This is a genomic window from Xanthomonas sp. LF02-5 (genome assembly GCF_034105325.1).
Classification (GTDB): Bacteria; Pseudomonadota; Gammaproteobacteria; order Xanthomonadales; family Xanthomonadaceae; genus Xanthomonas_A; species Xanthomonas_A sontii.
The window spans coordinates 57,089-285,522 of the sequence record NZ_JAXGGF010000003.1; the positions used below are offsets into that span (position 1 = coordinate 57,089).

Here is a 228,434-nt window from a genome sequence, read left to right on the forward strand (position 1 = left end):
ACGGCGAGCAATCCCCCGGCTGCAGCATGACCCCGCCGCAGAAGCTGGTGATGGCGCGCGCCCTGGCCGAGCTGGGCGTGGACATCATCGAGACCGGCTTCCCGGCCAGCTCGCAGTCCGACCGCGAGGCGATGGCGCTGATCGGCCGCGAAGTGCGCGGCCCGACCCTGGCGGTGCTGTCGCGCTGCCTGGCCGCCGATATCGAGACCTCGGCACGGGCGCTGGAAGCGGCGGCCAATCCGCGCCTGCACGTGTTCCTGTCGACCAGCCCGCTGCACCGCGAGCACAAGCTGCGCATGACCCGCGAGCAGGTGCTGGAGTCGGTGCGCAAGCACGTCGCGCTGGCGCGCCAGTACGTGGACGACGTGGAGTTCTCGGCCGAGGACGCCACCCGCACCGAGGAGGATTTCCTGGCCGAGGTCGCCAGCGTGGCGATCGCCGCCGGCGCCACCACCATCAACCTGCCCGACACGGTCGGCTTCACCACCCCGGAAGAGATCCGCGGCATGTTCGCGCGGATCATCGCCAGCGTCCCCGGCGCCGACCGCGTGGTGTTCAGCGCGCACTGCCACAACGACCTGGGCCTGGCCGTGGCCAACTCGCTGGCCGCGGTGGAAGGCGGCGCGCGGCAGGTGGAATGCGCCATCAACGGCATCGGCGAGCGCGCCGGCAACTGCGCGCTGGAAGAGATCGCGATGGCGCTGAAGGTGCGCAACGCGTTCTACGAACTGGACACCGCGATCCACACCCCGCGCATCGTCGCCACCTCGCAGTTGCTGCAGCGCCTGGTCGGCATGCCGGTACAGCGCAACAAGGCGATCGTCGGCGGCAACGCCTTCGCCCACGAGTCGGGCATCCACCAGCACGGCATGCTGCGCCACCGCGGCACCTACGAGATCATGCGCCCGGAAGACGTGGGCTGGGAGTCCTCGCAGATGGTGCTGGGCCGCCACAGCGGCCGCGCCGCGGTCGAGCAGCGCCTGCGTGCGCTCGGCTACGTGCTGGACGAGGCCGAACTGAACATCGCCTTCGACGCGTTCAAGGCGCTGTGCGAACAGCAGCGCGTGGTCAACGACGCCGACCTGCAGGCGATGATGCAGGACGCGCCGGAGAGCCAAGGCTACCGCCTGTCGTCGATGACCGTCAGCGACCGCGGCCAGCGCGCCAGCGCGCAGGTCGAGCTGTCCGATCCGGACGGCCAGCGGGTCAGCGAGCGCGCCGAGGGCGACGGCCCGGTGGACGCCCTGTTCGCCGCACTGTCGGCCGCCACCGGCGTGCAACTGGTGCTGGACAGCTACCAGGTACACAGCGTCGGCATCGGCGCCGACGCGCGCGGCGAGGCCAATCTCAGCGTGCGCCACGGCGAGGTCGAGTACGACGGCACCGGCACCAGCCGCGACATCATCGAGGCCAGCGCGCTGGCCTGGCTGGACGTGGCCAACCGCGTGCTGCGCCAGCGCCAGGGCACGCCGGCCGCGGCCGACGCGCTGGCCTGAGCGGCCACAGCGCGGTCATCGTCCTCGTGCACGCTCGCCTTCGCTCCCCTTCCCCGCCCAGCTTTCCTGCCAGGTAGTTCCGCAATGTCCGCCACTCCCCGCACCCTTTACGACAAGCTGTGGGACGCGCACGTCGTCGTCCCCGAAAGCGCCGCCGCCCCGGCGGTGCTGTACATCGACCTGCACCTGATCCACGAAGTGACCTCGCCGCAGGCCTTCACCGAACTCAAGACGCGCGGCCTGGCGCCGCGCCGGCCCGACCGCACCAAGGCGACGATGGACCATTCCACGCCGACCCTGCCGCGCGGCGCCGACGGCAAGCTGCCGTACTACACCCCGGCCTCCGAGGCGCAGGTGGACATGCTCGCGCGCAACTGCGCCGACTACGGCATCGAACTGTTCGACATGGGCTCGGACAACCGCGGCATCGTCCACGTGATCGCGCCGGAACAGGGCTTCACCCAGCCCGGCATGACCATCGTCTGCGGCGACAGCCACACCTCCACGCATGGCGCGTTCGGCGCGCTGGCGTTCGGCATCGGCACCAGCGAGGTCGGCCACGTGCTGGCCACCCAGTGCCTGCTGCAGCGCAAGGCCAGGACCATGGCGATCACCGTCGACGGGCCGCTGGCGCCGGGCGTCGGCGCCAAGGACGTGATCCTGCACATCATCGGCGTGATCGGGGTCAACGGCGGCACCGGCCACGTGCTGGAATACCGCGGCTCCACCATCGAAGCGATGGACATGGAGCAGCGCATGACCCTGTGCAACATGTCGATCGAGGCCGGCGCGCGCGCCGGCATGGTCGCGCCGGACCAGGTCACCTTCGACTGGGTCGCCAACACCCCGCGCGGCCCCAAGGGCGCCGACTTCGACGCCGCCGTGCAGCGCTGGTCGCAGCTGCGCAGCGATCCCGGCGCGCGCTTCGACGCCGAGGTGCGCATCGACGCGCGCGACATCCGCCCGACCCTGACCTGGGGCACCCACCCCGGCACCGCGATCGCGGTGGACATGCCGATCCCGGCCGCGCAGGATCCGGCGGCGCAGAAGGGTCTGCACTACATGCACCTGGAAGCCGGGCACGCGCTGATCGGCACGCCGGTGGACGTGGTGTTCGTCGGTTCCTGCACCAACGGCCGGCTCAGCGACATGCGCGAAGTGGCGCAGGTGCTGCGCGGGCGCAAGGTGGCGCCGCACGTGCGCATGCTGGTGGTGCCGGGCTCGGAGATCGTCAAGCGCCAGGCCGAGGCCGAGGGCATCCACGAGGTGGTGCGCGCGGCCGGTGCGGAATGGCGCGAATCCGGCTGCTCGATGTGCATCGCCATGAACGGCGACCTGGTGGCGCCGGGGCAACTGGCGGTGAGCACCAGCAACCGCAATTTCGAAGGCCGCCAGGGCCCGGGGTCGCGCACCCTGCTGGCCTCGCCGCTGACTGCGGCCTGGGCGGCGGTCAACGGCCAGGTCAGCGATCCGCGCGCGCTGTTCGCGGAGGTCGCGTGATGGCGCCGCACATCGCCGCGTTCGCGGCCACGCTGACCTTCGTCGCCACCACCACCCGCGCCTTCGCGCACCGCCACCAGCCGCTGCTGCCGCCGCACGTGCCGCCTGCGGCGCTGCCGCCGGTGGCCGACGCCGCGGCGCCCGCCCCCGACTCCGCCGCTTCCCAGGAGACCCCGTGATGGCCGGCTTCGCCACCCTCACCTCGCGCAGCGTGGTGCTGCGCCAGACCAACATCGATACCGACCAGATCATCCCGGCGCGGTTCCTGTCCACCACCGAACGCGCCGGCCTCGGCCGCCACGCCTTCAACGACTGGCGCTGGCAGGCCGACGGCACGCCGAACCCGGAGTTCGCCTTCAACCAGGCGCACAACGCCGGCCGCCAGATCCTGCTGGCCGGGCGCAACTTCGGCTGCGGCTCCTCGCGCGAGCATGCGCCGTGGGCGCTGACCGACCTGGGCCTGCGCGCCATCGTCAGCAGCGAGATCGCCGACATCTTCCGCAACAACAGCCTCAAGAACGGCCTGCTGCCGATCGTGCTGGCCGAGGACGACGTGCAGACGCTGATGCAACGCCCGGACGACGAACTGACCGTGGACGTGGCCGCGCGCGAGCTGCGCACGCCCGACGGCCGCGTCTACGCCTTCCCGCTCGATGCGTTCTCGCAGACCTGCCTGCTCGAAGGCGTGGACGAGATGGGTTACCTGTTGCTGCGCCAACCCGACATCGAACGCTACGAGGCCACCCATGCACGCTGACATCGTCGTCCTGCCCGGCGACGGCATCGGTCCGGAAGTCGCCGCCGCCGCGGTCGCGGTGCTGCGCGCCGTCGCCGCACGCCACGGCCACGACTTCCAGTTCCACGAACACGACATCGGCGGCATCGCCATCGACCGCCACGGCGAGCCGCTGCCGGAGGCGACGCTGACCGCCTGCCAGGGCGCCGACGCGGTGCTGCTGGGCGCGGTCGGCGGACCGAAGTGGTCCGACCCCAACGCCAAGGTGCGCCCCGAACAGGGCCTGCTGGCGATCCGCCGCGGCCTGGGCCTGTTCGCCAACCTGCGCCCGGTCAAGCCGCACAAGGCGGCGCTGGACGCCTCGCCGATCAAGCCGCACCTGCTGCAGGGCGTGGACATCGTGGTGGTGCGCGAACTGACCGGCGGCATCTACTTCGGCGACAAGACCCGCAGCGCCAGCGACGCCAGCGACCTGTGCCGCTACACCGTCGCGGAAATCGAACGGGTGTTGCGCAGCGCGTTCCGCCTGGCCCGGCAGCGCCGCAACCACGTGGTCTCGGTGGACAAGGCCAACGTGCTGGAAACCTCGCGGCTGTGGCGCGACGTCGCCGCGCGGATCGGCCGCGAGGAATTCCCGGACGTGCGCCTGGAACACCAGTTGGTCGATTCGATGGCCATGCACCTGCTGGCCAAGCCACGCGAGTACGACGTGATCGTCACCGAGAACATGTTCGGCGACATCCTCACCGACGAAGCCTCGATGCTGGCCGGCTCGCTGGGCCTGCTGCCGTCGGCCTCGCTGGGCGATGGCCGCATCGGCCTGTACGAGCCGATCCACGGGTCGGCGCCGGACATCGCCGGTAAGGGCATCGCCAACCCCTACGCGACCATCCTCAGCGCGGCGCTGCTGCTGCGCCACTCGCTGGGCCTGGAAGCCGAGGCGGCGGCGATCGAGCAGGCGGTGGATGCCGCGCTCGACGCGCAGGCGTTCACCGCCGATCTCGCCGCGCCCGGCCAGGGCATCTCCACCGAAGCCGCCACGCAGGCGGTGCTGCAGCGCCTGCAGGCCTGATCCGCGGCGGCGCCCCCGCGCCGGCCGTCTCCCGCCCGCCGCAGCGATGCGGCGGTGCGGAACTCCCCATTGCCACGCCCCGCGCTCTTCGCGGCGCCTGCCTGGCGCCTGCGCGCGCTTCCCACGCAACGTTCGTCGCCGCGCCACCGACGCGCTGCGGCCGGGTTGCGGCAGCGGCCTAGCCGACCACCCGATCGCGGCCTTCGCGCTTGGCCTGGTACAGGTGCTTGTCGGCCTTCACCAGCAGGTCGCGGCGGGTGCGCAGGGCCGGCGACAGGCAGGCGAAGCCGATGCTGGCGGTGAAGCGCACCGCGCGACCGTCGTCGGCGTACAGCACCAGGTCGGCCACGCGCAGGCGCAGCGCGTCCAGGCGCGCGCGCGCCGCCTCCTGGTCCAGGCCGGGCAGCACCAGCAGGAATTCCTCGCCGCCATGGCGCGCGGCGAACGCCTGCTCGCCGAGGCTGTCGCGCAGCGCCTCGCCGACCCGGCGCAGCACCTCGTCGCCGATCTCGTGGCCGTAGGCGTCGTTGATCTTCTTGAAGTGGTCGATGTCCAGCAGCGCCACGCACAACGGCGTGCGCGCGCTCAGCGCCCGCTCCAGCGCCGTGTTGAGATAGGGATCGCCGGTGCGTCGGTTGGGCAGGCCGGTCAGCGCATCGTGCCCAGCCTGGTAGGCGAGCTTGCGCACCAGGTCCTCGCGTTCGAGATTGGCCAGCTTCAACGCCAGGTTCTTGGCCTTCAGCTCGTGGGTGCGCTCGGCGATGATGGTGTTGAGCCGGCGCTGGCGGCGCCGGTAGCGACGGCTGCGGCCGCGGTACCACCACAGGATCAGACCGGTCGCGCACAGCGCCGCCAGCACCACGAACGGCCAGCGCTCCCAGAACGGCGGCACCAGTTGCAGTTGCAGCGAGGCGCTGCCGATGCGTTCGCTGCGCGACCAGTCCAGCGGACTGGTCATCGCCTGCACGTCCAGGCGATAGCTGCCCGACGGCAGGTTGGTGTAGACGGCTTCCTCGTTGCTGCCGGCATCGACCCACTGCCGGTCGAATCCCTGCAGGCGGTAGCGGTAGCGCACCTTGTCCGGCGAGCGGAAGCTCAGCCCGGCATAGCCGACCGCGAGCCGGGCGACACCGCCGTGCAGGCGGTACTCGCCACGCAGCGGCTGCGCCATGCCATCCACCTGTACATGCGAGATCACCAGCGGTGGCGCACGCACGTTGCGCCGGCTCGGCAGGGCCGGATCGATCAGCGCCAGCCCGGCCGAGGTCGGGATCAGCAGCACACCGTCGCGGCTGCGCCAGCCGGCCGGTGCGCTGCTGCCGTTGCCCTGCCCGCCGGGCATGCCGTCGCTGCGATCGACCACGTCCACCGCCAGGGTGCTGCGCTGGCCCGCGTCCAGCTCCGCCAGCCGCGCACGCGCGATGCGCAGCACGCCGCGGTTGCTGTTCGCCCACAGGTTGCCGTTGCCGTCGTCGAGCAGCCGGAACAGCTTGTCGCGCGGCAGACCGACGCTATGGTCGTAGATGCGCCACTGCCCGCCGCGCAGCCGCAGCAGGCCACGGTCGCTGGCGACCCACAGGGTGCCGTCGGCATCTTCGAGGAAGTCGAAGGCGTTCTGCGCCGGGAAGCCCTGCCCGCTTGGCCGCGCCTGCAGTGTGCCGTTGCCCGCGAGCGTGGCGACGCCCTGATTGGTGCCGATCCACAGCACGCCGGCGCGGTCGCGGTACAGCGCCTGCACCTGTCGCCCGGGCAGGCCGTCGGCGCTGCCGTAGGCCCGCGTGCGATCGCCCTTGCGGTACAGCAGCCCCTCGTTGCCGCCGATCCACAGGCCGCCGTCGGCATCGGCCAGCAGCGCGCGCACCATGGTCCGCGGCACGCCCGCGGCCACGCCCAGGCGTTGCCGGATCGTGCCGTCGGCCGACAGCAGCAGCACGCCCTGGTCGTAGGTACCCACCCACATGCCGCCGTCGCGGGCAGCGGCCAGCGCCAGCACCGATGGATCGCGGCCCGGCCGCTCGCTCAGCCGTACCGCGCGGATGCGGCCGCCCTCCCAGCGGTCCACGCCGGCGGCATGGCCGATCCAGATCGTGCCATCGGCGTTCTGCTCGACCACACGCACGTAGTCGCTGCCGAGCCCGTCCTGGCGGGTCAGGCCGCCGGCGTCGCCCTTGGCGACACGGAACAGCCCGTCGGTGCTGCCGGCCCACACCAGGCCCTCGTGGTCCTCGATCAACGCGGGGCTGACCACGCCGGAGATCGACAGGACTTCGTCGCTGGCGCCGTTGGCGGTGCGCCGCAACAGCTGCCCGCTGGACAGGCTCATCCATAGCTGGCCGTCCTGGTCCTGCAGCGCGGCATCGACGCGCTGGCCGCGCCGCAGCCATTGCAGCTCGCCGTTGCCGCCGAGCCAGAACACGCCCTCGTCGCTGGCCACCAGCAGGCCGCCGTGACGGTCGGGGGTTAGCCGCCGGATCGAGGCGGTGCGCATCGCCGCCGTGCCCCAGCGTTGCGCCTGCGTGCCGTGCGCGGTCAGGCGGAACAGCCCCTGCGAGGTGCCCACCAGCACCGCATCGCGGTAGCGCAGCAGCGCAGCGATGCGGGTCCGGCGCAGCCCCGCGGCGGTGCCGACATCGACCAGGCGGCCGTCGGCCTCGATCCGGAACAGGCCGTCCTCGCTGCCCACCCACAGCGCGCCGTCGGCATCGCGCAGCATCGCGGTAACCCGCAGGCGCTGCGCGCGCGCATCGCCCAGATGCTCCCAGCGCCCGGCGGCGTAGCGGAACACGCCGTCGTAGGCGGTGCCGACCAGCATGCCGCCATCGGTTTCGGCGAGCAGTGCGAACACGCCCGACAACTCCATGCCCGGGGTGTTCTGGCGATCGAAGACGGTGAAGGCGCGGCCGTCGAAGCGGGCCACGCCTTCCCAGGTTCCCACCCAGATCATGCCGTCGCGGTCCTGGGCCAGCGCGTGCACCAGGTTGTGCGGCAGCCCCTCTTCCATGGTCCAGCGCGCGATCACCGGGCGGTCGAGCACCGCGCGTTCGGTCAGCGGCGCGGCCGGTTCGGCGCGCGCGGCGGCACTGGCGCAGCACAGCGCCAGCAGCAGGCATATCACCACGCCCAGGCGGCGACACAGCGCGTACGCGCCGTCGCGACTATCGTGACGCCGATCCCCCTGTTCCATCCCTTTCCGAATCACACCTGCAACGGCGCGCGGGTACCCCCTGTGGGCAGATGGCTAATCTATCACCGCCTGTTCGGCGCCGATGTCAGGGTGTTCCTGACGCCCAGGCCTGGCTCACGGGGGCAGCGGCAGGGTCACGCAGACGCGCAGGCCGCCCAGGGTCGGCGAGGCGTCCAGGGTCACCTCGCCGCCGTGCGCGGTCACCACCTCGCGCACGATCGCAAGGCCCAGGCCGCTGCCTTCCACGCCACTGCCCAGCTCGCGGTGGAAGCGCGCGAACACCCGCTCGCGCGCCTCGGCCGGGATGCCGGGGCCGGAATCCTCGACGCTGAAGCAGACGCCGTCACGGCCGGCGCACAGCGCCACCTCGACCTGGCCCTGCGGCGGCGCATAGCGCAGCGCGTTGTCGATCAGGTTGCGCACCAGCGCCGACAGCGCCGCCTCGTTGGCCGGCAGCCGTGCCGGGTCGTTGCGGCGCAGGTGCAGGTGCTGGCCGCGGCGCGCGGCCTGGTCGCGCACCTCCTCCACCTGCAACGCCACCAGTGCGTCCAGCGCCAGCGGCGACAGCGCCGCGGCGGCAGCGCCCGGCTCGACCCGGCTCAGGGTCAGCAACTGTGCGACCAGCCGCTCCACCCGGCGCACGCTGGCGTCCAGGTGCCGCTGCGATTCGCTGCGCTCGTCGGCGTCGCGGGCCTGGCGCAGGTTGTCGGCGTGCACCTTCAGCGCGGCGATGGGAGTGCGCAGTTCGTGCGCGGCATCGGCGATGAAGCGGCGTTCGCGCTCCAGCGCGGTCTGCAGGCGCCGCATCAGCCCGTTGACCGCGGCGACCAGGCCGAGGATCTCGCGCGGCACGCCCTGCAGCGGCAGCGGTTCCAGCCGCTGCGGGTCACGCTCGCCGATCGCCTGCGAGACCCGGCTCAGGGCACCGCTGGCCCAGCTCACCACCAGCCACACCAGCACCACCAGCACCGGCAGGGCCAGCAGCAACGGCAGGGCCGTGCCCAGCGCGATGTCCTCGGCCAGTTCCTCGCGGATATCGGCCTGTTCGCCGGTCTGGAACCAGCGCCCGCCCGGCGAGCGCAGGCTGAAGGTGCGCCAGCGGTCGCCATCCAGGGTGACGTCGGCGAAGCCGGCGCGCAGCGGCGCCAGCTGCCGGGTCGGCCCGCTGTCCGAGCGCAGCAGCAGATGGCCATTGCGGTCGCGCACCTGGAACGCGAGTTTGCTTTCGTAGGCGTGCCCGGTGCGAAACGCCAGCGCCTCGCCCACGCCCTGCGCCTGGCCATGCCAGCCGCGGATCACGATGGCATCGCCGGCCGGACCCAGCCGCGACAGATCGTCCAGCGGCTCGTCGACCAGGCTCAGCAACACGCGCGAGGACTGCACCAGCTTGGCATCGAACATCTCGCCGGCCTCCTGCAGCCCGGCGCGGTAGCTCAGCAGCGCGGTCAGCGCGAACACCGGCACCACCACTCCGAGCAGGCCGCCCAGCAAGCGTCGCCGCATCGAACTCATGGCGCCGCCGTCGCGGCCTGGGTGTCGAGCGCGTAGCCGACCCCGCGCACGGTGCGGATCAGCGCCGGATCGAGCTTGCGCCGCAACTGGTGCACGTGCACATCCACTGCGTTGCTGGCCACATCCTCGTCCCAGCCGTACAGCCGCTGCTGGATCGAATCGCGGGCGATGGCGCGGCCGTGGCGCTCGGCCAGCAGCCACAGCAGGGCGAACTCGCGCCGGGTCAGGTCCAGGGCACGGCCGCGCCAGCGCACCGCCAGGCGCTCCGGGTCCAGGTGCAGCGCGCCGATCTCCAGCTGCGGCGTGGCGCGGCCGGCGCTGCGCCGCAGCAGCGCACGCGTGCGCGCCAGCAGTTCGGTCGTATCGAAGGGCTTGCCCAGGTAATCGTCGGCGCCCACGTCCAGGCCCAACGCACGGTCGGCCGGCCGCTCACGCGCGCTGAGCACCAGGATCGGCACGTCGGCACCGAGCTGGCGGGTGCGCCGGATCACCTCCAGCCCGTCCATCCGCGGCAGCCCCAGGTCCAGCAGCACCAGGTCGATCTCGCCATCGCCGATCGCGGCCAGCGCGGCGGCACCGTCCTGCACCCAGTCCACCGAATAGGCGGCGCGGCGCAGGGCGGTGCGGATGCCCTCTCCCAGCGACAGATCGTCTTCCACCAGCAGGATGCGCATGACCGCAGTGTGGGCGGCCGCTCAGCGGCTGGCAAGATGCGTTTCGACCTCGTGCAGCGCCGCCTGGATCTGCTGGCGGCGGCCGTGGTCGGCCACCTCGCGGCCGGGCCGCGGCGGCGCCGCCAGGGCCTTGCGCAGGGCCGCCGCGGCGCCGCTCCAGTCCTTCTGCGCGCGCAGGAAATCGCCGTAGAAGTAGTTGGCGTCGATGCCGTCCGGGTCGTACTGCAGGCCCTGCTGCAGCAGCGCGCGCGCCTTGGCGTCGTCGCCGAAGCCCACCGGCCAGCCCGGCACCTGGTAGTACAGCGCGCCCAGGCTGGTGCAGCCGGCGCCGTTCAGGGCGGCCGGGTCCAGCGCCAGCGCCTGCTCGAAATCGCTGCGGGCGCGCTTGACCAGGCCCAGCGCACCGAGGCCGCCGCGCTCGCCGGCTTCGCTGGACAGCACGATGCCCTCCCAGATCAGCGCCGCGGGATCGCGCGGCGCCGCCTGGCGGGCGGCGGCCGCCTGCGCGGCCAGGTTGGCATAGGCCTGCAGACGCTGCGGCTTCGGCGTCTGGTAGGCGACCTGGGCCCACTGGTCGCGCACCGCGACCACCGCCGGCGTCAGCGGCGCGGCGGCGACGGCCGCCCCCAGCGGCGACAGCGCAAGCAACAACGACAGCGCACGCAGACGGACGTTCATCGGGCATCTCCAAATCGGGAAGGAGCGCGCGCGGCATGCCGGCGCACCACAGGCAACTGCGCTTTCAAACTGCGGTCCACCAGCCCCGGCAGGGCGCCGTTGAGGCGGGCGAAGAGTTTTTCCGGCCAACCGATCTGCAGGCGCCGATCGCCGCGTTCGATCGCCTGGCGCAGCGCGCGCGCCACCCGCTCGGGCGTATCCGCGCCGACCTTCAACTCCTGGTTCATCGCATCCACCTGCGCGGTGTTGAACGCGGTGCGGGTGGCGCGCGGCGCCAGATACTGGAAACGCACATGGCTGTCGGCGTACTCGCGCGCCAGCGCCTCGAACAGCCCGCGCAGGCCGAACTTGCTGGCGCTGTAGCCGGCGAAACCGGGGAACCCCAGGCTGCCGAAGGTCGAGCCGACCGCCACCACCGTGGCCTGCGGCTGCGCCTGCAGCAACGGCAGCAGCGCGCGCACCAGCAACATCGGCGCCATCAGGTTGGTGTCGAGCAATTGCCGCAGATCCTGCTCGGACTGCTCGGCGAACAGGCCGAAGCCGCTCTGCGCATGCGCGATCAGCAGCAGCGAGGGACGGATCGGCAAGGCCCCGGCGGCGGCGAGCAACTGCGCGCGCCCGGCCGGCGTGGACAGGTCCAGCGGCAGCGGCAGCACCCGCCCCTGCGGATGCCGGCCGGCGACCTGCGCCAGGCGCACCGGGTCGCGGCCGACCGCCAGCACGCAGGCACCGGCGGCCACCAGTTCGTCGCACAGGGCGGCGCCGATGCCGCCACTGGCGCCGGTGAGAATCACACTGCGTCCGTTGAGATCCATCATGCGGCCTCCGCCATGGGCAGCGCCGGCTGTGCGCGCAGGCTGCGGAAAATGTCGCCGTACAGGCCGTAGAAGCGCTTGGCCGCATGCACCACGGCGCGCTGGTCGTCGGCATCGTCGAGCCGGTCCATCAGGCCTTCGAAGAAGCCGGCATGCTCGATGTCCAGGTCGCCGTGCGAGCGCAGGTAGCTGAAGGCGTTGCGCGGCAGGCCCAGCGAGGTCTCGATGCTCTCGGCCGCGCGCGTGGCCAGCGCCACGCTGGTGCCTTCCAGCACCAGCACCATGCCGAAGAAGCCGACCGGATTGCCGCGGGCGATGATGTCGTAGGCGTAGGCCACCATCAGTTCGGTCGCCGCCGATGGCATCGAGGCGGCGGCGGCGGCGCGGTCTGCGCCGCAGGCGGCCAGGTCGTCGAGGATCCACTCCTGGTGGCCCAGTTCTTCCTCGATGTACTCGGCCACCGCGCTGCGCAGCCACTCCAGCCGTGCCGGCAGGCGCGCGCCGCAGGCCATCAGCAGGGGCACGGTATGGCGCACGTGGTGATAGGCCTGGCCGAGGAAGGCGACGTAGTCGGCGCCGGCGATCTGCCCGGCAAGGGCAGTCTGGATGATCGGGATGGCGATCAGGTCGGCGCGTTCGGCCTGGGTCTCGGCGAGCAGCCGGGCATGGAAACTCATTGGAAGGCTCCTGGGGCGGGATCGGGTTCGAGTTCGGCATAGCGCTGCGCCACGGCGTCGGCGTAGCGCTGCAGGATGGCGTCGCGGCGCGGGCGGCCGTTGCCGGTGAGCAGGCCGTCGGCGGCGCTGAACGGCGCGGCGGCGCGCACGAAGCCGGCGACGCGGGCGTAATCGGGCAGGCCGGCGTTGACCTCGGCCAGCGCGCCGTGCAGCGCGGCGTCGTCTTCGCCAGCGCGGCGCGGCCACAGCACCGCCAGGTTGTGCGCACGCGCCTCGCCGCACACCACCGCCTGGGCGATCAGCGGATGCTGCAGCAGTTCGCTTTCCACCCACTCCGGCGAGACATTGCGGCCGAACGCGGTGATGAACACATGCTTGCGGCGGCCGGTGATGTGCACGAAGCCGTCGGCATCGACATGGCCCAGGTCGCCGGTGGCGATCGGCCCCGGTGCCGGGCCGGGCGCGCCCAGGTAGCCCAGGCAGCGCACGCCCTCGACCTGCAGTTCGCCATCGACCACCCGCACCCGCGCATGCGGCAGCGGCCGTCCGACGCTGCCCAGGCGCTGCGCCTCGGGCCGGTTCAAGGCCACCACCGAGGCGCACTCGGTCAGGCCGTAGCCTTCGAACACCGGCAACTGCAGCGCCGCCGCACGGCGCAGCAGGCCCGGGCCGACGCGGCCACCGCCGACCGCCAGGTAGCGCAACGAGGCGGGCAGCGGCACGCCGCGCTCGGCGGCCATGACCAGCCCCAGCAGCAACTGCGGCACCAGGATCACGCTGTGCGGCTGGTAGCGGTGCAGGCAGGCGATCAGGGTCGGGATGTCCAGGCCGGCAGCGCCGCTGTAGCCGATCTCGGCCAGCGACGGCAGCGCGATCTGCGCGCCGGACAGCAGCGGCGCGTACAGGCCGCCAACGTTCTCCAGCAGCGTCGACAGCGGCATCAGGCACAGGTGCCGGCGCGGCGCCAGCGCCGAGGCGGCGTCGGCCAGCGAGCCGGCGACCTGCAGCAACGCGTCGGCGCTCAGGCACACGCCCTTCGGCTGGCCGGTGGTGCCGGAGGTGTAGGTGATGCAGCCGGTGCCCGCGGGCAGGGCCACCGGCGCCTGCGTCAGGCGCCGGCCAGCCAGTCCCGGCTCCGGCAGGCGCAACGCCTCGCCGTCAAGGTCGGCCAGCGCCGGACCCGGCGCCGCGATCAGCCCCTGCGCGCCGCTGCTGGCCAGGGCGTACTGCACCTGCGCCGGGCTGAAGAAGGTCGGCAGCGGCACGTGCACGCCGCCGTTCAGGCGGATCGCCAGGTCCAGCAGCAGCCACTCGGGGCCATTGTCCAGGCGGCTGGCGACGCAATGCACCCCATGCCCCTGCAGCGCATCGGCCAGGCGCTGGGCGCGCTCGAGCAGATCGCGCTCGCGCAGCGCCCCATCGGCGTAAAGCACGCGCGCGTCGTCGCCGCGCAAGCCGGCCAGCAGGTCGGCGACGCCGGGCGTGCTCACGGCGCCCCCGCCAGGCAGGCGCGGAACGTGGGCAGCACGCCGTGGCGGGGTTCCGCCTCGCGCTGCAGGAAGGCGTGCCCGGCGGCGATGTCGCCGAACATCAGCCGCGGCTGCGCCGCGTAGTAGTCGCCCCAATCGCTGGGATCGTCGCGCAGATCCTGGCCGCGCGCCTCGCCCAGCTCCACAGTGGCCAGGTGCAGGCGGTCGAAGGCGTTGCGCAGTTGCCGGGTCGCCACGAACAGCACCCAGCGCAGGCCCGCGCCATGCAGGGTGCAGGTCAGTGCGCGGATCATCGCCCGCGCGTCGCCGGCGTGCTCGGCGGCGAAATTGCCCACCTCCACCAACTCCGTGCGCACCACCCGCCGCGGCATCCGCTCGGCGATCGCCAGCTCGGCCGGCTGCGCCAGGTACTGCTCGACGAACAGCGGACCCTCGCTGGCGCAGCGCAGCCCCAGCGCGGCCTGCAGGCGACCGTCGGCGCCGTGGTAGGCGAGCAGGTGCGGAAGAAAGCCGCGCAGGACCGCGCCGTAGCGCTCGCGGTAGACCCGGGCGATGAAGGCTTCCACCTGCGCGCGATCGGGATGCAGGGCATCGACCAGCACAGGATCGGCGAAGCGGAAACCGGAAGCAGCGGAGAGGGGGACGATGGCCATGGCGGCATCGTCGGGGCAGTCGATTAGGCGACCATGAGCCCGATGTTAGGCAAATGTAAGCCGCGCATAAGCAAAGCATTGGACGCCGTGGCCCTGCCGTCCGTGCGCGCCGGCGCACTGCGCAGCCCGGCCCCCACGCCCGCCGAACGCAGCGTCACAATAATGAACCAGCGGGTCTAGTATAAATATCGAACCGACTGGTCTAGTATTGCCACCCATGGTCAGCAAATCGTCCGCCGCCTCCGCCAAATCCTCCTCGCGTCCCGCCGGGCCCGGTCGCCCCAAGGACATGGGCAAACGCGCCGCGATCCTGGAAGCGGCACGGGAAATGTTCACCGAACTGGGCTTCGGCGGGGTCAGCATGGACGGCATCGCCGCCCGCGCCGGCGTCTCCAAGCTCACCGTCTACAGCCACTACGGCGACAAGGAAACCCTGTTCGCCGAGGCGGTGCGCGCGCAATGCCAGGCGCTGCTGCCCGACGACCTGTTCGGGCACGCCCTGAAAGGACCGCTGCGCACCCAGTTGCTGGACATCGGCCAGGCCTTCTTCGCCATGATCAGCAGCGACGCGGCGATGGCCACCCACCGCATGATGCTGACCCCGGGCACAGGCGACGACCACGTCCGCGAGATGTTCTGGAATGCCGGTCCCAAGCGCACCCAGCAGCACCTGGCGCAACTGCTGCAGGCCCACGTCGCCGCCGGCGCGCTGGACATCGCCGACCTCGACCTGGCCGCCTCGCAGTTCTTCTGCCTGGTCAAGGGCGAGCTGTACTCGCTGATGATGTGCGGGCTGTGCCGCGACGCCAGCCAGGAGCGGATCCGCGCCCATGTCGAGGCCAGCATCGACTTCTTCCTGCGTGCCTATGCGGCGCGCTAGCCCGGCCGTGGGGCTGTCCGCGACGGCCGATGACTTCCGGCACTGCGCGCCGGACCGTCCGGCGGCGATGCTGCGGCATACGCCCGGCCTCCGTGCCGGCTAAAATGCCCGGCCCTCCGCGTTGGATGCCCGAAATGACGATCGACTACTCCCAAGCCCGCGAAAAGATGGTGGAACAGCAGGTCCGTCCCTGGGACGTGCTGGACCTGCGCGTGCTCGACGTGCTGTCGCGGCTGCCGCGCGAGACCTTCGTGCCGCCGGCCCACCGCGCCGTGGCCTACGCCGACCTGGAGATTCCGCTGGGCCACGGCCAGTTCATGATGAAGCCGGTCATCGAAGGCCGCATGCTGCAGGCCCTGGACCTGCAGCCGGGCGAGGACGTGCTGGAGATCGGCACCGGCAGCGGCTTCGTCAGCGCCTGCCTGGGCGAGCTCGGCCGCGAAGTGGTCAGCCTGGAGATCGAGCCGGCCCTGGCCGCCGCTGCGCGCGCCAACCTGGACGCCGCCGGCCTGGGCAGCAACGTCCGCATCGAGACCGCCGACGCCTTCGCCTGGAACAGCGAGCGCCGCTTCGACGTGGTCTGCGTCACCGCCGCGGTCACCGAGATCCCGGCCCAGTTCCTGGCCTGGCTGCGCCCCGGCGGCCGCCTGTTCGCGATCCGCGGCCGCGCGCCGGTCATGGAAGCGGTGCTGGTGCATGCCGAAGCGGGCGCGCCGCGCACGGAATCGCTGTTCGAAACCGACCTGGCGTACTACCTGCGAGGCGCAGCGCCAGTCCCCCAGTTCACATTCTGATCCATCAAGGAAGCCGCAATGATCCGCCGATCCCTCGTCCTGGCGCTGGCCGCCGCGCTGTTTCCGTTGGCCGCCAACGCCACGGACCTGCTGCAAGTCTACGAAATGGCCCGCAACAGCGACCCGCAGTTGGCCTCCGCGGAATCGACCCGGCTGTACGACAAGGAAGGCGAAGTGCAGGCGCGCGCCGCCCTGCTGCCGCAGATCAACGGCAGTGCGTCGCTGCAGCGCAACCATAGCGAAGTCGAGCGCGGCGGCGGCGAACTGGCCGGCACCGGCAAGAGCCGCAGCTACGCCGTGCAGGGCCAGCAGACCCTGGTCAACTTCGCCCAGTTCTCCAACCTGCGCGCGCAGAAGGCGCGCAGCCTGGCCGCCGACTACACCCTGGATTCGGCCAACGACGACCTGATCGTGCGCACCTCGGCGGCCTACTTCAACGTGCTGGTGGCGATCGAATCGCTGGTCGCCGCCGAGACCAACGAAGCCGCCGCCAAGAAGCAGTTCGACTATGCCGACAAGCGCCTGGAAGTGGGCCTGGCGCCGATCACCGACGTGCACGAAGCCCGCGCCGAGTACGACCAGGCCCGCGCCGACACGATCAATGCGCGCAACTCGCTGCAGGACCTGTACCAGGCGCTGACCCAGATCACCGGCCAGCCGGTGCGCGACCTGCGCGGCCTGCCGGAGGATTTCCGTCCGCAGCTGCCGGCCACCGGCGGCGACATCGACAGCCTGATCGCCTCGGCGCTGGACAAGAACCCGTCGCTGCGGTCCTATCAGTACCAGGTGCAGGCGGCCGAGGCCAGCGTCTCGGCGGCACGCGCCGGGCACCTGCCGACGCTGAGCCTGTCGGCCAGCGCCGGCCGCGATGCGAACTGGGGCAACAGCGTCTCCGGCAGCGGCAGCACCCCGCGCGCCGACAGCAACACCATCGGCCTGACCTTGAACATCCCGATCTTCGCCGGCGGCGCCACCCAGTCCGGCGTGCGCCAGGCGCTGGCGCAGCGCGACATCGCTCAGGACACCTACGAACTGCAGAAGCGCGCGCTCGACCGCAACACCCGCAACGCCTACCAGACGGTGGTGGCCGGGATCAGCGAAATCGAGGCGCGGCGCCTGGCGGTGGTCTCGGCGCAGGCCGCGTTCGATGCCTCGCAGGTCGGCCTGGAAGTGGGCACCCGCACCGTGCTGGACGTGGTGCAGAACCAGCGCACCCTGTACCAGGCGCAGCTGGCCTACGCGCAGGCGCGCTACAACTTCCTGCAGAACCGTCTGCTGCTGAGCCAGGCGCTCGGCTCGCTGGACGTGGCCGAGGTACAGTCGATCAACGCGCTGCTGACCCAGAGCGCCGAATCCAAGCTCAACTCCGCCAACAGCACGCAATAAGCGCACGCACACGCGCTTGCCGCCGAAACGGCGGGCCTTCGGGTCCGCCGTTTTTGTTTGTGGAGGCGTGGAGCGAATTGCGGCAGCCTCCTGTGGGAGGGACTTCAGTCCCGACGCGCTGCGCGATGGGATGAGAGGGATGGCGAGTGCCATGCGTCGCGACTTGCAGGGCACCTCGAGTAACGACGCATATCATTCGCAGGAGCTTCAGGAGCGGCTTCAGCCGCGACGGGACTTCCCATGAACAGCCCGTCATGGCGATATCCGCTGCGACGGATATGCCCGCGCGCCTCTACGACGCGTCAGTCCTCCACGCCCGCATCGCCCGCCAGCGGCGGCAGGTGCGGCGCGATCAGTTGCAGGGTCCGCTGCAGCGCGCCGCGGCCGTTGGCGACCAGCGCGCAGCCGGCCTCGGCCATCTGCTTGCGCGCCTCCGCGTCGCCCAGCAGGGACTGCAGCGCCGCGCACACGGCGCCGGCATCCTCGCAGATGGCCACCGCGCCGGCTTCGCGCATGCGCCGCGAAATCTCGGAAAAATTATGCAGGTGCGGGCCGGTCACCGACGGCGTGCCGACCGCCGCCGGCTCCAGCAGGTTGTGCCCGCCGATCGGTTGCAAGCTGCCGCCGACGAAGGCCACCTGGGCACACGCATAGAACCCCATCAGCTCGCCCAGCGTATCGATCACGAACACCGCATCCTCGGTGCCCGGCCACTGCTGCTGGCGGCGCGTGGCCACACGCCAGCCCTGGTCGCGCGCCAGCGCCTCGACCTTGGCGAAGCGCTCCGGATGCCGCGGTGCCCACAGCAGCAGCAGGTCCGGCCACTGCCGGCGCAGCTGCCGGTGCATCTCGATCACCGCCGCCTCCTCGCCGTCGTGGGTGCTGGCGGCGATCCACACCGGACGCGCCGCCGGCACGCGCTCGCGGAACGCCGCGACGACCTCCGACAAGTGCGCAGGCGCGGCGATGTCGAACTTCAGGTTGCCCAACGCGCGCACCTGCTCGGCACGCGCGCCGAGCGCGACGAAGCGCTCGGCATCCTCCTGCGACTGCGCCGCCACGCAGGTGACGGTGCGCAGCGCACGCCCGATCAACGGCCGCAGCAGCCGATAGCCGCGCAACGAACGCGCCGACAGCCGCGCATTGAGCACGTACACGGGAATGCCGCGGTCGCGGCAGCCGAACAGCATGTTCGGCCACAGCTCGGTTTCCAGGATCAGCGCCAGGCTGGGGCGGAAGTGCTGCAGGAAACGGCCGACGCTGCCGGGCACGTCGTAGGGCAGATACACATGATCGAGCGCATCTCCCCACAGCGCGCGCACCCGCTCCGAACCGGTCGGGGTGATGGTGGTGATCACCCAGCGGATGTCCGGGCGCTGCGCGCGCAGCGCATTGACCACCGGCGCGGCGACGTTGACCTCGCCCACCGAGACCGCATGCAGCCACACCCGCGGCCGCCCGCGCGCCTGCGAATACGAGGCGTAGCGCTCGTCCCAGCGCTGGAAGTACTGGCGCACGCGGAAACCGCGCCAGACCAGGTGATAGACGGTGACCGGCAGCAGCAGATAGAGCACGGCCGAGTACAGGCCGCGCAGCAGCCGCTCGATGAAATCGTTGCGCATCCGGACAGCATAGCCGGTTGCAAGCAGGCGGCGGCAGACGATCGCCACGCGCGCCGCAGCGCACGCCGACGCGGTCGTGCGCGCGCCCGGCTAAACTTGGCGCATGTCTGCCGCCCCCACTCCGCCCGCGTCCGCCACCCAGGCCGCACCGCCGCCACGCTCGCCCCGCCACTGGCCCACCTGGCTGCTGCTCGGCTTGGCGGTGATCGCCGCGCGCCTGCCCTGGCTGTTGCAGCGCGCCCTGGGTCGCGGCATCGGCTGGCTGGCGCTGCGCCTGGCCGGCACCCGCCGCCACGCCGCCGAGGTGAACCTGAAGCTGTGCTTCCCGGAGCAGAGCGATGCCTGGCGCGAACGCCTGCTGCGCGACAGCTTCGATGCGCTGGGCGTGGGCGTGTTCGAATTCGCCCGCGCCTGGTGGGGCGGCATCGGCGCGATCCGCCGGCGCACCCGCATCGAGGGGCTGGAACACCTGCAGGCCTTGCAGGCGCAGGGCCGCGGCGTGCTGCTGGTGTCGGGCCACTTCATGACCCTGGAGATCTGCGGCCGGCTGCTGTGCCAGTACGTGCCGCTGGCCGGCATGTACCGGCGCCACCGCAATCCGGTGTTCGAATGGGCGGTCAAGCGCGGCCGCCTGCGCTACGCCACCGCGATGTTCGCCAACGAGGACCTGCGCGGCAGCGTGCGCCATCTTAAGCGCGGCGGTTTCCTGTGGTACGCGCCGGACCAGGACATGCGCGGCAAGGACACGGTGTTCGTGCCGTTCTTCGGCATGCCTGCGGCCACCATCACCGCCACCCACCAACTGGCGCGGCTGACCGGCTGCGCGGTGGTGCCGTACTTCCACCGCCGCGAAGGCGCCGACTACGTGCTGCGCATCGCGCCGCCGCTGCAGGACTTCCCGTCGGAGGACATGGTCGCCGACACCGCGCGGGTCAACGCCGCCATCGAGGCGATGGTGCGCGAAGCGCCGGCGCAGTATCTGTGGATCCACCGCCGCTTCAAGCGCCAGCCCGGCGGCCGCAGCGACTTCTACGAGCGCGGCTGAGCGCTCACCCAGGCGTCGCGGCGTCGGCGCGCTCGCCCGGTTCGGGGTCGTTCGCCAGCAGGGCGCCGGCGTACAGGCCGATCAGCAGCATGGTCAGCCCGCCCCAGAACGACGAATAGAACGCCAGGTGGGTATTGAACGGGAACACCGTGATCAGCAGCGCCTGCATCGCCGGGCGCGCCCGCTCGCGCGCCTGCGCCGAGGCGTAGCGCCACGCGCGCCAAGCCTGCGCGGCACCGGCCAGCCACAGCAGCAGGCCGATCACGCCGGTCTCGGCGAGCACCTCGAGCACGATCTGGTGGGCATGAAAGGCCGGCTCGCGCCCCCATTCCCCGGCATGGCTCGGATCCGGGTCGCACCCGACGTAGGCCTCGCGGAAGCCGCGCACGCCGACGCCGTTGATCGGGTGCTGGCGGATCATGCACCAGGCCGCGCTCCAGATCTGCGCACGCCCGGTCAGCGCCGCGTTGAGGTCGGCCGGATGCCCGCTGAGTGCGCGCGCGGTGCGCTCGAAGCGGTCGTGCACCTGCGGCGACACCACGCCGAGCACACCGGCGCCCAGCAGCGCGGCCACGCCCAGCGCCAGCAGCTTGCGCGCGCCGAGCAGGCGCCAGCCCGACAGCACCAGCAGCACCGCGAAGGTGATCCACGACGCGCGCGATCCCGCCAGCACCAGCACCACGCCGACCGCCCCTGCCGCGATCAGCCAGCCCCAGGCACCGCCGCGGCGCGCGGCCAGCCACAGCAGGAACGGCGACACACTGGCCAGCACCTGGCCGAACTTCAGGTTGCACGGGCCGAACACGCCGCTGAGGCGATCAGCCAGGGCGATCTCCTGCGGCGTGCACAGGCCGTGGTGGCTGATCGCCCACTTCAGCTGGTCCAGCGACCAGAACAGCGGGCTGGTGCCGCACAACGCCTGCGCCAGCGCATCCAGGGTCCAGATCGCGGCGATCACCGCCAGGCCGTTGAAGGTGGTGCGGCGACCGCGCGGCGTCGCCACCGCCATCGCCACCAGCCACAGGAACGGCAGGAAACGCAGGTCCACCGCCGATTCGCGCAGTGCCAGCGGCACGTCCACCGCGCCCAGCGCCGACAGCGGCTGCGGCAGCCAGTAGGTGAGGAACAGCAGCGTGGTCAGCGCCCAGGCCGGGCCGCTGAGCAGGCGCGCGCCGCCGCGGAAGCGGCTGTGCAGCAGGCGCGCCAGGGTGACCAGGGCGCCCAGCGCCAGCACCCCGGCGGCCAGGCCCGGCGCAGGCCACAGCGCGACGAACACCAGCACCCACACCGGCGCCCAGCGTTCGCGGACTTCGGGCAAGGCAGAAGCGGACAGGGAACCGTCAGGGCCGGAGTTCGTCATAGATCGCCAGGGTGCTGCGCTGCATCGCCTGCAGCGTATAGGGAAGCGTGGCCGGCGGCGCCGGCGGTTGTGCCAGCAGTGCGCGCGCGGCCGCCAGCAAGGCCACGGCGTCGAAGGTCGCCACTGCGCCGGCGGGCTGCAGCTGCGCCAGCAATTCGCCGACCCCGCCATGCGCCCAGCCCAGCACCGGCCGCCCGACCGCCAGCGCCTCGACCACGGTGCGACCGAACGCCTCGGGCTTGCGCGACAGCTGCAGCACCAGGTCGCTGGCGGCGTAGGCGTCGGCGATGCGTGCGGTCGGCGGCGTGAACGCCACCGCGTCGGCCACGCCGAGGGTCGCCGCCTCGGCTTCCAGTTCGCGGATGTAGGCCTCGCGCCCGGCCTCGCGCGCGCCCGGCAGCCACAGCCGCGCGTCGCGTCCCTCGCCGCGCAGCGCCGCCAGCAGGCGCAGCGCGTCGGCGTGGCCCTTCAGGCGGGTGCCGCGCCCCGGCAGCAACAGCAGCGGCCCATCCCCGGCCAACGCCGGCGCCTGGCTGACGGCCCAGGCCCGCGCCTGCGCATCGGGCCAGGGACGGCGCGGGAACTGCGCCGGATCGATGCCGCGCGGCACCACCCGCAGGCGCGCCGGATCGGTCTGCGGATAGTGCTGCAGCACGTAGTCGCGCACGGTCTCGGACACGCAGATGACCCGCTCGCCGCGGGTCATCACCGCGCTGTAGCGGCTCGGCGAGTTGAGCCCATGCACGGTGGTGACCAGGCGCGGACGCTGCGCCGCCGGCATGCCCTGCAGCGCGCGCCAGCCCAGCCAGGCCGGCAACCGCGAGCGCGCGTGCACGATGTCGGCGCGCTCGCGCGCGAACAGGCGCCGCAGCGCCGGCACGTGGCGCAGGGTCAGCAAGGACTTGCGGCCGATGTCCAGGGCGATGTGTTCGGCGCCGGTGGCGGCCAGCGCCGGCAGCAGCCGGCCGCCGGCCGACACGACCACGGCGCGATGCCCGGCCTCGACCAGGGCCTGGGCGATTTCCAGGGTGGACCGCTCGACGCCGCCGGACTCCAGCGCCGGCAGCAGCTGCACCACGGTCAGGCGGTGCATCGAACCCGGATCAGTCGACCAGCACGAAGACCGCGCCGCAGTACGGGCACTTGGCTTCCAGGCCCGGCTCGTCCTCGATCGGCAGGTAGACCCGCGGATGCGAGTTCCACAGCGCCATTTCCGGGGTCGGGCAGCTCAGCGGCAGGTCGGCGCGGCGCACCTCGTAGCGCGTCTGGGCATTGGCGGGCGCGGTGGCGGTATGGCTCATGGCGGTGGGGACACGGCAAAAAGGGACAGGCGATTCTAGCAGCCCGTCCCGCCACGGGCGCGGTGCGCGGCGGCGGCCCCAGGCGGTCCTTTCACGCGCCTTTCCGGTTCGCTTGATACGGAACCAACGCACCACTATGCTGGCATCACGCGGCGCCGACATGCCGCTTTGAGGTGTCTCGTGGATATAGGTGTGCGTTTGATGCAGGCGCGGCGAAATGCCGGTTTCACACTGCGCGAGCTTGCCGCCTTGCTGGGCGTGGCGCATAGCACCCTGGGTCATTGGGAGAACAACCGTTCGGTCCCCAATGCTCGGCATTTGCTGAAGATCGCCGAACTTACCGGCGTCGATGCGTATGTGCTGCTGACCGGCAAGCCGTCCAAGCTGAACCAGACCGACAGCGACAGCCTGCCGTTGCCGGTGGGCAAGCGCATGGCCTGAGCGCGGCGCGGCGCCACTGGCGCCGTCCCCGTGCCCGGCTCGACCCCGCGCCGCCCAGGTGCCGGCTGCGCGTGAAGACGCGACTCGCACCGCGACACTTGCTGTCGCCCCGATATGAAACCGCTTCCAGCCCCGCCCTTTCGCTGATCTCGCCGCGATCCGACGCAGCGGTTGCGGCACGCGTGCCGCTGCAGCGTCACTCCCTCACTGCCTCTGGCGCAACCGCGGCCGCCTCCCCTGCCACTCATTCCGTCTGCGGCGACATCGCGCGCTCAGGCACGGCCTCGCGCACGACTGCACGTGAGGCGCGCGCAGCGCGCGAGCGGATCTCCTGAAGACATGAGGGTGGCAGCCGTGCTGCCAGCCGTGCCGTGTGCGCACGCCGGAAGCGCCGCTGCAGCACGTGCAGCCGCACCGGCACCACAGTCATGCGGGCCGGTGCGGGCTGGAAGCCGCGTAGAGGCTTATTTTTCCGCTTCGAGCTGCTTGCGGATCTGCGCGTCGACCGCGGCGATCGCGGTCATGTTCATCACCCGGCGCGAAGTGGCGCTGGTGGTGAGGATGTGCACCGCCTTGGAAATGCCCATCAGGATCGGGCCGATCGCCACACCGTCGGTGAACACGCGCACCAGGTTGTAGGCGATGTTGGCCGCTTCCAGGTTCGGCAGCACGAACAGGTTGGCGCGGCCCTTCAGCGTGCTGTTGGGCATGATCTGCTTGCGCAGCGCCTCGTCCCACGCGGTATCGCCCTGCATCTCTCCGTCGATGTTGAGCTCGGGCTTGCGCTTGAGCAGCGCCTCGCGCACCTGCCGCATCTTCAGCGCGTCGCGCGAATCGTGGCTGCCGAAGTTGGAGTGCGACAGCAGCGCGATGTTCGGCTCGATGCCGAACAGCTTCAGGCGATAGGCGGCCTGCAGCGTGGCTTCGACGATCTGTTCCACGCTCGGGTCTTCCTGCACGTGGGTGTCGACGAAGAAGAACGCGCCCTGCTGGTTGATCACGCCGGTCATCGCCGAGGTCGAACTGACCCGCGGCTCCAGCGGAATCACACTGCGTGCGTAGCCGAGCTTCTTGTGGAAGCGGCCGACCACGCCGGTGAGCAGCGCATCGGCTTCGCCGCGCGCGACCATCACCGCGGCGATCAGCGTCGGCCGCGAGCGCATCAGTTCCTTGGCCGCGGTGACGGTGACGCCGCGGCGCTCGGTGAGCGCGTGGTAGTACTGCCAGTAGTCGTTGAAGCGCGGATCGTCGTGGATGTTGGTGATCTCGAAATCCACACCGGCAGTGATGCGCAGGCCCAGGCGCTGAATGCGCGCCTCGATCACGTCCGGGCGGCCGATCAGAATCGGGAACGCCAGGCCCTCGTCGATCACGCTCTGCACCGCGCGCAGCACCACTTCCTCTTCGCCCTCGGCATAGACCACGCGCTGCTTGTCGGCGCGGGCGCGGTCGTACACCGGCTTCATCATCAGGCTGGTGCGGTAGACGAACTGGCTGAGCTTGTCGCGGTAGGCGGCCATGTCGGCGATCGGCCGCGTGGCCACGCCCGAATCCATCGCCGCCTGCGCCACCGCCGAGGACAGCTCGACCAGCAGGCGCGGATCCAGCGGCCGCGGGATCAGGTAGTCGGGACCGAAGCTCGGCGTCTCGCCGCCGTAGGCCGCGCCGAGGTCGGAGGCCTCGCGCCGCGCCATCGCCGCGATCGCCTTGACGCAGGCGATCTTCATTTCCTCGTTGATGCCGGTGGCGCCGACGTCGATGGCGCCACGGAACAGGTAGGGGAAGCACAGCACGTTGTTGATCTGGTTCGGATAGTCCGAACGGCCGGTGCCGATGATCGCGTCCGGACGCACCGCCTTGGCTGCCTCCGGCGTGATCTCCGGATTCGGATTGGCCAGGGCGAAGATCACCGGCTGCGGCGCCATCGTCGCCACCATCTCCGGCTTGAGGATGCCGGCGGCCGACAGGCCGAGGAAGATGTCCGCGCCCTCGACGATCTCGGCCAGGGTGCGCTTGTCGGTATCGCGGGCGTAGCGCGCCTTGTCCGGGTCCAGGTCGGTGCGGCCGGTGTGGATCACGCCGTCGCGATCCAGGGCCAGGATGTTCTCCGGCTTCAGGCCCAGCGAGACCAGCATGTTGACGCAGGAGATGCCGGCCGCGCCCATGCCGGTGGTGGCCAGCTTGACCTCTTCGATCTTCTTGCCGGTGACCACCAGCGCATTGAGCACGGCCGCGCCGACGATGATCGCGGTGCCGTGCTGGTCGTCGTGGAACACCGGGATGTTCATGCGCTCGCGCAGCTTGCGCTCGACGATGAAGCACTCCGGCGCCTTGATGTCTTCCAGGTTGATGCCGCCGAAGGTCGGCTCGAGGCTGGCGATGATGTCGACCAGCTTGTCCGGGTCGTTCTCGTTGATCTCGATGTCGAACACGTCGATGCCGGCGAACTTCTGGAACAGCACGCCCTTGCCTTCCATCACCGGCTTGGACGCCAGCGGGCCGATGTTGCCCAGGCCCAGCACCGCGGTGCCGTTGCTGATCACCGCCACCAGGTTGCCGCGCGCGGTCAGTTCGCTGGCCTGTTTCGGATCGGCGACGATGGCCTCGCAGGCGAAGGCGACGCCCGGCGAATAGGCCAGGGAGAGATCGCGCTGGGTCAGCATGGGCTTGGTCGCGGAGACCTTGATCTTGCCCGGCGGCTGCTGGCGGTGATAGTCGAGGGCGGCCTGTTTGAAATCGTCGTTTGACATCGAGGGCTTCTTTTGTCGAAAGGCGCGGAGGCCCGGAATTCTACCCCCAGCCGCAGGAGCGGTCCTGTCTGGCGGCTGTCGCCACGGCCTTGGGGGCAGGAAAAAAGCAACGCGCCGGCAAGGCCGGCGCGTGGTGTGATGCAAGGGATCAGCGCGTGGCGAGCGGTTCGGCCGCCACCGCCGGCAGCGGCACGGCCTCGCCATCCAGCGCCAGGCGCAGGCGGTCGCGATCCAGCGCATTCTCCCAGCGCGAGACCACCACGGTGGCCACCGCATTGCCCATGAAGTTGGTCAGCGAGCGGCATTCGCTCATGAAGCGGTCCACGCCCAGGATCAACGCCATGCCGGCGACCGGCACTTCCGGCACCACCGCCAGCGTCGCCGCCAGGGTGATGAAGCCGGCGCCGGTCACACCGGCCGCGCCCTTGGAGCTGAGCATCGCCACCAGCAGCAGCGTGATCTGATGGCCCAGAGTGAGTTCGGTGTTGGTGGCCTGCGCAATGAACAGCGCCGCGAGCGTCATGTAGATGTTGGTGCCGTCGAGGTTGAACGAGTAACCGGTGGGCACCACCAGGCCGACCACCGACTTCTCGCACCCGGCGCGCTCCATCTTCTCCATCAGCGACGGCAGCGCCGATTCGGACGAGGACGTGCCCAGCACCAGCAACAGTTCCGTCTTGAGGTAGCGGATCAGCTTGAAGATCGAGAAGCCGCACAGATAGGCGACGGCGCCGAGGATCACCACCACGAACAGCAGCGAGGTGACGTAAAACGAACCGACCAGCCAGGCCAACTGCACCAGCGAGTGCAGGCCGTGCTCGCCGATGGTGTAGGCGATCGCGCCCAGCGCGCCGATCGGCGCGGCCTTCATCAGGATGTGCACCAGCTTGAACACCGGCGCGATCAACGCCTCCAGGAAGTTCAGGACCGGCTTGCCGCGCTCGCCGACCATCGCCAGCGACACGCCGAACAGCACGGCGACGAACAGCACCTGCAGCACGTTGGTCCCGACCAGCTTGCCGTTGACCACCTGGTCGCCGGTGAACGCGCCGAGCAGCGAGTTGGGGATGATGTCCATCAGGAAGCCGACCAGGGTCAGGTCGTGCGACTTCTGCACGTAGCTGGCGACCTTGCTCTGGTCCAGCGTGGCCAGGTTGACGTCCATGCCCGCGCCGGGCTGCACCACGTGCGCGACGATCATCCCCACCACCAGCGCCAGGGTGGAGAAGAACAGGAAGTACACCATCGCCTTGCCGAACACCCGGCCCACCGTCTTCAGGTGCGTCATGCCGGCGATGCCGGTGACGATGGTCAGGAAGATCACCGGCGCGATGATCATCTTCACCAGCTTGATGAAGGCATCGGCCAGCGGCTTGAGCTGCGTGGCGAACTGCGGCTCCAGATGGCCGAGCAAGGCACCGATGACGATGGCCACCAGCACCTGGACGTAGGTATGCCGGTAGAACGGCACCGGCCGCGGCGCAGGGCTGGCCGGGGAAGTTGAGATATGCATCGAAGGCGCTCCGGGACGGTCCGCCCACCCGACGCGGGTCGCGGAATGCTGCCTTTGTACGCGTCGCCAGCGTATAAGCAGATAACCTATTGGTACTAGGCCCGGCACCGCGCCGTGTCGACGCGGTTACAGTGGCGCGGCAGGCTCACGGAAGGGCTGACGCAACGCCGCACGCAGACGCCGCCCCTCGCGGCCGATGGCGGCGTGGCCGCCATCGCAGCGCACGTCTTCAGGGGGAGACGGCGCCGCAGGACTGCAACATCGCCGTAAAGAACGGCCGGGCGCGTCCGCTATTGCATGCAGGGGGCATCACGTCCGGCACCGTGTCCGCGTCGCAGCGGCCTCGCGGTTCGCGTGCGGTCCACCGCCGCACTGCCTGCGCCATCCATGGCACCACCAGCCCGGCCGGGGACTGCCGCGCCTTCATTCCTTACCGAGACGACTCCATCATGCGCCACACTCTCCTCTTCGCTGCGCTGGGCCTGACCGCCGCCGCTCCCGCCGTCGCCGCCAACGGTTTCGACGACTGGCCGACCAAGGTCGCCTTCAACGACGGCACCGAACTGGCCGTGACCGGCAACTACGCCTACGACTGGAACAACTTCTCCAACGACGACGGTCGCCTGGAGGACGACAACGCGTTCCGGCGCAAGGAGTTCGGCGCGACGCTGAAGAAGAAGGGCGTGTACGACGCGATGGTGTACTTCGACTTCCAGTCCAAGCTGTGGCTGGACGTGTTCTTCCGCTTCGAGACCAAGGCCCTGTTCGGCGCCGACTACGGCAAGGTGCGCCTGGGCTACATCAAGGTGCCGGTGGGCCTGGAAGGCGTGACCAGCTCGCGCGCGGACAGCTTCATGGAAGTGGCGCTGCCGGTGCAGGCCATCTACCAGGGCCGCCGTACCGGCGTGGAGTGGACCTTCGAGCGTCCGCAATACCTGCTGCAGGCCGGCGCCTACGGCGGCAAGGACCTGCAGGGCGACAACCCCGGCACCACCCAGGCGGTGCGCGGCGTGTGGACCCCGTTCAAGGCCGACGGCGACGTGCTGCACCTGGGCCTGGCGTACTCGCAGGAGAATCCGCGCGGCTACCACAACGGCTTGGACGTGAGCTTCAGCCCGCGCGCGCGCTTCCGTGCGCGTCCGGAAGCTGGCCTGACCGACGTGCGCCTGATCGATTCGGGCACGCTGGTCGACGTCGACCAGGTGCGCCGCACCGGCCTGGAGGCGATCTGGATCAAGGGACCGTTCTCGATGCAGGGCGAGGCGCTGCGCGCCGACGTGACCCGCGACAACGGCCGCCCCGACTACACCGCCGACGGCCAGTACGTGTTCGCCAGCTACGTGCTGACCGGCGAATCGCGGCCGTACAGCGCCGGCAACGTCGGCAACATCAAGCCGGCCAACGCCTACGGCGCGGTCGAGCTGCTGGCGCGCTACAGCCGCCTGGACCTGGACGACGGCACGGTGCTCGGCGGCCGCCAGCACGACTGGACCTTCGGCGCCAACTGGTACCTGACCAGCCACTTCAAGTTCCAGGTCAACTACGTGCGCGCCGATGCCGAACGCGCCGGCGTGCACGTCAAGCCGAACTCGCTGGACGTCCGCGCCCAGGTCCAGTTCTGAGCCAGCGCACGTCGGCCGATCCGAGGCGATCGGCCGGCGTGCACCCCGCTGCGCCAGCCGCAAAGGCTGCGCAGCGAGCCGCAGGAGGGGCGTCGGCGATGCCAAGGCCCCTTGGGTGATGCGGCCTCGGCGTCCACAGCGTGTTCGCGGCACATCCGCAAGACGACACCGGCGACGTTCCCTGATGCGATCGCCGTTGCACCTGCCGGCGGTTTCGGCTCGTTGGCGGTCCGCGACGCCCGCCATCTCCGCCGCATGCCGCAAACGGCAGCGCACCCTCTAAGCTGATGCGGTCCCGGTCGCCGCGTTCTTCCGCATGCCCTCGCTCCTGCGCCATCGTCGCCTGATCCTGCTGCTGGTCGTCATCGTCGGCGGCATGGTGCTGGCGATGCTGTCGGCGCAGCACGTCGCCGAACAGCGCGCGTTGCGCGCCGAGAGCGTGCAACTGCGGCAACAGCTGGAGCTGTATGCGCAGACGCTGCAGCAGCGCATCGACCGCTACCGTACCCTGCCGCAGGTGCTGTCGCTGGATCCGGAACTGCGCGACGCCCTGACCCATCCGCTGGACGCGGCTACCCAGCAGCAGTTGAACCTGAAGCTGGAGCGCGCCAACGACGTCACCCGCTCCTCGACCCTGACCCTGATCGACGCCAACGGCGTGGCCCTGGCCGCCAGCAACTGGCGCCTGGCCAGCAGCAACGTCGGCGCCGACTACAGCTTCCGCCCGTATGTGAAGCAGGCATTGGCGCAGGGCAAGGGCCGCTTCTACGGCATCGGCATGACCACCGGCGTGCCCGGCTACTTCCTCTCGCAGGCGATCCTCGACGCACGCGGGCGCCCGCTCGGGGTGATCGTGATCAAGATCGAACTGGCTGCACTGGAGCACGAATGGCTGCGCGTGCCCGACGTAGTGCTGGTCAGCGACGGCCATGGCGTGGTGTTCCTGTCCAGCCGCGACGTCTGGCGCTATCGCCAGTTGCAACCGCTCAGCGCGCACGAGCGCGACGAATTGCTGGCCACCCGCCAGTACGCGCAGCAGACGCTGCTGCCGGCGCGACGGCGGGTGCTGGAGACGCTGGACGACGGCGGCCAGGTGATGCGCATCGACATGCCGGCGCAGCCGGCGCCGCTGCTGTGGCAGAGCATGGCGCTGCCGGAAGGCGGCTGGCGCCTGCACCTGCTGCACGACGTCGGCGGCAGCCGCGCGGCCGGCCGCGCCGCCGCGCTGGCCGCGGCCGGCATCTGGCTGGCGCTGTCGTTCCTGGGCCTGCTGTTCCAGCAGCGCCAGCGCCTGGCGCGGCTGCGCCAGCGCAGCCGGCGCGAACTGGAGGCCTTGCTGCAGCAGCATGCGCAGGAGCTGCGCACCGCCCAGGACGGCATCGTGCAGGCCGCGCAGCAGGCCGACACCGGCCTCAGCCGCAGCCTGGAGCACCTGCCGCAGGGCGTGGTGATCATCGATGCGCAACTGCGCCTGGTGGCGTGGAATTCACGCTATCTGGAGATCTTCCGCTTCCCGCCGGAACTGATCCGGGTCGGGCGCCCGATCGAGGATGTGTTCCGCTACAACGCGCGCCGCGGCCTGCTCGGCCCCGGCCCGGTGGAAGCGGCGATCCAGCGCCGCCTGGACCACCTGCGCAGCGGCCGTCCGCACATGCGCGAGAGCGAGAAGGACGACGGCACGGTGCTGGAGATCCGCGGCAATCCGCTGCCCGACGGCGGCTTCGTGACCAGCTACGCCGACATCACCAGCTACAAGAACGCCGCGCGCGAACTGCGCTCGCTGGCCGACGCGCTGGAGCATCGCGTCGCCGAACGCACCCACGACCTGGCCGAGGCCAAGCGCGAGGCCGAGAACGCCAATCGCTACAAGACCCGCTTCGTGGCCTCGGCGGTGCACGACCTGCTGCAGCCGCTCAACGCCGCGCGCATGTTCGTCTCGGCGCTGCGCGGCAAGTTGCACGAGGCCGATGCGCGGCAGATCGCCGACCATGTCGACAACGCGCTGGCGGCGCAGGACGCGATCCTCAACAGCCTGTTGGACATCTCGCGACTGGAAGCGGGCACGTTGAAGACGCAGGTGCAGGACCTGGCGCTGGACCCGCTGCTGCAGACCCTGGCACGCGAGTTCGGCATCGTCGCCGAAGGCCGTGGGCTGCGCCTGGACTACGTACCGACCCGCGCCACCGTGCGCAGCGACGCGACCCTGCTGCGGCGCATCCTGCAGAACTTCCTCTCCAACGCGGTGCGCTACACCCCGCGCGGACGGGTGCTGCTGGGTTGCCGGCGCGACGGTGCGCAGCTGCGCATCGAAGTGCACGATCAGGGACCGGGTATTCCCGACGCCCTGCAGCAGGAGATCTTCGAAGAATTCCGCCGGCTTGGCGACGGCGTCGCCAACGACCGCGGCGCCGGCCTCGGCCTGGCGATCGTGGAGCGCATCGGCCGCCTGCTCGGCCACCGTATCGGCCTGCGCTCGCAGTTGGGCCGCGGCAGCGTGTTCTCGGTGACCGTGCCGCTGGGCGATGCCGCTGCGGCGCAACGCCAGGTGCCGGCGGCGATGGCCAGCGACAACGGCGACGACCCGATCCTGCATGGCTGCCGGGTCTGGTGCATCGACGACGACCCGCGCGTCTGCGAGGCCAGCCGGACCCTGCTGACGCGCTGGGCCTGCCAGGTGGAACTGGCCGCAGGCCCGGACCAGGCGCTGGCCGCAGCGCAGCCGGCACAGGCGCCGGAACTGGTATTGCTGGACGTGCGCATGGGCGACTGCCACGGCCCGACCCTGTTCGCGCAGCTGTGCGCACGCTGGCAGGCCGAGCCGCGGGTGATCCTGGTCACCGCCGAAGCCGATCCGGCGCTGCGCACCCTGGCGCAGGAACGCGGCTGGGGCTTCCTGGCCAAACCGGTCCGCGCGCCAGCCCTGCGCGCACTGATGACGCAGATGTTGCTGCGGCGTGGGTGAGGCGTGTGAGCGGTTTATCAGGCTTGGGGAATGTGGATCTTTGGCTGCCGTACCCTCATCCGCCCCTGCGGGGCACCTTCTCCCGAAGGGAGAAGGGAAGCGCTTAGCCCCTCTCCCCCCGGGAGAGGGGTTGGGGTGAGGGTACGGGCGCGCAGCGATGCCTCTACCACTCGCGCGGCGCGATCAGTTCCTCGACGTCGGCGTCTTCGAAACCATAGGCCTTGGCGATGTGCAGGAAATCCACGCCGATGTTCTCGCTTGCGGCGGTCTCGATCTCGCTGTCGTGGGCCTCGAACTCCAACGCCAGCTTGTTGAACTCTTCGGTGGCGGCATGGGTGAGCCGGTACAGCGCCGGCAGGTCCGCCGGTGCCTGCGCCTCGATCGCCTCGCACAACCGCAGCAGGATCTTCTGTCCCTTGCCGACCAGCGACGGGGGGAAGTAGTCGTCGTCCAGCATCTCCTGCAGGAACGGATAGTGGGCGGTCTGCTCGTTGCGGAGGGTCGTGGTGGGCATGGTCCGGTGGTCTCCGCCCGCGGGGGGCGCGGGCATCGGCGCATAGCATCGCGTATCCGGGCGCCGCAGAAAACGCCCCCCGCCGGCGCCCGGTTCAGGCCTCGCCTTCCGGCTCCAGCGCCTTCACCAGCACCGCGGCCTGGGTGCGGCTGTGGCATTCGAGCTTCTTCAGGATCGCGGTCACGTGGACCTTGACGGTGTTCTCGGCCAGGCCCAGTTCGTAGGCGATCTGCTTGTTGAGCAGACCGTCGGCCAGGCACAGCAGCACCCGGAACTGCTGCGGGGTCAGTTGCGCCAGGCGCGCCGCCAGCTGCGCGTCGGCCTCCGACCGCGCCGCGGTCAGCGGTGGGAACCAGGTGCCGCCGTCGAGCACCGCCGCCACCGCAATGCCGATGGTCTCGGCCGGCGAGGACTTGGGAATGAAGCCGGCCGCGCCGAACTGCTGCGCGCGGCGTATCACCCGCGGATGGTCGTTGGAGGAAATCACCACCACCGGCACGTCAGGGCGCTCGCCGCGCACGTGCAGCAGGGCCGAGAAGCCGCGCGCGCCGGGCATGGCCAGATCCAGCAGGATCAGGTCGGCATCGGCCTGCGCGGCCAGCGCGGCGTCCAGGGTGCCAGCGCTGGCCGCCTCCACCACCAGTGCGCGCGGCAAGGCCTGGCGCAACGCGTGCAGCACGGCGGCGCGGAACAGCGGGTGGTCGTCGGCGACCAGGATCGTCGGGGCATCCATGGGCGTGAAGGCGGCTGGCATGACGCTGCAACGCGGCGTCGGGTGGGCGCGGACAACGCGCAGGACCCGCAGTGTACGTGCGTGGCCGCTGGATGCCGAGTGCGCGAGACCCGATCGGGCGGCGGCGGGTTGCCCGAGACCGGCGTGCCGGGTGCCTGCGGAGAAACTCGTGCAGGACGCCGCGCACAACACCGCCACGCCGCGCATTGGCGCTCCGCAGCGCGCAGCAAGGCGTCCTCGGCCGCGCATTCAAGGCCGGCCCCACCATGGCCGATAACACGGCGTGATCGTCTCGTTCTCCAATCTGCTGGGCCGCCTGCCGCTGGCCGCGTCCTGCCTCATCGTGTGCCTGGCGCTCGCGCCGGACGTGTCCGCGGCCGCCACCGCAAGCGACGACGACCTGCCCAGCAGCCTGGAGCACTTCGGCCTGGACGAGGGCCTGTCGCAGCTGTCGATCAACGCCCTGCAGAGCGACGACCAGGGCTTCCTGTGGGTCGGCACGCAGGAAGGCCTGAACCGCTTCGACGGGCATCTGTTCCGCGCCTACCGGCGCGAACTCGGCAGCGACAGCCGGCAGAGCCTGCTCAGCAGCAGCATCGACAGCATCGGCTTCGAGCCGCGCGGCACCCGCCTGTGGCTGGGCACCAACGACGCCGGCCTGGAAGTGATCGAGCTGGCCACCTGGCAACACCACCGTCTCGACGCGAAGCAGGGCCTGTCGCACAACCGCGTCACCCAGATCCTGATCGATCCGCAGGGCGGCGCATGGCTGGGCACCGAACGCGGCATGGACCGGGTCGAGGCCGACCTGCAGCGGGCGCGCCCGCTGGGCGGCGATGCGCCGGTGGTGGGCCTGACCTGGATGCCGGACGGCAAGCAACCAGTGGCACTGGACCGGCAATGCCGGCTGTGGAGGCTGGGCCGCGACGCGCGCGAGGAACTGCCGGCACCGCGCGGCATCGACGAATGCGTAGGCCTGCAGTCCGGCCCGGAAGGGCTGTGGCTGGCGTCGGCGAGCGGCGGCCTGTTCCAGCTCGATGCGCAGGGCGCGGTGCTGGCGCACTGGACGCCAGCGCAGTTGGCCACCGGCGGCAGCGACCTCAGCGCGCTGATCCGGCTGCACGACGGCCGCGTGCTGGTCGGCACCACCAATGCCACGGTGACGCAACTGGACAGCGCGCAGCATGCGCCGCAGCGGCTGAGCTTCGACATGCCGCCCAACAGCGCCATCATCCGTTTCTACCAGGCGCCCGACGGCACCTGGTGGATCGGCACCTACACCGGCGGGCTGTACCGGGTGCGTCCGTTGTCGGCGGTGATCCGCAACGACGAGGAGCGCGTCAGCGACACCCATGCGTGGCCCAGCAGCAGCGTGCGCAGCATCTGGCGCGACGGCGAGCGCATGCTGATCGGCACCGACCAGGGCCTGCTGCTGCGCGACAGCAGCCGTGCCGCCTGGCAGCTGGTGCCCGGGCTGGCCAGCCAGGCGATCCGCAGCATCGCCGCCGACCGCGACGGCTGGTGGCTGGGCACGCGCCAGGGGCTGTGGCGCCTGGATCGCAACGGCACATTGCGGCGCCTGGGCGGGCTGGCCGACGAGCACGTCAACGATCTGCTGCTGGAAGGCGACACGCTATGGGTGGCCACCCGCCGCGGCCTGACCCGCGTGGTCGATGGGCGCGTGCGCAACGATCCGCGCTGGGCACCCCTGAGCGGGCACACCCTGACCCGGGTCTACCGCGACAGCGAAGACACGCTGTGGATCGGCTGCAACGACTGCGGCGTGTGGCGCATGCGCAGCGGCCGTCCCGCCGAGCCCTACCGCCCGCGCGGCAGCACCCTGTACCCGTCGGTGTGGTCGCTGTACGAACACGACGGCGTGCTGTGGGTGGGCACCTTCTCCGGCGGGCTGTACCGCATCGACCTCAAGCGCGACGTGGCGCTGCGCTACAGCGACCGCGAGGGGCTCAGCAGCAACGTCATCTACACGATCCTGCCGGATCCGCAGGGGCGGCTGTGGCTCAGCACCAACAATGGCCTGAGCGTGCTGGATCCGCGCACCCGCATCGTGCAGAGCCTGGGCCGCCGCGACGGCCTGCAGAACCAGGAGTACAACAGCGGCCGCGGCTACCGCGACGCGCACGGCCTGCTGTATTTCGGCGGCACCCAGGGCGTGGACGTGATCGATCCCACGCGCCTGCCGCTGCGCAGCCCGCAGGCGCGCGCAGTACTCACCGACCTGCGCATCCTCAATGCCGGCGAGGACCGCGACGGCGGCGAGAACCAGACCGAGAACGACGTGGTCTACGCGCAGCGCATCGCCCTGGACCATCGCGACAACGTGTTCACCATCGGCATGACCGCGATCGACTTCGCCGCCCCGGGCACCGCGCGCCTGCGCTACCGCGTCGACGGGCTGCAGAAGGGCTGGGTATACCCGCAGACCGCGCACAGCGACTTCTCGGTCAGCCACCTGCCACCGGACCGCTACACGCTGGTGGTGGAAGCGGCCGGGCGCGACGGCCAGTTCGGTGGCGCGCGGCGGCTGCAGATCGAGGTGCTGCCGCCGCCGTGGCGGCATCCGCTGGCCTACGCCGGCTACGTCGTGCTGGGCCTGGCGCTGCTCGGCCTGGCGCTGCAGCGGGTGCGGCACACGGTCAACCGCGAGCGCGACATGGTGGAACTGCTCAACCTGACCGTGGCCGAGCGCACCCGCCAGCTCGAACGCGCCAACCAGCAGTTGCTGCAGAGCAATGCGCGCCTGCAGGCGGCCACACGCCTGGATCCGCTGACCCAGGTCGCCAACCGCCGCGAGCTGCAGGACTGGCTGGCGCGCGAATGCCCGGCCCTGCTGGCGGCGCTGGACGAAGGCAGCAGCGCCGATGCGCTGTACTTCTTCATGATCGACGTGGACAACTTCAAGCGCATCAACGACGACTACGGTCACCAGGCCGGCGACGGCGCGCTGGTGCACTGCGCCGATCGCCTGCGCGGACTGTGCGGCGAACGCGACCTGCTGGTGCGCTGGGGCGGCGAGGAGTTCCTGCTGGTCACCCGCCTGCCGCGCGAAGACGTCGCCAGCGACCTGGCCGAACGCCTGCGTGCGGCGGTGGCGACGCAGCGCTTCGCGCTGGCCGAGCGCGAACTGACCCTGACCTGCTCCATCGGCTTCGCCCCGTGGCCGTTCGTCGCCGCGTGGCCGGCGCTGGGCGACTGGGAACAGAGCGTGGGCCTGGCCGACCGTTGCCTCTACGCCGCCAAGGGCGCCGGCAAGGACGCCTGGGTGGGACTGGCCCCGGGCGCGGCGCCGGACCGGCCGCGCCTGCACGCGCTGCTGGCCGGCGGCGCACCGGAAGAACTGGGCGACAGCGTACGCGTGCTGTGCTCGCCCGGGCGCCAGCCGCGCTTCGCGCGCTGAGCGACGCCGGCGCGGCGGCTCAGCGCGGCGGCGCCTGCTGCATGCTGCTGCGCCAGGCGTCCAGGAACTGACGTCGCTTCAGCGCATCCAGATACACCAGCAGCCCCGGGCCCAGCGCGATCGGACGGAACGCCGACGCAGCGGCCGGCCCGCCCTGCGCCGCCACGCCCGGCTGCGGCAGGATCGGCTGCAGCCGCGCCTCGCGCGACAGCCCCTGCTGTCCGCGCGGCGACAGCAGGTAATCCAGGAAACGACGCGCCTCGGCCGCGTGTGGGCTGTCGCGTGGGATCACCGCGGTGCGCAGCGCGACCAGGGTGTAGTCCTCCGGCTGCACGATCGCCAGCGGCGCGCCGGCATCGATGCGCGCCTGCGCGTACGAACCCAGCACGTTGTAGGCCAGCAGCAGGTCGCCGCGCGCGACCTTGTCCAGCAACACGCCGGTGCGTTCTTCCAGCACCACCTGGTTGTCGCCCATCGCCGCCAGCAACGCGCCGGCCATGCTGCCGAGTTGGCTGTCCTGGGTCGCGAACAGGTAGCCCACGCCGCTGCGCTCCACGTCGTAGGTGCCGATACGCCCACGCAACGGCGAGCCCGGCGCGCGCAGCAGTTCCAGCAGCCGGCGGCGGGTGCGCGGCACCTGCGCGGCCGGCAGCCGCGCGGTGTTGTAGACGATCGCCACCGGCTCGTAGCTGATGCCGAAGACCTCGTGCCGCCACTGCGCCCACGCCGGCAGCGCCTCGGTCTGCGGCGAGCGGTGCGCCAGTGCGTGACCGTCGTTCACCAGCTTGGTCTGCAGATCCATGCTGGCGCTGATCAGCAGATCGGCGCAGCGCGGGCCAGGGCCTGGATGCAGGTAGCGCCGGTAGATATCGCCGGCGATCACGTCCTGGTACACCACCTCGGTCTGCGGATGCAGGCGCTGGTAGTCGCCGATCACCGCGGCGAACACCTCGATGTCGGTCGAACCCTGGATGCACAGTTGCGCGGTGGCCGTGCCCTGCGCCGGGAAGCGGCGCACGTCGCCGGGCGCGGCCAGCGCGGCATTGGCAAGCAGCGCGGTCAGCAGCAGCGGCAGACCGCGCAGCAGTGCGGGCAGGATCATGGATGCAACCTCGGCAGGTGCAGGCTGGCGATCAGGCCGCCGCCCACGCGATTGGACAGGTCGATGCGCCCGCCATGGGCCTCGACCACGCGCTTGACGATCGCCAGGCCCAGCCCGGCGCCGCCGGCGGCCGCACCCTCGCCGCGCACGAAACGTTCGAACACGCGTTCGGCTTCGGCGGCGGCGATGCCCGGGCCATGGTCGGCCACGGTCACCACGCAATCGCGCGCGCTGCAGGTCAGCGCCACCTGCAGCGGGCCATCGCCGCCGTACTTGCAGGCATTGTCGATCAGATTCTTGATCGCCTCGCGCAACAGCAGCGCATCGCCGCGCACCAGCGCCGGTTCGCTGGCGACGGCCAGTTGCACGCGTGGCCGCGGCGCGGCCTGCGGCACGGCCTCGTGCAGCGCCTGGTGCAACACCTCGGCCAGGTCGACGCTGGCGTAGCGCTGCAGGTTGGAACGGTGGATCACGCTGGCGTCGCTGAGCAACTGGTTGAGCAGGCGGCTCATGTGCGTGGCATTGCGCTCGATCGCCTCCAGGCTGCGACGCATCTCGTGCGGGTCGTCCTCGTCCAGCGCCAGTTGCGCCTGCGCGCGCAGCGCCGCCAGCGGCGTGCGCATCTGGTGCGCGGCCTCGGCCATGAACGCACGCAGGGTCTCGTTGCTGCCGGCCAGGCGCGCCATGAAGCGGTTCAGCGCCGCCACCATCTGCTGCATCTCCTGCGGCGCCGTCGCGGCCACCGGCTTCAGTTCGGACGGTTCGCGCCGCGACAGTTCGTGCTCCAGCGTGCGCAGCGGCCGCAGCGCACGCGATACGCCCAGCCATACCAGCGCCAAGGCCAGCAGCGACAACAGCACGATCGCCACCAGCGCGTGCAGCACCACGTCCTGCGCCAGCGCCTCGCGGGCGCGCCGGGTCTGCCCCACCTGCACCCACACCTGGTCCTGCGCCGCCGCCGAGGACACCCGCCGCGACACCACCGCGAAGCGCACCGGCTCGCCGCTGTAGACCGCATCGAACAAGCGCGGCGGCGCGCTGGCGCGCGGCAGCGACGGCGCCGCCGGCAGGTCGTCGTAGCCGGTGATGGTGCGCCCGCGCGCATCGAACACGCGGTAGAACACCCGGTCCTCCGGCGCCATCGCCAGCAGGTCCAGCGCGGCATAGGGCAGGTCCACCTGCCACTGACCGCCGGCCAGCGCCACCGAGTCGACGATGGATAGTGCCGAGGACACCAGCAGGTGGTCGTAGGAACGGTTGGCGGCGCGCTGGCCGTAGTCGCTTGCCACGAAGAACAGCGCCACCGCACCGAGCAGCGACAGCGCGCCCAGGTAGCGCAGCAGCGTGCGCCGGATCGACGGCGCCGGCGGCATGGCCTCAGCCATCGGCGTCCGCTGCCGCCGGATCTGGTGGCGACGCGGCCGCCTCCAGCTTGTAGCCGACGCCGCGCACGGTGACGATGCGCAGCGGCGCGTCGGCCAGCTTCTTGCGCAAGCGCCCGACGTACAGTTCGATCGCATTCGGCCCGGCCTCGTCGTCGAAGCCGAACAGGCCGTTGCCGATCTCGTCCTTGCCCACCACCTGGCCGAGCCGGCCGATCAGGATCTCCAGCAGCCGATACTCGCGGTTGGGCAACTCGATCGGCGTGCCGTCCAGGCTGACGCTGTGCGCGGCGTTGTCGAAAGCGAAACCACCAAGCTGCACCACCTCGCTGGCCTGACCGCGATTGCGCCGCAGCAGCACCCGGCAGCGCGCCTCGAACTCGCGAAAGTCGAACGGCTTGCCCAGGTAATCGTCGGCGCCCACGTCCAGCGCCTGCACCCGATCCTCGATGCCGTCGCGCGCGGTCAGCATCAGCACCGGCGTGGTGTCGCCACGCTCGCGCAGCCCGGCCAGCACGCGCAGCCCATCCAGCCCGGGCAGGCCGATGTCCAGCACCACCAGATCGAAGCGCTGGTAGCGCAGCACCCCGGCCGCACTCAGCCCATCGCGCTGCCAATCCACCGCATGCCCGCTGCGGCGCATGCGCCGCACGATCGCATCGGCGAGATCGGCGTTGTCTTCTACCAGGAGCAGGCGCATTGGAGGCCGGGAATGGTGAATCGGGAATGGGGAATGGAAACAGCAACGGCAGAAGCCTAGCGCATCCAGGAACGTGCTTTTTCGATTCCCCATTCTCGATTCCCGATTCCCCACCGCCGACAGGTCGTTGACAGCTACGTCCGACTAGGCTGCGTCCATGCCGGTCCGCGGCCGTTGCGGGCGGACCGATCCAATCGCTGCGACACGCACCTGGGAGGGGACGTGGAACTGAAGACTCTGACATGGGGCAGCGCCTGCGCGTTGCTGTGCCTGGCCGGATCGGCGCACGCCGCCAGCGACGACGACGGCCCAGTGACCGCCGAACTCGGCGGGCGGCTGCACTGGGATTTCGCCCACTTCGACAACGACAATCGCGGCACGCCCAATCCCGACGACACCGAGATCCGCCGCTTGTGGCTGGACGTGTCCGGCAAGGTCTTCGGCTTCGGCTACAAGGTCGAAGGCGATTTCGCCGGTCTGCAGGACGACTTCAACGGCAAGGGCATCGAGGCCAAGGACGTCTACATCACCCGCAAATTCGATGCCGGCACGCTCACTGTGGGCCAGTTCAAGCAGTACTTCACGCTCGACGACCGCACCGGCTCCAACTTCGGCCAGTTCCTGGAGCGCAGCGGCGCGGCCAGTACGCTGGCGCCGCTGTACCGCAAGGCGGTGTCGTGGCAGGCCGCGGGCACCGACTACACCTGGGCGGCCAGCGTCTACAGCCTGCAGAGCATCGACGTCTCCAACGTCCGCGGCCATGCGTTCGGCGGCCGCGGCACCTGGGCGCCGGGCGCGCGGGACGGCGACGTGCTGCATCTGGGCCTGTCGCTGGCGCACGAGCACTACGACCATCCCGGTGCCGGCGGCGCGCCGGCGCTGAGCATCCGCCCGCGCCCGGCCGGGCACCTGTCCGACGACAGCCGCGTCACCCTGGCGCGCTTCGCCGACGGCCGCGACACCGACGTGGACAAGTGGTCGCTGGAATACGCGCAGGTGCGCGGGCCGCTGTCGTGGCAGGGCGAGTTCAGCGGCGGGTTGTTCGACGACGGCGCGCAGCGCGCCGACGTGATGGCGGCCTACGGCTTCGTCAGTTGGTTCGCCACCGGCGAATCGCGCCGCTACGACAGCAAGACCGGGCGTTTCACCCGCATCAGGCAGGTCAATCACAACTACGGCGCCTTCGAGCTGGCGCTGCGCTACGACCGCATGTGGGGCGCGCAGCACCGCGACGGGCAACCCGATCTGCTCGACGCCTCCACCGCCTCGTGGACGCTCGCCGGCAACTGGTACCTCAAGCCGAACCTGCGGCTGATGCTCAACCTGATCGACAGCCGCAACCGCGATCACCTGGCCGGCGTGACGCTGGACCATACGCGGGCGATCACCGGGCGCTTTCAGTATGACTTTTGAGTGCCGGGATTGGGGAATGGGGATTCGGGATTCGCAACGGCGGGATCGTGCGATGTGACGTCTGGTCGGCCTCTTTTCGGATCCCTGATGCGGGATCCATCTTCTTTCATGCACTGCCCTGAGGAACTTCCATGCTGACCGCGCTCGGTTTCGGAATGGTCATTACCTTCATGTACCTGATCATGAGCAAGCGGCTGTCGCCGCTGGTCGCGCTGATCATCGTGCCGATCGTGTTCGCGCTGGCCGGCGGCTTCGGTACCGGCATCAACGAGATGATGTTGGAGGGGATCAAGAAGATCGCGCCCACCGGCGTCATGCTGATGTTCGCGATCCTGTACTTCGGGGTGATGATCGACGCCGGCCTGTTCGATCCGCTGGTGCGGCGCATCCTGCGCCTGGTCAAGGGCGACCCGATGAAGATCGTGGTCGGCACCGCGGTGCTGGCGCTGCTGATCTCGCTCGACGGCGACGGCTCCACCACCTACATGATCACCGTCTCGGCGATGCTGCCGCTGTACCGGCGGCTGGGCATGAACGCGCTGAACATGACCTGCGTGACCATCCTCGCCGGCGGGGTGATGAACCTGACGCCGTGGGGCGGCCCGACCGCGCGCGCCGCCACCGCCCTGCACGTGGACCCGGCCGACGTGTTCGTGCCGCTGGTGCCGGCGATGGCGCTGGCGATCGCCGGCATCCTGGTGCTGGCCTGGTACCTGGGCATGAAGGAGCGGCGCCGCCTCGGCGTGGTGACGCTGCCCGGCGACGCCTGGATGGACGGCAGCGTGGCCGACGACGGCGAGGCGCTGCCCACCGTGGAAGACGCCGAGGACATCAAGCGGCCGCGGCTGCTGTGGGTGAACCTGGTGCTGACCCTGGCGCTGATGGCGGCGCTGGTGATCGGCGTGCTGCCGATGCCGGTGCTGTTCATGATCGGCTTCGCCCTGGCGCTGCTGATCAACTACCCGAACCTGGTCGAGCAGCGCCGCCGCCTGGTCAACCATGCCGGCAACGTGCTGTCGGTGGTGTCGCTGATCTTCGCCGCGGGCGTGTTCACCGGCATCCTCTCCAACACCGGCATGGTCGAGGCGATGTCGCGCAGCTTCCTGGCGGTGATCCCCGACGCATGGGGGCCGTACCTGGCGGTGATCACCGCACTGGCGAGCATGCCCTTCACCTTCTTCATGTCCAACGACGCCTTCTACTTCGGCGTGCTGCCGATCCTGTCCGACGCCGCCAGCCACTACGGCATCACCCCGGTGGAAATGGCCCGCGCCTCGCTGGCCGGGCAGCCGGTGCACCTGCTCAGCCCACTGGTGCCCTCCACCTACCTGCTGGTCGGCCTGGCCAAGGTCGACTTCGCCGACCACCAGCGCTTCACCCTGAAGTGGGCGGTGCTGGTGTCGTTGGTGTTGATGGGCGGCGGGCTGCTATTCGGCCTCTTTCCTTTGGCGAAGTGAGCGCCGCCCGGGATTGGGGATTGGGCATTGGGGATTCGTAACAGCCACTGCCCGCGCGCCCATCCAATCCCGACTCCCCAATCCCGAATCCCAACTCCGAAGGAGTTCAACGTGACCCTCAGAATCGCCTACGTCACCAGCGGCATGGGCAGCATCGGCACCGCGATCTGCCAGAAGCTGGCGCGCAACGGCCATACCGTGGTCGCCGGCTGCGGGCCGGACTCGCCGCGCAAGTCGGCGTGGTTGCGCGAACAACGCGAGCTCGGCTTCGACTTCATCGCCTCCGAGGGCAACGCCACCGACTGGGATTCCACGGTGGCGGCGTTCGCCAAGGTCAAGGCCGAGGTCGGCGAGATCGACGTGCTGGTCAACAACGCCGGCGGCAGCCGCGACATGCTGTTCCGGCAGATGGGCCGCGAGGACTGGCAGGCGGTGATCGCCAGCAACCTGCACGCGCTGTTCAACATCACCAAGCAGGTGGTGGACGGCATGACCGCGCGCGGCTGGGGCCGTATCGTCAACATCGGCGCGGTCAGCGCGCAGAAGGGCCAGATCGGGCAGATCAACTACGCCACCGCCAAGGCGGCGATGCAGGGCTTCAGCCGCGCGCTGGCGCAGGAAGTGGCCTCGCGCGGCGTCACCGTCAACACGGTGTCACCCGGCTACATCGCCAGCGCGGCGATCAGCGGCTTCCCGCCGGACGTGCTCGATCGTCTCGCCAGTTCGGTGCCGCTGCGCCGGCTCGGCAAGCCCGAGGAAGTGGCGGCGCTGTGCGCCTGGCTGGCCTCGGACGAGGCCGCCTACGTCACCGGCGCCGACTACGCGGTCAACGGCGGCCTGCACATGGCCTAGCGCCTCGCCTGCCCCGCATGGCGCCACGGTTGCGCGTGCATGCAGCGGAGACGCGGGACGTGGACCTGCGCTCGACCGCGGCGGATGCGCCCGCGCGCAGCCGCCGGATTCGGCAGGCAGGCACGCCGCGGCACTGCAGCCGCGGCGTGCAAAGCGCCGCGACGCCCGCCTGGCATACACTGCCGGTTCCGCTTCGTCCGTCGCGCCCGCTCCGCATGTCCGACAAACCCGAACCCGGCGCGCCCGCCGCGCGCCTGCAGATGGCCGACATCGCGCGCATGGCCGGCGTCTCCGAATCCACGGTGTCGCGTGCGCTGGCCGACAACCCGGTGGTCGCCGAACGCACCCGCGCCTATATCAAGCAACTCGCCCGCGACGCCGGCTACCGGGTCGATCCGGTCGCGCGCAGCCTGCGCTCGCGCCGCTCCAACATCGTCTGCGTGGCGGTGCCGCTGATGCACGCGCACGAGCAGCCGCTGTCGGACCCGTTCATGATGACCATGCTGGCGCTGCTGGCCGACGCGCTGACCGCGCGCGGCTACAGCATGCTGCTGTCCAAGCTGGACCAGCACCAGGACCACTGGGTCGAGGACCTGGCACGCAACAGCCGCGCCGACGGCGTCATCATGCTCGGCCAGAGCCACGAGCACGCCTCGCTCGACGCCGCCGCGCGCGGCGGCCTGCCGATGCTGGTGTGGGGCAGCCGCATCGACGGCCAGGCCTATGCCAGCGTGGGCAGCGACAACCTGCGCGGCGGCGAACTGGCCACCGCACACCTGATCGAACATGGCCGCCGGCGCATCGCCTTCCTCGGCGACGAGCAGTTGCCGGAAGTGGCGCCGCGCTTCGCCGGCTACCGGCGCATGCTCGACGCGCACCGCCTGACGTTCGACCCGCGGCTGCACGCGCGCAGCCACTTCCTCAGCGAGGACGCCTACCGCCTGACCCGGGCGATGCTGAAGAAGACCGACCCGCCGGATGCGGTGTTTGCCGCCTCCGACGTGATCGCCCTGGGCGCGATCCGCGCCCTCATCGAAGCCGGCCACCGCGTGCCGCAGGACATCGCCCTGGTCGGCTTCGACGACATCCCCCTGGCCGCCTACAGCCAGCCACCGCTGACCACCGTGCGCCAGGACCTGGCCCAGGCCGCCACCCTGCTGGTGGACGGGGTGCTGAACCTGATCGCCGGCACGCCGGTGGAATCTGTGGAGCTGCCGGTGAGTCTGGTCGTGCGGGAATCGGCCTGAGGCGGGGATAGCGCCGTCGAGAACGCGGCAAGGACGCCCACGCCCACCTGCGCCGGTTGCTGCGGAGCGCGCGTCCAGCACACCCGAACCCCAGTTGCAGCGGCTGCTCTCCCCCTCCCGCCCTCCCCGCGATGCCAGCGCAAATCGCGGCACAATGGGTCACCAGGCTCCGACGACTCGTGCCGCATGCAACGCATTTCGCCCCTGAACATCGTGGACCTGCTGCTCGATGCGGTGTGCATCGTCGAACCGGACAGCACCATCGTGTTCGTCAGCCCCGCCTTCGAGCGCATCTTCGGCTATACGCCGCAGGAGGTGACAGGCAAGCGCATGCTCGACATGGTGCATCCCGACGACCTGCCGGCCACCCGCGCGCAGGCCGACAGCATCACCGAGGGCGCGCTGCAGCTCCACTTCGAGAACCGCTACATCCGCAAGGACGGGCGCATCGTGCACATTCGCTGGACCGCGCGCTGGGTCGCCGATTACAGCATGCGCCTGGCCGTGGCGCACGACATCACCGAACGCAAGTCGACCGAGGCGCTGCAGGCGGCGCTCTACGGCATTTCGGAGGCGGCCCATACCGAGCAGACGCTGGAGTCGCTGTGCAGCCGCATCCACCAGATCATCGGCGAACTGCTGCCTGCCACCAATTTTTCCGTGGCGCTGTACGACGCGTCGTCGCAGACGCTGCGCTTTCCCTACCATGCCGATGAGCACCATGCCGCACCGCCCTGCCTGCTGCTGGCCGAGGCGCCGCTGCACGCCGAAGTGATCCGCACCGGCTGCACGCTCCTGCGCGCCCCCTACGCCCCCATCACGCCGGCATCAGGTGGACTGGAGCGGTCCGCGCTCGCACCGCAGCCCCATTCGTGGCTGGGCGTTCCGCTGCAGACACCGAAGGGCGTTCTCGGCCTGCTGGTGCTGCTCGGCTACTCCGAGCAGTCGCGCTACACCGACAAGGACCAGGCACTGCTGCAATTCGTGTCCACCCAGGTGGCAGCCGCCGTCGAGCGCAAGCAGACGCTGGAACGCCTGCAGCACATGGCCCAGTACGACCATCTGACCCAGCTCCCCAATCGCCAGCTGTTCCTGGACCGGCTCGAGACCGCCCTGGTGCAGGCCCGGCGCGCGCGCAGACGGCTGTCGCTGTTGTTCATCGACCTGGATCGCTTCAAGGACGTGAACGACACCCTCGGCCATGCGGTCGGCGATCTGCTGCTGCAGCGCGTGGCGGGGCGCCTGCTCGACTGCGTCCGCACATCGGACACGGTCGCCCGGCTGGGCGGGGACGAATTCGTGGTGCTGATCGAAGGCTGCCACTCGGCCGACCATGCCACGGGAACGGCCAACAGGATCCTGGCCGCCTTCGGCGAGGCGTTCGACCTGGACGGCCACCACCTGCACGTGTTGCCCAGCATCGGCGTGGCGTTCTACCCCGATCACGGCGACGACGCCCACAGCCTGCTGGTGCACGCCGATGGGGCGATGTACCGCGCGAAGAAGGCCGGTGGCAATCGGATCGGCGTGGCGTCCATGGCATGAGCGACACGTCGCCAGGCCAGCGGCGTTCGTGCAGAGGGATGGACCGCGCCGTGCGAGATCGTAGATCGCCGCTGCGGCGGCGCTTCAGTGCGCCGCGCCGCGCTTTTCCGATTCCCCATTCGCGGTTCCCCATTCCCGACGCTTCACCAACAACATCGCCACCGCGGCCGCCAGCATCAGCGCGCCGGCCAGGCGAATGACGTTGCGCGGGTCGCCCTGCAGCAGGCGGTCGTAGTACAGCGGCAGGGTCACGATCTGGATCAGCATCGGCAGCACGATGAACAGGTTGAACAAGCCCATGTACACGCCGGTGCGCTCGGGCGGGATGCTGTTGGCCAGCATCAGGTAGGGATTGCCCATCATGCTGGCCCAGGCCAGGCCGATGCCGAGCATCGGCAGCAGCAGCAGCCAGCGACCCTGGATCGACGGCAGCACGCACATGCCGATGCCGGCGGCGACCAGGCAGGCGGCGTGGGTGGCCTTGGGGCCGAACCGCCGCGCCACCGGCACCATCGCGAACGCGGCCAGAAAGGCGACGAAGTTGTAGAAGCCGCCGATCTGCCCGTTGACCAGGCCGGCCTCGCGGAAGCCATGCGAATCGGCCGCGGTGGTGCCGAACAGCGTGGTCGACAGCGACAGCACGATGTACTGCCAGTAGCAGAACATCGCATACCACTGGAACAGCATCACCGGCGCCATCTGCCGCATCGTCGGCGGCATCTGTCGCACCGCGTCGACGATCTCGCGCAGCGTCGCCAGCGGCCCGACCGCGGCGCTGCGCAAGCGCCGCAGCTCCGCCGCCGGCAGCATCGGCTCGCGCACGCTGCGCGCGGTGAGCAGGATCGAGGCGGCGGAGAAGCCCGCACCAATCGCGAACGCGGCGATGGTGACGTAGGGAATGTGGTGGGCGTTGGCCGCGTCCTGGTTCATGCCCAGCCACACCAGCAACGGCGGGGTGACATAGGCCAGGGTCTGGCCGAGGCCGGTGAACGCGCTCTGGGTCAGGTAGCCCAGCGGCCGCTGCGGCGGCGCCAGCACGTCGCTGACCAGCGCGCGGTACGGCTCCATCGCCACGTTGTTGGCCGCATCCAGCATCCACAGCAGCGCCACCGCCATCCACAGCGCCGCGCTGAAGGGCATGGTCAGCAGGCACAGGCTGCACACCAGCGCGCCCACCACCATGTACGGCATGCGCCGGCCCCAGCGCGTCACCGTGCGGTCGCTGAGCACGCCGACCACCGGTTGCAGCACCAGCCCGGTGATGGGGCCGGCCAGCCACAGGTACGGCAGGTTGGCGTGGTCGGCGCCCAGGTAGTTGTAGATCGGGCTCATGTTGCTCTGCTGCAGCCCGAAGCTGTACTGCACGCCGAAGAAACCGGCGTTGAGCGCCAGCACGCGCGAGAGCGGAAGCAGGGGACGATCGGAACGCATCAGCATCGGCATCGGCCTGGGCGGGGCGGGCACGCGGGAGGCGTGCCGCAGCGGCGGAGCGGAGTGTCGCTGCGCCTGCAATCGTTTGTAACGCTGCGTTGCACCATGCAGAATGCCTCGAATTCTCAGCGAGAAGGTTGGCGTAAGCGCCACAGGTGGATTTGCTGCACTGCAAATTGCAATCGATTGCGGGCGGCCGTATCTGTACGCCGCCGCACCCACCAACCGCGCCGCGCCCTGCCCGTTCCGGCAGCGGCGCGCCGCCACCCACTGCACCACTCGCTTCGGGAGAGACAGCGATGCATCACCCTTCGATCCGCCTGCAGACCCTGGCCCTGGCCGTCGCCGCGGCGCTGTCCGCACCGGCGGCGCTCGCGCAACAGGCCACGCCCGCCGCTGCCGACGCCCCGGCGGCGCAGGGCGACGTGGTCAGCCTCGACTCGGTCTTCGTCACCGGCACCGCCACGCCCAAGAGCAAGCTCAAGTCCAGCGTCTCGGTGAGCACGGTCGGCGCCGAGGCGATCGAACAGTCGGCGCCGCGCAGCACCGCCGAGATCTTCCGCAACATCCCCGGCATCCGCTCCGAATCCAGCGGCGGCGAAGGCAATGCCAACATCGCCGTGCGCGGCCTGCCGGTCGCCTCCGGCGGCGCCAAGTTCCTGCAGTTGCAGGAAGACGGGCTGCCGGTGCTGGAATTCGGCGACATCGCCTTCGGCAATGCCGACATCTTCCTGCGCGCCGACTACAGCCTGGAGCGCATCGAGGCGATCCGCGGCGGTTCGGCCTCCACCTTCGCCAGCAACTCGCCCGGCGGCATCATCAACTTCATCAGCAAGACCGGCGACACCGCCGGCGGCAGCGTCGGCCTCACCCGCGGCCTGGGCGGCTACGACAACACCCGCCTGGACTTCGACTACGGCGCGCCGTTCGCCGAGCACTGGCAGTTCAACGTCGGCGGCTTCTACCGCCGCGGCGACGGCGTGCGCGATGCCGGCTACACCACCGACAAGGGCGGCCAGCTCAAGGCCAACCTGACCCGGCTGTTCGACAACGGCTACGTGCGCGTCTACGCCAAGTACCTCAACGACCGCGCCGCCGGCTACCTGCCGGTGCCGACCCGGGTCAGCGGCAGCGACAAGTCGCCGCACTTCGGCAGCATCGACGGTTTCGATCCAGGCACCGACACGCTGTACAGCCCGTACTTCCGCAGCAGCGCCACCCTCGATGGCGGCAACAAACCCTCGCGGGTGGAACTGGGCGACGGCATGCACCCGCTGTCGCGCGCGTTCGGCGCCGAGGCGCAGTTCGACATCGGCGGCGGCTGGACCCTGACCGACAAGTTCCGCATCGCCGATACCTCCGGCCGCTTCGTTTCGCCGTTCCCGGCGCAAGTCGCCGATGCCGGCGCGCTGGCGGCGAGCATCGGCGGCGCCGGCGCCGGCCTGCGCTACGTCGACGGCCCGAACGCCGGCCAGGCCTACACCGGGCTGGCGCTGCGCACGCATCTGTTCAACGTGCACCTCAACGACCTGGGCAACGCGGTCAACGACCTCAGTCTGGCGCGCGACTTCGGCAGCGGCGACGGCGGCAATCTCAACCTCAAGGCCGGCTGGTACACCTCGCGGCAGACCATCGACGTGGACTGGACCTGGAACTCCTACGTGCAGTCGCTGGGGCACCGCCCGCGGCTGCTGGACGTGGTCGCCGCCGACGGCAGCCTGCGCTCGCAGGACGGCCTGTACGCCTACGGCGTGCCGTACTGGGGGCTGGACAACACCCGCCACTACGACGTGCGTTACGACATCAACGCGCCGTACCTGGCGCTGAGCTGGGACCAGGGCCCGCTGAGCGTGGACGGCAGCCTGCGCTACGACATGGGCCGCGCGCGCGGCAACACCGCCGGCGGCCTGCTGGCCAACAACGTCGACGTGAACGGCGACGGCGTGATCGAGGCGCCGGAGCAACGCGTGGCGACCATCGACTACGCCAACCCCAAGCCGGTGCGCTACGACTGGAACTACCTGTCGTATTCGTTCGGCGGCAACTACATGTTCAACGACGACCTGGCCGCGTTCGCGCGCTACAGCCGCGGCGCCCGCGCCAACGCCGACCGCCTGCTGTTCGGCGTGGTCCGCGACGACGGCTCGGTGTCCTCCAACGAAGCGGTGAACGTGGTCAAGCAGCTTGAGGGCGGCCTGAAGTGGCGCAGCGGCGGGCTGAGCCTGTTCGCCACTGCCTTCGCCGCGCGCACCCAGGAGCAGAACTACGAAGCCACCACCCAGCGCTTCTTCGACCGCACCTACAAGGCGCACGGCCTGGAACTCGAAGCCGCATACCGCACCGGCGGCTTCACCCTCAACGGTGGCCTGACCTGGACCGACGCCACCATCGACAAGGACCAGATCACCCCGGCCAACGCCGGCAACACCCCGCGTCGGCAGGCGCGCTTCGTCTGGCAGCTGACGCCGAGCTACCGCGGCGAGCGCTACCAGGTCGGGGTCAACGCGGTCGGCACCAGTTCGGCCTACACCCAGGACAGCAACCAGCTGAAGATGCCCGGCTACACTCAGGTCAACCTGTTCGGCGACTACCGCATCACCGATGCGCTGACCGTCTCGCTCAACGTCAACAACCTGTTCAACACCTTCGGCCTGACCGAAGCGGAGGAAGCGTCGATCGCCGACGCGGCTTCCGGCGTGATCCGTGCGCGCTCGATCCCGGGCCGCACTTGCAGCATCAGCCTGCGCTACGACTTCTGACGAGGACCGCACATCCGCGCCCCACCGGGGGCGCGGCCAAGCCCCCCATGACCGCACCCGCTCCTTCCGCACTGTCCGCGCTCGCCCACACCCTGTGGCAGGCGCATCTGCAACCGGACGCCGCCGACGCGTTGCTGCCACGCCTGCAGCACCACGGCGAACGCTTGCTGGCGCCGTTGCATGCGCTGTACGGCGCGCATCCGGCGTTCGCGCACTGGTTGCCGCAGTGGCTGACGCAATTGGCGGCCACCGCCAACGCGCGGCCGTCGGCGCTACGCCAGCTCGATGCCGAGCGTGCGCCCGACTGGTTCGCCACGCCGTCGATGCTCGGCTACAGCGCCTATGTCGACCGCTTCGCCGGGACCTTGCATGGCGTCGGCGAACGCGTGCCCTACCTGCAGGAACTGGGCGTGCGCTACCTGCACCTGCTGCCGTTCCTGCGCGCGCGCGCCGGCGACAACGATGGCGGCTTCGCGGTCAGCGACTACGGCCAGGTCGAACCGCGGCTCGGCGACACCGACGATCTGGCGGCGCTGACCGCGCGGCTGCGTGCGGCCGGGATCAGCCTGTGCGCCGACTTCGTGCTCAACCACACCGCCGATGATCACCCGTGGGCGCTGGCGGCCAAGCGCGGCGATGCGCGGCATCTGGACTACTACCACCATTTCCGCGACCGCAGCGCACCGGACGCCTACGAGCGCACCCTGGGCCAGGTGTTCCCGCACACCGCCCCGGGCAACTTCACCTGGGTGCAGGAAGCCGACGCCTGGCTGTGGACCACGTTCTACCCCTACCAGTGGGATCTGGACTGGAGCAACCCGGCGGTGTTCGGCGAAATGGCGCTGGCGCTGCTGCGCCTGGCCAACCTGGGCGTGGAGGTGTTCCGCCTGGATTCCACCGCCTACCTGTGGAAGCGCCCAGGCACCGACTGCATGAACCAGCCGGAGGCGCACACGATCCTGCAGGCGCTGCGCGCGCTCACCGACATCCTGGCCCCGGCGGTGCTGCTGAAGGCCGAGGCGATCGTGCCGATGGCGCAGTTGCCGCCGTATTTCGGCGAAGGCGCCTCGCGCGGCCACGAATGCCACCTGGCCTACCACAGCACGCTGATGGCGGCCGGCTGGGTGGCGCTGGCCGAGCAGCGCGGCGACATCGTGCAGGCCGCGATCGCACACACGCCGGCGCTGCCGCCGGCCTGCGGCTGGCTCAGCTACGTGCGCTGCCACGACGATATCGGCTGGAACGTGCTGCAGCGCGAGGCCGCCGGCGGCGATGGCGTCGCCCCATTCGCGCTGGCGCGCATCGCCCAGTTCTACGCCGGCGACACAGCGGACAGCTACGCGCGCGGCGAAGCCTTCCAGAGCAGCGGCGATGGCGTGCACGGCAGCAACGGCATGAGCACGGCCCTGACCGGCATCACGGCAGCGCTGGCCACCGATGATGCCGATGCGCTGGAACTGGGCGTGCGCCGCCTGGTGTTGCTGTACGCGGTGGCGCTGGCGATGCCGGGCATCCCGCTGTTGTACATGGGCGACGAACTGGCCCTGGGCAACGACGAGGCCTACCGCGACGACCCGCTGCGCCAGCACGAAGGCCGTTGGCTGCATCGCCCGGCGATGGACTGGGCACGCGCGGCGCAACGCCACGACACCGACAGCCTGCCCGGCCAGGTCTACACCCGCCTGCGCGGGTTGATCGCCGCGCGTGCCGCCACTGCGGCACTGGCCGCCGACCAGCCGTTGCGTGCCGTGCCGCTGGGCGATCCCGCCCTGCTCGGTTTGGCGCGCGGCGAGGACTTCGTGGCGGTGTACAACTTCAGTGCGGAGCCGGTTGCGGTGGATGTCGCCGCAACCTTGGGCGACGGCAACTGGCAGGCGATCGCCGATGGCGGCAGCGATCCCGCAGCGCTGGCGCATTGGAACGGCGCGCTGCCAGCGTACAGCCTGCGTTGGTGGCTGCGCGGCTGAGCCGAAAACAGCAGCGGCGCCGATCAGCGCCGCTGCGTTGCATCTGCGCTTTCGAGTGCGTGCAGTCGGGACTGAAGTCCCTCCCACAGGCGCGCACCCTGGCTGGCACGCGGCGGCACATCTACCAGGCCTCGTAGGAGCGGCTTCAGCCGCGACCGGCATCAGTGCGAACGCCCGTCGCGGCTGAAGCCGCTCCTACGGATCCCGGAGCAAGGGTGCGTCTAGTGGAGCACTACAAGGCGGGCTATCAACGCGACCTTCAAGCGCTGCGCCATCACCAGGAACCGAAGCGCCCCTTATGCGGTGATGGCAAGTTGGCCTTGCCATCATCGCGCTCGGTGAGCACTCACTTCCCGCGCAGCATTCCCAGCAACGCCTCGGCCGCCGCCTCGGACGAAGCCGGGTTCTGCCCGGTGACCAAACGGCCGTCCTCGACCACATGCACGCCCCAGTCGGCGACCTTGCTGTACTGGCCGCCCAGGCGCTGCAGTTCGTCCTCGACCAGGAATGGCACCACGTCGGTCAGGCCCACCGCGGCTTCCTCGCTGTTGGTGAAGCCGGTGACGCGACGGCCCTTCACCAGCGGCGAGCCATCGGCCGCGCTCACCCGGCGCAGCACGCCCGGCGCGTGGCAGACGAAGCCGACCGGCTTGTCGGCGTGCGCGAACGCTTCGATCAGGGCGATGGAATCGCGGTCCTCGGCCAAGTCCCACAGCGGGCCGTGGCCGCCCGGGTAGAACAGCGCGTCGTAGTCGTTCACGCGTACCGATGCCAGCGGATGCGTGCTCGCCAATTGCTGCTGCGCCGCCGAGTCGTCCTTGAAGCGGCGGGTCGCTTCGGTCTGTGCGTCCGGCGCATCGCTCTTCGGGTCCAGCGGCGGCTGCCCGCCCTTGGGCGAGGCCAGCGTGATCTCGGCGCCGGCATCCTTGAACGTGTAGTACGGCGCGGCGAATTCTTCCAGCCAGAAGCCGGTCTTGTGGCCGGTGTCGCCAAGCTGGTCGTGCGACGTCAGCACCATCAGGATCTTCATGCGGATCTCCTTGTGAGGGGAAGCGGCCATGCGGAGGCAGGCCGGGCGCCGCAGTATCGGCAGCCGCACATTCGCGGCGGGTGAGCGCCGCGTGGCGCCGTTCAGTCCACCTGGTCCATGCGGATGCGGTTGGCGAACAGCGAGAACGCCAGCATCCCGGCCAGGCCGCTGGCGCGCGCGACCCAGGTCGGCAACCAGCGCGGCGGCGCCAGCACGCCGGACTCGAACAGCGGCGCGAACGCGGCCACGTCCTCCAACGCCATCTTGCCGGCGAACAACCAGCGGCACAGCGGCAGCCGGTCGCGCTGCAGCGCCTGGCGGAAGAAGGTGTGCACCGACACCAGCCCGCGCAGGTACACGGTGTCCTTGGTGAATGCGGCGCCGCCGGTGGTCGGCACGCCGCGGAACACGCGCTGCGCCGAGGAGAAACTCTCCGCAGGCGATTGCCCGGCCGCATCGAAGTAGCGGAACACCTCGATGAAGTCGGCGCCGTCGCGGGCCAGCGCGATCGCCTCGATGCGCAGACTGATCCGCTTCATGCGCTCGATGTCGATGCTGCCGGTGATCTGCTCGGCGAAGGTCGCCAGGCCTTCCTGGGTGGCGGTGGTGCGCGGCGAGGACAGCGCCAGGCTCGGCAGCTGCGCCTGTTGCCGGCCGTTGAGCGCGGTCAGCGAATGCACCAGCGCCTCGTGGTGGAACAGTTGCGCGCGGTCGTAGTCGCTGAAGTGCGCGCCGGAGCGCAGGCGGATGCGCTGCGCGCCGGCGGCGGCCTTGGCCAGCAGGTCCGGATCCAGTTCCACCGTGATCACCCGCGTGCCGAAGAATTCGTCCAGATCGCGCTGCAACAGCAGGCGCAACGCGGTGGCCGACACCGGCACCTGCTCCTCGGCCGAGAACAACTCGCGGTCCAGTTCCTGGGCGATGCGGATGAAATGGCCGGCGGCCTCGCGGGTGGTGGGACCGTGGCCAGGCATCGGGTCGTCCGGCACGCCGAACAACTGCGCCGAATACGTGCCCACCGCCGGCGTGCCGAGCACTTCGAGCAGGGCGGCGGCCAGATCCCAGCTGTGCACCGAGGCCTGCAGGTAGGCGCCGAGCGGATGTGCCGGATCGGCGGCCTCGGCGATCGCCCCGAGCTCGCGGCGGGTGTCGGCGAAATCCAGCCTGGGGTAGTCCACCTGCGGCAGTTGCGGCTGGCCGCGCGCCACGCTCTCCAGGAACGGCGCCTGCAGCGCCACCGGCCAACTGGCCAGGGCCAGCAGGCGGATGCCGCGCACCGCCTTGACCAGCCGCGCGTCGAGCGCGGCATGGTGGCGGATCTCGACCGGCAGCACGCGCTTGGCCACGGCCGACGTCAGCGGCGCAGGGTGCGCGGTGGCGGACGCTTGCCGCCCGGTTTGCCACCGCTGGGCTTGCCGCCGCGGCCGGCGGCCGCGTTCTGCGCTTGGCGCTGCGCCAGCTTGCCGGCGGCGCCGGCGACCTCGTCGCGCAGCTTCAGGTAATTGGCCAAGCGCGCCTCCTCGATCTCGCCGCGCTCGATCGCCGCCTGCACCGCACAGCCCGGTTCGGCCTGGTGCGCGCAGTCGTTGAAGCGGCACTGCACGGCCAGCGCCTCGATGTCGGCGAAGCCGCCCTCGGCCAGGTCTTCCTCGCCAGTGGGCTTGAGTTCGCGCATGCCCGGCGTGTCGATCAGGCAGGCGCCGGATGGCAGCGGCAGCAGCGCGCGATGGGTGGTGGTGTGGCGGCCGCGCGAGTCGGTGGCGCGCACCGCCGCGGTGCGCATCTTCTGCACGCCGAGCAAGGTGTTGGTGAGGGTGGACTTGCCGGCACCGGACGAGCCGACCAGCACTGCGGTCTGCCCCGGCCCCAGCCACGGCCGCAGCGCGTCGACACTGTCGGCCTGACGGGCGTTGACCGTGAGCAGCGGAATCGCCTGCGCCGCCAGTTCCTCCAGCACCGCCAGCGCATCGTCGGCGTACTCGGTGAGGTCGGCCTTGGTCAGCACCACCACCGGCGCCGCACCGCCGCCGCCCACCAGCAGCAGATAGCGCTCGATCCGACGCGGATTGAAGTCCGCATCCAGGCCGCAGACGATGAACACCGTATCGATGTTGGCCGCGATCACCTGCTGGTGGTAGTGCTCGCCGGCGGCGCCGCGCTTGATCGCGGTGCGCCGCGGCAGCAAGGCGACGATGCGCGTGTCCTCCAGCAACACCCAGTCGCCGACCGCGGCGCGCTCGTGGCTGGGAAAGCGCGGCCGCTGCCAGTCCGGCAGCGATTCGACCTTGAATCCGGTGTCCACCGCATCGGCGACCACATAGCCGGTGCGGTGCTGCTCCACCACCCGCGCCGGCCGCGCCTGCGGATGCGCGTCGAACAGCGCGCGCCAGGCCGGCTCCTCGGGCAATCCGGGCCAGGGCCAGCCGATGGGGCGCAACGCGTCGAAGTCGATCGGGGAGGAGGTCATGCGCGGATTCTAGAGGGTGTGCCGCGCCCAAAGGTGAGCGCAGGGCGGTCACTGGGACACGCGCAGGGCGGCGCCTTGCGTGGTTGGCCAGCGCCGCAGGCGGCGCCCCGGGAGTCGCCAGCAGCGGCGCATGACCCGCGCGACACGTGTGTGGCCGCCACACGGGCCAGCCATCGCGCCACGCCCGTCGCAGCGCCAAGCTTGGCGGCCGGGCGCCGTAGACGACCCGCCACCACGGCGCCCCACCGCCCCGCCGCGGTGTCACATTTCCGCTACCATGCAGGTCCCACGCCCCACCGGCCAATGCGATGCCCACCCTGCCGATCAAGCCGCTCGCGATCCGCGAACGCCTGTCCGAAGTCCGCTACGAGATCCGCGGCGAACTGGCACGGCGAGCCCGCGAGCTGGAGGCCCAGGGGCGCAAACTGATCAAGCTCAACATCGGCAATCCCGGCGCGTTCGGCTTCCGTGCCCCGGAACATCTGCAGCGCGCGATCGCCGACGACATGGGCCGCACCGATCCCTACACCCACCAGCAGGGCCTGCCGGAGGCGCGCGAGGCGATCGCCGCGGCCTACGCCCGGCGCCAGCATCCGGACGCGCACCCGGACCGCATCTTCGTCGGCAACGGCGTCAGCGAGCTGATCGACCTGTCGCTGCGCGCGCTGCTCAACCCCGGCGACGAAGTGCTGGTGCCCTCGCCCGACTACCCGCTGTGGTCGGCGGCCACCATCCTCAACGACGGCCGCCCGGTGTACTACCGCTGCGCGCCGGAGAACGGCTTCCAGCCCGACCCGGTGGAGATCGAGACGCTGGTGTCCTCGCGCACCCGCGCCATCGTGCTGATCAACCCGAACAACCCCAGCGGCGCCAGCTACTCGCGGGCGCTGCTGGAGAAGATCGTCGCCATCGCGGTCAAGCACAACCTGCTGCTGATGGTCGACGAGATCTACGACCAGGTGCTGTACGACGACGCGGAATTCGTGTCGGTGGCACCGCTGGCCGGCGCGCATCCGTGCATCAGCTTCGGCGGCCTGAGCAAGGTGCACCGCGCCTGCGGCTGGCGCGTGGGCTGGGCGCTGCTGTCGGGCGACGCCGAGCGCGTCGGCGATTTCCGCAACGCCATGGACCTGCTCGGCGCGCTGCGCCTGTGCGCAAACGTCCCCGGCCAGTTCGCCATCGATGCCGCGGTCAACGGCCCGGACACGATCTCGCCGCTGTGCGCCCCGGGTGGACGCCTGTACGAAACGCGCCGCGCGGTACTCGAGGCCTGCGCGGCCAGCGAGCACCTGTCGCTGGTGCAGCCGGCCGGCGCGCTGTACGCATTCCCGGCGGTGGTCGGCGCCGCCGCGCGCGGGTTCGACGACCACGCGTTCGCCCTGGAGCTGATGGAACAGGAAGGCGTGCTGGTGGTGCCAGGCTCCAGCTTCAACGTGCCCTACCGGCACCATTTCCGCGTCACCCTGCTGCCGGAGGCGGCGACGATGCGCGAGGTGTTCGCGCGCATCGACCGCGTGCTGGCACGCCGCGCCGAGGATGCCACCAAGGTGGTGCCGCTGAAGCCGCGGGCGGCTGTGGGGCGGTGAGTGGGGACTGGCGAATCGGGAATTGGGAATTGGGAATGGCTAAGCGTGCGCCGTTCCTGGATCGCGTATCCCGGTGATATGGCAGCTGCCGGTTCCGTTTAGATGAGCAAAGGCAGTTTCGCCACGCCTGAGCACACACCGCTGCGCTACCTGGCGCTGGGCGATTCCTACACGATCGGCGAAGGTGTTGACGCCGACGGACGCTGGCCGATGCAACTGGCCGCGGCGTTGCGCCGCGATGGCATCGCGCTGGCCGATCCGCAGATCGTCGCCACCACCGGCTGGACCACCGACGAACTGGACGCCGGCATCGACACGGCCGCGCCGCAGGGACCGTTCGACCTGGTGACGCTGCTGATCGGCGTCAACAACCAGTACCGCGGCTACCCGCTCGACGACTACCGCGCGCAGTTCGACGCGCTGCTGCAGCGTGCGATCGGTTTCGCCGACGCGCGGCCGCAGCGGGTGCTGGCGGTGTCGATCCCGGACTGGGGCGTGACCGCCTTCGCGCAGCCGCCCGCCCACGATCCGGCGCGCATCGCCGCGCAGATCGATGCCTTCAACGCCGCCGCGCAGGCCTGCTGCGCCGCGCGCGCGGTGCGCTTCGTCGACATCACCGGCTGCAGCCGCGATGGCGGCGGCGACCCGGCGATGCTCGCCGCGGACGGGCTGCATCCGTCGGCGGCGATGTATGCGCGCTGGACCGCGCGGCTGTTGCCGGCGGCACGCGATGCGTTAGCCTAGCTGGCGTACGCCCGCTGCCAAGGACCGACATTGCGCGACGCCAGCACCACCCAGCCCATGACCCGCCCGCAGGCCCTGGCCATCGCCCGCGCCTTCCTGCCTACGCATCCGTTGGGCAACCGCTACGACTACTACTACACACGCACCAAGCTGCGCACCGATCCGCTCTACCCCGGCGTGCTCGCCGCGCTGCGCGGTACCGACGCGCCGGTGCTGGACCTGGGTTGCGGGCTGGGCCTGCTCGCGCATGCGCTGCGCGCCGACGGCCAGCGCCAGCGCTACCACGGCGTGGACATCGACGCGGCCAAGATCCGCCGCGCCGGCGCCATCGCCGCCCGCAACAGGCTGCAGGACACGCATTTCGCGGTGGTCGACCTGGGCCAGTCCTGGCCCGAGCACCACGGCAGCGTCGCGATCCTGGACGTGCTGCAGTACCTGGACCGCGACATGCAGTCCAACCTGATCCGCAGCGTGGCGCGCATGCTCACGCCCGGCGCCAAGCTGGTGATCCGCAGCGGCCTGGGCGATGCCAGCGGCCGCGGCCGCACCAGCCGCATCACCGACGTGCTCGCGCACCTGGCCGGCTGGATGCAGGAACTGCCCAAGGCCTACCCCACCCGCGACAGCCTGCAGGCCCAGCTCGACGCCGCCGGCCTGCGCGCCAGCTTCGCGCCGTTGTACGGCAACACGCCGTTCAACAACTGGCTGATCGTGGCGGAGCCGCGTTGACGTCGCAGCTGTCGCGCGAACTCCCGGTCTGCACGACCTTCTCGCCGATCGAGGTCCCGCGCGCGCGACAGCAAGCGCCCTCCGCGTCGGCGCGTTCCCCGCTGCAAGCTGCCATGCCGCCGCACAGCGGCATGGAGATGGCCTCCATGCACTGAAGGCAGCAGTGCGCGAAAGACGGCCTCTGGCGGTTCCTGGCGGACGGTTTTCAGGTGTGCGATAGTCCGCCCGACCAGCCACGGACTCGGCAGAGGGACACATGGATGTTGCGCCACTACTGGCGACATTGCGAGGGATCGCTGCGGCTATTCGCTCACCGTCGCGGCGCCAGACCGCGGACGTGCGACGCGTCTTCGCGGACCGCACCGAGATGCACCAGTACTTCGACGCGCAGCACGCGGCAGGCTACGACTGCTTCGTCACTCGCCTGCGAGACGGCTGGGAGGTGCGCAGTTACAAGCGCACCAGATGAAAGCGCAGCCGGGCCTTGCGCCATGCTGCCTGCACTACATCTGCACACGCCGGATGGTCATGCCTTCGCCGCATGCGCCGACCACTCCGTGCAGCGAGCGACAGATACCCCTCGGGAGCCTGTCGGCATGCCGCCACGTGCATGCACACGGCCGCCGCAGCGTATGCGCATCGGCACCACGCCACAGAGCAAGCGGGGAAGCGCGTCCAGCCTCAGGTCGGGCGGATCGTCTCCAGCCCGCGCGCCTGCAACGCCTGCAACACCCCCTCCACGATCGCCGGATTGTGCCCGTGCGCCGCGCCCTCGTGCAGCAGCACGATGGCGCCGGGGCGCAGATCGCGGGCGATGCGCGCGACGGTGATCGCGGGGTCGCAGCGCACGCCATCGAAGCCGCGCGCGCTCCAGGCCACCCGGGTGAGGCCGTGCTGGCGCAGCGGTGCGGCGACGAAAGGGTTGGTCATGCCCACCACCGAGCGGTACCAGCGCGGCGCAGTGCCGGCGATCGCGGCCAGGGTCTGCTGCGCCTGGCCGATTTCCTGCGCCATGCGCCGTGGCCCCAGCGCCCAGAACCACGCCTGCGGATGGTGCTGGCTGTGGTTGCCGATGCCGTGGCCGCGGCGCAGGATCTCGCGTACCAGTTGCGGGCGCGCGGCGGCGCGGGCACCGACCAGGAAGAACGTGGCCTTGGCCTGGTGGCGGTCGAGCAGGTCCAGGATCGCCACGGTGTCGTCGGAGGGGCCGTCGTCGATGGTCAGCCACACCCGCGGCGCGCTGCCGGGCAGGCGGTCCAGCACCGGCGCGTACAGCCGCGCCCGCGGCAGGAACACCGGCAACACCAGCGCCGCGTGCGACAGCAGCAGCGCCGGCAGGCCGACTGGCCAGCCATACGCCCACCACAGCCCCGCCACCAGCGCCTGCGAGGCCAGCGCCCAGGGCAGCCAGCGGTACGGGTGGCGCGGGATGCGATGCAGCGTTTCCGGAACTGTCATGCCCCATGATGCCATGCGGCGTAGAATGACCGGTCCGACTCTGCGACGACTGCCTGCCATGTCCCTCGACCCCGCCCTGCGCTCCCGTATCGAAACGCTGCTCAGCTCCAACCGCGTCGTGCTGTTCATGAAAGGCCAGCCGAGCATGCCGCAGTGCGGGTTCTCCGCCAAGGCGGTGGGCGCGCTGAACGAGCTCGGCGTCGACTTCGCCCACGTCAACGTGCTGGCCGACCAGGACATCCGCGAGGGCATCAAGGTCTACGGCGACTGGCCGACCATCCCGCAGCTGTACGTGGACGGCGAGCTGATCGGCGGCAGCGACATCATCCTGCAGATGGCCGGCAGCGGCGAGCTGAGCGAACTGCTCGGCGTGGCCGCGCCGGACCGCACCCCGCCGTCGATCACCATCACCGACGCCGCCGCCGAGATGCTGCGCGGCGCGCTGGCCGACGCCCCGGGCGCGAGCCTGGCGCTGGCGATCGACGCGCAGTTCCAGCCGAACTTCCAGCTGGCGCCGACCGATCCCAACGCCATCGCCGCCGAGTCCAACGGCCTGCGCGTGCAGTTCGACCTGGGCAGCGCGCGCCGCGCCGACGGCATCACCATCGACTGGGTGGACGACATCCGCGGCCGCGGCCTGGCGATCGACAATCCCAATGCGCCCAAGCCGGTGCAGGACCTCAGCCCGCGCGACGCCGACGACCAGGTACGCGCCGGCGGCCTGCTCCTGGTGGACGTGCGTCCGCCGGAAGAGCGCGCGGTGGCAGCGGTCAATGTGCCGTTCCGCACCCTCGACGGCGAGCAGCGCGCGCAACTGGAAGCGCTGCCGAAGGACACCGCGCTGGCCTTCCTGTGCCACCACGGCGGCCGCAGCGCGCAGGCGGCCGAGCATTTCCGCTCGCTTGGCTTCAGCAAGGTGCACAACGTGGTCGGCGGCATCGACGCCTGGACCGACCAGGTCGACGGCAGCGTGCCGAAGTACTGAGTCGGGTACCTCGTGGTTTGCGTCCCGTGCGGACGTGCCGAAAGGGCGATCGAACGATCGCCCTTTTTTGTGCCCGCGCGCCGCGATCGCCACACGCACACGCTCCTACCCTGGGCACACACTCGCCTGGCGTCTTGCGCAAGTGCTGACGGCAGCACCGAAGTCCGGCGCTCCCTGTGGGAGGGACTTCAGTCCCGACTGCAATGAGGTCGAATGCGCCGATGGCTTCGCTCGTCGCGGCTGAAGCCGCTCCCACAAGACGCGAATTCCTTGTTTCTGGTACGCGTACCAGGCGAATGCTGGCGGCCGCGCCAGCAGCCTGATGTCGCCCTGTGGGAAGGACTCCAGTCCCGACTGCAATGAGGTCGAATGCGCCGATGGCTTCGCTCGTCGCGGCTGAAGCCGCTCCCACAAGAAGCGCATTCCTTATCTTCGGTGCGTGTACCAGGCGAATGCTGGCGGCCGCGCCAGCAGCCTGATGTCGCCCTGTGGGAGGGGCTTCTGTCCCGACTGCAATGACATCCAATGCGTCACTGGCTACGCTGCCATGACGCAGCGAACGCGCAGGCCCCCTTCCCTCACCCGGCAAACCCACCCGCATCCAGGAACGCCTGCTCTTCGGCTGTCGTCGTGCGCCCCAGCGCCATATTGCGGTGCGGGAAACGACCGAAGCGCTGGATCACGTCTTCGTGCACCACCGCCCACTGCAGCGACTCCGCATCGCCGAGCGCGCTGAACAGCTCCACCGCCTGGCGCTGCCGCGCCGCGTCCTCGGCATGCGTGTAGGGCAGGTAGAAGAACATCCGCAGTTCCGCGTCGGTCTCCTGGTCGAACCCTGCCGCCAGCGCCTGGTCGGCATAGCGGCAGGCCAGGCCGTCGGTGGCGAAGGCGTGCGCGCTACCGCGGAACACGTTGCGCGGCACCTGGTCGAGCAACAGCAGCAGCGCCAGCGCGCCTTCGGCGTCGGTCAGCCAGTCGCTGCGTTCGCCGCGCGCGGCGGCGTGATGCGCCTCCAGCAGGTGCTGGCGGACATTGGCGTCGAAGGAGTCGTTGGCGGCGAACCAGCGTTCGCGGCCGGCACTGCGCCAGAAGTCCACGACGGTGCGCGCAGGGGTGTCGGTCATTGCGGTGTCCATGGGCGAGAATCGCGCTGCATAACAGGTTCCGCGTCGCGATCCGGTGCAGCCGGGCGCGCCGATGCCGCACCCGCACTTGGCAAGCGCGCCGGCTCGGGCTAGCGTGCGGGCACGGCCGCAAGGGCCGGATTCATCTTCCGGGGAAAATTCGATGCGTCATCTGTTGCTCGCCTGCCTGGGCGTGGCGTTGTGCGGCCCGGCCGCCGCGGCCTCGCGTTTTGTCGACGATCCCTATCCCAGCACCTATCGCGCGCTGGCGTCGGTGCCGGTGCTGATCGAACACGCCACCGTGCTCACCGGCACCGGCGAGCGCCTGGACGATGCCGACGTGCTGCTGCAGGACGGCCGCGTGCAGGCGGTCGGCCGCGCGCTGGCCGCGCCGGCCAACGCCACCCGCATCGACGGCCACGGCAAGTGGGTGACGCCCGGCATCATCGACGTGCACTCGCACCTGGGCGTGTATCCCAGCCCGGGCGTCAGCGCGCACAGCGACGGCAACGAAGCGACCGCACCGGTGACCCCGAACGTGTGGGCCGAGCATTCGATCTGGCCGCAGGATCCCGGCTTCGGCACCGCGCTGGCCGGCGGCGTCACCGCGCTGCAGGTGCTGCCCGGCTCGGCCAATCTGGTCGGCGGCCGCGGCGTCACGTTGAAGAACGTGCCGGCCACCACCTACCAGGCGATGAAGTTCCCGGGCGCGCCGTGGGGCCTGAAGATGGCCTGCGGCGAGAACCCCAAGCGGGTGTACGGCGAGAAGGGCGGCCCGTCCACGCGCATGGGCAACGTCGCCGGCTACCGCGCCGCCTTCATCGACGCCAGCGAATACCTGCGCAAGAACGCGCCCAAGCAGAAGAGCCCGCCCAAGCGCCACTGGTGGAGCCGCGGCAACGGTGACAACGACAGCAGCGGCGACAGCGGCGGCAAGCGCGACCTCAAGCTGGACACGCTGGCCGGCGCCATCAATGGCGACATCCGCGTGCACATCCACTGCTACCGCGCCGACGAGATGACCACCATGCTCGACCTGGCCAAGGAGTTCGGCTTCAAGATCGCCGCCTTCCACCATGGCGTGGAGGCCTACAAGATCGCCGACCGCCTGGCCCAGGAGAACGTCTGCGGCGCGCTGTGGGCGGACTGGTGGGGCTTCAAGATGGAGGCCTTCGACGGCATCCAGGAGAACATCGCCCTGGTCGACCGCCCCGCCAACGGCTGCGCGATCGTGCACTCGGACTCGGAGGAAGGCATCCAGCGGCTCAACCAGGAAGCGGCCAAGGCGATGGCCGCCGGTCGCCGTGCCGGCATGGACATCCCGCCCGAACGCGCCATCCGCTGGCTGACCAGCAACCCGGCCAAGGCGCTGGGCATCGACAAGCAGACCGGTTCGCTGGAGCCGGGCAAGATGGCCGACGTGGTGCTGTGGAACGGCAATCCCTTCAGCTCCTACGCCCTGGCCGACAAGGTCTACATCGACGGCGCGCAGGTCTACGACCGCGCCGACCGCCGCCTGCAACCGACCTCCGATTTCATGCTCGGCCAGGAGGCTGCCCGATGAGCCGCGCCCTGCTCTCGTCCCGTCGCCTGGCGCAGCGCCTGGCCCTGGCCGCCTGCCTGCTGCTCGGCAGCACGCCCGGGTTCGCCCAGGACGTACTGATCCGCGGCGCCACCGTGCACACCGCCAGCGCCCGCGGCACCCTCGCCAATGCCGACGTGCTGGTCCAGGGCGGCGTGATCCGCGCGGTCGGCCCCGGCCTGAGCGCGCCGGCCGGCGTCGCCGTGGTCGAGGCCCAGGGCCGGCCGCTGACCCCGGCGCTGTTCGGCGGCATCACCGAGATCGGCATCGAGGAGGTCTCCGGCGAGGCCTCCACCGTCGACAGCACGCTGACACTGCCGCACGACCAGCCGATGCGCCCGGAGTTCGACGTGACCCTGGCCTACAACCCCGAATCGGTGCTGATCCCGGTCGCACGGGTGGAAGGCATCGGCTTCACCGCGCTCGGCGCCAACACCGGCGGCGCCTTCGTCGCCGGCCAGGGCGCGGTGATGCGCCTGGACGGCGGCGCCGACCCGATCGGCCCGCGCGCGCTGTACCTGCATCTGGGCAGCGATGCGCTGGAACTGAGCGGCAAGTCGCGCGCGGCGCAGTGGATGCTGCTCGACCAGTTGGTGGCCGAAGCGCGCGGGCGCATGCCCGCCGATTCGCCGCATGCGCTGCTGACCCCGGCCGGACGCGCGGTGCTGGCGCACTATCTCGCCGGCCAGGGCCGCATCGTGGTCACGGTGAACCGCGCGGCAGACATCCGCCAACTGCTGCGTTGGGCACAACGCGAGAAGGTGCGCATCGCCATCGCCGGCGGCGACGAGGCCTGGAAGCTGGCGCCGGAACTGGCGAAGGCGCAGGTGCCGGTGTTCGTCAATGCGCTGGACGACCTGCCGGCCAGCTTCGACCAGATCGGCGCCACCCTGGAGAACGCCGCGCACCTTGACGCCGCCGGCGTGGCGGTGAGCTTCACCCAGGGCGGCGACGGCGCGCACAACGCGCGCAAGCAGCGGCAGCTGGCCGGCAACGCGGTCGCGCACGGGCTGCCGTGGGACGCCGCCCTGGCCGGCCTGACCCGGGTCCCGGCCGAGGCCTTCGGCGTGGGCGACCGTCTGGGCAGCATCGCCCCGGGCAAGCTCGCCGACCTGGTGCTGTGGGAAGGCGACCCGCTGGACGTGGCGCATTACGCCGAACAGGTCTGGCTGGGTGGCCGCGCCATCCCGATGCGCTCGCGGCAGACCGAACTGCGCGACCGCTACATGCAGCAGAACGGCGCGCTGCCGAAGGCGTACACGCACTAAACCGCGTCGAGCACGCCGGGACGGCATCGCACTGACGATGCCGTCCCGCCGGTGGCGACGCCCCGCAATGCGCACCTGAGCGCTGCCCCACCGCCGCGCGGAAACGGCATCGCGTCCGCGTCCGCGCGCAGTAGGCTGTGCGCCTCGCTGCCGTCGCCCGCGCCGCCATGCCCTGCTTGCTTCGCCTGCTGCTGTGCTGCCTCGCCCTGTACGCCGCGGCACCCGTGCTGGCAAACGCAGCCGATTTCGGCGTCGCTCGGGTCGGCGATCGCTTCGTCGTCGACAGCGGCGCCGATTTGCAGTTCAGCGTGGACGCCCGCACCGGCGACGTGGTCTCCATGCGCTACCGCGGCGTCGAACTGGAGAGTCCGGAAGCCAAGCACTCGCAGATCGCCTCGGGCCTGGGCAGCGCCCGCGTCGCCGCACGCACTGTCGGCGACACCATCGTGGTCTCGGCCAGCGCTGGCGACCTGGTGCAGTACTACATGGCGCGCAAGGGCCGCGACGCGCTCTACCTGGCCACCTATGCGCCGACCCTGCTGCCGGTCGGCGAACTGCGCTTCATCGCCCGCCTCGACGCAACCAAGCTGCCCGACGCCGAGCGCGAACCGGATTCCAACATCGGCACCGCGATCGAAGGCAAGGACGTATTCCTGCTGCCGGACGGCCGCACCAGCTCCAAGTTCTACTCGGCACGGCGCGCGATCGACGACAGCGTGCATGGCGTCAGCGGCCCCGGCCTCGCCGTGCGGATGTGGATGGGCGATCGCGAACACAGCGCCGGCGGGCCGTTCTTCAAGGACATCGCCACGCAGCGGACCACGCGCACCCACGAGCTGTACAACTACATGTTCTCCAACCACACCCAGACCGAACCCTACCGCGGCGGCCTGCACGGGGTGTACGTGCTGCAGTTCAGCCGCGGCGGCGCGGAAGCGCAGGTGCCGCCGGACCTGCGCTTCGTCGACGCGTCGCTGGGCTTGCAAGGCTTTCTGGGCGCGGAAGCGCGGGGTGCGGTGGCCGGCCAGGTCTCCGGCATCGACGCAGGGCAGCCGGCAGTGGTGGCCCTGCGCAACGCGCAGGCGCAGTACTGGGCCAGGGCCGATGCCGACGGCCGCTTCCGCATCGCCGGCATCCGCCCCGGCGCGTACCGTATCGCGCTGTACCAGAACGAGCTGGAGGTGGCCCACGACACCGTGCAGATCGCAGCCGCGGCCACCGCGCAGGCCGAGCTGCACGCGGTGCCGCTGCCGGGCCAGGCGATCTGGCAGATCGGCGATCCCGATGGCACGCCGGCCGGTTTCCGCAACGCCGCGTTGCTGGCGCGCGCGCATCCCTCCGATCGGCGCATGGCGCCATGGGGACCGCTGACCTATCGCGTGGGCCACGACTCTCTGGACGCATTCCCGGCGGCGCAATGGCGCGGCGTCAACACGCCCACGCACATCGCCTTCGTGCTCTCGCCGGGACAGGTCCACGCCTACCGCCTGCGTCTGTTCGTCACCCTGACCCAGGCCGGCGGCCGTCCGCAGCTGCGGGTGAACGATCGCTGGAGCGGACCCGTGCCGCCGCGGCCGGAGCAGCCGGACAGCCGCGGCATCACCCGCGGCACCTACCGCGGCAACAACACCGTCTATCTGTTCGACATTCCGGCCAGCGCGCTGCAGGCAGGCCTCAACACGCTGGACATCGACGTCGCCTCGGGCTCGCCGGACAACGGGTTCCTCGGCCCGGGCATCGTCTTCGACAGCGTGCAATGGCTCGCGCCGTGAGGCGCTGCGGGCAGACGCGCCACACGCGCCGGCGAGGACGTCGCCACGCTGCTACGCTGCGCCCCTGGCCCGACGGAGACATCCCGATGCGCGGTTCGCTGTCCCTCCAGCGCCTGCTGCCGCTGGCGCTGCTGGCCCTCGCCTGCGGCGCCGGCGCCGCGCCGCCCACACCCGGCGTCTATCTCGCCGATGGCGGCGACCGCCTCGACGTGGCGCGCGACGCCGACGGTCTGGGCTTCTCGCTCGACGTCACCGGCGCCAACGGCCATACCTGTGCGCTGGACGGCACGCTGCAGGGCGAACTCGGCTTCACCCGCGCGCACGACGACGATCCCGCGTCGCTGTGCCGCACCCGCCTGCACGCCGAGGGCGACGCCATCCGGGTCGAGGCGCTCACGCCCGACAGCTGCCGCGACTACTGCGGCGCACGCGCCTGGTTCGAAGGCGACTACCGACGCGCCGCGCCGGCCTGCGTGCCCGAGGCGGCGGAGGCCACGCGCGCGCGCTTCCTGCGCCAGTACCAGGCCAAGGACTACGCCAACGCCGAACGCACCCTGGCCGCACTGCTGGACGGCTGCGGCAAGACCCTGTTCTGGCTGGACGCCGCGCAGGTCCGCACCGATCTGGCGCTGACCCAGTATCACCTGGGCGACCGCGCCGGTTGCCTGCGCACGCTGGCACCGGTGCTGGAACGCGCCGGCAGCGGTGCCGAGGACGTGCGCAACAGCCTGCCGCCCAGCGATGCCGACGGGTTCCTGCCGATCGCCCGCGCCGCCTGGCACAACGCGGCACTGTGCAAGGCGCCGCCGCGCTGAGACAGGCAGGAACGGCGGCGCCCGTGCGGCGCCGTCAGTTGGCGCCGATATTGGCCTGGATCCAGGCCCAGCCGTTGCCGCGCACCACCTCGAAACCGGCCTCGACCACGTGCAGGTACATCGCGTTGCTGAAGCGCCCGTCCTGCGCGCGGTGCGTGTGCAGCCAGCTCAGGAACGGCTTGATGTCGATGTTGAGATTGCCGTTGCTCGGCAGGGTCGGCTGGCCGGCGGTGTTGTGCGGAATGAAGGTGTAGACGTAGTAGCCGGCGGCGCTGTTCATGCCTTCCCACAGATCGAAGGTGTAGCCGCCGGCGCTGATGACGTTACTGGCGGTGAGCGTTCCGATCGGATACGAGTTGTGGCCGCCCCAGATCATCACTTCGGCCTGCGGAATCGCGCTGGAGGACACCGTGCTGTCCCAGCGGAAGAACAGGTCGTAGGCGAAGTCGCCGGCCAGGTTGCTGCCGCCGGACGAGTACGCGAAGGTCGCCGGCAAGGACCGCAGCGCCGAGACCTGCCGCGGGAAGGTGCGGTCGGCAGTGGGATTGAAGCCGTAGTGCGAGCCGCGCAGGATCGCCGGATAGCCGTACAGACTGGCGTTGGGGAAATTGAAGGTCACGGTCATGCTCGGCGTGCTGCCGCTGTGGAACGTGCCCTGGATGACGTTGTTGGGGTCGTTGAAGTTGTTCACCCAGGCGTACTGGTTGCCGTACACCTGGTACGGCCCGGCCAGCGCCATCGGCGCGATGGCGAGCAGGGCGGTGGCGAACAGCGCGCGCAGGGTCCGCGCCCAGCCGCGCGGCGACCTGACGACCGTGGCGGGAAGGCGCGGCGAAGCAGCGGCGGAAACGGAAGCGGAAGCGTGCATGGCGGTCTCTCCTGAGCGTGCAGGGGCAGCGAATCTACTGCCGCGGCGGACGCTAGCAAGGTGCACGTACCGCGAGCTATGACAAGACCCGCGCATGTCATGCGCCAGCGCAATAGCGCTACCGCGATCCAGGCCACGGCCGCGCGGCGCTTCACAGATATCGCGTGCCAGCGAGATTTCCGCCACGGCATCGTCTACGCATTGCGGTCGCCGGGCGAACGGTCGGCAGCGACATTTCGCACTGCAGCATGCCGATGTACGCAGTCGCAGCGCGCGCGACGCCGCGATAAGCTGATGCGTCATGACGGAGAAGCACGATGACGTTGCGCTGGTATTTCGATTTCATCTCGCCGTTTTCCTATCTGCACTGGCAGCAGGTGAAAGCGCTGCCGGAGTTCTCGCGGATCCAGCCGGTGCCGATCGTGTTCGGCGCGGTGCTGGCGCAGCTGCAGACGCGCGGGCCGGCCGAGGTGCCGCACAAGCGCGAGTTCACCTATCGCTTCGTGCAGTGGCAGGCGCAGCAGCAAGGCGTGCCGCTGCGCTTCCCGCCGGCACATCCGTTCAACCCGCTGACGGCGCTGCGCCTGTGCATCGCCGCCGGCACCACGCCGCAGGCCATCGATGCGCTCTTCGACTGGCTGTGGCGCGATGGCCACGCGGGCGACGACGCCGCGGCCCTGGCGCCGGTCGGCCAGGCATTGGGGATCGCCGACGTCGCCGCGGCCACCGCCGATGCGCAGGTCAAGGCGCAACTGCGCGCCAACACCGAACAGGCGCTGGCGGCCGGCGTGTTCGGCGTGCCGACCCTGCAGATCGACGACACCCTGCTGTGGGGCAACGACGCGCACCCTCTGATGCGCGCGGTGCTGGCCGACCCGCAACTGCTGCAGCGCGGCGACATGGCGCGCCTGAGCGCGCTGCCGGTCGCGGTGCAGCGCAACGCCTGAGCGGTCGCCATGTCCATCGATCTCCCCAATCACTGGAGCTTCAGCGGATGCGCATCGGCATCGTCGTAGATTCCGCCTGCGATCTGCCGCAGGACTACATCGCCCAGCACGACCTGGTGGTGTTGCCGATCAGCGTGCGCCTCGGCGGCACCGTCCTGGCCGATCGCCGCGACGAAGCGGCGACGCTGGAGTTCCTGCACGCACAGGTCAGCGCGCACGGCGCCGAAGCCGAGACCGTTCCGTACAGCGTGGCGCAGATCCGCGAGCTGTTCCTGAGCCGGCTGGTCATCGACTACGACCACGTGTTCTGCCTGACCATCACCAAGACCCGCAGCCCGATCCACGACCACGCGCAGCAGGCCGGCTTCGCCATCCTCAACGACTACAAGCCGATCCGTCAGGCTGCCGGCCACGCCTCGCCGTTCGCGCTGCGGGTGATCGACACCCAGAACCTGTTCGCCGCGCAGGCCGTGATCGCCGTCGAGGCGGTGCGGATGCGTGCCAACGGTGCCGGCGTGCAGGCCATCCGCGAACGGCTGGAGACGCTGGCCGAGCACACCCATGGCTACATGATCGCGCGCGACCTGTACTACCTGCGCAGCCGCGCGCGCAGCAAGGGCGACCGCAGCGTCGGCCTGCTCAGCGCCGCGCTCGGCTCGGCCCTGGACATCAAGCCGGTGCTGCACTGCCACCGCGGCGAGACCGCGCCGGTGGCCAAGCTCAAGGGCTTCGACCACGCCGTGCAGACCCTGTTCGGGCTGGCCGCCAAACGCGTGGCCGCCGGGTTGATGACGCCCACGCTGTGCCTGAGCTATGGCGGCGAGCTGGCGGAACTGCGCGCCCTGCCCGGCTACGCGGCGCTGCGCCAGGCCTGCGACAGCCACGGCGTTGAGCTGCTGGAGAGCGTGATGAGCCTGACCGGCATGGTCAATGTCGGCAAGGGCGCGCTGGTGCTGGGCTTCGCCGGGGAGGCGCTGCACTTCGGCTGATCGCCCGCTGGCCGCGTCGACGGCGGGTCGCCGCCGGCTCTGCTAGGCTGCGCCGCTTCGTACCGCCTACAAGAGATGCCCATGGCCGTCACCTACTCGATCAGCCTGCCCGATCCCGCCCGTGCCCGCGGCAGCAACCCGTCGCTGAGCTTCTCCGCGCACGGCGCCGACGCCTTCGCCGAACAGCTGCAGGCCGCCCTCAGCGATCCGGCCTGGTTCGAGCGCTGGCGCGCCATGCAGCCGGAGCCGGACGAGGTCGATCCGGCGCTGGGCGTGACCGATCCGGCAGCACGGGTGACCGGTCGCCAGGACGATCTGCGCATCGATCTGTCCGCGACCACCAGCATCCCCGGCGACATCCTCAAGCAGCGCCTGCGCCTGCTGGCCGGCAGCGGCTGGGAACTGCGCGACGTGCGCTAAAACGCGCGCCCAGGCAACCGCACCGCGGTGGCCGACGCGCCTACGCGGAGCCGCGCCACGCTACGACGCGGCCACCGCCCGGCATGACCAGGACCAGCGCAGATTGACCGCCAGCGTGCCCAGCACGATCAGCGCCAGGCCCAGCCACTGCACCGGCACCAGCCGGTGGCCGTACAGCAGGTAGTCCAGCAGCAGCGTCACCAGCGGATAGACGAACGCGACCACCGCGATCGCCGCCACGTGCAGGTGCCGGTAGGCGCTGTAGAACAGCACGTACACCACGCCGCTGTGGATCACCCCCAGGCCGATCAGCCAGAACCAGTGGCGGCCGGGATGCAGCGCGGCGCTGCTGGAGAAGCCGACCAGCATCGCCGCACCGACCCAGCACTGCACCGTCACCACCGCCAGCGGCCGCTCGCGGCTGATCCGCCGCGACATCAGCAACGAGGCGCCACACAGCAGCGCGCCAAGCAAGGTCAGCGCGATCCCGCCCAGGTAGCCGCGGTCGGCGCTGGACCACAGCCGCAGCGGATCGGCCGAACAGGCCACGCCGACGAAGGCCAGCAGGGTCCAGCCCAGGTCGGCGCGGCGGCTGCGCTCGCCCTGCAGCACCGCCGCCAGGATCAGCATGACGAACGGGAACACGTGGTAGACCATGGTCGCCACGCCGATCGACGAGCGCGCCATGCCGGCGAACAGCGCCACCCAGTTGAGCACCAGCAACACCCCGCTGAGCGCCGCGTCGCGCAACAGCGCGCGCTCGCGCCACAGGCCGCGCAACTGCCCGCCGAGCAGGCCGCACACGGTCAGGAACAGCGCGCCGAACAGGCAGCGGTAGAACACCGCGGTCACCGGGTCCTGGCCGCTCTCGTGCACGAACACGCCGACCGAGCCGATCAGCACCTCGGCCAGCAGCAACTGCCACAGTGCCCGCCTGGACGCGCCCGCGGATGTCGCGACGGCGGCGCTCACAGCGCGATGCTCCCGTGCAGGTACTGCACCGCCGCGCCACGCACCTGCACGTGGTCCGGCGTCACCCGGCAGTCCAGTTCGCCGCCGCGTGCAGACGCCTGCCACGCACGCAGGTCGCACTTGCCCAGGCGCTGCGCCCACAGCGGCGCCAGCGCGGCGTGGATCGAGCCGGTCACCGGATCCTCGACGCCGCCGTTGGCCGGCCAGAAATAACGCGAGACGAAATCGTGCTCGCGCCCGGGCGCAGTGACCGCGACATCGCGCGGTGCCAGCGCCAGCATCCGCGCCAGGTCCGGCACCACCGCCCGCACCTGGTCTTCGTCCGCGTACACGGCAATGTAGGCCTGGTCGTTGCGGTACGCCGCCTGCGGCGCGATCGACAACGCCTGCGCGAGTGCCTGCGGCACCGCCGCCAGCGCGGCCGGCGCCTGGTTCGGAAAGCGCAGGACGAAGCGCCCGTCGGCCTCGCGGTCCACCCCCAGTTCGCCGACCGCCGCGGCACGGAACCGCAACGGCAGCGGCGCCAGGCCCTGGGTGGCGACAACGAAAGCGCTGGCCAAGGTGGCATGGCCGCAGAACCCCACTTCGCGCAGCGGCGAGAACCAACGGATCGCGAACGCGCCATCGGCCTCGCGCACGAAGAACGCGGTCTCCGACAGATTGTTCTCGCTGGCGATGGCCTGCATCAGCGCGTCCGGCAACCACGCCTGCAGCGGCACCACCGCGGCCGGGTTGCCGCGGAACCGCACCGTGGTGAAGGCATCGACGATGAACAGCGGCAGTTGCACGCGCGGCCTCGGGAATGGGGAAGGACACGGCCAGTGTGCGCCGGGCTGGGCGACCAGCACAGAGTCAGATACGCTGCAAATCGACCGATACAGATGAGGCCGCCGCATGCGCCTGTACGAAGCCCTCGCCAGCCAGCTGCGCGACCAGATCGCGCAGGGCACGCTGCGTGCCGGCGAGCGCCTGCCGTCGATCCGGCAACTGGCCGCCGGCCACGGCATCAGCGCCGCCACCGCGGTGCAGGCCTGCCTGCAACTGGAACGCGAAGGCCGGGTGCAGGCACGCCCGCGCTCGGGCTACTTCGTGCGCGCCGCGGCCACACCGCAACCGGCCGGCGCAGGCGCCGCTACCCGGCGGCGCGCGCCGGGCGCGGTCGCCAATCCGGCGCTGCAGGGCGTGCTGGACATGCTCGCGCGCTCGGATCTGGTGCCGCTGCACACCGCCACGCCGGCGGCGGTGCTGCTGCCCGGCGCGCACCTGGCCAGCGCGCTGGCGCGGCAGTTGCGCCGCCAGCGCAGCGCCGCGCTCGACTACGCACCGCCGCAGGGCCACGCCGCGCTGCGCCGGCAGATCGCGCAGCGCTACGCGCACTGCGCCACGGTCGTTGCCGCCGACGAGGTGGTGGTGACCGCCGGCGCGATGGAGGCGATCAGCCTGGGGCTGCGCACGCTCACCGCCCCTGGCGACGTGGTGCTGGTCGAGACCCCGACCTACCACGGCATCCTGCAGGCGGTGGCGGCGCTGCGCCTGAAGGTGCTGGAGGTCCCGAACCGGCCCGGCCAGGGCATCGACGCCGCACGCCTGGACGCACTGCTGCAGCGCACGCCGGCGCGCGCCGCGGTGCTGGTGCCGAACTTCAACAACCCGCTGGGCAGCCTCACCCCCGATGCCGCCAAGCGCGCCGTGCTGGACAGTTGCGCGCGCCACGGCACGGTGGTGATCGAGGACGACATCTACGGCGAACTCGACTGGTCGGGGCAGCGCCCGCGGCCGCTGCGCCATTTCGACACCCACGGCAACGTGATCACCTGCGGCGCCTTCTCCAAGGTGCTGGCGCCCGGCCTGCGCGTGGGCTGGCTGCTCGGCGGCGCCTGGACCGACGCGCTGGTGCGCGCCAAGTACTTCTCCACTATCGGCGGCGCCAGCCTGCCGCAACTGGCCCTGGCCGACTACCTGCAGCGGCACGACCTGGAACGCCACCTGCGCAAGCTGCGCCGCACCCTGGCCGACAACGGCCAGCGCCTGCGCGAGGCGGTGCTGCGGCACTGGCCGGCCGGCACCCGCATCGGCGACCCGGCCGGCGGCCTGTCGCTGTGGCTGCAACTGGCCGACGCCGGCAGCGGCCAGGCGCTGTTCGAGGCCGCTCTCGCCGCCGGCATCGGCACCTCGCCCGGGCACCTGTTCTCCAGCCGCGGCGACTATGCCGACCACCTGCGGCTGAGCTGCGGGCAGCCGTGGAGCGAGACGCTGGAAGATGCAATGCGGCGGCTGGGCAAACTGGCCGCGCGACTGCCGCGCTAGCGCCGCGTCCAGCGCCGCACCGCGATCCCGATGCGAAGTTCGCTCCCAGCGCTTGCTCGCACCGCGCCTACAAGGCGCCCTGGTCCGCCTCCGAGCGACGCCGTGCATGCAACTCCACATGCGCGCCGACCGGTCGCGGCGATCGCCCCGCATGCGACACGACCGCGGTGGCCGCATCCGACGCAACGGCGTGACCGCGATCGACGATAGCCAGTCGCGGCGTGCGCTACGGCGTTGCCGCGCCGATCGCCAGCGCCACGCAGGCGCCGACCAGGGTGCAGGCGAGCATCGCCACGGGGCTGAGCGGGCTGCGCCAGCGCGGCCAGGGGAGCAGCAGGATGCGACGGCAAGACATGGCGCGGCTCCGATCCAGGGACGTGGCGAGGGCGAACCCTGCGGAATCTAGCCAGCGCAGGTCTCAGCAGGCGCGAACGCGATCGCACAACCGCGGGTCGGGCGGTGCGGCGCACCTGATTGTTTACGAGACCGGCCACGTCGCGGCCGCGGCGGTCACCGGGCTGTCATGTGTGTGCTCGGCGAGCCTCGCATGCATCGCGCGCCTGTGGCCGCCTTGCCACCGCGCAGAACGGCCACGGACGACAAGGCGGGAACGCTGCGACCGGCAGCGCAACGCGCGGCCCCCTGCCCGGCGGGCCGCGTCGCGCGGCCGCCGGTGGAGCGCGCTCAGCCCTGCAGGGCGCGCGCGTGGAAGGCGATGTGCTCGCCGATGAAGCTGCCGATGAAGTAGTAGCTGTGGTCGTAGCCGGGCTGCACGCGCAGGGTCAGCGGGTAGCCGGCGGCCTCGGCGGCGGCCTGCAGCAACTGCGGGCGCAACTGCTTCTCGAGGAACTCGTCGCCGCCGCCCTGGTCGATCAGCAGCGGCAGGCGCTCGCTGGCACTGCCGATCAGCACGCTGGCGTCGTAGGCCTGCCACTGCGTGCGGTCCTCGCCCAGGTAGGCGGTGAATGCCTTCTCGCCCCACGGCACCTGCGTGGGCGCCACGATCGGCGAGAACGCCGACACGCTGCGGTAGCGGCCGGGATTCTTCAGCGCGATCACCAGGGCGCCGTGGCCGCCCATCGAATGCCCGCTGATCGCGCGCCGGCCGTTGTGCGGGAACTGCGCCTCGATCAGCGCCGGCAGTTCCTGCACCACGTAGTCGTACATGCGGTAGTGCGCGTCCCACGGCGCCTGGGTGGCGTTGACGTAGAAGCCGGCGCCCTTGCCCAGGTCGTAGCCCTCGTCGTCGGCGACCTGCTCGCCGCGCGGGCTGGTGTCGGGCGCGACCAGGATCACGCCATGCTCGGCCGCATAGCGCTGCGCACCGGCCTTGGTGATGAAGTTCTGCTCGGTGCAGGTCAGGCCGCTGAGCCAGTACAGCACCGGCAGCGTGGTGTGCTCGGCCTGCGGCGGCAGGTACACGGCCACCTGCATGGGGCAGCCGAGCACAGCCGAGTCGTGGCGATAGACGTCCTGCCAGCCGCCGCAGCAGGCGTGGTGTTCGATACGTTCCATGGGCAGTTCCGGGAAGAGGGCCTGCGGCCGCGACCGGCCGCAGGCGGGGTGCCGCGACGCGTCGACCGGCGACGCGCGCGGCAGCGGGCTTCAGTGCAGCACGCCGTTCTTGCGCGCCACGTGGGTGGAGATCGCGTCCATCAGCGGCGGCGACAGGCAGTCGTACGGTTCCAGCTTCAGTTCGCGCAGGCGGTTGCGCACCCCGTCCATCGCCTCCGGACGCGTGCCGCTCTCGATGATCGACGACACGAAGGCGGCGAACCCCGGCGCCGACCAGCCCTGCTGCGGCGACAGTTCCGTATGCACGAAATCCAGACCGTAGAACGGATGCTCGGTGTTCTCGATGCGGCCGTACATGTGCACACCGCAGCCGGTGCAAGCGTGACGGCGGATGGTTGCGCTCTCGTCCACCACCTTCAGCTTCTCCTCGTGCGCCGTCACCTTGACCTTGTCGCGCGCCACCACCGCCACCACCGAGAAGGTCGCGCCCTTCGGCTTCCAGCACTTGGTACAGCCACAGGCGTGGTTGTGCGCGGTCTGCGCGCCCACTTCCACCACCACCTTGTCGCTGGCGCAATGGCATTCCAGGGTACCGCCCTGGAAATGCTCCGCGCCGGCACGCACGCCGGCATCCACCGACGGATGAATCGTCACAGTACTCATCTTGCCCCCTCCCGGGTTCGTTGCGTCGCTGCAATGCGCGGAAACGGCCGCGCGCCGGACTGACCTGCGGTCAGAAGTGGATGACGGTGCGGATCGACTTGCCCTCGTGCATCAGGTGGAAGGCTTCGTTGATCTCGTCCAGCGGCAGGGTGTGGGTGATGAACGGGTCGAGGTCGATCTCGCCGTGCATCGCCTGCTCCACCATGCCCGGCAGCTGGGTGCGGCCCTTGACCCCGCCGAAGGCGCTGCCGCGCCAGACGCGGCCGGTGACCAGCTGGAACGGGCGCGTGCTGATTTCCTGGCCGGCGCCGGCCACGCCGATGATGACGCTCTCGCCCCAGCCCTTGTGGCAGCACTCCAGCGCCGAGCGCATCACGTGCACGTTGCCGATGCACTCGAAACTGAAGTCCACGCCGCCGTCGGTCAGCTCGACGATGACTTCCTGGATCGGCTTGCTGTAGTCCTTCGGGTTGATGCAGTCGGTGGCGCCCATGCTGCGCGCCAGCTCGAACTTGCCCGGATTGGTGTCGATGGCCAGGATGCGCCCGGCCTTGGCCTGCACCGCGCCCTGGATCACCGCCAGGCCGATGCCGCCGAGGCCGAACACCGCGACGCTGTCGCCTTCCTTCACCTTGGCCGTGTTGTGCACCGCACCGATGCCGGTGGTGACGCCGCAGCCGAGCAGGCACACCTTCTCCAGCGGCGCCTCGGGGTTGACCACGGCCAGCGAGATCTCCGGCACCACCGTGTACTCGCTGAAGGTGCTGCAGCCCATGTAGTGGTAGATCGGCTGGCCGTTGTAGGAGAAGCGGGTGGTGCCGTCGGGCATCAGGCCCTTGCCCTGGGTGGCGCGCACCGCCTGGCACAGGTTGGTCTTGCCGGACAGGCAGAACTTGCACTTGCGGCACTCGGCCGTGTACAGCGGGATCACGTGGTCGCCGACCTTGACGCTGGTCACACCCTCGCCCACCGCCTCGACGATGCCGCCGCCCTCATGGCCGAGCACCGCCGGGAAAATACCTTCCGGATCGTCGCCAGACAGCGTGAACGCGTCGGTATGGCACACGCCGGTATGGGTGATGCGCACCAGCACTTCGCCCTGGCGCGGCGGTTCGACATCGATCTCCACGATCTGCAGCGGTTTGCCTGCTTCGAAAGCGACGGCGGCTCGGGACTTCATGCGATTTCTCCTGGCTGACGGAATGGGCGTGGGGTGGGGATCACTTGAGGTAGGAGCGGACCAGCATGGCCATCTCGCGCACGCGCGCGGCGCGCTGCGCATCGGAGGTGGCGGCATGGCCGAATTCATCGCGGACATGCGCCTGCATCACTTCCGACATCAGGCCGTTGACCGCGCCGCGGATGGCGGCGATTTGCTGCAGCACAGCAGCGCAGTCCGTCCCCTCCTCCAGCGCGCGTTCCAACGCCTCGGTCTGGCCGCGCAGGCGGCGGATGCGGGCGAGGACGCGCTTCTTTTCGTGCGGGGCGTGCGGCATGTGGCGGGGACTCGGGAACTATACTGGGGGATAGTATTCCTGCCATCGAAAAAAGAAAACGCCCGCGCCGTTACTCCACCCATCCTGGCCGACCCGGGCGCGGCCGGACGCCCCGCCGCGCGGGTGCCGGCGCATGGCAATGCGTGTCGGCCCAGGACACGAAACCGCCATGTTGGCGCCGCCGGTGCTGCCTATGATGGCCACGCGTTCATGCGCGGGCCCCGGTGCCGGTGGCCACGTCCCTGCCCGCCCCCAGTTCCAGGCAGCCGCGGCCACGTCTAGACTGGGCGAATCCCCGTGTGGCCGCCCTTCAAGATCGTGGACATGAAATCCTTCATTCTGGTCGTCGACGACGATCCGGATCTGCGCCGACTCATCAGCGAGTTCCTGAGCGACCACGGCTATCAGGTGGACACCGCCGAGACCGTGGCGGAGATGCGCCTGCGGATGGCCGAGCGCCAGCCGGACCTGGTGATCCTGGACGTGATGATGCCCGGCGAGGACGGCCTCAGCGCCGCCCGCCAGCTCGCCAGCGAGCGCGGCGCGCCGGCGGTGATCATGCTCAGCGCGCTGGGCAGCGACACCGACCGCATCATCGGCCTGGAAGTCGGCGCCGACGACTACCTGGCCAAGCCGTGCAATCCGCGCGAGCTGCTGGCGCGGGTCCGCGCCCTGCTGCGGCGCAGCCAGGCGGCGACGCTGCCGCCGGAAGCGCGCGGCAACGTCTACGAGTTCGCCGGCTGGCGGCTGGACGTGATCCGCCGCGACCTGCGCGATCCCACCGGCATCTTCATCAATCTCTCCGACGGCGAATTCGCGCTGCTGCGCACCTTCGTCGAGCATCCGCAGCGCGTGCTCAGCCGCGACCAGCTGCTCGACTACGCGCGCGGCCGCGATACCGAGGTCTACGACCGCGCCATCGACAGCCAGATCAGCCGCCTGCGCCGCAAGATCAACGAGCGCGTGCAGACCGAACTGATCCGCACCGTGCGCAACGAGGGCTACATGCTGCTGCCGAGCGTCGCCCGCCTGTGAGCGGGCCCACGCGCGCCCGCCGCGGCGTGCCGATCTTCGCCCGCGCCTTCCTGCTGCTGGTGGTGGCGCTGCTCACCGCGCAGCTGATCGGCATCGCCCTGGTGCTGCGCACGCCGGTCTACGAGATGCCGGTGCACCCGCCGGAGGTGATCGCCCTGCTCAGCACGCGCATGCCGGCCGGCACCCAGACACTCAAGGTGCAGGACACCGCCCATGCGCCGCTGCCGGCGCGCGACCAGGTGCGCGACCGCAACGTGGAACGGCTGATGGCGCACTGGCTGGAAGTGGCGCCGGACCAGGTGCGCTTCTACCGCAACAGCGACGGCCGCCTGGAACGCCTGCGCCTGCGCCTGGGCGAACGCCCGCCGCCGCCGCCGCATGGCATGGCGGCCGACGACGACGTCCCCGCACCCGCGGAGGTCGCGCCCTCAGCCACCGCGCAGCAACCGCCGCCACCGGAACCGCCGCCTGCGCCCGGCGAGGCACCGCGCAATGGCGCCTTCGGCGCGACCATGCGCGCCGTGGGGTGGCGCGAACGCGGCTTCGCCCCGGCGGTACCGCTGCTGGACGGTTTCACCGCGGCCCTGCGCCAGCCCGACGGCCACTGGCGCAGCGTGATGTCGCCGCCGCGGCGGTTCTCCAACGAATTCAAGACCCAGGTGGTGATGCTGTTCCTGGTCGGCATGCTGGCGATGCTGCCGCTGGCCTGGTGGTTCTCACGCGCACTGTCGGCGCCGATCCGGCGCTTCGCCGAGGCGGCCGACCAGCTCGGCCGCAATCCCGACGCGCAGCCGCTGCGGCGCAGCGGCCCCAGCGAGATCGTGCAGGCGGCCGATTCGTTCAACGCGATGCAGGCGCGCCTGAACCGGCTGATCAACGAGCGCACGCACATGGTCGCGGCGATTGCCCACGACCTGCGCACGCCGTTGGCGCGACTGGCGTTCCGCCTGGAGACCCTGCAGCCGCCGCTACGCGAGAAGACCATGGCCGACATCGACGAGATGAAGGCGATGATCTCCGCGGCGCTGGACTTCATCCACAACGACAGCCGCCGCGGCACCCGCTCGCCGCTGGATTTCCGCCTGCTGGTGGAAAGCGTGGTCGACGACGCCAGCGACACCGGAGCCGACGTGGTGCTGCTGCTCGGCGACGCCATCACCCTCGACGGCGACCCGCTGTCGCTGCGGCGCATGGTGATGAACCTGGTGGAGAACGCGCTGAAATATGGCAAGCGCGCACGCCTGCAGCTGCGTCACGAGGACGGCGAATGCGTGCTGTGGATCGACGACGACGGCCCCGGCATCGATCCCGCACAGCGCGAGAAGCTGTTCCTGCCGTTCTTCCGCGGCGAGAACTCGCGCAACCGCGATACCGGCGGCATCGGCCTGGGCCTGTCGGTGGCGCACAGCATCGTGCTGGCGCATGGCGGCCAGATCGCCCTGGACAACCGCCCCGAGGGCGGCCTGCGGGTCAGCGTGCGGCTGCCGTGCCAGGCGGTCGACGGCTGAGCCGGGCGCGCCGCCGTTCCGCCGCACGTCGATCGACTCAGCGCTGGTTCGGCTCGACGACCACGGCCGTGCCATAGCACAGCACTTCGGTCAGGCCGGCCATCAGCTCGGTGGCGTCGTAGCGCACCGCGACGATGGCGTTGCCGCCCATCTGCCGCGCGTGCTGCAGCATGTCCCGGTACGTCTCAAGGCGCGCCTGCTCGCATAGCTCGGTATAGATGGTGATGTTGCCGCCGAACAGCGTCTGCAGCCCGCCGAGGAAATTGCCGACGATGGAGCGCGAGCGCACGGTGATGCCGCGCACGATGCCCAGATTGCGCACGATCCGGTAGCCGGGAAGTTCCAGCGCGGTGGTCACCATCGCATCGTTCAGTGGCGAGACCGCCGCGCGCGGCGGCGAGGAATTGTACGGATCGGTCATCGGTGTGCCCTGCTGGCGTGGCCCGTGGCTCCGCGGACCGCGGACCCGGCGCGCACGCACCGAGGCCGACAGTGTTAGCACCGCATGAAGAACCACGCAATCGCCAGCACCAGGCCGCCACCCCATAGCAGCAGCATCGCCACGACGCCGGCCAGCACGACCGCCACCCGCCATCGGCCCAGCCCGCGCGAACGCCGCACCACGTGCACGCACAGCCAGCCGCCCAGCACCACGCCGCTGGCGACCACCGCCCATCCGAGCAGATCGATGAGCGGATCCTTGGGACCAAAGTCGGCGGGGCATTGGCTGGTCGCATGCGCGGATGCCATGCAGCCGAGCGACGCCATCACGAGCGCAATGCGTTCGAAAAGACGCCGTCGAACGCTCGTGCGCTCTACGACCGCTCGCGAAGACGTGCCTGGTGCCATCACGGCGCGTGCTTGAGATTGGATTTGCGCAGGCCAAGCCCTTTCCAGAACGCCGGGGGATAGTGCAGATCCGGGCGCCCCACCCATCCCCGTACAAGATCGAGTTCGTAGCCCTCGTCCAGCTTCCGGTAGTGGACCGACGCAATGGCGATCTGATCCCAATCACCGGTGAAGGTGAGGTCGGCCAGCGACGCGGGATAAGACCCGGTACGCAGCTTGTACAGTTCAACCAACGACACCACCGTCTTGAAATGCTGGTCGCCGAACTTGGCATCGGCCTGCTCCTGCAGACCGCAGGCGGAAACGGCAAAGGCAACGAGCAACACCACACCAACGATCTTCAGTTTCATGCATCCCCCCAATGACGCTCTCTCCGGCACCACAAGCGCCTCTCGCTCGGATCGCGACAGCGACGGCATTCCCCCGCCACGCATAGTGCGCGTGACACCAGCTTACATTGGGTAAGCCGCCGGCCGACTACGGCAAAAGCGGGCTTCCCGCCGCCATCCATTCCGGCAACGACGCCGCAAGCGGCACGCGCTCTGCCTCGGCCACGGCGCCCAGATCGCAGAGAAAGAGGGATACGCCGGTCCGGCCAACGCGACCAGCACGCCTTGGCCGCCGCTGTCGTCGCCGATCAGCACATGGCGCGGCAGGCAGCGCGCGACCTCGAAGGTCGCATGGCGTTCGGCCAGGTCAGTGGCGTCGTACAGCCGCACTCCATCGGCGCGCGGCTGCCCGGCCTGGGGCGTGCCCAGGGCGCGGATGGGCGGCTAGGTGTCTAGCGCGAAGGCCATAGCCGTCGCCACCATGGCGGCGTTTGCGGCGCTATGGCACCCGCACGTCGCTGCGCCACAGCCTCGGCATGACGCGACAGCAGCAGCGGCAGTGCGGTCGCCCGCCAGAACACCAGGCTGACGTAGCCCGAGGACATGCCGCCATGGCTGAGGCGCGGCACGAAGACCGACTCGACGGATGCGTCGTCCAGCGCCGTGCCGACCAGGCGCGCGAAGGTGTCGGCGAGCAGCGCCTCGCACTGCGTGGCCGTCGCCGGCAACGGCACGCCGGCCAGGGTCGACGCCATCTCTTTCCACAGATACGGATCGCCACGGCCGCCCCATCTGCTCGGCTCGTCCTGGAACAGGCCCGCCATGTCACCGATCGCGGTCATCGTTCTGCTGGCCTGCGGGCGGGCCGCTGCACTCAGTACGCGAACTCGCGGAACACGTGGTCGATGTCGCCCTGCCAGGCGCCGTGGTACAGCGCCAGCTTGCGCTCGGCCGCGGTCTCGCCGCCATGCAGGATTTCCACCAGCGGTTCGAGGAAGCGCGATTCGTCCTGGCCGTCGCGGTTCAGGCGCGCGCGCCGGCGCAGGCCGGACAGGGCGATCTTCACCGCCTCGGCAGCCAGGTCCTGCACGGTGCCGTTGCGGAACGGCAGCTTCAGCGCCTGCTTCGGCACGCCGTCGCGCAGCGCGTGGCGTTCGGCCAGGTTGAAATCCTTGACCAGGTCCCAGGCCGCGCCCAGCGCCGCATCGTCGTACAGCAGGCCGACCCAGAACGCCGACAGCGCGCACAACCGGCCCCACGGACCGGCGTCGGCGCCGCGCATTTCCAGGTACTTCTTCAGGCGCACTTCCGGGAACGCGGTGGTCATGTGGTCGGACCAGTCGCGCAGCGTCGGCAACGCACCGGGCAACGCCGGCAACTTGCCCTGCAGAAAATCGCGGAAGCTCTGTCCGCTGGCGTCGATGTAGGTGCCGTCGCGGTAGGAGAAGTACATCGGCACGTCGAGCAGGTAATCGACGTAGCGCTCGTAGCCGAAGCCGTCCTCGAACACGAAGTCGAGCATGCCGGTGCGGTCGGCGTCGGTGTCGGTCCAGATATGCGATCGGTAGCTGAGGTAGCCGTTGGGCTTGCCCTCGGCGAACGGCGAGTCGGCGAACAGCGCGGTGGCGATCGGCTGCAGCGCCAGCGACACGCGGAACTTCCTGATCATGTCCGCTTCGCTGGCGTAATCCAGGTTGACCTGCACCGTGCAGGTGCGGGTCATCATGTCCAGGCCGAGCGAACCGACCTTGGGCATGTAGCGCTTCATGATCTGGTAGCGGCCCTTGGGCATCCACGGCATCTCGTCGCGGCGCCACTTCGGCTGGAAGCCCATGCCGAGGAAACCCAGGCCCAGTTCGTCGGCGACCTGCTTGACCTCGTTGAGGTGGCTGCCCACTTCGACGCAGGTGTCGTGGATGGTCGGCAGCGGGGCGCCGGACAGTTCCAGCTGACCGGCCGGCTCCAGCGTCACCGAGGCGCCATCGCGCAGCAGGGCGATGGTGTGCCCGGCTTCGCGCACCGGCTCCCAGCCGAAGCGGGTCAGGCCCAGCAGCAAGGCCTCGATGCCGCGCTCGCCGTCGAAGGTCGGCGGCCGCAGGTCGTCCAGCCGGAAGCCGAACTTCTCGTGCTCGGTGCCGATGCGCCACTGCGCTTCGGGTTTTTCTCCGGAGGCAAGCACCTCGACCAGTTCGGCGCGGTCGGTGATCGGCGTCTCGGCAACATGGCTGGGGCTCGACAAGGGCAGGACTCGCACGGCGGGTGAGGCGATGTGGGGACCATCCCCAGCCATCGCAAGGCCCGCACTATAGCGTGCCGGGGGCGGGGCCCGCGTCGCTACCGGCGGCACTGCAGCATTCCATGGCCGCGCCGCTGACGGCGTCGAGAGTGAGACGCAGCAAGCGTTCGCGGCGCCGGCTCGGCTAGGCTGCGGTCTCCTTCCCGCTCCGCCGCAGGCAGCGCCATGCGCCCGACCCACTCCGAACGCCATCGCACCGACCGCGCCGGCTGGCTGCGCGCGGCCGTGCTCGGCGCCAACGACGGCATCCTGTCCGTGGCCGGCCTGGTGGTCGGCGTCGCCAGCAGCGGCGCGTCGGCGGCCACGGTGCTGACCACCGGCATCGCCGGCCTGGTCGCCGGCGCGATGTCGATGGCCGCCGGCGAATACGTGTCGGTGCAATCGCAGGCCGACACCGAGCGCGCCGACCTGGCGCTGGAACGCCGCGAGCTGCACGAGGACCCGCAGAGCGAACTGGACGAACTCACCGCGATCTATCGCCAGCGCGGGCTGGACCCCGGCCTGGCCCGCCAGGTCGCCGAGCAGTTGACCGCGCACGATGCGCTTGGCGCGCACGCGCGCGACGAACTCGGCATCACCGAGAGCCTGCGTGCGCGTCCGCTGCAGGCGGCGGCCGCATCGGCGGCCGCGTTCTGCACCGGCGCCGGACTGCCGATCGTGGCCGCCTGGCTGGCGCCGGACGGCCGGCAACTGTGGGTGACCGGCGCGGCCACCCTGATCGGCCTGTCGCTGACCGGCGCGCTGGCCGCGCGTGCCGGCGGCGCCTCGGGCCTGCGCGGCGCGGTGCGGGTGGTGTTCTGGGGCGCGGCGGCGATGCTCGCCAGCGGCGCGATCGGGCATGTGTTCGGCGTGCATGTCTGAGCGGGCGCGACCGCCGCTGCGCTAGCATCACCGGCCATGGCCGACACCACTTCCCCCGACGCCTTGCTGCTGGCGCGCCTGGCCAGCCTGGCCGACTGCACGCAGGCCGAGGGCTACGCCTGCATCACCGCGCGCCGCGAACACGGCGCGCGCTCCGTGGAAATCCCGCAACCGCACCTGGCGATCCTGCTGCAGGGACGCAAGCAGGTGCGCACCGCGACACAGACCCTGGACTTCGTACCGGGCGACCTGTTCCTGGTGACGCGGCGCTGCCGCATCGATGTGGTCAACATCCCGGATCCGCACAGCGGCCTGTACCTGAGCGTGCTGGTGCCGCTGTGCGAGGAAGCGCTGAGCGCCGCGCGCGTGCTGTGGAACGAACCGCTGCCCGCCGCCGGCGCGGAGCTGGCGCGTCTGCGCGCCGAGGAGTTCGGCAGCACGCTGCTGCAATGGCGGCAGGCGCTGCAGGACGGCCGTTACACCGAGGCGCGGCTGGCGCTGGCGGCCCTGGTGGTGGCGCTGTGTCGGCGCGGCCACGGTGGCCTGCTGCTGCCGCCGGCGCCGAGCGTGGCCGCGCAGGTGCGCGACCTGATCGCCGCGCAGCCACAACGCGACTGGCGTTCGCGCGACATTGAGGAGCGCCTGGGCTTCAGCGGCGCGACCCTGCGCCGGCACCTGGCCGGCGAGCGCACGTCGTTGCGCGAACTGCTCACCGATGCGCGCCTGGCGCACGCGATGCAACTGCTGTACACCACGCGCTGGCCGTTGAAGACGGTCGCCGCGCACGCCGGTTACCGCTCGGTGCGCAGCTTCAGCCAACGCTTCCAGCAGCGCTATGGCCTGGATCCTGCCAGCATCGGCAACTGAGCCACGTCGGCATTGAGCGCCGCGCGCAGCGGAATGAGCGAATCGCGCAGCGGCGCCGGCGCAGCATGCCGTTACCGCGGCGCACGCCGCTCTGCCAGGAAATCCCATGTCCGTGTTCCCGTTGCGCGCGTTGTGCGCGCTGGCCCTGAGCGCCAGCGCGGCGCTGACGCTGCCATCACCCGCCCACGCCGCCGCGCCGGCCAGCGCCCAGACGCAGGTGCCCGGCGTCTATCGCCAGGCGATCGGCCGCTTGCGCGTCACCGCCCTGTTCGACGGCACCGTGGCGCTGTCGCGCGCGGAACTGGCGAACATTCCGCCGGAGGCGATCGCACGCCTGCTCGACCACCGCTATGTGCCGGAGAACGACAAGGGCCTGCAGACCGCGGTCAACGCTTATCTGATCCAGGACGGCACGCACCTCACCCTGGTCGATACCGGCACCGCGACCTGTTTCGGCCCTGGCCTCGGCCAGGTGCTGGCCAACCTGCGCGCGGCCGGCTATGCGCCAGAGCAGGTCGACGACGTGCTGCTGACCCACGCCCATCCCGATCACCTGTGCGGCCTGCTGGACGCACAGGGCCAGCCCGCCTATCCCAAGGCGACGGTGTGGCTGAGCGCCGCCGACGCGGCGTACTGGCTGGACCCGGCCAGCGAGGCCGGGGCGCCGCAGGCACTGCGCTTCGCCTTCCCGCTGGCGCGGGCGGCGGTGGCGCCCTACCAGTCCGCGCAGCGGCTGCGGCGCTTCCGTCCCGGCGACGCGCTGCCCGGCGGCGCGGTGGCGCTGGATACCCACGGACACACGCCCGGGCACGTGTCGTACCGCTTCGACGGTGGTGCGGGGCAGCAACTGCTGGTGTGGGGCGATCTGGTGCACTACCACGCGGTGCAGTTCGCGCAGCCGCAGGCGTCGTTCGAGGCCGACAGCGACCGCGCCGCGGCGATCGCCGCGCGCAAGCACATGCTGGCGCAGGCCGCGGACCACGGCTGGTGGGTGGCCGGCGCGCACCTGCCGTTCCCGGGACTGGGCCACGTGCGCCGCGAGGGCGAGGCCTTCGCCTGGGTGCCGACCGAGTTCTCGCCGTTGCCGGCGGCGCCTTGATTGGCCCGTACCCTCATCCGGCACTGCGGGGCACCTTCTCCCAATCGGAGAAGGAACAGCGGCTAGCCCCTCTCCCCCCCGGGAGAGGGGTTGGGGTGAGGGTCCGGCGCGAAGCGTCTCGCGGAGCTTGGGCGCCAGCGCCGCCGCGCTCACTCAGCGGCAGTCGGCTCCGTGTCCAACCCCAGCCAGCCACCGACGATGCCACGCAACTTGTCCACGCCCTGGCGGGTCTCGCCGGAGAAGGCCTGCACGCTGACGGTGTCGCCGAACGCGCTGGTCAGCTCCTTGCGTACCTGCTGCAGCACCTGCCCCTGCTGGCCGCGGCCGAGCTTGTCGGCCTTGGTCAGCAGCGCGTGCGCGGGCAGCCCGCGCTGGGCGGCGTAGCCCAGCATCTGCCGGTCGTAGTCCTTCAGCGGATGACGGATGTCCATCACCACCACCAGCCCGCGCAGGGCCTCGCGCGTGCGGAAATAGGTGTCGATGAACTTCTGCCAGTGCGCCTGCAGTTCCTGCGGCACCTTGGCGTAGCCGTAGCCGGGCAGGTCCACCAGGTAGCGTTCGGGCTGGACCTGGAAGAACACCAGCTGCTGGGTGCGGCCGGGCGTCTTGGACACGCGGGCCAGGGCGTTCTGCCGGGTCAGCGCGTTCAGCGCGCTGGACTTGCCGGCATTGGAGCGGCCGGCGAACGCCACTTCCCAGCCGCCGTCGTCCGGCAACTGGCGGGCATTGTGGGCGGACAACAGATATTGGGCACGTTCGAGGATCAGCGACATCCCCCTAGGATCGCACGTCCAAGACCCCGGGCGGGCTTCGTTGACCGCCGGGCCGCGGCATGCCGATAATCGCGCGAGTGCGGTCGCCGTCCGGCAGCCGCGGGGTCGGGTCATACGGAGCTTCAGCAATGCGCCACGCTCGCGTTCTTGCCTTTGCCGGTCTAGCGGTTTCCGTCGCCGCCGCGGTCGCGTTCGCGCAGACCTCGGTGGTTCCCATTCCCGACCACGCGCCGGTGCGCACCACGCCGCTGGAGGGCGACATCGGCAAGGCCGCCTGGGGCGACCCCAAGGCCGGCCAGGCCAAGGCCGCGGCCTGCGCCGCCTGCCACGGCGCGGACGGCAACCCCGCGATCGCCATGTATCCGCGCATCGCCGGCCAGGTGGAGCGCTACAGCGCGCGGCAGATGGCGCTGATCGCCCACGGCGAGCGCACCAGCGGCGCGGTCGCGGCGATGGTGCCGTTCGTGCAGCCGCTGAGCGCGCAGGACATGCGCGACATCGGCGCCTACTTCGCCACACAGAAGGCCGGCGCCGGCATCGCCGACGACGCGGTGATCGCCGACGGTCCCTACGCGGGCATGAAGTTCTACGAGGTCGGCCAGCAGCTGTATCGCGGCGGCGACGCGACCCGCGGCATTCCCGCGTGCATGGCCTGCCACGGCCCGGCCGGCGCCGGCAATCCGGGTCCGGCCTATCCGCATCTGGGTGGCCAGCACGCCGATTACGTGGCGCGGCGCCTGCAGGAATACCAGGCCGGCACCACCCAGGAGCGCGATCCGACGATGTTCAAGATCATGGCGCAGGTGGCCAAGCCGCTGACCGACCAGGAGATCAAGGCGCTGGGCAGCTACCTGCAGGGCCTGCACGACCGCGCCGACGACGCGGCCGCCGCGCAGGCGGCACCGGCCGCGGCGACGCCACAGCAGCCGGCGCCCGCGCAACAATCCTGACCGCGCGCCGCCGCGGCGGCGCCGGCCCGTTTCCCCTTCGCGCCGGTCCCGACGACCGGCGTTCGTTTTTTGCCATTGGAGATCGCATGAACCGTCTGCCCCGCCTGCTGTTGTGCCTGCTCGCCCTGCTGCCGTTGAGCGCCTGCGCGCAACCCAAGTCCGCCACCGCGGTGGAAGGGGAGGACTACACGCTGATCGCCAATCCCAAGCCGTTCGCGCCGCTGGCCGGCAAGATCGAGGTGGTGGAAGTGTTCGGCTATACCTGCCCGCATTGCGCGCACTTCGAGCCGCTGCTGGAGGAATGGGCGGGCAAGCAGGCCAAGGACGTGCGCCTGACCCTGGTGCCGGCGGCGTTCGGAGGCTACTGGGACAACTTCGCCAGCGCCTTCTATGCCGCGCAGCAGTTGGGCGTGCAGAGCCGCAGCCACCGCGCCATGTTCGAGGCCATCCACGACAAGCGCAGCGTGCCGGTGCAGAACGTGGCGCCGGAGGAACTGGCCACGTTCTACGCCGGCTTCGGGGTCAAGCCGCAGGCCTTCATCGCCGCCTACCAGAGCCCGCAGGTCGCCGCGCAGGTGAAGGCCGCGCGCGATTTCGCCGTGCGCGCCGACATCTCCGGCACCCCGGCGCTGATCGTCAACGGCAAGTACCTGGTCAAGGGCAAGAACTTCGAGGACATGCTGCGCATCGCCGACGCGTTGATCGCCCGCGAGCGCGCAGGCAAGTAATCGGCGTACGGCGCTTCATCCGCGCCATGGCATCATGACGGGGTGGCCGGACCGCGCTTGCGGCGCGTCCGGCATTTGTCCCCCATCCTGCTGGAGATGTCGCCGATGAAGACCCGCTTCGCCCTGACCCTGATGGCCCTGCTGCCGATCCTGGTGGCATGCAAGGCCCAGGACGGCACTGCCGACGCCGTCGCCCCTGCCTCCGGCACCGCTGCCGCCCCGGCTGCCGCGCCCGCCGCCGGCAACGATGCCGCCGCTGCGCCCGCCGAGACGCCGGCCGCGCCCGCGACCACCACCGCCGATGCCGCTGCACAGCCTGCCGCCACGGAAGGCGACAACGCCGCGGCCAAGCCGGTCGCCGCCAGGACCCCGAACGGTCCGGAGCCGGTCGCCGGCACCGACTACGTCGACATCGCCGGCGGCCAGCCGTTCCAGCCGACCAACGGCAAGATCGAGGTGGCCGAGATCTTCGGCTACGTCTGCCCGGCCTGCGCGCGCTTCCAGCCGCTGATCGGCCCGTGGAAGGCCGGCCTGCCGTCGGACGTGCGCTTCGTCTATGTGCCGGCGATGTTCGGCGGTACCTGGGACGACTACGCCCGCGCGTTCTACGCCGCCGAGGCGCTGGGCGTGCAGGAGAAGACCCACGATGCGCTGTACAAGGCGATCCACGTCGACGAGACCCTGAAGGGCGAGCGTGGCCGCGACTCGGTGCAGGACATCGCCAACTTCTACGCCAAGTACGGCGTGGACCCGAAGCAGTTCGCCGACACCATGGGCAGCTTCGCGGTGGCCACCAAGACCAACCGCGCCAAGCAGTTCGCCACCCGTAGCGGCATCACCGGCACGCCGTCGCTGATCATCAACGGCAAGTACCTGGTCAAGGGCAAGAGCTACGACGACATGCTACGCGTGGCCGATCACCTGATCGCGCGCGAGCGCGCGGCGATGGCCAAGTAAGCCGTCCGCCCCGGGCCGCACCGCCGTGACCGCTCCCGCCACCCGCACCCTGCGCGTGCTGACCGCCAACATCCAGGCCGGTTCCAGCACGCGCCGCTACAGCGACTACGTGACCCGCAGCTGGTCGCACGCGCTGCCGGCCGGGCGCAAGCGCAGCAGCCTGGACGCGATCGCGCAGTTGGCCAGCGACCACGACATCGTCGGCCTGCAGGAGGCCGACCCCGGCAGCCTGCGCTCGGGCTTCACCAACCAGACCCACTACCTGGCCGAGCGCGCCGGCTTCAACTACTGGAGCCACCAGCCGAACCGACGCGTGGGCGGCGTGGCCTCCAGCGCCAACGGCCTGCTCAGCCGGCTGGAGCCGGTGGAAGTGCAGGACCACGCCCTGCCCGGCCGGCTTGGCGGGCGCGGCGTGCTGCTGGCCAAGTTCGGCAACGGCGCCGAAGGCCTGGCGGTGGCGGTGGCGCATCTGTCGCTGGGCACCAACTCGCGCGCGGCGCAGTTGGCCTTCATCGCCGAGTTGCTGTCCGATCATCCCAACGTGGTGTTGATGGGCGACTTCAACTGCGTCGCCGACCGCCCGGAAATGCAGTTCCTGTACCAGCGCACGCGGCTGCAACCGCCGGGCTGCGTGGTGCCGACCTTCCCCAGCTGGCGCCCGCAGCGCGCCATCGACCACATCCTGGTCAGCGACGGCCTGCGCTGCAACGAACAGCGCGCGGTGCCCGCCGCCTTCTCCGACCACCTGGCGGTGGCGACCGAGATCGAAGTGCCGCAGCACTTGCTGCGCTGAGACAAAGCGCCACACCGGCATCTCATGTGGGAGGGGCTTCAGCCCCGACGCGACGCGCCAGACGTGCTCGGCAGACCCTGCGCTCAGCGACTTCACGAGCGAGACGCAAACGGCTTCAGCCGCGACGCATTTGCGAAAGTGCGTCGCGAGAAAGGCACCTCGAACCTGCTGCCACCGCAGTCAAGCCGCATCAAGGCTTGTTCTCTACCCACCGCATCGGCAACACCCTGCGAGAGCACGCGCGCGCTCCCGCTAGGTCTTTCACGCACAGGTCGCGACTAGAACTTCAGATCCGCCCGCACGTACAGGTAGCGCCCACCGGGGATGCCATAGGTGGAGGCGTCGTAGCCGTTGAGCGAGCACGACAGGCAGATCGGCGGGTCCTTGTCGAAGACGTTGTTGACGCCGCCGCTGAGGGTCAGGCCCTTGAGCCAGTCGAAGCGGTAGCCCACCTGCAGGTCGTGGTAGGTGATCGCGTCCAGCGTGTTGGTGCCGGCCACCGGGTTGCTGCACACCGGGAACGCGACCGCATCGCCGCACTGTTCGGTCAGCTCGGAGATGTGCCGCAGCGTCCACGACGCATTCCAGCGGCCGCGCGACCAGTCCAGGCTCAGGTTGCTGGTCCACTCGGGAATCGAGCTGTCCACCACTTCCACGCCCGGGCGCTGCGGCTGCACCTGGCCGGCCGCGCCGGTGGCGACGTAACGGGTGACGAAGGTGTTCTGCCAGCCGATCTTGAAGCGGCCGGCGGCGGTCTCCGGCGAGTTCCAGAACAGGTCCACGTCCCAGCCGTCGGTCTTGATCGAGCCGAGGTTGGTCAGGCGGTTGTTGAAGCCGTTGATGCCGCCGGTGGAGGCGCGGGTGATGCCGTTGCAGTAGGTCGGCGACAGCGTGTCCACGCACAGGTCGAGCTGGGTCTGCGCGTTGATCGCCTGGATCGCGCCGTCGATGTCGTGGCGGTAGAAGGTCACCTCCACGTCGAAGCGGTCCGACCACGGCACGTTGCTGGCGAACCACGGGCTCCACACGAAGCCGGCGCTGAAGCTGCGCGCCTTCTCCGGCTCCAGCGCGCGGTTGCCGCCGGTGGTCACCGAGATCTGCGAGTTGGCCTGCTGGTAGCCGGCCGGCACGCCGAGCGTGGCGCAGTTGCTGGCGCTGCCGCGCGGCGCGGTGCCGCCCAGGCCGATCGAGCACGGGTCGGACAGGGTCAGGTCGGCGCGCGCGGCCGAGCCGTACAGTTCGCCGATGCTGGGCGCGCGGAAGCCTTCGGCATAGCTGGCGCGCAGCACGAAGTCCGGCGCCACCTGCCAGCGCAGGCCGTACTTCGGGGTGAACTTGCCGCCGAAGGTGGAGTAGTCGGAATAACGGCCGGCCAGGCTGAGGTCCAGTTTGTCGCCCAGCGGCGAGTCGGCGAAGATCGGCACGCTCAGTTCGAGGTAGGCCTCCTTGACGTCGTAGCTGCCCTGCGTCGGCAGCGACGGCACGCCGTTGTAGTGGCCGATCACGGTCAGCGGATCGGGGCGGTAGAAGCCCTCGTACTTGCGGTATTCCACGCCGGTGGCGAAGGACACCGCGCCGGCCGGCAGCCGGAACAGGTCGCTGCTGAGGTTGGCGGTGAACTGGGTCAATTCGTTCTGACTGCGGTCGTGCACCACCGGCTGGATCCAGCGCAGCATGTCCGGGGTGATGCTGCCGGCGCCGCCGAAGATGTTCAGCGGCACGCAGCCGGCCACCGCCGCGCACGCCGCCGGATCGCCCAGCGCCAGGTTGATGTTGTAGATGTTGTAGCTGCCGTAGTTGGTCTGCTCGGCCTTGTTCTTGCTGTAGGCGCCGTTGACGTCCCAGAACCAGGTGCGGTCGGCGCCCTCGAAGCTGCCGATGAAGCCGGTGCCGACGTACTGGGTGTCCACGCGCTGCTCGAACACGCGCGCACCGCCTTCCACCGGGCGGCGCCCGATCATGATCAGGTTGCTGCCCGAATCCAGCGCGAAGCCGAACGGGTTGTACGGGTTGGCGGCGGAGATGACGATGTTGTCGGCCAGCGGATTGCCGGTGCCGGCGTCGGGGCCGAGAAAGATCGGTTCCGGCGCGGCCTGGTTGGTCGACTCGCGGCGGTTGCCGAGCAGTTTCAGGTACCACTGCACGTCGTCGTTGAAGAAGAAGCGGAACTGGCCGAACACGCCCTTGCGCTCGGACGGGGTCAGCAGCAGGTTGGACGCGGCGAAGTTGTAGCGGTCGGCGGTGGTGAAGCAGTGGTAGTCGTCGCTGCGGGTGCAGCCGCCGGTGCCGTCGTAACGCGGCGTGCGCGCACCGCTGTTCGGGGTCAGGTTCTGCTCGGCGCCGGTGTTGGGGTCGACGAAGATGAAACGCCCGTCCGGGGTGGCCGAACTGCCGAAGCTCAGGCCGGTGCCGGGAATCGGATACAGCGACTGCGCACGGTCGCGCGCGTAGATCGGATCCTGCTTGGTGTAGCTGGCGCCGAGGAACAAGCTGGTGCGCTCGGTGCTGTGGCCCCAGGCCAGGTCCACGCCCTTGCTGGCGCCGTCGCCCTTGTCGTACTCGCCGTAATTCAGGGTGACCTGCCCGCCTTCGAAATTGCGCCGGGTGATGATGTTGACCACGCCGGCGATGGCATCGGAGCCGTACAGCGAGGAGGCGCCGTCTTCCAGCACCTCGACGCGCTCGACGATGGCCAGCGGGATGGTGTTGAGGTCGGTGGCCGCGCCCACGCCCGAGGCCGAGGACTCGTTGACCCAGCGCATGCCGTCGACCAGCACCAGCACGCGCTTGGCGCCGAGGTGGCGCAGATCCACCTGCGCCGAACCGGCACCGACGCCGCTGCCGTCCGGCGGGAAGCCGAAATTGCCGGAGGAATTGAACTTGGCGTTCAAGGCCGAACCGGAGGCGGTGAGTTCCTGCAGCACATCGCCGATGGAGGTCAGGCCGGTGCGTTCGATGTCGGCGCGGCTCAGGGTCTGCACCGGCACCTGGCCCTCGACTTCGGCACGGCGGATGCGGGTGCCGGTGACCTGCACGCTGTCCAGCGTGGTGGCCGTGCCGGGGGCGGCCGGGGGCGTCTGTTGCTGGGCGCCGGCGATGGCGGGGACGCCGCCGAGCAGGACCATGGATACCGCGAAGACCAAAGGATGGCGGTGCAGGAAATTCATCCGTCTCTCTCTCCAGAAAGGATGTGGGTCGGCCGCTGCGACCCCCTGCACCGCGACGGCATGGAATTCTTTGTAAACAAATCGTAAACGCCGTGCAAGCGTCCGGCAGGCAAAGCGCGGGCCATCGCGACGACTGGTCGATCTGGTAGACACCGGATGCGCAAGACATCGTCAAGCAGCGCGAGACCTAAGCCCCTCTCCCCTCGGGAGAGGGGTTGGGGTGAGGGTACGGAGCGCGAAGCGCCCGCGCGATCTGGCGATCAGAGGCTTCGCCCGCACCCTCATCCGCCCCTACGGGGCACCTTCCCCCGAAAAGGGGGCCATGGTCCCAATGGGAGAAGGGAAAAGCCAAAGCCCCTCTCCCGCCGGGAGAGGGGTTGGGGTGAGGATTCGGCGCGAAGCGACTCGCGGATTTCAGGCGTACGAAGCCGCACCCGCACCCTCATCCGCCCATGCCTGACACCGGATGACGGCCCTACGCGCGATGCCGATTTGCGAACGCTGCCGGGCAGCTCGGTGAGACGACAGCGCCGCCATCGCCAGTTGAAACGGCGATTCATCCGCGTTCGGTATAGTCCCGCGCATGATCCTGCGCACGTCTCTCCTGCTGTTCGCCGCCGCGTTGTGCGGCCCCGTTTCCGCACTCGCTCAGTCCCTGGATGCCCAGCGCCCGGCGATCCGCTCGGCGATCGACGATGCCGAGCAGGGCCGGTTCGATCCGGTCCGCGCGGCCGCGTTCAAGCAGCATCCGCTGTACGGCTGGCTGGAGTACGCCAACCTGCGCCGCAACATCGACAAGGTGTCCGATGCGCAGGCGCAGGACTTCCTCAAGCGCTACGCCGGGCAGCCGGTGGCCGAGAGCTTCCGTGCGCTGTGGCTGCCGGCGCTGGCGCGGCGCGAGGACTGGCCGGCGCTGCTGGCGAACTGGAAACCCACCGAGAACCTCGGCCTGCGCTGCGCCCAGCTCAATGCGCGCCAGGCCACCGGCCGCGCCGACGCGCAGTGGGTGGACGAAGCGCAGGCGCTGTGGCGCAACGCCGGCAAGTCGCTGCCCGACGCCTGCGATCCGGTATTCGCGGTGCTGCAGGCGCGCGGCGGCATGACCGATGCGCTGCGCTGGGCGCGCGTGGAGGCGGCGGCGGACGCACAGCAGCCGGCGGTGATGCGCGCCGCTGCACGCGGCCTGCCCGCGGCCGACCTGGCCCTGGCCAACGACTACGCGGCGTTCCTGGACGCGGTGCACACGCGTGCGCTGACCTGGCCCAAGACCGAGCGCAGCCGCAAGGTGGTGGTGGACGGGCTGGCGAAGCTGGCCAAGACCGATCCGGACGCCGCCGAGCGGCAACTGCCGCAGTTCGCCCAGGCGCTGCAGTTCAGCGAGGCGCAGCGCGGCACGGTGCTGTACCAGATCGCGCTGTGGACGGTGGCCTCGTACGGGCCGGATTCGGCGCGCCGGCTCAACGCGGTGCCCGAGTCCGCGTATGACGAACGCCTGCACGAGTGGCGCGCGCGCGAGGCGATGGCGCGCGGCGACTGGCCGGCGGCCCTGGCCGCGATCCGCAAGATGCCGCCGGCGCAGCGCAACGATTCGCGCTGGCAGTACTTCGAGGCGCGGCTGGCGGAGAAGACCGGCAATGCCAGCGAGGCGCAGCGGCTGTACCGCGCGGCGGCCAGCTCCGCCACCTTCCATGGCTTCCTGGCCGCCGACCGGCTCAAGCAGCCGTACGCGTTGTGCCCGTGGGAACCGAACGACAGCGCGCAGGCGCAGGCGGCGGTGGCACGCGATCCGTCGCTGGTCCGCGCGCTCGAGCTGTTCAAGATCGACCGCACCGGCTGGGCCGTGGCCGAGTGGAACGATGCGCTGAGCCGTTTCGACGACACCCAGCGGCGCCTGGCGGTGGAAGTGGCCAGCAACAACGGTTGGTTCGACCGCGCGGTGTTCGGGCTCGGCAAGCGCCCGGAGGAACAGCGCCTGTACACGCTGCGCTTCCCGTTGCACCACGCCGAGACCATCCGCCGCGAAGCCGGCAGGAACGCGATCGACCCGGCCTGGGTCGCCGCCGAAATCCGCGCCGAGAGCGTGTTCAACCCCAACGCCCGCTCGCCGGCCAATGCGATGGGCCTGATGCAGGTGGTGCCGGCCACCGGCGCCAGCGTTGCCCGCAACCTCGGCCTGGCCGGCTACGGCGGCGCCGCCAGCCTGTACGACCCGGACACCAACATCGCCATCGGCACCGCCTACCTGCGCCAGTTGCTCAACACCTACGGCCTGCCCTACCTGACCATCGCCGCCTACAACGCCGGCCCCGGCCCGGCCGCGCGCTGGCAGAGCCAGCGCCCGGGCCACGATGCCGATTTCTGGATCGAGACGGTCAGCTACAAGGAAACCCGCGAGTACGTGGCGCGCATCCTGGCCTTCAGCGTGATCTACGACTGGCGCCTCAACGGCGACGCCCTGCCGGTCACCGAACGCATGCTCGGCAAGCTGGACGCGCCGCGGAAGAAGTTTGTGTGTACGGCCGCCGATGCGGCGGCCGGGAATCGGGAATAGGGAATGGGGAATCGCAACGGCGCACCGCGCGCAACCGCGCCGAACATTGGGTCAACACGCCAGCGCGACATCAGGCGAAGGGAATCTGCTTTTACCATTCCCGGTTCCCGATTCCCCATTCCCAGCCCCCAATGAACATCTACCTCGTCGGCGGCGCCGTCCGCGACGCCTTGCTCGGTCAACCGCCCGGCGACCGCGACTGGGTGGTGGTCGGCGCCAGCGCGCAGCAGATGCTGGAGCTGGGCTACAAGCAGGTGGGCCGCGATTTCCCGGTGTTCCTGCATCCGCGCAGCGGCGAGGAGTACGCGCTGGCGCGCACCGAGCGCAAGGCCGGGCGCGGCTACCACGGCTTCGAGGTGCAGGCCGACCCGTCGGTGACGCTGGAAGAGGATCTGCAGCGGCGCGACTTCACCATCAACGCCATCGCCCGCGACGAGGCCGATGGGCGTCTGGTCGATCCGTATGGCGGCGCGCGCGATCTCGAGCAACGGGTGCTGCGCCATGTCGGCCCGGCCTTCGCCGAGGATCCGCTGCGGGTGCTGCGCGCGGCGCGGTTCATGGCGCGGCTGGCGCCGCTGGGGTTCGTCGTCGCGCCCGAGACCATGGACCTGATGCGCACGATGGCCGCCGGCGGCGAACTGGAAACGCTGGTGCCCGAACGTGTCTGGCAGGAACTGCGGCGCAGCCTGGCCTCGGCGCAGCCCTCGGCGTTCCTGCGCACGCTGCGCGAGGCCGACGCGCTGCGCTGGGTACTGCCGGAGCTGGACGCGCTGTACGGGGTGCCGCAACGCGCCGAGTACCACCCCGAGATCGATACCGGGCGCCACCAGGAACTGGTCAGCGACATGGCCGCGCGGCTGGCACCGGGCGACGCACTGATCGGCTTCGCCGCGCTGACCCACGACCTGGGCAAGGCGCTGACACCGCCGGAGGAGTGGCCGCGCCACCTGATGCACGAGCAACGCGGCATGGCGCCGCTGCGCGCGCTGAGCGAACGTCTGAAGGTGCCGCAGGAGCACCGGCAACTGGCCGAGATCGCCTGCCGCGAGCATCTGAACGTGCATCGCCTGACCGAATTGCGCGACCGCACCGTGCACGAACTGCTGCAGCGCTGCGACGGCTTTCGCAAGCCCGAGCGCGTCGCGCAGTTGGCCACGGTGTGCGAGGCCGACAAGCGCGGCCGTCTCGGCAGCGAGGACGCCGATTACCCGCAGGGCCGCACGCTGCAGCATCTGCATGCGGCGGCGCTGGCGGTGAACGCGCGCGACCTGGCGGCGCAGGGCCTGAGCGGCCCGCAGATCGGCGAGGCGCTGGCCAAGGCGCGGATCGCGGCGATCGCCGCGGCGCGGCGGGAGTCGCAAGCCAACGCCTCTTGAGCGCGGCCACGCCGCGCATGCATGGATGCGTGGTGCAAGCGGCACTTGTCCGCTTCTTGGGTATCAGCCATGACCGGCTCTCCTGGGATGGTCCATTGCAGCTGAAGCGAATATCCAGCAGCGATTAGAGGGCACCTCTAAAAACCTGGAACCCATCCACTGCGATCTGTTCGTCTCGATGTTTTCAGGCGCTTTGGTCACGGTCTCTGCAGTTAGTGCCCCAAGGCCCACGTGTAGGAGCGGCTTCAGCCGCGAACGCGTTACCGGGAACGCCCATCGCGGCTGAAGCCGCTCTTACGGGGGCAACAACGTTCCCGCTTGATGCGTGGCAAGAACGCCGTCGCACCTAACACCGCACCCCGAACGAGCGGCAAGTTGCCCGAATTGCCTGGCGGCGATTGCGGCGATGCCACCGCCCGCCACACTGCTCGCCGGACAACCGCTATGGCACCTGGATCGCCTCCCCGCTGCCGACCACCACCGTGGCGATCTGCGAGGCGACATCGCGGCTGTCCACGTCGGCCAGCGTCCCCAGCAGCGTGCTGTTGTCCTGCATCTGCAGGGCGTCCCGGTAACGCGCGTTGGCCACGTCGGCCAGTTGCACGCCGAGCTCGCTGACGCGCAGCACTGCCGCATCCAGGACGCCATCGAGCAACTGCGCGCCCTGCAACGTGATCTGCGCAGCGCGCGCATTGGCGGTGTCGCCAAGCTCGACGACGCCGGCGAATCCGTCCAGCGTGCCTGCCGCGTCGATCACCTCATCCATCAACTCGCCATGCACGATCGATACGCGCTGGGCGGACGCCGTCAGCGCGCCGCCGGTGTTCGCGCTGCGCCGCACGTGCAGTTCGGCGCTGGCATCGTGCGCATCGTCCAGGTCCAGCAGTTCGTCGACGAGTTCGCCCTCGACGATGTCCAGCGCCTCGACCCGGGCATTGCCGGCATGGGTCATGTCCAGGCGCAGGTGCGCACGCGCGAGCGTGCCCTGCAGGTCGAATGCCTCATCGATCAGTTCGCCATGGGCAATGGTCAAGGCATCGCCGGTGACGTTGCCGCTGTCCGCGAACGCGACGTCGAGCGTGCCGCCGTCGAAGGAGGCGGCATCGATCGCCTCGTCGATCAGCTCGCCCTCCTCGATCCGTGCAGCCAGCGCATGCAGATTGCCTGAGTCCTCGAAGCGCACCGCCAAGGCCGCATCCTGCACCGCACCGATGTCGATGGCTTCGTCGATCAACTCCCCGTCCGCGATCCGCGCATCGGCCGCCACGGCGTTGCCGCTGCGCAGCAGCGTCACCGTCACGTCGGAGGCGCGCAACTCGGCGGCGTCCAGCGGCTCGTCGATCAGCCCGCCATCGCGGATGCGCAGTGCGCCCTCGGCACTGGCGTTGCCGGTATCGGCCAGGCGCAGGTCGATCGCCGCGTCCTGCACCAGCCCGGCGTCGACCAGTTCGTCGACCAGCACCGCATCCTGGATGTCCAGCGCGTGCACAGCGACATTGCCGGCATTGGCGAGCGCGATTGCGATCTGGCCGCCCAGCCATGGCCCGGCTTGCAGCGCCTCGTCCAGCAACTGGCCGGCGAACAGGCGGACCTCGTCCGCCGCTACATTGGCCACGTCCTGCGCCTGCACCGCGACGCGGCTGCCACGCAGCGGGTGCGCGATCAACACGCCCTGCAGGCGTCCGCCGCCGACCGTCAGCGTGCCATGGCCACCAAGGACCCGATCGCTGCGCTCCACGGCGACCTCGATACAGGCGCCATCGGCGGCCGCCACCACTGCATCGCGCGGCGCGATCAACCGCTCGCTCAGGCTGCCGCCACCCAGGTGCAGCTGGCTCTGCGCGGTCTGCAGGCTGACGTTCGCCGAGCCGCGCAGGCGCAGATCGATGCGCGCGCCGTCGGCGATGGGACCGTCGACCAGCGTGCCGATCAAGGCTGCCTGCACCGGCCCCACTGGCGCACTCAAGGTGCCGTCGGCGGCGAGCGTGTCCTCGCCCAGGGTCAGCCGCCCGGCCAGCGCGACGTTGGCGCTGTCCTGCACCAGGATCGCCAGCGTGGCGTTCGCCCCGACGCGGTGCACCAGTGTCGGCAGCAACGATGGCCGCGCTTGCCACTGCGCATCCTGCACGGCCTGGTTGGCCTGTCCGCAAATCGCGATGGCCAGGGTCTCCCCGGCGGGCACATCGAGCGACGCGGCGAACGCATAGGGCTGCCAGGGGCCGGCGTTGCGGGCGATGAAGCGCCCGACCGCAGTCGGGCCAGCGCAGGCCACCGGCAACGCCGGCCGCCGGCACGCTGCCGGTGATGTCGCCGCCCAGCCCGGCCAGGCCGTGGCCCATAGCAACAAGACGGCCCCGGCGCGCATGCTGCCAGCGCCGAGCAGCTTCGACATGGACATCTGCGGCCGCGCAGTCGCACGACGCGGCGTATCGCCGCCGCCATTCCACTGCATGCGCCAAGCCACGACGGCACGCGACATTCCGTCGAACCAGCCTTCACCGCTGTCGCAAGAACGCGGCACCGCTCGTACGATGCGCATGACGATCTCCCCCTGTGGCGATCGCCCACGATCCTAATGCATGCGGGTGGCAACACCGCATGCGGGGAGAGAGACAGAAGACTTTTAATCTTTTGCTCAACAGGCATGCCCAGCAGAAATGGCGCAGCAGCGCGCCATGGCGCAGCCGGCATTTCTTCTCAGGCCAACCGCGCTGGCAAATGACCGAGGTGGAGACGCAGGCCCACACACTCTCCATGCGTCGCGCGAGCGAGCCTCAGTCCTCGGCGACGAACGCGAAGAAGTCGCGCTTGTCCTCGGCGAAGGCGCTGACCAGCCTGCCCTCGGGGATGCGCTTGGTGCCGAGGCCACCGACGCAGATGCCGAGGCGGCGAAACAGCGCATAGCGCGGCCCGATCGCATGATCGGGATCGTGCGCCATCAGCTGCGCCAACGCGTCCGACGCATAGATGTCGATTCCCTCGACCATCGGGGTCACGTGCCGGTTGAGGGTCACGTAGCACAGCGCCTTGCGCTCATAAATCAGTTCGCAACCTCCGCGTGTCTCGGTCACGATCTTCTGGATGTTGTCGATCACCGTGGTAAACGGCGCGCCGTGCGTCTTGGCGATCTGGGTCTGGCTGCAGCCGAAGCGGAATCCGCTCACGGCGGCATAGGGTTGAACCTCGTAGATCACCGGACGTTCCTTGTAAGGCTGGACGGATCTGGCGCCCGCCTGTGCCCGCGCATAGGCTCGGCGCACGCCAGGCCACAGCAAACCAGACCGCGGCCGGCGGCACAACGTCCGCTGCGAGCACCGCCAGGCGATGCCCGGAGCCGCTTACTCCATCGCGCCCGCGATCCAGGTATGACGGACCTGCAACGCATCGTCCAGCAGCACCAGGTCGGCCTGGTAGCCGGGCGCGATGTGGCCGTAGCGGTGGTCCAGGCCCACGCACTGCGCCGGGTACAGCGAGGCCATGCGCGCGGCTTCTTCCAGCGGCACGCCCAGCCACTGCACGCTGTTGCGCACCGCGCTGGCCATGTCCAGCGCCGAGCCGGCCAGGGCACCGGCGGCGTTGCGCACCACGCCGTCGATGGCGGTGATGGTTTCGCCGTACAGGTCGAACGCGGGGCTGTCGGCGCCGACCATCGGCATCGCGTCGGTGACCAGGAACACGGTGCCGCGCGGCTTGGCCGCCAGCGCCACGCACAGGCTGGCCGGATGCACGTGCACACCGTCGACGATCACCCCGCACCAGGCGTTGCGGTCTTCGAGTGCGGCGCCGACCACGCCGGGATCGCGTCCCTGCAACGGGGTCATGGCGTTGTACAGATGGGTGAAGCCGCAGATGCCGGCGTCCAGCCCGGCACGGGTCTCTTCGTAGCTGGCGGCGGTGTGGCCAGCGAACACGCGCGCACCGGCCGCGGCCAGGGTGCGGATGCTGGCCGCCGGCACGCGTTCCGGTGCCAGGGTGATCAGGGTGACGCCGTTGTCCAGCGAGGTGGCCATGGCCAGTTCGTCGGCGTCGGGCACGCGGAACTTGTCGGCGTTGTGGGTGCCCTTGCGCGCCGGCGCCAGGTACGGCCCCTCCAGGTGGATGCCGAGCACGCCCGGCACCCCCTCGGCGATGGCCTGGCGGGTGGCGGCGATCGCCGCACGCATCACCTCCACGTCGTCGCTGATCAGCGTCGGCAGGTAGCCGGTGGTGCCGTAGCGGCGATGGCCCTGGCCGATGCGGCGCAGCGCCTCGACGTCGGTGCGGTTGTTGAACAGCACGCCGCCGCCGCCGTTGACCTGCAGGTCGATGAAGCCCGGCAGCAGGCTGCCGCCGCCCAGGTCGTGCTGCACAGGCGCTGCCGCCACGCGCGGGTCGGCGTCGTCGAGCAGGGCGAGGATGCGCCCGCCCTCCAGCAGCACGCTGACGCCGTCGAGGAACCCGTCCTCGCCGAGCACGCGCGCGTTGCGCAGCGCCACCGTGGTCATCAGACGGTCTCCGTCACTTTGTTCAGATGCGGCGGCAGGTCCGGGTTGTAGCCGCGGCGCAGCGCCAGGGCGTTGATCGCACGGTAGAAGCTCTGGATCGCCAGCAGCGGCGCGCACGCCGGGTGCGGCGCGGCGACCAGCGGCAGGTCGCCGCCGGCGCTGGCCAGCCACACCTGCGCGCCGCGGCCGCGGAACTCCTCGGCCAGGCGCCGGGTGCCCTCGCCGGCTTCGTCCGGCTGGTCGAACGCCAGCACCGGGAAACCCGGGCCGACCAGGGCCATCGGCCCGTGCTTCACTTCCGCCGAGCTGTAGGCCTCGGCGTGCAGGCCGCAGGTCTCCTTGAACTTCAGCGCCGCTTCCTGCGCCGCCGCCAGGCCCAGGCCGCGGTCGAGCACGAACAGGTTGTGCGCCTCGACCAGGCCGTCGGTGAGCGAGCGCCAGTCGGCCTGCCAGGCCGCACGCAGCGCCTGCGGCAATTCCTGCAGTGCGCCCAGCAGCGCCGGGTCGTTCTTCCAGTGCGCGCCGAGCTGCAGGATCGCCGCCAGCGAGGCCAGGTAGCTCTTGGTCGCGGCCACGCTCTTCTCCGGGCCGGCGCCGAGCGGAATCACCGTGTCGGCCAGCTGCGCCAGCGGCGAATCCTCGACGTTGACCAGGGCCACCACGCGCGCGCCGGCGTCCTTGGCCGCCTGCGCGTTGCGCAGCAGGTCCGGGCTCTTGCCCGACTGCGAGATCACCAGGTACAGCGCCCCGCGCAACTGCAGCGGCGCTTCGTACACCGAGCCCACCGACGGCGAGGCCGAGGCGGTGACCACGCCGAGCTGGGTCTCGAACAGGTACTTGGCGTAGGTGGCGGCGTGGTCGGAACTGCCGCGCGCGCAGGTCACCACGAACGGCGGCGGCTCGGCGCGCAACGACGCGGCAAGCGCGCTCACGGTGGCGTGGTTGCGTTCGAACTGCGCGGCGACGACCGCGGCGGCTTCCGCGGCTTCGCGGAACATCAGGGTTTCGGTTTCGGAGGGCAGCGCCATGGGCAGGATCACGTGGGGTCTGGGGAGGAGGAACGGCGGGAATGCGGCTGCATGGGCGCGGTCGAGCCGCGCACCACCAGTTGCGGCACGAAGCCCTGGTTGTGCACCGGCGCCGGATGGTCTTCGTAGGCATCGCTGCGCAGCTGGCTGATCAGCAGCCGCGCGGCGTGGCGGGCGATGTCTTCGGTGGCCTGCTTGGCGGTGGTCAGCGGCGGCCACGACTGGCGCGAGAACGGGCTGTCCTCGAAGCCGGCGATGGACAGGTCGTAGGGCACGTTCATGCCTGCCGACTTGGCCGCGGCCAGCACGCCGGCGGCGATCTCGTCGTTGGAGCCGAAGATCGCGGTCGGTGGTTCGCGCAGCGCCAGCAGGCGGCGGGCGCCGCGGAAGCCGTCGTCGAAGGTGTAGTCGCCGGGGATCACCAGGTGCTTGTCCAGGGTGATGCCGTAGTCCTTCAGCGCCGCCTCGTAGCCGGCATAGCGCTCGCCGCTGGAGCGATGCGAGGTGCCGCCCCACAGGAAGCCGATGCGCTGGTGGCCGAGCTGGATCAGGTGTTCGGTGATCTCGTAGGCGGCATCGCGGTCGTCGACGTAGACGCACGGGCCGTCCTGCGGATCCTCGGTGGCGGCGATGATGCGCACAGTCTTGATCCCGCGCGCGGCCAGCGCCGCGACCAGGTCGGCACGCTCGGACATCGGCGCGGTCAGCACCAGCCCGGCCAGGCGCGAGCGCTGGGTCCACTCGGCCAGTTCCTCGGCGAGCATCGGCGCGGTGGAATCGCAGGGGTGGATCTGCAGGCCGAAGCCGGTCTCACGGCAGGCGGCGAGCACGCCGTTCTGCACGCCGATGATGTGGTACGGGTTGGGGTTGTCGTACACCAGCCCGATCACGAACGGGGTGCCGCTGCGCAGGTTGCGCGCCGACGGATCCGGCTCGTAGTCGAGTTCGGCGATGGCGTGCAGCACGCGCGAGCGCGTGGCCTGCATCACCGACGGTTCGTTGTTGATGACCCGCGACACGGTCTTCAGCGACACCCGCGCCCGTTCGGCGACGTCTTTGATGGTGGGTCTGCGCATTGGATAGGTTTGCCGAGTTGGAGAAAAGCGCGTCAGCTCACCGCGCGCCCTGGCCGACGCGGTGACCGCGCAGCGCGAAGAACAGGATGTACAGGTAGCAGGCGATCATCAGGCCGGCGAAGACCACCTGGAAATCGAAGGACTCCTTCAGATGGGCGAACAGCTGCGGCACCGCGGCGCCGCCGACGATGCCCATGATCAACAGCGCTGCGCCCTTTTCGGTGAACTTGCCCAGCCCCTTGATGGCCAGCGGGAAGATGGCCGGCCACATGATGGCGTTGGCGAATCCGAGCGCCGCCACGAACGCCACCGAGACATAGCCGCCGGTCACCATCGCGCACAGCGAAAACACGATGCCGAGGCAGGCCGAAATGGACAGGTACTTTTCCTGGGAGATGTACTTCGGGATCAGCACCAGGCCGAGCAGGTAGCCGGCCAGCATGCAGGCCAGGGTGCCGATGGTGAAATATTTCGCGTAGTCGAGCGAGAGACCGAGGCTGTTGCCGTAGATGCCGATCGCATCGCCGGCCATCACCTCGGCACCGACGTACACGAAGATGCACAAGGCGCCCAGCCACACGTGCGGAAACGCGAAGATGCTGTCGCGGCTGCGCTCGTCGGAGGCCGACGCGTTCGCCGTCTCGGGGCTGATCTCGGGCAAGGGCGAAAACAGGATGGCGACGGAAAGCACTGCCAGGATGCCGGCGATCGCCATGTAAGGGCCGTGGATGCGGCCAGCGAACTCCTGCAACAGCAGCTCCTTCTGCGCCGGCAGCACCTGTTCGATCTGCGTCGAAAAATCCTCCATGCCGTGCAGGACCACCTTCGCCAGTCCATAGGTGGCCAGCGCGCCCGCCACCTTGTTGCAGATGCCCATCAGCGCGATACGGCGCGCGGCGCCGTCGATCGGCCCGAGAATGCTGATGTACGGATTGACCGCGGTCTGCAGCAAGGCCAGGCCGCCGCCGATGATGAAGATGCCGCTCACCGCGCCCACGTAGGAACGGGCATTGGTGAACTGGCCGAAGATCGCGGCGCCGATCGCCATGATCAGCAGGCTCAGCGCCAGGCCCTTCTTCATCCCGGTCAGCTTCAGGATGAGCGAAGAAGGCAATGCCAGGCAGAAGTAGGAAATGTAGAACGCACTCGGGATGAGAAACGCGAAGGTGTCGCTGACATTGAAGGCGACCTTGGCGAACAGGATCAACGGCCCGTTGATCCAGGTAAAGAAGCCCATGATGAAGAACAACAGGCCGACGATGGCGATGGAAGCGTAGGGACTGGCGGGCCGTGCGGTGGTCATGGGCGGCGTGCTCCGGGAGGGCGCGGGGATCGGCGGTCAGCGTCGCAGTTCGGCGACGAAGTCGTAGTAGTCGTTGTGGCAATAGGTGTCGGTCAGTTCGATCGCGCTGCCGTCGCGGGTGTAGCCGACCCGCACCACGTGCAGGATCGCCTCGCCTTCCTTCATGCCGAGATGGCCGGCCAGCCGCGCCGGCAGGTTGATGGCGCGGAAGTATTGCAGCGCCCGCACCACCGGGGTGCCGCGCTCGTCCAGGTAGCTGTAGAGCGAATCGGCGATGGCGTGCGGATCGGGCACCACGTGCTGCGGCAGCACCGCCTTCTCGTAGGCCATCACCCGGCCGTCGGCGCTGCGCAGGCGGGTCAGCGCCGCGACCACCGTGTCCGGGGACAGGCCCAGGCGCAGGATCTCCTCGCCATGCGCCGGGCGCGTGCGCCGCTCCAGCCAGCGCGTGCCCGGCTCCAGGCCCTTCATGCGCAGGGTTTCGCTGAAGCTGGCCAGGCCGCTGAGCTGGTGCTGGATGTGCGAGGTGACGAAAGTGCCGGCGCCCTGCCGGCGCGACACCAGGCCTTGTTCGACCAGCGCATCCACGGCCTGACGCAGCGTGACCCGCGACACCTGCAGGTACTCGCACAGCTGCCGTTCGGCCGGCAACGCCTCGCCCGGCTTCCACTGCCCGCCCTTGATCGCCTCCACCAGCTTGCTGGCCAGTTGCAGGTACAGCGGCGTCGGCGCGTCCGGGTCCACGGCCAGCGCATGCAGGCGTGGATCGGCCTGCGGCTTGGGCTTGGTCATGGCGAGCTCTCCAGTCCGCATGGATTCATTATGTCCAATATAGTACCAATCGGCGGGTCGTGCACGTCGCGCCACAGCACGCGGCGCAGGCCCAGATCGACAGCGCTGCCCGACCACGGCAACAGCGCAGTGGCGCGTCACCCCGAAATTCGCGGCGGCGAGTCGCCCAATCCCCCTGGCCTCGGGCCACGCCCTGCGCACGGCGAGCGACCAATTCCCGCCAGCGCTGGCGCCCATGTCCAGGCGGCGGTCATGGCCGATGCCGATGGATCATGTGCCGGTATCCGCCCTTCGGCGAGCTTGGGTGCAGCGCCGCAAACCGCATCGTTGTCACCGGCGGGCACGAATTTGTCTACAAGCCACAAGACCAATCGCGGCGATGCCTGGCAGAGGTCTGAACCACAGCCCCTGCGACAGCCCGGATCGCGGCAAATCCCGGGAAATCGGCCCAAGTCATCGACGTGAAGGCCCGTACGCGACCCGACACGCCGCAGCGCGATCCCGGACACGACAGGTCGGTTTTGCCCCGCCACCGGGGCCACCCCGCCGCGGCATCGCGTTGACATCGTTGTCACCGGACCGTAAAGGTTCTGCACGCTTCGCAACGAATTCGGCACAAACACGGCGTCCGCGGACCCAGGGGAATCGGCATCGGTCCGCGCCGCCAGGCAGCACGCAACTCCGTCCCGCACCGTCGGCCACGCCGACGGTGCCCATCCATGAATGATGAGGAGAGACATCATGCGTCACCGCCCGTCCGTCCTGTCGGCCGCCATCGCCGCCAGCGTCCTCGCCTTCGCCGCGCAGGCGCAGCAGGCCGACTCCGCCGCCACCGATCTGGACGCGGTCCAGGTGGTCGGCATTCGCGCCAGCCTGGAGAAGTCGCTGGACACCAAGCGCAACAACGTCACCGTGTCCGAGGCGATCACCGCCGAGGACATCGGCAAGTTCCCCAGCACCAACGTCGCCGAGGCGTTCGCGCAGATTCCCGGCGTCACCATCGACCGCCGCTTCGGCCAGGGCGAGCGAGTCAGCATCGACGGCACCGATCCCAGCCTCAACCTGTCGTTCCTGGACGGCCACCCGGTGGCGCAGGCGATCTGGCTGTACGGCGAGCAGCCCAACCGCGGCTTCGACTACACCCTGCTGTCGCCGCAGATCCTGGGCCGCGCGGAGATCGTCAAGTCCACCGAGGCGCGGCTGACCGAAGGCAGCCTCGGCGGCACCGTGTTGATGCATACCCGCCAGCCGCTGGACCTGAAGGCCAACGAGATCGCCGGCTCGGTCGGCTACAGCTACAGCCAGCAGGCCAGCGAGGGCAAGCCCAACGCGTCGCTGCTGTACAGCTGGAAGAATGCGCAGGAGACCTTCGGCGTCGCGGTGTCCGCGCAGCATTACGAGGAACGCGTGGACCGCCAGGGCCTGGAGGTGTTCGGCTACGCCAAGGCCGGCAGCTTCGCCAATGCCGCCGGCGTGCCGGCCGATGCGGACGTGCCCAACTCGATCAACGCCGCCTGGTTCCAGCAGGACCGCAAGCGCGACAGCGCAGTGGTGAATCTGCAGCTCAAGCCCAGCGACGCGCTGGAGTTCGACCTCAGCGGCCTGTACATCAAGGAAGACTTCGACAACTACAACCAGTCGATGTACAGCTTCCTCACCTGGAACCCGGGCACCGTCGCCGCGGTCGACGCGCTGGGCGACGTGCGCAACGGCGTGGTCAACAGCGGCCATTCCAGTGCCAACGCCAATGCGGGCGGCGGCACGGTGATCTACGACAACAACGTGCGCCAGTCGCAGGTGACCACCAAGGGCCTGGACCTGCGCGGCGCCTACCGCGGCGAACGCTGGACCTTGCGCGGCCAGGTCGGCCAGAGCAAGTCCGACAACGACCACCTGGCGCAGTACTTCATCGAGCCGTTCTACAACGGCGGCTTCCGCTGGGATCTGGACCGCGGCATCCGCTTCGACGATCCCACCGCCGCGCGCAACCCGGCCAACTGGGGCTCGGCCGGCGGCTGGATCGGCAACAACGGCGTGTTTTCCACCCAGAGCAAGGACCGCTACGGCCAGCTCGATCTGGACCTGCAGTTCGACGGCGTGTTCAACCAGTTGCTGGTCGGCGTGCGCCAGGGCAAGCACGACGAGGACTTCGCGCTCAACGTGTACGGCGGCGTCACCCCGGCCACCCTGGCCGACATCGGCACCATCGGCCTGACCGACATCCGCGGGTTCTATCCCGACCACGGCCAGCACGTGCAGGCCGGGCGCGGCAACGTGATCGACTGGATCCGCAACAGCCCGGTCGACTACGCCAATCCGGACCCGTCCAGCTACCTCAACAACACCTGGGCGCTGCAGCAGACCAACAACGCCGGCTACGTGCAGCTGAACTTCTCCAACGCCGGCCTGCGCGGCAACCTGGGCCTGCGCTACGTGCGCTCCAAGACCGAAGGCAGCGGCTTCGTCTACAGCGGCACGCCGACCCTGCAGGATCTGGACAGCAAGTGGCGGACCCGCACGCAGACCGAGCACTTCCTGCTGCCGTCGTTGAACCTGGCCTACGACACCGACAACGACTGGGTGTTCCGCTTCGGTGCCGGCAAGGTGATCGCCTGGGCGCCGTACAACCAGATGGTCAACAACACCTTCCTCAACGACACCACGCTCACCGGCAGCGGCGGCAATGCCGCGCTGTCGCCCTACGAATCGTGGAACTTCAACCTCTCGGCCGAGTACTACTTCGCGCCGCAGGCGGTGGTGGCGTGGTCCATCTTCTACAAGAAGATCGACAACTACATCGACACCTCGGCCACCATCGAGCGCCAGTACAACGCGATCCGCGACACTTCGCCGCAGACCTGGGCGCAGATGCTCGGCAGCAACGGCTGCACCGCCGACGGCTACTGCGACTACAGCATCCAGCGCCCGCGCAACGCCGGCACCGGCAAGGTCAAGGGCTTCACCCTGGCCTACCAGCAGCCGTTCGGCGACAGCGGCTTCGGCCTGTCGGCCAACTACACCTATGCCAGCGGCGAGAACAACAGCGGCAACCCGCTGCCCTACCAGTCGCGCAACAGCGTCGCCTTCAGCCCCTACTACGAGAAGGGACCGTGGAACGCGCGGATCAGCCTGAACTGGCGCGACAGCTACCTGGCCGGCGGCTACGTCGCCGGCGCCGCGCCGGCCAGCGTCGACGCCTACACCGACCTGGGCGCGAGCGTGGGCTATGCGTTCAACGCGCAGTGGTCGCTGCAACTGGACGCACAGAACCTGCTGGACGAGGAATACCTGCAGTACCTGGGCGACAAGGACCACCCGGTCGGACGCTACCACAACGGCCGCCGCTACATGGCGACGCTGCACTTCAAGTTCTGAGCGTGAGGCTTCACCTGCGCTGCGGCATCATCGCCGCGGCGCAGGTGCGCACAGACCAGTGGACGCAGCGCCGGCGCGCGACCGCCGGCGCATGCACGGGCACGCCTCAGCGCGGGAACTGCACGTGCCCGTCGGCGAAGTACACGCCCTTGTCGCCCTGGCTGGGCAACGCGCCGAGCGTATCGGTGACCACCTGGCCGCGGATGTCGGTGAGGCGGATCTCCAGCAGTTGCGCGCCCATCTGCTCGCCGACGAAATGGTTGTACGCGGTCTTCGGCAGGCTGACCCAGTCGCCGTTCTTCCTGTATTCGAACTTCACCACCGGATAGCGGTGGTTGCGCACCTGGATCGCCGCCCAGTACTGCGAGCTGCCTTCCTTGATCCGGTACACGACGTTGCCGGTGACCGGCGCGGCCACCACCTGCCAGCGGATCGGGATGCGCCCGGCGCTGGTGTCGCCGATCGCAGCGAAGGCATTGGGCGACAGGTCCAGCCCGCAGTCGGCGCCTTCCGGATACAGGTCGGTGACGTACACGGTGACCGTGCCGCGCGGTCCCTGCACCTGCAGATAGGCGCCGGCCAGCGCCGCCTGGATTCCGCCGTCATTGAGCTGCGTCGGGTTCAGCGCGGTGATCGTGGCGGTCGGGTCGATGGGATCCAGCAGCAGCGCGCCGCCGGAATAGCCGGAACTGGTGTAGGTGGCGGTGCCGCTGCAGACATCGTTCCAGGCAGCGTTGACGGGTGCGGCGGCACTGATGGCCAGGCACAGCGCGGCGAACAGGCCGGCGCCGCGCGCGGCACGGGGGGAGTAGCGTGCTTGCATGCGTGTTCTCCTGCACAGGCGCGCGGAGTCGCCGCGCGGCGACCGGGCGGGGTGCCCGGCGCCGGCACTCTAGGCCGCGGTACGCGTGCCGCGCCTTGCGCGCGGCCTGGGATTCCACAACTTGGCCGACGCCGTAGACCGCGCGGCCACGTCGCTCAACGGCGGCTGCCGCGCTCCAGCCGCCACAGCAGATCGCGCCACGGCGTGGCCGCGGTGGCCATGCCGGCCGCCACGCCCAGGGCGTCGGCCAGGGCATCCAGCGGATCGGCCGAGCGCGTGGTGGTCCAGGCGCCCTGCGCGAATTCGATGCCCACGCCCAGCGCCAGCAGACCCAGCGCGGCCCAGGTCCAGGCGCGTGGTCCGGCATAGACCTGCACCGCCGCGGCGGCCAGCACCAGGTAGGCGATGAAGTGCTCGACCTTGTCGGTGTCGGGCAGGTCCGACAACTGCGGCGGGTGCGGCATCAGGCACACGTAGATCAGCACCGCGATGCCCAGCCACCACAGCCCCAGCCACAGCCAGGGCCAGCGGAAGTCGCGCACTACCGCCATCACAGCCGCCAGGTCAGGTCGCCGGACAGGAACGCCGGCGCCAGCGACACGTCGCGCTCGAAGCCCATCACCTGGAAACGCTCGCCCATCTCGCTGGGCAAGGTCAGCTGCTTCACCTGCTGACGCAGGCGCAGTTGCGCGGCTGCGTCGCTGCGCGCCTCGGCCTCGGCCAGCAGCGCGTCCAGGCCGTTGCCGAGCAGGAAGCTGGCCTGATTGCAGTAACCGGCCAGGTCGAAGCCCGCCCCGGTGCCGGCCTCGGCCAGCGCGGTGAAGTCCACAGACGCGGTCAGGTCCTGCAGGCCCGGCCAGCGGTACGGATCGGCATGCGTGCGATGCCGGTAGAACGCACGCAAGGTGCCGTCGTCGCGCTCGGGCAGATAGAACTCGCGGCGCGGATAGCCGTAGTCCACGAACAGCATCGCGCCGCTGCGCAGGCCGCCGGCCACCGCCTGGATCCAGTACGGCAACTGCGGCAGCAATTCGGAACGGTAGCCGTCGGCGAAGGGCGCCTGCAGATAGCGTTCGATGTGCCGCACCGCCGCCGCCAGCAGCGGATCGGCCGGATGTTCGCCGCGGCGGAAGCGGCCCTCGCCATCCAGCGTCACGGTCTCCTCGAACACCTCGCCGTCGCGCAGCGCGAAGCGCGGCGTCGGCAGGGCGTCGATCACCTCGTTGGCGAACAGCACGCCGTTCCAGTCGTCGTCGAACGGCCGGTCCAGCCATTCCACCAGGTCGAACACCGGCGGGATCAACGTGCGCGCCAGGCGCTCGCGCTGGCGTTCGCGCAGGTCGGCGCTGGGTTCCAGGATCGCATAGCGCTCTGGCAGCGCATCCAGCGCCAGCAGGCGCTTGAGCATGACCTCGGCGAACGCGCCGCTGCCGCCGCCCACTTCCAGCATCCGCGCCTGCGGCCCGAGTTGCTGCAGCACCGGCGCCAGCGCATTGGACACGGTGGCGGCGAACAGAGGCCCCAGTTCCGGCGCGGTGACGAAATCGCCCTCTTCGCCGAACTTGCTGCTGCCGGCGCTGTAGTAGCCCAGGCCGGGCGCGTACAGCGCCAGCTCCATGAAGCGCGAGAACGGAATGGCTCCGCCGGCGGCGGCGATCTCGGCGCGCATGTGCGCGGCCAGGCGCTCGCTGTGGGCCAATGCGGTGGCATCGGGCAAAGGAAGGTCGGTGGGCATGCGGCGCCGGATTGCGTGGACAATGCACAGCATAGCCGAGCATGGAACCCGTACATGACCCAGACCAAAGTCGCCCTGATCACCGGCAGCGCGCGGCGCATCGGCGCCGGCATCGCCCGGCGCCTGCACGCGGCCGGCTACGCCGTCGCCCTGCATGCGCATACCTCGCAGGCCGAGCTGCAGGCGCTGGCGCAGGAACTGGAATCCCTGCGCGCCGGCAGCACATTGACCCTGCAGGCCGACCTGCGCGACACCGCGCAGCTACCCGACCTGGTGGCGCAATGCGTGGCGCGCTTCGGCCGGCTCGACGCGCTGGTCAACAATGCCTCCAACTTCTATCCCACCCCGCTGCACGAGGCGACGCCGGCGCAATGGGACGACCTGTTCGCGGTCAACGCACGCGCGCCGCTGTTCCTGGCACAGGCCGCCGCCGCGCAGTTGCGCCAGCACGGCGGCGCGATCGTCAATCTCACCGACCTGCACGCCGAACAGCCGCTGCGCGCGCATCCGCTGTACAGCGCGGCCAAGGCCGCCCTGGCGATGCTGACCCGCTCGCTGGCACTGGAACTGGCGCCGCAGGTCCGCGTCAACGCCATCGCCCCCGGCGCGATCCTGTGGCCCGACGCCGGCAAGGACGCCGCCGCGCAGCAGGCCCTGCTGGCACGCACCCCGCTGGCACGCACCGGCCAGGTCGAGGAAATCGCCGACACCGTGCGCTGGCTGCTCGACGACGCCAGCTTCGTCACCGGACAGACCGTGCGGGTGGATGGTGGGCGCGGGCTGACTTGAAGGCTGGGAACGGGGAATCGGCAAGCGCGACCTCTTTCCCGCCATTGCTGAGCGCTACGCCAGGCCGCGCCATGACAGCGCGACGATCGGCCCGGTACCCGGCTCTACCGATTCCCCAATCCCGATTCCCCATTCCCGGCGTCATCATCCAACTCGACCACCTCGAACACCTTCCCGTGCTCGGCATGCGCCTGCCATAGCGCGCCCAGGGTTTGGCCGCTGACCGGGTCGACGAAGTCGGCGGCGATGTCGGCCAGCGGCTTGAGCACGAAGGCGTGGCGCAGCTCGGGCCGCGGGATGCGCAGGTGGCCGGGGCCTTCGACGATGCGGTCGCCGTAGAACACCACGTCGATGTCCAGGGTGCGGTCGCTGAAGCGCGGGCCGCTGCGGTCGCGCCCGTGCGCGTCCTCCAGCGCATGCAGCCAGTCGTCCAGCGGCGCCAGCTCCCAGTCGGTCTGCAGCGCCACCGCGTTGTTCAGGAACGCCGGCCCGTCGAAGCCGACCGCCGCGGTGCGATAGGTCGGCGACACCGCGACCGCGCCGAACTGCCGGCGCAGCGCCGCGATCGCCGCGGCCAGGTGGTGATGCGGGCGCAGGTTGCTGCCCAGGCTCAGAAGCACGGTGGTCATGCGCTATTCGCGCATGCCGCGACCGCGAGCGTCAACGGCTAGCCAAGCCCGAGCCGCCCCCATAGAATCGGGACGTACCCGGTTTTCGGCAGCGCCATGACATATTGCGTCGGCATCGAAGTGGACGAAGGCCTGGTCTTCGCCGCTGACACCCGCACCAACGCCTCGCTGGACGACGTCCGCGTCCACCGCAAGCTGCATGTGTTCGAGTATCCGGGCCAGGCGGTGTTCGCGCTGATGTCGGCCGGCAACCTGGCGACCACCCAGCTGACCCTTTCGCGCCTGCAGCGCGACGCCGACGATCCGGACGCGCCGCGCAGCCTGCGCACCTTCCGGCACCTGTTCGAGGTCGCCGAATACGTCGGCGACGTACTGGCCTCCAGCCAGGTCAAGCTGTCCGAGCAATCGCAGCACAGCGGCATCAACGTGCAGTCGACGCTGATCCTGGGCGGGCAGATCGCCGGCGAACGGCCCGGGCTGTACATGATCTATCCGCTCGGCAACGCCATCGCCACCTCGCCGGAGACGCCCTACCTGCAGATCGGCGAATCCAAGTACGGCAAGCCGATCCTGGACCGCATCATCCGTTCGGAGATGCAGCTGGAAGATGCCGCGCGCACCGCCCTGGTGTCGCTGGACTCGACCATCCGTTCCAACCTGTCGGTGGGCATGCCGATCGATGTGGCGCTGATCCGCCGCAACGACCTGCGCGTGACCGAGCGCATGCGCCTGGAAGCGGACACCCCGCTGTACGCCGAGATCCACGACACCTGGTCGCGCAAGCTGGAGAACGCCGTGCGCACCCTGCCGCGCTTCCCCTGGGAACCGGCCCTGTCCGCCGACCACGACACCGAATCGCGCGACGCCCTGCCGCCCCTGCCCCCCCGCCGCTCCCCCGCCCGCCGCGACCCGGAAGACCAGTCGGCGCAGCAGTGAGAAGCCGGGATTGGGGAATCGGGAATGGGGAATCGGAACAGCCGGATCGCGGAGCTTGCGCTGAGACATGATGGCCGCTGAGGCGTCAATCCGTTGCCCTTGCGTTCCCAACCTGCACTTATCGGATCCGGTGAACTGCGCCTCTCTCGGTGACTCCAGATAAAGGAGTCACGTCATCGCGCAGCTGGCGCTGGAGATACGGTCGCCATGCAGCAATGAGCATCGGCTTCGGCTTTTGCCGTTCCCATTCCCGATTCCCCCATCCCCATTCCCAGCACCTCAGCCGCTTTCGAGGGCATGCGCCACCGCGCGGAACACGCGCTGCATTTCCAGCGGCTTGCGCAGGACGTGCACGGCGATGTCGGCGGGGAAGTGGTCGCGCTCCAGGGTGGTGCCGGTGTCCTCGAGGACGATCGCCGGGCCCTGGTAGCCCAGGTCCTGCAGCGCCAGCAGCAGGCGTACCGCCGACAGCAGGATGATGTCGCTGTCGACGATCACCAGGTCCGGCAGGCCGTGTTCCTCGACGTCGCGCAGCGCGGCGGCGCCATCGGACGCCAACTGCGGACGGTAGCCCTGGCTGGACAGCGCATTGCCGAGCAGCGACAGCCGCGTGGCCTCGCCGTCGACGAGGAGCACGCGCTGGCCCTTGCCCATCGGCAGCGACGGCTCCGGCTCGAACGACGGCACCGGCGCGCGCAGCGGGATCAGCAATTCGAAGCAGGTGCCCTGGCCCGGCGTGCTGTCCACGCCGATCCGGCCGCCGTAGCTTTCGACGATGCGCTTGCACGAGATCAGGCCCAGACCGGTGCCGTCCGGCTTGGTGGTGAAGAAGGGACTGAACAGCCGCGCCTGGGTTTCCGCGTCCATGCCCATGCCGCTGTCGCGGACCAGGATGCGCACCTGCTCGCTGCCGTCGGCACCGATCGCCGGCGCCGCCGAGAAGCTCAGCTGGCCGCCGTCGGGCATCGCCTGGATCGCGTTGAGGCCGAGGTTGAGCAGGCACTGCTGCAACTCGGTGTAGTTGGCCTCGATCGACAGCGCCGCATCGGCCACGTCCACCTGCAGCGTCACCCGCTCCGGCAGGCTGCTCTTGAGCAGCATCTGCACCGCCTGGAACAGCTCCGCGATGCGCACCGGCTCGCTGGGCGTGCGCGAGCCGCGCACGAACGACAGCATCGATTCGGCCATTTCGTGGCCGCGCCGGCCGCACTCGGCGATGACGTCGGCCAGGTGCCGCAGTTGCGGATCGTCGCTGCGCCCGACGATCAGTTCCGGCACGATCAGCAACGGCTGCAGGATGTTGCGCAGGTCGTGACTGAGGCCGGCGGCGAGCAGGGCCAGGCTCTCCAGCCGCTGCGCGCGCATCAGTTCGCGCTCCACGCGCTGCCGCTCGCGTTCGGTGCGGGCCTCGCGGATCGCCCGCGCCACCGCCGACGGCAGGCGGGTCGGGTTGTGCTTGATGATGTAGTCGTTGGCGCCGTCGCGCAGCGCCTCCACCGCGGTCTCCTCGCCGATGGTGCCGGAGACGAAGATGAAGGGCACGGCGTTGCCGTCCTCGCGCACCACCCGCAGCGCCTCGTGCCCGGAGAACCCGGGCATGCTCAGGTCCGACAGCACGATGTCCGGCGCGAACTCGCCCAGCGCCTCGCGCAGGGTCGGCTCGCTTTCCACGCGGCGGAAGGTCGCCTCCAGGCCGGCGTCCAGCAACTGGTCGGACAGCAGCTCGGCATCCTCCGGCGAATCCTCGACCATGAGGATCCGGATCGGGCCAAGCCTGGGGCCGGTGGTGGGCATGCGCGCTTACTCTTTGTCCGGCGCCTGGTTGATCAGCGCCCAGAAGGTGCCCAGGGTCTTCACCGCGGTGAAGAACTGGTCCACGTCCACCGGCTTGACCACATATGCGTTCACGCCCAGGTCCCAGCTGCGGGCCAGGTCGCTTTCCTCGCGCGAGGACGACAGGATCACCACCGGCAGGCGCTTGAGCGACTCCTCGCTGCGCACCAGCTTGAGCACTTCCAGGCCGTCCATGCGCGGCATCTTGATGTCCAGCAGCAGCACGGCCGGCAGGCCTTCCTCGCGGTCGGCATAGGCGCCGCGGCGCAGCAGGTAGTCCATCGCTTCCACGCCGTCCTCGACGTGCACGATGGGATTGGCCAGACGCGCGTCGCGCAACGCATCCACCGCCATTTCGGCATCGGCGGGGCTGTCTTCGGCAAGCAGGATGGTGCGGATGGCGGTCATGCGATGAACTCGGTAGTGGGCGCTTCAGGCGCCGGGGGCAAGACGAAATGGAAGGTGGCGCCCTGGTCGGGGGCGGACTCGGCCCAGATATGGCCGCCATGGCGGGTCAGCACGCGGCGCACGCTGGCCAGGCCGATGCCGGTGCCGGAATATTCGCTGGCCTTGTGCAGGCGCTGGAACACGCCGAACAGCTTGGCCGCATAGGTCATGTCGAAGCCGGCGCCATTGTCGCGCACGCTGAAGTGGTGGCTGCCATCCGGCTGCACCTGGTAGCCGACCTCGATCTGCGCGACCTCGCGCTTGGCGCTGTACTTGACCGCATTGCCGAGCAGGTTCAGCCACAGCTGACGCATCATGTTTTCGTCGGCGACCAGGATCGGCAACGGCGCGATGCTCCACTCGATGCGATGCCCGCTGTCGCCATGGTCGGACTGGTAGTTGGCGTCGAGCACCGAGCGCGTCTCCGCCACCAACGACTGCATGTCCACCGCCTGCAGGCGCAGCGCACTGCGGCCCAGGCGCGAGTACACCAGCAGGTCGTCGATCAGCGAGGCCATGCGCCGCGCCGAGGTGCCGATCACCTCCAGGTAGTGGCGGCTCTTCTCGTCGGCGCCATCGCCCAGATGGCGAACCAGCTTGTCGGCGAAGCCGGCGACATGGCGCAGCGGCGCGCGCAGGTCGTGCGAGACCGAGTAGCTGAACGCCTCCAGTTCGCGATTGACTTCGGACACCTGCTCGATCTTGCCCTCCAGCTGCCGGTTCAGCTCCTGGATGCGCTGTTGCGCGGTTTTCTGCAGGGTGATGTCGCTGACCGTCATCAAGACCACTTCGTCCTCGCTGTCCGGCAGCGGCATGCGCCGCGCATTCAGCAGCATGGTCCTTGGTACGCCGTCCGCGCCAAGTTGTTCGTGCTCGAAATCCCACAATTCGCGTCCGCGCAGCAGCACGTCGGCCAAGCGCTGCACGATCACCGGATCCTGCCAGACGCCGTCGCCGACGTCGGCGAGCAGCTTCGGCGGATCCGCCAGGTCCATGCCGTACAGTTCGGCGAAGGCGGTGTTGTGCATCAGCATGCGCTGCCCGTTGTCGAGCAGCACGATCGGCTCGCGCACGGTCTGCAGCACCGCCGCGGCGCGGCCGTTGGCGCGCAGCATGTGGCGCTCGGCATCCAGGCGCCGGCCGATCTGCCGTTGCAACAGCCAGATCACCAGGCCCAGCAACAACAGCTGCACCACCAGCGAGGTCCAGCTCATCATCGAGGCGAGCATGCGGCGCTGCTCGGCGTCGGCGGTCCGCTCGCTCAGCAGTTCGTCCTCGCGCCGCTGCAGCTCGGCGATCAGGCCGCGCACTGGATTGTCGGAGGTCATGTCCTGGATCAGCGCGCGGATCCGCTCCGGATCGCGGGTCTGCGCGATCCGCTCGGCGATCAGGCCGCGTCGCTCCAGCGTGCTCTGCAGGCGGCCGACGCGGATCTGTTGGTCCGGGTTGTCGCGGGTCAGCTCGGCCAGGTGCGCCAGCGTCGGCTGCATCGAGTTGCGCGCCTGCTGCAGGCGCGCGGTCAGGATCGGCGACTGCACGCCGTGCGACATCGCCATCGCCGCCGATTCCATGTCGCGCATGTCCGCTTCCATCGCGTTCAAGGTGGCGGTCACTTCCTGGCTGTGGCCGACCCAGTCCGCCGCACGCAGGGTGCTGGCATTCATCTGCCGCAGCAGCAGCGAGGGCAGGATGACGATCAGGACGACGGCCAGCGCCAGCAACGGCAGCCGCCAGCGGTCCCAAGCATCGTGTTTGGCGATGGTCTGCATAGCTGGTGCGTCAAAAGAAGGAACGGCTGCGGCCATCGCGGGCGCGCATTGTCGCCCATCTTCCCCGGCAGCAGATGAATTGTTCAGCGGAAGCGCGACACCCCGATCGCGGTACCTGCAAGGACTCTATCCCAGGCCGCGCGCACGACGAAACGGGCGGCCTGCGGCCCCCCGCGGGAGTGCCACGCGCGCGCCGCGCTCAGGGCCGGCGCGCCGGGGGCGGAATGGAACCGGCGGTGGCGCCGATCAGGGTCCAGGCCGGCATGCCGGCGCGGACCAGCAGGAAATCGGCGTGGCTGCGCAGGCGCCGGCGCTCGGATTGGCTCAGGCCCTGATCCAGTTCATGCATCAGCGCGGAAAACGCCGGCCAGAACCCGGTGTCGTCGTGAAACGTGGTCAACAGCATGCTCAACTGCGCTTCCAGCCGGCGTACCGCCGGCAGCAGCAGTGACGGCTGCGCGCCATGGCCGGACAACGCGGCGCCCAGCGCCTCGGCAGCCGCGGCCGCGTGCCCCGCAGCCGGGTGGGGTTGGGTCTCCAACATCGCGCGTGATCCGTTGACGAACATGAAGGAATGATGTCTGAGCGGGTGTCAATGCGACGCGAAATGCGATTTCCGTCGCGAATTTACCCCCCCAAAAAAAACGCACCCCGCAGGGTGCGTCGCAGACCGGCTGTCGCGGGTGGGGCGCCTCGTCGCACCCCCACCCGCGGCCGCGGATCGCAATGCTTACTTCTTGGCAGCGGCGCTGACCTTCAGGTCGGCCGCATCCACCTTCTTGACCCCGTCGATCTTCTTGGCCACCGCCACGGCCTTGTCCTTCTCGGCCTTGGTCGCGACCGTGCCGGACAGCTTGACCGTGCCGTTGACGGTGTCGACCTTGATCTCGGTACCCGACACGTTCTTGGTGGCCAGCAGATCGGCCTTCACCTTGGTGGTGATCCAGGTGTCGGTGACCGGCTCCTTGGAGTCGTGGCGAGTCGTGTCATGGGCCATGGTGTCGTGCTGCATCGTGTCCTGCTGGCCCATGGTGCCGTGGTCCTTGGCGCTGGTGGCTTGGCCGGCTGCGAACGCCTGGCCCGCGCCGAACGCGAAACCGGCCACCAGGGTGGCGCCAAGCAGGGTGCGTGCATTGATCGTCTTCATCGTGTCTTCCTCCGCTGAATGTGCGCGCAGTCTCCGCCAAGCCGTCGTACAGGCGGCGTGACCGAAGAATCGCCGCAGCGTGAATGCGCAATCCGCCCACGCAGCCCAGGCGATACTGGCGTCCCGCCGCTGCTGCCTGCGCCCATGTCCGACTTCAATCTCGCCCTGCTCGGCTTCGGCTACGTCGGCCGCACCTTCCATGCGCCGCTGATCGCACAGACGCCCGGCCTGCACCTGCACACCGTGGTCTCGCGCCAGGCCGAGGGGGTGCATGCGGCCTGGCCACAGGCGCGCGTGGTCGCCGATGCGGCGCAGGCCTTCGCCGATCCGCGGATCGATGCAGTGGTGATCGCCACGCCCAACCAGACCCATGCGCCGTTGGCGCTGGCCGCCCTGGCCCAGGGCAAGCACGTGCTGGTGGACAAGCCGTTCACCCTGGACGTGGCCGAAGCGCACCAGGTGCTGGCGCAGGCGCAGCGCGCCGACCGCATCGTCAGCGTGTTCCAGAACCGGCGCTGGGACGGCGACTTCCTCGACGTGCGCGCCTTGCTGGAGGCGGGCACGCTGGGCGAGATCGCCGAGTTCCATTCGCACTTCGACCGCCATCGTCCGCAGGTCGGCGACCGCTGGCGCGAGCACGCCCTCCCCGGCTCGGGGCTGTGGTTCGACCTGGGGCCGCATCTGCTCGATCAGGCCCTGCAACTGTTCGGGCCGCCGCAGGCGCTGCAGGCCGATCTGGCGCTGCAACGCCCCGGCGCGCAGACCGTGGATTACGTGCATGCGGTGCTGCGCTATCCGCGGTTGCGCGTGGTGCTGCATGCCGGTTCGCTGGTCGCCGCCAACGGCCTGCGCTTTGCGGTCCACGGCAGCGGCGGCAGCTACGTCAAGCACGGTCTGGACACGCAGGAAGCGCAGTTGCGCGCGGGCGTCGCGCCGGGCGCGCCCGGCTGGGGCGAGGATCCCCTGCCCGGCCAATTGCGCCTGGTCGGCGCCGACGGCACGCACGCCGTCCAGACCCTGCCCGCGCCGCGCGGCGATTACCGCGACTGCTATGCGGCCTTTCGCGAGGCGATCGCGGGTCGCGCGCCTGCGCCGGTGGATGCGGCGCAGGCGCTGGCGGTGATGCGGCTGCTGGAGGCAGGCGTGCGCAGCGCCGCCTCCGGCTGCAGCGTCACGCTGGACTGAGCGCCGGGCCTCAGGCCGGGCGCGTACCGCCCGGCGCGGGCGCGTCGCCGCCCTCGTGCTTGATCGCATGGCCGCCGAACTGGTTGCGCATCGCCGCCAGCAACTTGTCGGCGAACGAATCGTCGTCGCGCGAGCGCAGCCGCTCCAGCAGCGAGAGGGTGATCACCGGCGCCGGCACGTCCAGGTCGATCGCCTCGGCCACGGTCCAGCGGCCCTCGCCGGAGTCCTGGACGAACGGCGCGATGCCGGCCAGGGTCGGGTTGTCGCCCAGCGCATCGGCGCACAGGTCCAGCAGCCACGAACGCACCACGCTGCCCTGGCGCCAGACCTCGGCCACTTGGTGCAGGTCCAGCGCGAACTCCTGCTTGCGCCCCATCAGCGCGAAGCCTTCGGCATAGGCCTGCATCATTCCGTACTCGATGCCGTTGTGGACCATCTTGGTGAAGTGGCCGGCACCGCTGGGGCCGACGTGTCCCCAACCGGCATCGGCAGCCGGCGCCAGGGTCGCGAACACGTCGTGCAAGCGCTGCACCGCGGCGGTGTCGCCGCCGATCATCAGGCTGTAGCCCTCGCGCAGGCCCCACACGCCGCCGCTGGTGCCGCAGTCGACATAGGCGATGCCGTGCGCGGCGAGTTCGCCGGCGCGGCGCATCGAATCCTTGTAGTAGGAATTGCCGCCGTCGATCACCACGTCGCCCTTGCCGAGCAACGGCAGCAACGCCGCCAGGGTGTCGTCGACGACCTTGCCGGCCGGCACCATCAGCCACACCGCGCGCGGTGCCGGCAACGCCGCGATCAGCGCGGCCATGCTGTCGACCGCTTCGACCCCGCGCTGCTGCGCCGCGCTGCGCGCGGCCTCGCCCAGGTCGAAACCGACCACGCGATGCCCGCCGCGCACCAGCCGCTCGGCCATGTTGGCGCCCATCCGGCCCAAGCCTACAAGTCCCAGTTCCATGCGTCGTTCCCGGTTCGAAAAAAGGAGGGTTAGGGTCTCACGAAGCGGCGATGCCGACGTGACGCGCAGCTAAGGCACCGATGCGGCGGCAGGTGCCGGCGGCGGCGTTTGCGCACAGTCGTGCAGTTGCAGGTCGCGCCAGCGCTGGTACAGCGTGGTGTGCAGGTTATGCAGGGTCAGCTCGATCGCGAACGGCGTGCGCGGATTGCGATCCAGCAGCCGCACCACGTGATACCCGATCGGCTTGACGCCCTTGGGATGCACGTAGACCTGAAAGCCCCGGTAGAACGGATCGTCGAGCAAGGCGTCGAGTTGCGCGAGCACTGCCTGCTGGGCCGGATCCAGGCGTGCGCGCAGCGCCGGGTCGCGCGCGTACAGCAAGCGCTCGAAGCGCTCCCGCCCCGGGCCGCGCAGCGCCCGCGCCAGCTCCCAGATGCGGCGGTTATGGGCGTCGTAGTAGGCGAAGCCGCCGTGCGCGCGCAATGCCGTGGCGGCCTCGGCGCTGACCGCGGCGACCACGAAGTTCTCGGCCTGGTTGTTGATGTCGTCCAGGTAGCGGCGCTCGAACACGTGCACGATGTAGCCAGGCGCACCGAGGAAGGCGGCGCGGCCGCGCTGCGCGGTCCTGGCCGCCTTGCCGTCGGCGAAGAACTCGCCGGCGTGCGCGCCGAGCAGGATGCTGTCGGTGTCGTGCAGGGTCAGGAAGGTGCCGATCGACAGCTCGTCGGCGCTGAACGCACGATCGAACGCCGCATCGCCATAGAGTTCGCGCTGTGTGGCCAGTTGCGCGATCTGCCGGCCGACGCCGCATTCCGAACGCACATGGCCGCTGTAGAACGCCTCGATCGCCTGCGCATTGCCGCCGGCCGGGCGATAGCCGCGGCCGAAGCTGCGGAAGCGTTCCCAGCCCTGCGCCTGCGCGCCGCGCAGGCCGAAGCCGATCCAGCCCAGTTGCAGCGCCGAGAAACGGTAGCCGGGATTGGCCTGCAGGCGTGCGACCGCGCGCGTGGTGGCCGCCCCCAGTTGCAGGAAGTAGCCGCACTGCGTGGCCGGCGTGTCCAGCAAGGCACGCAAGGCCTGCTCCCGTTGCGCGTCGTTCCAAGCCGCGGGCAAGGCCGCCTGCAGATCGCCGTGCGCCTGCGCCTCGGCCAGTGAACCGCGTTCGCAGGGTGCGCCGGCGGCGATCTGCGGCTGCGCCGCGCTGGTCGTGCCGATGTGCCAACCGAGCCGCTCCAGCAGTGCGGCCAGGCAAGCCGCGCTGGCCTGGTCGGCCGGCGCCGGTGCGGCCGTGGCCGCGGCACTGGCCAGCAGCGCGGCCAGCAGCAGACCGACGCCGCGGCGAAGCCACGGCGGGCAAGCGAACCTCGATGGTCGGATCATGGAGCGGACATCGCGAACAGGAGCTTCCGTTGGCCACGTGGCGGCGGCGCCCGCGCAGCGTGCCGCCTCGCCCGTGCAGGCATCGCGAAACCCACCGCCGCGGCACCGACACCCCCGGCGTTCACTCTTCCGCCATGCCCGGCGCACCTACACTGCGGCTCCCTTGGCGCAAGCGATCCCCTGCATGCACGTGCTCGTTACCGGAGGCACCGGATTCATCGGCCGCGCGCTGTGCCCGGCTCTGCTCGACGCCGGGCACCGGGTCAGCGTGCTGACCCGCGACCCCGCACGCGCGGCGCGCCTGTTGCCGGCGGTGCAGGTGCTGGACGATCTGCAGCGCGCCGCACCGGCCGATGCGGTGATCAATCTCGCCGGCGAACCGCTGACCGAAGGCCGCTGGAGCGCCACCCGCAAGCGTCGCTTCCGCACCTCACGCATCGGCACCACCCGCGCCCTGATCGACTGGATGAGCGGACTCGACGCTGCGCAGCGCCCGGGCTGCCTGATCTCCGGCTCGGCGATCGGCTACTACGGCGACCGCGGCGACGAGGTCCTGGACGAAACCAGCACGCCGGGCGACGACTTTGCCGCCCAGCTCTGCCGCGACTGGGAGGCGGAAGCGCTGCGCGCGCAGGACCTGGGCGTGCGCACCATCCTGGTCCGCACCGGCGTGGTGCTGGGCCGCGACGGCGGCGCGCTGGCGCGGATGCTGCCGCCCTTCCGCTTCGGCATGGGCGGGCGCATGGGCGATGGCCGCCAGTGGATGAGCTGGATCCACCGCAACGATGAGGTCGGGTTGCTGCTGTGGCTGCTGCAGCAAGGCGGCGAAGGCGCCTACGACGCCACCGCACCGGCGCCGGCGACCAATGCCACGTTCGCGCAGCAACTCGCCGCGACCCTGCATCGTCCGGCGCTGCTGCCGATGCCGGCGGCGGCGCTGCGCCTGGGCTTCGGCGAGATGGCGGAACTGTTGCTGGGCAGCCAGCGCGTGCTGCCGACACGTGCGCAACGCGAGGGTTATGTGTTCCGGTATCCGCAGTTGGACGCGGCGCTGCGCGACCTGCTCGCCGATTGAGCCGCCGCGGCGCCGAATCGCGCAACGTCGCAACCGGCAACCCAAAAAAACGCCCCGGCGGAGGCCTCCGCCGGGGCGTGCTGCATCAGGTTGCCGGGTCGGCGTCAGGCACCGACCGACCCGATGCGGTCGCGCGACTCAATAACGCTTGCAGACGGTCTCGACCACGCGATTGCCATTGGCCTGCTGACGCTGGCCCTGGATGTAGCGGCCGGTGGCGCCGCCGGCGACCGCGCCACCAACGGTGGCCAGCTTGCGGCCATCGCCCTTGCCGATCTGGTTGCCTAGCAAGCCGCCGATCGCCGCGCCCGCCAGGGTGCCGCCGATGCGGTCGGGATCGGTGCTGTTCTTGCGCACCGCGACCTTCTTGCAGTGCACGCGGGTGCCGTCGCTGAAGCGGCGGCCGGCGTCCTCGGGACCGTAGTGACGCTGCGCCTCGGCCAGCGGCGCGGCGGCCGTGGCGATGGCGAGGACGGAAAGACACAAGGCGGATTTGAGAGTGTTCATGCTGATTGCTCCTGGGTGGCGGAGTCGATGCACAAGCACCGCGCTCTCGACGGGCGCCACCTTCTCACCGGATTCGCGAATGGTTCGTGAAGCGAAATCGGTCGCATTCAGCTTGTGTAGCAACGCCTGAATCAGTCGGCGCCGCCGGGCTCGCCGCTCGGAGGCGCGGTCGCGACGGGCGGCTGCGCCGCAGTGGCCGCCGCGGGTGCCGGCGGCGGCGTGGGCGCTGCGGCGGGCGGCGGAGTCGGCACCGTCGACGCTGCAGGTACAGGTGCGGGCGCTGCCGGCGCCTGCGCCGTCACCGCCGCGGACGGATGCGCAGACGGCTCCGGTGCCGGCTTGCTCTTGGGCAGGTATTCGCTCATCAGCTGGAAGAAGCGCTTGTAGAAGTCGCCGTCCTGCACCGTACTGCTGGCCACCCGCACCATCGAATCGTCGCTGCTGCCGATCGGCAGGGACACCGAGCCGAGCACGCCGACGCCGACGCTGGCCGAGGTCGGGCTCTTCTTCAGCGCATAGCGGTCCTGCAAGGCACTGACGAACACCCAGGATTCGTCCTGCCCATGCGCGACGCAGGACACGCGCAGTTCCAGTTGCTCATGCAACTCGTCGCTGGGCTGGAAGTTCTTGGTGCCTTCCACCGCATCGGCGGTGGCCTTGGAGACCACGTAGCCCTGGCTCAGCAGCGCGCGCCGCGCCGATTCGCAGGCCTGCGCCGGCTGCACCGGGTAGTTGCGCGAATAGGTGTTGTCGGAATTGAAGGTCTCTTTCACCAGGCCGTCCTGCTTGCGCGCGAAACAGCCGCTCAGGCCGATCGCGATCAGCGCGAGCGCGGGAATGGCGAGAACCTTGGAGGGAGCGGACATAGGCCGTTGACCGGAGAGAGGGAACCGCGGCAAAGGATAGCCGCAAGCGCGTCGGCGCGGCCTTGACGCCGCCGCGGCCGCTCATCCCGCGGTTAGCGAGATGCGCGGTCGGCGCCGCCGCCGCGTCAGGCGGCGGCGGGTTCCAGCGCCAGGTCCACGCGCAGCAGGCCGCCGTGGCGATCGCGACGTTCGGCGCGCAGGTAATGATGGGCGTCGAGCAGTGCCAGGGTCGGCGGCACCGCCAGCGGCTCGCCCCACAGGCTCAGCAGGAAGCCACGCGCGCGCAGCCAGTCGAGCAGCCGCAGCAGGCCGTCCAGGTCGCGCGGCAGCAGCAGGTCGACGTCGCCGGGCAGACGCGGTGCCGCCGCCGGATCGGCCAGCCAGCGCGGATAGCTGCCGTGCAACGCGAAGGCGAAACCGTCGGTGTGCAGCGCCTCCAGCAACTGCGCCGTACCCGCCAGGTCGATGCGCTGGCGCCGGTGCTGGAAGATCAGCGCGTACTCGTGGCTGCGGTCGCTGCGGGTGTCGCCGGGCGCCAGCGGCTGCGCGGTCTCGCGCGGGTAGCACAGCACCCGCTCGGGACAGGGCGCGAACAGGCTGCCCAGGATCCGCGCCAGGTCCCAGGCCTGCGGCACCGTGGCCGCGCCAAGTTGGACGTTCTCCACCATCGCGATGCAGAAGCCGTCCTCGCGCAGGTGGCGGCGGACTCCATGGAACACCGCGCGCAGGCCGTGCAGATAGGCGGCGTAGTCGGCACTGGCGTAGAGCTGGTCGGGCCCCGCCTCAGCCGGCCAGGCACAGCCGAAGTACGGCACGTTGGTCAGGCACAGGGCCACCGGCGCGGATGGCGCGTAGTGCGGCAAGCTGCCGTCCAGCACCTCGGCGTGCAGGCCCAGCCGCTGCAGCCGTTCGCGCGCCAGCCGCGCACGCGCCGCGTCGATCTCCAGGCCGATGCCGTGGCGGCCTTCCAGTTCGGCCGCGAGCAAGGTGCTGCCGAAGCCGCAGAACGGATCCAGCACGCGCTCACCCGGCGCGCTGAAGTGGCGCACGAACGGACGCATCTGCCCGACCCAGCCGCAGTCGCGCGCGCCCAGCGGATCGCGCTGGCGCAGGTCCTCCGGCAGGCGATGCTCGGGCGGATCCGGCAACGGCGTCCACCAGCTGCGGCTATCCATGCGACGCCCGCCACAGCAGATCGCGGTCCGGCTGCCAGCCCGCGCACAGCCGTCCATCGGCGAAGAACACCAGCTTGTAGATGTCGCCGCTGTCGTGGCGCGCGTGCATCGCCCCGTAGTCGGAGGTCTCGAACACCACCTCCATGCCGTCGGCGGTGGCCAGGCGCAGGTTCCAGAAGTAGTAGCCCTCGGTGATTTGCAGCGGCTGCAATTCGCGCCACCACGGCGCGGCCATGCAGGCGCCGAGCACCTGCTCCACCGCGACCCGCGCCTGAGTGAGATAGCGTGCGGTGCCGCCATCGCGGTAGCCTTCGCCGAGCCGGGAGAATTCGCGGAAGATCACCGTACGTGCCCCGCAGGCGCGCGCCCAGTCCAGGTAGGCCGCGACGCCGTCGGCATCGGCGATGCCGCCGTGCTGCAGGATGCACACCAGGCGCAACGGCAGCGCTTCGGCGATGCGTTGCGCAGTGGCGACGAACACCTCCGCATCGGCGATCGCCTCGCCGGGGCGGAAACGCATGATCGCATCGTTGCGCGCCTGCTGCGGATGGTGCCGCGACAGTTCGATCCACGACAGGCCGAAGCGCTGCAAGGCCTGCAGCAGCGCATCGCCATGGCCGCGGGCAAAGCCAGCACCGTTGCTGTACAGCACCCGCTGCTCGACCAGCAAACCCTCGCGCTCGGCCGCATCCAGGGTCCGCAGCAGCTCCACGAACCAGGCTTCGTCGTCGGTCATCTCCAGCCCCGACAGCGAGTGCGACAGCGGCAGTCCGCGCAACTGCGCCAATGCCTGACGCAGTTGCGCGAAGTAGTCCGGCGGCGGCCGCAGGCTGGCCGCGGCGGTGCCGCCGGCCAGCGACCGCAGGGTTTCCGAGCAGAAGCGGCAGCGCGCCGAACACGGCCGCACCGATGCGTAGGGAGTGAAGGTCACCGGCTGCGCGACGCGGTAGTCGCGTGCGCCGATGCGCTGCTGGCGCCAGCGCGAGGCATCCGCCGCGGCCGGCACCCGCCATTCCAGATGCGGAGTGCTGGCGCGCAGCGCGGCGAACAGCGGCGAACCGCCGCTCAATGGCGGCGGACTCGGCAGGGACGCGTCCATGGTCGCCTCCTACAGGCGCGCCGCGTTCGCGCGCTCGCGCACCTCGGCGAAGGTCCAGTCGTGCAGCAGGCGGCCGTTCTCCCACACGGTGACCATCGCATCGTCGTAACCGGCCGGGCCGGCGACCGCTTCGGCCGACACCGCGTCTGGCGCCACCGGCTCGGTGCGGTAGCTGCCGTACTCGCGGTGCCGCAGCAGACGCATGCGCCCGCGCTTACTGAGCTTGCCCTTGTCGGTGACCGGATCCTTGTACACGTCGATCCAGCGGCCGTCGACGCGGGCGGCCGAGCACTTCAACGCGAACTTCTGGGTATCGCGGTCGAGCCGTTGCAGCAAGGCACCGCCCATGCCGAAGGCCAGATTGTCGGTGGCGTAGCCGGCGCTGGTGATGCGCTCCAGGATCGCGCGGATGCTGGTCGGGTTGACCCCGTCGCCCTGGATCACCCGCACGTGGTTGAGCACCTTGTAGCCCTTGCCGTTGACGCTGTGGCCGAAGGCCTCGTCGAGCAGTTCCAGGCACTGGTGCACCACCGCCACCGGATCGCCGGAGTCCGGGCGGATCACCACGGTGGCGCCGGAGGCGATCACCTCCTCGCGCAGCGTGGTGCCCCAGTGCTCGCGGATCGCGTGGAAGATGTCGTAACTGTCCGACACCACCGCGACCACGCCGCCGGGCTTGCCGAACTGCTTGAGCATGTTGCGGTAGGCCTCGACCTCGCGCTCGCGGCCCCAGCTGGTGATGGTGCTGTGCTCGGCGGCGGGGATCGAATAGCCGGCCATCGGCTCGTGGTAGTGCGCGCGCGCCAGCAACAGCCCGGACACGGTGTCGGTGCCGAGAAAGTTGACCAGGTGCGACGCGCCACCGATCGCCGCCGATTCCAGGCTGGACACGCCGCGCGCGCCGAAGTCGTGCAGCTTGAACGGCAACTGCCCGTCCGGATCGTCGCTGGTGCGCTCCAGGAACTGGCGGATGGTCTGCTTGGCGTGCCAGCTCACTGTGGCCACGGTCACCGGATACCAGATGCGCAGCAGCAGCGTCTCCAGGTACGACGGTACCCAGTAGGCCTGCGCGTCGGTGGACTCGATGGTCATCAGCGCGTTGTGGGTCGGCACCACGCTGCCCTCGGGCACGGCGCGGATGCGGATCGGCAACTGGCCGCCGAGGCGGTCGACGATGTCGCGCCAGCCGGCCTCGTTGAACGGCTCGCCGTGCGCGGCGAACAGGTCGCGCGCCTCGTCGATGTCGGCATGGGTGACGGGGCGGCCCAGCGCCTCCTTGAGGATCGACTGCAGACCGAAGAACACGGTGCGGTCGTAGACGCCGCCGCGCGATTCCACGTAGAAGAACGTGGCGTCGGTGCCGGGCGGGTACTGCAGCCAGTGGCTGGCCTTGTAGCTGTCGGTGTTGAGCAGCAGGTTGTTCAGGCATTGCATGACGGAAGCTCCTTCGCGTCTGGGAAAGCCGGCGGTCTGTCCGCCGGCCGGGAAGGCCGCGTCAGCCGCGGCCGAGGAAGAATTCGAGCAGGTGCAGATGGTCTTCGAACAGTTTCGGACCCATGCCCAGCACTTCGCTGACCGGCACCCAGCGCGCCTTGTCGGCGTCGTCGCCGCCGCGCACCTCGGGCAGTTCGCCGAACACGAACTCGAAGTGGAAGGCGTGGGTGATGGTGCGCCCGCGCAGGCTGCGCTCGGGGTGGTCGAACACGTGGCGGTTCTTCAGCGAGCCCTTGAGCACCGGCACCGGAATCTTCAGCCGGGTCTCCTCGCGCAGTTCGCGCAGGCAGGCGTCGAGGATGCTCTCGTGCTGGCCGACGAAGCCGCCGGGCAGCGCCCACAGGCCCTTGCCCGGCGCCGCGCGGCGGCGCACCAGCAGCACGTGCCCGGAATGCACCACCACCGCATCGGCGGTGACGAAGGTCGGCGGATACGGCGCCTCCTTCCAGGCGGCGCGGTACTGCTCGATGAACTGGTACTCGGCGAGCAGTTCGGCATACGACGGCGAGTTCTTGCGGAACGCCTCGAGCATGTCGAACACCGGCGTCGGCACGTTGCCGCGCAGCATCAGCAGCGCGCCGTGGAAATCGATGCTGCCGGCCTCGAACAGGTAACGGCGCAGCTCGGTCGCCGACAGCGTCTCGGTGTGCTGCACATCGACCAGCGGCCACTGCGGAAATTCGCGCAGGTAATAGCTGCTGGCGTCCTTGTCCATGCCGATCAGGCCGATCCGTGCCTCGGCGCTGCCGCCGTCGCTGCGCACCGCCTCGGCCACCGTGGACTGCACCGCGGCGATCCACTGGCTTTCGTTGTACAGATGGTCGCGCAACGGCCGCAGGATCAGCCGCTCGCCGGCGCCTTCCAGCGCGGCCTGGATCATCACGCTGCGCTCGGCAACGGTCCAAGGATTGCGGATGGTGCGGGGAGTCTCGGCCGAGCCGATCAGGAAGATGAGTTTCTGACCACGCGCCAGGGCGTGGCGGGCAACGGCGGCGTGGCCGTTGTGGAAGGGCTCGAAGCGCCCGATGAACACGAGATAGTCGAACTCCATGAGCATCCCTCACGGTTGGGTGGATCGCCGCGGGTCTGTCCCTTGGCGTGAGCGGAATGCTACGCCGATGCCGCATCGCGTCAAGTGACGCACCGCGCAGATTCATCGGCCATCCAGACAGCGCTTGCGGACGTCGCGACAGCACCGCTGCAGTGCAGCGCGCGTCGCCGTGACGATCGCGCTAGCCTCGTGCGCGCCGCGGCCACGGGGGACGGCCCGGCACGTCGCTGCGCCCACTCCTCGGGGCCGCATGACGCCCCCCCTTCCCTCCTCCCATCATCGCGAGAATCGCATGAACCGATCGAGCAAGCGCGTGTCCGCCTGGCTGCTGGTGTTGTTGCTCGCCTGTCTGTGTGCGCCGGCCATGGCGCAGACCTTCGCCAAGGGCGCCGATGTCAGTTGGATCGACCAGCAGGAGAGCAGCGGTCGCGTATTCCGCAACGCCTCCGGCGCCACCACCGATTTCTTCTCGCTGCTCAAGGGCACCGGGGTCAACGCGATCCGGCTGCGCGTGTGGGTCAATCCGCAGGGCGGCTGGAACGACGGCGCCGACACGCTGAACATGGCCAAGCGGGCCAAGGCGCAGGGCATGCGCATCATGATCGACTTCCACTACAGCGACAGCTGGGCCGATCCCGGCAAGCAGACCAAGCCGGCGGCCTGGAGCAACCACGACTTCGCCACCCTGGTGAAGGACGTGTATTCGCACACCAACGGCATCCTGTCCTATCTCAAGTCCAACGGCATCGACGTGAGCTGGGTGCAAGTGGGCAACGAAATCAACAGCGGCATGCTGTGGCCGGACGGCAAGACGCCCAACTTCGGCAACCTCGCGCAACTGATCAACAGCGGCTACAACGCCAGCAAGTCGGTCTATCCCAACGCCAAGGTGATCGTGCACCTGGCCAACGGCCACGACAACGCGACCTTCCGCTGGTTCTTCGACAGCCTCAAGTCGGCCGGCGGCAAGTGGGACGTGGTCGGCATGTCGCACTACCCGTCCCCCAATGCCTGGCAGAGCGCCAACACCCAGATCGCCAGCAACATGCAGGACATGGTGGCGCGCTACGGGTCGGACGTGATCGTCAGCGAGGTCGGCATGGACTGGCAGCAGGCCGCGACCACCCGCGCGATGTTGGCCGATCTGCTGAGCAAGACCCGCGCGCTCGGCAGCCGCGGCCTGGGCGTGTTCTATTGGGAACCCGACGCGTATCCGGGCTGGCAGGGCTACACGATGGGCGCGGTCGACAACAACGGGAAACTGACCCAGGCGCTGTCGGCGTTCAACTGAGCACCTCGCGGCAGGCGCGCCACGCGGTGGTCACCGACACCACCGCCGTGCCACCATCGCGTGCTCCGCTCCTGTCGAGATCTGCCATGTCGCTGTCGCTGTCGTCCGCGCGCAAGCTCGCGCTTCCTCTGCTGCTGGTGCTGAGCGCGTGCATCGCGCCAGCGCAGGCGCGCACGCCCGCAACGCCCGCCGCGCCGGCCCCGCTCAAGGTGATGAGCTTCAACGTCCGCGTGCCGGTCGATACCGACGGCGACAAGCGCTGGGACGTGCGCCGCAGCGCGATGGCCGCGCTGATCCGCGCGCAGCACCCGGATGTGTTCGGCACACAGGAACTGGTCCAGCGCCAGGCCGACTACCTGGCCGCGCAAATGCCGGAGTACCGCTGGTTCGGCCCCAGCCGCGACGGCAAGGACGACGGCGAACGCATGGGTGTGTTCTACGACAGCCACGCGCTGAAGCTGGTGGACTCGGGACACTTCTGGCTGTCGGACACGCCGGAGGTGATGGGCAGCATCAGCTGGGGCCATCCGCTGCCGCGCATGGTCAACTGGGGTCTGTTCGAGCGCATCGGCGATGGCCGCCGCTTCTACCTGTTCGACACCCATCTGCCCTATCGCGACGAGGACGAAGCGGCGCGCGCCAAGGGCGCGGCGCTGATCGTGTCGCGGCTGAAGGCGCTGCCGGCGGACGTGCCGGTGGTGCTGACCGGCGACTTCAACACGGTGCCGGACTCGCCGACCTACCGCACCCTCACCGCCAGCCTGGCCGATGCGCGCACGCAGGTGGCGCAGCCGCGCGGCCCGGAAGCGACCTTCCACGATTTCACCGGCCATCCCGACCGGCGCATCGACTGGATCCTCTCGCGCGGGCTCAAAGCAACCGACTACGCCACGCTCGACGCGCGGCCGCAGGGCCATTGGCCGTCCGACCATTTTCCGGTGATCGCCACGTTCGCCTGGCCGCAGTGAGGCGCGTGGGCCTGCGGCATGGACCGCAGGCCCACGAACGGGAGCGGTTCCTATCTGTTCGGTATCAGCCGCGACGCGCATGACGCGAAAGGCCTTGGCGTGGCTGACCAAGGCCGCATCGAGCGCTGCAAGACAGGCAACACTTCCGGCAGAGCCAACGCAGAAGCGCGTGATCCGCGCAGTTCTTCCGTCGCAATCTCGCACCGGAAAGCATCCGGCTCCGGCAGCAGTCGGGACTGAAGTCCCTCCCACAGCAAGCAACTGCGCTGACAGAGGGCCGTGCGTCCGCAGGAGCAGCTTCAGCCGCGACACGCGTCACCGGGAAACAGCCGTCGCAAGCGATCCCGAACAGCGTAACAAGGCCCGCGCCCGCCAGTTAACGATGCCTCGCTGCACCATGGCGCAAGCGCATCGTCAGAGGCGTCAGTCGACGGATCCTCGGGCCGCCGGCGCCGCATGCGCACACAGCCAATCCAGGACCTGCTGCACCGGCGGCGACGGCACCGGTGTCGGTCGCCAGACGATCGACAACTGGCGCAGCGCCCACGGCTCCTGCAGCGGCACCGCGACCAACTGCGCGCGCACGCTGACCCGCTCCAGCGCCGCCTGCGGCAGGATCGCCACGCCGGCGCCGCGCGCCAGCATGCGGCACAGCGGTTCGATGCCGTGCACCTGCGCGCGGATGCGCAACTGCCCGCCAGCACGCGCCGCCTGGGTCCGCAGATGCTGCTGCAGTGCGCTGTCCTCGGCCAGGCCGAGCAACTGCGCCTGCCATACCTCCGAGAACCGCAACTGCGGCGCCTGCGCCAGCGGATGCGTGGCCGCGGCCACCAGCACCAGCCGATCCTGCCGAAACGGGCGCGCTTGCAGGTCCTGCAGATCAGCGTGATCGGCGATCACCGCCAGGTCGGCGCGTTGCTCGCGCAGCGCATCGGCCGCGGCGACGCTGCCCTGTTCGCGCAGCGCCAGATCGATGCGCGGGTGCGCCACCAGGAACTCGGCCAGCAGTTCCGGCAACCATTCCGACAGCGCCGCAGTATTGGCCAGCAGGCGCACGCTGGTCGGGTGGCCGCCGGCGTACTCGCCCAGTTCGCTGCGCATCGCCTCGGCCTGCCGCAGCAACTGCCGCGCGTGCCGCAACAGCGCGGTGCCGGACGCGGTGAGGCCGACGCCGCGCGGGCCGCGCGCGAACAGCGCGACGCCAAGCTGCGTCTCCAAGGCGCGGATGCGTGCACTGGCCGCGGCCAGCGACAGTGCCGCGCGATCGGCTCCGGCGGTGATGCTGCCGGCTTCGGCCACCGCCAGGAACAGCCGCAGATCGGTGAAATCCAGGTGCATCGATGCTCCCGCCTTCGTCGTTGCCGAATTCTGCCTGACGCATTCGCGCATTGTCCGGCCGCCGCGGCGCGCCGATGCTGGATGCCATGGACACCCTCGCACCGCATCTGCTGCCGATCGCCCTGGTCTTCCTGCTCGCCGGCGGCGTCAAGGGCGTGGCCGGCATGGGCCTGCCGACGGTGGCGATGGGCCTGCTGGGGCTGTGGCTGACGCCGACCGAGGCCGCGGCGCTGCTGGCGCTGCCGTCGCTGCTGACCAACCTGCAACAAGCCTGGGGCGCAGGCACCGGCGCGCTGCTGCGGCGACTGTGGCCGCTGCTGGCGTGCATCGCCGCCGGCACTTGGTGCAGCGCCGGCATCCTCGCGGGCGCCGACCCGCGGCTGGCGCGCGCCGGCCTGGGCGCGTTGCTGGCGCTGTATGCCGTGCTTGGGCTGAGTCAGTGGCAGGCACGCCTGTCGTCATCGCAGGCGCGCTGGGCGGCGGCGCCCGTGGGCCTGGCGACCGGGCTGCTGACTGGCGCCACCGGTGTGTTCGTGTTGCCGGTGCTGCCCTATCTGGTGGCGCTGGATCTGCCGCGGGAGGCGCTGATGCGCGCGCTCGGCAGTTGTTTCGCCGCGGCCACGCTTGCGCTGGCCGCAGCCCTCGTCGCGCACGGGGCATTCCCCACCCAGGCGCTGGGTCCGTCGTTGCTGGCGCTGCTGCCCACTGCCGTGGGCATGTGGCTGGGAACGCGGCTGCGCCAACGCATCTCCGCCAGCACGTTTCGCCGCGTGTTCTTCCTGACCTTGCTGGCACTGGGCCTGCACCAGGTGTGGCAGGCGCTGGGCTAGGGCGTGTCATCAATTCCCGAGTATGCCGCGTTGGGTCTGGCAGGCGCGCGGCCGGCGTTGCGTGGCGCAGCGCCTGACTGGCCGTTAGGTCAAGCAGCGCGGCGCCGGCCGCGCGCCTGCCAGGCCCAACCCGAAGGGCCGCGATTGCGCGCGCCCATGGCCGCGTCGTCGCGACGACGCGGGATGTGGGAGCAACCTGATCGCGAAATTACCCTTCTACCGGGCAAGCAGAATCCGCCTGCGCGTGGCGGAACGGATTGCGAGAGATGGCCTGACGCCGCTCCCACAAAAAAACGCGCCACCGCTGGGCGATGGCGCGTTGGCTTTTGCGACGCTAGCGCGCGGGCTCAGTCGGCCCAGCGCCCCGGGCCGGTGGATTGCGGCAGCACCTGCACCGACAGCGGACGGTCCTTCTCCAGCAGGTTGACCGCATCGCTCAGGATCGAGGCCGATTCGCGCAGCAGCGGATCCGGGCGCTTGTCGACCAGCTTCTCGCGCGCGGCGTCCTTGACGATGTCGCGCTCGTTGCCGGTCAGGCCGTCGTCGCTGCTGTCGTCGGCCAGCGGATCCAGCGGCAGGCCGAGCTGCTTGCGGATCTCCTGGCGCTGCTTGCGCTGCGCGTCCTGCTTCTCACGCTCGGCGCGGCGCTCGGCCTCGTTGAGCACCACGTACTTCTTCGCCGCCTCGGTGCGGAACTGGCGAACGTCCTCTTCCCACCACTGGAATTCCTTGTCGTTGGCGATGCGCGTGGTGTGCAGCGCCTCCAGCTTGGGCAGCAGCGGCGCGAAATTGCCGTACTGGGTGTGCGGCACCGCGGCGATGCGGCTCCACGGCAGCGCGTTGTCGTAGGTGCTTTCGCCGAACTCGGTGGCATCGACGCTGGCCGGGAAGGCGATGTCCGGCACCACGCCCTTGTGCTGGGTGCTGCTGCCGCTGACGCGGAAGAACTGGGCGATGGTCAGCTTGACCTGGCCGAAGCGGTCGGTCTCGTTGGCCGGCCAGCGATCCAGGTCGACGATGTTCTGCACCGTGCCCTTGCCGAAGCTGGTCTCGCCGATGATCAGGCCGCGGCCGTAATCCTGGATGGCGCCGGCGAAGATCTCCGACGCAGAAGCCGAGCCGCGGTTGATCAGCACCGCCAGCGGGCCGTCCCAGGCCACGGCCGGGTTCTGGTCGCTGTTGACGGTGACGCGGCCGCCGGATTCGCGCACCTGCACCACCGGGCCCTGCTCGATGAACAGGCCGGTCAGCTCGATCGCCTCGTCCAGCGAACCGCCGCCGTTGTTGCGCAGGTCCAGCACCACGCCGTCGACCTTGTCGGTCTTGAACCCGGCCAGCAGCTTGGCCACGTCGCGGGTCGCCGAGGCATAGTCCTTGGCGTTGCGGCGGCGGCCTTCGAAGTCCTGGTAGAACGCCGGCAGCTTGATCACGCCGATGCGCCGCGCCGGCTCGCCGTCCTTGGCCGGCAGCTCGATGGTCTCGCCCTTGGCGGCCTGTTCGGCCAGGCGCACCTTCTGCCGGGTCAGCAGCACCTGGCGATGCTTGCCGTCCACGCCGGCCTCGGCGGGGATGTACTCCAGGCGCACCTGGGTGTCCTTGTCGCCGCGGATCTTGGCGACCACGTCGTCGATGCGCCAGCCGATCACGTCCTCGACCGGACCGCTCTTGCCCTGGCCGACGCCGACGATGCGATCGCCCGGCTTGAGCGTGCCGTCCAGCGCGGCCGGACCGCCCGGGATCACCTCGCGGATCACCACCAGGTCGTCCTGCTTCTGCAGCTGCGCGCCGATGCCTTCCAGCGACAGCGACATCTGCTGGTTGAAGTTCTCGGCGGTGCGCGGGGTGAAGTAGTCGGTGTGCGGATCGACCGTGTTGGTGTAGGCGTTCATGAAGAACTGGAACACGTCCTCGCTCTTCAGTTCCTTCACCGAGTCGTCGAGGTTGGCGTAGCGCTTGTCCAGGGTCTTGCGGATGTCCTCCGGCTTCTTGCCGGCGAGCTTGAGCCGCAGCCAGTCGTTCATCACCGACTTGCGCCACAGCGCATCCAGTTCCTGGTCGTCCTTGGCCCACGGCGCATTCTTGCGGTCGTACTCGAACTTCTCGTCGCCGTCGAAGTTGAAGTCCTGCTTGAGCAGCTTGCGCGCGTAGGCGATGCGCTCGTCCACCCGCTGCCGGTACACGGCGAAGATCTGGAACGCCGGTTCCAGCTGGCCGGAGGCGATGTTGGCGCCAAGGTTGTTCTGGAAGCTGGCGAACTTGTCGACGTCGGCCTGGGTGAAGAACTGCTTGCTGCCGTCCAGGGTCTCCAGGTACTTCTTGAAGACCTCCTTCGAGGTCGCCTCGTCGAGGGCGCGCGGCCGGTAGGCGTAGCGGCTGTCGGAGAGCAGGCCGTACACCAGCTTGGCGGTGGTGGCCTGGTCGGCGGTGGCAGCGGCCGGCAGGGCGGGCGCATCGGTACGGGCGAACAGCGCCAGCGGTGCGGTCAGCGCAAACGCCAGCAGGAAGGCGGAAGCTTTGAATTTCATCTGGGGACTCTCGGCACCAGGCCGTCAGGGGGGCAGCACATCGCGTGAGACAACACGACAGTGACGCAAGTTGCAGGCCGTGTCACCTGTTCATGAAGCAGACTAGCTGCCGGCTTGCGCAGAAATGTGAACGCTGCCGGTGCGAGCCGCGCGGACGGTCGTCCTGCGGCGACGAACGCGCGTCGCCGCCGCGCAAAGGCGCGATCGACGACGCGGCTCAGGAGAACGCGATTCAGGCGGCGACGCCGGCGCCGGCCGCCTGGCGATCGGCGTGGTAGGACGAGCGCACCATCGGCCCGGAGGCGACGTGGCTGAAGCCCAGCGCGTTGCCGTACTCCTCCAGCGCCTTGTATTCGTCCGGCGTCCAGTAGCGCATCACCGGGTGGTGATGGGCGGTCGGCTGCAGGTACTGGCCGATGGTGACCATGTCCACGTCGTGCGCACGCAGGTCGCGCAGGGTCGCCTGCACCTGCTCCAGGGTCTCGCCCAGTCCGAGCATGATGCCGGACTTGGTGGCGATGGCCGGATGCTGCGCCTTGAACTTCTTCAGCAGGGTCAGCGACCACTGGTAGTCGGCGCCGGGACGCACGTTCGGGTACAGGTCCGGCACGGTCTCGATGTTGTGGTTGAACACGTCCGGCGGATTGGTCGCCAGGATCTCCAGCGCGCGGTCCATGCGGCCCTTGCCGCGGAAGTCCGGGGTCAGGATCTCGATGCGGGTGGTCGGCGCGGCGACGCGGATCGCACCGATGCAGTCGGCGAAATGCTGGGCACCGCCATCACGCAGATCGTCGCGGTCGACGCTGGTCACCACCACGTACTTCAGGCCCATGTCGGCCACGGTCTGCGCCAGGCTGGCCGGCTCGCCGGCGTCCGGCGGCTTGGGCCGGCCGTGCGCGACATCGCAGAACGAACAGCGGCGGGTGCAGACCTCGCCGAGGATCATGAAGGTGGCGGTGCCGTGGCCGAAGCACTCGTGGATGTTCGGGCAGCTGGCCTCTTCGCAGACGGTGACCAGGCGGTTCTCGCGCAGCTTGGCCTTGAGATTCTGCACCGCATTGCCGGAGGGAATGCGCACGCGGATCCACGACGGTTTGCGCAGCACCGGCGCGTCGGCGAACTGCACCGGCGAGCGCGCGATCTTGTCGCCGCCCAACTGCTTGACGCCGGTCTGCAGCGGCGCGGGCGCGCTGTCGCCGGAAAGGACCTGCAAGGGAATGGAGCGTGCGCTGGGCTGGGTCATGGCGTGGTCGGCGGGCAGGCGGTCAAGCCGCGTGCGTGAGCGAAAGATCGGGCAAGGCGTCGAGCGGCTGCAGGGTCAGCCCGAACTGGCGCGCCAGTTGGGCCAGCAGGACCGGAGTGACCGCCTGCATGCCGGAGGGACCGCCCAAGTCTAGCACCGCGGTCACCTGCAGGCCCTGGTAGCCGCAGGGATTGATCCGGTGGAACGGCTCCAGGTCCATCGCCACGTTGAACGACAGGCCGTGGAAGGTGCAGCCGCGGCGCACGCGGATGCCGAGCGCGGCGACCTTGGCGCCGCCGACGTAGACGCCCGGCGCGCCGTCGCGGCGTTCGCCGAGGATGTTCCATTCGTCGAGGGTGTCGATGATCGCCTGCTCGATCCGGCACACGTAGTCACGCACGCCGATGTGCAGCCGGCGCAGGTCCAGCAGCGGGTACACCACCAACTGGCCGGGGCCGTGATAGGTGACCTGGCCGCCGCGATCGACCTGCAGCACCGGGATGTCGCCCGGCGCCAGCACGTGTTCCGGCTTGCCGGCCTGGCCGAGGGTGAACACCGGGTCGTGTTCGACCACCCACAGTTCGTCGGGGGTGGTCTCGTCGCGCGCGTCGGTGAAGCGCTGCATCGCCCGCCACACCGGCTCGTAGGGCTGGCGGCCGAGCTGGCGGACGCCGCACGGCGGCAGCGTCGGTGCCGGCGCCACTGGCGCGTCCTCGGCTACAGCGTCCACTTCACTTCCGGGTGTTCGCGCAGCGCCTGGTGCGCGGCGTCGTACTGGGCGCGGTCCACGGCACGGAAGGCGATGCGCACCGAAACGTACTTGCCGTTGGACGAATGCTTCCAACTGATGCGCTCGTCCATCACCTCCACGCCGGCCGCGGCGAGCAGGCGCGGCAGTTCGGCCTCCAGGCCGGTGTTGGCGGTGCCCATGGCGCTGAGTTCGAACACGCCGGGGAACTGGAAACCGTGATCGGGGTTATCGGAAGTGATGTCCATGTCCGCATTATCGGGCCGGCGCCGGGCAAACCCAAGGCCGGCCCCGGTGGGCAGACAGCGCCCCGGGATCGCGGAGCCACGCGGCACGGAGGTCCGACCGCGCGCCAGCCACCGGTGTGGCACGGCCGCGCGCCGTGGCGGCGGCCTCCCTGCGCGTCATTGCGCACCACCGCCTTCACGCTGCAAGAGGGCAGATGGGACAGACAAACCCAAACGGACGAATTTGTCCGCTACGGCGCTTTTGCCTATCCTTCACCGCACGGGCTGCGTTCATGGTCCGGGGTGGCGCCGGCATCGACTGCCTGCAGGCGTACATCGCCGCTCACTCCCTTTCCGACCAGAGACGCCACTCATGCCGTCACCCCGCCCGTTGCTTCCGCTGGCTGTCGCCCTCGCCGCCGCGGTTGCGCCCGCCGTTGCCACCGCGCAATGCCCACGCGACACCCTGGAAGCGACCGCGCCCACGGTCAACTTCCGCGTCGACAACGACCTGTTCGGCGGCGCCGGCCAGGACCAGGGCTATACCAATGGGTTCGGCCTGATCATCGTCTCGCCGAATCTGCGCGACTACACCGACGACCCCTGCCTGCCGCGGCTGGCGCGGGCGGTGAACCGTGGTCTGACCTGGCTGCAGCCGAACAGCGACTTCACCCAGCGCAACATGACCTTCGCGGTCGGGCAAGCGCTGTTCACCCCCACCGACAAGACCCGCCGCGACCTGATCCAGGACGACCGCCCCTACGCCGGCCTGTTGCTGATGAACATCGGCTACAACGCGCGCAATGACGAGCGCCTGCGTACCACGCAACTCACCCTGGGCCTGATCGGTCCGTCGGCGCAGGGCAAGCAGGTGCAGGATGCGGTGCACGCCCTGCTCGGCGACGCCAAGTTCCAGGGCTGGGACAACCAGTTGCACGACGAACCGGTGTTCCGCGTGCTGCACGAACGGCTGCGCCGCTGGTCCGGCGACGGCAGCCGCGACGGCTGGGGGTGGGACGCGATCAGCCATTGGGGCGGCGCGCTGGGCACGCTAGATACGCACGCCAATGCCGGCATGGAACTGCGCCTGGGCTGGAAGCTGCCGGACGATTTCGGCAGTTCGCCGCTGCGTCCCGCCGGCGAAAACGTCGCCCCGCCGGCCGACAGCGTCGGCAGCGGCTGGTCGGCGCATCTGTTCGTGACCAGCGATGGACGCTGGGTCTTGCGCGACATCACTCTGGACGGCAACACCTTCCGCGACAGCCACAGCGTGAAGAAGCGCCCCTTCGTCGGCGACGCCGGCATCGGCCTGGCGGTGATGCGCGGCAAATGGAAGTTCGCCCTCGCCCGCTACTGGCGCACCCGCGAGTTCGACCTGCAGCGGCAGACGCCAGTGTTCGGGAGCTTTACGGTGAGTCGGAAGCTGTGAGGCTGGGAATGGGGAATGGGGAATGGCAAAAGCGGGCCTCCCACCCCATCCGTCAGGTCGCGAGACACCGCTTTACCAATTCCCTATTCCCCATTCTCCATTCCCAAGAAAAAAGCCGGCGTCAGCCGGCTTTTTTCAAACAAATCATTCGGATTCCCACCACATCCAGAAGCTGTCCCACAGGCGCTTGAAGAAACCGGCCTCGTCGACCGCCTTGAGCGCCACCAGCGGGGCCTGCGCCACCACCTTGCCGTCCAGGCTCACCTTGACCATGCCGATCTGCTGGCCCTGCTTGATCGGCGCCTCGAGGGTCTTGGGCACTTCGATCGCCGGCTTCAGTTCGTTGTAACGGCCGCGCGGCACGCTGACCAGCAGCGGCTGCGCCACGCCCAGCAGCACCTGCTTCTCGGTGCCCTTCCACACGCGCTGCTGCGCGACCTGCTTGCCCGGCTCGTACAGGCTGTGGGTCTCGAAGAAGCGGAAGCCCCAGTTCAGCAGCGCCAGGCTGTCCTCGGCACGCTGCTTCTCGGAGCTGTCGCCCATCACCACCGCGATCAGGCGCTGGTCGCCGCGCTTGGCCGAGCTGAGCAGGCAGTAGCCGGCCTCGGAGGTGTGGCCGGTCTTGATGCCGTCCACGCTGGGGTCGCGCCACAGCAGCAGGTTGCGGTTCGGCTGGGTGATGTCGCCGACGCGGAATTCCTTGATCTTGTTGTACGCGTAGGTTTCCGGATAGTCGCGCACCATCGCCCGGCCCAGCAGCGCCAGATCGTAGGCGGTGGTGTAGTGGCCGTCGGCCGACAGGCCGTGGGCGTTGACGAAGTGCGAGCCGGTCATGCCGATCTTCTTCGCATACTCGTTCATCAGCGAGGCGAAGGCTTCCTCGCTGCCGGCGGTGTGTTCGGCCAGCGCGATCGCCGCGTCGTTGCCGGACTGGATCGCCATGCCCTTTTCCATGTCTTCCAGGCGCGCGGTCTTGTTGACCGGGAAGCCGCTGTAGCTGCCGTCGGTGCCGGCGCCGCCCTCGCGCCAGGCGCGCTCGCTGAGCATGACCTGGTCGTCGCGGGTGATCTTGCCAAGCTTCAGTTCGGCCGCGATCACGTACGAGGTCATCACCTTGGTGATGCTGGCCGGGGCCACGCGTTCGTGTTCGTTCTCGCCGGCCAGCACCTGGCCGGTGGCGTAATCCATCAGCACCCAGGACTTGGAGACGGCCGGCTTGGGCGCGGGCGGGATCGCCACTGTGGCCGGAGCGGCGGCAGCGGCGGCCGGCGGCGCGGGAACCGGGCCGGGCGTCTGCGCGGAAACCAGGCCGACGGCGAACGTGGCCACGGCAGCGACGGCGAAGCGGAATTTCATCTAAAACGACTCCTGGCGGGCCCGAAGGCCGATGGAAAACGCGACATTGTAGGCCGAGCCGGCGCCCGGGCAGGCGCGGCGCGGACACGCGCGCGAACCGGCGTTAAGCCATCGGCGCGCCGACCGCCCGCCGTGGCGGGCACGCCACCTCAATCCTTGACGATCTGCGGCCGGCCGAAGCCGAGGCCGGCGATGCGCGTGGCCAGCTCGGCGGCGCGCCCGTGGTCCTCGGCCGCCACCCGCAGCCGCCACAGGGTGCGGCCACCGGAGACGATGTCGCTGATGCTGGCGCCGACGATGCCGGCCGAGGCCAACTGCGACAGCGCGCGGTTGGCGTTCTCGCGGCTGGCGAAGCTGGCCACCTGCAGCAGGATGCCGAGCGGCCCGCGCGCGCTGTCGTCCTCACGCGGCGCGACGCTGGCGACCGGTGCGGGAGGCGCTGCCGGCGTCGCCACTGCGACGGTCGGGGCGGCCACGACGGCGGTCGCCGCGGCAACGGGCCTGGTCGTCGCGGTGCCGCGGGATCCGCGCACCGGGGTGCTCGCTGCGGCCACGCTGGGCGCGGGCGTGGCCGGCTTGCCAGTGGCCACGCGCACGCCGCGCGACTTCATCCAGGCGTCGAAACGATCGGCATCGCCGACCCGGCCCGGCGCGTCCTGCACGCGATAGCGCCAGCGCTCGCCTTCCGGCAGCGCCGCGGCCGTGGCGGTCGCCGCGGCCGCGGTAGGCGCAACGACCGCCGCCACCGGCACGGCACGCGCCGGCACGGTCGCGGCGGCGGCCACGCTGCCGCCGGCCGATCCGGCCGACTTCGCCGGCAGGGTCTTGACCAGGTTGTCCATGTCCGCCGCGCGCCGCACCGCCGCGGGATCGCGTGTGGCGGTGGCGGTGGACGCGCTGGCCAGCAGCGTCGCCGGGCGCCGGCCGGGAGTGCGCCGTGCCAGCAGGTCGCCGTTGTCGGCCGGGGTCAGGCCGCGCACTTCCACGCGGCCGGTGCCCTTGCCGGTGATGCCGAGCTTGACCGCCGCCGCGTAGCTGAGGTCGATCAGCCGGTCGTCGTGGAACGGACCGCGGTCGTTGATCCGCACCACCACCGACTCGCCGTTGTCCAGGTTGGTGACCAGGGCGAAGCTGGGCAGCGGCAGGGTCTTGTGCGCGGCGGTGAACGCGTACATGTCGTAGACCTCGCGGTTGGAGGTCAGCCGGCCATGAAACTTGCTGCCGTAGTACGAGGCGGTGCCGCGCTCGACGTAGCTGTGCGGATCGTCGATGACCACGTACTCGCGGCCCAGCACCATGTACGGGGAGCGGTTGCCGATCGCCGAGCGCGGCTCGTCGGTGACCAGCGGCTCGGGAATGCAGGCGACGTTGGGCACGTAGTCCGGGGTGCTGTCGCGCACGCCGGGCGCATACAGGCCACCGGCGGTGTAGTTGCCGCGCTTGGACGGATCTTCCTTGGCCGGCGCGTAGGGCGAGGTCGACGGACAACCGGTGGCGACGTGCGCCGGGCCCTTGCCCTCGACCCGGATGCCGGGCCCGGCGCCGCCGGCGGTCTTCTTCGGGGCGCTGCTGCAGGCGGCCAGCGCCAGCACAGCGACGACGGGAGCGATCCGGAGCAGCGCGTTCGGGTTCATGCCGGGGGTAACTCCTTGCCGGCGATGGCCTGGGACAGTTGGTAGACGGCCATCGCGTACATCTTGGAATTGTTGTAGCGGGTGATCGCGTAGTAGTTCTGGAAGCCCAGCCAGTACTGCTTGCCGGCGCTGCCGTCGAGCGTGATCGGCGTGGCGCCGCCGGCGGCTGCCGGCACCGGCGCGGTCGGCGTGTAGCCGCGCGCGGCCAGGTCGGCCAGGGTGTAGGTCGGCGTCCAGTCGGTCGGATTGAATTCCTCTGCGCCCGGGCGCAGCGTCGCCGGCACCGCGACCACGCCGTCGCGCACCCAGCCGCCCTTCTTGACGAAGTAGTTGGCGATGGACGAGAACGCGTCGTCGTAGTCGGTGAACAGGTTGCGCTTGCCGTCGCCATCTCCGTCGACCGCGAATTGGCGATAGCTGGAGGGCATGAACTGGCCCAGGCCCATCGCGCCGGCGTAGCTGCCGATCAGGCCGGTGATGTCCAGGTTCTCCTCGCGGGCCAGCGCGAACAGCTGGCCGAGCTCATCGCGGAAGAACAGTTCGCGGCGCACCTCGCGCTCGAGCTTGGCCGGGTCGCCGCTGCGCGGATAGCGGAACGCCAGCGTGTACAGCGCATCCAGCACGCGGTAGGAGCCGGCGTTCTTGCCGTAGCTGGTTTCCACGCCGATGATCGCGACGATGACCTCGGCCGGCACGCCGGTGCGCGCCTGCACCCGCTGCAGTTCGTCGCGATGCGTGGCCAGGAACGCGCGGCCGCCATCGATGCGCGCCTGGCTGATGAACATCGGCCGGTACTCGCTCCACGGCTTGACCCGCTCGGCCGGGCGCGACATCGCCGCGACGATCGCATCCTTGAACTGGGCCTGCGCCAGGGTCGCCTCGATCTGCGCCGGATCCATGCCGTACCTGGCCGCGGTGTCGCGGACGAAGTTGGCGCGGGCGACCTCGAACGGGACCGGGGTCAGGTCCACCGGCGGCGCCTGCACCACTTCCGGCGCGGCCTCGGCCGGCGGAGCCGGACGCGGCGCAGGCGGCGGCGCGCTGGCCTGCGGCGGCGACGGAGGCGCCTTGGGCTGGGTCGCGCATGCGACCAGGCCAAGCGTGAGCAGGCAAATCAGCGAGCGTCGGATCATGCCGGCAGACTAACAGATTCAAGATGAATTTCTACCAATAACGCCATGAAACAAAAGAACTTTGCCCCAGGTCAAGTGCGCCCGCAGCATGGCCTGCCGGCATGCACCGGGCACGCGCCCCGACCTGGGCGTGGCGACGGCACAAAAAAGCCGCCGGGGTTGCCTCCGGCGGCTTGGCCTGACGCATGACGCCCACTCAGAACGGCGCGTCGATGTCGACCACGTCGATCAGCTTGTGATTGACGAATTCCTTGATGCCCAGCCCGATCAGTTCGCGCCCGTAGCCGGAACGGCGCACGCCGCCGAACGGCAGGTCGGCCTTGACCATGGTCGGGTGGTTGACGAACACCATGCCGGTGGAGATGCGCCTGGCCACCGCCACGCCGCGCGCATCGTCGCCGGTGAACACCGAGCCGCCCAGGCCGAACGGCGAATCGTTGGCGATGCGCACCGCGTCGTCCTCGTCCCGGGCGCGGAACAGCATCGACACCGGGCCGAAGAATTCCTGGTGGTAGGCCGGGTTGTCCGGGGCGACGTCGGTGAGCAGGGTCGGCTGCACGAACGCGCCATGCACGGGTACCGGCGGCCCGACCTCGGTCGCGGTGGCGCCATGCCTGACCGCCTCGGCGATCTGCCGCTTCAGGTCGTCGGCGGCGCCCTGCGAAGACAGCGGCGCCAGAGTGGTCGCCGGATCCATCGGATCGCCGGCACGCAGCGCCGCCACGCCGGCGCGGTAGCGCTGCAGGAATTCGTCGTACACCTCCTGCACCACGATCATGCGCTTGGACGACACGCAGACCTGCCCGCCGTTCCAGTGGCGGCCGAACACCGCCCACTTCACCGTCTTCTCCAGCGGCGCATCGTCCAGCACCACGAAGGCGTCGGCACCGCCCAGTTCCATGGTCGACTTCTTCAGTGCCTTGGCCGCCTGGGCCGCGACGATGGCGCCGGCGCCTTCCGACCCGGTGAGCGCCACGCCGTGCACGCGCGGGTCGTTGAGGATGGTCTCCACCTGGCCGCGGGTGGCGTAGAGATTGGCGAAGGCCCCGGCCGGCAGACCGGCTTCGGCCATCAGCGCTTCGAACTTGGCCGCGCACTGCGGCACGTTGGAGGCGTGCTTGAGCAGCACGGTGTTGCCGGCCGACAGTTGCGGGGCGATGATCCGCGCGATCTGGTAGTACGGGAAATTCCACGGCTCGATCGCCAGCAGCACGCCCAGCGGCTCGTGCACCACCATCGCCCTGCCCTCGGCCGGATCGGCCACCGGCAGATGCTCCGGCGCCAGCAAGCGCTCGGCGTTGACCGCGTAGTACTCGAAGATGTCCGCCGACAGCCGCACCTCGGCTTCGGCCTCGCCGATCAGCTTGCCCATCTCCAGCGTCAGCAGGCATGCGTACTCGCGGGTGTTGGCGCGCAGCAGCCGCGCCGCGGCATGCATCACCCTGGCGCGTTCGGCGAACGGGGCCTGCTTCCATTGCTGGAACGCGGCGTCGGCGGCATCGATCGCGGCCAGTACCTGCGCATCGGTGGCCTCCGGGAAGGTGGCGAGCAATTCGCCGGTATAGGGATTGCGGGTCGCATAGGTCATGGTGGTGTCCTCGTGGAAGGTCGGAAAGCGCCGGACGCCTCGCGCCGACGCGGGAAGCGGTTGGATCAGGCGGCCAGTTCCTTCACCGCCTGCACCATGCGGTTGAGCACCGCGGCGGCGTCGCCGTAGACCATGTCGCAGTTGTCGCCGTAGAACAGCAGGTTCTCCACGCCGGCGTAGCCCTTGCCCTGGCCGCGCTTGATCACGTAGACCTGATGCGCCTGGTCGGCGTTGAGGATCGGCATGCCGTAGATCGGCGACGCCTTGTCGGTGCGCGCCGCCGGGTTGACCACGTCGTTGGCGCCGATCACCAGCGCCACGTCGGTGCTGGCGAAGCTGTCGTTGATGTCCTCCATGTCGTAGATCAGGTCGTAGGGCACGCCGGCTTCGGCCAGCAGCACGTTCATGTGCCCGGGCATGCGCCCGGCGACCGGATGGATGGCGAACTTCACGTCGACGCCGGCGGCCTGCAGCAGCTTCACCAGTTCGTACAGCCGCCCTTGCGCCTGCGCCACGGCCAGGCCGTAACCGGGCACGATGATCACGCTGGAGGCGTAGCGCATCGACGTCGCCGCATCGCCCGGCTCGACCGCGGTCATGCGGCCCTGCACGTCGCCCTGCACGACGGCGGCGCCGTCGCCGAAATTGCTGAACAGCACGTTGCCCAGCGAGCGGTTCATCGCCTTGGCCATCAGCACGGTCAGCAGGGTGCCGGCCGAGCCGACCACCATGCCGGCGATCATCAGCGCCGGGTTCTGCAGGGCGAAGCCTTCCAGGCCCACCGCCAGGCCGGTGAAGGCGTTGTACAGCGAGATCACCACCGGCATGTCGGCGCCGCCGATCGGCAGCGTCATCAGCACGCCGAGGCCCAGCGCGGCGATGAAGAACGCCGGCGCCGCCCAGGCGCCGCCCGTGCCGGTGACCACCAGCGCGCCCAGCACCAGCGCGGCCAGGAACACCACAGCATTGAACGCGCTCTGCCCCTTGAACCGCCATGCCGTGTTGATGCGGCCATCGAGCTTGGCCCAGGCGATCACCGAGCCGGACAGCGAGATCGCGCCGATCAGCGCACCGAGCACGGTCACCGCCAGATGCAGGCCGCCCTGCTGCGGCTGCCGCGCGGTCAGCGCGACCGCGGCCACCGCCGCGGCGGCGCCGCCGCCCATGCCGTTGTACAGCGCCACCATCTGCGGCATCGCGGTCACCGCGACACGGCGGCCGCTGCGCCAGGCCCAGGCACCGCCCAGCAGCAACGCCAGCAGCGCCAGTGCCAGGTTGGTCAGCGCGTGCGGACGCGCCGCGGGCTGCAGGTCGGCGAGATAGCCGAAGGCGGCGGCCACCGCCACCAGCATGCCGATCCCGGCCAGGACGATGCCGCGCAGCGCGGTCACCGGCGAGGACATGCGCTTGAGGCCGAGGATGAACAGCAACGCGGCGGCGAACCCGCTCAGTTGCACCAGGAGCGAGAGCATGGCGCTACTCCTTCGCGGCCGGCGCGGCGCTGGGCTTGAACATCGCCAGCATGCGGTCGGTGACCACGTAGCCGCCGGCGGCATTGCCGGCGCCCAGCAACACGCCGACGAAACCGATCGCCTGGCCGGCGACGGTGTCGGCATTGAACAGCGCGTGCATCGCGCCGACCACGACGATGCCGTGGACGAAGTTGGACCCGGACATCAGCGGCGTGTGCAGGATCGACGGCACCTTGCCGATCACTTCGTAGCCGGTGAACGCGGCCAGCATGAACACGTACAACGCGATCAGCCAGCTCATCGACAGATCGAGAGACATGACTCAGGACTCCTTGGTGGGAACGGGCGCGGCGGCCGGCACCGGTGGGTGGCAGAGGCGGCCGTCATGGGTGAGCGCGGTGCCGGCGACCACCGCATCGTCGAAGTCCGGCGCCAGTGCGCCGTCGCGCACCAGCAGGTCGAGCAGCCCCAGCAGGTTCTTGGCGTACAGCTCGCTGGCGTGCTGGGCCAGCGCCGAAGGCACGTTGCGCGGGGCGACGAGGGTGACCGGTCCGACCTCCACGGTCTGCCCCGGCACGCTGCCTTCGCAGTTGCCGCCGCTGTCGGCGGCGAGATCCACGATCACCGCGCCGGGCTTCATGCCGGCGATCTGCTCGCGGTCGATCAGGATCGGCGCGGTGCGCCCGGGCACGTTGGCGGTGGTGATGATCAGATCGGCCTGCTGGATGTGCTGGGTCAGCACCGCCGCGGCCTTGGCCCGCTCCTCGGCGCTGAGTTCGCGCGCATAGCCGCCCTCGCCGCGCGCATCGATGCCGGTGTCGACGAAGCGCGCGCCGACCGACTGCGCCTGCTCGCGGGTTTCCGGACGCACGTCGTAGCCTTCGGTGATCGCGCCTAGCCGGTGCGCGGTGGCCAGCGCCTGCAGGCCGGCCACGCCCAGGCCCATCACCAGCACGCGCGCGGCACGCAGCGAACCGACGGCGGTGGTCATCATCGGCAGGATGCGCGGCAGACGCACGGCGCCGAGCAGCGGCGCGTAGTAGCCGGCCAGTGCGGCCTGACTGGACAGCACGTCCAGCGCCTGCGCGCGGCTGATGCGCGGCACCGTCTCCATCGCGAAGGCGGTGATGCGGCGTTCGCACAGCAGCTCCAGCAGGCCCGGCAGCTTGGCCGGGTACAGCATCGCGATCAGCATGCTGCCCGGGCGCAGCGCCGCCACCGTGCGCAGCGATGGCGCCTGCACGGCCAGCAGCAGGTCCGCACCGGCCACCACCTCTTGCGCATCGTCGAGCACGGTGGCGCCGGCATAGGCCGCATCCGGCAGCCGCGAACCGCTGCCGGCACCGGCCTGCAGGCGCAATTGCGCGCCCAACTTGGCCAGCTTCGGCAGCACCGCGGGCACCATCGCCACGCGGCGCTCCTCGGCCTGTTCTTCCCTCAGGACTGCAACAGTGAACGCCATGATCGCGGCTCGCTTGGAGGACGCGTGCACTGTGCGCGCCGGCCGACGCGCGGGCATTGATCCGGATCAAGCGCGCTGCCGCATCACGCGCAAAAGAACGTGTGCGATGTCCGCAGCTAGGCGGCGGAACGCTGCGGTGTGACAGGGCGATGGCATCACGTGCGGACGATTGCAGTGCGTGGCGGCGCACGCCATCAAAGCCGCAAGACGCGGGCACCGAGCGCTCGCGCCACGCGGGCGCGCACCGGGTGGCCGCCGGCGTTGCGCGCGCGGGCTACAGGGTCGGGAACACCGGCGCGCTGCTGCAGGCTGGAATCGACCCGGCGAGCGTGGTCGCATAGGTCGAGGCCGCGCTGCTGTCCTCGCTCAAGCGCAGGTCGGATTGGTCCACGCCGATGCGCGCATTGCTGGCATGCAGCGTGGCGACATCGGCGGCCACGTGCGCCAGCACCAGCTCGAGCGGTGTCGCGGCGCTGTAGCCCTGCACCGTACTGCCCTTGCCGGCGGGCGTGTCCTGCGCGCGCAGTCCGTCGACCACGATCCCGGCGAAGGTCGGCACGCTGCCGCTGCGGCTGCCGCCGTGGTCGTGGCCGTACAGCGGCGTGATCACCAGGGGCTTGGCCACATCGAACAGGCAGGTGTTGCGGTAGAGCACGTCGCGCACCGGTCCGCCCTTGGCCAGGCCGGTCTTGATGCGCAGGCCGTTGTTGTCGGTGGCGACGATGCCGTCGGCGTCGTGGCCGACCAGGCGATTGCCGTCCACCAGCACGTTGCCGACGCCGTACATCACCTCGCTGCCGATGGAGATGCCGTGGGTGCCGTAGAAGCGCGAATCGCGCACGGTGATGTCGGCCGAGCGCGCGGCGCTGGTCTTGATCGCGATGCCGTCGTCGCCGGCCATCACGTCGTTGTCGGCCAGGGTCGCATTGCGCACGCTGTCCAGATCCAGGCCGTCGGTGTTGGGGCTGTTGGCCGGCGCCCTGACCCGCACGCCCCACACCGTGACGCCGTCGCCGCCGTGCACGAAGACGTGGAAGTACGGCGCATTGACCAAGTTGACGTGGTAGAGCTGCAGATCGGCGACGTCCTGCGCGCGGATCAGGTCGGGCGCGTTCTGGGTCTGGCCGGCGGCCTTGGCGCCGCGCGCGAATTGCCACCAGCTGTCGCTGCCGCCGAGCATCGGCAGGTCGCCGCGGCCGTCGATAGTGCCCTGGTGGCCGGCGCCGTCGCGCACGCCCATCACCCCCAGGCTGCGCCCCTGCAGGGTGATCAGCGCGCGGCAGCCGCCGCTGCGGGCCGCGGCCTGGCCGCAGGCGTTGCGGCCGGGCACCTGGTAGTCGGCGGGCCGACGCGAGGCGAACAGGGTCACGCCGCTGTCGATCGCCAGCGTGGTGTCGCTGCGGATCGTCAACGGTCCGCTGAGGAAGGCGTTGCCGCTGCCGGCGCGCAGCAGCACCGCGCCGTGCGCACCGGCGGCGCAGCGGTCGAGCGCGGCCTGGATGCGCGCAGTGTCCGGCGCGCTGCGCTCCTGCGCGTCGGCGAAGCGGCGCTGCTGCGCCTGCAGGGTGGCATCCAGCGCCATGCACACCGGCGGCAAGTGCGGTTCGACCACGTGGCGGGAATCGCCGGTCGCGGCAGCGCCAACGAACGCAGCGGCGGCGAGGACGCCGCCGGACACCAGCGCGACGCGCACAGGCTTGCTCATTGCCGGAGCGCGGCGTGCGACGGCGGCAGCGTGGCGGCGGGCGACGCCGCAGCGGCCGCAGGATGCGGCTCCGGCAGCTCGGCGACCGGCAGGCGCGCGTCGGCGGACAATTGCTGCCAGCGGTCGTCGACGATCGTCGCCAGCCCGGCCGGGTGTTGATCGAAATGGTGACCGCCGTGCAACACCACCACCTCCGCTCCACGCGCGCGCAATTGCGGGCAGAGCGTATCTTTTTCCTTGTCGCCGTACACGCACAGCAACTGCGCCGCGGGAATGCGCGCCAGTTCCGGCTGCACCGGCAGTGCGTCGTCGTCGTCGCCGAGGTTGAGCCAGCCGCGCACGCGGATCTGGAAATCGGCCTTGTGTTCCAGGCCCAGCAACGCGACCAGGCCGACCTGCTCGCGCTGCGCCTGTGGCAGTCGGTTGACCATGAACGGCAGGGTGGTGGCGCCGAAGGAATAGCCGACCAGCAGGATCTTCTGCGGACGCCAGCGCTGCTGGTAGTAGGCGATGACCCGGCTCAGGTCGGCGCTGGCCCGCGCCGGCGGCTTGGCCCGCCAGAAGTAGCGCAGGCTGTCCCAGCCGACCACGGCGATGCCGCGGCGCTGCAGCGCTTCGGCCATGCCCTTGTCGATGTCGCGCCAGCCGCCGTCGCCGGACAGCACGATGGCCAGCGGTGCGCCCGGGGTCGCCGAGGGCAGCTCGGTCAGCGGCAGATCGTCCAGCGCGCCGCCGCGGCCGCGCGCATGCAGGTGCGCGGCGACCCGCGCGGCCAGCGCGGCATCCACCCCGCCGTCGGCCGGCGCGGCCACGGTGTCGACAAAGCCCTGCGCTGCGGTCGCGGCGGCGGTGCCGGCACAGACCTCGGTGGGTGCCGGCGCCACGCCGATCGCGCCCCCCAGGGTCGCCGAGGGCGCCGCGCCGACGATGCGCGCGGCCAGGGTCGCGGCGGTGCCGGTGCCGGCCAGCACCGGCAGGTAGTAGCTGTCGCCGTGCAACTGCCGCTGCAGCCGCCGGCTCAGCCGTTCGGCGTCGTGCCAGGCCTTGTCGCAGCCGTGGCCGCCACGGCGCAAGTGCTTCAGATAGCGCTGGCCGTCGACCACCGCGACCAGCGCGCCGCTGGCGGCGATGCGCCGCGCGGCGTCCTGCCGCTGCGCCGGGCTGCCGCTGGCCAGCAGGATCACCAGCCCCTGCGGCGCCCCCTGCGGATGCACCAGGGTCGTGCGCCCGTAGCCACGGGCGTGCAGCGCCCCCGGCGGAAAGTAATAGCGCAGCAGTGCATAGCCGCTCAGGCCCAGCACCACGCTCGTCAACAGCAACACGCGCAGGAATTTCATCGACACGCATCCATCCCGGCCAACGCCGAGCCTCTGGACAACCACGGGAACGACGAGGCAGCGGCGGACGACGCAGACGGGTGGGCCGGAGCCCGGGTCGGCGGATGCGCTGCGGAGGATGCCTCGGCGATGTGGGCTGGGATGGATGCGCGGGGTCGCACCTGCCTACCCGGAAGTTCCTGCACACCTGTGGGCCGGGGGGAGCGGCGCGCGTCACGTGGCATCGACGCGCATTGTGCGGATGCACGACATGCGCCGCAATAATGCCGTCACCTGCCTGCAAGGTTGCGGTTAAGCCAGCGCGCGTCGAACGCCGTGCGCTGGTTCAGTAGCCGTGCACCGGACGGTGCGCCTTCACCGCCATCACAAGGCCCAGCCCGGCCAGCAGCGACACCGCCGAGGTGCCGCCGTAGCTCATCAGCGGCATCGGCACGCCGACCACCGGCAGCAGCCCGGAGATCATGCCGCCGTTGACCAGCACGTAGACGAAGAACGCCAGGCCGGTGGCGCCGGCCAGCAGCCGCGAGAAGGTGTCGCGCGCCTGCGAGGCGATCCACAGGCAGCGCCCGATCACGATCAGGTACAGGGTCATCACCGTGGCCACGCCGATCCAGCCGAACTCCTCGCTGAGCACGGAGAACGCGAAGTCGGTGGTCTGCTCGGGAATGAAGTTCAGGTGCGACTGCGAGCCCATGCCCCAGCCCTTGCCGTGCAGGCCGCCGGAACCGATCGCGATCTTGGACTGGATGATGTTCCAGCCGGCGCCGAGCGCGTCGTTCTCCGGGTTGAGGAACATCATGATGCGGTCCTTCTGGTAGGGCCGCAGCAGCCACAGCCAGGCCACCGGCGCGGCCGCGGCGACGCCGCCGACGGCGATGCCCACCCACCACCACGGCAGGCCGGCCAGCAGCAGCACGAAGCCACCGCTGGCGGCGATCAGCACGCCGGTGCCGAAGTCCGGCTGCAGCATGATCAAGGCGGTGGGAATGCCGATGATGACCGCGCTGACCAGCACGGTCGGAATGCGCGGCGGCAGCGGCATGCGGTGCAGGTACCAGGCCACCATCATCGGCATGCTGATCTTCAACAGCTCGGCCGGCTGCAGGTAGAACACCTTCAGGTCCAGCCACTGCCGCCCGTACTTGCCGGTGCCCAGCACGAACACCGCCAGCAGCGGCAGCATCGACAGCGCGTAGATCAGCGGGGTCCAGGCGCGCAGGCGCAGCGCCGACACCCGCGACAGGCTCCACATCGCCGCCGCACCGATGGCGAAACGCGCGCCCTGCGCCATCACCAGGTGCATGCCGCCGGCGCTCTTGAGCACCGCCAGCCCCATCGCCATCAGCGCGCCCAGCGCCAGGCACAGCGGCCAGTCCAGGGTACGGGTGAAGCGGCCGCCGATCTCGACCAGCCAGCGCAGGAAATCCTTCATCGCTCGTCCGGAATCTCGTCGGGGATCGGCGGCGGCGCAGCCGGCAGCGGCACCGCCGCGGCGTCCACCTCGGCCTGGCCGATCAGCACCGGGCGTTCGCCGGCGGCCAGTGCGACCGCGTCGGCGGCGGCGCGCGAGCCGGGATCTTCTGCGTAGTACAGGTGGCTGCCGAACGCGGTGGCGCCGCGCAGGCTGTCCAGCGGCTCGACCCCGGGCGGCAGTCGGCCGAGCAGCCAGGCATCGAAGATCTTGCGCGCGATCGGTGCGGCGGTGCTGGCGCCGTAGCCGCCGCCTTCCACCGCGATCGCCAGGGCGATGGTCGGCCGCTCCGCCGGCGCGAAGCCCTCGAACAGCGAACGGTGGCGCAGGTGCATCGGCAGGCTGCGCGGATCGACCGCCGCCAGTCCCTTACGGCTGACCACCTGCGCGGTGCCGGTCTTGCCGGCCATCTGGTAGGGCGCGCCGACGGTGATCGAATAGCCGCTGCCGCCCGGGCGCATGGTGTCCATCATGCCTTCGCGCACCGCCTGCAGATTGCTGGGATTGTCGCTGATCGGCTTGCTCGCGCCCGGCTGCACCGGCGCCCAGGGCTGGTCGAAGGCCTGGCGCGTGGCCATCACCAGGTGCGGCGTGCGCAGTTGCCCATCGGCGAGGCCGGCGACTCCGCGCACCAGTTGCAGCGGGGTCACCTTCCAGTCGCCCTGGCCGATGGCGATGTTGACCGTGTCGCCGGGGTACCAGGCTTCCTTGCGGCTCTTGGCCTTGTACGCCGGCGAGGGCACGATGCCGCCGGTCTCGCCGACCAGGTCGATGCCGGTGGGCACGCCGAAGCCGTAGCGGGTCATGTACTGGTCGACCTTGGTGATGCCCATGTCGATGGCCAGCTTGTAGTAGTAGGTGTTCACCGACTGCGCGATCGACTTGCGCAGGTCGGTCCAGCCGTGGCCGCCGCGGTGCGAGTCGCCCCAGCCGCGGCTGACCCCGGGCAGGTAGAACATGCCGGTGGAGAGGATCTTGTCCTCCGGGCGGCGGGTGCCGCTGTCCAGGCCGGCCAGGCCCATGAACGGCTTGATGGTGGAGCCGGGCGCCACGCCACCCAGCACCAGGCGGTTGAACTGCGGCCGCGACGGGTCGCTGTTGAGCGCCTGGAAATCGGCGTGGGAAATGCCGTTGACGAACAGGTTGGGGTCGTAGGACGGCAGGCTGACCATGGCCAGGATCTCGCCGGTGCGCGGATCGATGGCGATGGCCGAGCCCTGGTAGTCGCCGAACGCGGCGACCATGGCGCGCTGCAGGTCGGCGTCGATGGACAGGCGCAGGTCGGCGCCGGACTGCGCCGGCACCCGACCGACGGTGCGGATCGCGCGGCCCTGCACGTTGGTCTCGACCTGCTCGTAGCCGACCTTGCCGCGCAGTTGCTCCTCGTAATAGCGCTCCAGCCCGGACTTGCCGATGTGGGTCAGCGCCGCGTTGCCCTCGCCCAGCGTCTCCAGGTCCTTCTCGTCGATACGGCCGACGTAGCCGATGATGTGCGCGAACAGGTCGCCGTAGGGGTAGTGCCGGGTCAGGTAGGGTTCCAGCTCCACGCCCGGGAAGCGCCAGCGGTCCACCGCGAAGCGCGCCCGCTCCTCCTCGCTGACACGCAGCTTCAGGGTGATCGGGCGGAAGCTGCGGCTGGCCTTGCGCGCGGCCTGGAACCGCTCGATGTCTTCCGGCGACAGCGCGATGACCTTGCCCAGCTCGGCCAGCAGCGCGTCCATGTCGGCGACCTTGTCCGGGGTCACGTCGAGCCGGAACGCGGGCACGTTCTCGGCCAGCAGGCGGCCGTTGCGGTCGTAGATCATGCCGCGCCCGGGCACCACCGGCCGTGGCTTGATGCGGTTGGCGTCCGAGCGGGTGGCGTAGATGTCGTGGTCCAGCACCTGCAGCTTGAAGTACCAGGCGCCCAGGCCCAGCAGCGCCAGCAGCACGCACAGGAAGCCCAGCGCCGCGCGGCGCCGGAACTGCTCGGCCTCGGCGTGCGGGTTCTTCTGCGCGCGACGCGGATGCAGGGCCATGCTACTTGCTCCGCCGGCCCAGCCGCAGCGCGTCCAGCAGCACGAACAGCGGCGGCCACAGCGCCATGCCCAGCAGCGGCGCCCACCAGTAGTTCCACGGCAGGGTCGGCTCGCCGACGGCCAGGTGCACCGCCGCGGCGACGATGCGGTCGTTGACCAGCAGGCCGCCGATCGCCAGCGCCTGCTGCGACATCGGGAAGAAGCGGATGCGCGCGCGGAAGCGCTGCAGGATGAAGCTCAGGATCACCAGGCGCAGCGCCTGCTCGCCCAGCACCCCGCCGTACAGCAGATCGGCGAGCACCCCGACCGCGAAGGCGAAGCCCAGCCCGACCTTGTCCGGGGTCTCGATCACCCAGTACGCCACCACCAGCGCCAGCCAGTACGGCCGCAGCGGCTGCACCACCAACGGCAACGGCATCAACCCCAGCAACAGCGCCACGATCACGCTGACCGGGAGCACCCAGCCTTTGCTGCGCAGGCGGCTCATTGGCCCGTCTCCTTTGGAGCCGGGCGGGAATCGGGATTCGGGAATCGGGAATCGGATGTCGCGCGTGCCGGCTTGGTCGGCGGCGGGGTGGCCGCGGTGGCGGATGGGTGCACGTTCGGCGATGTCGAGGCGGCGGCGCCGGTTGCGGGGGCTTGCGTCACGCCCTGCGCTGGCTTGGCGTCACCGCTTTGTGCTGCTCCAGCCACGGGCGAAGCTCCTTCCGCTGCCGCTGCGGCAGGCGTCGCCAATTCCCGATTCCCGATTCCCCACTCCCGGCTCTTCAGCAACAACACATCCCGCCCGCGGTCCAGCTTCGCCGCCGGCTTCAGTTCGCCGACCAGGAAGGCGTGGGTGTCGTCCGGGCGCAGGGCGGAGATGGTGCCGACCGGGAAGCCGGCCGGGAAGCGGCCGCCCAGGCCGGAGGTGACGATCTCGTCGCCCACCTCGACCCCGGCGCTGAGCGGGATGTCGCGCAGTTCCAGGCTGCCGCCGCGGCCGTAGACGATCAGACGCACGCCGTTGCGCGCCACCGTCACCGGCACCGCGTGGTCGGGGTCGGTCAGCAGCAGCACGGTGGAGTGCAGCGGGGTCACCGCGATCACCTGGCCCATCAGGCCGCCGGCGTCGATCACCGCCTGGCCGACGTGCACGCCGTCGCGGCTGCCGGCATCGAGCACCAGGCGCTGCCGGGTCGGGTCCAGGTCGACGTCCAGGATCGGCGCCAGTTGCACGTCCAGGCCGCGGCGCTCGGCCACGCCCAGCAGTTCGCGCAGCTGCGCGTTGTCCAGCGCCGCGGTCTGCAGCCGGGTCAGGCGCGCCTTGGCGATCAGCAGTTCGTTGCGCAACGCGCGGTTTTCCTTGACCAGCTGTGCGTGGCTGGCCGCGTTCTCCTGCACCTGCGACCCCAGCCGTCCTGGCAGGCCGGCCAGCGCCCAGATCGGCTGCACCAGCACCGTAGCCTGGCTGCGCAGGCGGGCCAACCAGTCGGCCTGCGCGTCGAGCACGATCAGCACCAGCGCCAACCCCAGGTAGGCCAGCAGGCGCGGCGTGCTGGCGGATTCGCCGGGGCGGGCGGTGACGGGAGGACCGGCGTAAGGAGGCACGGGCTAAAGCCGGGAATGGGGAATCGGGAGTGGGGAATCGAACAACAACGGCGCGCTCCCGGCTCGATCGGGCCGGGGCGCGGATACGGCGGTGAACGCGGGTACTGGGGCATCGGTGCGGATGGGGCATTCGATTCCCCATTCCCCATTCCCGATTCCCAGCCTCACCATCACTCCGGCGCGAAGAACTCGTTGCCGTGCATGTCCACCAGTTCCAGCGCCCGGCCGCCGCCGCGGGCCACGCAGGTCAGCGGATCGTCGGCGACCTGCACGTGCAGGCCGGTTTCCTCGGAGATCAGCCGGTCCAGGTCGCGCAGCAACGCACCGCCGCCGGTCAGCACGATGCCGCGCTCGGCGACGTCGGCGCACAGTTCCGGCGGGGTCTGCTCCAGGGCCAGCTTGACCGCCGAGACGATGCCCGACAGCGGCTCGTGCAGCGCTTCCAGCACTTCGTTGGAGTTGATCTTGATCATCTTCGGCACGCCCTCGGCGAGGTTGCGGCCGGAGATCTCCATCTCCTGCACCACCGCCTGCGGGTAGGCGCAGCCGATTTCCAGCTTGATCCGCTCGGCGGTGGCCTCGCCGATCAGCATGCCGTGGTTGCGGCGCACATAATTGGTGATCGACTCGTCGAAGCGGTCGCCGCCGATGCGCACCGACTGCGAATAGACGATGCCGTTCAGCGAAATGACCGCGACCTCGGTGGTGCCGCCGCCGATGTCGATGACCATCGAGCCGCGCGCCTCGGTGACCGGCATGCCGGCGCCGATCGCCGCGGCCATCGGTTCCTCGATCAGGTACACGTCGCGGGCGCCGGCCTCCTCGGCCGATTCCTTGATCGCGCGGCGCTCGACCTGGGTGGAGCCGGCCGGCACGCACACCAGCACGCGCGGGCTGGGGCGCAGGAAGCGCGACTTGTGCACCTTCTTGATGAAATGCTTCAGCATCGCCTCGGTGTAGGTGAAGTCGGCGATGACGCCGTCCTTCATCGGGCGGATGGTGGTGATGTGGCCCGGCGTACGGCCGAGCATCTGCTTGGCCTCGGCGCCGACCGCGGCCACCGAGCGGGTGCCGCCGATCGCCCGGTCCTGGCGCACCGCCACCACCGACGGTTCGTTCAGCACGATGCCCTGGCCACGCACGTAGATGAGGGTGTTGGCCGTGCCCAGATCGATGGACAGGTCGTTGGAGAACATGCCGCGGAGTTTCTTGAACATCGGGGGATTGGGTCCTGGGGCGCGCGCCGTCGCCAGAATGGCGAAAAAATGGGCAGAAAACGAAGTCCGCTAGCCTAACAACCCGCCTGGGAGCGGGCAAGGAAAATTCTCGCTAAAACCACGCGTTGCGTGGTATCGGCGGGACCGCGATGGATCGTGGTTCTGGCCCTGCCGGGCCGCAGCCGTTACCCTTTGCGCCGCGGCGACCCCGCCCCTCGCCCGCCTGAATGCGGGCTCATTCCTCCGCCAAGGCCTGCCCGATGTCTGCACTGATCTGTGGTTCTCTCGCTTACGACACCATCATGGTGTTCCCGGACCAGTTCAAGAACCACATCCTGCCGGACAAGGTGCACATCCTGAACGTGTCGTTCCTGGTGCCGCGGATGCGCCGCGAGTTCGGCGGCTGCGCCGGCAACATCGCCTACAACCTGCACCTGCTGGGCGGCCACCCGATCCCGATGGGCACCGTGGGCCAGGACTTCGGCCCGTACCGCGAGCATTTCCAGGCGCTGGGCATCGACCTGTCGCGGGTCAAGGTGATCGAGGAGCTGTTCACCCCGCAGGCGTTCATCACCACCGACCACGACAACAACCAGATCACCGCGTTCCATCCGGGCGCGATGATGCGCAGCTACGAGAATCACGTGAAGGACGTGCCGGGCGTGACCCTGGGCCTGGTCGGCCCGGACGGGCGCGAGGGCATGATCCAGAACGCCGAGGAGTTCAGCGCCGGCGGCGTGCCGTTCATCTTCGACCCCGGCCAGGCCATGCCGCTGTTCAACGGCCCGGAGCTGCGCCAGTTCATCGAGCAGGCCGACTACGTGGTGGTCAACGACTACGAGTCCAACCTGCTGCAGGAGCGCACCGGCTGGAACGAGAAGGACATCGTCTCGCGCGTGCAGGCCTACATCACCACCCAGGGCCCCAAGGGCGCCCTGGTCCACACCCCCGAGAAGACCTACGACATCCCGCCGGCGCACGAGCGCCGCGTGGTCGACCCCACCGGCTGCGGCGACGCCTTCCGCGCCGGCCTGATCTTCGGCATCCAGCGCGGCTGCGACTGGCTGACCATCGGCCGCATGGGCAACCTGATGGGCGCCCTGAAGGTCGAGCACCCGGGCACGCAGAACCAGCGCTTCGACTTCGACGAATTCAACGACCAGTTCAAGCAGCAGTTCGGTTACGCGTTGTAAGGCTGGGGCACTACCGGCGGAACGGCAGCGTCGACACCTGGCCATCGCGCTTGCCGGACGCCTACCCGGCGGGCCGCCGTTCCACGACCGATTGCGACGCGGCATCCAGGCTTGCGGCGCCGATCCGGGCGGGGCTAGACTCGGCCGCCCGCGTCGATGGAATGATCGGATGGACACCGCGCCTCGCTGGACCGCCAGGATCCTGGCCGCCGCACCGATCCCGCGTGGACTGCTGCTCTCCATGTGCTGCGCGGCGACCCTGTGCGCCTGCGGCAACGCCGCCCAGGCACCCGCGAGCGCGACTCCCTCCGTGCCCCCGACCGCCCCCGCGCCTGCCGCGAACGGCCCAACGGCGCCTGCTGCGACGCATGATGCGGCGGCCGCGCAAGTGCCCGCCGGCCGCTATGCCACCCAGCCCGGCTGGGGCCAGCTGACCGTGCAGCCCGATGCACGCTTCACCCTCGAAACGCAGAATGTCGATGCCGGTTGCAGCTTCAGCGGCACGCTGCACGGAACCCAGGCCGCGGTCGACGACGGCACCTGCACGCTGCAGTTGGCACCCAAGGCAGACGGCGTGGCGGTGTCCGCCACGGCCGGCGCCGAGAGCGCGTGCCGGGAGTACTGCGGCGGCAACGGCAGCTTCGCAGGCGATTATCTGAAACAGGCTGCGACCTGCACACCTGAAGCCATGCAGCGAACGCGCAAGGCCTTCCAAGCATCCTACGATCGCAAGGACTATGCGGGTGCCGAAGCGACGCTCGCGCCGCTCTATCGCGACTGCGTGGCGGCCCTCAACTTCGGCGACGCCGGCGCCATCCGCAACGACTACGCGCTGACCCAGCATAAACTCGGCGACGATGCCGGATGCCGGCAGACGCTGGCGCCCTACCAGGACGACGCCAAGCGCAGCGACGACGCCATCAGCGAAGGCATGACGCCCGCCCTCGTCGACGATTACCTCCGCGTGATCCGCGCCGCACGCACCAACCTCAAGCTCTGCGGAGAAGGCAGAGGCTAACGCGAGCGTCTACAGGGACGACACACCATCGGGGAACAGCGACATGTCCGATCCAAACACCGCCCCCACCGCGGCAACGCCGCAACTCACCGACGCGCAACTCAAGACCTTGGGTTACTTCGCCATCGGCGTGGCCTCGGAAGGCAGCCTGGGCTCCAAGAATGTGGCCTATCACCTGTCGTTCGCCGGATCGGTCGAGGGCAACACGCTCAAGCCGGTGGCCAACAGCGGCTTCAGCATCGGCACGCTGCAGACCGACCTGGGCGCACATCCGGACGTCGTCCCGACGCTGGTGGATGCCTACCAGACATGGGCCGCCCGGCAGACTCCGAGTCTGGCGCTGTCGGAAAACCAAAGAACACAGACGATCTCCGATCTGCAGCGCAATGGCGATGCCATCCGCGCGGACAACGGCCGCGCACCCGATGCAACCGTGCTCAAGAACCTCAATACCTTCCTGGCCTCCGATGCAGGCGTGCAATTCGTACACGATCGCGACCGCACGCAGATCGACCATCTGATGCGCGAAGGCGACGGCAAGAAGGACCATGGCGGCGCGCTGCACCAATTGCGCCAGACGGAGTTGTACAAGAACGCGAGCCTGGACGACCAGGCCAAGTACGCCACCGTGCTGATGAAGCTGGAGAACCAGGCCGGCAAGAGTCAGTATCCGAAGATCCTCAAGGGCATCAACGACGGCAGCCTCGGCAGCGTCGAGGACGTGGTGAACAAGGTCGACGCGCTGCTGCCGAACAAGACCAACAAGAAAGGCGAGGTGGTGCCCGACTACATCGAGAGCGGCGTCCACCACGCGCTCGCAGGTACCGAGGTGTTCAACAAGCTCCGTGCGGCGCAGCCTGGAAATCCCCTGCATGATGCTTTTGCGGCGGTTTCCGCCGACCCATTGCGCAGCCCGGTCGACCTGAAGGGCGATACCGCGCACGCGGATGCGCTGCATCAGTACAACGCGACCAAGACCCTGTTCCTGCAGAACGGCCAGTCGCCAAAACTGATCAGCGCCCTCGACCAGGACAGTGCGTTCGGCTACAACCTCAAAGGCCGGAACGGCAAGACGGTGGCGCAGTCGTCGAGCCTGTTCGGCGCGGACAACGATGTGGTCGTCTTCGATGGGAACGGTCACGGTACCGCCTTCGTCGGCGGCAAGTGGAGCGCGGTGCAGCGCGACGAGGTCAAGCGCGTCGGCAATGCCGATCAGAGCGTGGATCTTCAACTGCGCAAGGACGGCAAGAGCGAAACGCTGCTGCACGTACCGACCCCGGCGCAGTTGCGCGAACGCAGCGAGCAGCAGCAACCGCAAACGCCTGCGCCGGATCGCACCCCGGCGTCGGCGCCCGGCCCGAACGACGCCAGCCACCCGAATCATGCGCTGCTCGAGCAGATCCGCGAGGGCGTCAGAAGGATCGACCAGGATCTGGGCAAACCGTACGATGCGGCCAGCGAACGCCTGAGCCGTGCTGCGTTGGCCGCTTGCCGGGACAATGGCGGCCCCGGCAACGCGCCGCTGGCGTCGAACGCACTGGAACGGGCCGATCGCGTGGCGCTCACCGAGAAGGGCCATCTGGTGGTGGTCGAAGGTGAACAGCGCGACCCGGCGCAAAAGCGCGCCAGCGTGGATGTGCAAGTGGCGCTCGCCACTCCGGTGGAGCAGTCCGACCAGCGACTGCAGGCCGCGAACCAGGCGATCGACCGCGAACGGCAACTCACGCAACAGCAGGAATTGGCGCGCGAGCGGGACGCACCGAGCCGCAACGGCCCGGCACTGGCATAACCCGACTTCGGCCGGGCGCATGCGGCAGCGCGCATCGCGCCGTCTGCGTAGCAGGCGGTGCGGTGCGGCACTCGATTCGATTCGCCCCGTCGCCGTTCCCGCACGCGACGGTGGATGCGGATGCACTACGACATGGCGCTGCCGGGGCGCGGCGTGTCCTGCACGCCCACCGACAGTCATGATGGAGCGAGGATCCCAGCGCGACCGGGGGATCGACGGCGGGCGACGCCATCGCTTTGCTGCACTGCGGGTTGAGCCCAGGCCTGGTTTGTGCGTCACTTGCGCAAGGGCCCCTGGGGGGGACGAGAGCGCGCCCATGTCCGAGTCGACTGTCGCCAGCCTCGCGCAAGCCAAGGTCGTCGCACCATCCGCCGCCGAGGCCGACTGCGCGCCGCTGGCGCGCATGCGCCATTTCCGCCAGATCGAGTCCTTGCCGCCGGCGCTGGCACGCTCGTGGCGGCGCTGCCTCGACGAGTACGGCCTGGCCCCGGACACCCACCCCTCGCCGATGGTCCATGACGACGGTGAGTTGCGCGAGCGCCAGCAGCGGCTGGAGGCGCTGCTGCGCATCGCCAAGGTGGAGATGGAAAATCTCTACGAACAGATCGCCGGCGGCAGCTACGCGGTGGTGTTCGCCGACACCGAGGCTACGGTCCTGCACAGCGTGCAGGATCCGGCGCTGCTGCGCGCATTCCGCGAGACCGGGCTGTTCTGTGGCGCCAGTTGGGCCGAACGCTACCAGGGCACCAACGGCATCGGCACCTGTGCGGTGGAGGGCAGTGCGCTGAGCGTGCACCGCGGCGAACACTACCTGGAGCGGCACCTGCCGTTGTCCTGCAGCGGCGCGCCGATCCTGGATCCGCAAGGCAATCTGCTGGCGGTGCTGGACGCTTCCACGCCCGACCCGCGCGATACCAAGCTGGTGCAATGCCATACCGGCGCGCTGGTGCGCATGTCGGCGGCGCAGATCGCCCGTGCGTACTTCCTGGAGCAGTACCGGCATGCGTGGATCCTGCGCTTCCACAGCCGCCCGGAGTTCGCCGGGCTGCTGCACGAAGCGTTGATCGCGGTGGGCAGCGATGGCCGCGTGCTGGCGGTCAACGAGGCCACGCTGGAACAGCTCGGCAAGCCCGACCGTTCGCCACTGGTCGGGCGTGACATCGCCCAGGTGATGCAGCTGGATTTCGACACGCTGGAGCAGCGCGCGCGCAAAGACGCCAGCACGTTGTGGTCGATCCGCTGCGCCTGCCACGGCCGCCGCTTCTTCGCCCTGGCGCAGCCGCCGCGTGCGCGCAGCGCTGCCGGCCGAACGCGCGCCGCGGGCGAGGACGGCCAGGCCGCGCGCGCCAACGATCATGTCGGTTCCGATCCGCGCATGCTGCACAACCTGGACAATGCGCTGAAGTTGGCCAAGCACCGCGTGTCGATCCTGCTTTGCGGCGCCACCGGCACCGGCAAGGAAGAGTTCGCCAAGGCGGTGCACCGCAGCTCGCCCTGGGCCGACCGCCCGTTCGTGGCGGTGAACTGTGCGGCGATCCCGGAAGCGCTGATCGAGAGCGAGCTGTTCGGCTATGCGCGCGGCGCCTTCACCGATGCCGCGCGCGAAGGACGCCACGGCAAGCTGTTGCAGGCCAGCGGCGGCACCCTGTTCCTGGACGAGATCGGCGACATGCCGCTGCCGCTGCAGACGCGCCTGCTGCGGGTGCTGGAGGAACAGAGCGTGACCCCGCTGGGCAGCGACCGCGCCGTGCCGCTGGAACTGCACGTGATCAGCGCCAGCCACCGCGACCTGGCGCAGATGGTCGGCAGCGGCGGCTTCCGCGAAGACCTGTACTACCGCCTCAACGGCGTGGTGCTGCACCTGCCGCCGCTGCGCGAGCGCAGCGACAAGGCCGAACTGATCCGCACCCTGCTGCGCGAGGAAAGCGGCGAGCAGACGGTGCGCATCAGCGAGGATGCCCTGCACAAGCTGCTCAGCTATGCCTGGCCCGGCAACCTGCGGCAGCTGCGCAACGTGCTGCGTACCGCGGCGGTGCTGTGCGCCGATGGCATCATCCGCATCCCCAACCTGCCGCAGGAAATCGTCGACGCCGACAGCGGCCCATGCCTGCTCGGCGACGATGCGCATGCCGGCGACGGCATGCCCGGCCGCGTCGCCCTGGACAGTGCCGAGCGCAGCGTGCTGCAGCAGCAGCTCGAGCGTCACCGCTGGAACGTCAGCCGCACCGCCGATGCGCTGGGCATCAGCCGCAATACCTTGTATCGCAAGCTGCGCAAGCACGGGTTGGCGACGGCGTGAATGGTGGCGGCATCGCGATTCAAGGGGTTTGCTGCGCGTCGCGAATGAAGCCTCGCCTGTCGCGTCTTGCCATTCGGTAGCGGCTTGAGTGCTGTGGGGTATTGGCGTCCCAACCGTTGAGGCGGCTGGAGGACGTCTGGCTTCGATGTCGCGGCTGAAGCCGCTTCCTACGACAACCGCTTTTTACGACAACGGCTTGCGGGTCGCTGAGATCGCACACTGTGGGAGGGACTTGAGTCCCGACTGCGGACGGAGCCGGATAGGTTCCGTCCGAGGTCGCGGCTGACGCCGCTCTGCGCCGGTGACCAAGCGCGGACCCAGGCAGGAGCGGCGTCAGCCGCGCCAGTCGCCCGCGCCGACTGGCCTGCAGCCGTCTTGGACACGGCGGATGGCACGCGCCGAGCGGTGCCACCACACGAACCGCAAACCGCCCGCTAGAAACGCCAGCGCAAACCGACCTGGTACTGCCGCGGGGCGCCGGGGGCGACGAAGCGCGAGGGGCCGTCTTCGACCGCAGCGTCCTGCGGGCGCGCCAGGACGCCGCCCGGGAACAGGTCCTCGGCGATCGCCGCATACGTCTCGTAGCGGCGGTCGAACACGTTGTTGACCCGCAGGTACAACGACAGGCCTTCGGCGAGTTCCCAGGTGCCGTGCAGGTCGAGCAAGGCATAGCCGCCGGTGGACAGGTCGTGGCGTGCCGGCGCCTCGCCTTCCTCGGGGTCTTCGACCAGGCCGTCCTCGTTGCCGCTGGCCACGCGCCGCGACACCGCGCGCAAGTCGGCCCCCAGCGTCAGCTGCGCCAGCGCCTGCCAGTCCACGCCCAGCTTCAGCGTGTTGCGCGGCAGGCCGGCGATGCGCGTGCCCGGCCGCAAGGTCACCGTGCGCTCGCCGGAGAGCAGTTCGCCGGCGCTGCGGTAGGTGGCGTCCAGGTAGCTGTAGCCGACGAACCAGCGCAGCGCGCCGTGGCTGCCGCGGTAGCTGAGGTCGGCGCCCTGATAGCGGGTGCGGTCGACGTTGTCGAAATAGCCCTGCTGGGAATTGGGTGCGCGCAGGAACAGGATGTCGTCGCGGTTGTCGGCGCGGTACAGCGAGGCGTTCAGCGTCTGCGCCGGCGTCGGGTTCCAGCGCAGGCCGAGCTCGTAGGTGCGCGAGACGATCTGCTCCAGGCGCGGGTCGGCCTGCAGCCCGGTCGGCAACCGGCACGGCTGTTCCGGGTCGGCGCAGCCGAGTTCGATCGCGGTCGGCGCGCGGCTGTTCTGCGAGGCCGAGGCGAACGCGGTGAAGCCGTCGCCCAGGCGCTGGGTGATGCCCAGCGAGGGATTGGCCTTGGCGAACACGAAGCGCTCGCGCGGCAGCACGCCGTCGTCGGCGGTGGACAGGGTGTTGGCGACGGCGACGCGGTTCCAGCGCAGCGCGGCATTGAGGTGGGTGGCCTCGCTCAGCTCCCAGGTATCGGCGGCGAACAGGCCCAGGGTGCTGCTGCGCCCGTCGACGCCGGAGAAGAACTCCCGATCCTCGTCCGGATCGGCGACCACCGAGCGATCGTCCTGCACGAACGCCTCCTGCTCGTACTGCCGGTAGCGCACGCGGTTGCGGTCATAGGTGGCGCCGATGCTGAGCGCGTGCGCGCCGGCCTGGTGGCTGAGGTTCAGTGCCACGCCCTCGGCGTGCTGGCGCATCTGCGTGGTGTTGAGCACGCCGCTGCGCAGCGCGTCGGCATCGGCGCGCGACACCGTGCAGCCGGCGTCCAGCGGCGTGCCGTCGGCGGCGTAGCCGTCGGCGCAATCGTCGACGAATTCCTCGTAGTCGTCGTTGATGTCGCCGTTGACGGTGTCGCGCCGCCCCTGGCGGTAGTAGGCGAGCAGGTGCAGTGCGGTGCGCTCGTCGAAACGATGGTCGAACTGTCCGGTGAGCAGCGTGTTGCGGTTGCGGGTCAGGTCCGGCGAGGTGTAGACCGCGGCGCGGTCGGCTTCGTACAGCCCCGGCTCCGTTCCCTCGTCGGTATAGCGATAGCTCGGCAGCAGGCCATTGCCGACCAGGCGGCTGCGCCCGTGCAGCAGCGACACGTCCCAGTCGGTGCGCTCGCCCTGCCGCCCGAACTTGCCGAACACGGTGCCCAGGCGGCCGGCGGAGGCGTCGCGCCAGCCGTTCTCGTCGAAACCGGTGGCCGCGACGAAGGCATGCAGGCCGTCGGCACCGGCGTAGCCGTAGGACGCATCCAGGCGCTTGCGCGCGCCGCTGCCCACCGACAGGTCGGCACGCAGGCCCGGCGCGGTCAGGCCGGACTGGGTGGTGAAGGCCAGCGCGCCACCCAGCGTGTTGGGACCGAACAGCGGGTTGGAGCCCGGCATCAGCGCGACGCTGCGGATCGCCGCCTCCGGCATCATGTCCCAGCTGACGATGTCGGCGAACGGCTCGTTCATGCGCACACCGTCCAGGTACACCGACACGCCCTGCGAGGCGCCCGGCAAGGCCGAGGCACGGAAACCGCGGAAGGTCAGGTCGGTCTGGAACGGGCTGCCCTGCACCTCGTTGGTGTCCACACCGTTCATTTCGCGCAGCAGGAAGTCGGTGAGGTTGCCGGCCTGGCTGCGTGCGATGTCGTCGGCATTGGCGGTCTGCACCGTGTACGGCAACAGATCGGCATCGATCAGCGTGCCGGGGATCGGCGTGGCGGTGACCTCGACCCGGTCCAGCGCGGTGATCTGCGCGTCGTCGGCGTTGACCGTGGTCTGCGCGTGCGCCGGTGCGGCGAGCAGGCCGATGGCGGTGGCGACGGCCAGCGCGAGCAGGCTCGGCGGCGGAGTATGCGGTCCTGGGGTGTGGGTCATGCCGGTTCCTTGAGGGCTCAGTAGAGAACGATCGATTTGATGCCGCGGCCGGCGCGCATCGCCTCGAAGCCGCGGTTGATGTGGTCCAGCGGCAGGGTTTCGCTGATGAGTTCGTCGATGCGGATCTCCCCGGCCAGGTAGCGCTCGGCATAGGCCGGCAGCTCGCTGCGGCCCTTGACCCCGCCGAACGCGCTGCCGCGCCAGGCGCGGCCGGTGACCAGTTGCAGCGGCCGCGTGCTGATCTCCTGCGCGCTCGGCGCCACGCCGAGGATGATGCTTTCGCCCCAGCCCTTGTGGCAGCACTCCAGCGCCGCGCGCATGGCGCGCACGTCGCCGACGCAGGCGAAGCTGTGGTCGGCGCCGCCGTCGGTGAGGTCGACGATGACCTGCTGCACCGGCGCGCCGAAATCCTTCGGATCCAGGCAGTCGGTGGCGCCCAGCGCGCGCGCCAGCGGGAACTTGTCGCGGTTGATGTCGACCACGATGATGCGCTCGGCGCGCGCCATCACCGCGCCCTGCACCACCGACAGGCCGATGCCGCCGAGTCCGAACACCGCCACGCTCTCGCCCGGACGCACCCGCGCGGTGTTGAGCACGGCGCCGATGCCGGTGGTGACCGTGCAGCCGAGCAGGCAGGCCTTGTCCAGCGGCGCGTCCGGATGGATCCTGGCCACCGCGATTTCCGGCAGCACGGTGTACTCGGCGAAGGTGCTGGTGCCCATGTAGTGCAGCAGCGGGCGTCCATGCAGCGAGAAGCGGCTGCTGCCGTCGGGCATCAGCCCGCGGTCCTGGGTGCTTCGGATCGCCTGACACAGGTTGGTGCGGTTGGAACGGCAGTACTTGCACACGCCGCATTCGGGCATGTACAGCGGGATCACGTGATCGCCCGGGCGCACGCTGGTGACGCCGACGCCGACCTCTTCGACCACGCCGGCGCCTTCCTGGCCCAGGATCACCGGGAATGCCGTATCGGCATCGGCACCGGACAGGGCGATGTCGTCGCCGTGGCAGATGCCGCTGGCGACCATGCGCACCAGCACCTCGCCGGCCTTGGGCGGCTGCAGATCCACTTCCTCGATGGCCAGCGGCTGGTTCGCCGCCCAGGCGACCGCGGCTCGCGTCTTCATTCCGGCTCTCCCCGCCTCCCGTCGCGGCGCCCGAGAGCACCGCTCGCCTCACCTCACTGCGCCACGATCACACCCCATGGCATCTCGCCCACCGCGATCTGCTTGATCTCCTTCATCGCCGCCGTGTCGATGACACTGACGCTGTTGGAACGGCCATTGGCCACGTACAACTTTTTGCCGTCCGGGCTCAGCGCCGGGTTCCAGGGCCGCTGCCCCACCGGGATCTCCGCCAACGCACGGCGCGCGGCCGGATCGATCACGCTGACCGTGCCGGCGCCGTTCGACGCGTACACGCGGCTGCCGTCGCGGGCGATGGCGATGCCGGCGGTGCGTTGCCCGGCCGGGATGCTGGCCACGCGCGTGCGCGCCGCCAGATCGATCACGTCGACCACGTTGGCCGCTTCCTGCGCCACGTACGCCGTCTTGCCGTCCGGCGCGAACGCCATGCCGCGCGGATGCCCGCTGGTGGCGATGACGCCGGTGGACGCGCCGGCCTTCAGGTCGATCACGTCCAGGTCGTTGGAGCCTTCGTTGCTGGTCAGCAGCAGCGCGCCATCCGGCGTGTAGACGCAGTGTTCCGGCGCCTGCCCGCGAGTGGCGATGTGCGCGCCGATGGTGAAGCTGGCCGGGTCGATCAGCATCACCTGGTTCTGCCCCTCCACGCACACCGCCAGCTGGCGGCCGTTCGGCGACGCGGCGACGCCTTCGGCGTTCTCGCCGATGTCGACGCTGCGCAGCACCCGGTCCTGCACGGTATCCAGGTCCAGCAGGCGATGGCCCTGCGCGTCGATGACGTACAGATGCCCGGGCGGCCCCGGCACCACCTGCTGCAGGCGCTTGCCGAGCTGGCCCTGCGCCGACAGCGTGCGCACCACGCGGTCGCTGCCGGTGTCGATCACCGAGATGGTGCCGCTGCGCTGGTTCGGCACGTAGGCCAGCGCCGCGGTCGCGGCCGCAGGCGCCGGCGCGGCCGCCGCATCGGCCCCCGCCGTCGGCCCGGCGGTGCGCTGGCACGCAGCAGCGAACAGCGACAGCGCGACGACGGCGGACAGGCGCAACGCTTTCCTCATTGCGTGGCGCCCGCGGTCTTGTTGATGGAATGGATGAAGGCCAGCAGCTTCTCGGTATCGCCCGGCTTGAGCACGGGACCGAACGGCGGCATCTGCCCGACCACCTTCTCGTGGCCGATCCGGGTCTTGCCATGCGCGGTCATGCCGGCCGTCCCTTCGGTGATCAGCGTACGCAAGGTGTCGTCGTCGCTGCCGTACACCCAGATGTCGTTGGTCAGCGGCGGACACATGCCGCCGCCACCGGTGCCGCCGTGACAGGCGGTGCAGCCGGCGGAGTTGAACAGCGCCTTGCCTTCGGCGACCAGCTCCGGGGTGACCTTAACCGGCGGTCCCTTCGGAATCGGCGTCACCGCCGCAGCGGGGGCCGGTGCGGCGGCAGGAGCAGCAGCGGCGGGCGCGGTCGCCGCCGGCGCAGAGGCCGGTGCAGGCGCCGGCGCCGCAGCCGGCTCGGGTGTGGCCGCTGGCGCGGCGGGCGTCTCCTGCTTGCCGCAGGCGGCCAGCAACAGGAGCGAGGCGAACAGGGACACGGGCAACAGCACGGAGACGGCACGACGACGGACGGAAGCAGAGCGCATGGGAGCAGAACCTTTGCGGAGTGCACGATGGGAGGAGCAGGCCGCGCGAGCGGCGTGTACGGAACGGCGGAAAGCGGTCATTGCGTGCGTCGGTGCTGGGCCTCCGTCAGCAGGTGGGCGAGTTCGGCATTGCCGCGTTGCTGGGCCAGCGCCGCCGGGGTCTTGCCGTCGGCGTCGCGCGCATCGGCGCTGGCGCCGGCGGCGAGCAGACGCCGGGCGCTGTCCTCGCGGCCGGCAGCGGCGGCCAGCATCAACGGCGTGACGCCGGCGCGGTTGGCACGGTCGGCTTCGGCACCGCGCTTGAGCAGCAGATCGAGGATCTTCGGGTCGTTGCGCGCCACCGCGAACATCACCGGGGTGAAGCCGGCCGGATTGGCACGGCGCACGCTGGCACCCGCGGTGAGCAATGCCTGTACCAGGTCGGCGTCGGCGTAGGAGATGGCCAGGTCCAGCGGCGTCCAGCCGTCGGCGGACACCGCCTCGACCTTGGCGCCATGCGCCAGCAATTGCGCGGCGCTCTTGCCGTCGTTGGACCAGGCCGCCTTCATCAACGGCGTCCAGCCATTGCTGTCGCGGTTTTCGACCTTGGCGCCGGCGGCCAGCAGCTCGCCGACTAGCAGCGGCGCCTGGTTGCGGATCGCCTGCTGCAGCGGCGGCTCGCCGAGCAGGTTGGACTTGTCGGCGCTGGCGCCATGCCGCAGCAGCCAGGCCACGCGCACGCCATCGCCGGCATCCAGCGCGTGCGCCAACTCATCGTTGGGATCGGCGCCACCGGAGATGCGCAGCTGCAATTGCGCCAGCATGTCCGACGAGGCCTGCGCGCTCGGCGTGTCGTCCTGGTCGTCGGGCGCCGCATAAGGTCCGTGCGAGCGCAGGTTGCCGGCGACGATGCAATCGGCGCAGGCCACCAGCGGCACGTGATAGTCGCGCAGGATCGCGTCGATCTTGCCGGCGCTGCGCTGCATCGCCGCGTTCAGCGCATCGCGCAATGCCGCGTTCTTGCGCGACACCGCCCACGCCATCGAATATTCCAGCACCTCGTTGTCGATGACGTTCAGCGGCACCACGCCGAGGCCGCCGCGCGCGGCGTAGTAGCCGGCCACCGGTCCCCAGGATTCGGCGGCATCGAGCTTGCCGGCGGCGACCTGCTCGGCGAGCTTGCCGGGATGTTCCTGCGGCGCACTCGCCGAATCGTAGAACAGGTACTGCACTTCACCCTGCACGCCATGGTCGAACAGCGCCTGCCGCGCCGGCGAGCTCTGGAACACGCCGACCTTGAGCTTTTTCAGCGCAGGATCGTCCAGCGAGGCAGGACGCAGGTCCAGGCCCTTGCGGGTGACCAGCACATAGGTGGAGCGATACAACGGGCGCGTGGGCAGGCCCATTTCAAAATCGCTGTTCATGTCCATCAGCACGTCGCAGCGCCCGGCGTTGATCGTGCTGCGCGCCAGGCCGCGCTGGTAGTAGCTGCGCCACTCGTACTCCAGGCGCCGGCCCATCTCCGCGGCCACCACCTGGGCGATCTTGTTCTGGAAGCCCTCGCCTGCACGATCGGACAACGGCATGTTGCCGGGATCGGCACAGACCCGCAGCACCGGCGCATCGGCCGGCAGCGTCGTGGCGGGCGCGGCGGATGCCGGTGCCGCAACGGCGGGCGGGGCAGCAGGAGCGCGAGCCGTCGCGGACGACGGCTCGCGCGTACAGCCCGCGGCGACGAGTCCGAGGCTGCACAACAGCAACACGGCGCGCGCGCCCGCAGGCAGGCGCCGCGAGGCGGGTGCCATCCGGCACCCGCTCGCACCCTGGACGCGGCGCCGCCGGCTCATCGCACCGTCTTGGCGGCGACCGCCGCGCTGCCGCCACCGGCGGCCGCAGTGGCGGTCGTGGTGGGCGTGACGGTCTTGCCGGCGCCGTCGATGCGGAAGGTGTGCACCATGCCGCCCAACGGGATCTTGTCGAAGCCGTTGCTGAAGGCCAGGCCCGCGGCACCCAACGCGCCGTACGGATCGCCCGGATCCAGGCCGGCGGCGACCGGCAGGCCGATCCAGCCGCCGATACCCGAGAACACCGCCACGTACTGGTGGCCGTTGGCCTTGTAGGCGATCGGATTGCCGATGACGCCGGAGGGCAGCTTGGTCTCCCACAGCTTCTTGCCGGTGTCCTTGTCCACGGCGCGGAACCAGCCGTCCAGCGTGCCGTAGAACACCAGCCCGCCGTCGGTGACCAGGGTGCCGCTCCACACTGGGAACTTCTCCTTGATCTCCCACTTGGACTTGCCTTCGACCACGTCGAACGCCTTGACGATGCCCAGTGCGCCCGGCTCGTTGGGCTTCATCAGCACGTTGGCGAACACGTACGGCAGGCCCATCATGGTGTTGCCGCGCTCCTGCGGGTCGAGCTCCATGTGCCAGTTGTTGGTGCCGCAGAAGAACACCGCCGAATTGGCCGGATCCACCGAGCATGGCTGCTGGTCCTTGCCGCCCATCGCCGACGGGAACGCCTCCACCTTGCGGCCGCGTTCCAGCGGCGAATGCGCCGCGACCTTGACCGGGCGCCCGGTCTTCATGTCGATGCGCTCGGCCCAGTTGGCCGGCACGAACTTGTTGGCGCGCAGCAGCGTGCCGTCGCGGCGGTCGAGCACGTAGGCGAACCCGTTGCGGTCGAACTGCACCACCGAGGGCACCTGCTTGCCGTCGATGGTCAGGTCGACCAGGATCGGCTCGTTGATGCCGTCGTAGTCCCACTGGTCGAACGGGGTCTTCTGGTAGCCCCACACCGCCTCGCCGGTGTCGATCTTGCGCGCGAACAGGGTCATCGACCACTTGTTGTCGTACTCGCCGGTATCGCATTCCTTCTGCGTGGTCTTGCCGCAGCGGTACGACGGGCTCCACAGGCCGGGATTGCCGGTGCCGTAGTAGACCAGCTTGAGTTTCGGGTCGTAGCTGTACCAGCCCCAGGCCGCGCCGCCGCCGCGCTTCCAGCCTTCGTCGGGGTAGGTCTTCTGGCCGAGGTCGCCGAGTTGGCCGTGCTGCGGATTGGCCTTGTTGAAGTCCGGGCCGAGGCAGATGTCCTTGTCGGTGCCGGTGGCTTCGCAGGACCAGGCCTGCTTGCCGTCGGCCAGCGCGTACGCGGCGACGCGCCCGCGCACGCCGAACTCGTTGCCGCTGATGCCGGCCACGACCTTGCCGTCGGCGATGATCGGGGCCATGGTGATGGTCTCGCCTTTCTCGGGATAGGCGAGCTTCTGCTTCCACACTTCCTTGCCGGTCTTGGCATCGAGCGCGATCACGTCGCCGCTGAGGCTGCCGAACACCACCTTGCCGTCGGCGTAGGACGCGCCACGGTTGACCGTGTCGCAGCAGGCCACCGCCACCGCGCGCTCGTCCTGCTGCGGGGTGTACTTCCACAGCACCTTGCCGGCGTCTTCCTGCGACAGGTCGATCGCGAACACGTTGTTCGGATAGGCGCTGACCATGTACATGGTGCCGCCCACCACCAGCGGCTGGCCTTCATGGCCGCGGGTGGCGTCGGTCTTCATCTCCCACGACATCTTCAGGTTCTTGACGTTGTCGCGGTTGATCTCGGCCAGCGGGCTGTGCCGGGTCAGGCCGAAGTCGCGGCCGATGCCGCCCCAGTTGTCCGGGTTGGCGGCATTACTGGCGAACTCGCTGTCGGTATCGGCGACCGCGGCCGGCGCGGCGGCCGGCGGCTGCTGTGCGGCGGCCGGTGCGGCCGGCGCCGGAGCCTCTTCCTGCTTCTTGCAACCCGCCAATGCCAGCGCAGTGGCCAGCGCGAGCAGCGTACAAGCCTGGGTACGACGTGAATGACTGTGCATCGTTCTACTCCCCTCGTTGAAGAGCCGCGTCACTTCACCTATCGGCGTGTGCCACGGAACCTGAAGCGTGGATGTATACGAGCAACGTCCATGCCATCGCGGCGCTGCGATGCAACATCCCTTGACGTGCGGATCACGACGCCGGTTGTCGTCGCGAAGACGCCCACCAGCGCGGTCGAAGGTGTCTCGGAAACGTGACACTTTGTGCCACACGGTTGCATCGGGCGTGGCGCAGTGTGAGCACATGTGCCGGTGGCACACCCTGCGCCATCGCTGCGCTTGCCACACTGGCGCACACGGATGCGCACGGCGGGGCGCGCGACGGGGAGTGCGCATCCGGCACGCCTGCACCGATCTCGCCAGGGAGGGTCCGGCGCGCGGCGGCGGTCAGCCGCCGCGCAGCAGTCAGTGCGACTGCGGCCCGACGCGGTCCTGCCACCACGCCAGCAGCGCGGCGCAATCGGCGAAATGCAGGTCGGCCAGCGCCGGCCAGGGATTGTCCGGATGCAGCAGCACGGTGGTGGCGCCGGCATGGCGCCCGCACTGCAGGTCGTAGGCGTGGTCGCCGACCATCGCCAGTGCCTGCGGCGCCACGCCCCAGTGCTCGGCCAACTGCAGCAGGCCGCCGGGATGCGGCTTGGGCGGCGCCTCGTCGCGGCCGAGGATGGTGACGTCCTCGAACAGGTCGTCGACCTCGATCTCTTCCAGGGTCAGCTGCGCCAGCTCGCGCGCGTTGCGGGTGAGCACCGCCAGCCGGCAATCGGCCGCGTGCAGGGTGCGCAGCAGCGCCGGCGCGCCGTTGGCCGCGGTGGCCTCCTGGGCAAGCACGCGCTCGTGCTCCAGCAGCCAGGCGTGCTTGCTGGCGCGCTGCGCGTCCGGCAGCGCCGCTAGGTGCTGCAGGATGTCGGCCTGCGGCGGGATCTGCAGTTCGCGGCGGATCAGCGCGAAATCGTGCACGGCACGGGTCAGGGTGCCGTCCATGTCGAACACCCAGTGGCGCACCTGGCACAGCGCCTCGGCCGGCGGTGGCATGGCGGCATGCATCGCGCTCAATCCCAGCCCGGCATCTGCGCGCCGTCCAGGCCGCCGGTCTCGAACACCGCGGTGCGGGTGCCGCCGGCCTTCACCGGGAAGGTGATCTGCAGCACCGTGGTCTTGCGCGCCAGCTTCCACAGCGCCTTGTCGTCGCTGATGAACATGGCGATGGCCTCGTCGGTCTTGGGCCGCCAGGCCGCGGCCGCGTGCGGCGGCGCGTCGTCGGCCTTCAGTTCCACCTTGCAGCCGCCGGCGCAGCGGAAATCGCCGGACTGCAGCACGAGGTAGGCGCTGCGCTTCCATTCCGGATGGTCGCGGAACACCAGTTGCACCGGCTTGGGCCCGCTGCCGTCCACATCGACCTTGTCGCGGCTGTACAGCATCGCCGAGCGCTGCACGCCCTTGCCGGCCGGCACCTGCGAGTACTGCCAGGCCGCCTGCATGCGCCGCAGCTCGCGCGCCGCTTCGCCCTTGGCCTTGACCTCTGCGTAGCCGGGCTGGATGCGTTCGGCCGCGTCCGAGCCGGGGTACTGCTGCAGCAGCGCCGCGCCGTGGATCCGGGCCAGGTCCCAGTTGCCCGACTTCACCGCGGCGTCGTACTGCTTGGCCAGGTCGTCGGCCGCCTGCGCCTTGGCCTGCGCTTCGGCCGCGGCCTGCGCCTTGCGCTCGGCCTCGTGATCGCCGCAAGCGGCCAGGGCGACGGCGCACAGCGCGCCGAGCAGGATGCGTTTCATCGTGGGGTTCCTCGTTGGATCAGGGTGTCGATGGCCTGCGCGACCTCGACGGGCTTCTCGACGATGGACATGTGGCCGCTGCCGTCCAGCAGTACCTGGATCGCCTGCGGCAGGCGTTGCGCGTACAGCGCCAGCGCGCTGGCGTCGATCACCGCGTCCTGCACGCAATTCAGCAGCAGCGCCGGCTGGCGAATGCGCGCGGCCTCCTCGAACGGCAGGAACGCCTCCTCGCCGCGGCCGATGCGCGCCAGCACCTGCTGCTCGAAATCGGCCTCGCGGCGACGCCAGGCCACCACCGCCGGCACCGCCCAGCGCGGGATGCGCGGCTTGGCGCGCTCGAGCAGGAACACGGTGTCGATGTAGCGCTGCAGCGATGCGGCATCGTGCACCGCGAACGGATTGTGCCCGTCCAGCACCGCCTGGCCGAAGACGTTGTCGGCGAAGCGCACGCCGGCGGCGTTGAACAGGCCGACCCGGTCGAACACCGCCGGATGGCGCGCCGCGGCCAGCGCCGCGATGCCGCCTCCCATCGAATGCCCGAGCAGCACACATTCGCTGCCCGCACGGCGCGCGCACTGCATGGCGAACGCGGCCACGCGCTCGGCCTGCGCCACAAAGCCGTAGTCCTGCCCGGCGATGCGCTGGCTCTCGGCCCAGCCGGGCAGATCCGGGATCACCAGGTGATAGCGCGTGCCCAGCGCGCGCGCCAGCGGCAGCCAGTTCTCCTTGCTGCCGGTGAAGCCATGCACCAGCAGCAGGGTCGGCGCGGCGGGATCGGCCGCGGCGCGCACCAGATAGGTCCAGGTGTGCCCGGCGACCTGCGACTGGCGCCGCCGCAGCCCGCTGCCGCGGCGCTGGCGCAGGCTCTCCAGGCGCACCAGCAGGAAGGGATCGCGCGCCACCAGCAGCGCCCCGATCGGCATCGCCACGAGCGCCACGCACAGCAGCGACACCAGCAACGCCAGGGCGCCAGCCAGCAGCAGCAACATCATCAAGACCAGGGTCGCCATCACCATGGGGACACCGGAGCGCACAGGTCGCTCATGCGCTCACGCCACCACGTCGGCTTCGCCGAGATGGAGGGCCAGCCACACGGTCGGCTGGCCGGGATCGGTGAAAGTCACCCAATGCGGCGTATCGGCCGGGATGAACAGATGGTCGCCCGGCGCCAGCGCGACCTCGCGATCGCACAGCGCCACCCGCGCGCGACCGCGCAGCACCAGCACCCATTCGTCGTGCGCCTGCAGGTACGGCGACTCCTGCGGCGTGGTCTGCCCGTGCGAGACGATGCGCTCGACGCGGCAACCGGAGCGCCGCAGCAGTTCGGTGAAGATTTCGCCACCGCGGGCATCGGGCAATGCGTCCAGCAAGGAACCGGACAGCACGGGCGCGTCGGTCATCTCAGCAACCCCTCGGGAGGCGCACGCAGGCCCGCGCGCATCGGCGCCGGCAACGATCTGCCATGGCACTGGCGCTTGCAGCGGAGACCGGGGCAGCGGTGGCGAACGATGTCATGCGCGCATGGACCGAGGACCATCGGGACTGCCGAGGATATCGCGAATGCGTGGCAGCAGGTCGTGCTGATCGACGGCGGTGCGTGTGGAATCCGTTAAGGCGGCACTGCACAGGCACGCGCCTCATGCCGGCGGCGCATGCGACGCCGCAGATGACGACGTCCTGCAACGCGGGCGCGGCCATGCCGCCACCATCGCACCCTCCCCGCGCGACGCGATCGTCGCCACACGCCGGCCGCACACACGCACACGGCGCCGGGAGTGCTCCCGGCGCCGTGTGCGCGGTCTTTCGCGGGCGACTTGCGTCAGTGCGCGGTGCTGCCGGCCTTGGCCTTGTCCAGCATCTCCTGCACCGACACCGTGGTGATCGGGTGGTAGCCGGGCTTGGCCTTGGCGAACACCTCTTCGGCGAAGGCGAGCCCGTCCGGGGTCTTCACCAGTTCGGCGTAGATCGGCAGGATCAGCTTGCGGCGGCCGACGCGGGCGATGAACTCGCCGGCGGCCGGGCGCGCGTCCACGTAGCCGCTGCGGATCGCCAGCGGATACCAGCGCATGGCGATCTCGCCGTTGGCGGTGCCGGTGAAGTGGTAGGCGTCGTCGAGCTGCTTGAGCTGCGCCGGGGTCAGCTTCTCGCCCAGGCCGCTGAGGAAGCGCGTCCACTCCTGGGTGCTCCAGGCATCGGTCACCTGCTTGCCCGGCAACGTGCCGCTGCCGGTCCAGGCGATGCGCGCGGTGTCGACCATGGCGAAGTTGCGCGAACGCGCCTTCTGCGCGAACGCCGGAATGCCCGGCTCGTCCAGCCACGCATGCAGTTCCTGCGCGGTCACCGCGTTCGGCTTCTTGGGCAGCAGGTGGGTCTTCAGGTACTCGACGAACTGATCGGTGTTGGCGCTCTGGAACGCGTGGTCGTCGAACCAGCCGCGCAGGAACGGATCGAAGGTGTCGCGGCCGAAGCGCTGTTCCAGGAACTGCAGGAACCATGCGCCCTTGACGTAGGCGACCTGGCTCAGCGCCTCGTCCGGATCGCGCTCGGTCAGCGCCGGCAGCGCCAGCGCCTGGTCGGCCGGGCTCATGCCCTTCAGTTCGGCGAGCAGGTCGGTCTGGTCGATCTCGCGCTCCATCTCCGCCGCTTCCGGGCCGTACAGCGCCTCGGTGATGCGCGCCTGCACGTAGGTGGTGAAGCCTTCGTTGAGCCAGATGTCCTTCCAGCTGGCGTTGGTCACCAGGTTGCCGGACCAGCTATGCGCCAGTTCGTGCGCGATCAGCGACACCAGCGACTTGTCGCCGACGATCACCGTCGGGGTGGCGAAGGTCAGGCGCGGATTCTCCATGCCGCCGAACGGGAACGACGGCGGCAGCACCAGCATGTCGTAGCGGCCCCAGCGATACGGACCGTACAGCGTCTCGGCGGCCACGATCATCTTCTCGGTGTCCTCGAACTCCTTGGCCGCCTTGTCGACCATCGCCGGCTCGGCCCACACGCCCGAGCGCGCCGAGATCGGCTTGAACACCAGGTCGCCGGCGGCGATCGCCAGCAGGTAGGACGGGATCGGCTGCGGCATCTTGAAGCGGTAGTCGCCGTTGCACACCGCCTTGGGATCGTTGTCGGCGCTCATCAGCACCATCACGTCCGGACGCGAGACCACGTGCGCGCTGTAGGTGAAACGCACGCTCGGCGTGTCCTGCAGCGGCACCCACGAACGTGCGTGGATCGCCTGCGACTGACTGAACATGAAGGGCAGCTTCTTGCCCTCGGTCATCGACGGCTCCAGCCACTGCAGGCCCGAGGCGGTCGGCGCGGTGTGGTAGGTGATGCTGATCGTCTGCGGCTGGGTCGGCGCCTCGATGGTCAGCTTGCTGCCGTAGATCTTGTCCGCCGGCGCCAGCGCGTACTGCAGCGGCGCCTGCTGGCCCTTGCCGTCGTCGGCCTGCACCTTCTCGATGGTCAGGTCGCGCGTATCCAGCACCAGTTGCTTGGCGCTCTTGTCCTTCCAGTCCAGCGTGTAGGTGGCGGTGCCGCCGATCTGCTTGCTGTCGAAATCCAGCTTCAGATCCAGCGCCAGATCCTTGATCACGACCTTGGACGGCTCGGCGTAGGAGGTCTCGTCATGGCTGCGGTCGGCCGGCTTGGCCGCGGCGGGTGCCGGCTTGGCGGCAGTGGCGGCCGCATCGGGCGCGGACGCTTCACGGGAACACCCGGACGCGATCACCGCGGCCAGGGACAACAACAGGAACGGGGAACGCATGGCAGTAACCGGTTCGAGGAAAACTCGCAGTCTACCGGAAGGCCGGGATTCGGGATTCGGGGGTGGGGATTCGCAACGGGAGTGCGGCGCGCGCTGACGAATCCCGAATCTTCAATTCCCATCCCGGCTCCACTCAGATCTTGTCGCCGAGTGGATCGCCACGATGCCGCCCGCAAGGTTCCTGTAGTGGTTGCGGGCGAAGCCGGCTGCTTCCATCCTTGCCTTCACGTCCTGCGGCGAATGCTTGCGCCGGCACCGCCGGACCGCGCGTCGGGACTGAAGTCCCTCCCACAAAGACGGCACAGGGCCCGCGATCAGTCAGCACCGATCGCCTGCTCTTACGATTCCCGAATCCCGATTCCCGAATCCCGGCTTTCTGTGGCAGATGCTTACACCGGCACCGCCGGACCGCGCGTCGGGACTGAAGTCCCTCCCACAAGAACAGCCCAGCGCCGCGATCGGCCTGCAACCGATCGTCCGCTCTTACGATTCCCCAATCCCGATTTCCGAATCCCGCTTTCTGTGGCAGATGCTTGCGCCGGCACCGTCGGACCGCGCGTTGGGACTGAAGTCCCTCCCACAAGAACAGCCCAGCGCCGCGATCGGTCAGCCACCGATCGCCCGCTTTTGCGATTCCCGAATCCCGATTCCCAATTCCCGGCTTTCTGTGGCAGATGCTTACACCGGCACCGCCGGACCGCGCGTCGGGACTGAAGTCCCTCCCACAAGAACAGCCCAGCGCCGCGATCGGTCAGCCACCGATCGCCCGCTCTTGCGATTCCCCAATCCCGAATCCCGAATCCCGGCTTTCTGTGGCAGATGCTGCGCCGGCATCGTCGGACCGCGCGTCGGGACTGAAGTCCCTCCCACAAGAACAGCCCAGCGCCGCGATCGGTCAGCCACCGATCGCCCGCCTTTGCGAATCCCCAATCCCGGCTCTAAATCCTATAGCCCGAGTGGATCGCCACGATGCCGCCGGTCAGGTTCTTGTAGTGGCTGCGGGCGAAGCCGGCCTCTTCCATCATCGCCTTCAGCGCGTCCTGCGGCGGATGCTTGCGGATGCTTTCGGCCAGGTACTGGTAGCTGTCGGCGTCCTTGGCGAACAGTTGGCCCAGGCGCGGCAGCACCTTGAACGAATGGAAGTCGTACAGCGGCTTGAACCAATCGGCGGTGACTTCGGAGAACTCCAGCACCCGCGCCTGGCCGCCGACCTTGAGCACGCGGTACATCTCGCGCAGTGCGGCGTCCTTGTCGGTGACGTTGCGCAGGCCGAAGGCGATGGTCACCAAGTCGAAGCTCTGGTCCGGGAACGGCAGCGCCTCGGCGTTGCACTGCACGTAGTCCAGGCCCGCGACCAGGCCGCGGTTGGTGAGGCGGTCGCGGCCCACCGAGAGCATGCCGGCGTTGATGTCGCCCAGCACGATCTCGCCGTCGGCACCGACCCGGTCCTTCAGCAGCGCGGCGATGTCGCCGGTGCCGCCGGCCAGGTCGAGCACGCGGTCGCCCGGCTTGACCTGCGCGGTGGCGACGAAATAGCGCTTCCAGACCCGATGGATGCCCATGCTCATCAGGTCGTTCATCAGGTCGTAGTTGCCGGCGACCGAGGTGAAGACCTCGCCGACCAGCTTCTGCTTGTCCTTGGCGGCGACGTCGCGGAAGCCGAAATGGGTGGTGCCGGATTTGTAGGGGGATTCGCTCATGCCGGGATTATCGCACTGCCGGCCGCTCCGTGCCGGTGAAGCGCCGCCCGGGATGACAGCCGCCGGCTGCCTGCGCCAGACTGCCGGCCGACTCCCTTTCCCCCGGGCCATCCCATGCTGACCACCCCCGACTACCGCGCCCTGCTCGACACCGCCATCGCCGAAGCCCGCCAGGGCCTGGCCGAGGGCGGCATCCCGATCGGCGCCGCCCTGTACCACCGCGACGGCCGCCTGCTCGGCTGCGGCCACAACCGCCGCGTGCAGGAAGGCGACCCGTCCGTGCATGGCGAGACCGACGCCTTCCGCAAGGCCGGGCGCCAGCGCCGTTACAAGGACACCATCATGGTCACCACCCTGGCGCCGTGCTGGTACTGCAGCGGCCTGGTGCGGCAGTTCAACATCGGCACCGTGGTGGTCGGCGAATCGGTGACCTTCCAGGGCGGCATCGACTGGCTGCGCGAGAGCGGCGTGGAGGTCATCGACCTGCACAGCCAGGAGTGCATCGACCTGCTCGGCGGCTTCATCGCCGCGCACCCGGACGTGTGGAACGAGGACATCGGCGAGGACTGAGCGTCCCGCCGACGCGCCCACGGGCCGACACCAGGCCATGCCGAGCGACGCCGACCTGGCGCGCCGGCTTGCCCCGCCCGAGCCTCGCCGCCGCCGCGCCAGCACCACGGCGCGGCCAAGCCTGAGTACCCCAGCGCCAGCAGCGGCGGGAAGGGCTCTACCGCCCGAGTGTTATATTGTTTCAAAATTAACACTGATCGCACCGCATGCCGTCTGTTGCCCTCGTTTCGCCCGCCTCCCTCGCCGTTCCCGCGACGCCCGCCGCGCGACTGGCCCCGATCGACCTGCTGCGCGGCACGGTGATGCTGCTGATGCTGCTCGACCACGTGCGCGAGACCTTCTACCTGCACCACCCGGTCGGCGACCCGATGGAGGTGGAGGGCACGGCGCCGGCGCTGTTCGTCGCGCGCACCCTCGCCCACCTGTGCGCGCCGGTGTTCGTGTTCCTCACCGGCCTGTCGGCCTGGCTGTATGCGTCCCGGCAGGCCGACGGGCGCGCGGCCGCCGCCCGCTTCCTGCTCAAGCGCGGCCTGTTCCTGATCGCGCTGGAGCTGACCCTGGTCAACCTGGCCTGGAGCGGCGCCTTCCCGCCGCAGGCGCTGTACCTGCAGGTGATCTGGGCGATCGGCCTGAGCATGCTCGCCCTGGCCGCACTGCTGTGGCTGCCGCGGCCGGCGCTGGCCCTGCTCGGCGCGGCGCTGGTCGCCGGCCACCACCTGCTGGACGATGTGCAGGTGCAGGGCGACGGCCCGCTCGCGGCGGTCTGGGCGGTGCTGCACGACCGGCGCTGGCTGGAGTTGGGCGAGCTGCGCCTGCGCACCTCCTACCCGGTGCTGCCGTGGATCGGGGTGATCGCGCTCGGCTACGCCGCCGGCCCCTGGTACGGCGCCGCCGCCGAGCCGGCGCAGCGCCAGCAGCGCCTGCTGGCCTGGGGGCTGGGCGCGCTGGCCGGCTTCCACCTGCTGCGTTGGCACAACGGCTACGGCGATGCGCCCTGGCAGGCGCAGGACGACCTCGCGCATACCGCGATGAGCTTCTTCAACGTCACCAAGTACCCGCCGTCGCTGCAGTTCCTGCTGCTGACCTTGGGCGTAGGCCTGCTGTTGCTGCGCCTGTACGAGCACCCCGCCGTGGCCCGTACCCTGGCGCCGCTGGCGACGATCGGCGCGGCGCCGATGTTCTTCTACCTGCTGCACCTGTACGTGCTGAAGCTCGGCTACCTGGCCGCGCTGGCGCTGTGGGGCACCAACCAGGGCGACCTGTTCGGCGTGGACAGCGTGGCCGCGCTGTGGGCGATCGCCGCCTTGCTGGGCCTGGCCCTGTACTGGCCCACCGCCGCGTTCGCGCGGCTGAAGGCGCGGCGCCGCGACCTTGGCTGGCTGCGCTACTTCTAGGTTCATCCGCGTGCAATGCAGGCGTGGTCGACTGCCGGTTCCCTCGTCCGCGCCTGGAGACCTGCGATGTCCACCCGCCTGCCGCAGTTGCTGCTGATCGGCCTGACCCTCGCCGCCTGCGCCGGATGCGCGACTGCGGCGAGCAAGCGCGACGCCTGGGTGGTGCAGCAGATCCATGACTACAACCATCCCTACGCCGCGCAGCGCGCCGAGTTGGATACCAAGATGGCGACCATGGCCACCGGCGCCTACGCCTTCTACCGCGGCACCGACCACATTTTCTACCAGGACATGAAAACCCTGCCGGGCTCGCTGTGGACCTCGCCGCAGACCGGCTACACCTGGCTCGGCGGCGACACCCACCTCGGCAACTTCGATGCGGCGCGCGACAGCAGCGGCAAGGCGGTGTTCAAAGTCGCCGACTTCGACGAAGGCCACCTCGGCCAGTACGTGTGGGACCTGCGCCGGCTCGCCGCGAGCATGGTCCTGGCCGGGCGCGACAACGGCCTGTCCGACAGCGACATCGGCGACGCCATCGACATCATGGTCGGCGCCTACCTGGACAAGATCGCCGATTTCCGCGGCAGCGACGCCGAAGAAAGCTTCCAGCTGAGCAAGCGCAACACCAGCGGCGCGGTGGCCAAGATCATCGACAGCGCCGACGGCAAGAGCCGCAGCAGCCTGCTGTCCAAGTACACGGTGGTCAACGGCGGCAAGCGCCAGTTCCAGAACCTGGACAACCTGGTCGCGGTGGACGCCGGCACCGCCTCGGCGGTGGCCGCGGCGATGAACGGCTACATCGGCTCGATCGCCGCGTCCAAGCGCTATGCCGCCAGCTACTACAGCATCAAGGACGTGCGCCAGAAGCTGGGCTCGGGCACCGGCAGCCTCGGCCGCCTGCGTCTGTACGTGCTGATCGAAGGCCCGAGCGCGTCGACCAGCGACGACGTGATCCTGGAGTGGAAGCAGGAAGCGGCCAGCGTGGTCGCCGTGGCCGCGCCGTCGCAGATGCCGGCCTCCACCTACGACAACAACGAGGGCGCGCGGGTGACGCGTACCGCCAAGGCGCAGACCATCGACGCCGACGTGCTGGTCGGCTACGCCAGCGTCGACGGCACCCCGTTCTACGTGCACGAGAAATCCCCGTTCCAGCAGGACCTGGACCCGACCGCGCTGGACAGCGCCGGCAAGCTCGCCACCGCCGCCACCTACCTGGGTCAGGCCCTGGCCTCGGCGCATGCGCTGGCCGACCAGGACTACGACCCGAACGTGGTGCCCTACAGCATCGACAAGCAGATCGACCAGGCGGCCAGCAGCAAGAGCGGGCTGAAATCGGAACTGCGCCAGTTCGCGTTCGACTACGCCGCGCAGGTGCAACTGGACTGGCAGTCGTTCGTGGCTGCGTACAAGGCGGGCACGCCACTGTATTGAACGCGGCGGGGGTGGCCGGGATCGCCCACGCCGTCTTGGCGCTGCGGGAAACATACCCCGGCCTGCGGCACGCTCTCCTGTCGGAGCGATTCTCGTCCCCTTTTGTGGGATCCCAGTCGCGACGAGGCCTTACCGGCAAGTCCCGTCACGACGGAAGTCGCTCCTTGTATTTGGACATGGAGCCCTGATGGCGTTATGTCTACGGTTCTTCTTTTCGTCCGACACGCAAATCTCAAGCGAAAGCAAAGGCTTTCGCCCATACGGGCGAGTTACTTTTCTTTGCTCGCGCAAAGAAAAGGTAACCAAAAGAAAGCGCGCCCTGCCTCGCGCCCTCCGCGCTAACGCGCTCCGGGTCCGCGTCCATCACGGGGATCCGCGGAAGGGGCATCCTGCCCCTGCCGCGGACGGCGCACATCCCTGTGCGCCGCCCTTCGGGTTTTTCCCCGCGATGGCCGCCGCTTCGGAAGGGAACCCAGTAAGTCAAAAGCAAGGGCAAGGGCAAGGGCAAGGGCAAGAGCCAAAGCCAAGCGACCGCGACTCCCACAGGGACTCGTGGTGATCGCTGTCCGGGCGCGATGTGGGAGGGACCTTCGTCCCCTTTTGTGGGATCAGGCACGACGGCTTCCGAGGCCAGATCGTCCGCCTACGCAGTTCGTCGTGGTTGCATGACAGTTGACTTCCACAAAGGGGAACGCATCGCGGGCGTGCGTCGACCCGGAATTACAGGATGTACCGGCTCAGATCCGGGTCCTGCACCAGTTCGCCCAGGTGCGCATCGACATAGGCCGCGTCCACGGTGACGCTCTGCCCGTCGCGGTCCGGGGCTTCGTAGCTCAGCGTGTCGAGCAGGCGCTCGAGCACGGTGTGCAGGCGCCGCGCGCCGATGTTCTCCTGGCGCTCGTTGACCAGGAACGCGATCTCCGCCAGGCGCGCGATGGCCTCGTCGGTGAAGCGCAGGCTCACGCCCTCGGTCAGCAACAGCGCTTCGTACTGCTTGGTCAGCGCCGCCTTCGGCTCGGTGAGGATGCGGATGAAGTCGTCCTTCGACAGCGCCGACAGTTCCACGCGGATCGGGAAGCGGCCCTGCAGCTCCGGGATCAGGTCGCTGGGCTTGGCGAGGTGGAACGCGCCGGAGGCGATGAACAGGATGTGGTCGGTCTTGACCGTGCCGTACTTGGTGCTGACGTTGGAACCTTCCACCAGCGGCAGCAGATCGCGCTGCACGCCTTCGCGCGAGACGTCGCCGCCGGTGGCGCCGGCCTCGCTGCGCTTGGCCACCTTGTCGATCTCGTCGATGAACACGATGCCGTGCTGTTCGCAGGCCTCGATCGCCGCGGCGCGCACATCGTCCTCGTTGACCAGCTTGCCCGCCTCTTCCTCGATCAGCAGCGGCCGCGCGGCCTTGATGGTCAGCTTGCGCGACTGCGACTTGCCGCCACCGAGGTTGGAGAACATCTGCCGCAACTGCTGGCCCATTTCCTCCATGCCCGGCGGGGTCATGATGTCCATGCTGACGTTGACCGCGACATCCAGTTCGATCTCGCGCTCGTCCAGTTCGCCGGCACGCAGCATGCGCCGGAACTTGCTGCGGGTGTCGCTGTCCTGCGCCGAGGGCTCGTTGCGTGCGGCTTCCGGATCGAAGCCGATGCCGGCGCTGCGCCGCGGCAGCAGCGCATCGAGGATGCGGTCTTCGGCGCGCTCCTCGGCCTGCGTGCGCACGCGGGTCTTGGCCTGCTCGCGGTACAGCTTGACCGCGGTGTCGGCCAGGTCGCGCACGATCTGCTCCACATCCTTGCCGACGTAGCCGACCTCGGTGAAGCGCGTGGCCTCGACCTTGACGAACGGCGCATTGGCCAGCGTCGCCAGGCGCCGCGCGATCTCGGTCTTGCCGACGCCGGTGGGGCCGATCATCAGGATGTTCTTCGGCATCACTTCGTTGCGCAGCGCATCGGGCAACTGCATGCGCCGCCAGCGGTTGCGCAGCGCGATCGCCACCGCGCGCTTGGCCTCGTGCTGGCCGACGATGTGGCGGTCCAACTCCTGCACGATCTCGCGCGGGGTCATGGTGCTATGGGTATCGGTCATGGTCGGGAAATCGAAGAGGGAATCGGGAATGGAGAATCGGGAATGGGAAAGCAGGCGTCATCGGTGACGGAGACGGGAACCGCTGTTGCGATTCCCCAGTCCCCATTCCCGATTCACAGCTCTTCCACCACCACGTTGCGATTGGTGTAGATGCAGATGTCGCCGGCGATGTTCAGCGCTTCGACGGCGATGGTGCGCGCGTCCAGCGTGGTGTGGCCGAGCAGCGCGCGCGCCGCAGACAAGGCGTAGGAACCACCGGAGCCGATGGCGATGATGCCGTCCTCCGGTTCGATCACATCGCCGGTGCCGCTGATGATCAGCGAGGTTTCCTCGTCGGCGACCGCCAGCAGCGCCTCGAGCTTGCCGAGGCGGCGCTCGGTGCGCCAATCCTTGGCCAGTTCCACCGCGGCGCGGGTCAGCTGGCCGTGCTTCTCCAGCTTGGCCTCGAACAGTTCGAACAGGGTGAACGCATCGGCGGCGGCGCCGGCGAAGCCGGCCAGCACCTGGCCCTCGCGGCCGAGCCGGCGCACCTTGCGCGCATTGCCCTTCATCACGGTGTGGCCCAGGGTCACCTGGCCATCGCCGGCCACGGCGACGCGACCATCGCGGCGCACCGACAGGATCGTGGTGGCGTGGAAAACATTGGGGTTCTGACTGGGATCCATGCGGCCTCCGGAGCGATGACTCAGGTGTGGGGGCTGGCGGCGCGCGGTTCAAGCGTCGCCGAGCCGGGCATGCGCCGGCCGTGCCGGATCGGCAGCGATACCCCACGCGACGTACCAGTCCTCGCCCTGGGTTTCGATCGGATGCAGGGTGCGCCCGGCGCCGTTGCCGCAAGCCAGGTCGTGTGCCGCGCAATCGCGATCGCAGCCCCAGCACAGCCGTTCGGCGCGGCGCGGCGCCAACGGAAAGGGGTTGGCCATCGGTGAGCCCTCGCAACGTGGGAGGACAGTGTCCTCCCGCCTTTGCCGACTCGCCTTGATCCAGAACAAGCGCGGGTGCGATGGCAACCGTGCGGTCGCAATGCAGCGCTCAGGACTTGCGCTTGGCCCGCGGGTGCGATGCGTCGTAGACCTTGGCCAGGTGCTGGAAGTCCAGATGCGTGTAGATCTGCGTGGTGGCGATGTCGGCATGGCCGAGCAGTTCCTGCACGCCGCGCAGGTCGCCGGAGGATTCCAGGATGTGGCTGGCGAAACTGTGCCGCAGCATGTGCGGATGCACGTGCTTGAACAGGCCCTGGCGCCCGGCCAGTTGCTTGATGCGGATCTGCACCGCGCGCGCGCCGATCGGCGCCCCGCCACGGCCCGGGAACACCGGCGCGGCAGCCTCGCCCCGGCTTTCCTCGCGCCACGCCAGCAACGCGGCGCGCGCGTGCGAGCCGACCGGCACCAGCCGCTGCTTGTTGCCCTTGCCCAGCACACTGACCATGCCGGCGACGAAATCCAGATCGCGCCAGCGCAGCGCGCACAGTTCGCTCAGGCGCAGGCCGGAGGAATAGAACAACTCCAGCAGCGCGCGGTCGCGCAGGCCCAGCGGCGCATCGGTCGGCACTTCGACCAGGCGCACCGCCTCGTCGGCGTCGAGCACCTGCGGCAGCTTGCGCGGCGCCTTCGGCGCGCGCAGTGCCGCGGCCGGGCTGGTGGCGATGTGGCCGTGCTTGAGCAGCCACGCATAGAAACTGCGGCACGCCGACAGGCGCCGCTGCAGGCTCTTGGGCGACAGCCCGCGACGGTGCTCGGCGGCGATGAAATTGCGCAGTTGCGCGGCATCCAGCGCGGCCGGTTCGCCAAGCAGGTTGGCGGCCGCCCACGCCTCCAGCGCCGCCAGGTCGCGGCGGTACGCGTCCAGGGTATGCGCGGACATGCGCCGCTCGACCTGCAGGTAGGCGAGGAACCGGGACGCGGGACCCGGGACCCGGGACCCGGGAGACGCGGCCTCGCTCGCGATGCCAGCAGTGCCCTGCCCGGCCTGATGATCGGCAGCGCCGGTTCCGGCGCTGTCCCGGGTCCCGGGTCCCGGATCCCGAGTCCCGGCCCCACTCATCGCTGCAACGCCACCGCCAGCGCCTCGCCCATCATGCGCAGGAACAAGGTGCCCATGCCGGGATAGAACCGGTTCGGGTCGCGGCTGCCGACCGCGATCAGGCCCAGGCCGGGCAGCGGCAGCAGCGCGGTGGATTGCACTTCGTCCACGCGCTCGCCGTACAGCAGCGCCTGCTTTTCCGGTTGCAGGCGGCCGCAGATCGGCTCGCCGTCCTTCAGGCAATCGCGGAACGGCGCCAGCCGCGGATCGTCGACCGCCAGCACCTGCAGCCACGGCGCCTGTTCCAGGCCGGGCAAGGGCTGCAGCAGCACGATGCTGACCAGGTCGCCCTGGAAATCCTCCTGCAGCGACGCGGCCATCGCGCGCACGCTGTCGGCGGCGCTGCGCTGGCGCATCAGCGCCAGGGTCAACTGATGGGTGCGCACCGCCAGCCGCTCGTTGACCTGCGCGTTGGCGGCCAGGTCGGCCAGCCGCCGCGACAGTTCGCGGTTCTTGTCGCGCAGCACTTCCAGCTGGTAGCTGGCCAGCGACGCGGTGGGACCGTCGTCGCGCGGTACCACCAGGGTCAGCGCCAGATCGGGAAACTGTTTGAGGAAGCCGGGATGGCGCCGCAGCCACGCCGCCACCTCGTGCGCACCGATCTTGTCCTGGCTGTCGCTCATCGGATCCATTCTCCATCGAAGACGAACGTCGCCGGCCCGGACATCACCACCGATGCGGTGTCTTCCGGCCATTGCACGCGCAGTTCGCCGCCCGGCAGGCTGACGCGCACGTCGCGCTCCACCCGGCCGCGCTGCATCATCACCGCGGCCGCCGCGCAGGCGCCGCTGCCGCAGGCCAGGGTCTCGCCGACGCCGCGCTCGTACACGCGCAGGCGCAGGTGGCCGCGGTCGATCACCTGCACGAAGCCGACGTTGACCGAATCCGGGAACGAGGCGTGCTGCTGCAGCAACGGACCCAGGCGTTCCACCGGTGCCGCATCGACCAGGCCCACTTCCAGCACCGCGTGCGGGTTGCCCATCGACACCGCGCCGAAGCGCACGCTGCCGCCCTGCAGCGGCAGCACGTATTCGTCGCGCGCACGCGGGAAGCCGACCAGCGGCACGTCCTCCGGCGCGAAGCGCGGCACGCCCATCGCCACGGCGAATTCGCCGCTGGCGCTGCGGGTGATGTGGTGACTGCCGGCGGGGCTTTCGATGACGAAATCGTCCGCGGCCGGCGCAATGCCGTCGCGCACCAGCCAGGCCGCGACGCAGCGCGCGCCGTTGCCGCATTGCCCGGCGGCGCTGCCGTCGGTGTTCCAGATGCGGTAGCTGGCGACCGCCGCGGCGTCGCGCGGCGGTTCGATGGTCAGGATCTGATCGCACCCGACGCCGAAGTGGCGGTCGGCCAGGCGCACCGCCAGTGCGGCGTCCGGCGGCGGGGTGCCGTCGCGCAGGTCGAGCACCACGAAATCGTTGCCCGCGCCCTGCATCTTGCTGAAACGCAGGCGCGCGTCGTGGCGGGCCTCACTCATTCCCATTGGTGGGCATGGTGGTGTCGTTGGCCGGCGGGCGCTGCCCGTCCACCGGCTGCGCCTGCCCGGCGGGATCGGTGGTCGCCGGCGGCGTCGCATCCGGCGCGGGCGTGGCGGGCGCGGCTTCCACCGGCACCGGCTTCTGCGGCATCACCAGCGGACCCTTGTTGCCGCAACCGGCCAGGGCCAGCAACGCAGCGGCGGAGAGAACGAGACGGATCGGAGAAGAGGACGATGTGCTCATGCGCCGAGTATAGCCACACCGGCATGAACCGGCTGTGCCGCGGTCGCGTGACGCGGCGCGCTCACGCCTGCGGCGGTTCCGGCCGCCACCACAGCCATAGCGCCACCGCGCTCATGCAGCCGATCGCCAGCACCTGCACCCACAGCCGGTGCACGAACAGCAGCAGCACCAGCGCGCACGCGGCCATGGTCAGCGTCGCCATCCACTTGCCGCGGCGGCTGACCGCGCCATGCCGTTCCCAGTCGCGGATGCTGCGGCCGAAACGCGGATCGCGCAGCAGACGCCGGCGCAGCCGCGGCGAACCGCGCGCGGCGGCGTAAGCGGCGATCAGCACGAACACCGTGGTCGGCAAGCCCGGCACGAAGATGCCGACGATGCCGGTCGCCAGGCTGGCATAGGCCAGCAGCCACCAGGCCCAGCGGAAACGGGAGTGCGTGCGCATGGCGGCATGATAAGCCTGCGCTGGCACGGGCAGGTGGCGACCGTCTGTCGACGCAACCGAGGTAGCCGTGCGGCAGCGGCTATGGGAGCCGCTTCGGCCGCGATGGAAGAAGCCACCGGTGCGTCCGACTCTTTGCAGTCGGGACCCAAGTCCCTCCCACAAGGCATTGCCAAGCCGTCAGCGCTGCTGCATGGCATGGCGCAAAGGCCATCGACCCTTCAGGTCCGACTCGGCCGCCATGCTCACTGTGGGAGCGGCTTCAGCCGCGACGCGTGAAGCCACTGGTGCGTCTGATCTGATTGCAGTCGGGACTGAAGTCCCTCCCACAGGAGCGACCACGCCGCCAGCGCGACTGCCGGCTCTCGCGCGGTGATTCCGCCCACGTGGGAGCGGCTTCAGCCGCGACGCGCGAAGCCACTGGTGCGTCTGATCTGATTGCAGTCGGGACTGAAGTCCCTCCCACAGGAGTGATCGCGCCGCCAGCGCGACTGCCGGCTCTCGCGCGGTGATCAAGCGTTCCGCCCACCGCAGGAGCGGCTTCAGCCGCGACGAGCGAAGCCTTCGGCTTGTCCGACCTTGGCGCAGTCGGGACTGAAGCCCTCCCACAAGGCATTGCCAAGCCGTCAACGCTGCTGCATGGCATGGCGCATCAGCGATCGACCCTTCAGCCGCCATGCTCACTGTGGGAGCGGCTTCAGCCGCGACGCGTGAAGCCACGGGCCATCCGCCATCCAACCAAACATCGGGATGGGCCGGCCTCACGCCAGCCGCCCCACCTGCGCATCGGCCAGCCCGCAGGCCGGCCGATGCGTGCGGCCCTCACTTGGCCGGCTGCTCCACGCCCAACTGGTCCAGCATGAAGGCATAGGACTCGGCCATTTCGCGGTAGCGACGGAAGCGGCCGGACTTGCCGCCGTGGCCGGCTTCCATGTTGACGCGGAACACGATCGGCTGGCTGCCGGTGTCGTTCTCGCGCAACTTGGCCACCCACTTGGCCGGTTCCCAGTACTGCACCTGCGAGTCCCACAGGCCGGTGCCGACGTACATCGCCGGGTAGGCCTGGCGGCTGACGTTGTCGTAGGGCGAGTAGCTGAGCATGTAGTCGTAGTACGCCTTCTGCTCGGGATTGCCCCACTCGTCGTACTCGTTGGTGGTCAGCGGGATGCTCGGGTCGAGCATGGTGGTGACCACGTCCACGAACGGCACCTGCGCCACCAGCACGCGGTAGTCCTTGGGCGCCATGTTCGCCACCGCGCCCATCAGCAGACCGCCGGCGCTGCCGCCAGCCGCGGCGACGCGATCCGGTGCCGCATAGCCCTGCTGCACCAGCCCGCGGGTGACGTCGATGAAGTCGTTGAAGGTGTTCTTCTTGTGCAGCAGCTTGCCCTGGTCGTACCAGTCGCGGCCCATTTCCTGGCCGCCGCGGATGTGCGCGATGGCGTAGACCACGCCACGGTCGAGCAGGCTCACCACCGGCAGGTTGAACGCCGGATCGGTGGACATGCCGTAGCTGCCGTAGGCGTACTGGTACAGCGCGGCGCTGCCGTCCTTCTTGAAGCCCTTCTTGTAGACCAGCGACACCGGCACCTTGACCCCGTCGCGCGCGGTCACCCAGACGCGTTCGGTCTGGTACTTGCTGGCGTCGTAGCCGATCACCGGCTGCTGCTTGAGCAGCCTGCGCTCGCCGGTGCGGGTGTTGAGTTCGTAGGTGGTGGCCGGGGTGGTCAGCGAGGTGTAGCTGTAGCGCAGCCACGGCGTGTCCGGTTCGGCATTGATCGACAGGCCCATCGAGTACGCCGGCTCGTCGGCCTTGACGTATTCCTCCTTGCCGTCGGCGAAGTGCAGGCGGATCCGCTCCAGGCCGTCGGAGCGCTCGGCGATGGCGGTGAAGCCGTCGAACAGTTCGAAGCCGTCGATGAACACCTTTTCGTCGTAGGGCAGCCAGCTCTGCCACTGGTCGCGCGAGGTGGCGCCGTCGGGCGCGGTCATCAGCGCGTAGTTCTTGGCCTTCCAGTTGGTGCGGATCACCCAGCGGCCGTCGAAATGATCGGCGTGGTACTCGACGTCGCGCTCGCGCGGCGCCAGCACGGTGAAGCGCTGCGGATCGGCGGCCGGCGCGTAGCGCTGCTCGGAGGACACGGTGCTTTCGACGCCGATGACGATGTACTTGTCGTCGCGGGTGCGGCCCACGCCCATGTAGAAGCTGTCGTCCTTCTCCTCGTACACCAGCGCGTCCTGCGCGGCGGGCGTGCCGAGCACGTGCTTCTTGACCCGCACCGTCAGCAGCGTCTCCGGGTCGTTCTCGACGTAGAACAGGGTCTTGTTGTCGTCGGCCCACACCACGTCCGGCGACACGCCGGGGATACGGTCGGCATAGACCTCGCCGGTGTCCAGGTTCTTGAAGCGCACCACGTACTGGCGGCGGCCGACGTCGTCCTCGGTCCAGGCGAGAATGCGGTTGTCCTGACTGACCGCCGCGTCGCCGACGCTGAAATAGCCCTTGCCGGCGGCCATGGCGTTGACATCGAGCAGGATCTCCTCCGGTGCCTCCATGCTGCCCTTGCGGCGCGCCTGGATCGGGTAGTCCTTGCCGCTCTCGTAGCGGGTGTAATACCAGTAGCCGCGCTCGCGGTACGGCACGCTGCTGTCGTCCTGCTTGATGCGTCCGACGATCTCCTCGTACAGCCGGTCTTCCAGCGGCTGCAGCGGCTTCAGCACCTGGTCCGCGTAGGCGTTCTCGGCATTGAGATAGGCCAGCATCTGCGGGTTCTTGCGCGCGTCGTCGCGCAGCCAGTAGTAGGCGTCCTGGCGAACGGCGCCGAACGGCGCCTTGACCGCGTGCGGCTGCTTGGCCGGATGCGGCGGGGTGGCCGCGGCGGCGGAGGCGGAGGAAGCGAAGGAGGCGGTCATGAGCAGGACAAGGCTCGCTAGCAAGGGGCGGTGAGGCATCTAATGGGGCTCCGGCGGCGGTAACGCAACGGGACGCGCCGCCTTGGCCGGGCGGCGGCAGCGGGCGGGCGCCGCGCAGTGCCGGCCGAGTCTCCCTGCAACGCTGCGCCGTGGCAAGCGTGCCGAGGCAGTGCAGCCTGCGACGCAGGGCAATCGGCGAGCCGTGGCCAGCGAAGCCGAATGGCGCCGCATCGCACCGCACACGACCGATCACCAGGAAAGCAACGCCAGATGCACGGGGGTGCACGGCCCCGACCCACGCCCGATTCGCCCAGGCCCAGCGCCCATCTCGGGTCACGCCGCCACAGCCACCGCGCAATCTGCCGGACCTCGCCGACTGGACGCGGCTAACACGCTCGGGAACACGCTCCTCTATCATCGGCCGCATGGCTTCCCATCCTGGCGACACCCTCAGCGCCTCGCCCGCCGCCCCCGGCTACAGCCGGCGCAGCCGCGAGATCGAACCCTTCCACGTCATGGCCTTGCTGGCCCGCGCCAACGAACTGGAACAGGCCGGCCACGACGTGATCCACCTGGAAATCGGCGAGCCGGACTTCACCACCGCTGCGCCGATCGTCGCCGCCGGCCAGGCCGCGCTGGCTGCCGGCCATACCCGCTACACCGCTGCGCGCGGCCTGCCGGCCCTGCGCCAGGCGCTGGCGGACTTCTACCGGCAGCGCCACGACGTCGACCTGGACCCGGCGCGCATCCTGATCACCCCCGGCGGCTCCGGCGCGCTGCTGCTGGCCAGCGCGCTGCTGGTCGATCCGGGCCGCCACTGGCTGATGGCCGACCCCGGCTACCCGTGCAACCGCCACTTTCTGCGCCTGGTCGAAGGTGCCGCGCAGCTGGTGCCGGTCGGCCCTGACAGCCGCTACCAGTTGACCCCGGAGCTGCTGCAGCGGCACTGGAACGCCGACAGCGTCGGCGCGCTGGTGGCGTCGCCGGCCAACCCCACCGGCACCGTGCTGTCGCGCACCGAACTGGCCGCACTGTCGCAGACGCTGCGCGCCCGCGGCGGGCACCTGGTGGTGGACGAGATCTACCACGGCCTGAGCTACGGCATCGACGCACCCAGCGTGCTGGAAGTCGACGACGACGCCTACGTGCTCAACAGCTTCTCCAAGTACTTCGGCATGACCGGCTGGCGCCTCGGCTGGCTGGTGGCGCCACGCGCGGCAGTGCCGTCGCTGGAGAAGCTGGCGCAGAACCTGTACATCAGCGCGCCCAGCATCGCCCAGCACGCGGCGCTGGCCTGCTTCCTGCCGGAAACGCTGCAGATCCTGGAAGCGCGCCGCGCCGAATTCGCGCAGCGCCGCGACTACCTGCTGCCGGCGCTGCGCGCGCTCGGCTTCCGCATCGACGTCGAGCCGGAGGGCGCGTTCTACCTGTACACCGACGTATCCGATTTCACCGACGATGCGCAGGCGTTCTGCGCGCACTTCCTGGAGACCGAGCACGTCGCGTTCACTCCGGGCGTGGATTTCGGCCGCCATCGCGCCCGCCAGCACGTGCGCATCGCCTACACCCAGAGCCTGCCGCGGCTGCAGGAGGCGGTGGCGCGGATCGCGCGTGGGCTGGGGCGCTGGGCGCGCTGAGGCGACCAGCGGCGGGGGAGACGCGAGTGAAGCCAGCCTTGCTCATCTATCGCGAAGCCATCGAATCCGATCTGGCTGCCATCTGCGCGCTCGGCGAGGAAGTGAACGCTGTCCACCATGACGCGTTTCCCCACATCTTCGCCGGCCCGGGCGAGGCGGACCGCGACGTGGCGCACTGGAAGCGCAGCATCGGCCAGGACAATGCCACCACCATCGTCGCCGAAGCGCAGGGCGTCCTCGTTGGTTTCGTCACGGTCGGCATGGTGTCGGAATCGCACTCACTGCTGCAGCCCATGCGCTTCGGCCGGGTGGGCAGCGTGGGCATCACCCAACGCCATCGCGGCCAGGGGATCGGCCCGGCGCTGATGCAGCGTGCGCACGAGTGGGTGGCGCTGCGCGGCGGTGTCGAAATGCGCCTGAATGTCTGGGCCTTCAACACCCACGCACTGCACGTTTACGAAGAACTGGGTTATGAAGTCCGTTCGCTGACCCTGGTCAAGTCGTTGGCCGACGGGGCCTGAGCACCCGCTGCGGCGACGACCTGAGATCACCTTGAGAACGCGGACAATGCCGGCGCGATCGTGACGCAACGCGACGCATTGCGCGCAGGCTCGACCGCTCATTGGATGGCGCGCCAGGCCGGGAGATGGTCCGCGCCCCAGCCGGGACGCGGACCACACCACTCACTTGGACAGCCGCTCCCACAGGAAGCTGTACGCCAGCGCCTGCATGTGCGCCGCCTGCGCGTTGTTGGCCGCGCCGCCATGACCGCCTTCGATGTTCTCGTAGTAGGTCACGTCCTTGCCGGCGTCGATCATCTTCGCCGCCATCTTCCGCGCATGGCCCGGATGCACGCGGTCGTCGCGGGTGGAGGTCAGGAAGATCACCGGCGGATAGGTCTTCTTCGGATCGAACAGGTGGTACGGCGAGAAGGTCTGGATGAACTTCCAGTCGTCGGTGTCCGGGTTGCCGTACTCGGCCATCCACGAGGCGCCGGCCAGCAGGTGACTGTAGCGCTTCATGTCCAGCAGCGGCACCTGCACCACCACCGCGCCGAACAGCTGCGGATACTGCATCAGCATGTTGCCGGCCATCAGCCCGCCGTTGCTGCCGCCCTGCACGCCCAGGTGCTTGGCCGAGGTGATCTTGCGCGCGACCAGGTCCTGCGCCACCGCCGCCATGTCCTCGTAGGCCTTGTGCCGGTTCTGCTTCAGCGCCGCCTGGTGCCAGCGCGGACCGTACTCGCCGCCGCCGCGGATGTTGGCCAGCGCGTACACGCCACCCTGGTCGAGCCAGGCGCGGCCCAGGCTGCCGGAGTAGAACGGGGTCATCGAGATCTCGAAGCCGCCGTAGGCGTACAGCAGGGTCGGCGCGCTGCCGTCGGCCTTGAGCTGCTTGGGCCGGACCAGGAAGTACGGCACCTTGGTGCCGTCCTTGGACACCGCGAAGTGCTGCTCGATCTCGTCCTTGGACGCGTCGAAGAAGCTCGGCATCGCCTTCAGCGTCTCGATGCTCTTCGGCCCGCGCTGCACGTCGGCCAGCATCAGCGTGGTCGGGGTCAGGAAGTCGGTGGAAGTCAGCCACACCTGGTCGTTCTCGTCGGCATCGACCGCATCGACGCTGGTGCTGCCGAAGGCCAGGTCGCCGACCGGGAACGCCGCACGCGCCCATTCGCCCTCGCCCGGGGTCAGCACCCACAGGCGGCTCTTGACGTCGTCGAGCACGTTCAGCACCAACCGCGACTTGGTCCAGGCGAAGGACGCCAGCGAGGCGGTCTCGGTGGGCGTGAACAGCACCTGGAAGTCGCGCTTGCCGGCCATGAAGTCGTCGAACTTGGTCGCCAGCAGCGCACCGGCCGGGTAGGTCGTGCCGCCCACCGTCCACGGATCGCGCAGTTCCAGGGTCAGCCACTGGCGGTGCACGCCCTTGTTGGCCGAGTTGGGCACGTCGATCTTGGTCAGGCGGCCGTCGGCGCCGCGCAGGTACATCTCGTCGTTGTAGAACGCCAGCGTGCGGCTGACGAAATCGCGCTCGTAGCCGGGCGTGTCGTCGTGCATCGCGGCGATGTACATGTCGTCCGGCTTGCCCTCGTAGACCAGCGTGGCGCTGGTCATCGGGGTGCCGCGCTTCCACTGCTTGACGATGCGCGGGTAGCCGGAGCTGGTCAGCGAGCCGGGGCCGAAGTCGGTGTACAGGTAGACGGTGTCGGCATCGATCCAGCTCAGCCCGCCCTTGGCCTCGGGCCGGAAGAAGCCATCCTTGATCCACTGCTTGGTGCTCAGGTCGAACTCGCGGGTGACGTCGGCGTCGGCGCCGCCGCGCGACAGCGCGATCAGGCAGCGGCGGTACTCCGGGCGCAGGCAGTTGGCGCCATGCCACACCCAGTTCTCGCCCTCGGCCTTGTTCAGCGCGTCCAGGTCCAGCACCGTCTCCCACTTCGGCTCGGGCTTGCGGTACTCATCGAGCGTGGTGCGGCGCCACAGGCCGCGCTCGTGGGCGCGGTCCTTCCACAGGTTGTAGTAGTACGGGCCGATCTTCTGCACGGCCGGGATCTTGGCGTCGGAATCCAGCACCTCGCGGATGCCGGCCTCGCGGGCCTTGAAGGCGGGGGTCTCGGCCAGCCGCGCCTCGGTCTTGGCGTTCTGCGCCTTGACCCAGTCCAGCGCCTTGGTGCCGGTGACGTCTTCGAGCCAGGCGTAGGGGTCTTGGGGCATCGCGGTTTCCTTGGCCGCGGCGGTGCCGGCGGCGAGCAGGCCGGCGATCAGGCAGGCGTGTGCGAGTGAGGACATGTTCGGATCCGTGGAAGGACAGCGCCGCACCGTAGCACGCAGCATCGCCGCCCTCCCCTGCCGAAGGTCAGGCCGGGCGCGCGGTCCGCAGCGCCGGCCGGCGCCGCCGCGCCTGCGCCCGCGGCCTGGCCCGCCACTGCCCCCACAGACGCCGCAGCGGCGGCAGCGGGAAACGATGCAGAGCCCACCAGGCGCTCAACGGCATGCCCAACAGCCACAGCGGCCGCCAGCCCAGCCACTCGCTGTGGCCGCGCGCGGCCGGCCATACCAGGACCAGGGCCAGCCCGGCCAGGATCGCCTGGCGCAGCAGGCGGCGCAGGCCCGGGTGCGGGACGTGGGTGCGCGGGGAGGACGGAACGATCGGCATGACGGCAGCTCCTGGAAGTCGAGGCGCGCAGGTTGCCGCCGCGACATCTCAGGGGCTGCGACGCACCATTGACATGGCGCACGCGCATACTTCACCGGCGTTCGCCCTTCGCCCCGGAATCTCCTATGCGCCTGCTCTCCCTGTTCGCTTCCGTGCTGCTGCTGGGCATGGCCGTCCCGTTGCCGACGGCCCGGGCCAAGGCGCCGGACCCGGAGCAGGAGCCTGCGCAGCCGCCGATCGACCTGCAGCGCTTCATGGGCCGCTGGTACGTGATCGCCCACATCCCGTACTTCGCCGAGCGCGGCCACGTCGCCAGCAGCGACGAGTACACCCTCAAGGAAGACGGCAAGATCGCGGTGCGCTACGAGTACCGCAACGGCTTCGACGAGCCGGTCAAGGAGCTCAACTCGCGCGCCACGGTCAAGGAAGGCACCGGCAACCGCCGCTGGACCACCTGGTTCTTCAGAATGGTGCCCACCAAGTACCGCATCCTGGAAGTGGCGCCGGACTATTCCTGGGCGCTGATCGACTATCCGGGCCGCGATCTGGCCTGGGTGTTCGCGCGCTCGCCGAACATGAGCCACAAGCAGTACCGCGAACTGGTCGACAAGCTGGACCACCAGTACGGGGTCAACATCGACAAGCTCAAGCGCGTGGCGCAGCGCCGCGACCAGGTCGGCAAGCTCGGCTTCGAAGTGCCGAACAAGCCCTGAAGCGGTTCCCGTCGCAGCCGGCTGCGACGCGGACGACCCGATCCGCATTGCGCTGGGCCGGCGCGCGCCGCGCGCCCGTGTGCCGTTCGGGCCACATCAGGCCCCTTACTGCGACCATCCAACGCCGCCACGCCGCCGCACCGCGCGTGGTCTGCACCGGCACCACGATCATCCTTCGCTCAGCGAAGCACCCGGCGCGACCCGTATGATCGGGGCGCCCTCCCCCACAGACAGGTGCACCGCTTGGCCAGCGTCCTCTCCGAACCTCTCGACGAAGCACCGCGCGGCTGCGCGGACACGACCCAGCTGCGCGGCCAGGTGTTCGCGCAGAACTGCCCGTCCCGGGCCGTGCTCAGCCACGTCACCAGCCGCTGGGGCGTGCTGGTGCTGGTGGCGCTGCGCAAGGGCACCCATCGCTTCGGCGACCTGCGCCGCAGCCTGGAAGGGGTCAGCGAGAAGATGCTGTCGCAGACCCTGCAGGCGCTGGAAGCGGACGGCCTGGTGCAGCGTACCGCCTATCCCGTAGTGCCGCCGCACGTGGAGTACGACCTGACCCCGCTCGGCGAGGAAGCCGCGGCGCATGTGCACGCGCTGGTGGACTGGATCGAGCGCAACATCGGCGTGATCCTCGGCGGCGGCGCGCCGCTGGATGCGGCGTAGGCGTCGACCTCCAGGCTGCGACACGCATTGGCGGTAAAGCCGCGGTCGCGGCTGGAGCCGCTCCCACGCGGGCTATCGCAGCGCGCGGCGACGCCTCAGTCGTCGCTGTAATTGCTCAGCGCCAGCGACAGCAGCGCCTTGGCCTGCTCGCGCAGCGAGCGCGGCTCGACGATCTCCGCATCCGAGCCGTAGTGCAGCACGTCCATCAGCAGTTCGCGCGAGACGCTGTAGGGCACCTTCAGTTCGTAGCGGCCATCGGCCAGGAACCGGCCCTGCTGCTTGGAATGCCAGTGCTCGTCGGCGACCCAGCGCGCGGCCTTGGGGCTGAACACGATGGTGGCCCAGCCCTTGGGCGCGCCGGAAAAGATGCCGTAGCTGGCCGCCAGCTGCGAATCCAGTTCGGCGTCGGCCACGTCCTGCGCCGGCTGGTCGAGCAGGCGCGCGTGGTTGATGCGGTCCACCGCGAAGCTGCGCACCGCGTCGCGGCCATGGTCCCAGGCGTCCAGGTACCAATTGTCGCGGTAGTGGGTGATGCGCTGCGGCGACACCGTGCGCTTGGTCGATTCGTCGGTGGAGCGGGCGCGGTAGTCGAAGGACAGGCGCTTGCGCTCCAGCACCGCCGAGGCGACGGTGCGGAAACTGGCTTCGTCGAGCTTGCGGCCGCGGTGCGGGATCACCCGCACCCGCTCCACCGGCCAATGGGTCGCCCCGGCCTGGGCGGCGAGCAGGCTTTCGATGCGCTGCTGCAGCGGCGCCAGCACCGAGGACAGCACCCCGCCGCCGGTGCGCGCCAGCAATTGCTGCGAGGCCAGCAGCGCGTGCAGTTCCTCCGAACTCAGCCACAGCCCGGGCAGCTCGAAACGGTCGCTCTCCCCGGACTCGTAGCGGAAGCCGGCCTCACCGTCGCCCTCCACCGGCGCCATCAGCGCATCGCGCAGGAAGGCCAGATCGCGGTAGACGGTGGCGCGGGAGCAGCCCAGTTCGTCCTGCAGCCGCGCCACCGTCACCGGGTAGCGTGCGGACTTGAGCAGGCGGTGCAGTGCGTTGATGCGTTCGTAGCGGTCCATGGCCCCGATTATGTCTGAGTCGACGGCGGAAAACGCCTGCCTGGCGCGGCAGCCGGCTGCGCGCCCGAACCGCCGATGAAGCCGGCGTCCGGGGCCGGCCAGGGTGTCATGTGGATCCGGTATGATGAAATCGTTTCCATTTCGTTAGCCGAAGGCTGCGTCCTCATCCCCGGAGAAGCCATGTCCCGCCGTGCCACCCTCGTATCCGCCATCGCTTTGTTGCTGCTGAGCACGTCCCCGGCCTGGGCCGCCGACGTCGCCACCTCACCGACAGCCACGGACCCGGCCAGTTCGCCGTGGAGCGGATCGGGCGAACTGGGCTTCGCCTCCTCGCACGGCAACAGCACCAACGAAAGCCTCAACGGCCGGCTCAAGGGCCAGTACGTGGACGGCGACTGGATCCACAGCCTGGACCTGCTCGCCCTGCACGCCAGCGCCGAGTACACCGACACCAATCCGGACGGCACCACCTCGCGCAAGCGCCAGACCACCTCCAACCGCTACACCGGCAGCGCCGGTAGCGCGCTGCAGCTCGGCGAGCACCGCCAGCTGACCGCCTCGCTGCGCTACGAGCGCGACGACTTCGCCACCTACGACCGCCTGGCGACGATCGGCATCGGCTACGGCACCCGGATCATGGACGGCGACCGCCGCAGCATCGACGTGCAGATCGGTCCCGGCGTGCGCCGCGCCCACGACGTGGTCGAGGACCGCACCGAAACCGGCCTGATCGGCCGCGGCCTGGTCGACTTCAAGTACGGCCTGACCAGCAATACCGAGCTGGGTAACACCCTGCTGGTCGAGTCCGGCGCGTACAACACCTTCGCGCAGAACGACCTGGGCATCTCGGTGAGCATGAACGAGCGCCTGGCGCTGAAGGCCGGCTGGCAGGCGCGCTACAACAGCGACGTCAGCGACGACAAGAAGAAGACCGATACCTTGACCACGATGAACCTGGTCTACAAGTTCAAGTGAGCCGGGATTGGGGAGTGGGGATTCGGGATTGGCGCACGGCAGCGCGTCGCCTCGCGACGCCGCAGGGCTGACCCGTTGATTCGCTTCTCGCAGGAACCGCTGCAGCCGCGCCCCGCCAGCACGGCACGCAATGGCGTTGGCGCGCAGGGACCAATGCACCTCACCTGCAGGAGCGGCGTCAGCCGCGACAGGCTTTCCCGGTAACGCCTATCGCGGCTGCAGCCGCTCCCCCACGCGCGCAACCGGCACTGCCGGGATCTGCACTGTGGGAGGGACTTCAGTCCCGCCGACGGAGGGTGTCAGTCCGCTTTCGGCTTCGCTTGTCGCGGCTGCATGACAGGTGACCCCCACCGTCGCTGGCGCGGACTGCGCACGCCCTCAGGCCGGCAGATCGACATCCAGCAGTTCGCGCGCGCCGGCGCCGATCAGGGCCTCGGCCACGGCCTGGCCCAGCGCCTGCGGATCCTGCGCACTGCGCTGCAGGTCGGCGCGCACCAGGCGCCCGTCGGCGACGCCACCGACCAGGCCCTGCAACAGCAGGTCCTCGCCGCGCCGTTGCGCGAAGGCCGCCACCGGCACGTGGCAGCTGCCGTGCAGGGCGCGGTTCATCGCCCGCTCGGCCTCCACGCAGATGCGGGTCGGGGCGTCGTCGAGCGCGGCGAACAATGCCAGCGCGTCGCTGGCGTCCTCGCGGCATTCCACCGCGATGGCGCCCTGCGCCGGGGCCGGCAGCCAGTCCGGCGCCTGCAGGCGCTGGGTGATGCGCCCCTCCAGGCCCAACCGCTGCAGGCCGGCGCAGGCCAGCACGATGCCGTCGTAGCCGCCGTTGTCGAGCTTGGCCAGGCGCGTGTTGACGTTGCCGCGCAGGTCCAGCAGTTCCAGGTCCGGGCGCCGCGCGCGCAGTTGCGCCTGCCGCCGCAGCGAGGAGGTGCCGACGCGCGCGCCGAGCGGCAGCGCGTCCAGCGAGGCGTAGAGGTTGGAGATCAGCGCATCGGCCGGATCGGCGCGCGGCAGGATCGCCGGCAGCACGAACGGCGGATCCAGCTCCATCGGCACGTCCTTGAGCGAATGCACCGCGCAATCGGCCTCGCCGCGCAGCATCGCCAGCTCCAGTTCCTTCAGGAACAGGCCCTTTCCGCCGATCGCCGCCAGCGAGCGGTCCAGGACTTCGTCGCCGCGGGTGCTCATCGGCACCAGCACCACGTCCAGGTGCGGGTGCGCGCGGCGCAGGCAGGCGGCGACATGCTCGCTCTGCCACAGGGCGAGCGGACTCTTGCGGGTAGCGATGCGCAGGATCTTCATGCGCGCATTATCGCGGAAAGCCGCCGTCCGCCGCTGCACGCGGGCGGCCCGGGCGGCGTCAGCGCTGGTGGATCTCCTTGCGCAGCTGCGCCACGCAGCGCCGGCTGACCTCCAGCGGCTGCTTGCCATGGCGCAGCACCGCCTGCACCTGGCCCTCGCCGAGCCGGCGCAGTTCCACCAGTTCGTGGCGTGCGACCAGGCAGTTGCGGTGGATGCGCACGAAGCGCTCGGCGAACTCCTCCTCCAGCGCGCGCAGCGATTCCTCGATCAGGTCCTCGCCGCGCGCGTGGTGCACGACCACGTACTTTTCCTCGGCCTGCAGGTAGTGGATGTCGTCGACCGGGATCAGCCGCAGGCTGCCGCGCAGGCGCGCGCACAGGTGGGTGCGGCGCTGCGGGGCCGGCGCCGCGGCGTCGCCGTTGCCGCGTCCGGCCATGAACGTACGGGCGCGCTGCAGGGCCGCGGCCAGGCGCTCGGCGCGCACCGGCTTCATCAGGTAGTCGATCGCCGCCGCCTCGAACGCGGACAGCGCATGCGCGTCGTAGGCGGTACAGAACACCACGGCCGGGCGCGGTTCGAAGGTGGCCAGATGGCGCGCGGCCTCCAGGCCGTCGAGGCCGGGCATGGCGATGTCCAGCAGCACCAGGTCCGGCTGCGCCGCGGCGCAGGCGTGCAGCGCGTCCATGCCGTTGGCGGCTTCGGCCACCACTTCCACGCCGGCATGCGCGGCCAGCAGCGTGCGCAGGCGTTCGCGCGCCAGGGGTTCGTCGTCGGCGATCAGCACCTTCACCCAGGTCTCCCTCACTCGACTGGCGTGCGCTGCGGCCGATACTAGCCCTGGTTCCGGGCGCCCGCCATCGGCATCGCACCATGCCGCCATGCGGCCGCTGCAATCAGCTGCCGGCGAGGCAGGCGTCCATCCAGTCGCCCAGGTCGGCGATTTCCTCGGCGCAGACCTGGTGCGCCATCGGATAGCGTCGCCACTGCACCGGCATGCCCAGCGCCTGCAGGGTCTGCGCGGTACGCTCGGCGTAGGTCTGCGGGATCACCGGGTCGCCCTGGCCGTGGGCCATGAACAGCGGTTGCCGCAGGGCCGCCGGGACGTGCCAGTTGGCGACGCTCTCCAGTTCCGGCAGGTAGGTGGACAGCCCGATCAGGCCGGCCAGCGGCCGTTCGCGGCGCAGGCCGGCGGCCAGGGTGATCGCGCCGCCCTGGGAAAAGCCGGCCAGCAGCAGGCGCTCGGCCGGCACGCCGCGCGCGTCCTCGCGCGCGATCAACTCCTCGACCTGGGCCACCGATTCGGCGACGCCGGCACTGTCGGCGCGGTTGGAGAAGTCCATGCTGACGATGTCGTACCAGGCGCGCATGCGCACGCCGTTGTTGACCGTCACCGGCCGCACCGGCGCGTGCGGGAACACGAAGCGCAGCGCCGGCCAGTGCGGCCGCACCAGTTCCGGCACCAGCGGCGCGAAGTCGTTGCCGTCGGCGCCCAGGCCGTGCAGCCACAGGACGGTCCAGCGCGGCGCGGCGCCGGTTTCGTGTTCCACTGTCTCCAGCATGTCGGTTCCCGATGAATGAGGCCGGATAGTATGCCGGCCTCAGCCCTGGGCCTGCGCCTCGGCCTCGGCCCGGCGTGCGGCGGCCTCGCGGCGCAGTTCGGCGGCGCGCAGCAGCACTGCCGGCGGTTGCGACTCCTCGGGAATGGCGAGGATGCGCAGCTTGCGCAGCCACAGGCCGGCGGCGCGCGAGGAGCTGATCGCCACCACCGGCACCGCCAGCGCCATGCCGATCACCACCGGCGCCATCCATGCCGCCAGCGACGGCGACACGGCATAGGCCATGCCGCCCATCAGCAGGCCGAACGCACTCAGTCCGCCGTAGCTGCGCAACAGCGCCGACCACGAAATGCGGCCATCGTCGCGCTGCTGCGCGTCCCAGCCCGAGTCCTTGCCGGCCAGCACCTCGGCCACGCCGCGCGACTGCACGTACATCACCACCGGCGCCATCAGCGCGGCCAGCAGGGTTTCCAGCAGCATGCTGGCGAAGGCGCGCAGCCCGCCGCCGCAGCCGCGGCGTTCGCCGGGCTTGAGCAGCATCGCGAAGTAGCCCATCACCTTGGGCGCCAGCAGCACGAACATGGTCACCGCGAACACCCAGGCCACCCGCGTGGAGTCCTGCTGGTGCCAGTAGCGCGCTGGCGAGAACGGCGAGATCACCGAGGCGACCAGGTCGAAACCGCCGTTCTGCAGCGGAATGGCGATGCCGATCAGCATCAGCATGCCCCACATCGGTGCGGTGAAGTAATGGCCGATGCCGATCAGCATGTGCATGCGGCTGACCCAGTGCAGGCCGCGCGCGCGCACCACCTTGGAGTGCTGCAGGTTGCCCTGGCACCAGCGGCGGTCGCGCACCAGCAGGTCGGTCAGCGTCGGCGGGCCTTCCTCGTAGCTGCCCTGCAGGTACGGCACCATGTGCATCGCCCAGCCCCCGCGGCGCATCAGCGCCGCCTCGACGAAGTCGTGGCTGAGCACGTGGCCGCAGAACGGCTTGCGCCCGGGCAGCGACGGCAGGCCCGCCTGCGCGGCGAAGGCCTCGGTGCGGATCATCGCGTTGTGACCCCAGTAGTTGCTTTCCGCCCCATGCCACCAGGCCACGCCGAAGGCGATCACCGGGCCGTAGACGCGGCCGCCGAACTGCTGCATGCGCGCGAACAGGGTGTTGCCGTTGACCACTTCCGGCAGGGTCTGGATCAGGCCGACGTCGGGGTTGGCCTCCATGCCGGCAGCCAGGCGCACGATGCTGTCGCCGGTCATCAGGCTGTCGGCGTCCAGGATCAGCATCTGCGGATAGGCGCCGCCGAAGCGGCGTACCCAGTCGGCGATGTTGCCGGCCTTGCGCCCGGCATTGCTGGCGCGGCGCCGGTAGAACAAGCGGCCTTGGCCGCCGACGCGCTCCACCAGCTCGGCGTACACCTTCTCTTCTTCCGCGCCGATGGCCGGGCGCGTGGTGTCGCTGAGGATGAAGAAATCGAAGCGCTCGATCTGGCCGGTGGCCGCCACCGATTCGTAGATCGCCTGCAGGCCGGCCATCAGCCGGTGCGGATCCTCGTTGTAGGTGGGCATCAGCAGCGCGGTGCGGTTGCGCACCTGCGGCAGCGGCGCGTCCGGATCGATGCCGAGCTTGCGGCCCTTGCCGAACACCAGAGTGAAGAAGCCGGCCAGCGCGCTCACGAACGACAGCGCGATCCAGGCGAACAACGGGATGAACAGCACCATCAGACAGGCTTCGAGCACGCTCACGCCGCCGATCACCAAGACCTTGCCGATCAGCCAACTGGCGTAGGCGGTCATCGCCGCGGTGGTGCCGAACACGTAGAAGCGCCGCCAGCCGATCCCGAACGGGGTGCTGGGCAGGCGCGTGTTGCGCAGTTTGCCTTCCTGCAGCGACTGCAGCGGCATGGCCAGCGGCGCCTCGGGCGGCAGGACCGCGTGGCCGGCATCCAGGGGAGCATCGACGTGCACGACCGGTGTGGGGGCGACCGTGCTCATGCGATCCGCCGACCGCGTCCGGCGCCGCAGCGCCATCGGGAAGTGCCGCGGGCGGACGGCATGGCGGATGCCGCCGCGGCCACGCGCGCCTGGTTGTGTTCGCCAGTTGGTACCACGTGCTCTCCTGTCGACGGGCAAGGACGCCGGTCAATGTAAACCCTAAATAGTAAGCTTTCGCGAAGGTGGCCAGCGGCGCCGCCGAGGTGGCGCCGGCCGATCCGTTCAGCCATGCCGCCGTCACCTGCGCTCACCCGCGTTTCACCCGTCGCGCCGACCATGAAGCCAGTCCGGCAATGGAGGATCGACGCATGCGCCAGCCCGCCCGGCGACGCACAGGCACCCAGCGGCAACCCGCGACGCCGCACGGGGCGCCGGCGCTGCTGATCGTGGACATGATCAGCCGTTTCGACTTCCCGGACGGCGCACGGCTGGCGGAGGCCGCACTCCCGGTGGCCGAGCGCATCGCCCAGCTCCGCGCGCGCTTCCATCGCCGCGGCTGGCCGGTGCTGTTCGCCAACGACAACTTCGCCGACTGGCGGACCGATTTCGAAGGTCTGTGGACCCTGTGCGCCGACCCGAAGCAGCGCGGCGAACGCATTGCCGCCTGCCTGGCGCCGCGCCCGCAGGACTATTACGTGCTCAAGCCCAAGCACTCCGCCTTCCTCGGTTCGGCCCTGGCCCTGCTGCTGGCGCGACTGCAGACCACCCGCCTGCTGGTCACCGGCATCGCCACCGACGCCTGCGTGCCGGCGACCGCGATCGATGCGCGCATGCGCGATTTCCAGGTGCAGGTGCCGCCCTCGTGCTGCGCGGCGCTGGATGCCGGGCGCCAGCAACGGGCGCTGCAGGTGCTGCGCGAGGCCTTCGCGGTGCGCATCAGCGACCGGCTGCCGGTGCGCGCAGGCGGATGAGCGTGGTTACTCCGCCGTCGGCACCGGCATCGGGTCGGCGCCCTCGCCCTCGTCGCCGAGCGGCCGCGCCACGAACGGGAACGCCAGGGTGATGGTGGTGCCGCGTCCCAGTTCCGATTCCACGTCGACGAAGCCGCCGGCCTGGCGCACCAGACCGTAGACCTGGGCCAGCCCCAGGCCGGTGCCCTTGCCCTCGGGTTTGGTGGTGAAGTACGCCTCGAACAGGCGCGACTTGACCGCATCGGACATGCCCTCGCCCTGGTCGCTGACCGCCAGGGTCACGTAGCGGCCGGGCTGGCGCATCGCCGCCGCGCGCGACGGCGGCACCTCCAGCGCGCCGCAGCGGATCGTCACCGCATCGCCGGGGCGGCTGGCGTCGCGCGCGTTCAACGCCAGATTCAGTACCGCCTGCTCGACCGCGTTGCGGTCGGCATAGGTCGTCGCCACCTCGGCGCATGCAAGCAATTGCAGGCGCATCTCGCCGCCCAGCGCCTGCGCCAACAACGGCTGCATCTGCGTCACCAGCGCGTTCAGGTCCAGCCAGATCGGCTTGACCGGGTGCGCGCGGGCGAAGCCGAGCAGGCGCCGGGTCATGCCCGCGCCGTGCTGCAAGGCCTCGTTGGCGATGGCGAGCAGCCGTTGCTGGTCCGGCTGCAGGCGCTGCGGATGGTCGGCGACCATGCTCACCGAGGTGATCGCGGTATGCAGCATGTTGTTGAAGTCGTGGACCACGCCGGCAAGCATCTGCCCCACCGCCTCGCCCTTCTGCGCCTGGGTCATCGCGCGCTCGGCCACGCGCTGCGCGGCCAGGGCGATGTCCAGTTGCCCGCGCAGCTGCGACTGCTCGGTCTGCCAGCGACGGCCCAGCGCAGCGGCATCGTCGGCGTCCATCGTGTCGCCCCGGCCCTCGATCGGGGCGAGGTGACCCAGCGCGCGCAGGGCCTGTTCGACCTGGTGTTGCTGGGTGACGTCGCGGCTGATCACCAGCACGCTTTCCACCCGCGCCGAGGCGTTGGCCAGCGGACTGACCATCACGTGCCACCAGCGCCGCCGTCCATCCAGCGAGGGGCGCTCCGCCCAGAATTCACGCTGCTCGTTGCCCAACGCCGCAGCAAAGGCGCCCTGGGTCAGCGAGCGCATGTCCTCGGGCCACAGCTCGACCCAGTTGTGGCCGACGACGTCGGCGGGGTCGGACACGCCGAGCAGGGCCAACCCGTGGGGATTGATCGAGCGCACGACGCCGTCGCGGCCGACTTCCTTGATGCAGTCGTGGGAGAGCTCGACGATCTGCCGATAGTGGGCGTGCGTGGTCAAGCTGCGTCTCGCAGTAAGTAAGGTCGAGAATATCGGGATTTGCGGGACGTCACCAGCGCTTCACCGACGAATCGTGAAGCTGCAGTGGATTATTTATTAAAGCGATCCCTGCATTATGCGCGTCACCTCCGCCTCCACCACCATTCTTCTGGTGGAGGACGACCAGACGATCCGGGAGTTGGCCGCCGCCATGCTGGCCGCCGATGGATACCGGGTCCTGTCGGCGGCGACCGCGCAGGAAGCACTGGCGGTGCTGGAACGGCATCCGGACGTGGCGTTGATCTTCAGCGATGTGCAGATGCCGCGCTGCGACGGCTTGAGCATGGTGCGCCAGTTGCGCCGCCGCGGCATCGTCACCCCGGCCCTGCTGACCTCCGGCATGCACGCACCGGAACCATGGATGCTGCCGGAGCACACCGGCTTTCTGCCGAAACCTTACCGCCGCACCGATCTGCTGGCGGCCCTGGATCGTCTGCAGACCGGAGCCTGAGCGGGGCGCCACCCCACACCGCTTCCCCACGGCAATCGCATCCGACAGACGACCGGCCAGCGAATTCAGGCGAAGACCAGCTTTCCGTACCGTGCCGAACGGATCGCCGCCAGGCGCTCGGCGACGAAATAGGCGCCGGCGTTGGCATCGCGGAAATACACGCCGTCGAACGCGTGCCGGCCGAGCACCGCACCGTCGTGGCCACTGATGCAGATCTGCGGCTCGAGCACGCCATCCGGGCACGTACGCAGTAGCCCGTCGAGGACGAAGCCGTCCAGCTCGCGGCGCATCTGCGGTTTCAAGACTGTCATGAGCACACTGCACCATAGACCGCATGAAGCTCGCACAACGGAGGTGGCGACCACGGTCGCACGGGAGCGCGGCACGTGTCGGCAACGGAAGCTAAACGATTCATTCGCACGTGCAACGCGATCCATGCTTGCGGCGTCTGACGTTCGGCAAATCCACTATGCGCCGCACTCTCCATTTCGCCGTAGACAAGCGCGCGCTTCACGCCTCTTTTATCGCGCCATTTGTACTTTGCTCGTGCATTATCGCACTGCAACATCGCCGTTCCGTTTCGACGCTGCCGTGCCTCTTCCTTCGCTTCACGTCGCGCGCCCGCCAGGACGCGCGCCGGCAGTCGCTTTCCGATTTTCGTGTGCCCCGTCCTCCCCCTTCCCAGACGGAACCGCCATGTCGCCCCCCACTCCCGCCGACCTGACCGACAGACAACGCGATACCCATCCGGTGCTGCATGCGCCGCGCCGCCGCTACCGCGATGCGCGCGGCCGCTTCGTCCGCAATGCCGAGGTGACCGTCAAGCTGCACCCGGCGCCGCGCCGGACCAGCCTGTTCGTGACCTCCGAGATGGCCGACTTCATCAAGGCCGGCGGCCTGGGCGACGTGGCCGCGGCCTTGCCGCGCGCGCTGCGCGGCAGCTGCGACATCCGCGTGCTGATCCCGGGCTACCCGGCGGTGCTGCGCACGACCGGGCCGCTGGAGATCGTCGGCCGCATCGCCGCACATGCCGGGCTGCCGGATTGCGCGCTGGGCCGGGCCGAGCGTCCGGATGGTCTGTGCGTCTACGTGCTGCTGTGCCCGCAGTTGTTCGAGCGACAGGGTTCGCCCTACGTGTGCAGCGAAGGCCGCGACTGGGAAGACAACGCGCTGCGCTTCGCCACCCTGTCCCACGCCGCCGCGCAGATCGCCGGCGGTCAGGCCGGGCTGGACTGGACGCCGGAGCTGCTGCACCTCAACGACTGGCCGTGTGCGCTGGCCGCTGCCTACGTGCGCTGGTCCGGCGGCCGCACGCCGTGTCTGCTGACCATCCACAACCTCGCCTACCAGGGGCTGTTTCCGTATGCGATGGCCGGCGCCCTGGGCATCCCCGCCGAGGGCCTGCAGGACCTGGAGTTCTACGGGCAGATGTCGTTCCTGCGTGCCGGCATCGTCCACGCCGACCATGTGAACACGGTCAGCGTCAGCTACGCGGCGCAGATCACCGGCCCGGCGCAGGGCTGCGGCCTGGACGCGCTGCTGGCGCGGCGCGCCGCCAGCGGCCGCCTCAGCGGGATCGTCAACGGCATCGACGCCAGTTGGGACCCGCGCACCGACACGCACCTGCCGGCGCACTTCGGTGTCGGCCAGATCCAGGGCAAGCGCGAGAACGCGGCGCAGGTGCGCCAGGCGTTCGGCCTGCTCGACAGCGACGGTCCGCTGTTCGCGGTGGTCTCGCGGCTGGTGCACCAGAAGGGCCTGGACCTGATCTGCGAGGTGGCGCCGCAGATCGTCGCCGCCGGCGGACAGATCGTGATCATCGGCGGCGGCGAGCCGCAGATCGAGCAGGCGGTGGCGGCGCTGGCGCGGCGTTACCCCGGCCATGTCGGCGCGCACATCGGCTTCGAAGAGCCGCTGGCGCGGCGCATGTTCGCCGGCTCCGACTTCCTGCTGATGCCCTCGCGCTTCGAGCCCTGCGGGCTGAGCCAGATGTACGCGCAGCGCTTCGGCAGCCTGCCGATCGCCCACGCCACCGGCGGCCTGATCGACACGGTGGACGACGGCGTCACCGGCTTCCTGTTCGAGGAAGCCTCGGCCGACGGCCTGCGCCGCTGCCTGCAACGGGTGTTCCGCACCTTCCGCCTGCCGGGTCTGCTGCAGGCGATGCGTCGCGCGGCGATGCTGCGGCCCAGCGGCTGGGAGCTGGCCGGGCGCAAGTACATGGCGCTGTACGAGCGCACTGCCGCCACGACCGTCGGCAACATCCCGGCCGCGGCCAGCGCCACGGTGTCGGCCACCGCGAGTGCCATGGCCGCCGCATGAGCGATCGGGAACACGCCGTGGACCCAGCCGCCGGCGGGGACCCGGCGGCGGACACGGAGGACGACGGCGACGGCCTTGCCCTGCAGGCACTGGCACGCGGCGAGGCGATCGATGCGTTCGCCTGGCTTGGCCCGCATCCACAGGCCGACGGCACGGTGCGGGTGCGTGTGCTGGCGCCCGGCGCCGAGGCGCTGGGCCTGCTCGATGCGCAGGGCAAGCTGATTGCGCGGATGCGTACCCACCCGCAGGCCGATGGCCTGTTCGAGGGCGAGCTGAAGCAGCCCACGCCCTACCGGCTGCGCATCGTGTGGCCGGACGCGGTGCAGGAATGCGACGACCCCTATGCCTTCGAGCCGATGCTCGATCCGGCCTGGCTGCAGGATCTGGCCGCCGGCGACGGCGCCGCCCTGCGTACCGCGCTCGGCGCGCATCACGCCCGCGTCGGCGAGGTGGAGGGCGTGCGCTTCGCGGTGTGGGCGCCGCAGGCCAGGCGGGTGGCGCTGGTCGGCGACTTCAACCATTGGGACGCGCGCCGGCATCCACTGCGCTTTCACCCGGACGCCGGGGTCTGGGAACTGTTCGTGCCCGGGCTGCACGGCGGCGAACACTATCAATACGAATTGCAGGCCGCCGACGGCAGCGTGCTGCCGCGCAAGGCCGATCCGGTGGCGCGCTGCAGCGCCCTGGCGCCGTCCACCGCCTCGGTGGTGCCGTACGCCGACAGCCATGCCTGGGGAGATGCGGCCTGGCTTGCGCAGCGCGAGGCCCAGGCCGGCAGCGCCCAGCCGCTGAGCGTCTACGAGCTGCATGCCGGCTCCTGGCGCCACGACGGCAACGGCCAGCCGCTGCACTGGGATGCGCTGGCCGCCGAACTGATCCCCTACGTGCGCGGGCTCGGCTTCACTCACATCGAGCTGCTGCCGATCGCCGAGTACCCGTTCGGCGGCTCCTGGGGCTACCAACCGCTGGGCCTGTACGCCCCCACCGCGCGCCATGGCGACGCCGACGGCTTCGCGCGCTTCGTCGATGCCTGTCACCAGGCTGGCATCGGCGTGTTGCTGGATTGGGTCGGCGCGCACTTCCCCGACGATGCGCACGGCCTGCAGCGCTTCGACGGCAGCGCCCTGTACGAACACGCCGACCCGCGCGAAGGCCTGCACCGCGAGTGGAATACGCTGGTCTACAACTACGGCCGCCCGGAAGTGGTGGCTTACCTGATCGGCAGCGCGCTGGAGTGGATCGAGCGCTTCCACGTCGACGGCCTGCGCGTGGATGCGGTGGCGGCGATGCTGTACCGCGACTACGGCCGCAACGCCGGCGAGTGGATTCCCAACGCCCATGGCGGCCGCGAGAACCTTGAGGCGATCGCCTTCCTGCGCCGGCTCAACGACGAGATCGCGCAGCGCTTCCCGGGCGTGCGCACCATCGCCGAGGAATCCACCGCGTGGCCGGGTGCGACCGCGCCCACGGCGCAGGGCGGCCTGGGCTTCAGCCACAAGTGGAACATGGGCTGGGCGCACGACACCCTGCGCTACCTGCAGCGCGATCCGCTGCACCGGCAGCACCACCACAGCGAGATGAGCTTCGGCCTGGTGTACGCGTTCTCCGAGCATTTCGTGCTGCCGCTGTCGCACGACGAGGTGGCGCGCGGCAAGGGCTCGCTGCTGGCGCGCATGCCCGGCGACGCCTGGCAGTGCTTCGCCAACCTGCGCGCCTACCTGGCCTTCATGTGGGCGCATCCCGGACGCAAACTGCTGTTCATGGGCTGCGAGTTCGGGCAGTGGCAGGACTGGGACCACGACCGGCCGCTGGACTGGGTGCAGGCGCAGCAGCCCGAGCACCGCGGCGTCGCGCGACTGGTCGCCGACCTCAACCGGCAGTTGCGTGCGTTGCCGGCGCTGTACCGCAGCGACCGCAGCAGCGACGGCTTCGAATGGAGCATCGCCGACGATCACCACAACAGCGTGTTCGCCTTCGTCCGCCACGATCGCGATGACGATACGCCGCCGCTGCTGGCGGTGAGCAACTTCACGCCGACCGTCCACCACGATTACCGCGTGGGGGTGCCGCGTGGCGGACGCTGGCGCGAGATTCTCAACAGCGACAGCGGCTATTACGGCGGTTCCAACCAGGGCAACGGCGGTGTGCTGTCGACCCTGCCGCAGCCGATGCACGGGCATGCGCAATCGCTGGCGCTGACCCTGCCGCCGCTGTCCACCCTTTGGCTGCAACCGGACCTTTGACCATGGCCACGACCGCTGTCTCGACCGACTCCCCTGCCGCCCCGCGCGCGGCGCTGCGCCCCGGCGCCTGGCCGGGCGCCAACGGCGAGGTCGCCTTCGCGCTGTGGGCGCCGGATGCCGAGCGCGTGGAGCTGGTGTTCGGCGACGATCGGCGGCAGCCGCTGCAGGCGATCGGCGACGGCTATTTCGCCGCCACCCTGGCGTGCGCACCCGGCACCCGCTACCGCTACGCCATCGACGGCGGCACGCCGGTGCCGGACCCGGCCTCGCGCTGGCAGCCGGACGGCGTGCACGGCGCCAGCGCGGTGCTGGCCACCGACGGTTACGCCTGGCGCCACGGCGACTGGCGCGGCCGGCCCTGGGCCGAGACGGTGTTCTACGAACTGCACGTGGGCACCTGCGGCGGCTACGCCGGGTTGCGCGCGCAGCTGCCGACCCTGGTCGCGCTCGGCGTCACCGCGATCGAACTGATGCCGCTGGCCGAATTCCCCGGCCGCCACAACTGGGGCTACGACGGCGTGCTGCCGTACGCGCCGGCCTCGGCCTACGGCCATCCCGACGAACTCAAGGCACTGATCGACGAGGCCCACGGCCTGGGCCTGAGCGTGTTCCTGGACGTGGTCTACAACCACTTCGGCCCGGACGGCAATTACCTGGGCCAGTACGCCTCGACCTTCTTCCGCGAGGACGCGCCGACGCCCTGGGGCGCGGCGATCGACTTCCGCCTGGCGCCGGTGCAGCGCTACTTCATCGACAACGCGCTGATGTGGCTGCACGAGTACCGCTTCGACGGCCTGCGCCTGGACGCGGTGCACGCGATCGTGCCCAACGCCTTCCTCGACACCCTGCGCGAGGCGATCACGGCCAGCGTGGCCGACGGGCGCCACGTGCACCTGGTGCTGGAGAACGAGGCCAACCAGGCCGACGTGCTGGAGCGCGGCTACAGCGCGCAGTGGGACGACGACTTCCACAACAGCCTGCACGTGCTGCTGACCGGCGAACACGAGGGCTACTACGCCGGCTTCGCCGACGCGCCGGCGCAGCACCTGGCGCGGGTGCTCGGCGAAGGCTTCGCCTTCCAGGGCGAGGCCGACCACCGCGGGCATGCGCGCGGCGAGCCCAGCGGCCACCTGCCGCCGCACAAGTTCGTGATCTTCGCGCAGAACCACGACCAGATCGGCAACCGCGCCCGCGGCGACCGGCTGATCACCCAGGTGAGCGAACCGGCGCTGCGCGCGGCGCTGACGCTGACCGCGCTGACCCCGATGATCCCGCTATTCTTCATGGGCGAGCCGTGGGGCAGCCGGACCCCGTTCCAGTTCTTCACCGATTTCGCGCCGCCGCTGGACGAGGCGGTGCGCGAGGGCCGGCGCCGTGAGTTCGCGCACTTCGCCGCCTTCGCCGACCCGGAACAGCGCGCCACCATTCCCGATCCCAACGCACCTGGCACCTTCCACGCGTCCATCGCCGACATCAGCGACGCCACCCACGGCGACGGTGCGCGCTGGCGCGACTGGTTCGCGGCGTTGATGGCGTTGCGGCGCCAGTACCTGGTGCCGGCGCTCAGCCAGGCCAGCGCGCTGGGGGCGCGGGTGATCGGCCCGAAGGCGATCGCGGCGGGCTGGCGCCTGGGCGACGGCGAATGGCACGTGGCCGCCAACTTCGGCGACGCGCCGGTGGCGCTGGACCTGCCCGGCAGCACCGTGCATGCGGAGAACGCCGGCGACGACGCCGCGCAGTTGCCGCCCAACGCCTTCGTCGCGCGCTACCGGCCCGGCAACGCCGCATGAGCACCCGCTGTCGCGACGCCATCGCGACAGCGTCCCCGGCACGCTGGCCGCCTCGTTCGCTGCCCACCGCCGCGCACGCGCCGCCGTCGCGCGCGGGCGGGACCGCGGCGGATCCCTCTTTCGCCTTGCTGCCCGGTTTGCCCTGCCCATGACCGACACTTCCCTGCACACCCTGGCCGACGCCGCCGGCCTGCTGGTCGACTGGATCGATGCCGGCGATACGCCGCGCACGGTCGCCGACGACACCCTGCGCCACGTGCTCGGCGCACTGGGCCTGGACGCGCGCGACGCCGCCGCCTGCCGCGACAGCCTGCGCCGGCTGCAGGCCGATGCCGCGCTGCCGCCGCTGCTGACTGCCGACGTCGACGTGCCGGTCGAAATCGGCGCCGCCCCCGGCACGGCGTACCGGCTCGACAGCGAGGACGGGCGCGCACTGCACGGCCACTGCGACGCGCAGGGCCGCCTGGTCGCACCCGATACCGCCGGCTACTGGACCCTGCAGCACGGCGACCGCCGCACCACCCTGGCGGTGGCGCCGCCACGCTGCTACGGCGTCGCCGACGCGGTGGGCGCGGCGCAGCCGCGGCGCTGGGGCCTGTCGTTGCAGGTGTACTCGGCGCCGGGCGGCTACGACGCCGGCATCGGCGACGCCGCTGGCACCGCCGCCTGGGCCACGCGCATCGCCGCGGCCGGCGGCGACGCCATCGCGCTGAGCCCGGTGCATGCGGCGCGGCCGGTCGGCGCGCATTACAGCCCGTATTCGCCCAGCGACCGCCGCTTCCTCGATCCGCTGCAGGCGGCGCCGGCGCGCGTGCTCGGTGCTGCCGCCGCGCAGCGCGCGCTGGAGGCGGCCGGGCTGGCGCAGGCCTTCGCCGAGGCGCAGGCCCGCCCGCTGATCGACTGGCCGGCCTCCGCTGCCTTGAAGTGGCAGTGGCTGCGGCAACTGCATACCGACTTCGGTCAGGCAGATGCTGCCCTGCACGCCGACCTGGCCGCATTCGAATGCGACGGCGGCAGCGCCCTGCACGCGCATGCCGCGTTCGCCGCGCAGGACTTCGGCGATGCCGATCCGGGTCTGCACCGCTTCGCGCAGTGGCTGGCCGCGCGCAGTTGGGCCGACGTGCAGCGGCAGGCACGCGCCGACGGCATGGGCATCGGCCTGATCGCCGACCTGGCGGTGGGCTTCGACGCGCATGGTGCCGAGGCCGCGGCGTGGCCGCAGGCGGTGCTGCAGGGGCTGGAACTGGGCGCGCCGCCGGACGCGTTCAACGGCGACGGCCAGGCCTGGGGCATCTGCGGCTATGCGCCGACCGCGCTGCGCGCCACCGGCTTTGCGCCGTTCATCGAACTGCTGCGCGCGGTGATGCGCGATCGCGGCGGCGTGCGCATCGACCACATCCTCGGCCTGCTGCGGCTGTGGGTGATTCCGCGCGGTGCGCCTTCGTCCACGGGCGTGTACCTGCGCTATCCGCTGCACGACCTGCTGCGCCTGCTGGCGCTGGAATCCTGGCGGCACCGCGCGATCGTGATCGGCGAGGATCTGGGCGTGGTGCCGGACGGCATCCGCGCGGAACTGTCGCGCCGCGGGGTGATGGGCATCGACGTGCTGCTGTTCACCCGCGACCGCGCCGGCGCGTTCCTGCCGCCGGCGCAGTGGCGCCCCGACGCACTCGCCACCACCACCACCCACGACCTGCCGACCCTGCGCGGCTGGCGCCGCGGCGAGGACATCGACTGGCGCCGGCGCCTGCAACTGAGCGACGCCGCGCAGCAACATGCCGACCATGAGGCACGCACCGACGATGTCGCGCGCATGGACCAGGCGGTCGCCGCGGCGCTGCCGCCCGCCGAGGCCGCCGACCCGGAACTGGGCGCGCTGCGCTTCGTCGCCGCCACGCCCTCGCCGCTGGCCCTGCTGCCGGCCGAGGACGCGCTGGGCCTGGACCAGCAACCCAACCTGCCCGGCACCGTCGACGGCCACCCGAACTGGCGCCGGCGCCTGCCCGCGCCCGACGCCGCCGCGACCGCGGCTACCCTCGCCACGCGCCTGAACGCCTTCGCCCAGACCCGCCAATCCACCGCCACCGCCGCGCAAGGAGCCGACGCATGCGCATGATTCCCCTGCGGGCCACCGCCCGCCTGCAGCTGCATGCCGGTTTCACCCTGCTCGATGCCGCCGCACAGGTGCCGTATTACGCCGGGCTGGGCATCAGCCACCTGTATCTGTCGCCGATCGGCACCGCCGTCCCCGGCTCCACCCACGGCTACGACGTCACCGACCCGCGCCAGGTCAATCCCGAACTCGGCGGCGAGCCGGCGCTGCTGCACCTGTCCGAGCGCGCGCGCAGCCACGGCATGGGCCTGATCCTGGACATCGTGCCCAACCACATGGCCACCCACCCGAGCAATCCGTGGTGGTGGGACGTGCTCACCCATGGCCGGCGCAGCCGCCATGCCGGCTGGTTCGACATCGACTGGCGCGCGCCCGGGCGCGAGGGCAAGCTGTGGTTGCCGGTGCTGGACCGCCCCTATGCGCAGGCGCTGAGCGAAGGCGCGCTGCAGTTGCAGGTGGCCGCGGACGGCAGCGTGGTCCTGCTGCACCACGACCAGCGCTTCCCGATCCGCCTGGACGGCGCCATCGCCCAGGAACCGGCCAGCGCGCGCCCGGCCTGGGCCGCCCGGCTCAACGACGCCGCGCGGCTGGGCGACGACGCCCTGCACCGGCTGATCGAACGCCAGTGCTATCGCCTGGCCTGGTGGCGGGTCGGCAACGACATGCTCAACTACCGCCGCTTCTTCGACATCACCTCGCTGGCGGCGTTGCGGGTGGAGCAGAACGACGTGTTCGCCGCGGTCCACGAGTTGCCGCTGCGGCTGGTCGCCGAGGGCCATCTCGATGGCGTTCGGGTCGACCACGTCGATGGCCTGGCCGATCCCACCGGCTACGTGCAGCGGCTGCGCACGCAACTGGACCGCGCCGGCCGCCGCCGCGGCATCGCCCCGGGCGGCATCGCCCTGTACCTGGAAAAGATCCTGGCGCCGCACGAGCAGTTGCGCAGCGACTGGCCCTGCGACGGCACCACCGGCTACGACTTCATGGACCAGGTCGCCGCGGTGCTGCACGACCCGGCCGGCGCCGAACCGCTGACCGCGCTGTGGCGGCGCTGGAGCGGGCGCAGTGGCGACTTCGGCCAGGAGCAGCGCGCCGCGCGCGACGAGATCCTGCAGGGTTCGCTGCAGGCCGAATTCGTGCGCACCGTGCAGGCGCTGGGCGCCGCCGCGCACCTGGATCCGCTGACCCGCGAGTTCAGCCCGCAGATGCTGGCGCGCGGGCTGATGGCCTTGCTGCGGCACTTCGAGGTGTACCGCACCTATGCCGGGCCCGATGGCCTGGACGACGACGACGCGGCGCGCCTGGCGCAGGCCGCGCAGCGCGCGCGTGCCGGCGCCGAGCCGCGGGTGTGCGCAGCGATCGACGCAATCGAGCGCTGGAGCCGCGATGGCCGCGGCACCGGCAAGGCGCAGGTGGCGCTGCGGCGGATCGTGCGCCGGCGCCTGGAACAACTGTCGGCACCGCTCAACGCCAAATCGGTGGAGGACACGTCCTTCTACCGCCACGGCGTGCTGCTCTCGCGCAACGAGGTCGGCAGCGAGCCGGACGTGTTCGCGCTCACGCCGGAGGCGTTCCACGCGGCCAACGCCCTGCGCGCGCAACGCTATCCGCGCGCGCTGCTGGCCACCGCCACCCACGACCACAAGCGCGGCGAAGACGTGCGCATGCGCCTGGCCGCGCTCAGCGCGCAGGCGCCGTGGTGGGAGGCGCAGGTGGCGCGGTTCCAGGCGCTGTCGGCCGACCTGCTGCCGGCCGGTAGCGCCGCGCCGCTGCCCGGCGACCTGCTGATGCTGTGGCAGATGCTGGTGGCGGCGTGGCCGCTGGAACTGGCGGTGGACGACGCCGACGGCCTGCGCGACTACGCCGAGCGCATCGGCGCCTGGCAGCTCAAGGCCGCGCGCGAAGCCAAGCTGCGCACCCACTGGACCTGGCCGGACGAGGACTACGAGCGCAATGCGCGCGCGCTGCTCGACGCGGCGCTGGTGCAGCCGGCCGGCGCCGCACTGCGCGAGGCGCTGGCGCAGGCGGCCGCGGCGCTGGCCCCGGCCGGCGCGCTCAACAGCCTGGTGCAGACCACCCTGCGCCTGACCCTGCCCGGCGTGCCCGACCTGTACCAGGGCAGCGAGGGCTGGGATCTGTCGCTGGTGGATCCGGACAACCGCCGCCCGGTGGACTACGCGCTGCGCCAGGCCTGGCTGCGCGATGCCACCGCAGCGGACGCGCTGCTGCAGGACTGGCACAGCGGCCACGTCAAGGCCTGGCTGACCGCACAGCTGCTGCAGCTGCGGCGCGCGCATCCGGACCTGTTCGCGCACGGCCGCTACACGCCGCTGCAGGCGCAGGGCCCGCAGGCCCAACACGTGCTCGGCTTCGTGCGCGAACACGACGGCGCCTCGCTGGTGGTGGCGGTACCGCGGCTGGCCGCGGCCGCGCAGGCGCTGCGGCCGGACGCGCCGCTGCGGGCGCAGTTCGATTGGCGTAACACGGTTCTGACACTGCCGCAGGCACAGTATCGCCCGGTGCTGGCCAGTGCTACCGTCGACGCGACGTCGGCCATTGCGGTGTCGGCGCTGTTCGCCGAGTTCCCGGTGGCCGTGCTGGTCGCCTCCCCCTGATCTCGCAAGAAGCCATGGACGCAGAAACACGCCAACGCCGCATCCGCCAACTCGCACACGAAATCTGGGAAGCCGAAGGGCGACCCGATGGCCACGCCGCCCGCCATTGGGCCATGGCCGAACGCCTGGTGGCCGCGGAAGCGGCCGCCGAAGCCGATGCCGAGGCGCTGCCGCCGTCGCAACCGCGACGCAGCGCCGGCACCGGCAGCACCTCTTCCTAAGGATCCTTCATGCCCGTGCGCAAGCTCACCCGCCGTTCGCGTATCCGCGAGGGCCTGCCGTATCCGCTGGGCGCCACCTGGGACGGCCTGGGGGTGAACTTCGCCCTGTACTCGGCGCACGCCACCAAGGTGGAGCTGTGCCTGTTCGACGATCGCGGCCGCGAGATCGAACGCATCGCCCTGCCCGAGTACACCGACGAGATCTGGCACGGCTACCTGCCCGACGCGCGCCCCGGCCAGCTCTATGGCTATCGCGTGTACGGTCCGTATGCGCCCGACGCCGGGCACCGCTTCAATCCCAACAAGCTGCTGCTCGATCCTTACGCCAAGCAACTGGTCGGCGAACTGAAATGGGCGCCGGCCCTGTTCGGCTACACCATCGGCCACAAGGATGCCGACCTCAGCTTCGACCGCCGCGACAGCGCCGCCTACATGCCCAAGTGCGCGGTGATCGATCCGGCCTTCACCTGGGGCAAGGACCAGCGCCCGCAGACGCCGTGGGACAGCACGGTGATCTACGAGACCCACCTGCGCGGCACCACCATGCGCCACCCCTCGGTCCCCGAGGCCTGGCGCGGCACCTTCTCCGGGCTGAAGGTGGACGAGGTGGTCGAGCACATCAAGCGCCTGGGCATGACCGCGGTGGAACTGCTGCCGGTGCACGCCTTCGTCGACGACGAATATCTGCTCAAGCAGGGCCTGCGCAATTACTGGGGCTACAACACCATCGGCTTCTTCGCCCCGCACCCGCGCTACATGGCCACGCGCACGGTGTCCGAGTTCAAGCAGATGGTGGCCCGGCTGCACAGCGCCGGGCTGGAAGTGATCCTGGACGTGGTCTACAACCACACCGCCGAAGGCAACGAACTGGGGCCGACGCTGTCGTTCAAGGGCATCGACAACGCCAGCTACTACCGCCTGGCCGAGGACCGCCGCTTCTACATCAACGACACCGGCACCGGGAACACCTTCGACCTGACCAATGCCGGCGCGCTGCGCATGGTCAACGACTCGCTGCGCTACTGGGTGGCGGAGATGCACGTCGATGGCTTCCGCTTCGACCTGGCCACCATCCTCGGCCGCGAGCATCACGGCTTCGACCCCAAGGGCGGCTTCCTCGACGCCTGCCGCCAGGATCCGCTGCTGAGCCAGGTCAAGCTGATCGCCGAGCCGTGGGACGTCGGCCCGGGCGGCTACCAGGTCGGCGCCTTCCCGCCGGGCTGGTCGGAGTGGAACGACAAGTTCCGCGACAACGTGCGCGCGTTCTGGCGCGGCGACGAAGGCCAACTGGCCGAACTGGCCACGCGCCTGACCGGCTCGGCCGACCTGTTCCACCACCGCGGCCGTCGCCCCACCGCCTCGGTCAACTTCGTCACCGCCCACGACGGCTTCACCCTGCACGACCTGGTCAGCTACGCGCACAAGCACAACGAGGCCAACGGCGAGCACAACCGCGACGGCTCGGACAACAACATCTCCGCCAACTACGGCGTGGAAGGCGAGACCGACGACGAGCAGATCAACGCGCTGCGCCTGCGGCAGATGCGCAACATGCTGGCCACCCTGCTGCTGTCGCAGGGCACGCCAATGCTGCTGGCCGGCGACGAGTTCGGCCGCAGCAAGGGCGGCAACAACAACACCTACTGCCAGGACAACGAACTGACCTGGCTGAACTGGGAAGCCGGCCCGCGCGCGCACCAGCTCAGCGCCTTCGTCTCGCGCCTGACCCACCTGCGCGCGCACTACCCGCTACTGCACCGCGCACGCTTCTTCGACGGCGTCTACGACGAGGAACTGGGCATCAAGGACGTGACCTGGCTGGCCCCGGACGGCGAGGAAATGACCGAGGCCTCCTGGCACGATCCGCACGCCCGCGCGCTGATGATGCGCCTGGACGGCCGCGCCCCATCCAGCGGCCTGCGCCAGGCCGCGTCCAACGTGACCCTGTTGATGATCGTCAACGGCGCGGTCGAGGACGTCCCGTTCACCCTGCCGCTGGTCGAAGGCGAACACTGGCGCGTGCTGATCGACACCGCCGAGCGCAACGGCGAACACGGCCTGCCCGGCGGCTCGCAATGGCACGGCATCGGCCGCTCGCTGACCCTGCTGGCCGCCGAGCGCGACGGCAAGACCACGGCTGCGCATCACCGCAATGCGGACGCGCCGACGCCGTGAGCTGATGGGGGCGCCTGGCGATCTGCCGGGCGCTGCGGGTCCGCTCCTACAGAAGGCGGACGTTGCGAGCTGTCATCCGTAGGAGCGGTTTCAGCCGCGACCAGAGATCGATGGAACTCAGATACCGCCGTGCCGCGCAGCTGCCCACCGCAAGCAGCCGCACCGATAACGCCTCCGGCAGCCACTGAGGGGATTCACTGGCGCCCACCCCGATCCACATACGGCCGCGCCTGCAGGATCACCACCTCGTCGCCGACCACCGCCCATTCGATGTCCTGATCGGCGCCGCCCAGCGCCTGCTTGGTCATCGCGCCAACCTTGGCCAGTCGCGCGATGAGCGCGTCGGTCAGTACCTGGCGGGTGCCGACGATCGGCACCTCGCGGACGCCGCCGGCGGCGTTGGCCACGAGCTGGGTGTCCTCGGCCGAGCGGCTCAGCACCTGCACCGCCTTGGACCAGCTCGAATACATCACCTGTTCGGCCTGGCGCTTGCCCTCGACCACCCGGATACCGAGGCCGCGCTTGGCCGAGATGTAGGTGACATGACGGCGCGCGGCATCGAACGGATCGCGGGTGATCATCACTCCGGAGCTGTCGGACGGCGCGGCCAGTTGCACCAGCACCGCCATGGCCACCGCGTCCTGCGGCAGGCCGGCGGCGGCGCGCGCCTCGTAAGCCTCGAAGTTGTACACCGACGCCCACACCGTCTGCACCGCCTTGGCCAATGCGTCGGCGCGGGTGACGTTGGGCACGGTGGTGTACAGGCCGGCGCCGCTGAAGCCGGGCAGATCCTCGGAGTTGGACGAGCTGCGCACGAACACACCGGCACCATGCAGTTGTTCGCGCCACTGCGCCTCCAGCGCACGCACGAAGGCGGGATCGGGCGTGGCGTCGGCGATCTCGGCACGCAGCGTCGCCAGCGCGGCGCGGCGCACCTCCGCATCGGTGGCGAAGCCGGGGCGTCGCTGCAGATCGCGCAGGCGCTGGTCGACCTGCAGGCGCTGCAGCGTCGCCTGGTAGAACGCGAACGGAATGCAGAAGCCGTCCGGCACGCGCGCGGCCGGCGGCAGCACAGCCTTCAAGGTGCCGAGATTGGCGGCCTTGGTCCCGCAGGCGCGGCTGTCGCGGGCGCGCAGCGCCGCCAGCGGTTGGAGCGCGGTCACGCTCAGGTCCGGACGCGGCAGCGCGCGGGCCGCGGTGCGGGGAGCGGCAGCGGGTGCGGCCGTCGGCGGACTCGCCAGCGCTGTCACCCGGTAGTCGTTGTGGGTGACATCCAGTTGCACCCAGCGCCCGTCGTACTGGCGCAACGCCGCCTGCGCATCGCGCACGTACACATTGGGAATGCCCCAGCCCTTGGCCAGCAGGTTGACGTGCGACAACAGCGTGGACGGGCGCTGTGTGACCAGGCCGGCGACCGGCGCCAACGCGATCGGCACCTCGTCCAGCACCGGGATATCGCGCGGCGACAGCGTACGGAACTGCGCCTCCGAACGCACGATGCGCAGCCGTCCCTCGGCATGGCCGGTGTTCAACGGCAGGAAGCGCTGCTCGCGCAGCAGCGCCTCCTGGGTGACGAAGGCCAGCCCGGCGGACTTGGCCACCTGTTCGTGCAGCGTGGAGTTGGTCTTGAACCGCAGCGTGTCGAAGAACGACGCGCGCAAGGCGGCATCGGTCTGCTGCAACAAGGGCGCGGTAAGGACGTCGCCCTCCCAGAACTCGTAGGTGTAGCCCGGCAGATCCTGCTGCCAGCTCAGGGTGCCGAACAGGAAGCGGCGCTGCGGATCGCGGTACTGCGCCTTCAGCGCCGCCTTGCCCATGCCCGGCGCCAGGCGCTGGCGCACGAATTGCTCGTGCAGCGCGAAGCGCGGGGTGTTGAGGTAGTAGACGCGTCCACCCTGCTGCCGGTCGATCACGAACAGCAGATGCGGCAGCTCCAGCGCGGTGCCGGCGTTGTAGACCCGCGCGAGCTGAAGGAACTGCACGCGGCTGTCCAGGCGCGGTAGGGAATCCAGTCCCGTTGCCGGCCGCGCCGCGGCGTCGCTGCCCGGGCGTTGCTCGTAGGCCGACGGCTTGCGCGCGGTCTGCGCCAGCGTGGGTGCCACCTGCCACAGCAGCGCGAAAAGGACACACCACGCCGACACGCGTGGCCACGAAAGGGACGGACGGGCTCGATCCATGATGCCGGTTCGGGAGGGCGACGAGCGCGGATCATACGCCAGCGCCTGCGCGTTGGCTGCGCGGCCAGGCGTTGCCGGGCATGGTCCGGCGTTTGCCGCCGCCGCGGGCCGTTGGGATGACGGGGGAGAATGACATCCGCTGCGGACAGCTCCACCAGGCCCTCCTTTCTGTATCGTTGACCGACAGAACGCTGCGCAGCCGCGTGCGGCCCCGTCACATGCCTGCCGCGACCTGACGCACTTCGCCCCAGCCAGGAGTCCGCATGCCGCTGTATCCCCTGTTTGCCGACCTGGCCGGGCGCCGCGTGCTGGTCGTCGGCGGCGGCGAGGTGGCGATGCGCAAGATCGAGGCGCTGCTGCACGCCGGCGCCGACGTGCTGGTGTACGCGCACGCGCTCAACCCCACCGTGGCGCAGTGGCTGGCGCAGGGCCGCCTGCAGCGCGCCGACGGCGCCTTCGACCCGCAGTGGCTGGACGACGCCTGGCTGGTGGTGGCCGCCACCGACGACGACGCGTTCAACCGGCAACTGGCCGAACAGGCCGGAGCGCGGCGCAAGTGGGTCAACGTGGTCGACGACGCCGCGCTGTCGACGTTCCAGGTGCCGGCGATCATCGATCGCGACCCGCTGTTGATCGCGATCTCCTCCAGCGGTGCGGCGCCGATGCTGGCGCGGCGCCTGCGCGAGCGCTGGGAAACCGAACTGGACCATTCCTACGCCGAACTGGCGCAACTGTTCGCGCGCCACCGCGCCGCCATCCGCGCGCGCCTGCCGGACCTGCCGCAGCGCCGCCGCTGGTTCGAACATGTACTGGAGGGACCGGTGCAGACCCTGCTGCAGAGCGGCCAGCGCGATGCCGCCGAACAGGCCTTCGCCGACAGTCTGCAGCGCAGCGACGAGGTACCGCGGCAGGGCAGCGTGTGGCTGGTCGGCACCGGCAATGGCGACCCCGGCGCGCTGACGCTGAAGGCGCTGCGCGCGCTCAACCAGGCCGACCTGCTGCTGGTCGGTGCGCAAGTGAGCGCGGCAGTGCTGAGCCTGGCGCGCCGCGATGCCAGCCGCCAGCCGCTGCCGGACGATCCGGCCGCGCATCTGGCGCTGCTGATCGAACGGGCGCACGCCGGGCAGCGCGTGGTCAGCCTGCTGCCGGGCGATGCGTTCCGGCAGGCGCCGCACGTGGCGCTGGCGGCGCAATTGACCGCCGCCGGGATCGCCTGCGAGGTGGTGCCTGGCGTCGCGCCGGGCTGAGACCTAAGCCGGCAGCGGCGGCACCGGTTCGTCGGCTGCTCCGTCCCGCTTCGCCGTCACCAG

Annotated in this window: 187 protein-coding genes and 3 pseudogenes (2 of these 190 running past the window's edge); 74 read left to right on the plus strand and 116 right to left on the minus strand. The window is 70.2% G+C overall.

What is annotated here, in order from left to right; genetic code table 11:
* The 5 genes from SLW52_RS09405 to leuB form a co-directional block, all read left to right on the plus strand.
* Positions 1-1,496, plus strand: the 3' portion of a protein-coding gene (locus SLW52_RS09405) for a 2-isopropylmalate synthase (protein ID WP_267092770.1). It extends 61 nt beyond the left edge of the window; 1,496 of the gene's 1,557 nt are visible here — the last part of the coding sequence; the start codon falls outside the window, past its left edge; it ends in the stop codon at positions 1,494-1,496.
* Between the two features lie 84 nt (positions 1,497-1,580).
* Positions 1,581-2,996, plus strand: a complete 1,416-nt coding sequence (leuC, locus tag SLW52_RS09410) for a 3-isopropylmalate dehydratase large subunit (protein WP_295941586.1) — start codon at positions 1,581-1,583, stop codon at positions 2,994-2,996.
* Complete coding sequence (locus SLW52_RS09415) at positions 2,996-3,175, plus strand: hypothetical protein (protein ID WP_267092772.1); 180 nt, start codon at positions 2,996-2,998, stop codon at positions 3,173-3,175. Before leuC ends, SLW52_RS09415 begins: the two co-directional genes overlap by 1 nt.
* Positions 3,175-3,753: a 3-isopropylmalate dehydratase small subunit gene (leuD, locus tag SLW52_RS09420; RefSeq protein ID WP_017914017.1), complete on the plus strand. Its 579-nt coding sequence runs from the start codon at positions 3,175-3,177 to the stop codon at positions 3,751-3,753. Before SLW52_RS09415 ends, leuD begins: the two co-directional genes overlap by 1 nt.
* Complete coding sequence (gene leuB / locus SLW52_RS09425; RefSeq protein ID WP_320740276.1) at positions 3,743-4,804, plus strand: 3-isopropylmalate dehydrogenase; 1,062 nt, start codon at positions 3,743-3,745, stop codon at positions 4,802-4,804. The genes leuD and leuB overlap by 11 nt, the downstream gene beginning before the upstream one ends.
* Positions 4,805-4,982: 178 nt before the next feature.
* Here leuB and SLW52_RS09430 read toward each other — a convergent pair whose 3' ends face one another.
* The 8 genes from SLW52_RS09430 to SLW52_RS09465 form a co-directional block, all read right to left on the minus strand.
* Positions 4,983-7,988 carry a diguanylate cyclase gene (locus tag SLW52_RS09430; protein ID WP_320744244.1) on the minus strand — a complete coding sequence of 1,002 codons (3,006 nt, stop codon included), beginning with the start codon at positions 7,986-7,988 and terminating at the stop codon, positions 4,983-4,985.
* A 114-nt stretch (positions 7,989-8,102) separates the two neighbouring features.
* Positions 8,103-9,500 (minus strand): ATP-binding protein, encoded by a 1,398-nt coding sequence (locus tag SLW52_RS09435; protein WP_320740275.1) that lies wholly within the window; start codon positions 9,498-9,500, stop codon positions 8,103-8,105.
* Complete coding sequence (locus SLW52_RS09440) at positions 9,497-10,174, minus strand: response regulator transcription factor (RefSeq protein ID WP_010344484.1); 678 nt, start codon at positions 10,172-10,174, stop codon at positions 9,497-9,499. The genes SLW52_RS09435 and SLW52_RS09440 overlap by 4 nt, the downstream gene beginning before the upstream one ends.
* 21 nt (positions 10,175-10,195) lie before the next feature.
* Entirely contained in the window at positions 10,196-10,852 is a 657-nt protein-coding gene (locus SLW52_RS09445) for a tetratricopeptide repeat protein (RefSeq protein WP_267099658.1), read from the minus strand.
* Positions 10,849-11,667 carry an SDR family oxidoreductase gene (locus SLW52_RS09450; protein ID WP_017917188.1) on the minus strand — a complete coding sequence of 273 codons (819 nt, stop codon included), beginning with the start codon at positions 11,665-11,667 and terminating at the stop codon, positions 10,849-10,851. Before SLW52_RS09450 ends, SLW52_RS09445 begins: the two co-directional genes overlap by 4 nt.
* Positions 11,667-12,344 carry an iron-containing redox enzyme family protein gene (locus SLW52_RS09455; protein ID WP_267099659.1) on the minus strand — a complete coding sequence of 226 codons (678 nt, stop codon included), beginning with the start codon at positions 12,342-12,344 and terminating at the stop codon, positions 11,667-11,669. The genes SLW52_RS09450 and SLW52_RS09455 overlap by 1 nt, the downstream gene beginning before the upstream one ends.
* Positions 12,341-13,834, minus strand: coding sequence for an AMP-binding protein (locus SLW52_RS09460; RefSeq protein ID WP_320740274.1), 1,494 nt, complete (start codon positions 13,832-13,834; stop codon positions 12,341-12,343). The genes SLW52_RS09455 and SLW52_RS09460 overlap by 4 nt, the downstream gene beginning before the upstream one ends.
* Positions 13,831-14,487 (minus strand): thermostable hemolysin, encoded by a 657-nt coding sequence (locus tag SLW52_RS09465; RefSeq protein ID WP_043094822.1) that lies wholly within the window; start codon positions 14,485-14,487, stop codon positions 13,831-13,833. Before SLW52_RS09465 ends, SLW52_RS09460 begins: the two co-directional genes overlap by 4 nt.
* A gap of 217 nt (positions 14,488-14,704) precedes the next feature.
* Between SLW52_RS09465 and SLW52_RS09470 the strand changes: the two genes are divergently transcribed.
* The 3 genes from SLW52_RS09470 (at position 14,705) to SLW52_RS09480 (ending at position 17,547) form a co-directional block, all read left to right on the plus strand.
* Complete coding sequence (locus SLW52_RS09470; RefSeq protein ID WP_193314164.1) at positions 14,705-15,367, plus strand: TetR/AcrR family transcriptional regulator; 663 nt, start codon at positions 14,705-14,707, stop codon at positions 15,365-15,367.
* Positions 15,368-15,501: 134 nt separating this feature from the next.
* Entirely contained in the window at positions 15,502-16,161 is a 660-nt protein-coding gene (locus SLW52_RS09475; protein WP_010344493.1) for a protein-L-isoaspartate O-methyltransferase, read from the plus strand.
* 18 nt (positions 16,162-16,179) lie between these two features.
* Positions 16,180-17,547, plus strand: coding sequence for a TolC family outer membrane protein (locus SLW52_RS09480; RefSeq protein ID WP_017911135.1), 1,368 nt, complete (start codon positions 16,180-16,182; stop codon positions 17,545-17,547).
* A 302-nt stretch (positions 17,548-17,849) separates the two neighbouring features.
* Here SLW52_RS09480 and waaA read toward each other — a convergent pair whose 3' ends face one another.
* Positions 17,850-19,169: a lipid IV(A) 3-deoxy-D-manno-octulosonic acid transferase gene (waaA, locus tag SLW52_RS09485; RefSeq protein ID WP_295938057.1), complete on the minus strand. Its 1,320-nt coding sequence runs from the start codon at positions 19,167-19,169 to the stop codon at positions 17,850-17,852.
* 103 nt (positions 19,170-19,272) lie between these two features.
* On the opposite strand from waaA, the gene SLW52_RS09490 reads away from it, so the two are divergent.
* A complete protein-coding gene (locus tag SLW52_RS09490) occupies positions 19,273-20,214 on the plus strand; it encodes an LpxL/LpxP family Kdo(2)-lipid IV(A) lauroyl/palmitoleoyl acyltransferase (RefSeq protein ID WP_150409973.1) in 942 nt (313 codons plus the stop codon).
* A gap of 4 nt (positions 20,215-20,218) precedes the next feature.
* Here the strand turns inward: SLW52_RS09490 and SLW52_RS09495 are convergent, their stop codons facing one another.
* Genes SLW52_RS09495 through SLW52_RS09505 form a run of 3 tightly spaced genes read right to left on the minus strand, consistent with a single transcriptional unit; the run spans position 20,219 to position 22,875 of the window.
* A complete protein-coding gene (locus SLW52_RS09495; protein WP_152235859.1) occupies positions 20,219-21,574 on the minus strand; it encodes an O-antigen ligase in 1,356 nt (451 codons plus the stop codon).
* Positions 21,555-22,667, minus strand: a complete 1,113-nt coding sequence (locus SLW52_RS09500; protein WP_043094811.1) for a glycosyltransferase — start codon at positions 22,665-22,667, stop codon at positions 21,555-21,557. Before SLW52_RS09500 ends, SLW52_RS09495 begins: the two co-directional genes overlap by 20 nt.
* Before the next feature lie 10 nt (positions 22,668-22,677).
* On the minus strand, positions 22,678-22,875 hold the full coding sequence (locus SLW52_RS09505; RefSeq protein ID WP_010344507.1) for a zinc-finger domain-containing protein: 198 nt from the start codon (positions 22,873-22,875) through the stop codon (positions 22,678-22,680).
* Positions 22,876-23,055: 180 nt separating this feature from the next.
* Here SLW52_RS09505 and SLW52_RS09510 point away from each other — a divergent pair, with 180 nt between their 5' ends.
* Positions 23,056-23,316 carry a helix-turn-helix transcriptional regulator gene (locus SLW52_RS09510; protein WP_225851569.1) on the plus strand — a complete coding sequence of 87 codons (261 nt, stop codon included), beginning with the start codon at positions 23,056-23,058 and terminating at the stop codon, positions 23,314-23,316.
* A 464-nt stretch (positions 23,317-23,780) separates the two neighbouring features.
* Here the strand turns inward: SLW52_RS09510 and SLW52_RS09515 are convergent, their stop codons facing one another.
* Both SLW52_RS09515 and SLW52_RS09520 read right to left on the minus strand, forming a co-directional pair.
* Positions 23,781-26,066, minus strand: a complete 2,286-nt coding sequence (locus tag SLW52_RS09515) for an NADP-dependent malic enzyme (protein WP_017910606.1) — start codon at positions 26,064-26,066, stop codon at positions 23,781-23,783.
* 148 nt (positions 26,067-26,214) lie between these two features.
* Positions 26,215-27,579 carry a dicarboxylate/amino acid:cation symporter gene (locus SLW52_RS09520; protein WP_320740273.1) on the minus strand — a complete coding sequence of 455 codons (1,365 nt, stop codon included), beginning with the start codon at positions 27,577-27,579 and terminating at the stop codon, positions 26,215-26,217.
* 449 nt (positions 27,580-28,028) lie between these two features.
* Between SLW52_RS09520 and SLW52_RS09525 the strand changes: the two genes are divergently transcribed.
* Complete coding sequence (locus SLW52_RS09525) at positions 28,029-29,201, plus strand: porin (RefSeq protein WP_017917402.1); 1,173 nt, start codon at positions 28,029-28,031, stop codon at positions 29,199-29,201.
* Between the two features lie 316 nt (positions 29,202-29,517).
* On the plus strand, positions 29,518-32,163 hold the full coding sequence (locus SLW52_RS09530; RefSeq protein WP_320740272.1) for a PAS-domain containing protein: 2,646 nt from the start codon (positions 29,518-29,520) through the stop codon (positions 32,161-32,163).
* Positions 32,164-32,326: 163 nt separating this feature from the next.
* Here SLW52_RS09530 and SLW52_RS09535 read toward each other — a convergent pair whose 3' ends face one another.
* Together SLW52_RS09535 and SLW52_RS09540 are read right to left on the minus strand one after the other, a co-directional pair.
* Positions 32,327-32,677, minus strand: a complete 351-nt coding sequence (locus SLW52_RS09535; RefSeq protein WP_010344517.1) for a DUF5713 family protein — start codon at positions 32,675-32,677, stop codon at positions 32,327-32,329.
* Positions 32,678-32,771: 94 nt separating this feature from the next.
* Positions 32,772-33,410: a response regulator transcription factor gene (locus SLW52_RS09540; protein ID WP_017910914.1), complete on the minus strand. Its 639-nt coding sequence runs from the start codon at positions 33,408-33,410 to the stop codon at positions 32,772-32,774.
* A gap of 283 nt (positions 33,411-33,693) precedes the next feature.
* Between SLW52_RS09540 and SLW52_RS09545 the strand changes: the two genes are divergently transcribed.
* Positions 33,694-36,828 (plus strand): two-component regulator propeller domain-containing protein, encoded by a 3,135-nt coding sequence (locus tag SLW52_RS09545; RefSeq protein WP_320740271.1) that lies wholly within the window; start codon positions 33,694-33,696, stop codon positions 36,826-36,828.
* Positions 36,829-36,847: 19 nt separating this feature from the next.
* Here SLW52_RS09545 and SLW52_RS09550 read toward each other — a convergent pair whose 3' ends face one another.
* The 3 genes from SLW52_RS09550 to SLW52_RS09560 are packed head-to-tail and all read right to left on the minus strand — an operon-like array spanning position 36,848 to position 40,012.
* Positions 36,848-37,930 (minus strand): ABC transporter substrate-binding protein, encoded by a 1,083-nt coding sequence (locus SLW52_RS09550; protein WP_193312545.1) that lies wholly within the window; start codon positions 37,928-37,930, stop codon positions 36,848-36,850.
* Positions 37,927-39,315 carry a sensor histidine kinase gene (locus SLW52_RS09555; protein ID WP_320740270.1) on the minus strand — a complete coding sequence of 463 codons (1,389 nt, stop codon included), beginning with the start codon at positions 39,313-39,315 and terminating at the stop codon, positions 37,927-37,929. The genes SLW52_RS09550 and SLW52_RS09555 overlap by 4 nt, the downstream gene beginning before the upstream one ends.
* Positions 39,308-40,012, minus strand: a complete 705-nt coding sequence (locus SLW52_RS09560; RefSeq protein ID WP_026143589.1) for a response regulator transcription factor — start codon at positions 40,010-40,012, stop codon at positions 39,308-39,310. Before SLW52_RS09560 ends, SLW52_RS09555 begins: the two co-directional genes overlap by 8 nt.
* Positions 40,013-40,234: 222 nt before the next feature.
* Between SLW52_RS09560 and SLW52_RS09565 the strand changes: the two genes are divergently transcribed.
* The 5 genes from SLW52_RS09565 (at position 40,235) to SLW52_RS09585 (ending at position 46,526) form a co-directional block, all read left to right on the plus strand.
* Entirely contained in the window at positions 40,235-41,425 is a 1,191-nt protein-coding gene (locus SLW52_RS09565) for a porin (RefSeq protein WP_320740269.1), read from the plus strand.
* 131 nt (positions 41,426-41,556) lie between these two features.
* Positions 41,557-42,882 (plus strand): CitMHS family transporter, encoded by a 1,326-nt coding sequence (locus tag SLW52_RS09570; protein WP_320740268.1) that lies wholly within the window; start codon positions 41,557-41,559, stop codon positions 42,880-42,882.
* A gap of 111 nt (positions 42,883-42,993) precedes the next feature.
* Complete coding sequence (gene phbB, locus SLW52_RS09575; protein WP_010344527.1) at positions 42,994-43,734, plus strand: acetoacetyl-CoA reductase; 741 nt, start codon at positions 42,994-42,996, stop codon at positions 43,732-43,734.
* Positions 43,735-43,949: 215 nt separating this feature from the next.
* Entirely contained in the window at positions 43,950-44,981 is a 1,032-nt protein-coding gene (locus tag SLW52_RS09580; RefSeq protein ID WP_267084082.1) for a LacI family DNA-binding transcriptional regulator, read from the plus strand.
* Between the two features lie 186 nt (positions 44,982-45,167).
* Positions 45,168-46,526 carry a diguanylate cyclase gene (locus tag SLW52_RS09585; protein ID WP_320740267.1) on the plus strand — a complete coding sequence of 453 codons (1,359 nt, stop codon included), beginning with the start codon at positions 45,168-45,170 and terminating at the stop codon, positions 46,524-46,526.
* An 84-nt stretch (positions 46,527-46,610) separates the two neighbouring features.
* On the opposite strand, the gene SLW52_RS09590 is transcribed toward SLW52_RS09585, so the two are convergent.
* Positions 46,611-47,957, minus strand: coding sequence for an MFS transporter (locus SLW52_RS09590; protein ID WP_320740298.1), 1,347 nt, complete (start codon positions 47,955-47,957; stop codon positions 46,611-46,613).
* A 299-nt stretch (positions 47,958-48,256) separates the two neighbouring features.
* On the opposite strand from SLW52_RS09590, the gene SLW52_RS09595 reads away from it, so the two are divergent.
* A complete protein-coding gene (locus tag SLW52_RS09595; protein ID WP_320740266.1) occupies positions 48,257-50,716 on the plus strand; it encodes a TonB-dependent receptor in 2,460 nt (819 codons plus the stop codon).
* Positions 50,717-50,763: 47 nt separating this feature from the next.
* Complete coding sequence (locus SLW52_RS09600) at positions 50,764-52,683, plus strand: alpha-amylase family glycosyl hydrolase (RefSeq protein ID WP_320740265.1); 1,920 nt, start codon at positions 50,764-50,766, stop codon at positions 52,681-52,683.
* A 346-nt stretch (positions 52,684-53,029) separates the two neighbouring features.
* On the opposite strand, the gene SLW52_RS09605 is transcribed toward SLW52_RS09600, so the two are convergent.
* The 3 genes from SLW52_RS09605 to rsgA form a co-directional block, all read right to left on the minus strand.
* Complete coding sequence (locus SLW52_RS09605) at positions 53,030-53,713, minus strand: type 1 glutamine amidotransferase domain-containing protein (protein ID WP_295933902.1); 684 nt, start codon at positions 53,711-53,713, stop codon at positions 53,030-53,032.
* A gap of 101 nt (positions 53,714-53,814) precedes the next feature.
* Complete coding sequence (locus tag SLW52_RS09610) at positions 53,815-55,059, minus strand: flavohemoglobin expression-modulating QEGLA motif protein (RefSeq protein ID WP_320740264.1); 1,245 nt, start codon at positions 55,057-55,059, stop codon at positions 53,815-53,817.
* 8 nt (positions 55,060-55,067) lie between these two features.
* Entirely contained in the window at positions 55,068-56,180 is a 1,113-nt protein-coding gene (rsgA, locus tag SLW52_RS09615; RefSeq protein WP_320740263.1) for a ribosome small subunit-dependent GTPase A, read from the minus strand.
* Positions 56,181-56,488: 308 nt separating this feature from the next.
* Between rsgA and SLW52_RS09620 the strand changes: the two genes are divergently transcribed.
* The 3 genes from SLW52_RS09620 to SLW52_RS09630 all read left to right on the plus strand — a co-directional run bounded on the left by SLW52_RS09620 (position 56,489) and on the right by SLW52_RS09630 (position 59,239).
* Positions 56,489-57,766 (plus strand): pyridoxal phosphate-dependent aminotransferase, encoded by a 1,278-nt coding sequence (locus SLW52_RS09620; RefSeq protein WP_017910899.1) that lies wholly within the window; start codon positions 56,489-56,491, stop codon positions 57,764-57,766.
* 102 nt (positions 57,767-57,868) lie between these two features.
* Positions 57,869-58,510, plus strand: a complete 642-nt coding sequence (locus tag SLW52_RS09625; RefSeq protein WP_320740262.1) for an SGNH/GDSL hydrolase family protein — start codon at positions 57,869-57,871, stop codon at positions 58,508-58,510.
* 57 nt (positions 58,511-58,567) lie between these two features.
* On the plus strand, positions 58,568-59,239 hold the full coding sequence (locus tag SLW52_RS09630) for a class I SAM-dependent methyltransferase (protein ID WP_295918894.1): 672 nt from the start codon (positions 58,568-58,570) through the stop codon (positions 59,237-59,239).
* Between the two features lie 681 nt (positions 59,240-59,920).
* Here the strand turns inward: SLW52_RS09630 and SLW52_RS09635 are convergent.
* Positions 59,921-60,712: a polysaccharide deacetylase family protein gene (locus tag SLW52_RS09635; RefSeq protein ID WP_193314695.1), complete on the minus strand. Its 792-nt coding sequence runs from the start codon at positions 60,710-60,712 to the stop codon at positions 59,921-59,923.
* Positions 60,713-60,755: 43 nt separating this feature from the next.
* Between SLW52_RS09635 and grxD the strand changes: the two genes are divergently transcribed.
* Positions 60,756-61,682: a Grx4 family monothiol glutaredoxin gene (gene grxD, locus SLW52_RS09640; protein WP_267099677.1), complete on the plus strand. Its 927-nt coding sequence runs from the start codon at positions 60,756-60,758 to the stop codon at positions 61,680-61,682.
* 578 nt (positions 61,683-62,260) lie between these two features.
* On the opposite strand, the gene SLW52_RS09645 is transcribed toward grxD, so the two are convergent.
* Entirely contained in the window at positions 62,261-62,806 is a 546-nt protein-coding gene (locus SLW52_RS09645; RefSeq protein WP_152239636.1) for a DUF924 family protein, read from the minus strand.
* A 163-nt stretch (positions 62,807-62,969) separates the two neighbouring features.
* On the opposite strand from SLW52_RS09645, the gene SLW52_RS09650 reads away from it, so the two are divergent.
* From SLW52_RS09650 to SLW52_RS09665, 4 genes are all read left to right on the plus strand, one after another.
* Positions 62,970-64,370, plus strand: a complete 1,401-nt coding sequence (locus tag SLW52_RS09650) for an amidohydrolase (RefSeq protein WP_267099678.1) — start codon at positions 62,970-62,972, stop codon at positions 64,368-64,370.
* Positions 64,367-65,656, plus strand: coding sequence for an amidohydrolase family protein (locus tag SLW52_RS09655; RefSeq protein ID WP_320740261.1), 1,290 nt, complete (start codon positions 64,367-64,369; stop codon positions 65,654-65,656). The genes SLW52_RS09650 and SLW52_RS09655 overlap by 4 nt, the downstream gene beginning before the upstream one ends.
* A 167-nt stretch (positions 65,657-65,823) precedes the next feature.
* Positions 65,824-67,428: a rhamnogalacturonan lyase B N-terminal domain-containing protein gene (locus tag SLW52_RS09660; protein WP_320740260.1), complete on the plus strand. Its 1,605-nt coding sequence runs from the start codon at positions 65,824-65,826 to the stop codon at positions 67,426-67,428.
* An 86-nt stretch (positions 67,429-67,514) separates the two neighbouring features.
* Positions 67,515-68,243, plus strand: a complete 729-nt coding sequence (locus SLW52_RS09665; protein ID WP_267099681.1) for a hypothetical protein — start codon at positions 67,515-67,517, stop codon at positions 68,241-68,243.
* A 34-nt stretch (positions 68,244-68,277) separates the two neighbouring features.
* On the opposite strand, the gene SLW52_RS09670 is transcribed toward SLW52_RS09665, so the two are convergent.
* Positions 68,278-69,111, minus strand: coding sequence for a cellulase (locus SLW52_RS09670; protein WP_026144748.1), 834 nt, complete (start codon positions 69,109-69,111; stop codon positions 68,278-68,280).
* Positions 69,112-69,428: 317 nt separating this feature from the next.
* Between SLW52_RS09670 and SLW52_RS09675 the strand changes: the two genes are divergently transcribed.
* The 3 genes from SLW52_RS09675 to SLW52_RS09685 all read left to right on the plus strand — a co-directional run bounded on the left by SLW52_RS09675 (position 69,429) and on the right by SLW52_RS09685 (position 71,467).
* Positions 69,429-70,058, plus strand: coding sequence for a DsbA family protein (locus SLW52_RS09675; protein ID WP_152244542.1), 630 nt, complete (start codon positions 69,429-69,431; stop codon positions 70,056-70,058).
* 47 nt (positions 70,059-70,105) lie between these two features.
* Positions 70,106-71,047 (plus strand): DegV family protein, encoded by a 942-nt coding sequence (locus SLW52_RS09680; RefSeq protein ID WP_320740259.1) that lies wholly within the window; start codon positions 70,106-70,108, stop codon positions 71,045-71,047.
* 81 nt (positions 71,048-71,128) lie between these two features.
* A complete protein-coding gene (locus SLW52_RS09685) occupies positions 71,129-71,467 on the plus strand; it encodes a hypothetical protein (protein WP_017913202.1) in 339 nt (112 codons plus the stop codon).
* A gap of 60 nt (positions 71,468-71,527) precedes the next feature.
* Here SLW52_RS09685 and SLW52_RS09690 read toward each other — a convergent pair whose 3' ends face one another.
* Together SLW52_RS09690 and SLW52_RS09695 are read right to left on the minus strand one after the other, a co-directional pair.
* Positions 71,528-72,439 (minus strand): DMT family transporter, encoded by a 912-nt coding sequence (locus tag SLW52_RS09690; protein ID WP_320740258.1) that lies wholly within the window; start codon positions 72,437-72,439, stop codon positions 71,528-71,530.
* On the minus strand, positions 72,436-73,227 hold the full coding sequence (locus SLW52_RS09695) for a PhzF family phenazine biosynthesis protein (RefSeq protein ID WP_320740257.1): 792 nt from the start codon (positions 73,225-73,227) through the stop codon (positions 72,436-72,438). The genes SLW52_RS09690 and SLW52_RS09695 overlap by 4 nt, the downstream gene beginning before the upstream one ends.
* Positions 73,228-73,333: 106 nt before the next feature.
* Here SLW52_RS09695 and SLW52_RS09700 point away from each other — a divergent pair, with 106 nt between their 5' ends.
* Positions 73,334-74,746 carry a PLP-dependent aminotransferase family protein gene (locus tag SLW52_RS09700; protein ID WP_320740256.1) on the plus strand — a complete coding sequence of 471 codons (1,413 nt, stop codon included), beginning with the start codon at positions 73,334-73,336 and terminating at the stop codon, positions 74,744-74,746.
* A 226-nt stretch (positions 74,747-74,972) separates the two neighbouring features.
* Here SLW52_RS09700 and SLW52_RS09705 read toward each other — a convergent pair whose 3' ends face one another.
* The 5 genes from SLW52_RS09705 to SLW52_RS09725 form a co-directional block, all read right to left on the minus strand.
* On the minus strand, positions 74,973-75,101 hold the full coding sequence (locus tag SLW52_RS09705; protein ID WP_017908007.1) for a hypothetical protein: 129 nt from the start codon (positions 75,099-75,101) through the stop codon (positions 74,973-74,975).
* A 329-nt stretch (positions 75,102-75,430) separates the two neighbouring features.
* Positions 75,431-76,261 carry an S-formylglutathione hydrolase gene (fghA, locus tag SLW52_RS09710; RefSeq protein WP_267099686.1) on the minus strand — a complete coding sequence of 277 codons (831 nt, stop codon included), beginning with the start codon at positions 76,259-76,261 and terminating at the stop codon, positions 75,431-75,433.
* A 90-nt stretch (positions 76,262-76,351) separates the two neighbouring features.
* Positions 76,352-76,924: an S-(hydroxymethyl)glutathione synthase gene (gfa, locus tag SLW52_RS09715; protein WP_026143453.1), complete on the minus strand. Its 573-nt coding sequence runs from the start codon at positions 76,922-76,924 to the stop codon at positions 76,352-76,354.
* 70 nt (positions 76,925-76,994) lie between these two features.
* Positions 76,995-78,104 (minus strand): S-(hydroxymethyl)glutathione dehydrogenase/class III alcohol dehydrogenase, encoded by a 1,110-nt coding sequence (locus SLW52_RS09720; protein WP_017912530.1) that lies wholly within the window; start codon positions 78,102-78,104, stop codon positions 76,995-76,997.
* 40 nt (positions 78,105-78,144) lie between these two features.
* Positions 78,145-78,420: a metal/formaldehyde-sensitive transcriptional repressor gene (locus tag SLW52_RS09725; RefSeq protein ID WP_017908003.1), complete on the minus strand. Its 276-nt coding sequence runs from the start codon at positions 78,418-78,420 to the stop codon at positions 78,145-78,147.
* Positions 78,421-78,738: 318 nt separating this feature from the next.
* Here SLW52_RS09725 and SLW52_RS09730 point away from each other — a divergent pair, with 318 nt between their 5' ends.
* Both SLW52_RS09730 and SLW52_RS09735 read left to right on the plus strand, forming a co-directional pair.
* Positions 78,739-79,455, plus strand: a complete 717-nt coding sequence (locus tag SLW52_RS09730; protein WP_026143454.1) for a response regulator transcription factor — start codon at positions 78,739-78,741, stop codon at positions 79,453-79,455.
* Positions 79,452-80,963 carry an ATP-binding protein gene (locus SLW52_RS09735; RefSeq protein ID WP_320740255.1) on the plus strand — a complete coding sequence of 504 codons (1,512 nt, stop codon included), beginning with the start codon at positions 79,452-79,454 and terminating at the stop codon, positions 80,961-80,963. The genes SLW52_RS09730 and SLW52_RS09735 overlap by 4 nt, the downstream gene beginning before the upstream one ends.
* A 37-nt stretch (positions 80,964-81,000) precedes the next feature.
* On the opposite strand, the gene SLW52_RS09740 is transcribed toward SLW52_RS09735, so the two are convergent.
* The 5 genes from SLW52_RS09740 to SLW52_RS09760 all read right to left on the minus strand — a co-directional run bounded on the left by SLW52_RS09740 (position 81,001) and on the right by SLW52_RS09760 (position 84,380).
* Positions 81,001-81,384 carry a YbjQ family protein gene (locus SLW52_RS09740; RefSeq protein ID WP_152180951.1) on the minus strand — a complete coding sequence of 128 codons (384 nt, stop codon included), beginning with the start codon at positions 81,382-81,384 and terminating at the stop codon, positions 81,001-81,003.
* Between the two features lie 74 nt (positions 81,385-81,458).
* Entirely contained in the window at positions 81,459-81,731 is a 273-nt protein-coding gene (locus SLW52_RS09745; protein ID WP_320740254.1) for a hypothetical protein, read from the minus strand.
* Between the two features lie 80 nt (positions 81,732-81,811).
* Complete coding sequence (locus SLW52_RS09750) at positions 81,812-82,162, minus strand: hypothetical protein (protein ID WP_017908640.1); 351 nt, start codon at positions 82,160-82,162, stop codon at positions 81,812-81,814.
* A 431-nt stretch (positions 82,163-82,593) separates the two neighbouring features.
* Positions 82,594-82,983: a hypothetical protein gene (locus SLW52_RS09755; protein WP_320740253.1), complete on the minus strand. Its 390-nt coding sequence runs from the start codon at positions 82,981-82,983 to the stop codon at positions 82,594-82,596.
* Positions 82,984-83,015: 32 nt separating this feature from the next.
* Positions 83,016-84,380 carry a glutamate--cysteine ligase gene (locus SLW52_RS09760; protein WP_152237857.1) on the minus strand — a complete coding sequence of 455 codons (1,365 nt, stop codon included), beginning with the start codon at positions 84,378-84,380 and terminating at the stop codon, positions 83,016-83,018.
* Between the two features lie 222 nt (positions 84,381-84,602).
* Between SLW52_RS09760 and SLW52_RS09765 the strand changes: the two genes are divergently transcribed.
* The 3 genes from SLW52_RS09765 (at position 84,603) to SLW52_RS09775 (ending at position 87,264) form a co-directional block, all read left to right on the plus strand.
* Positions 84,603-85,298, plus strand: coding sequence for a VIT family protein (locus SLW52_RS09765; protein ID WP_152237858.1), 696 nt, complete (start codon positions 84,603-84,605; stop codon positions 85,296-85,298).
* Positions 85,299-85,334: 36 nt separating this feature from the next.
* Positions 85,335-86,165 carry a helix-turn-helix transcriptional regulator gene (locus SLW52_RS09770; protein ID WP_320740252.1) on the plus strand — a complete coding sequence of 277 codons (831 nt, stop codon included), beginning with the start codon at positions 85,335-85,337 and terminating at the stop codon, positions 86,163-86,165.
* A 106-nt stretch (positions 86,166-86,271) separates the two neighbouring features.
* The gene (locus SLW52_RS09775; protein ID WP_267084101.1) at positions 86,272-87,264 is read left to right on the plus strand and encodes an MBL fold metallo-hydrolase; all 993 of its coding nucleotides are present in this window, start codon (positions 86,272-86,274) and stop codon (positions 87,262-87,264) included.
* A 149-nt stretch (positions 87,265-87,413) separates the two neighbouring features.
* On the opposite strand, the gene yihA is transcribed toward SLW52_RS09775, so the two are convergent.
* Positions 87,414-88,037 carry a ribosome biogenesis GTP-binding protein YihA/YsxC gene (gene yihA / locus SLW52_RS09780; protein WP_320740251.1) on the minus strand — a complete coding sequence of 208 codons (624 nt, stop codon included), beginning with the start codon at positions 88,035-88,037 and terminating at the stop codon, positions 87,414-87,416.
* A 128-nt stretch (positions 88,038-88,165) separates the two neighbouring features.
* Here yihA and SLW52_RS09785 point away from each other — a divergent pair, with 128 nt between their 5' ends.
* The 4 genes from SLW52_RS09785 (at position 88,166) to SLW52_RS09800 (ending at position 91,465) form a co-directional block, all read left to right on the plus strand.
* Positions 88,166-88,987: a c-type cytochrome gene (locus SLW52_RS09785; RefSeq protein WP_026143360.1), complete on the plus strand. Its 822-nt coding sequence runs from the start codon at positions 88,166-88,168 to the stop codon at positions 88,985-88,987.
* Between the two features lie 86 nt (positions 88,988-89,073).
* On the plus strand, positions 89,074-89,715 hold the full coding sequence (locus tag SLW52_RS09790) for a thiol:disulfide interchange protein DsbA/DsbL (RefSeq protein WP_017910536.1): 642 nt from the start codon (positions 89,074-89,076) through the stop codon (positions 89,713-89,715).
* A gap of 105 nt (positions 89,716-89,820) precedes the next feature.
* Complete coding sequence (locus SLW52_RS09795; protein ID WP_320740250.1) at positions 89,821-90,672, plus strand: thiol:disulfide interchange protein DsbA/DsbL; 852 nt, start codon at positions 89,821-89,823, stop codon at positions 90,670-90,672.
* Positions 90,673-90,697: 25 nt separating this feature from the next.
* A complete protein-coding gene (locus SLW52_RS09800; protein WP_320740249.1) occupies positions 90,698-91,465 on the plus strand; it encodes an endonuclease/exonuclease/phosphatase family protein in 768 nt (255 codons plus the stop codon).
* A 278-nt stretch (positions 91,466-91,743) separates the two neighbouring features.
* Here SLW52_RS09800 and SLW52_RS09805 read toward each other — a convergent pair whose 3' ends face one another.
* Complete coding sequence (locus tag SLW52_RS09805) at positions 91,744-94,632, minus strand: TonB-dependent receptor (protein WP_017914885.1); 2,889 nt, start codon at positions 94,630-94,632, stop codon at positions 91,744-91,746.
* A gap of 583 nt (positions 94,633-95,215) precedes the next feature.
* Here SLW52_RS09805 and SLW52_RS09810 point away from each other — a divergent pair.
* Together SLW52_RS09810 and SLW52_RS09815 are read left to right on the plus strand one after the other, a co-directional pair.
* Positions 95,216-97,183 carry a transglycosylase SLT domain-containing protein gene (locus SLW52_RS09810; RefSeq protein ID WP_320740248.1) on the plus strand — a complete coding sequence of 656 codons (1,968 nt, stop codon included), beginning with the start codon at positions 95,216-95,218 and terminating at the stop codon, positions 97,181-97,183.
* A gap of 131 nt (positions 97,184-97,314) precedes the next feature.
* The gene (locus tag SLW52_RS09815; RefSeq protein WP_320740247.1) at positions 97,315-98,559 is read left to right on the plus strand and encodes a multifunctional CCA addition/repair protein; all 1,245 of its coding nucleotides are present in this window, start codon (positions 97,315-97,317) and stop codon (positions 98,557-98,559) included.
* Positions 98,560-99,001: 442 nt separating this feature from the next.
* On the opposite strand, the gene SLW52_RS09820 is transcribed toward SLW52_RS09815, so the two are convergent.
* The 7 genes from SLW52_RS09820 to SLW52_RS09850 form a co-directional block, all read right to left on the minus strand.
* On the minus strand, positions 99,002-100,951 hold the full coding sequence (locus SLW52_RS09820) for a hypothetical protein (protein WP_320744245.1): 1,950 nt from the start codon (positions 100,949-100,951) through the stop codon (positions 99,002-99,004).
* Positions 100,952-101,333: 382 nt separating this feature from the next.
* Entirely contained in the window at positions 101,334-101,753 is a 420-nt protein-coding gene (locus SLW52_RS09825) for a hypothetical protein (RefSeq protein WP_320740245.1), read from the minus strand.
* Between the two features lie 144 nt (positions 101,754-101,897).
* Positions 101,898-103,043, minus strand: coding sequence for an N-acetylglucosamine-6-phosphate deacetylase (gene nagA / locus SLW52_RS09830; protein WP_320740244.1), 1,146 nt, complete (start codon positions 103,041-103,043; stop codon positions 101,898-101,900).
* Positions 103,043-104,071: an SIS domain-containing protein gene (locus tag SLW52_RS09835; protein ID WP_295963212.1), complete on the minus strand. Its 1,029-nt coding sequence runs from the start codon at positions 104,069-104,071 to the stop codon at positions 103,043-103,045. Before SLW52_RS09835 ends, nagA begins: the two co-directional genes overlap by 1 nt.
* Positions 104,072-104,079: 8 nt before the next feature.
* Complete coding sequence (locus SLW52_RS09840) at positions 104,080-105,147, minus strand: LacI family DNA-binding transcriptional regulator (RefSeq protein WP_010343153.1); 1,068 nt, start codon at positions 105,145-105,147, stop codon at positions 104,080-104,082.
* Between the two features lie 37 nt (positions 105,148-105,184).
* Positions 105,185-106,450, minus strand: a complete 1,266-nt coding sequence (locus SLW52_RS09845; RefSeq protein ID WP_017908362.1) for a sugar MFS transporter — start codon at positions 106,448-106,450, stop codon at positions 105,185-105,187.
* A gap of 36 nt (positions 106,451-106,486) precedes the next feature.
* Complete coding sequence (locus SLW52_RS09850) at positions 106,487-107,242, minus strand: GntR family transcriptional regulator (RefSeq protein WP_010343151.1); 756 nt, start codon at positions 107,240-107,242, stop codon at positions 106,487-106,489.
* 741 nt (positions 107,243-107,983) lie between these two features.
* Between SLW52_RS09850 and SLW52_RS09855 the strand changes: the two genes are divergently transcribed.
* Positions 107,984-110,617, plus strand: coding sequence for a TonB-dependent receptor (locus tag SLW52_RS09855; protein ID WP_320740243.1), 2,634 nt, complete (start codon positions 107,984-107,986; stop codon positions 110,615-110,617).
* A gap of 106 nt (positions 110,618-110,723) precedes the next feature.
* Here the strand turns inward: SLW52_RS09855 and SLW52_RS09860 are convergent.
* The 3 genes and pseudogenes from SLW52_RS09860 to SLW52_RS09870 all read right to left on the minus strand — a co-directional run.
* Positions 110,724-111,329 (minus strand): annotated as a pseudogene (locus SLW52_RS09860) (expansin EXLX1 family cellulose-binding protein); the annotation flags it as partial.
* 266 nt (positions 111,330-111,595) lie between these two features.
* Positions 111,596-111,991, minus strand: a complete 396-nt coding sequence (locus SLW52_RS09865; RefSeq protein ID WP_152237545.1) for a VanZ family protein — start codon at positions 111,989-111,991, stop codon at positions 111,596-111,598.
* A complete protein-coding gene (locus SLW52_RS09870) occupies positions 111,991-113,175 on the minus strand; it encodes an SAM-dependent methyltransferase (protein ID WP_320740242.1) in 1,185 nt (394 codons plus the stop codon). Before SLW52_RS09870 ends, SLW52_RS09865 begins: the two co-directional genes overlap by 1 nt.
* Before the next feature lie 54 nt (positions 113,176-113,229).
* Between SLW52_RS09870 and SLW52_RS09875 the strand changes: the two genes are divergently transcribed.
* Positions 113,230-113,964: a pteridine reductase gene (locus SLW52_RS09875; RefSeq protein WP_320740241.1), complete on the plus strand. Its 735-nt coding sequence runs from the start codon at positions 113,230-113,232 to the stop codon at positions 113,962-113,964.
* Between the two features lie 104 nt (positions 113,965-114,068).
* Here the strand turns inward: SLW52_RS09875 and folK are convergent, their stop codons facing one another.
* Entirely contained in the window at positions 114,069-114,593 is a 525-nt protein-coding gene (folK, locus tag SLW52_RS09880; RefSeq protein WP_320740240.1) for a 2-amino-4-hydroxy-6-hydroxymethyldihydropteridine diphosphokinase, read from the minus strand.
* 96 nt (positions 114,594-114,689) lie between these two features.
* On the opposite strand from folK, the gene SLW52_RS09885 reads away from it, so the two are divergent.
* On the plus strand, positions 114,690-115,529 hold the full coding sequence (locus SLW52_RS09885; protein WP_017911734.1) for a proteasome-type protease: 840 nt from the start codon (positions 114,690-114,692) through the stop codon (positions 115,527-115,529).
* Between the two features lie 279 nt (positions 115,530-115,808).
* On the opposite strand, the gene SLW52_RS09890 is transcribed toward SLW52_RS09885, so the two are convergent.
* The 5 genes from SLW52_RS09890 to SLW52_RS09910 form a co-directional block, all read right to left on the minus strand.
* On the minus strand, positions 115,809-117,323 hold the full coding sequence (locus SLW52_RS09890; RefSeq protein ID WP_152237714.1) for a hybrid sensor histidine kinase/response regulator: 1,515 nt from the start codon (positions 117,321-117,323) through the stop codon (positions 115,809-115,811).
* A gap of 6 nt (positions 117,324-117,329) precedes the next feature.
* Positions 117,330-117,770 carry a response regulator gene (locus SLW52_RS09895; RefSeq protein ID WP_010343137.1) on the minus strand — a complete coding sequence of 147 codons (441 nt, stop codon included), beginning with the start codon at positions 117,768-117,770 and terminating at the stop codon, positions 117,330-117,332.
* A complete protein-coding gene (locus SLW52_RS09900) occupies positions 117,767-119,578 on the minus strand; it encodes an ATP-binding protein (protein WP_017911733.1) in 1,812 nt (603 codons plus the stop codon). The genes SLW52_RS09895 and SLW52_RS09900 overlap by 4 nt, the downstream gene beginning before the upstream one ends.
* Before the next feature lie 199 nt (positions 119,579-119,777).
* Complete coding sequence (locus tag SLW52_RS09905) at positions 119,778-120,122, minus strand: hypothetical protein (protein WP_267116647.1); 345 nt, start codon at positions 120,120-120,122, stop codon at positions 119,778-119,780.
* Between the two features lie 186 nt (positions 120,123-120,308).
* Positions 120,309-120,725: a BON domain-containing protein gene (locus tag SLW52_RS09910; protein WP_320740239.1), complete on the minus strand. Its 417-nt coding sequence runs from the start codon at positions 120,723-120,725 to the stop codon at positions 120,309-120,311.
* Between the two features lie 144 nt (positions 120,726-120,869).
* On the opposite strand from SLW52_RS09910, the gene SLW52_RS09915 reads away from it, so the two are divergent.
* On the plus strand, positions 120,870-121,910 hold the full coding sequence (locus tag SLW52_RS09915; protein WP_320740238.1) for an oxidoreductase: 1,041 nt from the start codon (positions 120,870-120,872) through the stop codon (positions 121,908-121,910).
* 10 nt (positions 121,911-121,920) lie between these two features.
* Here the strand turns inward: SLW52_RS09915 and gnd are convergent, their stop codons facing one another.
* Both gnd and SLW52_RS09925 read right to left on the minus strand, forming a co-directional pair.
* On the minus strand, positions 121,921-122,865 hold the full coding sequence (gene gnd / locus SLW52_RS09920; protein WP_150409640.1) for a phosphogluconate dehydrogenase (NAD(+)-dependent, decarboxylating): 945 nt from the start codon (positions 122,863-122,865) through the stop codon (positions 121,921-121,923).
* Positions 122,866-122,934: 69 nt separating this feature from the next.
* Positions 122,935-124,245, minus strand: a complete 1,311-nt coding sequence (locus SLW52_RS09925; protein WP_320740237.1) for a hypothetical protein — start codon at positions 124,243-124,245, stop codon at positions 122,935-122,937.
* Positions 124,246-124,429: 184 nt separating this feature from the next.
* Between SLW52_RS09925 and SLW52_RS09930 the strand changes: the two genes are divergently transcribed.
* Positions 124,430-125,320, plus strand: a complete 891-nt coding sequence (locus SLW52_RS09930) for a TIGR01777 family oxidoreductase (RefSeq protein ID WP_320740236.1) — start codon at positions 124,430-124,432, stop codon at positions 125,318-125,320.
* Between the two features lie 138 nt (positions 125,321-125,458).
* Here the strand turns inward: SLW52_RS09930 and SLW52_RS09935 are convergent, their stop codons facing one another.
* From SLW52_RS09935 to SLW52_RS09960, 6 genes are all read right to left on the minus strand, one after another.
* Positions 125,459-125,827, minus strand: coding sequence for a glycine zipper 2TM domain-containing protein (locus SLW52_RS09935; protein ID WP_026143726.1), 369 nt, complete (start codon positions 125,825-125,827; stop codon positions 125,459-125,461).
* A 131-nt stretch (positions 125,828-125,958) separates the two neighbouring features.
* On the minus strand, positions 125,959-126,693 hold the full coding sequence (locus SLW52_RS09940) for a DUF2242 domain-containing protein (protein ID WP_320740235.1): 735 nt from the start codon (positions 126,691-126,693) through the stop codon (positions 125,959-125,961).
* A gap of 125 nt (positions 126,694-126,818) precedes the next feature.
* Positions 126,819-127,868: a DNA methyltransferase gene (locus tag SLW52_RS09945; protein WP_320740234.1), complete on the minus strand. Its 1,050-nt coding sequence runs from the start codon at positions 127,866-127,868 to the stop codon at positions 126,819-126,821.
* Positions 127,861-128,967: a hypothetical protein gene (locus SLW52_RS09950; RefSeq protein WP_320740233.1), complete on the minus strand. Its 1,107-nt coding sequence runs from the start codon at positions 128,965-128,967 to the stop codon at positions 127,861-127,863. The genes SLW52_RS09945 and SLW52_RS09950 overlap by 8 nt, the downstream gene beginning before the upstream one ends.
* A 9-nt stretch (positions 128,968-128,976) precedes the next feature.
* Positions 128,977-130,401, minus strand: coding sequence for a nicotinate phosphoribosyltransferase (locus tag SLW52_RS09955; RefSeq protein WP_017915878.1), 1,425 nt, complete (start codon positions 130,399-130,401; stop codon positions 128,977-128,979).
* A 61-nt stretch (positions 130,402-130,462) separates the two neighbouring features.
* Positions 130,463-131,518, minus strand: a complete 1,056-nt coding sequence (locus SLW52_RS09960) for a bifunctional nicotinamide-nucleotide adenylyltransferase/Nudix hydroxylase (protein ID WP_017909091.1) — start codon at positions 131,516-131,518, stop codon at positions 130,463-130,465.
* A gap of 286 nt (positions 131,519-131,804) precedes the next feature.
* On the opposite strand from SLW52_RS09960, the gene SLW52_RS09965 reads away from it, so the two are divergent.
* Complete coding sequence (locus SLW52_RS09965) at positions 131,805-132,803, plus strand: arabinogalactan endo-1,4-beta-galactosidase (protein ID WP_267099712.1); 999 nt, start codon at positions 131,805-131,807, stop codon at positions 132,801-132,803.
* An 86-nt stretch (positions 132,804-132,889) separates the two neighbouring features.
* A complete protein-coding gene (locus tag SLW52_RS09970; RefSeq protein ID WP_295938853.1) occupies positions 132,890-133,771 on the plus strand; it encodes an endonuclease/exonuclease/phosphatase family protein in 882 nt (293 codons plus the stop codon).
* Between the two features lie 423 nt (positions 133,772-134,194).
* Here the strand turns inward: SLW52_RS09970 and SLW52_RS09975 are convergent, their stop codons facing one another.
* Positions 134,195-135,109: a LysR substrate-binding domain-containing protein gene (locus SLW52_RS09975; RefSeq protein ID WP_320740232.1), complete on the minus strand. Its 915-nt coding sequence runs from the start codon at positions 135,107-135,109 to the stop codon at positions 134,195-134,197.
* Between the two features lie 86 nt (positions 135,110-135,195).
* Between SLW52_RS09975 and SLW52_RS09980 the strand changes: the two genes are divergently transcribed.
* Entirely contained in the window at positions 135,196-135,939 is a 744-nt protein-coding gene (locus tag SLW52_RS09980) for a sulfite exporter TauE/SafE family protein (protein WP_295914525.1), read from the plus strand.
* Between the two features lie 347 nt (positions 135,940-136,286).
* Here SLW52_RS09980 and SLW52_RS09985 read toward each other — a convergent pair whose 3' ends face one another.
* The 4 genes from SLW52_RS09985 to SLW52_RS10000 all read right to left on the minus strand — a co-directional run bounded on the left by SLW52_RS09985 (position 136,287) and on the right by SLW52_RS10000 (position 140,703).
* A complete protein-coding gene (locus SLW52_RS09985; RefSeq protein ID WP_017908122.1) occupies positions 136,287-138,464 on the minus strand; it encodes a carboxy terminal-processing peptidase in 2,178 nt (725 codons plus the stop codon).
* Positions 138,465-138,696: 232 nt separating this feature from the next.
* Positions 138,697-139,707 (minus strand): lipoyl synthase, encoded by a 1,011-nt coding sequence (gene lipA, locus SLW52_RS09990; RefSeq protein ID WP_043094712.1) that lies wholly within the window; start codon positions 139,705-139,707, stop codon positions 138,697-138,699.
* 22 nt (positions 139,708-139,729) lie between these two features.
* Positions 139,730-140,437 carry a lipoyl(octanoyl) transferase LipB gene (lipB, locus tag SLW52_RS09995; protein WP_320740231.1) on the minus strand — a complete coding sequence of 236 codons (708 nt, stop codon included), beginning with the start codon at positions 140,435-140,437 and terminating at the stop codon, positions 139,730-139,732.
* Complete coding sequence (locus tag SLW52_RS10000) at positions 140,425-140,703, minus strand: YbeD family protein (protein ID WP_152243635.1); 279 nt, start codon at positions 140,701-140,703, stop codon at positions 140,425-140,427. The genes lipB and SLW52_RS10000 overlap by 13 nt, the downstream gene beginning before the upstream one ends.
* A 352-nt stretch (positions 140,704-141,055) precedes the next feature.
* Here SLW52_RS10000 and SLW52_RS10005 point away from each other — a divergent pair, with 352 nt between their 5' ends.
* Entirely contained in the window at positions 141,056-142,111 is a 1,056-nt protein-coding gene (locus SLW52_RS10005; protein ID WP_320740230.1) for a lipid A deacylase LpxR family protein, read from the plus strand.
* A gap of 144 nt (positions 142,112-142,255) precedes the next feature.
* Here the strand turns inward: SLW52_RS10005 and SLW52_RS10010 are convergent, their stop codons facing one another.
* The 14 genes from SLW52_RS10010 to SLW52_RS10075 all read right to left on the minus strand — a co-directional run bounded on the left by SLW52_RS10010 (position 142,256) and on the right by SLW52_RS10075 (position 160,094).
* Positions 142,256-143,467, minus strand: coding sequence for a D-alanyl-D-alanine carboxypeptidase family protein (locus SLW52_RS10010; protein WP_017913472.1), 1,212 nt, complete (start codon positions 143,465-143,467; stop codon positions 142,256-142,258).
* A gap of 149 nt (positions 143,468-143,616) precedes the next feature.
* Complete coding sequence (locus SLW52_RS10015; RefSeq protein WP_320740229.1) at positions 143,617-145,101, minus strand: septal ring lytic transglycosylase RlpA family protein; 1,485 nt, start codon at positions 145,099-145,101, stop codon at positions 143,617-143,619.
* Entirely contained in the window at positions 145,098-146,234 is a 1,137-nt protein-coding gene (mltB, locus tag SLW52_RS10020) for a lytic murein transglycosylase B (RefSeq protein ID WP_017914484.1), read from the minus strand. Before mltB ends, SLW52_RS10015 begins: the two co-directional genes overlap by 4 nt.
* A 196-nt stretch (positions 146,235-146,430) precedes the next feature.
* Positions 146,431-147,822, minus strand: a complete 1,392-nt coding sequence (locus tag SLW52_RS10025) for an NAD-dependent succinate-semialdehyde dehydrogenase (protein WP_150409627.1) — start codon at positions 147,820-147,822, stop codon at positions 146,431-146,433.
* Positions 147,823-147,887: 65 nt separating this feature from the next.
* Positions 147,888-149,294 carry an NAD(P)(+) transhydrogenase (Re/Si-specific) subunit beta gene (locus SLW52_RS10030; protein WP_320740228.1) on the minus strand — a complete coding sequence of 469 codons (1,407 nt, stop codon included), beginning with the start codon at positions 149,292-149,294 and terminating at the stop codon, positions 147,888-147,890.
* Between the two features lie 4 nt (positions 149,295-149,298).
* The gene (locus tag SLW52_RS10035) at positions 149,299-149,613 is read right to left on the minus strand and encodes an NAD(P) transhydrogenase subunit alpha (RefSeq protein WP_017909700.1); all 315 of its coding nucleotides are present in this window, start codon (positions 149,611-149,613) and stop codon (positions 149,299-149,301) included.
* Positions 149,614-149,616: 3 nt separating this feature from the next.
* Entirely contained in the window at positions 149,617-150,756 is a 1,140-nt protein-coding gene (locus SLW52_RS10040) for an NAD(P) transhydrogenase subunit alpha (RefSeq protein WP_320740227.1), read from the minus strand.
* A gap of 274 nt (positions 150,757-151,030) precedes the next feature.
* Entirely contained in the window at positions 151,031-152,461 is a 1,431-nt protein-coding gene (locus SLW52_RS10045; RefSeq protein ID WP_320740226.1) for a glycosyl hydrolase family 28 protein, read from the minus strand.
* On the minus strand, positions 152,458-153,798 hold the full coding sequence (locus SLW52_RS10050; protein WP_320740225.1) for an AcvB/VirJ family lysyl-phosphatidylglycerol hydrolase: 1,341 nt from the start codon (positions 153,796-153,798) through the stop codon (positions 152,458-152,460). The genes SLW52_RS10045 and SLW52_RS10050 overlap by 4 nt, the downstream gene beginning before the upstream one ends.
* A gap of 325 nt (positions 153,799-154,123) precedes the next feature.
* Positions 154,124-155,230 (minus strand): rod shape-determining protein RodA, encoded by a 1,107-nt coding sequence (gene rodA, locus SLW52_RS10055; RefSeq protein ID WP_017911558.1) that lies wholly within the window; start codon positions 155,228-155,230, stop codon positions 154,124-154,126.
* Positions 155,227-157,287, minus strand: coding sequence for a penicillin-binding protein 2 (gene mrdA / locus SLW52_RS10060; RefSeq protein WP_267092825.1), 2,061 nt, complete (start codon positions 157,285-157,287; stop codon positions 155,227-155,229). The genes rodA and mrdA overlap by 4 nt, the downstream gene beginning before the upstream one ends.
* 1 nt (position 157,288) lies before the next feature.
* The gene (gene mreD / locus SLW52_RS10065; protein WP_010343694.1) at positions 157,289-157,774 is read right to left on the minus strand and encodes a rod shape-determining protein MreD; all 486 of its coding nucleotides are present in this window, start codon (positions 157,772-157,774) and stop codon (positions 157,289-157,291) included.
* Positions 157,771-158,877, minus strand: coding sequence for a rod shape-determining protein MreC (gene mreC, locus SLW52_RS10070; RefSeq protein WP_320740224.1), 1,107 nt, complete (start codon positions 158,875-158,877; stop codon positions 157,771-157,773). Before mreC ends, mreD begins: the two co-directional genes overlap by 4 nt.
* Before the next feature lie 170 nt (positions 158,878-159,047).
* A complete protein-coding gene (locus tag SLW52_RS10075) occupies positions 159,048-160,094 on the minus strand; it encodes a rod shape-determining protein (protein ID WP_010343692.1) in 1,047 nt (348 codons plus the stop codon).
* A 260-nt stretch (positions 160,095-160,354) separates the two neighbouring features.
* Here SLW52_RS10075 and SLW52_RS10080 point away from each other — a divergent pair, with 260 nt between their 5' ends.
* From SLW52_RS10080 to SLW52_RS10095, 4 genes are all read left to right on the plus strand, one after another.
* Complete coding sequence (locus SLW52_RS10080) at positions 160,355-161,287, plus strand: carbohydrate kinase family protein (protein WP_017911561.1); 933 nt, start codon at positions 160,355-160,357, stop codon at positions 161,285-161,287.
* A 505-nt stretch (positions 161,288-161,792) separates the two neighbouring features.
* Complete coding sequence (locus tag SLW52_RS10085; protein WP_152235672.1) at positions 161,793-162,305, plus strand: hypothetical protein; 513 nt, start codon at positions 161,793-161,795, stop codon at positions 162,303-162,305.
* A gap of 43 nt (positions 162,306-162,348) precedes the next feature.
* Positions 162,349-164,094 (plus strand): XVIPCD domain-containing protein, encoded by a 1,746-nt coding sequence (locus SLW52_RS10090; protein WP_320740223.1) that lies wholly within the window; start codon positions 162,349-162,351, stop codon positions 164,092-164,094.
* Positions 164,095-164,410: 316 nt separating this feature from the next.
* Entirely contained in the window at positions 164,411-166,393 is a 1,983-nt protein-coding gene (locus SLW52_RS10095) for a sigma-54-dependent Fis family transcriptional regulator (protein WP_295918648.1), read from the plus strand.
* 434 nt (positions 166,394-166,827) lie between these two features.
* Here the strand turns inward: SLW52_RS10095 and SLW52_RS10100 are convergent, their stop codons facing one another.
* The 13 genes and pseudogenes from SLW52_RS10100 to ubiE all read right to left on the minus strand — a co-directional run bounded on the left by SLW52_RS10100 (position 166,828) and on the right by ubiE (position 183,060).
* Positions 166,828-169,224: a TonB-dependent receptor gene (locus SLW52_RS10100; protein ID WP_295918047.1), complete on the minus strand. Its 2,397-nt coding sequence runs from the start codon at positions 169,222-169,224 to the stop codon at positions 166,828-166,830.
* Between the two features lie 17 nt (positions 169,225-169,241).
* Entirely contained in the window at positions 169,242-170,351 is a 1,110-nt protein-coding gene (locus SLW52_RS10105; protein ID WP_267084146.1) for an S-(hydroxymethyl)glutathione dehydrogenase/class III alcohol dehydrogenase, read from the minus strand.
* 53 nt (positions 170,352-170,404) lie between these two features.
* Positions 170,405-171,421 (minus strand): beta-propeller fold lactonase family protein, encoded by a 1,017-nt coding sequence (locus SLW52_RS10110; RefSeq protein ID WP_267084147.1) that lies wholly within the window; start codon positions 171,419-171,421, stop codon positions 170,405-170,407.
* The gene (locus SLW52_RS10115) at positions 171,418-171,996 is read right to left on the minus strand and encodes a cytochrome c (RefSeq protein WP_267084148.1); all 579 of its coding nucleotides are present in this window, start codon (positions 171,994-171,996) and stop codon (positions 171,418-171,420) included. The genes SLW52_RS10110 and SLW52_RS10115 overlap by 4 nt, the downstream gene beginning before the upstream one ends.
* Positions 171,997-172,073: 77 nt before the next feature.
* Positions 172,074-173,738, minus strand: a pseudogene (locus SLW52_RS10120) (quinoprotein dehydrogenase-associated putative ABC transporter substrate-binding protein); the annotation flags it as partial.
* An 80-nt stretch (positions 173,739-173,818) separates the two neighbouring features.
* Entirely contained in the window at positions 173,819-175,831 is a 2,013-nt protein-coding gene (locus SLW52_RS10125; RefSeq protein WP_295920308.1) for a methanol/ethanol family PQQ-dependent dehydrogenase, read from the minus strand.
* A 405-nt stretch (positions 175,832-176,236) separates the two neighbouring features.
* Positions 176,237-176,875, minus strand: coding sequence for an HAD family hydrolase (locus SLW52_RS10130; protein WP_017914832.1), 639 nt, complete (start codon positions 176,873-176,875; stop codon positions 176,237-176,239).
* 5 nt (positions 176,876-176,880) lie between these two features.
* Complete coding sequence (locus SLW52_RS10135) at positions 176,881-177,600, minus strand: hypothetical protein (RefSeq protein WP_017910020.1); 720 nt, start codon at positions 177,598-177,600, stop codon at positions 176,881-176,883.
* On the minus strand, positions 177,597-178,616 hold the full coding sequence (locus tag SLW52_RS10140) for an alpha/beta hydrolase (protein ID WP_267092830.1): 1,020 nt from the start codon (positions 178,614-178,616) through the stop codon (positions 177,597-177,599). The genes SLW52_RS10135 and SLW52_RS10140 overlap by 4 nt, the downstream gene beginning before the upstream one ends.
* Before the next feature lie 33 nt (positions 178,617-178,649).
* Positions 178,650-179,000, minus strand: a complete 351-nt coding sequence (locus SLW52_RS10145; protein ID WP_017910018.1) for a cupin domain-containing protein — start codon at positions 178,998-179,000, stop codon at positions 178,650-178,652.
* 419 nt (positions 179,001-179,419) lie between these two features.
* A complete protein-coding gene (locus SLW52_RS10150) occupies positions 179,420-181,360 on the minus strand; it encodes a M1 family metallopeptidase (protein WP_320740222.1) in 1,941 nt (646 codons plus the stop codon).
* A 111-nt stretch (positions 181,361-181,471) separates the two neighbouring features.
* Positions 181,472-181,609, minus strand: a pseudogene (locus SLW52_RS10155) (class I SAM-dependent methyltransferase); the annotation flags it as partial.
* A 689-nt stretch (positions 181,610-182,298) separates the two neighbouring features.
* Positions 182,299-183,060 carry a bifunctional demethylmenaquinone methyltransferase/2-methoxy-6-polyprenyl-1,4-benzoquinol methylase UbiE gene (gene ubiE / locus SLW52_RS10160; protein WP_017910016.1) on the minus strand — a complete coding sequence of 254 codons (762 nt, stop codon included), beginning with the start codon at positions 183,058-183,060 and terminating at the stop codon, positions 182,299-182,301.
* 114 nt (positions 183,061-183,174) lie between these two features.
* Between ubiE and SLW52_RS10165 the strand changes: the two genes are divergently transcribed.
* From SLW52_RS10165 to SLW52_RS10175, 3 genes are all read left to right on the plus strand, one after another.
* Positions 183,175-183,630: a nucleoside deaminase gene (locus tag SLW52_RS10165; RefSeq protein WP_010341927.1), complete on the plus strand. Its 456-nt coding sequence runs from the start codon at positions 183,175-183,177 to the stop codon at positions 183,628-183,630.
* A gap of 206 nt (positions 183,631-183,836) precedes the next feature.
* On the plus strand, positions 183,837-185,024 hold the full coding sequence (locus SLW52_RS10170) for a heparan-alpha-glucosaminide N-acetyltransferase domain-containing protein (protein ID WP_320740221.1): 1,188 nt from the start codon (positions 183,837-183,839) through the stop codon (positions 185,022-185,024).
* A 66-nt stretch (positions 185,025-185,090) separates the two neighbouring features.
* Positions 185,091-186,455: a DUF2252 family protein gene (locus SLW52_RS10175; protein WP_320740220.1), complete on the plus strand. Its 1,365-nt coding sequence runs from the start codon at positions 185,091-185,093 to the stop codon at positions 186,453-186,455.
* Between the two features lie 720 nt (positions 186,456-187,175).
* Here the strand turns inward: SLW52_RS10175 and hslU are convergent.
* The 9 genes from hslU to SLW52_RS10220 form a co-directional block, all read right to left on the minus strand.
* Positions 187,176-188,540: an ATP-dependent protease ATPase subunit HslU gene (gene hslU, locus SLW52_RS10180; RefSeq protein ID WP_152180727.1), complete on the minus strand. Its 1,365-nt coding sequence runs from the start codon at positions 188,538-188,540 to the stop codon at positions 187,176-187,178.
* Positions 188,541-188,653: 113 nt separating this feature from the next.
* On the minus strand, positions 188,654-189,205 hold the full coding sequence (gene hslV, locus SLW52_RS10185; protein ID WP_295970963.1) for an ATP-dependent protease subunit HslV: 552 nt from the start codon (positions 189,203-189,205) through the stop codon (positions 188,654-188,656).
* 48 nt (positions 189,206-189,253) lie between these two features.
* Positions 189,254-189,463 carry a DUF3079 domain-containing protein gene (locus SLW52_RS10190; protein ID WP_267084156.1) on the minus strand — a complete coding sequence of 70 codons (210 nt, stop codon included), beginning with the start codon at positions 189,461-189,463 and terminating at the stop codon, positions 189,254-189,256.
* A 109-nt stretch (positions 189,464-189,572) separates the two neighbouring features.
* On the minus strand, positions 189,573-190,487 hold the full coding sequence (gene xerC, locus SLW52_RS10195) for a tyrosine recombinase XerC (protein WP_267084227.1): 915 nt from the start codon (positions 190,485-190,487) through the stop codon (positions 189,573-189,575).
* A gap of 92 nt (positions 190,488-190,579) precedes the next feature.
* A complete protein-coding gene (locus tag SLW52_RS10200; RefSeq protein ID WP_267084157.1) occupies positions 190,580-191,245 on the minus strand; it encodes a DUF484 family protein in 666 nt (221 codons plus the stop codon).
* Positions 191,242-192,099, minus strand: a complete 858-nt coding sequence (dapF, locus tag SLW52_RS10205) for a diaminopimelate epimerase (RefSeq protein ID WP_295944906.1) — start codon at positions 192,097-192,099, stop codon at positions 191,242-191,244. Before dapF ends, SLW52_RS10200 begins: the two co-directional genes overlap by 4 nt.
* Positions 192,092-192,343: a lipoprotein gene (locus tag SLW52_RS10210; protein ID WP_017914634.1), complete on the minus strand. Its 252-nt coding sequence runs from the start codon at positions 192,341-192,343 to the stop codon at positions 192,092-192,094. Before SLW52_RS10210 ends, dapF begins: the two co-directional genes overlap by 8 nt.
* Before the next feature lie 61 nt (positions 192,344-192,404).
* Positions 192,405-192,785 (minus strand): YbaN family protein, encoded by a 381-nt coding sequence (locus SLW52_RS10215; protein ID WP_267092840.1) that lies wholly within the window; start codon positions 192,783-192,785, stop codon positions 192,405-192,407.
* A gap of 819 nt (positions 192,786-193,604) precedes the next feature.
* Positions 193,605-195,695: a S9 family peptidase gene (locus SLW52_RS10220; protein ID WP_320740219.1), complete on the minus strand. Its 2,091-nt coding sequence runs from the start codon at positions 195,693-195,695 to the stop codon at positions 193,605-193,607.
* 425 nt (positions 195,696-196,120) lie between these two features.
* Here SLW52_RS10220 and SLW52_RS10225 point away from each other — a divergent pair, with 425 nt between their 5' ends.
* Both SLW52_RS10225 and SLW52_RS10230 read left to right on the plus strand, forming a co-directional pair.
* Entirely contained in the window at positions 196,121-197,332 is a 1,212-nt protein-coding gene (locus SLW52_RS10225; protein ID WP_267092842.1) for a pyridoxal phosphate-dependent aminotransferase, read from the plus strand.
* Positions 197,333-197,370: 38 nt separating this feature from the next.
* On the plus strand, positions 197,371-197,853 hold the full coding sequence (locus SLW52_RS10230) for a GNAT family N-acetyltransferase (protein WP_226978440.1): 483 nt from the start codon (positions 197,371-197,373) through the stop codon (positions 197,851-197,853).
* A 162-nt stretch (positions 197,854-198,015) separates the two neighbouring features.
* Here SLW52_RS10230 and SLW52_RS10235 read toward each other — a convergent pair whose 3' ends face one another.
* On the minus strand, positions 198,016-200,121 hold the full coding sequence (locus SLW52_RS10235; RefSeq protein WP_017914638.1) for a prolyl oligopeptidase family serine peptidase: 2,106 nt from the start codon (positions 200,119-200,121) through the stop codon (positions 198,016-198,018).
* A gap of 67 nt (positions 200,122-200,188) precedes the next feature.
* On the minus strand, positions 200,189-200,488 hold the full coding sequence (locus SLW52_RS10240; RefSeq protein WP_017912049.1) for a hypothetical protein: 300 nt from the start codon (positions 200,486-200,488) through the stop codon (positions 200,189-200,191).
* A gap of 167 nt (positions 200,489-200,655) precedes the next feature.
* Here SLW52_RS10240 and SLW52_RS10245 point away from each other — a divergent pair, with 167 nt between their 5' ends.
* Together SLW52_RS10245 and SLW52_RS10250 are read left to right on the plus strand one after the other, a co-directional pair.
* Positions 200,656-201,201 carry a lipocalin family protein gene (locus tag SLW52_RS10245; RefSeq protein ID WP_223875579.1) on the plus strand — a complete coding sequence of 182 codons (546 nt, stop codon included), beginning with the start codon at positions 200,656-200,658 and terminating at the stop codon, positions 201,199-201,201.
* A gap of 243 nt (positions 201,202-201,444) precedes the next feature.
* Positions 201,445-201,861 (plus strand): helix-turn-helix domain-containing protein, encoded by a 417-nt coding sequence (locus SLW52_RS10250; RefSeq protein WP_043094676.1) that lies wholly within the window; start codon positions 201,445-201,447, stop codon positions 201,859-201,861.
* A 95-nt stretch (positions 201,862-201,956) separates the two neighbouring features.
* Here the strand turns inward: SLW52_RS10250 and SLW52_RS10255 are convergent, their stop codons facing one another.
* Positions 201,957-202,928 carry a YafY family protein gene (locus SLW52_RS10255; RefSeq protein ID WP_010341069.1) on the minus strand — a complete coding sequence of 324 codons (972 nt, stop codon included), beginning with the start codon at positions 202,926-202,928 and terminating at the stop codon, positions 201,957-201,959.
* Positions 202,929-203,108: 180 nt separating this feature from the next.
* On the opposite strand from SLW52_RS10255, the gene SLW52_RS10260 reads away from it, so the two are divergent.
* Entirely contained in the window at positions 203,109-203,903 is a 795-nt protein-coding gene (locus tag SLW52_RS10260) for a DUF481 domain-containing protein (protein WP_017907670.1), read from the plus strand.
* Between the two features lie 378 nt (positions 203,904-204,281).
* Here the strand turns inward: SLW52_RS10260 and hemC are convergent, their stop codons facing one another.
* From hemC to mdoH, 4 genes are all read right to left on the minus strand, one after another.
* Complete coding sequence (gene hemC, locus SLW52_RS10265; protein ID WP_320740218.1) at positions 204,282-205,205, minus strand: hydroxymethylbilane synthase; 924 nt, start codon at positions 205,203-205,205, stop codon at positions 204,282-204,284.
* 58 nt (positions 205,206-205,263) lie between these two features.
* Complete coding sequence (locus SLW52_RS10270; protein WP_320740217.1) at positions 205,264-206,010, minus strand: LytTR family DNA-binding domain-containing protein; 747 nt, start codon at positions 206,008-206,010, stop codon at positions 205,264-205,266.
* A gap of 88 nt (positions 206,011-206,098) precedes the next feature.
* The gene (locus SLW52_RS10275) at positions 206,099-206,764 is read right to left on the minus strand and encodes an alpha/beta hydrolase (protein WP_017907673.1); all 666 of its coding nucleotides are present in this window, start codon (positions 206,762-206,764) and stop codon (positions 206,099-206,101) included.
* 39 nt (positions 206,765-206,803) lie between these two features.
* Positions 206,804-208,753 (minus strand): glucans biosynthesis glucosyltransferase MdoH, encoded by a 1,950-nt coding sequence (mdoH, locus tag SLW52_RS10280; protein ID WP_320740216.1) that lies wholly within the window; start codon positions 208,751-208,753, stop codon positions 206,804-206,806.
* A 308-nt stretch (positions 208,754-209,061) separates the two neighbouring features.
* On the opposite strand from mdoH, the gene SLW52_RS10285 reads away from it, so the two are divergent.
* Positions 209,062-209,664: an isochorismatase family cysteine hydrolase gene (locus tag SLW52_RS10285; RefSeq protein ID WP_320740215.1), complete on the plus strand. Its 603-nt coding sequence runs from the start codon at positions 209,062-209,064 to the stop codon at positions 209,662-209,664.
* Between the two features lie 6 nt (positions 209,665-209,670).
* Here the strand turns inward: SLW52_RS10285 and SLW52_RS10290 are convergent, their stop codons facing one another.
* A complete protein-coding gene (locus tag SLW52_RS10290; protein WP_152235622.1) occupies positions 209,671-210,978 on the minus strand; it encodes an ATP-binding protein in 1,308 nt (435 codons plus the stop codon).
* A 115-nt stretch (positions 210,979-211,093) separates the two neighbouring features.
* On the opposite strand from SLW52_RS10290, the gene SLW52_RS10295 reads away from it, so the two are divergent.
* Positions 211,094-211,468, plus strand: a complete 375-nt coding sequence (locus SLW52_RS10295) for a response regulator (RefSeq protein WP_017907677.1) — start codon at positions 211,094-211,096, stop codon at positions 211,466-211,468.
* Positions 211,469-211,533: 65 nt separating this feature from the next.
* Here SLW52_RS10295 and SLW52_RS10300 read toward each other — a convergent pair whose 3' ends face one another.
* On the minus strand, positions 211,534-211,758 hold the full coding sequence (locus SLW52_RS10300) for a hypothetical protein (RefSeq protein ID WP_193312534.1): 225 nt from the start codon (positions 211,756-211,758) through the stop codon (positions 211,534-211,536).
* 406 nt (positions 211,759-212,164) lie between these two features.
* On the opposite strand from SLW52_RS10300, the gene glgA reads away from it, so the two are divergent.
* The 7 genes from glgA (at position 212,165) to glgX (ending at position 224,947) form a co-directional block, all read left to right on the plus strand.
* Positions 212,165-213,790: a glycogen synthase GlgA gene (glgA, locus tag SLW52_RS10305; RefSeq protein ID WP_295934052.1), complete on the plus strand. Its 1,626-nt coding sequence runs from the start codon at positions 212,165-212,167 to the stop codon at positions 213,788-213,790.
* An 80-nt stretch (positions 213,791-213,870) separates the two neighbouring features.
* Positions 213,871-216,033 (plus strand): 1,4-alpha-glucan branching protein GlgB, encoded by a 2,163-nt coding sequence (gene glgB / locus SLW52_RS10310; RefSeq protein WP_320740297.1) that lies wholly within the window; start codon positions 213,871-213,873, stop codon positions 216,031-216,033.
* Between the two features lie 2 nt (positions 216,034-216,035).
* On the plus strand, positions 216,036-217,823 hold the full coding sequence (gene treZ, locus SLW52_RS10315; protein ID WP_193312530.1) for a malto-oligosyltrehalose trehalohydrolase: 1,788 nt from the start codon (positions 216,036-216,038) through the stop codon (positions 217,821-217,823).
* Positions 217,824-217,971: 148 nt separating this feature from the next.
* Positions 217,972-219,939 carry a 4-alpha-glucanotransferase gene (locus SLW52_RS10320; protein WP_320740214.1) on the plus strand — a complete coding sequence of 656 codons (1,968 nt, stop codon included), beginning with the start codon at positions 217,972-217,974 and terminating at the stop codon, positions 219,937-219,939.
* Entirely contained in the window at positions 219,936-222,551 is a 2,616-nt protein-coding gene (treY, locus tag SLW52_RS10325; RefSeq protein ID WP_320740296.1) for a malto-oligosyltrehalose synthase, read from the plus strand. The genes SLW52_RS10320 and treY overlap by 4 nt, the downstream gene beginning before the upstream one ends.
* A gap of 14 nt (positions 222,552-222,565) precedes the next feature.
* Positions 222,566-222,772, plus strand: a complete 207-nt coding sequence (locus tag SLW52_RS10330) for a DUF2934 domain-containing protein (RefSeq protein WP_320740213.1) — start codon at positions 222,566-222,568, stop codon at positions 222,770-222,772.
* 9 nt (positions 222,773-222,781) lie between these two features.
* The gene (gene glgX / locus SLW52_RS10335) at positions 222,782-224,947 is read left to right on the plus strand and encodes a glycogen debranching protein GlgX (RefSeq protein ID WP_320740212.1); all 2,166 of its coding nucleotides are present in this window, start codon (positions 222,782-222,784) and stop codon (positions 224,945-224,947) included.
* Between the two features lie 194 nt (positions 224,948-225,141).
* Here glgX and SLW52_RS10340 read toward each other — a convergent pair whose 3' ends face one another.
* A complete protein-coding gene (locus SLW52_RS10340) occupies positions 225,142-227,049 on the minus strand; it encodes a PEP/pyruvate-binding domain-containing protein (protein WP_320740211.1) in 1,908 nt (635 codons plus the stop codon).
* Positions 227,050-227,387: 338 nt separating this feature from the next.
* On the opposite strand from SLW52_RS10340, the gene SLW52_RS10345 reads away from it, so the two are divergent.
* On the plus strand, positions 227,388-228,371 hold the full coding sequence (locus SLW52_RS10345; protein WP_295943082.1) for an NAD(P)-dependent oxidoreductase: 984 nt from the start codon (positions 227,388-227,390) through the stop codon (positions 228,369-228,371).
* Positions 228,372-228,374: 3 nt separating this feature from the next.
* Here the strand turns inward: SLW52_RS10345 and SLW52_RS10350 are convergent, their stop codons facing one another.
* Positions 228,375-228,434 carry the 3' end of an MFS transporter gene (locus SLW52_RS10350; RefSeq protein ID WP_152235629.1) on the minus strand. Its footprint extends 1,194 nt past the window's final position, so 60 of the gene's 1,254 nt are visible here — the last part of the coding sequence; the start codon falls outside the window, past its right edge; the stop codon is at positions 228,375-228,377.

What these genes read in the sequence shown, in the direction of transcription:
- leuC (WP_295941586.1), top strand. Translation starts at nt 1,581, where the DNA reads ATGTCCGCCACTCCCCGCACCCTTTACGACAAGCTGTGGGACGCGCAC.
- SLW52_RS09415 (WP_267092772.1), top strand. Translation starts at nt 2,996, where the DNA reads ATGGCGCCGCACATCGCCGCGTTCGCGGCCACGCTGACCTTCGTCGCC.
- leuD (WP_017914017.1), top strand. Translation starts at nt 3,175, where the DNA reads ATGGCCGGCTTCGCCACCCTCACCTCGCGCAGCGTGGTGCTGCGCCAG.
- leuB (WP_320740276.1), top strand. Translation starts at nt 3,743, where the DNA reads ATGCACGCTGACATCGTCGTCCTGCCCGGCGACGGCATCGGTCCGGAA.
- SLW52_RS09430 (WP_320744244.1), bottom strand. Translation starts at nt 7,988, where the DNA reads ATGGAACAGGGGGATCGGCGTCACGATAGTCGCGACGGCGCGTACGCG.
- SLW52_RS09435 (WP_320740275.1), bottom strand. Translation starts at nt 9,500, where the DNA reads ATGAGTTCGATGCGGCGACGCTTGCTGGGCGGCCTGCTCGGAGTGGTG.
- SLW52_RS09440 (WP_010344484.1), bottom strand. Translation starts at nt 10,174, where the DNA reads ATGCGCATCCTGCTGGTGGAAGACGATCTGTCGCTGGGAGAGGGCATC.
- SLW52_RS09445 (WP_267099658.1), bottom strand. Translation starts at nt 10,852, where the DNA reads ATGAACGTCCGTCTGCGTGCGCTGTCGTTGTTGCTTGCGCTGTCGCCG.
- SLW52_RS09450 (WP_017917188.1), bottom strand. Translation starts at nt 11,667, where the DNA reads ATGGATCTCAACGGACGCAGTGTGATTCTCACCGGCGCCAGTGGCGGC.
- SLW52_RS09455 (WP_267099659.1), bottom strand. Translation starts at nt 12,344, where the DNA reads ATGAGTTTCCATGCCCGGCTGCTCGCCGAGACCCAGGCCGAACGCGCC.
- SLW52_RS09465 (WP_043094822.1), bottom strand. Translation starts at nt 14,487, where the DNA reads ATGGCCATCGTCCCCCTCTCCGCTGCTTCCGGTTTCCGCTTCGCCGAT.
- SLW52_RS09470 (WP_193314164.1), top strand. Translation starts at nt 14,705, where the DNA reads ATGGTCAGCAAATCGTCCGCCGCCTCCGCCAAATCCTCCTCGCGTCCC.
- SLW52_RS09475 (WP_010344493.1), top strand. Translation starts at nt 15,502, where the DNA reads ATGACGATCGACTACTCCCAAGCCCGCGAAAAGATGGTGGAACAGCAG.
- SLW52_RS09480 (WP_017911135.1), top strand. Translation starts at nt 16,180, where the DNA reads ATGATCCGCCGATCCCTCGTCCTGGCGCTGGCCGCCGCGCTGTTTCCG.
- waaA (WP_295938057.1), bottom strand. Translation starts at nt 19,169, where the DNA reads ATGCGCAACGATTTCATCGAGCGGCTGCTGCGCGGCCTGTACTCGGCC.
- SLW52_RS09490 (WP_150409973.1), top strand. Translation starts at nt 19,273, where the DNA reads ATGTCTGCCGCCCCCACTCCGCCCGCGTCCGCCACCCAGGCCGCACCG.
- SLW52_RS09495 (WP_152235859.1), bottom strand. Translation starts at nt 21,574, where the DNA reads ATGACGAACTCCGGCCCTGACGGTTCCCTGTCCGCTTCTGCCTTGCCC.
- SLW52_RS09500 (WP_043094811.1), bottom strand. Translation starts at nt 22,667, where the DNA reads ATGCACCGCCTGACCGTGGTGCAGCTGCTGCCGGCGCTGGAGTCCGGC.
- SLW52_RS09505 (WP_010344507.1), bottom strand. Translation starts at nt 22,875, where the DNA reads ATGAGCCATACCGCCACCGCGCCCGCCAATGCCCAGACGCGCTACGAG.
- SLW52_RS09515 (WP_017910606.1), bottom strand. Translation starts at nt 26,066, where the DNA reads ATGTCAAACGACGATTTCAAACAGGCCGCCCTCGACTATCACCGCCAG.
- SLW52_RS09520 (WP_320740273.1), bottom strand. Translation starts at nt 27,579, where the DNA reads ATGCATATCTCAACTTCCCCGGCCAGCCCTGCGCCGCGGCCGGTGCCG.
- SLW52_RS09525 (WP_017917402.1), top strand. Translation starts at nt 28,029, where the DNA reads ATGCGCCACACTCTCCTCTTCGCTGCGCTGGGCCTGACCGCCGCCGCT.
- SLW52_RS09530 (WP_320740272.1), top strand. Translation starts at nt 29,518, where the DNA reads ATGCCCTCGCTCCTGCGCCATCGTCGCCTGATCCTGCTGCTGGTCGTC.
- SLW52_RS09535 (WP_010344517.1), bottom strand. Translation starts at nt 32,677, where the DNA reads ATGCCCACCACGACCCTCCGCAACGAGCAGACCGCCCACTATCCGTTC.
- SLW52_RS09540 (WP_017910914.1), bottom strand. Translation starts at nt 33,410, where the DNA reads ATGGATGCCCCGACGATCCTGGTCGCCGACGACCACCCGCTGTTCCGC.
- SLW52_RS09550 (WP_193312545.1), bottom strand. Translation starts at nt 37,930, where the DNA reads ATGATCCTGCCCGCACTGCTGCGCGGTCTGCCGCTGCTGCTGACCGCG.
- SLW52_RS09555 (WP_320740270.1), bottom strand. Translation starts at nt 39,315, where the DNA reads ATGGCTGAGGCCATGCCGCCGGCGCCGTCGATCCGGCGCACGCTGCTG.
- SLW52_RS09560 (WP_026143589.1), bottom strand. Translation starts at nt 40,012, where the DNA reads ATGCGCCTGCTCCTGGTAGAAGACAACGCCGATCTCGCCGATGCGATC.
- SLW52_RS09570 (WP_320740268.1), top strand. Translation starts at nt 41,557, where the DNA reads ATGCTGACCGCGCTCGGTTTCGGAATGGTCATTACCTTCATGTACCTG.
- SLW52_RS09580 (WP_267084082.1), top strand. Translation starts at nt 43,950, where the DNA reads ATGTCCGACAAACCCGAACCCGGCGCGCCCGCCGCGCGCCTGCAGATG.
- SLW52_RS09585 (WP_320740267.1), top strand. Translation starts at nt 45,168, where the DNA reads ATGCAACGCATTTCGCCCCTGAACATCGTGGACCTGCTGCTCGATGCG.
- SLW52_RS09590 (WP_320740298.1), bottom strand. Translation starts at nt 47,957, where the DNA reads ATGCGTTCCGATCGTCCCCTGCTTCCGCTCTCGCGCGTGCTGGCGCTC.
- SLW52_RS09595 (WP_320740266.1), top strand. Translation starts at nt 48,257, where the DNA reads ATGCATCACCCTTCGATCCGCCTGCAGACCCTGGCCCTGGCCGTCGCC.
- SLW52_RS09600 (WP_320740265.1), top strand. Translation starts at nt 50,764, where the DNA reads ATGACCGCACCCGCTCCTTCCGCACTGTCCGCGCTCGCCCACACCCTG.
- SLW52_RS09605 (WP_295933902.1), bottom strand. Translation starts at nt 53,713, where the DNA reads ATGAAGATCCTGATGGTGCTGACGTCGCACGACCAGCTTGGCGACACC.
- rsgA (WP_320740263.1), bottom strand. Translation starts at nt 56,180, where the DNA reads ATGACCTCCTCCCCGATCGACTTCGACGCGTTGCGCCCCATCGGCTGG.
- SLW52_RS09620 (WP_017910899.1), top strand. Translation starts at nt 56,489, where the DNA reads ATGCCCACCCTGCCGATCAAGCCGCTCGCGATCCGCGAACGCCTGTCC.
- SLW52_RS09625 (WP_320740262.1), top strand. Translation starts at nt 57,869, where the DNA reads ATGAGCAAAGGCAGTTTCGCCACGCCTGAGCACACACCGCTGCGCTAC.
- SLW52_RS09630 (WP_295918894.1), top strand. Translation starts at nt 58,568, where the DNA reads ATGACCCGCCCGCAGGCCCTGGCCATCGCCCGCGCCTTCCTGCCTACG.
- SLW52_RS09635 (WP_193314695.1), bottom strand. Translation starts at nt 60,712, where the DNA reads ATGGCATCATGGGGCATGACAGTTCCGGAAACGCTGCATCGCATCCCG.
- grxD (WP_267099677.1), top strand. Translation starts at nt 60,756, where the DNA reads ATGTCCCTCGACCCCGCCCTGCGCTCCCGTATCGAAACGCTGCTCAGC.
- SLW52_RS09645 (WP_152239636.1), bottom strand. Translation starts at nt 62,806, where the DNA reads ATGACCGACACCCCTGCGCGCACCGTCGTGGACTTCTGGCGCAGTGCC.
- SLW52_RS09650 (WP_267099678.1), top strand. Translation starts at nt 62,970, where the DNA reads ATGCGTCATCTGTTGCTCGCCTGCCTGGGCGTGGCGTTGTGCGGCCCG.
- SLW52_RS09655 (WP_320740261.1), top strand. Translation starts at nt 64,367, where the DNA reads ATGAGCCGCGCCCTGCTCTCGTCCCGTCGCCTGGCGCAGCGCCTGGCC.
- SLW52_RS09660 (WP_320740260.1), top strand. Translation starts at nt 65,824, where the DNA reads ATGCCCTGCTTGCTTCGCCTGCTGCTGTGCTGCCTCGCCCTGTACGCC.
- SLW52_RS09665 (WP_267099681.1), top strand. Translation starts at nt 67,515, where the DNA reads ATGCGCGGTTCGCTGTCCCTCCAGCGCCTGCTGCCGCTGGCGCTGCTG.
- SLW52_RS09670 (WP_026144748.1), bottom strand. Translation starts at nt 69,111, where the DNA reads ATGCACGCTTCCGCTTCCGTTTCCGCCGCTGCTTCGCCGCGCCTTCCC.
- SLW52_RS09675 (WP_152244542.1), top strand. Translation starts at nt 69,429, where the DNA reads ATGACGTTGCGCTGGTATTTCGATTTCATCTCGCCGTTTTCCTATCTG.
- SLW52_RS09680 (WP_320740259.1), top strand. Translation starts at nt 70,106, where the DNA reads ATGCGCATCGGCATCGTCGTAGATTCCGCCTGCGATCTGCCGCAGGAC.
- SLW52_RS09685 (WP_017913202.1), top strand. Translation starts at nt 71,129, where the DNA reads ATGGCCGTCACCTACTCGATCAGCCTGCCCGATCCCGCCCGTGCCCGC.
- SLW52_RS09700 (WP_320740256.1), top strand. Translation starts at nt 73,334, where the DNA reads ATGCGCCTGTACGAAGCCCTCGCCAGCCAGCTGCGCGACCAGATCGCG.
- SLW52_RS09705 (WP_017908007.1), bottom strand. Translation starts at nt 75,101, where the DNA reads ATGTCTTGCCGTCGCATCCTGCTGCTCCCCTGGCCGCGCTGGCGCAGC.
- fghA (WP_267099686.1), bottom strand. Translation starts at nt 76,261, where the DNA reads ATGGAACGTATCGAACACCACGCCTGCTGCGGCGGCTGGCAGGACGTC.
- gfa (WP_026143453.1), bottom strand. Translation starts at nt 76,924, where the DNA reads ATGAGTACTGTGACGATTCATCCGTCGGTGGATGCCGGCGTGCGTGCC.
- SLW52_RS09720 (WP_017912530.1), bottom strand. Translation starts at nt 78,104, where the DNA reads ATGAAGTCCCGAGCCGCCGTCGCTTTCGAAGCAGGCAAACCGCTGCAG.
- SLW52_RS09725 (WP_017908003.1), bottom strand. Translation starts at nt 78,420, where the DNA reads ATGCCGCACGCCCCGCACGAAAAGAAGCGCGTCCTCGCCCGCATCCGC.
- SLW52_RS09740 (WP_152180951.1), bottom strand. Translation starts at nt 81,384, where the DNA reads ATGACCGATCCGTACAATTCCTCGCCGCCGCGCGCGGCGGTCTCGCCA.
- SLW52_RS09745 (WP_320740254.1), bottom strand. Translation starts at nt 81,731, where the DNA reads ATGGCGTCGCTCGGCTGCATGGCATCCGCGCATGCGACCAGCCAATGC.
- SLW52_RS09750 (WP_017908640.1), bottom strand. Translation starts at nt 82,162, where the DNA reads ATGAAACTGAAGATCGTTGGTGTGGTGTTGCTCGTTGCCTTTGCCGTT.
- SLW52_RS09755 (WP_320740253.1), bottom strand. Translation starts at nt 82,983, where the DNA reads ATGACCGCGATCGGTGACATGGCGGGCCTGTTCCAGGACGAGCCGAGC.
- SLW52_RS09765 (WP_152237858.1), top strand. Translation starts at nt 84,603, where the DNA reads ATGCGCCCGACCCACTCCGAACGCCATCGCACCGACCGCGCCGGCTGG.
- SLW52_RS09770 (WP_320740252.1), top strand. Translation starts at nt 85,335, where the DNA reads ATGGCCGACACCACTTCCCCCGACGCCTTGCTGCTGGCGCGCCTGGCC.
- SLW52_RS09775 (WP_267084101.1), top strand. Translation starts at nt 86,272, where the DNA reads ATGTCCGTGTTCCCGTTGCGCGCGTTGTGCGCGCTGGCCCTGAGCGCC.
- yihA (WP_320740251.1), bottom strand. Translation starts at nt 88,037, where the DNA reads ATGTCGCTGATCCTCGAACGTGCCCAATATCTGTTGTCCGCCCACAAT.
- SLW52_RS09785 (WP_026143360.1), top strand. Translation starts at nt 88,166, where the DNA reads ATGCGCCACGCTCGCGTTCTTGCCTTTGCCGGTCTAGCGGTTTCCGTC.
- SLW52_RS09790 (WP_017910536.1), top strand. Translation starts at nt 89,074, where the DNA reads ATGAACCGTCTGCCCCGCCTGCTGTTGTGCCTGCTCGCCCTGCTGCCG.
- SLW52_RS09795 (WP_320740250.1), top strand. Translation starts at nt 89,821, where the DNA reads ATGAAGACCCGCTTCGCCCTGACCCTGATGGCCCTGCTGCCGATCCTG.
- SLW52_RS09805 (WP_017914885.1), bottom strand. Translation starts at nt 94,632, where the DNA reads ATGAATTTCCTGCACCGCCATCCTTTGGTCTTCGCGGTATCCATGGTC.
- SLW52_RS09810 (WP_320740248.1), top strand. Translation starts at nt 95,216, where the DNA reads ATGATCCTGCGCACGTCTCTCCTGCTGTTCGCCGCCGCGTTGTGCGGC.
- SLW52_RS09815 (WP_320740247.1), top strand. Translation starts at nt 97,315, where the DNA reads ATGAACATCTACCTCGTCGGCGGCGCCGTCCGCGACGCCTTGCTCGGT.
- SLW52_RS09820 (WP_320744245.1), bottom strand. Translation starts at nt 100,951, where the DNA reads ATGTCGAAGCTGCTCGGCGCTGGCAGCATGCGCGCCGGGGCCGTCTTG.
- nagA (WP_320740244.1), bottom strand. Translation starts at nt 103,043, where the DNA reads ATGACCACGGTGGCGCTGCGCAACGCGCGCGTGCTCGGCGAGGACGGG.
- SLW52_RS09835 (WP_295963212.1), bottom strand. Translation starts at nt 104,071, where the DNA reads ATGGCGCTGCCCTCCGAAACCGAAACCCTGATGTTCCGCGAAGCCGCG.
- SLW52_RS09840 (WP_010343153.1), bottom strand. Translation starts at nt 105,147, where the DNA reads ATGCGCAGACCCACCATCAAAGACGTCGCCGAACGGGCGCGGGTGTCG.
- SLW52_RS09845 (WP_017908362.1), bottom strand. Translation starts at nt 106,450, where the DNA reads ATGACCACCGCACGGCCCGCCAGTCCCTACGCTTCCATCGCCATCGTC.
- SLW52_RS09850 (WP_010343151.1), bottom strand. Translation starts at nt 107,242, where the DNA reads ATGACCAAGCCCAAGCCGCAGGCCGATCCACGCCTGCATGCGCTGGCC.
- SLW52_RS09855 (WP_320740243.1), top strand. Translation starts at nt 107,984, where the DNA reads ATGCGTCACCGCCCGTCCGTCCTGTCGGCCGCCATCGCCGCCAGCGTC.
- SLW52_RS09865 (WP_152237545.1), bottom strand. Translation starts at nt 111,991, where the DNA reads ATGGCGGTAGTGCGCGACTTCCGCTGGCCCTGGCTGTGGCTGGGGCTG.
- SLW52_RS09870 (WP_320740242.1), bottom strand. Translation starts at nt 113,175, where the DNA reads ATGCCCACCGACCTTCCTTTGCCCGATGCCACCGCATTGGCCCACAGC.
- SLW52_RS09875 (WP_320740241.1), top strand. Translation starts at nt 113,230, where the DNA reads ATGACCCAGACCAAAGTCGCCCTGATCACCGGCAGCGCGCGGCGCATC.
- folK (WP_320740240.1), bottom strand. Translation starts at nt 114,593, where the DNA reads ATGACCACCGTGCTTCTGAGCCTGGGCAGCAACCTGCGCCCGCATCAC.
- SLW52_RS09885 (WP_017911734.1), top strand. Translation starts at nt 114,690, where the DNA reads ATGACATATTGCGTCGGCATCGAAGTGGACGAAGGCCTGGTCTTCGCC.
- SLW52_RS09890 (WP_152237714.1), bottom strand. Translation starts at nt 117,323, where the DNA reads ATGCCCACCACCGGCCCCAGGCTTGGCCCGATCCGGATCCTCATGGTC.
- SLW52_RS09895 (WP_010343137.1), bottom strand. Translation starts at nt 117,770, where the DNA reads ATGACCGCCATCCGCACCATCCTGCTTGCCGAAGACAGCCCCGCCGAT.
- SLW52_RS09900 (WP_017911733.1), bottom strand. Translation starts at nt 119,578, where the DNA reads ATGCAGACCATCGCCAAACACGATGCTTGGGACCGCTGGCGGCTGCCG.
- SLW52_RS09905 (WP_267116647.1), bottom strand. Translation starts at nt 120,122, where the DNA reads ATGTTGGAGACCCAACCCCACCCGGCTGCGGGGCACGCGGCCGCGGCT.
- SLW52_RS09910 (WP_320740239.1), bottom strand. Translation starts at nt 120,725, where the DNA reads ATGAAGACGATCAATGCACGCACCCTGCTTGGCGCCACCCTGGTGGCC.
- SLW52_RS09915 (WP_320740238.1), top strand. Translation starts at nt 120,870, where the DNA reads ATGTCCGACTTCAATCTCGCCCTGCTCGGCTTCGGCTACGTCGGCCGC.
- gnd (WP_150409640.1), bottom strand. Translation starts at nt 122,865, where the DNA reads ATGGAACTGGGACTTGTAGGCTTGGGCCGGATGGGCGCCAACATGGCC.
- SLW52_RS09925 (WP_320740237.1), bottom strand. Translation starts at nt 124,245, where the DNA reads ATGATCCGACCATCGAGGTTCGCTTGCCCGCCGTGGCTTCGCCGCGGC.
- SLW52_RS09930 (WP_320740236.1), top strand. Translation starts at nt 124,430, where the DNA reads ATGCACGTGCTCGTTACCGGAGGCACCGGATTCATCGGCCGCGCGCTG.
- SLW52_RS09935 (WP_026143726.1), bottom strand. Translation starts at nt 125,827, where the DNA reads ATGAACACTCTCAAATCCGCCTTGTGTCTTTCCGTCCTCGCCATCGCC.
- SLW52_RS09940 (WP_320740235.1), bottom strand. Translation starts at nt 126,693, where the DNA reads ATGTCCGCTCCCTCCAAGGTTCTCGCCATTCCCGCGCTCGCGCTGATC.
- SLW52_RS09945 (WP_320740234.1), bottom strand. Translation starts at nt 127,868, where the DNA reads ATGGATAGCCGCAGCTGGTGGACGCCGTTGCCGGATCCGCCCGAGCAT.
- SLW52_RS09950 (WP_320740233.1), bottom strand. Translation starts at nt 128,967, where the DNA reads ATGGACGCGTCCCTGCCGAGTCCGCCGCCATTGAGCGGCGGTTCGCCG.
- SLW52_RS09955 (WP_017915878.1), bottom strand. Translation starts at nt 130,401, where the DNA reads ATGCAATGCCTGAACAACCTGCTGCTCAACACCGACAGCTACAAGGCC.
- SLW52_RS09960 (WP_017909091.1), bottom strand. Translation starts at nt 131,518, where the DNA reads ATGCTCATGGAGTTCGACTATCTCGTGTTCATCGGGCGCTTCGAGCCC.
- SLW52_RS09965 (WP_267099712.1), top strand. Translation starts at nt 131,805, where the DNA reads ATGAACCGATCGAGCAAGCGCGTGTCCGCCTGGCTGCTGGTGTTGTTG.
- SLW52_RS09970 (WP_295938853.1), top strand. Translation starts at nt 132,890, where the DNA reads ATGTCGCTGTCGCTGTCGTCCGCGCGCAAGCTCGCGCTTCCTCTGCTG.
- SLW52_RS09975 (WP_320740232.1), bottom strand. Translation starts at nt 135,109, where the DNA reads ATGCACCTGGATTTCACCGATCTGCGGCTGTTCCTGGCGGTGGCCGAA.
- SLW52_RS09980 (WP_295914525.1), top strand. Translation starts at nt 135,196, where the DNA reads ATGGACACCCTCGCACCGCATCTGCTGCCGATCGCCCTGGTCTTCCTG.
- SLW52_RS09985 (WP_017908122.1), bottom strand. Translation starts at nt 138,464, where the DNA reads ATGAAATTCAAAGCTTCCGCCTTCCTGCTGGCGTTTGCGCTGACCGCA.
- lipA (WP_043094712.1), bottom strand. Translation starts at nt 139,707, where the DNA reads ATGACCCAGCCCAGCGCACGCTCCATTCCCTTGCAGGTCCTTTCCGGC.
- SLW52_RS10000 (WP_152243635.1), bottom strand. Translation starts at nt 140,703, where the DNA reads ATGGACATCACTTCCGATAACCCCGATCACGGTTTCCAGTTCCCCGGC.
- SLW52_RS10005 (WP_320740230.1), top strand. Translation starts at nt 141,056, where the DNA reads ATGCCGTCACCCCGCCCGTTGCTTCCGCTGGCTGTCGCCCTCGCCGCC.
- SLW52_RS10010 (WP_017913472.1), bottom strand. Translation starts at nt 143,467, where the DNA reads ATGAAATTCCGCTTCGCCGTCGCTGCCGTGGCCACGTTCGCCGTCGGC.
- SLW52_RS10015 (WP_320740229.1), bottom strand. Translation starts at nt 145,101, where the DNA reads ATGAACCCGAACGCGCTGCTCCGGATCGCTCCCGTCGTCGCTGTGCTG.
- mltB (WP_017914484.1), bottom strand. Translation starts at nt 146,234, where the DNA reads ATGATCCGACGCTCGCTGATTTGCCTGCTCACGCTTGGCCTGGTCGCA.
- SLW52_RS10025 (WP_150409627.1), bottom strand. Translation starts at nt 147,822, where the DNA reads ATGACCTATGCGACCCGCAATCCCTATACCGGCGAATTGCTCGCCACC.
- SLW52_RS10030 (WP_320740228.1), bottom strand. Translation starts at nt 149,294, where the DNA reads ATGCTCTCGCTCCTGGTGCAACTGAGCGGGTTCGCCGCCGCGTTGCTG.
- SLW52_RS10035 (WP_017909700.1), bottom strand. Translation starts at nt 149,613, where the DNA reads ATGTCTCTCGATCTGTCGATGAGCTGGCTGATCGCGTTGTACGTGTTC.
- SLW52_RS10040 (WP_320740227.1), bottom strand. Translation starts at nt 150,756, where the DNA reads ATGGCGTTCACTGTTGCAGTCCTGAGGGAAGAACAGGCCGAGGAGCGC.
- SLW52_RS10045 (WP_320740226.1), bottom strand. Translation starts at nt 152,461, where the DNA reads ATGAGCAAGCCTGTGCGCGTCGCGCTGGTGTCCGGCGGCGTCCTCGCC.
- SLW52_RS10050 (WP_320740225.1), bottom strand. Translation starts at nt 153,798, where the DNA reads ATGAAATTCCTGCGCGTGTTGCTGTTGACGAGCGTGGTGCTGGGCCTG.
- rodA (WP_017911558.1), bottom strand. Translation starts at nt 155,230, where the DNA reads ATGAAGGATTTCCTGCGCTGGCTGGTCGAGATCGGCGGCCGCTTCACC.
- mrdA (WP_267092825.1), bottom strand. Translation starts at nt 157,287, where the DNA reads ATGGCCCTGCATCCGCGTCGCGCGCAGAAGAACCCGCACGCCGAGGCC.
- mreD (WP_010343694.1), bottom strand. Translation starts at nt 157,774, where the DNA reads ATGAGCCGCCTGCGCAGCAAAGGCTGGGTGCTCCCGGTCAGCGTGATC.
- SLW52_RS10075 (WP_010343692.1), bottom strand. Translation starts at nt 160,094, where the DNA reads ATGTTCAAGAAACTCCGCGGCATGTTCTCCAACGACCTGTCCATCGAT.
- SLW52_RS10080 (WP_017911561.1), top strand. Translation starts at nt 160,355, where the DNA reads ATGTCTGCACTGATCTGTGGTTCTCTCGCTTACGACACCATCATGGTG.
- SLW52_RS10090 (WP_320740223.1), top strand. Translation starts at nt 162,349, where the DNA reads ATGTCCGATCCAAACACCGCCCCCACCGCGGCAACGCCGCAACTCACC.
- SLW52_RS10095 (WP_295918648.1), top strand. Translation starts at nt 164,411, where the DNA reads ATGTCCGAGTCGACTGTCGCCAGCCTCGCGCAAGCCAAGGTCGTCGCA.
- SLW52_RS10100 (WP_295918047.1), bottom strand. Translation starts at nt 169,224, where the DNA reads ATGACCCACACCCCAGGACCGCATACTCCGCCGCCGAGCCTGCTCGCG.
- SLW52_RS10105 (WP_267084146.1), bottom strand. Translation starts at nt 170,351, where the DNA reads ATGAAGACGCGAGCCGCGGTCGCCTGGGCGGCGAACCAGCCGCTGGCC.
- SLW52_RS10110 (WP_267084147.1), bottom strand. Translation starts at nt 171,421, where the DNA reads ATGAGGAAAGCGTTGCGCCTGTCCGCCGTCGTCGCGCTGTCGCTGTTC.
- SLW52_RS10115 (WP_267084148.1), bottom strand. Translation starts at nt 171,996, where the DNA reads ATGCGCTCTGCTTCCGTCCGTCGTCGTGCCGTCTCCGTGCTGTTGCCC.
- SLW52_RS10125 (WP_295920308.1), bottom strand. Translation starts at nt 175,831, where the DNA reads ATGCACAGTCATTCACGTCGTACCCAGGCTTGTACGCTGCTCGCGCTG.
- SLW52_RS10130 (WP_017914832.1), bottom strand. Translation starts at nt 176,875, where the DNA reads ATGCATGCCGCCATGCCACCGCCGGCCGAGGCGCTGTGCCAGGTGCGC.
- SLW52_RS10135 (WP_017910020.1), bottom strand. Translation starts at nt 177,600, where the DNA reads ATGAAACGCATCCTGCTCGGCGCGCTGTGCGCCGTCGCCCTGGCCGCT.
- SLW52_RS10140 (WP_267092830.1), bottom strand. Translation starts at nt 178,616, where the DNA reads ATGGTGATGGCGACCCTGGTCTTGATGATGTTGCTGCTGCTGGCTGGC.
- SLW52_RS10145 (WP_017910018.1), bottom strand. Translation starts at nt 179,000, where the DNA reads ATGACCGACGCGCCCGTGCTGTCCGGTTCCTTGCTGGACGCATTGCCC.
- SLW52_RS10150 (WP_320740222.1), bottom strand. Translation starts at nt 181,360, where the DNA reads ATGCGTTCCCCGTTCCTGTTGTTGTCCCTGGCCGCGGTGATCGCGTCC.
- ubiE (WP_017910016.1), bottom strand. Translation starts at nt 183,060, where the DNA reads ATGAGCGAATCCCCCTACAAATCCGGCACCACCCATTTCGGCTTCCGC.
- SLW52_RS10165 (WP_010341927.1), top strand. Translation starts at nt 183,175, where the DNA reads ATGCTGACCACCCCCGACTACCGCGCCCTGCTCGACACCGCCATCGCC.
- SLW52_RS10170 (WP_320740221.1), top strand. Translation starts at nt 183,837, where the DNA reads ATGCCGTCTGTTGCCCTCGTTTCGCCCGCCTCCCTCGCCGTTCCCGCG.
- SLW52_RS10175 (WP_320740220.1), top strand. Translation starts at nt 185,091, where the DNA reads ATGTCCACCCGCCTGCCGCAGTTGCTGCTGATCGGCCTGACCCTCGCC.
- hslU (WP_152180727.1), bottom strand. Translation starts at nt 188,540, where the DNA reads ATGACCGATACCCATAGCACCATGACCCCGCGCGAGATCGTGCAGGAG.
- hslV (WP_295970963.1), bottom strand. Translation starts at nt 189,205, where the DNA reads ATGGATCCCAGTCAGAACCCCAATGTTTTCCACGCCACCACGATCCTG.
- SLW52_RS10190 (WP_267084156.1), bottom strand. Translation starts at nt 189,463, where the DNA reads ATGGCCAACCCCTTTCCGTTGGCGCCGCGCCGCGCCGAACGGCTGTGC.
- SLW52_RS10200 (WP_267084157.1), bottom strand. Translation starts at nt 191,245, where the DNA reads ATGAGCGACAGCCAGGACAAGATCGGTGCGCACGAGGTGGCGGCGTGG.
- dapF (WP_295944906.1), bottom strand. Translation starts at nt 192,099, where the DNA reads ATGAGTGAGGCCCGCCACGACGCGCGCCTGCGTTTCAGCAAGATGCAG.
- SLW52_RS10210 (WP_017914634.1), bottom strand. Translation starts at nt 192,343, where the DNA reads ATGAGCACATCGTCCTCTTCTCCGATCCGTCTCGTTCTCTCCGCCGCT.
- SLW52_RS10215 (WP_267092840.1), bottom strand. Translation starts at nt 192,785, where the DNA reads ATGCGCACGCACTCCCGTTTCCGCTGGGCCTGGTGGCTGCTGGCCTAT.
- SLW52_RS10220 (WP_320740219.1), bottom strand. Translation starts at nt 195,695, where the DNA reads ATGACCGCCTCCTTCGCTTCCTCCGCCTCCGCCGCCGCGGCCACCCCG.
- SLW52_RS10225 (WP_267092842.1), top strand. Translation starts at nt 196,121, where the DNA reads ATGGCTTCCCATCCTGGCGACACCCTCAGCGCCTCGCCCGCCGCCCCC.
- SLW52_RS10235 (WP_017914638.1), bottom strand. Translation starts at nt 200,121, where the DNA reads ATGTCCTCACTCGCACACGCCTGCCTGATCGCCGGCCTGCTCGCCGCC.
- SLW52_RS10240 (WP_017912049.1), bottom strand. Translation starts at nt 200,488, where the DNA reads ATGCCGATCGTTCCGTCCTCCCCGCGCACCCACGTCCCGCACCCGGGC.
- SLW52_RS10245 (WP_223875579.1), top strand. Translation starts at nt 200,656, where the DNA reads ATGGCCGTCCCGTTGCCGACGGCCCGGGCCAAGGCGCCGGACCCGGAG.
- SLW52_RS10255 (WP_010341069.1), bottom strand. Translation starts at nt 202,928, where the DNA reads ATGGACCGCTACGAACGCATCAACGCACTGCACCGCCTGCTCAAGTCC.
- SLW52_RS10260 (WP_017907670.1), top strand. Translation starts at nt 203,109, where the DNA reads ATGTCCCGCCGTGCCACCCTCGTATCCGCCATCGCTTTGTTGCTGCTG.
- hemC (WP_320740218.1), bottom strand. Translation starts at nt 205,205, where the DNA reads ATGAAGATCCTGCGCATCGCTACCCGCAAGAGTCCGCTCGCCCTGTGG.
- SLW52_RS10275 (WP_017907673.1), bottom strand. Translation starts at nt 206,764, where the DNA reads ATGCTGGAGACAGTGGAACACGAAACCGGCGCCGCGCCGCGCTGGACC.
- mdoH (WP_320740216.1), bottom strand. Translation starts at nt 208,753, where the DNA reads ATGAGCACGGTCGCCCCCACACCGGTCGTGCACGTCGATGCTCCCCTG.
- SLW52_RS10285 (WP_320740215.1), top strand. Translation starts at nt 209,062, where the DNA reads ATGCGCCAGCCCGCCCGGCGACGCACAGGCACCCAGCGGCAACCCGCG.
- SLW52_RS10295 (WP_017907677.1), top strand. Translation starts at nt 211,094, where the DNA reads ATGCGCGTCACCTCCGCCTCCACCACCATTCTTCTGGTGGAGGACGAC.
- SLW52_RS10300 (WP_193312534.1), bottom strand. Translation starts at nt 211,758, where the DNA reads ATGCGCCGCGAGCTGGACGGCTTCGTCCTCGACGGGCTACTGCGTACG.
- glgA (WP_295934052.1), top strand. Translation starts at nt 212,165, where the DNA reads ATGTCGCCCCCCACTCCCGCCGACCTGACCGACAGACAACGCGATACC.
- treZ (WP_193312530.1), top strand. Translation starts at nt 216,036, where the DNA reads ATGGCCACGACCGCTGTCTCGACCGACTCCCCTGCCGCCCCGCGCGCG.
- SLW52_RS10320 (WP_320740214.1), top strand. Translation starts at nt 217,972, where the DNA reads ATGACCGACACTTCCCTGCACACCCTGGCCGACGCCGCCGGCCTGCTG.
- treY (WP_320740296.1), top strand. Translation starts at nt 219,936, where the DNA reads ATGATTCCCCTGCGGGCCACCGCCCGCCTGCAGCTGCATGCCGGTTTC.
- SLW52_RS10330 (WP_320740213.1), top strand. Translation starts at nt 222,566, where the DNA reads ATGGACGCAGAAACACGCCAACGCCGCATCCGCCAACTCGCACACGAA.
- glgX (WP_320740212.1), top strand. Translation starts at nt 222,782, where the DNA reads ATGCCCGTGCGCAAGCTCACCCGCCGTTCGCGTATCCGCGAGGGCCTG.
- SLW52_RS10345 (WP_295943082.1), top strand. Translation starts at nt 227,388, where the DNA reads ATGCCGCTGTATCCCCTGTTTGCCGACCTGGCCGGGCGCCGCGTGCTG.